At 67.8% G+C, this 230,686-nt stretch carries 206 protein-coding genes, 6 tRNA genes, 2 pseudogenes and 1 riboswitch (2 of these 215 only partly in view); of the genes and pseudogenes, 138 read left to right on the top strand and 76 right to left on the bottom strand.

Annotated features, from left to right (window positions below):
• From CLV29_RS03530 to CLV29_RS03540, 3 genes are all read left to right on the top strand, one after another.
• A protein-coding gene (locus CLV29_RS03530; protein WP_133753669.1) for an NAD kinase crosses the window boundary here: on the top strand, positions 1-875 show its 3' portion. Its footprint begins 55 nt before the window's first position; only the last 875 of its 930 coding nucleotides appear in the window; its start codon lies beyond the left edge, outside the window; the stop codon is at positions 873-875.
• The gene (gene recN / locus CLV29_RS03535; RefSeq protein WP_133753670.1) at positions 875-2,569 is read left to right on the top strand and encodes a DNA repair protein RecN; all 1,695 of its coding nucleotides are present in this window, start codon (positions 875-877) and stop codon (positions 2,567-2,569) included. The genes CLV29_RS03530 and recN overlap by 1 nt, the downstream gene beginning before the upstream one ends.
• Before the next feature lie 128 nt (positions 2,570-2,697).
• On the top strand, positions 2,698-3,387 hold the full coding sequence (locus CLV29_RS03540; protein WP_133753671.1) for an alpha/beta fold hydrolase: 690 nt from the start codon (positions 2,698-2,700) through the stop codon (positions 3,385-3,387).
• Positions 3,388-3,509: 122 nt separating this feature from the next.
• Here CLV29_RS03540 and CLV29_RS03545 read toward each other — a convergent pair whose 3' ends face one another.
• The gene (locus CLV29_RS03545; protein WP_133755000.1) at positions 3,510-4,913 is read right to left on the bottom strand and encodes a peptidoglycan recognition protein family protein; all 1,404 of its coding nucleotides are present in this window, start codon (positions 4,911-4,913) and stop codon (positions 3,510-3,512) included.
• Between the two features lie 191 nt (positions 4,914-5,104).
• Between CLV29_RS03545 and CLV29_RS03550 the strand changes: the two genes are divergently transcribed.
• The 10 genes from CLV29_RS03550 (at position 5,105) to CLV29_RS16120 (ending at position 15,282) form a co-directional block, all read left to right on the top strand.
• Positions 5,105-6,811, top strand: a complete 1,707-nt coding sequence (locus tag CLV29_RS03550; RefSeq protein WP_133753672.1) for a CTP synthase — start codon at positions 5,105-5,107, stop codon at positions 6,809-6,811.
• On the top strand, positions 6,804-7,472 hold the full coding sequence (locus tag CLV29_RS03555; RefSeq protein WP_133753673.1) for an NUDIX domain-containing protein: 669 nt from the start codon (positions 6,804-6,806) through the stop codon (positions 7,470-7,472). Before CLV29_RS03550 ends, CLV29_RS03555 begins: the two co-directional genes overlap by 8 nt.
• Positions 7,473-7,491: 19 nt before the next feature.
• Positions 7,492-8,400, top strand: a complete 909-nt coding sequence (locus tag CLV29_RS03560) for a site-specific tyrosine recombinase XerD (protein ID WP_133753674.1) — start codon at positions 7,492-7,494, stop codon at positions 8,398-8,400.
• A 223-nt stretch (positions 8,401-8,623) separates the two neighbouring features.
• Positions 8,624-9,532, top strand: a complete 909-nt coding sequence (locus tag CLV29_RS03565) for a ParA family protein (protein ID WP_133753675.1) — start codon at positions 8,624-8,626, stop codon at positions 9,530-9,532.
• Positions 9,533-9,546: 14 nt separating this feature from the next.
• Positions 9,547-10,494, top strand: a complete 948-nt coding sequence (locus CLV29_RS03570; protein WP_341799712.1) for a segregation and condensation protein A — start codon at positions 9,547-9,549, stop codon at positions 10,492-10,494.
• Positions 10,491-11,471: an SMC-Scp complex subunit ScpB gene (scpB, locus tag CLV29_RS03575; protein ID WP_133753677.1), complete on the top strand. Its 981-nt coding sequence runs from the start codon at positions 10,491-10,493 to the stop codon at positions 11,469-11,471. Before CLV29_RS03570 ends, scpB begins: the two co-directional genes overlap by 4 nt.
• Positions 11,464-12,207 (top strand): pseudouridine synthase, encoded by a 744-nt coding sequence (locus tag CLV29_RS03580; RefSeq protein WP_133753678.1) that lies wholly within the window; start codon positions 11,464-11,466, stop codon positions 12,205-12,207. The genes scpB and CLV29_RS03580 overlap by 8 nt, the downstream gene beginning before the upstream one ends.
• Positions 12,204-13,691, top strand: a complete 1,488-nt coding sequence (pafA, locus tag CLV29_RS03585) for a Pup--protein ligase (protein ID WP_243831702.1) — start codon at positions 12,204-12,206, stop codon at positions 13,689-13,691. The genes CLV29_RS03580 and pafA overlap by 4 nt, the downstream gene beginning before the upstream one ends.
• Before the next feature lie 275 nt (positions 13,692-13,966).
• Positions 13,967-15,010, top strand: a complete 1,044-nt coding sequence (locus CLV29_RS03590) for an FKBP-type peptidyl-prolyl cis-trans isomerase (protein WP_166649116.1) — start codon at positions 13,967-13,969, stop codon at positions 15,008-15,010.
• A 98-nt stretch (positions 15,011-15,108) separates the two neighbouring features.
• Positions 15,109-15,282 (top strand): hypothetical protein, encoded by a 174-nt coding sequence (locus tag CLV29_RS16120; RefSeq protein WP_166649117.1) that lies wholly within the window; start codon positions 15,109-15,111, stop codon positions 15,280-15,282.
• A 514-nt stretch (positions 15,283-15,796) separates the two neighbouring features.
• On the opposite strand, the gene CLV29_RS03595 is transcribed toward CLV29_RS16120, so the two are convergent.
• The 4 genes from CLV29_RS03595 to gluQRS are packed head-to-tail and all read right to left on the bottom strand — an operon-like array spanning position 15,797 to position 18,798.
• The gene (locus CLV29_RS03595; protein ID WP_133753680.1) at positions 15,797-16,492 is read right to left on the bottom strand and encodes an energy-coupling factor transporter transmembrane component T; all 696 of its coding nucleotides are present in this window, start codon (positions 16,490-16,492) and stop codon (positions 15,797-15,799) included.
• Complete coding sequence (locus CLV29_RS03600; RefSeq protein WP_133753681.1) at positions 16,489-17,166, bottom strand: energy-coupling factor ABC transporter ATP-binding protein; 678 nt, start codon at positions 17,164-17,166, stop codon at positions 16,489-16,491. Before CLV29_RS03600 ends, CLV29_RS03595 begins: the two co-directional genes overlap by 4 nt.
• A gap of 1 nt (position 17,167) precedes the next feature.
• Positions 17,168-17,776 (bottom strand): biotin transporter BioY, encoded by a 609-nt coding sequence (locus CLV29_RS03605; protein WP_133753682.1) that lies wholly within the window; start codon positions 17,774-17,776, stop codon positions 17,168-17,170.
• Between the two features lie 20 nt (positions 17,777-17,796).
• Positions 17,797-18,798, bottom strand: a complete 1,002-nt coding sequence (gene gluQRS / locus CLV29_RS03610; RefSeq protein WP_341799713.1) for a tRNA glutamyl-Q(34) synthetase GluQRS — start codon at positions 18,796-18,798, stop codon at positions 17,797-17,799.
• Positions 18,799-18,807: 9 nt separating this feature from the next.
• Here gluQRS and CLV29_RS03615 point away from each other — a divergent pair, with 9 nt between their 5' ends.
• The 7 genes from CLV29_RS03615 to CLV29_RS03645 all read left to right on the top strand — a co-directional run bounded on the left by CLV29_RS03615 (position 18,808) and on the right by CLV29_RS03645 (position 26,117).
• Positions 18,808-19,773 carry a helix-turn-helix transcriptional regulator gene (locus CLV29_RS03615; protein ID WP_133753683.1) on the top strand — a complete coding sequence of 322 codons (966 nt, stop codon included), beginning with the start codon at positions 18,808-18,810 and terminating at the stop codon, positions 19,771-19,773.
• Positions 19,770-20,768: a helix-turn-helix transcriptional regulator gene (locus CLV29_RS03620; protein ID WP_133753684.1), complete on the top strand. Its 999-nt coding sequence runs from the start codon at positions 19,770-19,772 to the stop codon at positions 20,766-20,768. Before CLV29_RS03615 ends, CLV29_RS03620 begins: the two co-directional genes overlap by 4 nt.
• 12 nt (positions 20,769-20,780) lie before the next feature.
• Positions 20,781-21,032 carry a hypothetical protein gene (locus CLV29_RS03625; protein WP_133753685.1) on the top strand — a complete coding sequence of 84 codons (252 nt, stop codon included), beginning with the start codon at positions 20,781-20,783 and terminating at the stop codon, positions 21,030-21,032.
• Between the two features lie 19 nt (positions 21,033-21,051).
• Positions 21,052-21,321: a twin-arginine translocase TatA/TatE family subunit gene (locus CLV29_RS16945; protein ID WP_133753686.1), complete on the top strand. Its 270-nt coding sequence runs from the start codon at positions 21,052-21,054 to the stop codon at positions 21,319-21,321.
• Between the two features lie 34 nt (positions 21,322-21,355).
• Positions 21,356-22,204, top strand: a complete 849-nt coding sequence (gene tatC, locus CLV29_RS03635) for a twin-arginine translocase subunit TatC (protein ID WP_133753687.1) — start codon at positions 21,356-21,358, stop codon at positions 22,202-22,204.
• A 28-nt stretch (positions 22,205-22,232) separates the two neighbouring features.
• Complete coding sequence (locus CLV29_RS03640) at positions 22,233-23,147, top strand: diacylglycerol/lipid kinase family protein (protein WP_133753688.1); 915 nt, start codon at positions 22,233-22,235, stop codon at positions 23,145-23,147.
• Positions 23,148-23,210: 63 nt separating this feature from the next.
• Entirely contained in the window at positions 23,211-26,117 is a 2,907-nt protein-coding gene (locus CLV29_RS03645; RefSeq protein WP_133753689.1) for a DEAD/DEAH box helicase, read from the top strand.
• A gap of 40 nt (positions 26,118-26,157) precedes the next feature.
• Here the strand turns inward: CLV29_RS03645 and nagB are convergent, their stop codons facing one another.
• From nagB to CLV29_RS03670, 5 genes are read right to left on the bottom strand one after another with little or no spacing between them, the layout of a single operon-like run.
• Positions 26,158-26,949, bottom strand: coding sequence for a glucosamine-6-phosphate deaminase (gene nagB, locus CLV29_RS03650; protein ID WP_133753690.1), 792 nt, complete (start codon positions 26,947-26,949; stop codon positions 26,158-26,160).
• A gap of 58 nt (positions 26,950-27,007) precedes the next feature.
• Positions 27,008-28,237 carry an N-acetylglucosamine-6-phosphate deacetylase gene (gene nagA / locus CLV29_RS03655; RefSeq protein WP_133753691.1) on the bottom strand — a complete coding sequence of 410 codons (1,230 nt, stop codon included), beginning with the start codon at positions 28,235-28,237 and terminating at the stop codon, positions 27,008-27,010.
• On the bottom strand, positions 28,234-29,184 hold the full coding sequence (locus tag CLV29_RS03660; protein ID WP_208292740.1) for a DeoR/GlpR family DNA-binding transcription regulator: 951 nt from the start codon (positions 29,182-29,184) through the stop codon (positions 28,234-28,236). Before CLV29_RS03660 ends, nagA begins: the two co-directional genes overlap by 4 nt.
• A 12-nt stretch (positions 29,185-29,196) precedes the next feature.
• On the bottom strand, positions 29,197-30,078 hold the full coding sequence (locus CLV29_RS03665) for an ROK family protein (protein WP_208292741.1): 882 nt from the start codon (positions 30,076-30,078) through the stop codon (positions 29,197-29,199).
• A 2-nt stretch (positions 30,079-30,080) separates the two neighbouring features.
• Positions 30,081-30,434 carry an SIS domain-containing protein gene (locus tag CLV29_RS03670; RefSeq protein WP_208292742.1) on the bottom strand — a complete coding sequence of 118 codons (354 nt, stop codon included), beginning with the start codon at positions 30,432-30,434 and terminating at the stop codon, positions 30,081-30,083.
• On the opposite strand from CLV29_RS03670, the pseudogene CLV29_RS16665 reads away from it, so the two are divergent.
• The 13 genes and pseudogenes from CLV29_RS16665 to CLV29_RS03730 all read left to right on the top strand — a co-directional run bounded on the left by CLV29_RS16665 (position 30,378) and on the right by CLV29_RS03730 (position 45,717).
• Positions 30,378-31,603, top strand: a pseudogene (locus CLV29_RS16665) (extracellular solute-binding protein). The gene CLV29_RS03670 and the pseudogene CLV29_RS16665 overlap by 57 nt on opposite strands.
• A gap of 2 nt (positions 31,604-31,605) precedes the next feature.
• Positions 31,606-33,267, top strand: coding sequence for an ABC transporter permease (locus tag CLV29_RS03680; RefSeq protein WP_208292744.1), 1,662 nt, complete (start codon positions 31,606-31,608; stop codon positions 33,265-33,267).
• Between the two features lie 70 nt (positions 33,268-33,337).
• Entirely contained in the window at positions 33,338-34,114 is a 777-nt protein-coding gene (gene hisF / locus CLV29_RS03685) for an imidazole glycerol phosphate synthase subunit HisF (RefSeq protein ID WP_133753692.1), read from the top strand.
• Positions 34,111-35,028, top strand: coding sequence for a 2-hydroxyacid dehydrogenase (locus CLV29_RS03690; RefSeq protein WP_133753693.1), 918 nt, complete (start codon positions 34,111-34,113; stop codon positions 35,026-35,028). Before hisF ends, CLV29_RS03690 begins: the two co-directional genes overlap by 4 nt.
• A 98-nt stretch (positions 35,029-35,126) precedes the next feature.
• Positions 35,127-35,540 (top strand): HIT family protein, encoded by a 414-nt coding sequence (locus CLV29_RS03695; RefSeq protein WP_133753694.1) that lies wholly within the window; start codon positions 35,127-35,129, stop codon positions 35,538-35,540.
• Between the two features lie 309 nt (positions 35,541-35,849).
• Complete coding sequence (locus tag CLV29_RS03700) at positions 35,850-36,332, top strand: hypothetical protein (RefSeq protein ID WP_133753695.1); 483 nt, start codon at positions 35,850-35,852, stop codon at positions 36,330-36,332.
• A 1,009-nt stretch (positions 36,333-37,341) separates the two neighbouring features.
• Positions 37,342-37,467, top strand: coding sequence for a hypothetical protein (locus tag CLV29_RS16950; RefSeq protein ID WP_279586449.1), 126 nt, complete (start codon positions 37,342-37,344; stop codon positions 37,465-37,467).
• A 179-nt stretch (positions 37,468-37,646) separates the two neighbouring features.
• Positions 37,647-39,437 (top strand): dihydroxy-acid dehydratase domain-containing protein, encoded by a 1,791-nt coding sequence (locus CLV29_RS03705; protein WP_243831703.1) that lies wholly within the window; start codon positions 37,647-37,649, stop codon positions 39,435-39,437.
• A gap of 325 nt (positions 39,438-39,762) precedes the next feature.
• A complete protein-coding gene (locus CLV29_RS03710) occupies positions 39,763-40,488 on the top strand; it encodes a M23 family metallopeptidase (RefSeq protein ID WP_243831704.1) in 726 nt (241 codons plus the stop codon).
• A 556-nt stretch (positions 40,489-41,044) separates the two neighbouring features.
• Entirely contained in the window at positions 41,045-42,766 is a 1,722-nt protein-coding gene (locus CLV29_RS03715; protein ID WP_243831705.1) for an acetolactate synthase large subunit, read from the top strand.
• Positions 42,763-43,314, top strand: a complete 552-nt coding sequence (ilvN, locus tag CLV29_RS03720) for an acetolactate synthase small subunit (RefSeq protein WP_133753698.1) — start codon at positions 42,763-42,765, stop codon at positions 43,312-43,314. Before CLV29_RS03715 ends, ilvN begins: the two co-directional genes overlap by 4 nt.
• Before the next feature lie 137 nt (positions 43,315-43,451).
• Positions 43,452-44,471 carry a ketol-acid reductoisomerase gene (ilvC, locus tag CLV29_RS03725; protein WP_208292883.1) on the top strand — a complete coding sequence of 340 codons (1,020 nt, stop codon included), beginning with the start codon at positions 43,452-43,454 and terminating at the stop codon, positions 44,469-44,471.
• Between the two features lie 316 nt (positions 44,472-44,787).
• Positions 44,788-45,717, top strand: a complete 930-nt coding sequence (locus CLV29_RS03730; RefSeq protein WP_166649119.1) for an SDR family NAD(P)-dependent oxidoreductase — start codon at positions 44,788-44,790, stop codon at positions 45,715-45,717.
• Here the strand turns inward: CLV29_RS03730 and CLV29_RS03735 are convergent.
• Complete coding sequence (locus CLV29_RS03735) at positions 45,707-46,357, bottom strand: hypothetical protein (protein WP_133753701.1); 651 nt, start codon at positions 46,355-46,357, stop codon at positions 45,707-45,709. The two genes, CLV29_RS03730 and CLV29_RS03735, sit on opposite strands and share 11 nt — an antisense overlap.
• 139 nt (positions 46,358-46,496) lie before the next feature.
• On the opposite strand from CLV29_RS03735, the gene CLV29_RS03740 reads away from it, so the two are divergent.
• From CLV29_RS03740 to CLV29_RS03765, 6 genes are all read left to right on the top strand, one after another.
• Positions 46,497-47,096 carry an O-methyltransferase gene (locus CLV29_RS03740; protein WP_133753702.1) on the top strand — a complete coding sequence of 200 codons (600 nt, stop codon included), beginning with the start codon at positions 46,497-46,499 and terminating at the stop codon, positions 47,094-47,096.
• Positions 47,097-47,162: 66 nt separating this feature from the next.
• Positions 47,163-48,206 (top strand): 3-isopropylmalate dehydrogenase, encoded by a 1,044-nt coding sequence (locus CLV29_RS03745; protein ID WP_133753703.1) that lies wholly within the window; start codon positions 47,163-47,165, stop codon positions 48,204-48,206.
• A gap of 81 nt (positions 48,207-48,287) precedes the next feature.
• The gene (locus CLV29_RS03750; RefSeq protein ID WP_133753704.1) at positions 48,288-49,373 is read left to right on the top strand and encodes a branched-chain amino acid aminotransferase; all 1,086 of its coding nucleotides are present in this window, start codon (positions 48,288-48,290) and stop codon (positions 49,371-49,373) included.
• Between the two features lie 146 nt (positions 49,374-49,519).
• Positions 49,520-50,509, top strand: a complete 990-nt coding sequence (locus tag CLV29_RS03755) for a hypothetical protein (protein ID WP_133753705.1) — start codon at positions 49,520-49,522, stop codon at positions 50,507-50,509.
• Between the two features lie 252 nt (positions 50,510-50,761).
• Positions 50,762-52,381, top strand: coding sequence for a citramalate synthase (gene cimA, locus CLV29_RS03760; RefSeq protein ID WP_133753706.1), 1,620 nt, complete (start codon positions 50,762-50,764; stop codon positions 52,379-52,381).
• Between the two features lie 64 nt (positions 52,382-52,445).
• Positions 52,446-53,120, top strand: coding sequence for a DUF1707 SHOCT-like domain-containing protein (locus tag CLV29_RS03765; protein ID WP_133753707.1), 675 nt, complete (start codon positions 52,446-52,448; stop codon positions 53,118-53,120).
• Between the two features lie 102 nt (positions 53,121-53,222).
• Here CLV29_RS03765 and CLV29_RS03770 read toward each other — a convergent pair whose 3' ends face one another.
• Both CLV29_RS03770 and CLV29_RS03775 read right to left on the bottom strand, forming a co-directional pair.
• The gene (locus tag CLV29_RS03770) at positions 53,223-54,653 is read right to left on the bottom strand and encodes an APC family permease (RefSeq protein WP_133753708.1); all 1,431 of its coding nucleotides are present in this window, start codon (positions 54,651-54,653) and stop codon (positions 53,223-53,225) included.
• Positions 54,654-54,804: 151 nt separating this feature from the next.
• Positions 54,805-56,094, bottom strand: coding sequence for a thymidine phosphorylase (locus CLV29_RS03775; protein ID WP_133753709.1), 1,290 nt, complete (start codon positions 56,092-56,094; stop codon positions 54,805-54,807).
• A gap of 65 nt (positions 56,095-56,159) precedes the next feature.
• Here CLV29_RS03775 and CLV29_RS03780 point away from each other — a divergent pair, with 65 nt between their 5' ends.
• From CLV29_RS03780 to CLV29_RS03820, 9 genes are all read left to right on the top strand, one after another.
• Entirely contained in the window at positions 56,160-57,017 is an 858-nt protein-coding gene (locus CLV29_RS03780; protein ID WP_133753710.1) for a fumarylacetoacetate hydrolase family protein, read from the top strand.
• The gene (gltX, locus tag CLV29_RS03785) at positions 57,014-58,513 is read left to right on the top strand and encodes a glutamate--tRNA ligase (RefSeq protein ID WP_133753711.1); all 1,500 of its coding nucleotides are present in this window, start codon (positions 57,014-57,016) and stop codon (positions 58,511-58,513) included. Before CLV29_RS03780 ends, gltX begins: the two co-directional genes overlap by 4 nt.
• A complete protein-coding gene (locus tag CLV29_RS03790; RefSeq protein WP_133753712.1) occupies positions 58,510-59,397 on the top strand; it encodes a CPBP family intramembrane glutamic endopeptidase in 888 nt (295 codons plus the stop codon). Before gltX ends, CLV29_RS03790 begins: the two co-directional genes overlap by 4 nt.
• Positions 59,398-59,528: 131 nt before the next feature.
• Positions 59,529-60,401 carry a hypothetical protein gene (locus CLV29_RS03795; protein ID WP_133753713.1) on the top strand — a complete coding sequence of 291 codons (873 nt, stop codon included), beginning with the start codon at positions 59,529-59,531 and terminating at the stop codon, positions 60,399-60,401.
• Positions 60,402-60,509: 108 nt separating this feature from the next.
• Positions 60,510-60,581, top strand: a tRNA-Gln gene (locus CLV29_RS03800).
• 80 nt (positions 60,582-60,661) lie between these two features.
• Positions 60,662-60,734, top strand: a tRNA-Glu gene (locus CLV29_RS03805).
• A gap of 217 nt (positions 60,735-60,951) precedes the next feature.
• Positions 60,952-62,994, top strand: coding sequence for a type I restriction-modification system subunit M (locus CLV29_RS03810; protein ID WP_243831706.1), 2,043 nt, complete (start codon positions 60,952-60,954; stop codon positions 62,992-62,994).
• Entirely contained in the window at positions 62,994-64,346 is a 1,353-nt protein-coding gene (locus CLV29_RS03815) for a restriction endonuclease subunit S domain-containing protein (protein WP_133753714.1), read from the top strand. Before CLV29_RS03810 ends, CLV29_RS03815 begins: the two co-directional genes overlap by 1 nt.
• Complete coding sequence (locus CLV29_RS03820) at positions 64,333-67,263, top strand: type I restriction endonuclease subunit R (protein ID WP_243831707.1); 2,931 nt, start codon at positions 64,333-64,335, stop codon at positions 67,261-67,263. Before CLV29_RS03815 ends, CLV29_RS03820 begins: the two co-directional genes overlap by 14 nt.
• Before the next feature lie 18 nt (positions 67,264-67,281).
• Here CLV29_RS03820 and CLV29_RS03825 read toward each other — a convergent pair whose 3' ends face one another.
• Positions 67,282-68,277 carry a DUF3644 domain-containing protein gene (locus tag CLV29_RS03825; protein ID WP_133753716.1) on the bottom strand — a complete coding sequence of 332 codons (996 nt, stop codon included), beginning with the start codon at positions 68,275-68,277 and terminating at the stop codon, positions 67,282-67,284.
• Between the two features lie 614 nt (positions 68,278-68,891).
• Complete coding sequence (locus CLV29_RS03830; protein WP_133753717.1) at positions 68,892-69,611, bottom strand: IclR family transcriptional regulator; 720 nt, start codon at positions 69,609-69,611, stop codon at positions 68,892-68,894.
• A 173-nt stretch (positions 69,612-69,784) separates the two neighbouring features.
• On the opposite strand from CLV29_RS03830, the gene leuC reads away from it, so the two are divergent.
• From leuC to CLV29_RS03845, 3 genes are all read left to right on the top strand, one after another.
• The gene (gene leuC / locus CLV29_RS03835; protein ID WP_133753718.1) at positions 69,785-71,200 is read left to right on the top strand and encodes a 3-isopropylmalate dehydratase large subunit; all 1,416 of its coding nucleotides are present in this window, start codon (positions 69,785-69,787) and stop codon (positions 71,198-71,200) included.
• Positions 71,201-71,233: 33 nt separating this feature from the next.
• Positions 71,234-71,839: a 3-isopropylmalate dehydratase small subunit gene (gene leuD, locus CLV29_RS03840; protein ID WP_133753719.1), complete on the top strand. Its 606-nt coding sequence runs from the start codon at positions 71,234-71,236 to the stop codon at positions 71,837-71,839.
• A 179-nt stretch (positions 71,840-72,018) separates the two neighbouring features.
• Positions 72,019-72,603, top strand: coding sequence for an HU family DNA-binding protein (locus CLV29_RS03845; RefSeq protein ID WP_133753720.1), 585 nt, complete (start codon positions 72,019-72,021; stop codon positions 72,601-72,603).
• 105 nt (positions 72,604-72,708) lie between these two features.
• On the opposite strand, the gene cofC is transcribed toward CLV29_RS03845, so the two are convergent.
• Positions 72,709-73,365, bottom strand: coding sequence for a 2-phospho-L-lactate guanylyltransferase (cofC, locus tag CLV29_RS03850; RefSeq protein ID WP_133753721.1), 657 nt, complete (start codon positions 73,363-73,365; stop codon positions 72,709-72,711).
• A 65-nt stretch (positions 73,366-73,430) separates the two neighbouring features.
• Between cofC and CLV29_RS03855 the strand changes: the two genes are divergently transcribed.
• Genes CLV29_RS03855 through CLV29_RS03865 form a run of 3 tightly spaced genes read left to right on the top strand, consistent with a single transcriptional unit; the run spans position 73,431 to position 76,363 of the window.
• Entirely contained in the window at positions 73,431-74,225 is a 795-nt protein-coding gene (locus tag CLV29_RS03855; RefSeq protein ID WP_208292745.1) for a lysophospholipid acyltransferase family protein, read from the top strand.
• Positions 74,225-75,208, top strand: coding sequence for an NAD(P)H-dependent glycerol-3-phosphate dehydrogenase (locus CLV29_RS03860; RefSeq protein ID WP_133753722.1), 984 nt, complete (start codon positions 74,225-74,227; stop codon positions 75,206-75,208). The genes CLV29_RS03855 and CLV29_RS03860 overlap by 1 nt, the downstream gene beginning before the upstream one ends.
• 24 nt (positions 75,209-75,232) lie before the next feature.
• Positions 75,233-76,363, top strand: a complete 1,131-nt coding sequence (locus CLV29_RS03865) for a D-alanine--D-alanine ligase family protein (protein ID WP_133753723.1) — start codon at positions 75,233-75,235, stop codon at positions 76,361-76,363.
• A gap of 4 nt (positions 76,364-76,367) precedes the next feature.
• Here the strand turns inward: CLV29_RS03865 and CLV29_RS03870 are convergent, their stop codons facing one another.
• Positions 76,368-76,844 (bottom strand): DUF3515 family protein, encoded by a 477-nt coding sequence (locus CLV29_RS03870; RefSeq protein WP_133753724.1) that lies wholly within the window; start codon positions 76,842-76,844, stop codon positions 76,368-76,370.
• A gap of 33 nt (positions 76,845-76,877) precedes the next feature.
• Positions 76,878-77,114 (bottom strand): Lrp/AsnC family transcriptional regulator, encoded by a 237-nt coding sequence (locus tag CLV29_RS03875; RefSeq protein ID WP_133753725.1) that lies wholly within the window; start codon positions 77,112-77,114, stop codon positions 76,878-76,880.
• Between the two features lie 110 nt (positions 77,115-77,224).
• Between CLV29_RS03875 and CLV29_RS03880 the strand changes: the two genes are divergently transcribed.
• From CLV29_RS03880 to CLV29_RS03905, 6 genes are all read left to right on the top strand, one after another.
• Positions 77,225-78,226 (top strand): thiamine-phosphate kinase, encoded by a 1,002-nt coding sequence (locus tag CLV29_RS03880; RefSeq protein WP_243831708.1) that lies wholly within the window; start codon positions 77,225-77,227, stop codon positions 78,224-78,226.
• 152 nt (positions 78,227-78,378) lie between these two features.
• On the top strand, positions 78,379-81,144 hold the full coding sequence (locus CLV29_RS03885) for a DNA translocase FtsK (RefSeq protein ID WP_133753727.1): 2,766 nt from the start codon (positions 78,379-78,381) through the stop codon (positions 81,142-81,144).
• A 207-nt stretch (positions 81,145-81,351) separates the two neighbouring features.
• On the top strand, positions 81,352-82,830 hold the full coding sequence (gene rimO / locus CLV29_RS03890) for a 30S ribosomal protein S12 methylthiotransferase RimO (RefSeq protein WP_133753728.1): 1,479 nt from the start codon (positions 81,352-81,354) through the stop codon (positions 82,828-82,830).
• Positions 82,827-83,432 carry a CDP-diacylglycerol--glycerol-3-phosphate 3-phosphatidyltransferase gene (gene pgsA / locus CLV29_RS03895; RefSeq protein ID WP_133753729.1) on the top strand — a complete coding sequence of 202 codons (606 nt, stop codon included), beginning with the start codon at positions 82,827-82,829 and terminating at the stop codon, positions 83,430-83,432. The genes rimO and pgsA overlap by 4 nt, the downstream gene beginning before the upstream one ends.
• 12 nt (positions 83,433-83,444) lie before the next feature.
• Entirely contained in the window at positions 83,445-83,960 is a 516-nt protein-coding gene (locus tag CLV29_RS03900; protein ID WP_133753730.1) for a CinA family protein, read from the top strand.
• An 89-nt stretch (positions 83,961-84,049) separates the two neighbouring features.
• On the top strand, positions 84,050-84,349 hold the full coding sequence (locus tag CLV29_RS03905) for a helix-turn-helix domain-containing protein (protein ID WP_279586477.1): 300 nt from the start codon (positions 84,050-84,052) through the stop codon (positions 84,347-84,349).
• 162 nt (positions 84,350-84,511) lie between these two features.
• On the opposite strand, the gene CLV29_RS03910 is transcribed toward CLV29_RS03905, so the two are convergent.
• On the bottom strand, positions 84,512-89,032 hold the full coding sequence (locus CLV29_RS03910; protein WP_133753732.1) for an ATP-dependent helicase: 4,521 nt from the start codon (positions 89,030-89,032) through the stop codon (positions 84,512-84,514).
• A 183-nt stretch (positions 89,033-89,215) separates the two neighbouring features.
• Between CLV29_RS03910 and CLV29_RS03915 the strand changes: the two genes are divergently transcribed.
• Complete coding sequence (locus CLV29_RS03915) at positions 89,216-90,553, top strand: type I glutamate--ammonia ligase (RefSeq protein ID WP_133753733.1); 1,338 nt, start codon at positions 89,216-89,218, stop codon at positions 90,551-90,553.
• A gap of 2 nt (positions 90,554-90,555) precedes the next feature.
• Entirely contained in the window at positions 90,556-91,683 is a 1,128-nt protein-coding gene (locus tag CLV29_RS03920) for an amidohydrolase family protein (protein ID WP_133753734.1), read from the top strand.
• Positions 91,684-91,728: 45 nt separating this feature from the next.
• On the opposite strand, the gene ribH is transcribed toward CLV29_RS03920, so the two are convergent.
• The 4 genes from ribH to ribD all read right to left on the bottom strand — a co-directional run bounded on the left by ribH (position 91,729) and on the right by ribD (position 95,389).
• Entirely contained in the window at positions 91,729-92,202 is a 474-nt protein-coding gene (gene ribH / locus CLV29_RS03925; protein WP_133753735.1) for a 6,7-dimethyl-8-ribityllumazine synthase, read from the bottom strand.
• The gene (locus tag CLV29_RS03930; protein ID WP_133753736.1) at positions 92,199-93,476 is read right to left on the bottom strand and encodes a bifunctional 3,4-dihydroxy-2-butanone-4-phosphate synthase/GTP cyclohydrolase II; all 1,278 of its coding nucleotides are present in this window, start codon (positions 93,474-93,476) and stop codon (positions 92,199-92,201) included. Before CLV29_RS03930 ends, ribH begins: the two co-directional genes overlap by 4 nt.
• Positions 93,473-94,084, bottom strand: a complete 612-nt coding sequence (locus CLV29_RS03935) for a riboflavin synthase (RefSeq protein WP_133753737.1) — start codon at positions 94,082-94,084, stop codon at positions 93,473-93,475. Before CLV29_RS03935 ends, CLV29_RS03930 begins: the two co-directional genes overlap by 4 nt.
• A 79-nt stretch (positions 94,085-94,163) precedes the next feature.
• Positions 94,164-94,320, bottom strand: a riboswitch (FMN riboswitch).
• Between the two features lie 70 nt (positions 94,321-94,390).
• A complete protein-coding gene (ribD, locus tag CLV29_RS03940; RefSeq protein ID WP_133755009.1) occupies positions 94,391-95,389 on the bottom strand; it encodes a bifunctional diaminohydroxyphosphoribosylaminopyrimidine deaminase/5-amino-6-(5-phosphoribosylamino)uracil reductase RibD in 999 nt (332 codons plus the stop codon).
• A gap of 64 nt (positions 95,390-95,453) precedes the next feature.
• Between ribD and CLV29_RS03945 the strand changes: the two genes are divergently transcribed.
• The 3 genes from CLV29_RS03945 (at position 95,454) to CLV29_RS03955 (ending at position 97,832) form a co-directional block, all read left to right on the top strand.
• Positions 95,454-95,645: a DUF3046 domain-containing protein gene (locus CLV29_RS03945; RefSeq protein ID WP_133753738.1), complete on the top strand. Its 192-nt coding sequence runs from the start codon at positions 95,454-95,456 to the stop codon at positions 95,643-95,645.
• Positions 95,646-95,892: 247 nt separating this feature from the next.
• Entirely contained in the window at positions 95,893-96,939 is a 1,047-nt protein-coding gene (gene recA, locus CLV29_RS03950) for a recombinase RecA (protein ID WP_133753739.1), read from the top strand.
• 65 nt (positions 96,940-97,004) lie between these two features.
• On the top strand, positions 97,005-97,832 hold the full coding sequence (locus CLV29_RS03955; RefSeq protein ID WP_133753740.1) for a regulatory protein RecX: 828 nt from the start codon (positions 97,005-97,007) through the stop codon (positions 97,830-97,832).
• Positions 97,833-97,907: 75 nt separating this feature from the next.
• Here the strand turns inward: CLV29_RS03955 and CLV29_RS03960 are convergent, their stop codons facing one another.
• The 4 genes from CLV29_RS03960 to CLV29_RS03975 all read right to left on the bottom strand — a co-directional run bounded on the left by CLV29_RS03960 (position 97,908) and on the right by CLV29_RS03975 (position 101,260).
• Positions 97,908-98,774, bottom strand: coding sequence for an amino acid ABC transporter permease (locus CLV29_RS03960; RefSeq protein WP_133753741.1), 867 nt, complete (start codon positions 98,772-98,774; stop codon positions 97,908-97,910).
• Entirely contained in the window at positions 98,771-99,454 is a 684-nt protein-coding gene (locus CLV29_RS03965; RefSeq protein WP_133753742.1) for an amino acid ABC transporter permease, read from the bottom strand. The genes CLV29_RS03960 and CLV29_RS03965 overlap by 4 nt, the downstream gene beginning before the upstream one ends.
• A gap of 89 nt (positions 99,455-99,543) precedes the next feature.
• Entirely contained in the window at positions 99,544-100,398 is an 855-nt protein-coding gene (locus CLV29_RS03970) for a glutamate ABC transporter substrate-binding protein (protein WP_133753743.1), read from the bottom strand.
• Positions 100,399-100,495: 97 nt separating this feature from the next.
• Positions 100,496-101,260, bottom strand: a complete 765-nt coding sequence (locus CLV29_RS03975) for an amino acid ABC transporter ATP-binding protein (protein WP_133753744.1) — start codon at positions 101,258-101,260, stop codon at positions 100,496-100,498.
• A 92-nt stretch (positions 101,261-101,352) separates the two neighbouring features.
• Between CLV29_RS03975 and miaB the strand changes: the two genes are divergently transcribed.
• Together miaB and CLV29_RS03985 are read left to right on the top strand one after the other, a co-directional pair.
• Positions 101,353-102,885: a tRNA (N6-isopentenyl adenosine(37)-C2)-methylthiotransferase MiaB gene (miaB, locus tag CLV29_RS03980; protein WP_133753745.1), complete on the top strand. Its 1,533-nt coding sequence runs from the start codon at positions 101,353-101,355 to the stop codon at positions 102,883-102,885.
• An 85-nt stretch (positions 102,886-102,970) separates the two neighbouring features.
• Positions 102,971-104,503, top strand: a complete 1,533-nt coding sequence (locus tag CLV29_RS03985) for a hypothetical protein (RefSeq protein WP_133753746.1) — start codon at positions 102,971-102,973, stop codon at positions 104,501-104,503.
• A 154-nt stretch (positions 104,504-104,657) separates the two neighbouring features.
• On the opposite strand, the gene CLV29_RS03990 is transcribed toward CLV29_RS03985, so the two are convergent.
• Positions 104,658-104,852 (bottom strand): antitoxin, encoded by a 195-nt coding sequence (locus CLV29_RS03990; protein WP_133753747.1) that lies wholly within the window; start codon positions 104,850-104,852, stop codon positions 104,658-104,660.
• 116 nt (positions 104,853-104,968) lie between these two features.
• On the opposite strand from CLV29_RS03990, the gene miaA reads away from it, so the two are divergent.
• From miaA to CLV29_RS04010, 4 genes are all read left to right on the top strand, one after another.
• Positions 104,969-105,907: a tRNA (adenosine(37)-N6)-dimethylallyltransferase MiaA gene (miaA, locus tag CLV29_RS03995; protein WP_133753748.1), complete on the top strand. Its 939-nt coding sequence runs from the start codon at positions 104,969-104,971 to the stop codon at positions 105,905-105,907.
• Complete coding sequence (gene dapF, locus CLV29_RS04000) at positions 105,900-106,727, top strand: diaminopimelate epimerase (protein ID WP_133753749.1); 828 nt, start codon at positions 105,900-105,902, stop codon at positions 106,725-106,727. The genes miaA and dapF overlap by 8 nt, the downstream gene beginning before the upstream one ends.
• A gap of 416 nt (positions 106,728-107,143) precedes the next feature.
• Positions 107,144-108,667, top strand: a complete 1,524-nt coding sequence (gene hflX / locus CLV29_RS04005) for a GTPase HflX (RefSeq protein WP_392508525.1) — start codon at positions 107,144-107,146, stop codon at positions 108,665-108,667.
• An 83-nt stretch (positions 108,668-108,750) separates the two neighbouring features.
• Entirely contained in the window at positions 108,751-110,763 is a 2,013-nt protein-coding gene (locus tag CLV29_RS04010; RefSeq protein WP_279586450.1) for an ATP-dependent DNA helicase, read from the top strand.
• Positions 110,764-110,818: 55 nt separating this feature from the next.
• Here CLV29_RS04010 and CLV29_RS16670 read toward each other — a convergent pair whose 3' ends face one another.
• From CLV29_RS16670 to lexA, 4 genes and pseudogenes are all read right to left on the bottom strand, one after another.
• Positions 110,819-111,100, bottom strand: coding sequence for a helix-turn-helix domain-containing protein (locus CLV29_RS16670; protein ID WP_243831862.1), 282 nt, complete (start codon positions 111,098-111,100; stop codon positions 110,819-110,821).
• A 186-nt stretch (positions 111,101-111,286) separates the two neighbouring features.
• A pseudogene (locus CLV29_RS16675) lies at positions 111,287-111,775 on the bottom strand (DJ-1/PfpI family protein); the annotation flags it as partial.
• Positions 111,768-112,343, bottom strand: a complete 576-nt coding sequence (locus CLV29_RS04020) for a cysteine hydrolase family protein (RefSeq protein WP_133753751.1) — start codon at positions 112,341-112,343, stop codon at positions 111,768-111,770. The pseudogene CLV29_RS16675 and the gene CLV29_RS04020, both read right to left, overlap by 8 nt.
• A 174-nt stretch (positions 112,344-112,517) precedes the next feature.
• Positions 112,518-113,246 carry a transcriptional repressor LexA gene (gene lexA, locus CLV29_RS04025; RefSeq protein ID WP_133753752.1) on the bottom strand — a complete coding sequence of 243 codons (729 nt, stop codon included), beginning with the start codon at positions 113,244-113,246 and terminating at the stop codon, positions 112,518-112,520.
• Between the two features lie 449 nt (positions 113,247-113,695).
• Between lexA and CLV29_RS04030 the strand changes: the two genes are divergently transcribed.
• On the top strand, positions 113,696-114,253 hold the full coding sequence (locus CLV29_RS04030; RefSeq protein ID WP_133753753.1) for a hypothetical protein: 558 nt from the start codon (positions 113,696-113,698) through the stop codon (positions 114,251-114,253).
• A 291-nt stretch (positions 114,254-114,544) separates the two neighbouring features.
• On the opposite strand, the gene CLV29_RS16680 is transcribed toward CLV29_RS04030, so the two are convergent.
• A complete protein-coding gene (locus tag CLV29_RS16680) occupies positions 114,545-116,008 on the bottom strand; it encodes a DUF805 domain-containing protein (protein ID WP_133753754.1) in 1,464 nt (487 codons plus the stop codon).
• A gap of 72 nt (positions 116,009-116,080) precedes the next feature.
• On the opposite strand from CLV29_RS16680, the gene CLV29_RS04040 reads away from it, so the two are divergent.
• Together CLV29_RS04040 and nrdR are read left to right on the top strand one after the other, a co-directional pair.
• Positions 116,081-116,509 (top strand): DUF2752 domain-containing protein, encoded by a 429-nt coding sequence (locus CLV29_RS04040; RefSeq protein ID WP_166649120.1) that lies wholly within the window; start codon positions 116,081-116,083, stop codon positions 116,507-116,509.
• Between the two features lie 62 nt (positions 116,510-116,571).
• The gene (gene nrdR, locus CLV29_RS04045; protein WP_133753756.1) at positions 116,572-117,024 is read left to right on the top strand and encodes a transcriptional regulator NrdR; all 453 of its coding nucleotides are present in this window, start codon (positions 116,572-116,574) and stop codon (positions 117,022-117,024) included.
• Between the two features lie 46 nt (positions 117,025-117,070).
• On the opposite strand, the gene CLV29_RS04050 is transcribed toward nrdR, so the two are convergent.
• The gene (locus CLV29_RS04050; RefSeq protein WP_133753757.1) at positions 117,071-117,580 is read right to left on the bottom strand and encodes a ferritin; all 510 of its coding nucleotides are present in this window, start codon (positions 117,578-117,580) and stop codon (positions 117,071-117,073) included.
• 118 nt (positions 117,581-117,698) lie between these two features.
• On the opposite strand from CLV29_RS04050, the gene CLV29_RS04055 reads away from it, so the two are divergent.
• The 6 genes from CLV29_RS04055 to CLV29_RS04080 all read left to right on the top strand — a co-directional run bounded on the left by CLV29_RS04055 (position 117,699) and on the right by CLV29_RS04080 (position 126,400).
• Positions 117,699-118,721, top strand: coding sequence for a hydroxymethylglutaryl-CoA lyase (locus CLV29_RS04055; protein ID WP_133753758.1), 1,023 nt, complete (start codon positions 117,699-117,701; stop codon positions 118,719-118,721).
• An 86-nt stretch (positions 118,722-118,807) separates the two neighbouring features.
• A complete protein-coding gene (locus tag CLV29_RS04060) occupies positions 118,808-119,725 on the top strand; it encodes a T3SS (YopN, CesT) and YbjN peptide-binding chaperone 1 (protein WP_243831710.1) in 918 nt (305 codons plus the stop codon).
• Between the two features lie 9 nt (positions 119,726-119,734).
• Positions 119,735-120,661, top strand: a complete 927-nt coding sequence (locus CLV29_RS04065; protein ID WP_133753759.1) for a universal stress protein — start codon at positions 119,735-119,737, stop codon at positions 120,659-120,661.
• Between the two features lie 73 nt (positions 120,662-120,734).
• Positions 120,735-124,496: an ATP-dependent RNA helicase HrpA gene (gene hrpA, locus CLV29_RS04070; protein WP_133753760.1), complete on the top strand. Its 3,762-nt coding sequence runs from the start codon at positions 120,735-120,737 to the stop codon at positions 124,494-124,496.
• 123 nt (positions 124,497-124,619) lie between these two features.
• Complete coding sequence (locus CLV29_RS04075) at positions 124,620-125,516, top strand: PAC2 family protein (protein ID WP_133753761.1); 897 nt, start codon at positions 124,620-124,622, stop codon at positions 125,514-125,516.
• Entirely contained in the window at positions 125,516-126,400 is an 885-nt protein-coding gene (locus CLV29_RS04080; RefSeq protein ID WP_133753762.1) for an acyl-CoA thioesterase, read from the top strand. The genes CLV29_RS04075 and CLV29_RS04080 overlap by 1 nt, the downstream gene beginning before the upstream one ends.
• A 63-nt stretch (positions 126,401-126,463) precedes the next feature.
• Here the strand turns inward: CLV29_RS04080 and CLV29_RS04085 are convergent, their stop codons facing one another.
• Positions 126,464-127,426, bottom strand: a complete 963-nt coding sequence (locus CLV29_RS04085; protein WP_133753763.1) for a sigma-70 family RNA polymerase sigma factor — start codon at positions 127,424-127,426, stop codon at positions 126,464-126,466.
• A 266-nt stretch (positions 127,427-127,692) separates the two neighbouring features.
• Between CLV29_RS04085 and CLV29_RS04090 the strand changes: the two genes are divergently transcribed.
• The 6 genes from CLV29_RS04090 to CLV29_RS04115 all read left to right on the top strand — a co-directional run bounded on the left by CLV29_RS04090 (position 127,693) and on the right by CLV29_RS04115 (position 133,207).
• On the top strand, positions 127,693-128,577 hold the full coding sequence (locus tag CLV29_RS04090; RefSeq protein ID WP_133753764.1) for a sulfite exporter TauE/SafE family protein: 885 nt from the start codon (positions 127,693-127,695) through the stop codon (positions 128,575-128,577).
• Positions 128,578-128,702: 125 nt separating this feature from the next.
• Positions 128,703-129,746, top strand: coding sequence for an iron-siderophore ABC transporter substrate-binding protein (locus tag CLV29_RS04095; RefSeq protein ID WP_133753765.1), 1,044 nt, complete (start codon positions 128,703-128,705; stop codon positions 129,744-129,746).
• A 10-nt stretch (positions 129,747-129,756) separates the two neighbouring features.
• On the top strand, positions 129,757-130,824 hold the full coding sequence (locus CLV29_RS04100) for a FecCD family ABC transporter permease (protein ID WP_133753766.1): 1,068 nt from the start codon (positions 129,757-129,759) through the stop codon (positions 130,822-130,824).
• Positions 130,821-131,867, top strand: coding sequence for a FecCD family ABC transporter permease (locus CLV29_RS04105; RefSeq protein WP_133753767.1), 1,047 nt, complete (start codon positions 130,821-130,823; stop codon positions 131,865-131,867). The genes CLV29_RS04100 and CLV29_RS04105 overlap by 4 nt, the downstream gene beginning before the upstream one ends.
• Complete coding sequence (locus CLV29_RS04110; RefSeq protein ID WP_133753768.1) at positions 131,864-132,673, top strand: ABC transporter ATP-binding protein; 810 nt, start codon at positions 131,864-131,866, stop codon at positions 132,671-132,673. The genes CLV29_RS04105 and CLV29_RS04110 overlap by 4 nt, the downstream gene beginning before the upstream one ends.
• Before the next feature lie 75 nt (positions 132,674-132,748).
• Positions 132,749-133,207, top strand: a complete 459-nt coding sequence (locus tag CLV29_RS04115; RefSeq protein ID WP_133753769.1) for an RrF2 family transcriptional regulator — start codon at positions 132,749-132,751, stop codon at positions 133,205-133,207.
• Between the two features lie 47 nt (positions 133,208-133,254).
• Here the strand turns inward: CLV29_RS04115 and CLV29_RS04120 are convergent, their stop codons facing one another.
• Positions 133,255-135,696, bottom strand: a complete 2,442-nt coding sequence (locus CLV29_RS04120) for a DNA gyrase/topoisomerase IV subunit A (protein WP_133753770.1) — start codon at positions 135,694-135,696, stop codon at positions 133,255-133,257.
• A gap of 137 nt (positions 135,697-135,833) precedes the next feature.
• Positions 135,834-136,877 carry an App1 family protein gene (locus CLV29_RS04125; RefSeq protein WP_133753771.1) on the bottom strand — a complete coding sequence of 348 codons (1,044 nt, stop codon included), beginning with the start codon at positions 136,875-136,877 and terminating at the stop codon, positions 135,834-135,836.
• Positions 136,878-136,997: 120 nt separating this feature from the next.
• Between CLV29_RS04125 and CLV29_RS04130 the strand changes: the two genes are divergently transcribed.
• From CLV29_RS04130 to CLV29_RS04145, 4 genes are all read left to right on the top strand, one after another.
• The gene (locus CLV29_RS04130; protein ID WP_133753772.1) at positions 136,998-139,688 is read left to right on the top strand and encodes a GNAT family N-acetyltransferase; all 2,691 of its coding nucleotides are present in this window, start codon (positions 136,998-137,000) and stop codon (positions 139,686-139,688) included.
• Positions 139,689-139,752: 64 nt separating this feature from the next.
• Positions 139,753-140,364, top strand: coding sequence for a DUF5998 family protein (locus CLV29_RS04135; RefSeq protein WP_243831711.1), 612 nt, complete (start codon positions 139,753-139,755; stop codon positions 140,362-140,364).
• A complete protein-coding gene (locus tag CLV29_RS04140; RefSeq protein ID WP_133753773.1) occupies positions 140,361-141,506 on the top strand; it encodes an alkaline phosphatase family protein in 1,146 nt (381 codons plus the stop codon). Before CLV29_RS04135 ends, CLV29_RS04140 begins: the two co-directional genes overlap by 4 nt.
• Before the next feature lie 87 nt (positions 141,507-141,593).
• The gene (locus CLV29_RS04145) at positions 141,594-142,349 is read left to right on the top strand and encodes a thymidine kinase (protein WP_133753774.1); all 756 of its coding nucleotides are present in this window, start codon (positions 141,594-141,596) and stop codon (positions 142,347-142,349) included.
• 744 nt (positions 142,350-143,093) lie between these two features.
• Here the strand turns inward: CLV29_RS04145 and CLV29_RS04150 are convergent.
• A complete protein-coding gene (locus tag CLV29_RS04150; RefSeq protein ID WP_243831712.1) occupies positions 143,094-143,792 on the bottom strand; it encodes a hypothetical protein in 699 nt (232 codons plus the stop codon).
• Between the two features lie 413 nt (positions 143,793-144,205).
• Positions 144,206-145,735, bottom strand: a complete 1,530-nt coding sequence (gene sepH, locus CLV29_RS04155; RefSeq protein WP_166649121.1) for a septation protein SepH — start codon at positions 145,733-145,735, stop codon at positions 144,206-144,208.
• Between the two features lie 138 nt (positions 145,736-145,873).
• Here sepH and CLV29_RS04160 point away from each other — a divergent pair, with 138 nt between their 5' ends.
• Positions 145,874-146,956, top strand: coding sequence for a ferrochelatase (locus tag CLV29_RS04160; RefSeq protein ID WP_243831713.1), 1,083 nt, complete (start codon positions 145,874-145,876; stop codon positions 146,954-146,956).
• 289 nt (positions 146,957-147,245) lie between these two features.
• Positions 147,246-147,545, top strand: coding sequence for a DUF4193 domain-containing protein (locus tag CLV29_RS04165; protein WP_133753777.1), 300 nt, complete (start codon positions 147,246-147,248; stop codon positions 147,543-147,545).
• A gap of 37 nt (positions 147,546-147,582) precedes the next feature.
• Here the strand turns inward: CLV29_RS04165 and CLV29_RS04170 are convergent, their stop codons facing one another.
• Complete coding sequence (locus CLV29_RS04170; protein WP_133753778.1) at positions 147,583-147,879, bottom strand: DUF4235 domain-containing protein; 297 nt, start codon at positions 147,877-147,879, stop codon at positions 147,583-147,585.
• Between the two features lie 142 nt (positions 147,880-148,021).
• Between CLV29_RS04170 and CLV29_RS04175 the strand changes: the two genes are divergently transcribed.
• From CLV29_RS04175 to CLV29_RS04190, 4 genes are all read left to right on the top strand, one after another.
• Positions 148,022-148,510 carry a DUF3093 domain-containing protein gene (locus CLV29_RS04175; RefSeq protein WP_166649122.1) on the top strand — a complete coding sequence of 163 codons (489 nt, stop codon included), beginning with the start codon at positions 148,022-148,024 and terminating at the stop codon, positions 148,508-148,510.
• Positions 148,511-148,520: 10 nt separating this feature from the next.
• A complete protein-coding gene (gene dut, locus CLV29_RS04180) occupies positions 148,521-149,009 on the top strand; it encodes a dUTP diphosphatase (RefSeq protein WP_243831714.1) in 489 nt (162 codons plus the stop codon).
• Complete coding sequence (locus tag CLV29_RS04185) at positions 149,006-149,974, top strand: DUF3710 domain-containing protein (protein WP_133753780.1); 969 nt, start codon at positions 149,006-149,008, stop codon at positions 149,972-149,974. The genes dut and CLV29_RS04185 overlap by 4 nt, the downstream gene beginning before the upstream one ends.
• A gap of 206 nt (positions 149,975-150,180) precedes the next feature.
• Positions 150,181-150,561 carry an OB-fold nucleic acid binding domain-containing protein gene (locus CLV29_RS04190; protein ID WP_133753781.1) on the top strand — a complete coding sequence of 127 codons (381 nt, stop codon included), beginning with the start codon at positions 150,181-150,183 and terminating at the stop codon, positions 150,559-150,561.
• A 47-nt stretch (positions 150,562-150,608) separates the two neighbouring features.
• On the opposite strand, the gene CLV29_RS04195 is transcribed toward CLV29_RS04190, so the two are convergent.
• Entirely contained in the window at positions 150,609-151,307 is a 699-nt protein-coding gene (locus tag CLV29_RS04195) for a potassium channel family protein (protein WP_133753782.1), read from the bottom strand.
• Positions 151,308-151,364: 57 nt separating this feature from the next.
• Complete coding sequence (locus CLV29_RS04200; RefSeq protein ID WP_243831864.1) at positions 151,365-152,012, bottom strand: potassium channel family protein; 648 nt, start codon at positions 152,010-152,012, stop codon at positions 151,365-151,367.
• 206 nt (positions 152,013-152,218) lie between these two features.
• Here CLV29_RS04200 and CLV29_RS04205 point away from each other — a divergent pair, with 206 nt between their 5' ends.
• From CLV29_RS04205 to CLV29_RS04215, 3 genes are all read left to right on the top strand, one after another.
• Positions 152,219-154,291: an APC family permease gene (locus CLV29_RS04205; RefSeq protein WP_133753783.1), complete on the top strand. Its 2,073-nt coding sequence runs from the start codon at positions 152,219-152,221 to the stop codon at positions 154,289-154,291.
• A gap of 22 nt (positions 154,292-154,313) precedes the next feature.
• The gene (locus CLV29_RS04210) at positions 154,314-155,465 is read left to right on the top strand and encodes a class I SAM-dependent RNA methyltransferase (protein WP_243831715.1); all 1,152 of its coding nucleotides are present in this window, start codon (positions 154,314-154,316) and stop codon (positions 155,463-155,465) included.
• A gap of 256 nt (positions 155,466-155,721) precedes the next feature.
• Positions 155,722-158,547, top strand: a complete 2,826-nt coding sequence (locus CLV29_RS04215) for an aconitate hydratase (protein WP_133753784.1) — start codon at positions 155,722-155,724, stop codon at positions 158,545-158,547.
• Positions 158,548-158,768: 221 nt separating this feature from the next.
• On the opposite strand, the gene CLV29_RS04220 is transcribed toward CLV29_RS04215, so the two are convergent.
• The 4 genes from CLV29_RS04220 to CLV29_RS04235 form a co-directional block, all read right to left on the bottom strand.
• On the bottom strand, positions 158,769-159,293 hold the full coding sequence (locus CLV29_RS04220; protein ID WP_133753785.1) for a helix-turn-helix domain-containing protein: 525 nt from the start codon (positions 159,291-159,293) through the stop codon (positions 158,769-158,771).
• A 425-nt stretch (positions 159,294-159,718) separates the two neighbouring features.
• Positions 159,719-160,426, bottom strand: a complete 708-nt coding sequence (locus CLV29_RS04225) for a cation efflux transmembrane domain-containing protein (protein ID WP_133753786.1) — start codon at positions 160,424-160,426, stop codon at positions 159,719-159,721.
• Positions 160,423-160,785 (bottom strand): Cd(II)/Pb(II)-sensing metalloregulatory transcriptional regulator CmtR, encoded by a 363-nt coding sequence (gene cmtR / locus CLV29_RS04230; protein WP_133753787.1) that lies wholly within the window; start codon positions 160,783-160,785, stop codon positions 160,423-160,425. The genes CLV29_RS04225 and cmtR overlap by 4 nt, the downstream gene beginning before the upstream one ends.
• A 50-nt stretch (positions 160,786-160,835) precedes the next feature.
• The gene (locus tag CLV29_RS04235; RefSeq protein WP_133753788.1) at positions 160,836-162,077 is read right to left on the bottom strand and encodes a serine/threonine-protein kinase; all 1,242 of its coding nucleotides are present in this window, start codon (positions 162,075-162,077) and stop codon (positions 160,836-160,838) included.
• Between the two features lie 56 nt (positions 162,078-162,133).
• Here CLV29_RS04235 and CLV29_RS04240 point away from each other — a divergent pair, with 56 nt between their 5' ends.
• A complete protein-coding gene (locus CLV29_RS04240; RefSeq protein ID WP_243831716.1) occupies positions 162,134-162,694 on the top strand; it encodes an RNA polymerase sigma factor in 561 nt (186 codons plus the stop codon).
• A gap of 58 nt (positions 162,695-162,752) precedes the next feature.
• Here the strand turns inward: CLV29_RS04240 and CLV29_RS04245 are convergent, their stop codons facing one another.
• The 4 genes from CLV29_RS04245 to CLV29_RS04260 form a co-directional block, all read right to left on the bottom strand.
• The gene (locus CLV29_RS04245; RefSeq protein WP_133753789.1) at positions 162,753-163,457 is read right to left on the bottom strand and encodes a hypothetical protein; all 705 of its coding nucleotides are present in this window, start codon (positions 163,455-163,457) and stop codon (positions 162,753-162,755) included.
• 132 nt (positions 163,458-163,589) lie between these two features.
• Positions 163,590-164,441 (bottom strand): neutral zinc metallopeptidase, encoded by an 852-nt coding sequence (locus CLV29_RS04250; protein WP_133753790.1) that lies wholly within the window; start codon positions 164,439-164,441, stop codon positions 163,590-163,592.
• Complete coding sequence (locus tag CLV29_RS04255; RefSeq protein WP_133753791.1) at positions 164,438-164,848, bottom strand: HIT family protein; 411 nt, start codon at positions 164,846-164,848, stop codon at positions 164,438-164,440. Before CLV29_RS04255 ends, CLV29_RS04250 begins: the two co-directional genes overlap by 4 nt.
• The gene (locus CLV29_RS04260) at positions 164,845-165,603 is read right to left on the bottom strand and encodes a metallophosphoesterase (RefSeq protein ID WP_133753792.1); all 759 of its coding nucleotides are present in this window, start codon (positions 165,601-165,603) and stop codon (positions 164,845-164,847) included. Before CLV29_RS04260 ends, CLV29_RS04255 begins: the two co-directional genes overlap by 4 nt.
• A gap of 190 nt (positions 165,604-165,793) precedes the next feature.
• Between CLV29_RS04260 and dxs the strand changes: the two genes are divergently transcribed.
• The 8 genes from dxs (at position 165,794) to CLV29_RS04300 (ending at position 171,720) form a co-directional block, all read left to right on the top strand.
• Complete coding sequence (dxs, locus tag CLV29_RS04265) at positions 165,794-167,698, top strand: 1-deoxy-D-xylulose-5-phosphate synthase (protein WP_133753793.1); 1,905 nt, start codon at positions 165,794-165,796, stop codon at positions 167,696-167,698.
• Between the two features lie 268 nt (positions 167,699-167,966).
• Entirely contained in the window at positions 167,967-168,380 is a 414-nt protein-coding gene (locus tag CLV29_RS04270) for a hypothetical protein (RefSeq protein WP_133753794.1), read from the top strand.
• Positions 168,381-168,386: 6 nt separating this feature from the next.
• Positions 168,387-168,695 carry a DUF6881 domain-containing protein gene (locus tag CLV29_RS04275; RefSeq protein ID WP_133753795.1) on the top strand — a complete coding sequence of 103 codons (309 nt, stop codon included), beginning with the start codon at positions 168,387-168,389 and terminating at the stop codon, positions 168,693-168,695.
• Positions 168,696-168,916: 221 nt separating this feature from the next.
• Positions 168,917-169,504, top strand: a complete 588-nt coding sequence (locus CLV29_RS04280) for a hypothetical protein (protein WP_133753796.1) — start codon at positions 168,917-168,919, stop codon at positions 169,502-169,504.
• 39 nt (positions 169,505-169,543) lie between these two features.
• On the top strand, positions 169,544-169,783 hold the full coding sequence (locus CLV29_RS04285) for a hypothetical protein (RefSeq protein ID WP_133753797.1): 240 nt from the start codon (positions 169,544-169,546) through the stop codon (positions 169,781-169,783).
• A 32-nt stretch (positions 169,784-169,815) separates the two neighbouring features.
• A complete protein-coding gene (locus CLV29_RS04290; protein WP_133753798.1) occupies positions 169,816-170,034 on the top strand; it encodes an Imm1 family immunity protein in 219 nt (72 codons plus the stop codon).
• Between the two features lie 41 nt (positions 170,035-170,075).
• Positions 170,076-170,312 carry a hypothetical protein gene (locus tag CLV29_RS04295; protein WP_133753799.1) on the top strand — a complete coding sequence of 79 codons (237 nt, stop codon included), beginning with the start codon at positions 170,076-170,078 and terminating at the stop codon, positions 170,310-170,312.
• Between the two features lie 145 nt (positions 170,313-170,457).
• Positions 170,458-171,720, top strand: a complete 1,263-nt coding sequence (locus CLV29_RS04300) for an alpha/beta hydrolase (protein ID WP_133753800.1) — start codon at positions 170,458-170,460, stop codon at positions 171,718-171,720.
• On the opposite strand, the gene CLV29_RS04305 is transcribed toward CLV29_RS04300, so the two are convergent.
• Positions 171,717-172,925 carry an ATP-grasp domain-containing protein gene (locus tag CLV29_RS04305; protein WP_133753801.1) on the bottom strand — a complete coding sequence of 403 codons (1,209 nt, stop codon included), beginning with the start codon at positions 172,923-172,925 and terminating at the stop codon, positions 171,717-171,719. The genes CLV29_RS04300 and CLV29_RS04305 overlap by 4 nt on opposite strands.
• Before the next feature lie 119 nt (positions 172,926-173,044).
• Here CLV29_RS04305 and CLV29_RS04310 point away from each other — a divergent pair, with 119 nt between their 5' ends.
• Positions 173,045-173,746 (top strand): GAP family protein, encoded by a 702-nt coding sequence (locus CLV29_RS04310; RefSeq protein ID WP_133753802.1) that lies wholly within the window; start codon positions 173,045-173,047, stop codon positions 173,744-173,746.
• A 139-nt stretch (positions 173,747-173,885) separates the two neighbouring features.
• On the opposite strand, the gene CLV29_RS04315 is transcribed toward CLV29_RS04310, so the two are convergent.
• The 4 genes from CLV29_RS04315 to CLV29_RS04330 all read right to left on the bottom strand — a co-directional run bounded on the left by CLV29_RS04315 (position 173,886) and on the right by CLV29_RS04330 (position 179,189).
• Positions 173,886-176,027 carry a 3-hydroxyacyl-CoA dehydrogenase NAD-binding domain-containing protein gene (locus CLV29_RS04315; RefSeq protein ID WP_243831717.1) on the bottom strand — a complete coding sequence of 714 codons (2,142 nt, stop codon included), beginning with the start codon at positions 176,025-176,027 and terminating at the stop codon, positions 173,886-173,888.
• Positions 176,024-177,223, bottom strand: a complete 1,200-nt coding sequence (locus tag CLV29_RS04320) for a thiolase family protein (RefSeq protein WP_133753803.1) — start codon at positions 177,221-177,223, stop codon at positions 176,024-176,026. The genes CLV29_RS04315 and CLV29_RS04320 overlap by 4 nt, the downstream gene beginning before the upstream one ends.
• Positions 177,224-177,292: 69 nt before the next feature.
• Positions 177,293-178,564: an HRDC domain-containing protein gene (locus tag CLV29_RS04325; protein WP_133753804.1), complete on the bottom strand. Its 1,272-nt coding sequence runs from the start codon at positions 178,562-178,564 to the stop codon at positions 177,293-177,295.
• 25 nt (positions 178,565-178,589) lie between these two features.
• Positions 178,590-179,189: a DUF3000 domain-containing protein gene (locus CLV29_RS04330; protein WP_133753805.1), complete on the bottom strand. Its 600-nt coding sequence runs from the start codon at positions 179,187-179,189 to the stop codon at positions 178,590-178,592.
• Positions 179,190-179,304: 115 nt separating this feature from the next.
• On the opposite strand from CLV29_RS04330, the gene hemE reads away from it, so the two are divergent.
• Genes hemE through CLV29_RS04345 form a run of 3 tightly spaced genes read left to right on the top strand, consistent with a single transcriptional unit; the run spans position 179,305 to position 181,954 of the window.
• Positions 179,305-180,402: a uroporphyrinogen decarboxylase gene (gene hemE / locus CLV29_RS04335; protein WP_208292747.1), complete on the top strand. Its 1,098-nt coding sequence runs from the start codon at positions 179,305-179,307 to the stop codon at positions 180,400-180,402.
• Positions 180,399-181,079 (top strand): hydrogen peroxide-dependent heme synthase, encoded by a 681-nt coding sequence (gene hemQ, locus CLV29_RS04340; RefSeq protein WP_133753807.1) that lies wholly within the window; start codon positions 180,399-180,401, stop codon positions 181,077-181,079. The genes hemE and hemQ overlap by 4 nt, the downstream gene beginning before the upstream one ends.
• Positions 181,076-181,954, top strand: coding sequence for an RNase H family protein (locus CLV29_RS04345; protein ID WP_133753808.1), 879 nt, complete (start codon positions 181,076-181,078; stop codon positions 181,952-181,954). The genes hemQ and CLV29_RS04345 overlap by 4 nt, the downstream gene beginning before the upstream one ends.
• On the opposite strand, the gene CLV29_RS04350 is transcribed toward CLV29_RS04345, so the two are convergent.
• From CLV29_RS04350 to CLV29_RS04360, 3 genes are all read right to left on the bottom strand, one after another.
• Complete coding sequence (locus CLV29_RS04350; protein WP_133753809.1) at positions 181,906-182,664, bottom strand: DUF4352 domain-containing protein; 759 nt, start codon at positions 182,662-182,664, stop codon at positions 181,906-181,908. The genes CLV29_RS04345 and CLV29_RS04350 overlap by 49 nt on opposite strands.
• A gap of 120 nt (positions 182,665-182,784) precedes the next feature.
• Positions 182,785-183,108 carry a hypothetical protein gene (locus tag CLV29_RS04355; RefSeq protein WP_133753810.1) on the bottom strand — a complete coding sequence of 108 codons (324 nt, stop codon included), beginning with the start codon at positions 183,106-183,108 and terminating at the stop codon, positions 182,785-182,787.
• Entirely contained in the window at positions 183,108-183,710 is a 603-nt protein-coding gene (locus CLV29_RS04360) for an RNA polymerase sigma factor (protein WP_243831718.1), read from the bottom strand. Before CLV29_RS04360 ends, CLV29_RS04355 begins: the two co-directional genes overlap by 1 nt.
• A 438-nt stretch (positions 183,711-184,148) precedes the next feature.
• On the opposite strand from CLV29_RS04360, the gene CLV29_RS04365 reads away from it, so the two are divergent.
• Positions 184,149-185,492, top strand: coding sequence for a hypothetical protein (locus CLV29_RS04365; protein ID WP_133753812.1), 1,344 nt, complete (start codon positions 184,149-184,151; stop codon positions 185,490-185,492).
• Positions 185,493-185,628: 136 nt separating this feature from the next.
• Here the strand turns inward: CLV29_RS04365 and msrB are convergent, their stop codons facing one another.
• Positions 185,629-186,063 (bottom strand): peptide-methionine (R)-S-oxide reductase MsrB, encoded by a 435-nt coding sequence (msrB, locus tag CLV29_RS04370; protein ID WP_133753813.1) that lies wholly within the window; start codon positions 186,061-186,063, stop codon positions 185,629-185,631.
• A 75-nt stretch (positions 186,064-186,138) separates the two neighbouring features.
• Here msrB and CLV29_RS16955 point away from each other — a divergent pair, with 75 nt between their 5' ends.
• Positions 186,139-186,270, top strand: coding sequence for a hypothetical protein (locus CLV29_RS16955; RefSeq protein WP_279586451.1), 132 nt, complete (start codon positions 186,139-186,141; stop codon positions 186,268-186,270).
• A complete protein-coding gene (locus CLV29_RS04375) occupies positions 186,263-187,354 on the top strand; it encodes a DNA polymerase domain-containing protein (protein ID WP_133753814.1) in 1,092 nt (363 codons plus the stop codon). The genes CLV29_RS16955 and CLV29_RS04375 overlap by 8 nt, the downstream gene beginning before the upstream one ends.
• On the opposite strand, the gene CLV29_RS04380 is transcribed toward CLV29_RS04375, so the two are convergent.
• Entirely contained in the window at positions 187,351-187,974 is a 624-nt protein-coding gene (locus CLV29_RS04380; RefSeq protein ID WP_133753815.1) for a hypothetical protein, read from the bottom strand. The two genes, CLV29_RS04375 and CLV29_RS04380, sit on opposite strands and share 4 nt — an antisense overlap.
• A gap of 341 nt (positions 187,975-188,315) precedes the next feature.
• Between CLV29_RS04380 and CLV29_RS04385 the strand changes: the two genes are divergently transcribed.
• A complete protein-coding gene (locus CLV29_RS04385; RefSeq protein ID WP_133753816.1) occupies positions 188,316-189,620 on the top strand; it encodes a D-alanyl-D-alanine carboxypeptidase family protein in 1,305 nt (434 codons plus the stop codon).
• A gap of 182 nt (positions 189,621-189,802) precedes the next feature.
• Here CLV29_RS04385 and CLV29_RS04390 read toward each other — a convergent pair whose 3' ends face one another.
• The gene (locus CLV29_RS04390) at positions 189,803-190,882 is read right to left on the bottom strand and encodes an ATP-dependent DNA ligase (RefSeq protein ID WP_133753817.1); all 1,080 of its coding nucleotides are present in this window, start codon (positions 190,880-190,882) and stop codon (positions 189,803-189,805) included.
• A gap of 47 nt (positions 190,883-190,929) precedes the next feature.
• On the opposite strand from CLV29_RS04390, the gene CLV29_RS04395 reads away from it, so the two are divergent.
• The gene (locus CLV29_RS04395; protein ID WP_208292748.1) at positions 190,930-191,784 is read left to right on the top strand and encodes a PPK2 family polyphosphate kinase; all 855 of its coding nucleotides are present in this window, start codon (positions 190,930-190,932) and stop codon (positions 191,782-191,784) included.
• 209 nt (positions 191,785-191,993) lie between these two features.
• Here CLV29_RS04395 and CLV29_RS04400 read toward each other — a convergent pair whose 3' ends face one another.
• On the bottom strand, positions 191,994-192,794 hold the full coding sequence (locus tag CLV29_RS04400) for a sirohydrochlorin chelatase (RefSeq protein ID WP_133753819.1): 801 nt from the start codon (positions 192,792-192,794) through the stop codon (positions 191,994-191,996).
• 471 nt (positions 192,795-193,265) lie between these two features.
• Positions 193,266-194,540: a YihY/virulence factor BrkB family protein gene (locus tag CLV29_RS04405; RefSeq protein ID WP_166649124.1), complete on the bottom strand. Its 1,275-nt coding sequence runs from the start codon at positions 194,538-194,540 to the stop codon at positions 193,266-193,268.
• Positions 194,541-194,927: 387 nt separating this feature from the next.
• On the opposite strand from CLV29_RS04405, the gene CLV29_RS04410 reads away from it, so the two are divergent.
• The 11 genes from CLV29_RS04410 to CLV29_RS04460 all read left to right on the top strand — a co-directional run bounded on the left by CLV29_RS04410 (position 194,928) and on the right by CLV29_RS04460 (position 206,466).
• Entirely contained in the window at positions 194,928-195,737 is an 810-nt protein-coding gene (locus CLV29_RS04410) for an LLM class flavin-dependent oxidoreductase (protein ID WP_243831865.1), read from the top strand.
• 7 nt (positions 195,738-195,744) lie between these two features.
• Entirely contained in the window at positions 195,745-197,106 is a 1,362-nt protein-coding gene (locus CLV29_RS04415) for an NtaA/DmoA family FMN-dependent monooxygenase (RefSeq protein ID WP_133753822.1), read from the top strand.
• A 402-nt stretch (positions 197,107-197,508) separates the two neighbouring features.
• A complete protein-coding gene (locus tag CLV29_RS04420) occupies positions 197,509-199,803 on the top strand; it encodes an ABC transporter substrate-binding protein (protein WP_133753823.1) in 2,295 nt (764 codons plus the stop codon).
• Positions 199,800-200,750 carry an ABC transporter permease gene (locus CLV29_RS04425; protein WP_133753824.1) on the top strand — a complete coding sequence of 317 codons (951 nt, stop codon included), beginning with the start codon at positions 199,800-199,802 and terminating at the stop codon, positions 200,748-200,750. The genes CLV29_RS04420 and CLV29_RS04425 overlap by 4 nt, the downstream gene beginning before the upstream one ends.
• Positions 200,747-202,429 carry a dipeptide ABC transporter ATP-binding protein gene (locus tag CLV29_RS04430; RefSeq protein WP_133753825.1) on the top strand — a complete coding sequence of 561 codons (1,683 nt, stop codon included), beginning with the start codon at positions 200,747-200,749 and terminating at the stop codon, positions 202,427-202,429. Before CLV29_RS04425 ends, CLV29_RS04430 begins: the two co-directional genes overlap by 4 nt.
• Entirely contained in the window at positions 202,426-203,559 is a 1,134-nt protein-coding gene (locus CLV29_RS04435; protein ID WP_133753826.1) for an LLM class flavin-dependent oxidoreductase, read from the top strand. The genes CLV29_RS04430 and CLV29_RS04435 overlap by 4 nt, the downstream gene beginning before the upstream one ends.
• The gene (locus CLV29_RS04440; protein WP_133753827.1) at positions 203,556-203,894 is read left to right on the top strand and encodes a hypothetical protein; all 339 of its coding nucleotides are present in this window, start codon (positions 203,556-203,558) and stop codon (positions 203,892-203,894) included. The genes CLV29_RS04435 and CLV29_RS04440 overlap by 4 nt, the downstream gene beginning before the upstream one ends.
• Positions 203,891-204,382, top strand: coding sequence for a DUF1684 domain-containing protein (locus tag CLV29_RS04445; RefSeq protein WP_133753828.1), 492 nt, complete (start codon positions 203,891-203,893; stop codon positions 204,380-204,382). Before CLV29_RS04440 ends, CLV29_RS04445 begins: the two co-directional genes overlap by 4 nt.
• Positions 204,379-205,494, top strand: coding sequence for an LLM class flavin-dependent oxidoreductase (locus CLV29_RS04450; RefSeq protein WP_133753829.1), 1,116 nt, complete (start codon positions 204,379-204,381; stop codon positions 205,492-205,494). The genes CLV29_RS04445 and CLV29_RS04450 overlap by 4 nt, the downstream gene beginning before the upstream one ends.
• On the top strand, positions 205,491-205,958 hold the full coding sequence (locus tag CLV29_RS04455; RefSeq protein ID WP_133753830.1) for an NADPH-dependent FMN reductase: 468 nt from the start codon (positions 205,491-205,493) through the stop codon (positions 205,956-205,958). Before CLV29_RS04450 ends, CLV29_RS04455 begins: the two co-directional genes overlap by 4 nt.
• Positions 205,948-206,466, top strand: a complete 519-nt coding sequence (locus tag CLV29_RS04460) for a flavin reductase family protein (RefSeq protein WP_133753831.1) — start codon at positions 205,948-205,950, stop codon at positions 206,464-206,466. The genes CLV29_RS04455 and CLV29_RS04460 overlap by 11 nt, the downstream gene beginning before the upstream one ends.
• Before the next feature lie 25 nt (positions 206,467-206,491).
• Here CLV29_RS04460 and CLV29_RS04465 read toward each other — a convergent pair whose 3' ends face one another.
• From CLV29_RS04465 to CLV29_RS04520, 12 genes are all read right to left on the bottom strand, one after another.
• The gene (locus CLV29_RS04465) at positions 206,492-208,465 is read right to left on the bottom strand and encodes an amidase (protein ID WP_133753832.1); all 1,974 of its coding nucleotides are present in this window, start codon (positions 208,463-208,465) and stop codon (positions 206,492-206,494) included.
• A 59-nt stretch (positions 208,466-208,524) separates the two neighbouring features.
• Positions 208,525-209,631 carry an alpha/beta hydrolase fold domain-containing protein gene (locus CLV29_RS04470; RefSeq protein ID WP_133753833.1) on the bottom strand — a complete coding sequence of 369 codons (1,107 nt, stop codon included), beginning with the start codon at positions 209,629-209,631 and terminating at the stop codon, positions 208,525-208,527.
• A complete protein-coding gene (locus tag CLV29_RS04475) occupies positions 209,628-210,635 on the bottom strand; it encodes a LacI family DNA-binding transcriptional regulator (RefSeq protein ID WP_133753834.1) in 1,008 nt (335 codons plus the stop codon). The genes CLV29_RS04470 and CLV29_RS04475 overlap by 4 nt, the downstream gene beginning before the upstream one ends.
• Positions 210,632-213,235, bottom strand: a complete 2,604-nt coding sequence (locus CLV29_RS04480; protein ID WP_133753835.1) for an ABC transporter ATP-binding protein/permease — start codon at positions 213,233-213,235, stop codon at positions 210,632-210,634. The genes CLV29_RS04475 and CLV29_RS04480 overlap by 4 nt, the downstream gene beginning before the upstream one ends.
• Entirely contained in the window at positions 213,232-214,176 is a 945-nt protein-coding gene (locus CLV29_RS04485; RefSeq protein WP_133753836.1) for an ABC transporter permease, read from the bottom strand. The genes CLV29_RS04480 and CLV29_RS04485 overlap by 4 nt, the downstream gene beginning before the upstream one ends.
• A 62-nt stretch (positions 214,177-214,238) precedes the next feature.
• A complete protein-coding gene (locus CLV29_RS04490) occupies positions 214,239-215,795 on the bottom strand; it encodes an ABC transporter substrate-binding protein (protein WP_133753837.1) in 1,557 nt (518 codons plus the stop codon).
• A gap of 493 nt (positions 215,796-216,288) precedes the next feature.
• The gene (locus tag CLV29_RS17110; protein WP_133753838.1) at positions 216,289-217,779 is read right to left on the bottom strand and encodes a hypothetical protein; all 1,491 of its coding nucleotides are present in this window, start codon (positions 217,777-217,779) and stop codon (positions 216,289-216,291) included.
• Positions 217,776-219,065: a glycoside hydrolase family 30 protein gene (locus tag CLV29_RS16685; RefSeq protein WP_243831719.1), complete on the bottom strand. Its 1,290-nt coding sequence runs from the start codon at positions 219,063-219,065 to the stop codon at positions 217,776-217,778. The genes CLV29_RS17110 and CLV29_RS16685 overlap by 4 nt, the downstream gene beginning before the upstream one ends.
• Positions 219,066-219,281: 216 nt before the next feature.
• Positions 219,282-220,379, bottom strand: coding sequence for a substrate-binding domain-containing protein (locus CLV29_RS04505; protein ID WP_133753840.1), 1,098 nt, complete (start codon positions 220,377-220,379; stop codon positions 219,282-219,284).
• Between the two features lie 229 nt (positions 220,380-220,608).
• A tRNA-Val gene (locus CLV29_RS04510) sits at positions 220,609-220,684 on the bottom strand.
• Position 220,685: 1 nt separating this feature from the next.
• Positions 220,686-220,756: transfer RNA gene (locus tag CLV29_RS04515), tRNA-Cys, on the bottom strand.
• Between the two features lie 70 nt (positions 220,757-220,826).
• Positions 220,827-220,899, bottom strand: a tRNA-Gly gene (locus CLV29_RS04520).
• Positions 220,900-221,024: 125 nt separating this feature from the next.
• Here CLV29_RS04520 and CLV29_RS04525 point away from each other — a divergent pair.
• The 4 genes from CLV29_RS04525 to CLV29_RS04540 all read left to right on the top strand — a co-directional run bounded on the left by CLV29_RS04525 (position 221,025) and on the right by CLV29_RS04540 (position 223,411).
• Complete coding sequence (locus CLV29_RS04525; RefSeq protein WP_133753841.1) at positions 221,025-221,441, top strand: nitroreductase family deazaflavin-dependent oxidoreductase; 417 nt, start codon at positions 221,025-221,027, stop codon at positions 221,439-221,441.
• Between the two features lie 372 nt (positions 221,442-221,813).
• Positions 221,814-222,653, top strand: coding sequence for an aminotransferase class IV (locus CLV29_RS04530; RefSeq protein WP_243831720.1), 840 nt, complete (start codon positions 221,814-221,816; stop codon positions 222,651-222,653).
• 97 nt (positions 222,654-222,750) lie between these two features.
• Positions 222,751-222,826, top strand: a tRNA-Val gene (locus tag CLV29_RS04535).
• 135 nt (positions 222,827-222,961) lie between these two features.
• Complete coding sequence (locus tag CLV29_RS04540; protein WP_133753842.1) at positions 222,962-223,411, top strand: UBP-type zinc finger domain-containing protein; 450 nt, start codon at positions 222,962-222,964, stop codon at positions 223,409-223,411.
• 61 nt (positions 223,412-223,472) lie between these two features.
• Here the strand turns inward: CLV29_RS04540 and CLV29_RS04545 are convergent, their stop codons facing one another.
• Positions 223,473-224,042, bottom strand: a complete 570-nt coding sequence (locus tag CLV29_RS04545) for a manganese efflux pump MntP (RefSeq protein ID WP_166649126.1) — start codon at positions 224,040-224,042, stop codon at positions 223,473-223,475.
• A 437-nt stretch (positions 224,043-224,479) separates the two neighbouring features.
• Between CLV29_RS04545 and thrS the strand changes: the two genes are divergently transcribed.
• The 6 genes in view from thrS to CLV29_RS04575 are tightly spaced (at most 18 nt apart) and all read left to right on the top strand, a layout consistent with a single transcriptional unit that may run on beyond the window.
• Positions 224,480-226,468: a threonine--tRNA ligase gene (gene thrS / locus CLV29_RS04550; RefSeq protein ID WP_243831721.1), complete on the top strand. Its 1,989-nt coding sequence runs from the start codon at positions 224,480-224,482 to the stop codon at positions 226,466-226,468.
• Between the two features lie 3 nt (positions 226,469-226,471).
• The gene (locus CLV29_RS04555; RefSeq protein ID WP_133753843.1) at positions 226,472-227,125 is read left to right on the top strand and encodes an HIT family protein; all 654 of its coding nucleotides are present in this window, start codon (positions 226,472-226,474) and stop codon (positions 227,123-227,125) included.
• Entirely contained in the window at positions 227,125-227,838 is a 714-nt protein-coding gene (locus CLV29_RS04560; RefSeq protein WP_133753844.1) for a CDP-alcohol phosphatidyltransferase family protein, read from the top strand. The genes CLV29_RS04555 and CLV29_RS04560 overlap by 1 nt, the downstream gene beginning before the upstream one ends.
• An 18-nt stretch (positions 227,839-227,856) precedes the next feature.
• Positions 227,857-228,855 (top strand): phosphatidylinositol mannoside acyltransferase, encoded by a 999-nt coding sequence (locus CLV29_RS04565; RefSeq protein WP_133753845.1) that lies wholly within the window; start codon positions 227,857-227,859, stop codon positions 228,853-228,855.
• Positions 228,852-229,979, top strand: coding sequence for a glycosyltransferase family 4 protein (locus CLV29_RS04570; RefSeq protein ID WP_133753846.1), 1,128 nt, complete (start codon positions 228,852-228,854; stop codon positions 229,977-229,979). Before CLV29_RS04565 ends, CLV29_RS04570 begins: the two co-directional genes overlap by 4 nt.
• A 10-nt stretch (positions 229,980-229,989) precedes the next feature.
• Positions 229,990-230,686, top strand: the 5' portion of a protein-coding gene (locus CLV29_RS04575) for a DUF881 domain-containing protein (RefSeq protein WP_166649128.1). The gene runs 134 nt beyond the window's last position; 697 of the gene's 831 nt are visible here — the first part of the coding sequence; the start codon lies at positions 229,990-229,992; its stop codon lies off the right edge, out of view.

Below are 230,686 nucleotides of genomic sequence, written 5' to 3' on the forward strand. Positions count from 1 at the left end.
GCCGACCGGAGGCGATCACCGCCGCACGACAGATCGCCGGCGACCTCGCCGCTGCCGGATTCGTACCGGTGATCCCCGAGGCCGATCTGCTGCGGATGGACGGTGCGCTGGCCGAGCTCGCGGTCGAGCCCTTGCCCGCCGATGCGAACTCGCTGGCCGGATGTGAACTGGCGATCGTCCTCGGCGGGGACGGCACCATCCTTCGCGCCGCCGAGTTGACCTTGGCCTCCGACACCCCCTTGCTGGGCGTGAACCTGGGCCATGTCGGCTTCCTCGCCGAGGCCGAGTCCTCGGAGATCGGCGCCATCTCCGAGGCTGTGATCGCCGGCAGCTGGCGGGTCGAGGAACGTTTCGTGATCGACGTGCGGGTCAGCGATTGCGAGGGTCTGCAGACCTGGTCCTCCTTCGCCATCAACGAGGTCTCGATCGAGAAGGAGGCCCGCGAACGGGTCCTGGAGGTGCTCGCCTCGATCGACGAACGGCCGATCTCCCGATGGGCCTGTGACGGTGTCCTGGTCGCCACCCCGACCGGGTCGACCGCCTACGCCTTCTCCGCCGGGGGGCCGGTGGTGTGGCCGGAGGTGGACGCCTTGTTGATGGTCCCGTTGAGTGCACATGCGTTGTTCTCCCGCCCGTTGGTGCTCGGTCCTTCCTCCCATGTCCAGATCGAGTTGTTGCCCACCCCGGTGGCCCATCAAGGTGTGGTCTGGTGTGACGGACGTCGTTCGACCACCCTGGCCGTGGGAAGTCGGGTTCGGGTGCAGAAGAGCGATCGCCGGTTGCGACTTGCCCGGTTGTCCAGTGCACCGTTCACCGACCGTCTGGTGCACAAGTTCGGACTGCAGGTCGACGGCTTCCGTGGGGGCCGCGCCTGATGATCACCGAGGTGCGGATCGCCAACCTGGGAGTGATCGCGGAGTCGGTGTTGGAACCCCACCGGGGACTGACGGTGCTGACCGGCGAGACCGGTGCGGGCAAGACCATGATCGTTTCCAGTCTCGGCATGTTGCTGGGGGAGCGGACCGACTCCGGTCGGGTACGTGGGGGTACCGATCGTGCCGTCGTCGAGGGACGTTTCGACCTCTCCGGTCTGTCGTCGGAACTGCTGCAGGCGGTGGCCGATGCAGGTGGTGAACCCGACGGCGACGAGTTGTTGATCAGCCGCCAGGTGAGTGCGGCCGGACGTTCGCGCGCCTTCGTGGGGGGATCCCAGACCAATCTGCAGACCCTGCAGCAGATCAGTTCCGAGCTGATCACCATCCATGGTCAGTCGGGTCAGATCGAGCTCGGCCGATCATCGCGGCAGCGTGAGATCCTCGACTCCTTCGCCGGCCCGGAGCTGCTGCAGCTGCGCACTCAATACCATGATCATTTCGTCGCTCATCGGGATGCCCTCGCCGAGCTCGCTCAGTTGCAGGCCGATGCCCAGGCCCGGGCGAGGGAAGCCGATCTGTTGCGGTTCGGGATCGCCGAGATCGACCAGGTCGCACCCGAACCCGGGGAGGATTCGGCGTTGCGGGCCGAGGCCGCCCGGTTGACCGACATCGATGATCTTCGGATCGCCGCCCAGCAGGCGACCCGGGCCCTGGCCGGCGACGACGAGGATCCCGGTGCCGGGGCACTCGCTGCACTGACCGCCGCCGACACCTCCTTGCGGCAGCTGGCCGGCTCCGATGCCGCCGCGGCCGAACTGGTGGATCGGATCTCCGAACTCCTCGTCGGGGCCCAGGACCTGACCGGGGAGGTGTCGCGCTATGCCGACTCGTTGTCGGCCGACCCACAACGTCTCGCCGCGGTGATGGACCGTACCGCCGCGCTCACCTCGTTGACGCGCAAGTACGGGGTGGACATCGACGCGGTGCTCGCCTGGCGTGCCGACTCGGCGCAGGCGCTGGAAGGACTCGACGGCAGCGAGGACCGGATCGCCGAACTGCAGGAGGTGATTGCGCAGACCGAACCGGTCGTCGACCGGCTCGCTGCCGATCTGACTGCCGCCCGGAGAGAAGCCGCCGAACGGATCGCCGGGCAGGTCGGTCCGGAACTGGCAGCGCTGGCCATGCCGCACGCGCAGCTGACCTTCTCCGTGACCCCCGCCGAACGCGGGCCCTGGGGTGCGGATCGGATCGAGTTGCTGCTGGCCGCGAACCCGGGGCAGGCTCCGCAACCGCTGGCCAAGGCTGCCTCCGGTGGTGAGCTCTCCCGGATCCGGCTGGCACTGGAGGCGGTGCTGACCGATGCCGGTATCGGAACCGGTGGAACGGTGGTCTTCGACGAGGTGGACGCCGGTGTCGGCGGTGCAGTCGGTCTGGAGATCGGCCGACGGCTGTCGGCGATGGCCGCGACCAGTCAGGTGATCGTGGTCACCCACCTCGCGCAGGTGGCTGCCTTCGCCGATCGGCACTTCGTGATCGCGAAGTCCTCTGACGGCCAGGTCACCACCAGCGGCCTGGTCGAGGTCACCGACGCCGAGCGGGAGGCCGAACTGGCCCGGATGATGGCTGGGCTCTCCGAGACCGGTACGGCTCGTGCGCACGCCCGGGAGCTGTTGGCAGAGGCCGGCCAGGGCTGAACCCGGATCGCTGCGGCAGGAAGGTGTCGGTGCCCCCGATTAGGTGTTGCGGGGCGGGCCGAGCGTCCCCGGTTCCTGCCGATCCCGACTCCGGAGCCCACAGGGGCGGAAGAGAAGTGGAACAAGCCGTGAACGATCTACCGCAGCCCGACCTGGTACTGATCCCCGGCCTCTGGCTGCCTGCAGAGATCTGGCAACCCGTGGTCACCGAACTGGCAGCCGTCGGTGTCGCCGCCCATCCGGTGGAACTGCCGGGACAGGGGGCGTCTCCGCCGGACGCGTTGCTCGATGATCAGTTGGCGGCTGTGCTGGAGGTCGTCGACGGCCTCGAGCGGCCGATCGTGGTCGGGCACTCCGCGGCATCCGGACTGGCCTGGCTGGTGGCCGACCGGCGACCGGACGCGATCACGGCCGTGGTGCTGATCGGGGGGTTCCCGCCATCCGACGGTGCCGTCTATGCCGACTTCATCGAACCGCGCGACGGTGTCGTCGGTTTCCCCGGCTGGGAGCCTTTCGAGGGCCCCGATGCCGACGACCTCGACCAACAGCAGCGTGCGCACATCGAGGAGCTGGCCGTACCGGTGTCGGCCGGGGTGACCAAGGCACCGGTGAGGCTGGGGGATCGGCGGCGCCATGACGTACCGGTCGTGCTGGTCTGCCCCGAGTTCTCGCCCGGTGAGGCACAGGCATGGATCGATGCCGGTGACCTGCCCGAACTCGCGGCGGCGAAGAACTTGCAACTCCTCGACCTTCGGTCCGGACACTGGCCGATGGTCTCCTGCCCGGCCGACCTGCTGCGCGGGATCGACCGGGCCTGAACGCTCCGATCAGGCCCATGTCGCCCGGACGCGCCCCGGGCCGGTCGGGCAGATCGACCGGACCCCGCCGTACAAGACCTCGTACCCGACGACATCGGTCGCTGGGGTCGGGTGATGCCTGCTCAGGAGTTGTACTTGACCGTCGCCTTGTTCGTCTTCGAGCTCCAGGTGATGGTGCCGCGCTCGAAGTTCGAGCGGGCGCCACCGCTGATCTTGTACTCGTCGGAGGTGGGGTACCCGAGCTTGGACTTGGCGCCGCCGAGATTGCGGTAGGCCGTGCGAATGGTCCCCTTGACCGCGTGGATCTTCCCGTTCTTGCCGTAGATGTCGGCCTTCGCGAACTCGGTGTAGGAGCCGTTGCCGTAGGTCTTCTGCTCCAGCCGGCGCGGTGAGCCGACCCAGCCGGATTCGCCACCGAGGCTCTGCCACTTCTGGTAGTTGCCGGTCTTCCAATCACCCATCTTCTTCGCCACCAGGTTCCGGAACTCCGGCATCCGCTTGTCCATGGCCGGGCCGGGGCAGTTGGTGTTCACCACATCACCGTGGGTGAAGATCGTGTTCACCCGCTTCCCGGCCAAGGTGACTTTGCCCTTCGGGTCGCGGTAGTTGCCGTCCAACTTCCAGGCGACGATGCTGGCGGCGGCGTCGAATGCCTTGGTCGTCGGGCCGCTGGTGGTGTGATCACACATCAGGGAGACACCGACGGTGTCGGCATTCCAGTCCCGGGCGTGCGCCCCGTGGACCGGCAGGTCGGTGCCCCCGGCGCGTCCCTCGTAGATCCGTCCGTAGCGGTCGACCAGGAAGTTGTAGGCGATGTCGCAGTACCCGCGGCTCTCGGTGTGGTAGGCGTAGATGCCCCGGACGATGCTTGCCGACTGCGCGGAGGAGTAGTTGTTCACCCCCGCGGTGTGGTGGATGACCGCGCCCCGAATGGTCGTTCCGTAGGGCTTGTCGCACTCCTCGCCGAGTTTCTCGTCGGCACCCCAGGACTTCCGGGAGATGATGCTCGGGCCCCGTGGAGTGGGGGCGCCGCCGGCGACGGTGCCGGCCGGCAACGACTTGTCCGCACTGGACGTGCCCGGGTCGATCAGGTCGACCGACAGGCCCTTGGGGGCCGAAGAACCCTTCAATCGCAATTCGATTCCGCTGGCCTCGGAGGTGAAGACCGGCTCCGAACCAGGTCGCTCCCCGGACTCACCCGTTGCGTGGTCGTCGTCGATCGGCACCTGTTCCCAGCCGGTCCAGGAGCCGTCGACCTTCACCCGGTAGTCCAGGGTGGGTGTCGGACCGCTGTCCCAGGTGACACCGAAGAGGCTGAACTCCTCGACATCGGGAGCCGACAGTGCCGGCTTGGCCGACCCTGCGGTGGTCCGGCCCGCGGCCTTGGTCGGTACGGTCAACCGCTCGATCTCCGGGGAGCCCCCGGCCGGTGCGGCCTTCGCCGGGGTGGCCGAGACCGCCTGCCAGCCGGACACCAGGAGGGCCGCGGTGGCGGTCAGAGCAAGCAGTCTGCTGGGGTTGGGCATGATCACTCCCGGGTTCGGCCGAAGTCGGCAACAACGTCGCGGCGGACTCCAACCAGCGGTGTCGGTTCTGTCAGCCGAACGGGGCCGAAGTCTGAAGGACGGCTCCACAGTTGCCTCGGAACCCGGGCCGATCACACTCGGTTCGGCGTGGTTTGCCCCAGTGTCGGTCAGGCCACGTAGGATGGAAGCCCGTGGGAGCCGCGCATCAGACCAAGCACATCTTCGTCACCGGAGGCGTCGCCTCCTCACTGGGCAAGGGCCTGACGGCATCGAGCCTCGGCCAGTTGCTGGCCGCCCGTGGAATGCGGGTGACCATGCAGAAGCTCGACCCGTACCTGAACGTCGATCCGGGCACGATGAACCCGTTCCAGCACGGCGAGGTGTTCGTCACCGAGGACGGTGCCGAGACCGACCTGGACATCGGCCACTACGAGCGGTTCCTCGATCGCAACCTGAACGCCGAGGCCAATGTCACCACCGGCAAGATCTACTCCCAGGTGATCGCCAAGGAGCGACGCGGGGATTACCTCGGTGACACCGTTCAGGTGATCCCGCACATCACCAACGAGATCAAGGACGAGATGCTCGGCATGGGCGGTCCGGAGGTCGACGTGGTGCTGCACGAGATCGGCGGCACCGTCGGCGACATCGAATCCCTGCCGTTCCTGGAGGCCGCCCGGCAGGTCCGCCGCGACGTCGGCCGGGAGAACTGCTTCTTCCTGCACGTCTCCCTGGTTCCCTACATCGGACCCAGTGGTGAGCTGAAGACCAAGCCGACCCAGCACTCGGTGGCCGCGCTGCGCCAGGTCGGCATCCAGCCCGATTCCCTGGTCGTGCGCTGCGACCGGGAAGTACCCGACAGCGTGAAGCGCAAGATCGCGCTGATGTGCGACGTCGACGAGGAGGCGGTCGCCACCGCGATCGACGCGCCCAGCATCTACGACATCCCGAAGGTGCTGCACGCGGAGGGACTCGACGCCTATGTCGTGCGCCGGCTCAACCTGCCGTTCCGGGACGTGAACTGGTCACGCTGGGACAACCTGCTCGATCGGGTGCACAAGCCCACCGACGAGGTGACGATCGCGCTGGTCGGCAAGTACATCGACCTGCCCGATGCCTATCTCTCGGTGGTCGAGGCGCTGCGTGCCGGTGGTTTCGCCAACTGGGCCAAGGTCAACGTCCGCTGGGTTCCCTCCGACGACTGCGCCACCCCCGACGGTGCCGCGCGCAACCTCGGTGATGTCGACGGTGTGGTGATCCCCGGTGGCTTCGGGATCCGTGGTGTCGAGGGCAAGATCGGCGCGATCCGCTACGCCCGGGAGAACCAGCTGCCGATCCTCGGCCTGTGCCTGGGACTGCAGACGATGGTGATGGAGGTCGCTCAGCACCTGGCCGGACTCGAGGGTGCGGCGTCCTCGGAGTTCGATCCCGGCACCCCGCATCCGGTGATCGCCACCATGGCCGAGCAGGTGGAGATCGTCGACGGCGCCGGTGACCTCGGCGGCACGATGCGGCTCGGCGCGTACCCTGCCGAACTGACCCGCGGATCCCTGGTCGCCGAAATGTACGGCCAGCACCGGGTGAGTGAGCGGCACCGGCACCGCTACGAGGTGAACAACCTCTACCGACCGCAGCTGGAGGAGGCCGGGCTGGTGATCAGCGGTACCTCACCGGATTCGACCCTGGTCGAGTTCATCGAGCTGCCACGGCAGGTGCACCCCTTCTTCGTTGCCACCCAGGCCCACCCGGAGCTGAAGTCCCGACCGACCGATCCGCATCCGCTGTTCGCCGGGCTGGTCCGGGCGGCGCTGCGGCACAAGGTGGCCGCGCGGTTGCCCGAGGATCCCGAGGCGACTGAACCGCAGGAGCCCGGACAGGAGGAGCGCAACGATGGCTGATCCGGAGAGCATCACCACGGTGGCTGCCGACGAACTGGGTGATCGGGCCGAAGACTGGCCAGTCGTGCACCGGGAGGTACGCCATGCTGGGCACGTCACCACCTATGTCACCGACACCGTGCAGGCGCCCGACGGCAGCACCCTGACCCGGGACTGGATCGAGCATCCCGGTGCCGTCGGTGTGATCGCGCTCGACTCCGACGAACGGGTGGTGCTGGTCCAGCAGTACCGGCATCCGGCCGGGTTCCGGCTCTTCGAGCCACCGGCAGGTCTGTTGGACGTGGCTGAGGAGGAGTGGCTGATCGGTGCCCAGCGCGAGCTGGCCGAGGAGGCCATGCTGGCTGCCGATCGCTGGGACGTGCTGGTCGACATGTTCACAAGTCCCGGTGCCAGCGGGGAGAACGTCCGGATCTACCTGGCAAGGGACCTGCGGCCGGTGGCCCGCCCCGACGGGTTCGAGCTGGAGGGCGAGGAGGCCGACATGAGCATCGTCCGTGCCCGTCTCGACGACCTGCTGGACGGGGTCTTCGCCGGACGGTTGCAGAATCCGCTGCTGGTCACCGGGTGTCTGGCGGCGGCCCAGGCCTTGCGTACCGGTCGGGAACTACGCCCCGCCGACTCGCCGTGGCCGGCCCGGGCGCCACGCCCCCGCACCCGCTGAGGCGGCGGCGGGCATCGCCATGACTCCGCCGGTGCTGGTCCGGTCCTTCCTCGACCATGTGATCGTCGAACGTGGCCTTTCGCCGAACACCGCCGCCGGTTACCGTCGCGACCTCGATCACTACCTGGCCCATCTCGAACGCGCCGGTGTGACCGATGCGGAGGCGATCACACCGCAGCACATCACCGCCTTCGCAGCAGATCTGGCCGGTCGGTTCGCCCCGTCCAGCGTCGCGCGCGCCGTCGCCGCGGTACGCAGCCTGCATCGCTTCGCCGTCACCGAGACGATCACCAGCACCGACCCGGCAGTCGAGGTGAAACCGCCGAAGCTTCCCCAACGATTGCCGAAGGCCCTCCCGGTGGACCAGGTCCAGCGGCTGTTGGACACCCCGGACACCAGCACGGTCACCGGTCTGCGGGATGCGGCGCTGCTGGAACTGCTCTACGGCACCGGCGCCCGGGTCTCCGAGATCGTCGACCTCGATGTCGACGACCTGACCGCACCGTTGGAGGGTGCCGGTGGATTGCGGTTGATCGGCAAGGGCAACAAGGAGCGGATCGTGCCGCTGGGCAGCTACGCCCGAGCCGCCGTGGAGGCGTGGTTGGTCCGCGGACGACCGGTCTGGGCAGCGAAGACGACGGCCGGGCCACCGTCGCTGCTGTTGAACAGCCGGGGGAATCCGCTCACCCGCCAGCTCGCCCATGCCGTACTGGCACGGGCAGGGGAGGCGGCCGAACTGCCGGTGACGATCAGCCCACACACCCTGCGCCACTCCTACGCCACACACCTGCTGGACGGTGGCGCCGATGTCCGGGTGGTGCAGGAGTTGTTGGGCCACGCCTCGGTCACCACCACCCAGCTCTACACCCTGGTCACCGTCGACCACCTGCGCGAGGTCTATCTCAGCGCCCACCCCCGGGCACGCTGAGCCTGCCTGTCTGCTTCTCGGACGATCCGATTTGCCGAGCCGCCGCTCGGAGTCAGCCGGCGAAGACAGCGCTGCACAACCTGCCCGGACCCGGCGGACGCCGCCCGCATTCGAGCCTCCGGCTGACGCTCCGTCCCTGCGTCCCATGGTGGGTTGGACGGCAGACGATAGGGTTGCACCCGAACACAGCACGTCCCGCACCGGCTGCGGGGAAAGGCAGGACATGGAGACGGTTCCAGGTGACCCGATCGCGAAGCTGATTGCGAACGGGATCGGCCCGGTCGACGATGACGGCCTCGGCCCGACCGGTCGGCCGTTGCCCCATCTGAAACTGCCGGAGCCGCCGCCGCAGCCGACCAAGGGCATCGTGATCGCGATGTGCAACCAGAAGGGTGGGGTCGGCAAGACCACCACCACCATCAACCTCGGCGCGGCGCTGACCGAACTGGGGCGCAAGGTGCTGCTGGTCGACTTCGACCCGCAGGGCTCGCTGTCGGTGGGACTGGGGATCAACCCGCACACCCTCGGGGAGAGCATCTACAACCTGCTGCTCGACGACGAGACCGAGCTGTCGGAGGTGCTGACACAGACCCCGGTCGCCAACATGGACCTGCTGCCCAGCAACATCGACCTGTCGGCAGCAGAGATCCAGCTCGTCTCCGAGGTCGCCCGCGAGTACACCTTGTCCCGGGTGCTGGAGCCGCTGCGCCACGACTACGACGTGATCCTGGTCGACTGCGCGCCCTCGCTCGGTCTGCTGACGGTGAACGCGCTGACCGCCGCCGACTATGTGGTGATGCCGCTGGAGTGCGAGTACTTCGCCCTGCGCGGGATCGCCATGCTCACCGACACGATCCGCAAGGTGCAGAAGCGGCTGAACCCCGACCTGAAGATCCTCGGGGTGCTCGGCACGATGTTCGACGCCCGTACCCTGCACAGCCGAGAGGTGCTGGAACGTGTCGTCCAGGCCTTCGGTGAACAGGTCTTCCACACCGTCATCCGGCGGACGGTGAAGTTCCCCGAGACCACGGTCGCCGGGGAGCCGATCACCACCTATGCCAGCTCCTCGGCCGGCGCCAGTTCGTACCGCACTCTGGCGCTGGAAGTGCTGCAGCGATGCAAGGCCAACTGAATCCGGAACCCGCCGTGTCGGACCAACAGTCCCCCGAGACCCCGGACCCGGTGCAGTCGGCACCCGCAGGGCCGACGCCGGACGCCGAGCAGCCGGGACCGAACGACGGCAACACCTTCGTCGTTCGGCTGACCAATTTCGAGGGTCCGTTCGACCTGTTGTTGCAGCTGATCGCCAAGCACCGGCTCGACGTCACCGAAGTCTCACTGTCCAGGGTGACTGATGAGTTCATCGCCCACGTGAAGGCCCTCGGCAGCACCTGGGACCTCGAACTCACCAGCAACTTCCTGCTGGTCGCAGCCACCTTGTTGGATCTGAAGGCCGCCCGGCTGCTGCCGCAGGGCGAGGTCGAGGACCCGGAGGACCTGGCGCTGCTGGAGGCCCGGGATCTGCTGTTCGCGCGGTTGCTGCAGTACCGGGCGTTCAAGGAGGTCTCGTTCTGGATCGCCGAGCGGTTCAGCTCCCAGGCCCGCCGGGCCCCGCGCCCCGGGGGACTGGAGGACCAGTTCGCCCGGTTGTTGCCGGAGGTCCAGCTGCGGGTCACCCCCGAGGACCTGGCCCGGCTCGCCGGGCGGGCGATGGCGCCGAAGGAGGTGGCCGAGGTCTCCTTGGCCCATCTCCACGGTGCCCAGGTCAGTGTGGTCGAACAGTCCAGGATCGTGGTCCGGCGGCTGCGGCAGCAGCGGCGGCTGACCTTCGCCGACCTGATCAGCGACGCCCCGGACAAGCTGACCGCGGTCTGCCGTTTCCTGTCCCTGCTGGAGTTGTACCGGGAGAAGGCGGTCAGCTTCGAACAGCCCGATCCACTGGGACGGCTGGAGATCGCCTGGACCGGTACCGATGCCGGTGAGGTACAGGTGACCGATGAGTTCGACGCCCCGCCCGCCGGGGACGGTGAACCGGCCCAGACGCCGCCCACCGATGCCCAGCAATCGAAGGAAACACCAGGAGGCGATCGATGAACCCGCCCGAAGATCCACGACAGACCGATGCCGCTTCGGCATCCGGGACCGGCGCGGCGGCACCCGGTGAGACGGCGCCCGGTGAGACGGCGCCTCCCGAGGCGGGTCGCGTGGCCGAGCCTGCGCACGCAGAAGCGGTGGGTGAAGACCTGACGGACCAGAGCCCGGCGGACGCTGACGCTGCGGGGGACAGCGGTTCGGCCGGTACGGAGGTCAGGGTCGGTGCCATCGAGTCCGAGCAGCAGGCCGACCTCGGCAACGGGCCCACGGCCGAGGAACTGAGTGGCCCGATCGAGGCGCTGTTGCTGATGGCCGAGGCGCCGCTGCCCAGCGCCGACCTCGCCGCCTCGCTGCGTGCCCCCGTACCCGTGGTGGAGGAGTGCCTGAAGCAGCTGGCGCGCTTCTACGACGAGACCCGTCGCGGCTTCGCGCTGCGCCATGTGGGTGGTGGTTGGCGGTTGTGGACCCGGGCCGAACATGCCGAGGTGCTCGGCCAGGCTGTGCTGGAGGGCCAGACCGCCCGGCTGTCGCAGGCGGCCCTGGAGACGCTGGCCGTGGTCGCCTACCTGCAGCCGGTGTCCCGTTCCCGGGTGGCGGCGGTACGTGGGGTCAATGTCGACGGTGTGATGCGTACCCTGCTGGCCCGCAACCTGGTGGCCGAGGTGGCTGCGGCCACCGGAGCCGGGCAGGCAGCACTGTTCGGCACCACCGATTACTTCCTGGAGCGGATGGGCATGGCCGATCTGTCCGAATTGCCGGCTCTGGCCCCGTACCTGCCCGATGCCAGCGACCTGGAGGCCGAACTCGGGCGCCTGGCCGGCACCGATCCGGGCGCGAGCGCGCCGATCGATTCCGACTCGGCCGAGACGGCAGCACAAGTTGATCCCGAGGCGGATAATGGGGGAGTCGATCCCGCGGACCCGGCTCCACCGACAGGTCCGGTGACCCCGACCAGTGAGGACGAACAGCATGACTGAAACAGAACCCAACGCGGCGGGGGTTCGCCTACAGAAGGTGCTGGCAGGCGCCGGTCTCGCCTCCCGCAGGGCGGCCGAGGAGATGATCGCCGAGGGACGGGTGGAGGTCAACGGTGAGCTGGTGATCGAACAGGGCCGCCGGGTCGACCCCGAGACCGACGTGATCCGCGTCGACGGTTCACGGATCCCGCCGCCACGTCGTCACCGCTACCTGGTGTTCAACAAGCCCCGTGGCGTGGTCACCACCATGGACGACCCGGAAGGGCGCCGGGCGATCACCGACTATATCGAGTTCAAGGAACGGATGTTCCACGTCGGTCGACTGGACGCCGAGACCACCGGCTTGTTGATCATGACCAATGACGGTGAGTTCGCCCACCGGCTGAGCCACCCCTCGCACGAGGTCGCGAAGACCTATGTCGCCGAGGTGGTCGGGATCGTCGACCGCTCGACGATCAAGCGTCTGGGCAACGGGATCGAACTGGAGGACGGGCCGATCCGTCCCGATCATGTCTCGATCGTCTCCACCGGCGCCGACCGGACGATGGTGAAGGTCGTGTTGCATTCGGGTCGCAACCGGATCGTCCGCCGGATGTTCGAAGCGGTTGGGCACCCGGTGAAGAAGCTGTCCCGCACCGCGATCGGACCGGTCCGGCTGGGACAGATGCAACCCGGTGACTTCCGCGAACTCAGTCGCGAAGAGCTCGGCGCGCTACTGGACAAGGTCGGGTTGTGAGCACCGAGGCGGTGACCAGGCGCCCGGGGCTCGATCGGCGGATCTTCGGCATCGAGACCGAGTACGGCGTCGCCTGCACGGTACGCGAGGGTCGCCGCCTGACCGCCGATGAGATCGCGCGGGCGCTCTTCCGTACCGTGGTCGCCTGGGGGAAGTCCAGCAATGTCTTTCTCCGCAACGGATCCCGCGTCTATCTCGATGTCGGTTCCCATCCCGAGTACGCCACCGCCGAGTGTGACGATCCGCAGAGCCTGCTGGCGCACGACCGGGCCGGGGAGCGGATCCTGCACGATCTCAGCGTCCAGGCCACCGAGCGGTTGACCGACGAGGGGATCGACGCCGACATCTACCTGTTCAAGAACAACACCGACTCCCACGGCAATTCCTACGGCTGTCATGAGAACTACCTGGTCGAACGCAGCAGCGACTTCTCCGCCTACTCCGATGTGCTGGTGCCGTTCCTCGTCTCCCGGCAGTTGATCTGTGGTGCGGGGAAGGTGCAGCCGGGCGGGGCGTACTCGATCAGCCAACGCGCCGAGCACATGTGGGACGGGGTCTCCTCGGCGACCACCCGCTGCCGACCGATGATCAACACCCGGGACGAGCCGCATGCCGATCCCGAGCGCTACCGGCGGCTGCACGTGATCGTCGGCGATGCCAACCTGAGCCAGACCACCACCTTGTTGAAGGTCGTCTCCACCGATCTGGTGCTGCGACTGATCGAGTCCGGGGTGGCACTGCGTGACCTCGGGCTGGAGAACCCGACCCGGGCGGTCCGCGACATCGCCACCGATCTGAGCGGGCGACGCCCGATCACCCGGGCGAATGGGCAGACCATCACCGCCCTGGAGTTGCAGCAGCACTTTCTCGAGGCGACCTCGGTGCTGCTGGGTGATCAGGTAGAGGAGACGCCGGCGATCAAGCGCAGCGTCGACCTGTGGCGCCGCTGCCTGACGGCGATCGAGACCGGTGAACTGGGGGAAGTCTCGACCGAGATCGACTGGGTGATCAAGAAGACCCTGCTCGACCGGTACGCCCGACGCAACGATCTGCCGCCGGAACATCCCCGGCTGGCCCAGTTGGATCTCGCCTACCACGACATCGCTCCCGGCCGGGGGCTGTTCCGGATCCTCGAGGCGCGCGGTGATGCCGCCACGGTGATCGACTCCTCGGCGGTCGACGAGGCGATGCGGATGCCGCCGCAGACCACCCGTGCCCGGCTGCGCGGCGAGTTCATCGCCGCCGCTCAGGCGGCCAAGGTCGACTACACCGTCGACTGGGTGCATCTGAAGGTCAACGATCCCGCGCCGCGGGCATGGTCCTCGCCCCGACCCAGTCCCGCCGGCGGTAGTTGGTCGAACACCACCGTGCTCTGCAAGGACCCGTTCGCCGCGACCGACGAGCGGGTGGACCGGTTGATCGCCTCCATCACCGAGGGCGCCGGTTCGGCCGATGCCGGCACCGCGGATCCACCGGCGGTCTGAGCGGGCGCCGAGTACACACGCGCGCTGATCCCCAGCCGGGATGGGTGGCGTGGCCACAAGGTGGTCGCGGGTTGGATCGGAGAGACAACCGCCGCCGAACTCGCCTTGGTCAGCGCGAGGTGTGCGAATCCCGGCCGTACTGCATGCGAGGGCGGTGTGAGAACGTCGCATCCCGATCAGAAGCATTGCCCTTCCGGCGGCCGAGGTCAGGGCCTTCGCGTGGCCACGGTTTGTCGATGCGGCCATGTTCAGGTTCAGCGGGTAGCCTTCCGCGGGTGCGTACGATCATGACATCCTCACCGGTCCGGCCGCTGGCACGGGTGCGCCGCCTCGCCCTCGGCGCGGCCGCAGTCGCGATCTTCGCGGCGGGTTGCGGAGAGGCCGAACCGGCAGCGAACCCGAACGAACCGGATCCGACGGTCGCCTCCGCCGCACCGACGGCCGAGCCCTCGGCCGAGGAATCCGCCTCCCCGGAGCCGACGGTCGAGCCCGCGGACAACCTCGACGGCATCGAGGTCAGTGACGGTGAGACTCCGGAGGTGACGATCTCCGAGACGCCCTGGACGATCGACGAGACCCGTACCGAGGTGCTGGACGAGGGCGACGGGACGACCGTCACGGCCGAGTCCACCGTGGAGATCAACTACGTCGGCGTGAACGGCCGTACCGGCGAGGTCTTCGACTCCTCCTACGAGGCCGGGCAGTCCGCGACCTTCCCCCTGACCCAGGTGATCACCGGCTTCCAGAAGGGCCTGACCGATCAGAAAGTCGGCAGCCGGGTGCTGATCGCGATGCCGGGTACCGACGGTTACGACGCCTCGGGCGGATCCGGTGACGGCACCATCCAGGTCGGCGACACACTGGTCTTCGTGGTCGACATCCTCGATGCCTCGCTGACCGGTCCCGAAGGTGAGGAGCAGTCGGCGCCGGAGGGCATGCCGACGGTGGACGAGGCCGATGGCGCGGTGACCGTGGAGATCCCGGACAGCGAACCGCCGACCGAGCTGGAGACCGCCACCCTGATCAAGGGCGAGGGCAAGGAGGTCGGCGAGTCCGACCAGGTGACGGTCAGCTATGTCGGATATTCCTGGCGGACGAAGGAACAGATCGACTCCGGCCAGAACGAGGCGACGACCTTCGACGCGGTGATCCAGGGCTGGGGTGAGGGTCTGGTCGGGCAGACGGTCGGCAGCCGGGTCGAACTGGTGATCCCGCCGGCGCTGGCCTATCCCGACGGCAACCCGACGGCACCGACCGTCGAGGCCGGGGACACCCTGGTCTACGTCGTGGACATCCTCTACAGCCAGTCGCCGGCCTGAGCGAGCCAGTCGCCTGGGCGCCGCGGACCACACCCGGGGGTGGAAAGCTCCTGAGCGAGCCGCCCCGACAACTGAGACAGCACCGGTCCCCGTGGCCGGTGCTGTTTCGTTTCCCTCGGATCATCACGCGCCACGGCGAGATCATCACGCGCCACGGCGAGATCATCACGCGCCACGGCGAGATCATCGCGCGCCACCGCGGAGGCAGTGGACCAGGCATGTACAAGACAAACGTCACACTCGATTCCGAATCGTCGGCGGAAACCCTTTGATGGTGCGGGCGGCTTCGGGTCTCGGGTGATCGAGTGTGACGTTTGTCTTGCGGAGCTTGCCGCGGCCCGTGGGACTAGATGGTTTCGGAGAGCCGTTCGTGCTTGCAGGGATCCGTTCGATACTCATGGTGCGCCCGGTGTCGGCCCGGGCCGAGGGCTCAGGCCGCGACCAGTTCGCCGCGAGTGGTGTCGGCCGATGCGGTAATACCCGGTGGCCTTCAGGTGATGCAGCCGGTGCGGTGATGCCCGGTGGCCTTCAGGTGATGCAGCCGGCACTCGGCGCCAGGTGGTGCCGGCTCTCGGGGCATGAACAAGACAAACGTCACACTCGATTCCGATCCGTCGGCGGAAACCGTTTGATGGCGCGGGCGGCATCGGGCCTCGGGTGATCGAGTGTGACGTTCGTCTTGTGTTGTTGCCGCGGCCCGCGGGTTGGGAGTTCGGGGTCGTCCCGCCGGAGCCGACACCTCCGCCCGCGCGGGCTGGTTGGCTGCAGTGGCCCCTCGCCCGATTCTCAGCCCACCGTCGGCCGGCCGGAGTCCGACCCGGCTCGGTCGAGTCCACCCCGGGCGATCAGCGCCTCACCCATCGCATCGGCGAGACGGATCGTGTGCACCACGGTGTTCACCGTCAACCCGGGCAGTCCCCGCAGACCGGCAGCTGCACCGCGGGCAGACCGGGCCTCCCTTGCCCGATGCAGACCGTCGGCGACCAAGGGAATCGCCCGAATCGTCAGGGCGACGGCCAACCCGATCCGTTCGGCCGGTACGCCGAAGCGCCGCAACGGGGAGAGAACGCCGGTGACCACCTGCAGCAGCTCGCTCACCCGGGTGGTCGCGGTGACGGCCCAGGCAGCCAGCAGCAGACCGACCAGCCGAGCGGTCATGCCGAGGGCGGCCGGCCAACCGTTCACCCACCACTGGACGGCCGCCAGGGCGACCACCAGCACACCCGCGCCGACCGCCACCGGACGAAGCATCGCCACCGGGAGCCGGGCCAGCGTCCAGACGAGCGCCCCGGCCAGCAGGACGAAGAGACTCACCCACAGTTGCGCCCCGAGCCACGGCGGTGCCGGCCGGACCTGGGCCGGCCCCATCGCCGGTGCCAGCCCGGTGAGAATCCCCAGCAGCAGCAACCCCAGCAGTTTCGGTCCCGCACCCATTCGGTGCAGTACCGACGAACCCGGGTGATACAAGCCCAGCAGATTCATCGCATCAGCGCGTCGTAGTACGCGATGGCCGCGGCCGGGTCGGCATCGCAGACCACCCGGCCGGCCTCCAGCACCAGCACCCGGTCGAAGTCGGCCAGCAGTTCCGGGGTGTGGGTGACCACCACCTGTTGCTGGTCGAGTGCGGCCAGGGTCGCAGCCAGCCGTCGCACATTGCGCAGGTCCAACAAGTTGGTCGGTTCATCGGCGATGAGTACGGCCGGCTCGGTGAGCAGGATGGCGGCCAGCGCCAGAACCTGCTTCTGCCCACCGGAGAGCAGATGGCAGGGATGGTCGGCATGGTCGGTCAGTCCCCAGCGTTGCAGGGACGCCTCGACGGCGGCGTCGATCTCGGCCCGGGGTCGTCCCCGCAGGGAGAACGCCAGGTCCTCGGCGACGGTCGGCATGATGATCTGTTGATCTGCATCGGAGAACAGGAAGCCGACGAGTCGGCGTACCTTCGCAGTTTCCCGGCCGACATCGTGGCCGTGCACCCGTACCGTCCCCGATCGGGGACGGGCCAATCCGTTGATGCAGCGGACCAGGGTCGACTTGCCCGAGCTGTTGGCGCCCAGGATGCCGATCCGCCGTTCGCTGAGCTGCAGGGTGAGCTCGTGCAGGACGGTCCGTCCACCGAGGCTGACCTCGACCCGGTCGAAGTCGATCGAGGCAGCCACCTCAGCGGCGGTCGAAGGCCTGTGGGAGGGCCCGGACCACCCCGACGGTGATCAGCGAGGCGAGCACGATCTTGATCAGATCACCGGGGATGAACAGCGCCATACCGGAGACGACGGCCGTGTCCCAGGGCAATCCGGTGACCACCTTCATCACCGGCAGGCCGACGGCATAGACCGGGACGAGGCCACCGATCAGCCCCGCGAGCACGAATTCCGCGACAGCCCGGCCGCGGCCGATCCGGCGATCGACCAGCCGGTCCACGATCCGACGCGAGAGCAGACCCACCACCAGTGCGCTCAGGACGAAACCGATCAGGAATCCGCCGGTCGGGCCGACGAAGAGCCCGAGACCGCCGCGCATCCCGCTGCCGACGGGAAGACCGATGGCGATCAGCAGCAGGTACAGGCCGACGGCCGCGACGCCGAGTTTCGGCCCCAGCAAGTAGCCGGCCAGCAGGACGCCCAGGGTCTGCAAAGTGATCGGCACCGGTCCGACCGGTACGCCGGGCAGGATCGACAAGGCGGCGATCAGGGCAGCGAAGACCGCCACCCGGACCAACGAGCGGGCTGCCGAGTCGGAGTGGGTGCTCGGTACGGGTTCAGCGTTCACAACGAGTCATTGAACACCATTCAATTCCGGTCTGTCAGCAGGCCCGGTTCCACGACCCACGGGGTACGGGGTAGCGCATCGGGGTCGAACCGTCGCAACAACACCTCGGCGCTGACCCGCTCACCGGGGGCGGCGATCCCCAGCGAACCGCCGAGCAACCCGAGCATCCGCCCACCGTCGACGCCCAGTTCCCGCATGGTCACCGCACCGTCGCGCTTGGCCAGCCGCCGACCCTCGGCGTTGACCACCAACGGAACATGGGCATAGACCGGTTGCTTCCCGCCGAGCTGCCCGGCCAGCCAGGCCTGCCGCGGCGCCGACGACAACAGGTCATCGCCGCGGATCACCTGGTCCACTCCGGAGGCGAGGTCGTCGACCACCACCGCCAGGTTGTAGGCCCAAGTGCCGTCATTGCGACGGAGGACGAAGTCGTCGACAGGCCCGGAGAACTCACCGTGCAACCGGTCCTGGACGGTGCAGACGGTGCCGCTCGGCACCCGTACCCGCAGGGCGGCCGGGCGTTCGCGGCGTCGCCGTGCGCGTTCGTCCTCGGACAGGTTCCGGCAGGTTCCCGGGTACGGGCGGTACCCGTCGTCATGCGGCGCCTGGGAGGCCTCGGCGATGTCGCGCCGCGTGCAGAAACACTCATAGGTCGGCAAGCGGCCCGCCGCCTGTGCATAGACCGGATTGCGTTCGCTCTGCCACCAGATGTCGCGGTCGTGATCGAGACCGAGGGCGGCCAGATCGGCCAGTTGTCGCAGCGCCACCTCCGGCGCCGCGGCGACCCGGGCCTGGTCGAGGTCCTCGACTCGCAGCAGGAAGTCCCGGTCGGTGCTGCGGGCGAACAACCAGGCCAGCAGGCCGGTACGCAGGTTGCCCAGGTGCAGGTCCGAGGTAGGGCTCGGCGCGTACCGCCCGGCGCCGCGGCCGATCGGGGCCTCGGCACGGTACGGTGGCGCCTGGACCTGATCGGCGGTCGCCGGATCGCCGTCGGGGTCGTCGTCGGGGTTGAGGGGAGGCACGTCGCCAGCATGGCAGTCAGCAAGTCCGAACGCATGCTCAACCTGACCATCTGCCTGTTGTCGACGAGGCGCTTCCTCGGGCGTGAGCAGATCCGCCAGGCCGTCGCCGGTTACGCCGACGCGGGTGATGCCGCCTTCGAGCGCACCTTCGAGCGGGACAAGGACGAGTTGCGGGCGCTCGGCGTACCGATCCAGACCGGTTCCAACGACCGCTACTTCGACGACGAGGTGGGCTACCGGATCGACCCCGCGAGCTTCGAGCTGCCGCCGGTGGAACTGTCGGCGGCCGAGGTCTCGGTGGTGGCCCTGGCAGCGCAGGCCTTCGACGCCGCCGGGGTACGCGAATCCAGCCAGGGCGCACTGGCCAAGCTGCGCGCCGCCGGGGTGGATGTGGACCAGCCCACCGCGTCGGGGGTGGCGCCCTTCGTCTCCGCCCGTGAACCGGCCTTCGAACCGTTGTGGGAGGCATTGGTCGAGCGGGTCGCCGTCCGCTTCGACTACCCCGACCGGAACACCAACAAGCGGGCCAGGCGGACCGTCGAACCGTGGTCGATCACCTCTCGCCGTGGTGGCTGGTACCTGGTCGGCTTCGACCGTGACCGCCAGGACCGGCGGGTCTTCAAACTCTCCCGGATGGGGACGGTCAAACCGTTCGGCAAGCCGGGTGCCTTCGTGATCCCCGAGGACGCCGATCTGTTGCGCGTGGTCACCTCCGAGGTGGGGCCGCAACGCACCGCCCGGCTGGCCCTGCGTCCCGGTCGGGCACCGGCCCTGCGGCGCCGCGGTACCGAGACCGGGGAGCGGGTCGCCGACCGGGAGGTGCTGGAACTGGCCTTCGACAATTCCGCGGACCTGGTCGCCGAGGTGGCCGGACACGGCCCGGATGTGCTGCTGCTCGACCCGCCGGATCTGCGGGAACGGGTGATCGCCCGGTTGGAGGAGAGCGCCGCCAGGCGGAATGGGGTGAGCCGATGAGCGCCCGCGACCAGGTGGGGCGGATGCTGGCGCTGGTGCCGTATCTGCAGGCCCGTCCGAATGCCCCGCTGGCGGAGGTGGCCGAGCACTTCGGCGTCAGCCCCGAACAGTTGCGCAGCGACCTGAGCGTGTTGTTCATGTGCGGCCTGCCCGGGATGATGCCCGACGACCTGATCGAGATCGACATGGATGCCGTCGACGGTCGCGGTGTGATCAACCTGAGCAATGCCGACTACCTGTCCCGGCCGCTGCGGTTCACCCCGGCCGAGATCACCCCGCTGATCCTCGGCCTCGATCTGATCCGTGAACTCGCCGGCCCCGAGGTCACCACGGTGGTCGACAGTGCGGCGAGGAAACTGCGGCAGGCAGCCGGCGAGGCTGCCTCGGAGGCGGGACGGCTGACCGTCACCGTGCTCGGTGCCGACGCACCGGTACGCGGACAGCTGAGTGAGGCGATCGAAGCCGGGGAGCGGCTGCGGTTGACCTACGACTCCGAGTCGCGCGCCGAGCGGACCGTCCGGGAGGTCGATCCGGTCGAGATCAGCACCCGCGACGGTTTCGCCTACCTGGAGGCGTTCAGCCTGCAGCCCGAGGGCTGGCGTACCTTCCGGTTGGACCGGATCGTCGATGTCCAGCGCACCGGTGAGCCGGCGCTCGACCATCCCGACCGGCCGGCACCGGCCGCGGACTGGGCACAGGCGCTGGCGGCTGCCGATCGGGTACGGCTGCGCCTGGCGCCGTCGGCCAGGTGGCTCGCCGAATACCACGTGGTCGAGGACCTGTCCGAAGGGCCGGACGGTTCGCTCGATGCCACCTTCGCCATCGGTGACCCGCACTGGCTCACCCGGTTGTTGTTGCAATGGGGGGCACAGGTCCGGGTGCTGGAGCCCGCCGACACCGAGCTCGAGGCGGCCGAGGCGGCCGAGGCGGCCGAGGCGGCCCTGGCCGCCTACCGCGCAACGGACCCGTTGGGCGCCACCGAGGCGACGGGTTAGGCTGACCCCGTCATGTTCTGGATCCTCCTGTTCGCCGCCATCGCCGTGATCGGCATCGTGGTCACCGTGATGCTGCTGCTGCGGCTGTACCGCAAGTTCCGGGCGTTGCTCGGATCGGTGGACCGGTTCGGAGCCACCGTGGCCGAGGGGCTGGACGCCCTGGCCCGGATCGACACCGCAGCTGTCCTCGACCCCGACAACCACCGAGGGTCCGGGTTCGAGGTCGTACACTCAGACACAGTGCGGGCCGACTGGTCCCGCTGATCCGAATAGAGGTTTGAAGATGGCACCACTGATCGGCACCCCGAGCGTATGGACGTTGCTCATCATCCTGGCGCTGGCCCTGCTGCTGTTCGGCGGAACCCGGCTGGCCGGTCTCGGCAAGAGCACCGGCAAGGCGATCCGGGAGTTCAAGGAGGAGACCCGCGGCCTGGGCAATGAGGGCTCCGGGCAGACGGTGAGCGCTCCGGTCGAGCCGGGCCGGACCACCGAGGCCGGGCCGGTCGACGCCGAACTGGTCGACCCGCCGAAGAACCCCAACAACGACCGCTGAGCGGTCGGCGAGCAGCTCTCCACACCTCTTCCCGATGACCGCCACGAACGGCGGGGTGAAGCGACGGCGGTTGACCCCGTCGTGGCTTCGGCCCCCGACACCGAATACGCCCGACGGCAGCATGACGCTGGTCGAGCACCTGCGCGAACTGCGCTACCGCGTGGTCGTCGCGGTGGTCGTCATCATCCTCGGCACCATCGGCTGTGCGATGTTCTACGACCAGCTGTTCGGTGTGCTGATGGTGCCTTACGAAAGTGCCATCGCCCGCCTCGCCGAACAGCATCCGAACCTGCAGACCTCGGTCGTCACCCAGGGGGCCACGGCACCGCTGCTGCTGGCGATGAAGATCAGCGCCCTCGGCGGGGTGATCGTCACCTCCCCGCTGTGGTTGTACCAACTGTGGGCCTTCATCGTTCCCGGGCTGCTGGCCAAGGAGAAGCGCTGGGCGGTGATCTTCCTCGCCCTGGCCGTACCTCTGTTCCTCGGCGGGGTCGCCCTGGGGTACGTGATCATGCCGTTCGCGATCTCGGTCATGATCGGCTTCACCCCCGAGGGTGCGAACATCACCAACCTGTTCGAACTGCAGGAGTTCCTCGGGTTCATGATGCGCACGATGCTGGTCTTCGGCGGTGCCTTCCTGGTGCCCCTGGTGCTGGTGCTGCTGAACATCCTCGGGGTGGTCACCGGCGCCCAGTTGGCCAAGGCACGCAACTACATCATCTTCGGCAGTTTCGTGATCGCCGCCCTGGTCACCCCCGGTGACCCGTTCTCCATGATCGCCCTGGCGGTCCCGCTGTCGGTGCTCTTCATCGGCGCCGAGGTCTTCGCCCGGGTCAACGATCGCCGACGGATCCGGCGGGGCGAGCTGGTGGTGCCGGAATGAGACCGCCGTCGACGGCCCGGAGGTCTGCATGAGCAGACGCCGGATCTCCCTGCTGGCCAATCCGTCGGCGGGGCGTGGTCGAGCCGCGAGCAAGATCAGCCAGGTATGCGATGCGCTGGCCGCTGCCGTACCGGACGCCTCGGTGCACCTGCTCGACGCCGGCGACTTCGCCCAGGCCCGCGCAGCCGGCGCCGAGGTGATCGCCGGAGCCCAGCCGGGTGAGGAACTGGTGGTCATAGGCGGTGACGGAATGCTCGGGATGGGGATCGATCTGGCAGCCGACAGCGGGGTCCCGGTCGGGCTGATCCCGGCCGGCACCGGCAACGACATCTGCCGCGGGTTGGGCGTACCCCTGAAGACCGCCGATGCGGTCGCCACCATCGCCCATGGACCGGTTCGGGCGGTGGACCTGATCGAGGTCACCGGTGCACTCGCCGACGGGCAGCACCGGCATCATGTCGGCAGCATCGTCGCCACCGGATTCGACGCCCGGGTGAACCGTTGGGCGAATCGCAGCAACCTGCCCATCGGGGCGCTGCGCTACACCGCCGCACTGATCGGCGAGATCGCCACCTTCCATCCGATCAACTACCGGTTGACCATCGACGGCCGGGTCCGCGAACTGCCGGCGATCCTGGTCGCCGTCGCCAACACCCCCTTCTTCGGCGGTGGTATCGCGATCGCGCCGGGAGCAGACCCCCACGACGGCCTGCTCGATGTCACCGTGATCCACCCGGTCGGGCGCCTCGACCTGATCCGGTTGATGCCGAAGCTCCCGTCGGGGCGTTTCACCCATCATCCGGCGGTGGAGCGGTTCCGGGTGGAGTCCTTGGAGGTCGACGGCGAGGAGGTCTTCGCGATGGGCGACGGGGAGGAACTCGGCCCCGGTCCGGTCCGGTTGCGGGCCGCGCCCGGTGCGCTGCGGGTCCATCTGCCCGCCTGACCGCCCGTTCCGGTGACGCATTTCGGTCGCCGCGTGGCTGCGGGCCGCTACGGTGGAGGCACCATGGCAGATCTCGAGCGGCCCATCGAGCCCGACGACGACGCGAACCACCAGGACCCGGGCGACCAGGCCGTCCCCGAGTTGGGGGAGGTCGGTCGGGCCTTCGCCGATTCCTTCGACTTCAGCCTCGACGACTACCAGTTGCAGTCGATCGCCCACATCGAGGCCGGCTCCGGGGTGCTGGTGGCTGCACCGACCGGTGCGGGAAAGACGGTCGCCGGGGAGTTCGCCGTCGCACTCGGCCTGCAGCAGGGCCGGAAGGTCTTCTACACCACACCGATCAAGGCCCTGAGCAACCAGAAGTTCCACGACCTGGTCGACCGCTTCGGCGTCGAGCGGGTGGGCCTGCTGACCGGCGACACCTCGATCAACTCCGAGGCGCAGGTGGTGGTGATGACCACCGAGGTGCTGCGGAACATGATCTATGCCCGTTCGGCCACCCTGCGCAATCTCGGCTTCGTGGTGATGGACGAGGTGCACTACCTCGCCGACCGGTTCCGCGGGGCGGTCTGGGAGGAGGTGATCATCGGCCTGGCCGACTCGGTGCAGCTGGTCGCACTGTCGGCCACGGTGAGCAATGCCGAGGAGTTCGGTGAGTGGCTGACCGAGGTACGCGGTGACGTCCGGCTGGTCGTCTCCGAGCGCCGACCCGTACCGCTCTACCAGCATGTGATGGTCGGGCGTACCCTGCACGACCTGTTCGCCGACGAGGCGCCGACCGCGATGCCCGTACCGGGCGGGCACAGTGAGGTCAATCCGGAACTGGTCAGCATCGCCAAACAGGAGTCGCGGGTGGTCCGTGACGACTCCCGGCGCCCGCGCGGACGCAGCGGACGGGGCAAGGGGGGACGCGGCGGCGGCCGTACCTCGGCCTACGGCGGCGGTGCACATGCCGACCACCGGATGAAGTTGCCGAAGCGTTTCCAGACCCCGCGCCGCAGCGATGTCGTCGGCGCCCTCAGCCGGGACAACCTGCTGCCGGCGATCGTCTTCATCTTCTCCCGCGCCGGTTGCGATGCCGCGGTCCGGCAGCTGATGCAGGACGGGATCCGGCTGACCACCAGCCGGGAGCGCACGCGGATCCTGTCGATCATCGACCGGCACATCGTCGGGCTGGCCGATGATGATCTTGCCGCGCTCGGTTACCAGCAGTTCCGCAGTGCCCTGGCCAGTGGCATCGCCGCGCACCACGCCGGGATGTTGCCGGCCTGGAAGGAGTGCGTCGAGGAGTGCTTCGTCGAGGGGTTGATCAAGGTCGTCTACGCCACCGAGACCCTGGCGCTGGGGATCAACATGCCTGCCCGCAGTGTGGTGCTGGAGAAGCTGGTCAAGTTCAACGGCGAGGGCCATGTCGACATCACGCCGGGGGAGTACACCCAGCTGACCGGGCGCGCCGGGCGCCGGGGCATCGACACCGAGGGGCATGCCGTGGTGCTGTGGCAGCCCGGTTTCGACCCGCGGGCGGTGGCCGGGCTGGCGTCGAGGCGTACCTATCCGTTGCGCTCCAGCTTCGCCCCGACCTACAACATGGCGGTGAACCTGATCGGCGCGGTCGGTCGTGACCGTACCCGTACCTTGCTGGAGCAGAGTTTCGCCCAGTTCCAGTCCGATCGATCGGTGGTCGGACTGGCCCGCAAGGTGTCCCGCAATGACGCCGAGATCGCCGAACTGTGGGCCAAGGCCGAGTGTGAACTGGGGGACTTCGGCAGCTACGCCGAACTGCGGGAGGAGATCTCGCAGTTGGAGACCGAGGCCGCCCGGAGTCGGCGGGCCGACCGGCGGGCCGAGGCCGAGGTCTCACTGCAACGGTTGCGCCCCGGGGACATCGTCTGGGTGCCGGCCGGGAAGCACACCGGGTGGGCAGTGGTGATCGATTCCGGGCCCGGTGACCAACGGCGGGGACCGCGCCCGCTGGTGCTGGGTGAGGACCGGCAGGTCCGGCGGCTGGGAGCCGACGACTTCCCGACCCCGGTCGAAGCGGTGAGCCGGGTACGGGTGCCCAAGCGCTTCTCACCCCGGGACGCACAGTCCCGGCGCAGCCTGGGGGCGGCGATGTCGGCCCGGCTGGCCGAACTGGACGGTGACGTCGAACGGTTCCGGCCCGGAGCGATGGACGCCGAGGTGGCGCAGCGGATCAGCGACCTGCGCGAGCAGCTGGCGCACCATCCGTGTCACGCCTGCCCCGAGCGGGAGACCCAGGCCCGGTGGGCCGAGCGCGCCCTGCGGTTGAGCGCGGAGGACCGTCGGATCAGGCGGAAGATGGAGACCCGGACCAACACCATTGCGGTCCGCTTCGACCGGATCTGCCAGGTGCTGTCGGCCTTCGGCTACCTCGACGAGCACGACCGGGTGAGCGCCGAGGGGCGGATGCTCGCCCGGATCTACAACGAACTCGACCTGGTCGCGGCCGAGACCCTGCGGACCGGGGTACTGGACGAGCTCGGCCCGGCCCAGCTCGCGGCGGTGCTGTCGATCCTGGTCTACGAGGCGCGCCGCTCCGACGACCGGCGCCCGGTCTGGCGACTGGAGGACCCGGCTGCCGAGGACGCCATCGAGCAGGTTCAACGGTTGCACCGGCAGGTGTCACTGGCCGAACGTGACGCCCGGCTCGAACGCGGGCCCGATGTCGACGCCGGGTTCGCCGCAGCCACCTTCGCCTGGGCCTCGGGGATCGATCTGGCCGAGGTGCTCGGGATCACCGGGATGACCGCCGGCGACTTCGTTCGTTGCACCCGGCAGGTGATCGACCTCACTGAACAGATCGGCAATGCCGCAGGCTCGATCGGCAAGGACGAGGTGCGCAGCACCGCCCGGTCGGCGGTCGGCGCGCTGCGTCGGGGCGTGGTGGATCTGACCGCAGAGGTCGAACAGGCAGAAGTCGAACAGGCGGATACGGAACGGGCCGAGTGAGGCCTCGGCGGACGACGAGGCGGCACCGGCGACCCGCGGCTCAGTCGGTTCGCCGCTCGGTCTCCCAGAGCCGCCGTTGGGAGTCGGTGTAGCGGTAGTAGTCGGCCAGCTCGAGTTCGGCGGCCGCAGCCTCGTCGACCACCACCGTCGCCCGCCGGTGCAGTTGCAGCACCGAGCCGGGCCACAACGCCTGCACCGGACCTTCGACGATCCGGGCGATCGCCCGCGCCTTGGCCGTACCGGTTGCGACCAGCACGGTGGTGTGGGCGTCGAGGATCGTGGCCAGCCCTTGGGTCAGGCACTGCCGCGGTACCTGGTCGGGGTCGTCGAAGAACCGTGCATTGTCGGCCCGGGTACGGGCGGTGAGCGTCTTCACCCGGGTGCGGGAGGCCAGTGAGCTGGTCGGTTCGTTGAACCCGATGTGGCCGTTGGCGCCGATCCCGAGCAGCTGCAGGTCGATCCCGCCGGCGGCGGCGATCCGGTCCTCGTAGTCGGCGCAGGCAGCGTCCAGGTCGAGCGCCATGCCGTCGGGTACGTGCACCCGGCTCGGGTCCAGGCCCAAGGGTTCGGTGACGGTCTCGGCGATCACCCGGTGATAGGACTGCGGGTGATCGCCGGGCAACCCGACGTACTCGTCGAGGGCGAAGGCGCTGACCCGGCTGACATCCAGCCCGGCGGCCACCTGCTCGCCCAGCACCCGGTAGGTCTGCTGCGGGCTGGAACCGGTGGCCACCCCGAGCACGGCGTCCGGATGCTTGTCGATCATGGACGCGATCCGCCCGGCGGCGAAGGCGCCGACCTCTCGCTCATCGGCGAGGATCACCACTTCCATCAAGTCCCTCCTCCGGTACCGGCCCGTCGGGTCGGTGTCGTTCGTCGTCGTCGGCCGTTCAGCCGACGCGTACCCCATCGGCGATCACGGCGCAGACCTGCAGGTCGGCATCCAGTCCCACCAGGTCGGCGCGCCGGCCCACCCGGACCGCTCCGTGGGTGTCGGCCAGACCGAGCACCCCGGCCGGGACGCCGGTGGCTGCCGCGACCGCCAACCGAAGGGGTACACCGGCGGCCACCGCCACCCGGATCGCCTTGTCCTGGGTGAGAGTGGAACCGGCGATGGACCCGGTGTCGACCAAGCGGGGCAGGCCGTCGGTGACCACCACGCCGAGATCGCCGAGTTTCCAGCGTCCGTCCGGCTGGCCGGTGGCGGCCATGGCATCGGTGATCAGGGCGACCCGCCCGGGTGCGGTGTCGAACAGGAAGCGGACCATTCGCGGATGGACATGCTCGCCATCGGCGATCACCTCGACGTTCACCCGTGGATCGTCCAGTGCGGCAGGCAGGATGCCGGGGGAGCGGTGATCGAGACCGCGCATCCCGTTGAAGGCGTGGGTGATCAACCGTGCGCCGGCGGCGATCGCGCGTACCCCTGTCTCGTAGGAGGCATCGGTGTGGCCGAGGGCGACCACCCATCCGTGCTCGGACAGGGTCCGGATCGCGGTCATCGCGCCGTCCAGCTCCGGGGCCAGGGTGATCATGGTCCGCAGGTCACCGGCAGCATTGCTGAAACCGGTGATCAATTCGGGCTCGGGTGGGCGCAGCAAGGTCGGGTCATGGGCGCCGCGTTTGTCATGGGACAGACAGGGGCCCTCGAGGTGCACCCCCAGGATCTGCGGATCCGCCGCGGCTGCGGCGCGAATCACGGCGATCCGCCGGATCAGGTCCGCCGGCCGGGCGGTGACCAGGGACAGCATCGATGCGGTGGTGCCGTGGCGCAGATGATGTGCGCGGGCCGCGATGATCGCTTCCAGCCCGTCGTCATAGGCGCCGCCGGCAGCACCATGGCAGTGCAGATCGACGAACCCGGGCACCAGGTGCGCGACCTCCATGGTCGCGGTGGCCGGCGGTGCCGATCCGGTGCCGATCCGGGTGATCATCCCGTCCGCCACCCCGACCCAACTCGGACCGAGGTCCGTACCGTCGGTGATCAGGTTGCCGCGGATCAGCAGGTCGAGCCGGGACTCGCTGCCGGTTGCCGGAGCTGCCGCGGGGGCGCCGTCCTCGACCGACCGGCGGGCTGCGCCCTCACCCGACAGCTCCCGGTCGCCCGAATCGGAGTTCATGCGATCAGCACGTCCAGACCGAGGGAGTCCAGCAGCGCGCGCTGATCGGTGCTCAGGCCGTCATCGGTGATCACACCCCGGTACCAGCCGAGCTCACCCATCCGGGCGAAGGCGCGGATGCCGATCTTGGACGAATCGGCCAACAGCCAGGCCTGTTCGGCGCGCAGCGCCATCTGACCGTTCACCCGGGCCTCGGCCTCGTCATGAACGGCTGGACCATCGGGCCCGATCGCGTTCGTACCGAGGAAGGCGATGTCCAAGGACAACTGCTGCAGCAGTTGATCACTGTAGGGGCCGACCAACTCGTACGAACTCGACTGCACCACGCCACCGGTGACGACCACCCGGATGTGCTGGCGGACGGCCAGCTGGGCGGCGATGTTGATCGCATTCGTGACCACGGTGAGCTTCCGGGAGGCAACCGACAGATCGGTCCGGACCGCCAGCGCGGAGGCCAGGGTGGTGGTGGTCGTACCGCCACTGAGGCCGATCCGGGCACCGGGGGAGACCAGGTCCAGGGCTGCCGCGGCGATCCGGGACTTCTCCGTCGCGTGCTGTTCGCGTTTGTACCGCAGCGGCAGGTCGTAGGCGACCGACTGGGCAGTGGCGCCGCCCCGGGTACGGGCCAGGAGGTGACGATCGGCCAGCATCTGCAGGTCGCGGCGGGCGGTCGCCGGGGAGACGTCGAAGGTCTCCACGATCTCGTTGACCTCGACCGTACCGGCCTCCCCGAGAAGGTCCAGGATCGCCTCCAGCCGGGTCTGCCGATCGAGTCCGGCACGTGCAGCGGTGTCACCCGGCCGGCCGGACCGGGTTCGATCGGCCTGGGTCTGCTCGGCCTGGCTTTGCTCGGCCTGGCTTTGATCGGCCTGGGTTTGCCCGGACCGAATCGGATCGGAGGCGGTCTGATCGGAGTCGGGTCGGTCCACCGAATCGGTCATGGACATCGAGGCCACTGATCATCGTCCCTTCGCTGCGTCCCTGGCGAGTTCGGCGGCACCGATCATCCCCGCGGTCGCCCCGAACCTCGCCCCCACGATACGCGGGATCCGTTGCATGGTGAGGCGTCGTTCCACCGCGTCACGCAGCGGCGCGAACAAGACTTCCCCGGCCAGGGACAGACCGCCGCCGATCACCACCAGTTCGCTCGGCAGCAGCGACTGCAACTGCCCGATCCCGGCGGCCAGGGCCTGCACCGCCCGGTCCCACACCGCGGCCGCATCGGGGTCGGTGTCGATCCGGGTGCTGATCTCGGCGGCGCTCGCCACCCGGCCGGTACGGGCGGTGTAGGTCCGGCCGATCGCCGCGGCGCTGGCGATCGCCTCCAGACAACCCCGGCCGCCGCGGACGCAGGATGGTCCCCCCTCCTGCACCACCGAATGACCGATCTCACCGACCCCGGCACGGTTGATCACCCGGCCGTCCTCGATCAGCGAGGCCGCGATTCCGGTACCGACCACCACCACCGCGGCATGGGCATGGCCACGGGCGGCACCGTGGCGGTGCTCGGCGTAACCGGCTGCGGTGACGTCATGCCCCAGAGCCGCCGGCAGTCCGGTGTCGGCGGCCAACCACCTGCCGAAGGGCACCTCGGACCAGTGCAGGTTCTCGCTGTGCACGGCGACACCGGTGGCCGGGTCGACGATCCCGGGGACGACCATCGCGGTGGCACCGATCCGGTGATCGGTACGGGCTGAGGCGACGAAGTCGGCCACCAGCCGGCGCAGAGCCGTGACGTCCCCGACCGGGGTCGGCACCGTGGTCGAGGACAGCAGCTCGGCATCCTCGACGACTCCCAACTTGGTGTCGGTTCCGCCCACGTCGGCAACAGCGGTGATCACGGCTACAGGATCACCGATCGGGTGAGGGAACGGGGATGATCGGGGTCGAGTCCGCGGGCGAGAGCTCGTTCCAGGGCGACCCGCTGGGCGAGGACCAACGACGCGAGCGGGTCGATCGCGGGTTCGACGGCACCGGCGCCGGTCGTCTCGATCTGTTCGGCCAGGCCTTCGGGGAGCGGACCGAAGGCCCACACGACCCGGTTCGGAGCAGCGATCGCGATCGGCCCGTGCCGGTAGTCCATGGCGGGGTAGGACTCGGTCCAGGACTGCGAGGCCTCCCGGTTCTTCAGGGCTGCCTCGTGGGCGAGGCCGATCGTCCAGCCGGTGCCCAGGAAGGTGGTCTGCTCCGCGGTCACCGCCTCCTCCGGCAGCCGCAGCTGCAGGGCCGAGGTCGCATCGGCGATGCTGCGGTCGACGTCCAGCTATTCCGACGCCCCCAGGCGAACTGGCAGACCGTCATCGATGGCTTCGAGGCGGCGAACGAGGGCACCACGGTCAACCTCGAGGTGGTCTCCTGGGAGGATCTGGACTCGGTGGTGACCACTCGGATCCAGGCGGGGGAAGCGCCGGACATCCTCAACGGTGGCCCGTTCACCGGGTACGTGGGAGATGACCTGCTCTACCCGATCGCCGACGTGCTGAGCCCGGAGACGCTGAACGACTTCACCCCGTCGTTCATCGAGAACGCCTCGGTCGACGGTACGCAGTACGGGGCCCCGATGATCGCCTCGGCACGCGCCCTATTCATGAACACCGACTTGATGGAGCAGGCCGGGGTGACCGAGGCGCCGACCACCTGGAGGAACTGAAGGAGGCCTCGCAGAAGGTCTCCGAGACCGGTGTCGCCGGGTACGGCATGCCGCTCGGCTCGGAGGAGGCACAGGCGGAGGCGGCCACCTGGTTCTACGGAGGCGGTGGCGGATTCGGCAATGCCTCCGAGATCACCGTCGACACCCCCGAGAACCTCGAGGCCGCCGAGTTCATGCGCAGCATGATCGACGACGGGGACACCCAGCCCGATCCCGGCGCGACCAACCGGAGCCCGCTGATGGACGTGTTCATCCAGGGCGAGATCGGCTTCCAGGTCGGTCTGCCGCCGACGGTCGGCCAGATCGAGGAGAGCAACCCCGACCTCAACTACGAGATCGCGCCGATCCCGACCAAGGACGGTTCCTCGTTCACCCTCGGGGTCGCCGATCATCTGATGGCCTTCCGCAACGACGACGACAAGACCGAGGCGATCAAGGCGTTCCTCGACTACTTCTACAGCGCCGATGTCTACACCACCTGGGTGAGCGCCGAAGGCTTCTTGCCGACCACCCAATCGGGCAACCAGGCCATGAGCTCCGATGCAGCCCTGCAGCCCTTCTTGGAACTGCTGCCGGATGCGGTGTTCTACCCCAGCGCCAATCCGGCCTGGCAGGCGACGGATGCCGCCTTCAAGGAGAACTTCGGTCTGATCGCCACCGAGGATCCGGCAGAGGTGTTGCAGACCATCCAGGCGGCAGCAGACGCGGAGAGCTGACGGTGGCCGACTCCGCACCGGCAGAGCTGGGTCGTTCCGGGCAGGCGACTGCCCGCAACGGCCGAGGTGGCAGCGAACTGCTGCAGGCACTTCTCTGGATCGCCCCGGCAACCACCCTGATCGTGCTGGTGGTCTTCTTCCCGGCCGGGCTGATGATCTTCAACTCGACACGTGAGATCTCCTTGTCGGGTCTGGATCGCGGCAGCGCGGGGTTCGACAACTTCGCCGAGTTGTTCGCCTTCCCGGCATTGCCGGCGGTCATCGGCCGGACGATCATCTGGGTCGGGGTGGTCGTCTCGCTGACCGTGTTGATCTCCCTGGCCATGGCACAGCTGCTGAACAAGGCATTCCCGGGGCGACGGCTGGTCCGGATGATCGTGATCATCCCGTGGGCGTCCAGTGTGGTGATGACGACGATGGTCGTCTACTACGGCCTGGAGGGCTACATCGGCATCATCAACAAGTTCTTCGTCGGCATCGGGCTGCTCGCCGAGCCCTACGGCTGGACCCGCAACGCGCTCCCCGCGTTCTGCTGGTCGATCGCGGTGGCCGTCTTCGTGTCCCTGCCGTTCACCACCTACACCTTGCTGGCGGGTCTGCAGACCGTACCCGAGGACGTGCTGGAGGCAGCCCAGGTCGACGGGGCGGGCCGGTTCTCCACCTACTTCCGGATCGTCCTGCCGCAGCTGCGCAGTGCACTGGCAGTGGCGGTCCTGATCAACATCATCAATGTGTTCAACTCGCTGCCGATCCTGCGGGTGATGACCGGGTCCATTCCCGGCTACGACGCCGACACCATCATGACCTTGATCTTCAAGTTCCTGCAGCGCGGTGACTTCGCCCTGGCCAGCGCTCTCAGTGTGCTCGGATTCGGACTGTTGCTGTCGGTCGTCTTCCTGATTCCGTACGTGATCATGTTCTTCGGCTCGGTGAAGTCGAAGGCGGAGATCCGCAGTGTCGACCCGACCTACTTCCCTCGGGAGTGGCACTGGGACAACTACCTGACCATGTGGTCCACCCCGGAGACGCCGTTGTGGCAGAACCTGGTGTCGACCATCGTCATCTCCGTCGGTGCCACCGCTCTGGTGTTGCTGGTGGCCTTGCCCGCGGCCTACTACACCGCCCGCTTCCGGTTCCCGGGCCGAGTGGTGTTCCTCTCGCTGGTGATCATCACGCAGATGTTGCAACCGGCGGTGCTGACCGCCGGTATCTTCCGCGAGTTCAACCTGATCGGATTGGACGACACCTGGTTGGCGATGATCCTGGTCAATGCGGCGTTCAACCTGTCCTTCGGAACCTGGATCATGCACTCCTTCTTCGCCGGTGTGCCGAAGGAGATCGACGAGGCGGCACAGATCGACGGTGCCGGCACCTGGGCGACCCTGTTGAGGATCAACCTGCCACTGGTCTGGCCGGGCATCGTGACTGCCACCATCTTCACCTTCGTCGCCTGCTGGAATGAGTTCGCGGCCTCGCTGATCCTGATGCGGACGCCGGGCAACCGCCCGCTGAGCGTGGCCCTGACCTCCTTCGTCGGGCAGTACGAGACCAGTTGGCAGTACGTCTTCGCCGTCTCCATCCTGTCGATCGTCCCGGTGGTGATCCTGTTCATGGCGATCGAGCGCAGGCTGATCGGCGGGCTGACAGCCGGTGCGGTGAAGTGACCGCAGCACTGCCCGGTCGGCGGACCAGCCCCTGCGCCGGCCGGGAGGGGAGAGGACCTAGTCTGGTCCCGTGACTTTGGCCCTGCGAGTGATCGCCTGTCTGGACGTGCATGACGGACGTGTGGTCAAGGGGGTGAACTTCACCGGGCTGGCCGATGCCGGTGATCCGGTGGAGCTGGCTGCCGCCTACGGTGCCGCCGGGATCGACGAACTCACCTTCCTCGACATCTCGGCCTCCCATGAGGGGCGGTCGACCACCCGGGAGGTGGTCCGGTCGACAGCCGAACGGGTCTTCATCCCGCTCACGGTGGGCGGGGGAGTGCGGTCGGTGCTCGACGTCGACGAGCTGTTGCGTACCGGCGCGGACAAGGTCGGCGTGAACACCGCCGCCCTCGCCCGACCGGAGTTGATCACCGAGATCTCCCATCGTTTCGGCAACCAGGTACTGGTGCTGTCGGTGGATGCGCGGCGTGAACCGGGGCAGCCCTCGGGATTCGGGGTGACCACCCACGGTGGCCGTCGCAGTGCGGGGGTGGATGCCCTCGCCTGGGCGATCGAAGGGGCTGAGCGTGGGGCTGGGGAGATCCTGCTCAACTCGATGGACGCCGATGGCACCACCGACGGTTTCGACCTGGAGATGATCTCCGCCGTTCGCGACGCCGTCGACATCCCGGTGATCGCCTCCGGAGGAGCCGGAACCGCGGACCATTTCGTGGAGGCGGCCAGGGCGGGCGCCGATGCGGTGCTCGCGGCCAGTGTGTTCCACTACGGGGTGGTCACGATCGATCAGGTCAAGTCCGCACTCGCCGAGGCAGGATTCGTCATCAGGACAGGGAGCAGAGCATGAGGGCATGGTTGCCGTACGAGTCGATCGCCGACGCCGAGGCGGCGATCGGGAAGATTCCCGAGAACGTCGAGGTGGACCTCTTCACCGGTGGCGACGACGGCTGGCCGGACTCGATCGCCGAAGTCGAGTTCCTCGTGATGCCCTACATGCAGGGGACGGGGCCGCTGGATCGGGTGGCGGAGATGACCTCGCTGCAGGTGGTACAGACGCAGACCGCGGGATACGAGGGAGTGATCGACCTGCTGCCTGCGGGGGTGAGCCTCTGCAATGCCGCCGGGGTGCATGACACCGCGACAGCGGAGTTGGCCGTCGCCCTGGCATTGGACAACGGGCGCAAACTCGATGTGTTCGCGCGGAACCAGCCCGAGGGTCGGTGGAAACCCCAGTGGGGGAACTCGATCGCCGATCAACGGGTGTTGATCATCGGTTACGGCCACATCGGCAAAGGCATCGAGGCCCGGTTGTCGGGCTTCGAGACCGCCTCCATCACCAAGGTCGCCTCCCGTGCCCGCGACGACATCCGTGGTGTCGACGAGCTGGATCAGCTGTTGCCGGAGGCCGATGTGGTCTTCGTGATCGCGCCGTACACACCCAGGACCGACAAACTGCTGGATGCCGAGAAGCTGGCCCTGTTGCCCGACGGCGCCCTGGTGGTGAACGTGGCCCGGGGCAAGTTGATCGACACCGAAGCCCTGATCGCCGAGACCGGAAGCGGGCGCCTGCGTGCCGCGCTGGATGTCACCGAACCCGAACCACTGCCGGCCGACCATCCGTTGTGGCGTGCCCCGGGAGTGGTGATCAGCCCGCACATCGGCGGGGCCGCCTCGTCGTTCGAGCCCCGGATCGGTCGCCTGATCGGCGAGCAGTTGCGCCGCTGGGCGGCCGGCGAGGAGTTGCTGAACAAGGTCAACTGACCGTCACCGGAGCGACGGGACGCACCTGCCGTCCGTCGCTGCCGGGGTACCTGACACCCCTGGCCTGCTCGACGGGGCCGGTGTGGTCGAATGAGGGTATGAGCACCGAAGCCGACTGCCTGTTCTGCAAGATCATCGCCGGTGAGATCCCCTCCAAGCAGGTCTACTCCGACGACGCCGCGATCGCGTTCCTCGACATCAATCCGTTCCATCGAGGGCATACGCTGGTCGTGCCTCGGGAGCACGTCACCGATGTGCTCGAAGGAGATCGGCAACTGACCACGATCGCCCCGGCGGTCGACGCCACGGCCCGGTTGTTGCGGGACAAGTTGCAGCCCGGGGGGTTGAACATCTTCAACTCCGCAGGTGCGATCGCCGGCCAGGAGATCTTCCACCTGCACGTTCACCTGATCCCGCGGTACGAGAGTTCGCCCGGCCTGGCGAATCTGCTCAACCGTGACCCCGACGCAGGCGCCGACCTGGACGCCGTCCACGCCGAACTCACCAGCTGAACCACTGCGGTTAACCCACTGCGGTGGACCGACTGCGGTGAACCCGCTGCGCCCGAATCGCTGCGCTGAACCCACCGCGCTGAACCCGCCGCGACGGAATCGGGGCACCCCGGGACAGCGATGCTGACCCGACCCGGGTGTCGGAGCCGACCTGCTCCGGGCACCGCTTCCGGACCCCAGCGAGCAGATCCCGGCTCGCGGAGCCGGACCGCATCCTTGCTGACGTCGCGCGGTGCCCGTTCCGCCCCCGTCGATGTTCGACCGATCCCGACTCGCGAAGCCGGACCGCATCCTTGCTGACGTCGCGCGGTGCCCATTCCGCCCCCGTCGGTGTTCGACGGACACCTGCCGTTCTGGCTGCGGGTGGTTCTGCTCGTGCTGGCTTTCGGCTGGTCGATCTGGGCTTATCCGAAGGTCGACGTGCCGGTGTTGCGGCTGCTGGGCCGACTCGGTGGCGGGTCCTGGCCGCGGGCGTTGCTGGTCGGGATCGGGTATCCGCTCCTGCTCGGGGCGGTGTTGCTCGGCGGCACCGTCTGGGTGCTTTCGGAGCCCATCGATCCGCTGCGGGCGACGGTCGTACCGTTGCTGCTGGTGGTGCTGGTGGGGCCCTTCGTCTGGGCGGTGATCCCGAGCCGGTCCAACGGCCCGCACACAATGGCGCGAGAACTTCGGCGACTGGTCGGGACGGAAGCAGGACCGGCGTGGACCCTGGCGATCAGCGCCATCATCACCGGTCTGCTCCCCGCGGCGTTGATGCTGGGTGCGTCCGTGGTCGTGCTCGGACTGGGGTGATCCCGACCCCTCGAGCCGACAGCCGTGCAGGTGGAGAGACGAGCAGCGGCCGGGGGACCTTGATGTCCTGCAGTTCACTGGCTCGTCGTGGGAACTTCCAAGGGGTGGGGCAACCAAACAAACATCACACTCGATCGGCTCCGCGCCCAGTTTCACCGGCGTGTTGCCCCACCAGCGGCATCGAGTGTGACGTTTGTCTTCCCCATCCCACCGATTCTCTGATGGCAAGGGCTCACCGGGGCTGCAGATTTGTCGAACCGTGGCCAGCTGCAGTGCACTGCAGCAACCGTCGGCGGTGCTGATGGGGCGCCCACCAGGAAGATCAACCCCGGTTCGATCACCGACCGGATCGACTGCAGCGTCGGCGGATGGCGGTCGCCGTCACGACCTCGCGCGAGGACTGAGTGCCCTGAACCGCACCGGTACGGGCGGTCGGAGGCTGGGCAGGCGCGGACAGGGTCGGAGGCTGGGCATGCGCGGACAGGGGGAGGTTGGGCAGGCGCGGACAGGGGGAGGTTGGGCAGGCGCGGACAGGGGGAGGTTGGGCAGGCGCGGACAGGTGGACGTGGACACGTGGACAGGTGAGGGGTCAGTCCATCCGGGCTCAGCGTCGGTCCGACCCGCTCCGCCCCTGCCCACGGATAGCCTTTCGCGGCGCCCGATCTTCTTCTGTTCTTCGACTGGGAGTACCTGCCTGCCTGGAGATGGTGGGTCCCGGTCGCGCTGGCGGGCGTATGGGCGATCTGGGCCGGGTTCAAGTTGGAGGACCGGATCCTCGGTCAGTTCGCCCGGCTGGGTGGATCGTCCTGGCCGGGTGCGCTGCTCGTGGGCGTCGGTTACCCGCTGCTGCTGGCGATACCGCTGGGCGTCGGTACCTTCTGGGCGTTCCGCGCCGGGGGACCCGTTTCGGGTGACGATCGTCGGGTTGGCGGGGGCAGTGGTGCTCGGGCCCTTCGTCTGGCCTGTCGCCATCAGCATGAGCCATGGTCCGCAGCACATGGTCCCCCGAATGCGTGAGCACACGGAAACCGAAACGGGTCCGGTATGGACCATGGCAATCTGCGCGATGTTCATCGGGCTGGTTCCTTACATGCTGGTGGTGCTGAATCGGGTTCTGGTGGTGGTCGCGCGGTGAGGCCGGCACAGGCGTGAGGCGGAGGCCCCACGGCGGACGATCACCCGGTGCTCGGCGTCCGGCCGTACCACTGTCCCTTGGTCCGTACCGGTGTGCTCGGCGATGCCCGGATCATCGCGACGCCGTGATCGGCGCGAGACGATGCACTGGCGGTTGTCCGGATGTGGTGTCATAAGGAGGTGAGTACGATCGCCCGTGAACCCGATTCCGTGTCGACGTCCGCCGAGGCGTGGAAGCCCGGCCAGGACTGTCAAGCCGTCGCCACCGCACATCTACTGGGACAGGATCCGAATGACATCCATGGCCCCACCTGGGGTGTGGTGGGAACCCTCGGCGACTCGATCTGCTACGGCGGCGTACCGGACAAGGTGAATGCGATCCATGCCGAACTGGCGCGGCGGATCACCGACTCCCAGCTGCACAAACGGCTGGTCTCACCCAACTACTCCGGTGGTGTCTCCGACGGTCAGCGCAACGGCACCCCGCAGATGCGCTACTCCCTGATCGGGCGGGAAACCACCCATGACGGGATGTCGCTGCACCTGGAGGGCAGCGACCTCGAAGGCGTGATCGCCGTCGTCGCCTGCGACAAGCCCCCGGTGGGTACGACCGCGGCACTGCTGGAGCGCAACGTACCGGCCGTGATCCACTCCGACGGGTCCATCCGTCCCGGCATCGACCCCGAGACCGGGGAGACGATCGACCTGGTCAGCTGCTTCCAGGTCGCCCAGGATCCGGACCCGGTCAAGCGCGAGCGCTGGGCCCGCAATGCCTGTCCCGGTATCGGCAGTTGCGGCGGCATGTTCACCTACAACACGATGCAGTCCTTCATCGCCACCATCGGGCTGGAGCCGGTGCACATGGTGGCCCCGGTCTCGGAGGACCCGCGGCGGATGGACCAGTTCCCACGCGAGCTGGTGGATTGCCTGTTGTTGATGACCGAGCAGAACATCCGCCCCCGCGACCTGGTCACCCCCGCGGCCCTGCGCAACGGCATGATCGTCGCCATCGCCATGGGCGGGTCCACGAACGTCCTGCTGCACGCACCGGAGATCGCCCGCTCGGCCGGGATCGACTTCTGGAACGAGGTGATGAGCCGGGACGAGTTCAACCAGCTCTCCCGCGACGTCCCGGTCCTGATCAACGCCCGTCCGTTCGGGAAGTACTACATGACCGACATCGAGGACAAGGGCGGTCTGCAGGTCATCCTGAACGAACTGCTGAAGGCAGGGCTGCTCGACGGCAGCACCCTCACCTGCACCGGCGAGACCTTGGCCGAGCAGATCGCCCGGCTCGATCCGCCGGCGCCGGACGGTGACGTGATCCACGCCTTCAACACCCCCTACAAGAACACCGGAGGTCTTCGGGTGCTCTCGGGCAACCTGGCTCCCGACGGCGGGGCGGTGCTGAAGGTCGCCGGTGTCGAAGGCGGTATCGGGGCCGACAACCGGTTCGTCGGCCGCGCCCGCACCTTCGACAGCGAGCCGGCACTGCTGGACCAGTTGATCAACGCGCCGGAGGTCTTCGCCGACAACGACATGGTCGTCATCCGCTACGAGGGCCCGAAGGGTGCCCCCGGGATGCCGGAGATGCTCGACCCGACCTCGCGGATCACCACCTTGTGCCGGGAGCGGGGGATCACCATCGCCTTGATGACAGATGCCCGCTTCTCCGGTGGGTCGGTCGGCCTGGTGATCGGCCACGTCGGACCAGAGGCCGCGGTCGGCGGGCCGATCGCGCTGGTCCAGGACGGTGACACCATCGTGGTGGACCTGAACGACGACACCTTGAACTGTGAGGAGCTCGGTGACCTGGCGGTCTTCGAGGATCGGCAGGCGCGGTGGCAGGCCGAGGCCGAGTCGAACGGCGGGCTCTCCCCGCACGTACGGGCCGTGCAGAGCCGACTGCTCAAGCGGATGCGGCTGCTGGCCAACCCGGCCATCCTCGGCGCAGGCATGGGTGAGGGCTGAGACTGCGGCGCCGGTCGGCGGTGCAGCCCTCATGCGGTGAGGCCTGGCCGCAGGATTGCGTTCGGTCAGCCGGAGCCGGACGGTGGCCGAGATCCGGCCTTCCGCGGGTGCATCCTGTACGTCATGGAGATCACCCGCATCCGGGTCGGGGCTTGCGATGAGTGGCGTTTCACCGGGGGGGACGCAGCCTTCTCGTCGAGGTGCCCGGGGGGACCGGTGGCGGGGCGGAGCAGCATCCGGCCTCCATACCGACGGCGCTGCTGCTCGGTTGGGTCACCGACGACATCCGCCACGATCTGGCCGACCCGATCTGACCGATCCGCTGGTGCTGGCCGCCGTCGACCACCTGCGCGACCGTGGGGTGGCCGAAGTCTCCTGGCTCCCGCACGACGACCCCGCGGTGCCCCTGCGCATGCGCGAGGACCTGCCGTACTCCGTCGTGCTCGACTATCCGATGGCCGGCCACCTGCTGGTGCAGAACAGTCCGGCCGACCGGGTACCCAGTCACGGGACGGAGCTCTTCGCCGGTGCGCGGGCGATCGACCTGGTGCCGGTCGACGCGCGGGGGAGGTCGGCTCCGTTCGGACCGCTGTCGGTCGTCCGCAGCGAGGACCCGGCGCGTTTTCCCGGCTTCGGCCGGCCGGTCCATGCCGTTGTCGACGGTATCGTCGTGGCCGCCCGCGATGACCTGCCCGACCATCGTGCCCAGCGGGGGTTGCCCTCGGTCACCTATGCACTGACCCAAGGGCGACGGGCGGCGCAGGGCTGGCAGGCGATGGCCGGCAATCATCTGTTGATCCAGCAGCGACCGGGGGTGGTGGTCGCCGTGTGCCATCTGCAGCAGGGGAGTCTGCGGGTGGGCGTCGGGCAGCGGGTGCGCGCGGGGCAACGGATCGGGTCCTGCGGGAACTCCGGCAACAGCACCGAACCACATGTACATCTGCAGGCGATGGATGGCCGCGACCCGATGACTGCGAACGCGCTGCCGATCACCTTCCCCGGCGGATTGCCGTGCAACGGCACGGTGGTCGACGGCCGACCTGCGGGCTGACCGCGGCGGGTTCCGGCATTTTCGGTCGTTATCCGGCCACTGCTGCCACATACGGCAGCAGTGGCCGGATAACGACCCTTTCTGCCAGTGAATCCCGTCGGGCGAGCAGATGATCCGACCTGGTGACCAGAAAGTGAGACGGGGCGTCCCGACAGTTGACACAGCCAGGCCGGTGAGGGAATGTGGTGGCGTGCAGAGCATCCTCCTCGTAATCATCAGGCGTGTCGGCTGACGCCATCAGTCACCGACACGCTGCCCCGTTTGCCCACCGGCAACCGGGGTTTTTCGTTGGACACATCCCGTTCGGCAAGAATTCCTGATGATTGCGAGGGGAGACGCCCTGTGCACCGGTCCCGCCTGGGAGCGAGGCCGGCGGACAAAGACTGATCCGCACAGGCAGTCGTAGACCAACGAGGTGCCATGGAGGCACCGCAGAGAAAGGCCACCGATGTCCGGGACAAGAGCTGGCGAATCAGTTCCCCAACCGCAGGCCGTGCCGTCGGCCCCCGCCCAGCAGGGGTCATCGGCCAAGGGCGCACCGCCGCGCCCCACTCGGATGACCGGCGCGCAGGCGTTGGTACAGGCACTCGAGTTGGTCGGGGCCGACACCGTGTTCGGCCTCCCCGGTGGCACCATCCTCCCGACCTACGATCCGCTCTACGACTCCGAAGCGGTTCGGCACATCCTGGTCCGGCATGAGCAGGGAGCCGGTCACGCCGCCCAGGGGTACGCGATGGTCACCGGCAAGGTCGGTGTCTGCATGGCGACCTCCGGCCCGGGCGCGACCAACCTGGTCACCGCGATCGCCGACGCCTACATGGACTCGGTGCCGATCGTGGCGATCACCGGACAGGTGAACAGTGCGGCCATCGGTACCGATGCCTTCCAGGAAGCCGACATCCGCGGCATCACCATGCCGATCACCAAGCACAACTTCCTGGTCACCAAGCCCGAGGACATCCCGCACGCGATCGCCGCCGCCTTCCACCTGGCGGCCACCGGGCGCCCCGGACCGGTGCTGGTCGACATCTCCAAGGACGCCCAGCAGGCCGAGGCCGAGTTCGTCTGGCCCGAACAGCTGGATCTGCCGGGGTACCGCCCGGTGACCCAGCCCCATGCCAAGCAGATCCGGGAGGCGGTGAAGCTGATCGAGGCCGCGCATCGGCCGGTGCTCTACGTCGGCGGCGGTGTCACCAAGTCGCGTGCCTACGACGAGCTGGCCGAGCTCGTCGAGCTCACCGGGATCCCGGTGGTCACCACCCTGACCGCGCGGGGAGCGATCCCCGACAGCCATCCGTTGAATTTCGGTATGCCCGGGATGCACGGAACCGTGCCGGCGGTCGGCGCCCTGCAGCGCAGCGACCTGTTGATCTCCCTGGGTGCTCGATTCGACGACCGGGTGACCGGCAACCTGGACAGCTTCGCCCCGGATGCGAAGGTGATCCACGCCGACATCGACCCGGCCGAGATCTCCAAGAACCGGTACGCCGATGTGCCGATCGTCGGTGATGTCGGTGAGGTCATGCGGCAACTGCACACCGCCCTGGCCGGGGCCGAGCTGCAGGACCTGAAGCCCTGGCAGGAGCGGCTGCAGTCGATGGCCGAGCGGTATCCGACCGGCTGGGAACCGCCGGTCGACGATGTGCTCAGCCCGCAGCAGGTGATCTCCCGGATCGGTGAGATCGCCGGTCCCGATGCCTACTTCGCCGCTGGCGTCGGCCAGCACCAGATGTGGGCGGCACACTTCCTGCCGCATGAGCGTCCCGGTCACTGGCTGAACTCCGGAGGCGCCGGGACCATGGGTTACTGCGTCCCGGCAGCCATGGGCGCCAAGGTCGGTCAACCCGACGCCGTGGTCTGGGGGATCGACGGCGACGGTTGTTTCCAGATGACCAACCAGGAGCTCACCACCTGCGCCCTGGAGGGCATTCCGATCAAGATTGCGGTGATCAACAACCAGTCCCTGGGCATGGTCCGGCAGTGGCAGACCCTGTTCTACGACGGTCGGTACTCCAACACCGACCTGAAGACGAACATGGTGCCGAACTTCCCGAAGCTGGCCGAGGCGATGGGCTGTGTCGGCCTGCGGGCGACCCACCCCGACGAGGTGGACGAGGTGATCAACCAGGCCATGGCGATCAACGATCGACCGGTCGTCGTGGAGTTCGTGGTGCACAAGGACGCCATGGTCTGGCCGATGGTCGCCGCCGGCACCAGCAACGATGCGATCAAGATCGCCAGGGACATGGCGCCGGACTGGGAGGACGAGATCCTGTGAGCACCCCGAGCAGCGAGCCCCGCAGTCGTACCCTGAGCGTGCTGGTGCTGAACCAGCCCGGAGTCCTCGCCCGGATCTCCGCGCTCTTCTCCCGACGCGGTTTCAACATCGAATCACTCGCCGTCGGCCCGACCGAGGACCCGGCGATCTCCCGGATCACCGTGGCGACCAAGGTCGACGACCGGATCATGGAGCAGTTGACCAAGCAGCTGAACAAGCTGGTCGAGGTGCTCAAGATCGTCGAACTCGAGGCCAGTGCGGTACGCCGCGAACTCCTTCTGGTGAAGGTGAAGGCGACACCGGAGACCCGGGGACAGGTGCTGGAGATCGTCCAACTGTTCCGGGCCAAGGCCGCCGATGTCACCGTCGACACCATCACTGTCGAGGCCACCGGTTCGCCGGAGAAGCTGGAGGCCTTCCTGCGGATGTTGGAGCAGTACGGCATCAAAGAATTGGTGCAGTCGGGTCTGGTCGCGGTCGGCCGCGGCAGTCGCTCCATCTCCGACCGTGCCGGACGCCCCGAACGGGCCCGGCAGGCCAGCGCGTAGATTCACCCCCGATCGATCCGATCTCGAACCCGGGACCGGTTTCGGCCGGTCCCAACCGGACCGGTCAGGCAGTACCCACAACCCGCAATACGCAGTACAACCCGCAATACGAAGGAGAGCCCACAGTGGCTGCAGAAATGTTCTACGACACCGACGCCGACCTGGCCGCGATCGCCGATCGGAGTGTGGCGGTCCTCGGTTTCGGTTCCCAGGGTCACGCACACGCGTTGTCCCTGCGTGATTCCGGTGTCGACGTCCGGGTGGGGCTTCCCGAGGGAAGCCGCAGCCGGGCCAAGGCCGAGGAGCAGGGCCTGCGGGTGCTCACCCCGGCCGAGGCCTGCGCCGAGGCCGACGTGATCATGGTGCTGGTTCCCGATCACAAGCAGCGCCAGCTCTACACCGAGGCGATCGAGCCGAACCTGAACGAGGGTGATGCGCTGTTCTTCAGCCACGGCTTCAACATCCGCTTCGGCTACATCAAGCCCCCGGCCAATGTCGACGTGGCCATGGTGGCACCGAAGGGCCCCGGCCACCTGGTCCGTCGTGAGTACAACGAGGGTCGCGGTGTGCCGGTGCTGGTCGCGGTGGAGCAGGACGCCACCGGTCACGCCTGGGAGCTTGCCCTGGCCTACGCCAAGGCGATCGGTGGTCTGCGTGCCGGCGGTATCAAGACCACCTTCACCGAGGAGACCGAGACCGACCTCTTCGGTGAGCAGGCCGTCCTCTGTGGCGGTGCCTCGCAGTTGATCATGGCCGGTTTCGAAACCCTGACCGAGGCCGGTTACCAGCCGGAGGTCGCCTACTTCGAGTGTCTGCACGAGCTGAAGCTGATCGTCGACCTGATGTACGAGGGCGGCATCGCCAAGCAGCGTTGGTCGATCTCCGACACCGCCGAGTACGGGGACTACGTCTCCGGCCCGCGGGTGATCGACGCCCAGGTGAAGGAGAACATGAAGGGTGTTTTGGCCGACATCCAGAGCGGCGCCTTCGCGCAGCGGTTCATCGACGACCAGGACGCCGGTGCACCGGAGTTCAAGAAGCTGCGTTCGGAGGGGGAGACCCACCCGATCGAGAAGACCGGCAAGGAACTGCGCGAGCTGATGGCCTGGGTGAAGAGCCACGACGACGACTACGTCGAGGGTACGGCCGCCCGCTGATCGGCTCGGGGGAACCGGCTACCGGAGAACGTATCGGTTGATCCCGCCAAGGGGCGTCACGCGCAGGTGCGTGACGCCCCTTCGTCGTACCGTGCGACCAGCCGGCCGGCCTCCGGCTGGGGTTTCGCCGGGTCATGATCGACTGCCTCGAGAAGTCGGCGCGGCGGACCGACGGGGTGGTGGCGCCGGCGTGGGTAGGGGCTCGACTCCTCCCGCCGTATCCGTTCCGCAGGACATGCACCCAAGTGGCCTGTTGAGCTGCAGGTCCTGCGGAACAGTTCGGAGTCGAGCCGTCCGAGTGGGGAGAATGGAACCCGTGAGCATCGACCACTTCTCCCGCACCCTTCCCGATCGTCCGGAGGCCAGGTTCCTGATCACCGGCGCCACCGGTGGCCTCGGCTACTTCACCGCCGAGGCACTGGCCGTCACCGGGGCACAGGTACTCCTGGGAGCCCGGGACGCCGCACGGGGGCGACGGGCCGCCGAAGCGATCCGGCGCCGGGTCGGCCGGGCCAAGGTCGAGATCGTCGACCTCGACCTGACCGACCGTGACTCGATCGAGGGGGCGGCGGTATCGGTCGGTGCCGACCGGCTCGACGGTCTGGTCCTCAACGCCGGTACGACCACCCCGCCGCGGACCCGACGGACGACGGCCGAGGGCAATGAGTTCACCTTGGCCACCAATGTGATCGGTCACGCGGTCCTCACCGCGAAACTGCTGCCCGCGCTGGCTGCCACGCCCACCGCATCGACGGTGCCGCCACCGCGGGTGGTCGGGTTGGGCAGTCTCTCCACCGTGATCGTCGGGCTGGCAGCCGACGATCTGCAGAGTCAGCGCGAGTACCGGCCGTTCCGGGCCTACGGTCTGTCCAAGCATGCGATGCACGGACTGATCTTCGAACTCGACCGGCGCCTGCGCAGGGAAGGCTCCGGGGTCCAGGCATTGCTCGCCCATCCCGGTTATGCCGTCGACGCGCTCAGCCCCCAGCGGCCCGGCATCGTCGTTCCCCGACCCCACGAGCGGTTGCCGATCGCGCAGGGGAAGGCGGCCGGGGCGCTGCCGACGCTGCAGGCACTGCTCGACCCGAGCCTGTCGGGTGGGGCGTTCCTCGGGCCGCGGTGGCTCACCCGCGGGCCGGCCGTGCCGGTGAGCGCGGTGGCCTCCAGCCGTTCGGAGTCCTTCGGCAGCCAGTTGTTCGCGCAGCTGCACACGTGGTCCGGTGGCGCCGTCGGCCTCAGACCGTGAAGACTTCCACGTCGACGATCATCGAACCGTCGGCCACGACGGCCCGTACCACCTCGTGGAAGCTCTCCACCCGCTCACCCTCGTCGTCGAACATCCCGCTGCTGCGGTCACGGCAGATCTCGGTGTAGTCACCGGCCGGAATGTCCTGCAGTGCGGTGTCGGGATCGAGTTCCTCGCACTCACCGAAGCGCTCGTCCAGCATCGCGGTGGTCTGCTCGACCTCGGCTGCGGGCACCCGCAGCAGGGCCCGTACCCGCCAGTCCTGGCCGTTCTCGAAGCTCGACTCGAGCAGCTCCACGTCCTCGGGGAAATCGGTCTCGGCATGCAGGTTCAGTTCGGCGACGGTGATCGGATCGCAGTCATGACCGATGAACCCGTTGGTGCATCGGGACCCGTACTCATTGGTGTAGGAGAAACCCGGTACGCCGAGCCGGCTGGCCAGGTGCAGGGCGCCCAGCACGGCCGCGACCGCCAGTGCCGCGATCACGGCCAGGGTGATCAGGTTGCGGCGGCGGCGTTGTCGCTGCTCGAGCTTGCGGGCGGCCAGATGGCCCTGTTCGGTGACGTGCTGCCAGCCTGTGTCGGGGCTCTGCGGCGTCCCGGTCCGGGGACTGCGGAGATCGGCGCGCCCATCGCTCATGGCGCTCATTCTGCCAAACCGGCAGGGCAGCTCCGTACCGGCCGATGGGGCGAGCGGGGTGCCGCGGCGACCGGGTCGCGGGACGCGCCCATCATCCGGACCGGATGACGCCGTCGGGCGTCGGTGGTTGACTCGCTCCGTGAGCTATGACCCGGAGGTTCCCGATCTGGTCCGTCGTGCCCTGCGGTCGTCCCTGCAGCACGGGTACGTCCACGCGACCCGGACCGAGACCGGGCGGCTGCTGGCGGCCCTGGCCGCGACCCGGACCGGGACCATCGCCGAGTGCGGCACCGGGTGCGGTGTGGGCTCGGCCTGGTTGCGCAGCGGGGCACCCCGCCGGACCCGTGTGATCACCGCCGAACTCGATGCCACCTTGGCCGCCGGCGCGGCCGAGACCTTTGCCACCGACGACATCGACGTCCTGCAGGCCGATTGGACCGATCTGAGCGAGCATGCGCCCTTCTCGCTGCTCTTCGTCGATGCCGCCTCGGCCAAACAGGCCGATCGCGACCTGTTGATCGAACTGGTCGAACCCGGTGGCCTGATCGTGCTCGACGACCTGCAGCCGGCCCCCGGCTGGCCGCCGATGGTCGACGGCCGGGTGGACGTGGCCCGGCAGGAATGGCTGGCAGATCCGCGACTGGCGGCGGTCGACGTGCTGGTCGCCGATGACACCTCGGTGGTGATCGCCACCCGGCGGGATCTCGCTGAGGCGAGGGAGTCGGAGGAATCCGACTGACGCTCGCCGTCTCAGGGAGCAGGACGAAGGTCTCATATGCCGGGATTTGTGGCTACAGTCAGGCCCATGGCTGAGGCAACCCTGGCAGTGATCGGCGGCGACGGCATCGGACCGGAGGTGACCGCCGAAGCGGTCAAGGTGATCGAGGCCGTGACCGGACCCGGAGTCTTCGATCGGGTCGACTACGACCTCGGCGCGACCCGCTGGCAACGGACCGGTGAGGTGCTGCCGGACTCGGTGATGGCCGAACTGGACACCGCCGACGCGATCCTGCTGGGCGCCGTGGGGGCCGCGCCGGGGGCCACCGACGTACCCAGTGGGTTGCTCGAACGCGGGCTGCTGCTGAAGCTGCGCTTCGCCTTCGACCACTACGTCAACCTGCGCCCGTCCAAGCTCTACCCCGGCAGTGTCAGTCCGCTCGCCGATCCCGGTGAGATCGACTTCGTCGTCGTCCGCGAAGGCACCGAGGGTCTCTACTGCGGCAACGGCGGTGTGGTCCGCGCCGGTACGCCGAACGAGATCGCCACCGAAGTCAGTGTGAACACCGCACTCGGTGTCGAGCGTGTGGTACGCGACGCATTCGCCCGGGCCGTCGCCCGTCGCGGCAAGCTCACCTTGGTGCACAAGCACAATGTGCTGGTGAACGCCGGTGGCTTGTGGCGCCGGATCTTCGAGCAGGTCGCCGCCGAGTTCCCCGGTGTCCAGACCGACTACCTGCATGTCGACGCGGCCACCATCTTCCTGGCCACCGACCCGTCCCGGTTCGACGTGATCGTCACCGACAACCTCTTCGGCGACATCATCACCGACCTGGCCGCGGCGGTCACCGGTGGCATCGGCCTGGCCTGCAGCGGCAACGTCAATCCCGAGGGCACCCATCCCTCGATGTTCGAACCGGTGCACGGTTCGGCCCCCGACATCGCGGGGCGGCAGATCGCCGACCCGACCGCGGCGATCCTCTCCGGGGCGCTGCTGCTGGAGCACCTCGGGCGCAGCGCCGAGGCCGAGGAGATCAACAAGGCCGTGATCGCCGATCTGGCCGATCGTCGCCCCGGTACCACCCGCCGTACCGCCGAGGTGGGCGACGCGATCGCTGCCGCCGTCGGTTGATCGCCGACCCCCTCCGGCGGGCCCGACCGCACGTCGGCCACCGCCTCACCACACGGAATTACTGCACGATAGGTTGCATCCATGAGCTTGGTTTTCGATGTCTCGGCCAACCCGCAGGCGGCTTCGGCCGCCGATCGGGAACAGATCTTGGCCAATCCCGGTTTCGGCACGAACTTCACCGATCACATGGCGAAGACCGTGTGGACCTCCGACGGAGGCTGGGGTGATGCGGCGATTGTGCCCTACGGCCCGATTCAGCTCGATCCGGCAGCCGCGGTACTGCACTACGCCCAGGAGATCTTCGAGGGCTTGAAGGCCTACCGGCACGCCGACGGTTCGATCTGGCTCTTCCGGCCCGATCAGAACGCCCAGCGGCTGCAGCGTTCGGCGGCGCGGCTGGCCCTGCCGGCGCTGTCGGTGGAGGACTTCATCGGCAGCATCACCGCTCTGGTCGAGGTCGACCAGGACTGGGTCCCCTCCGGTGGCGAGACCTCGCTCTACCTGCGCCCCTTCATGTTCGCCTCCGAGGCCTTCCTCGGCGTGCGCCCGTCGAAGGAGGTCACCTACCTGCTGATCGCCAGCCCGGCCGGTGCCTACTTCTCCGGCGGGGTGAAGCCGGTCAGCATCTGGATCACCGACACCTACAGCCGGGCCGGCCGCGGCGGCACCGGCGCCGCCAAATGTGGTGGCAACTATGCCTCCAGCCTGTTGGCGCAGACCGAGGCTGCCTCACGCGGTTGTGATCAGGTGCTGTTCGCCGATTCCGTCGAGGGCAAGTGGCTGGAGGAACTGGGTGGGATGAACGTCTACCTGGTCACCAATGCCGGTGAGTTGATCACCCCCGAACTGAACGGCAACATCCTCGAAGGCGTCACCCGGGACTCGATCCTGCAGCTGGCCGCCGATGCCGGCCTCACCCCGGTCGAGCGGAAGGTCTCGATCGAGGAGCTGCTGCGTGGAGTGGGTGACGGCGCGATCCGTGAGGTCTTCGCCTGCGGCACTGCTGCGGTGGTCACCCCGATCGGGTCGTTCAAGGATCTGGCAGGGGAGTACACCGTCGGCGCCGGTGAGGTCGGCGAGGTGACCGCGGCGATCCGGCAGCAGTTGCTCGACATTCAGTACGGCCGGGCCGAGGACCGGTACGACTGGATGCAGCGCATCGTCTGAACCGGTGTCGATCGCCGGCAGGTCAGGACGGGTCCGGTGACCAGCCACGCCGCGTCCGGCCCGTCCCGGACCCCGATGTGCCCTCGTCTGCCCGTTCGCATCGCGTCGGTACTCGCACCGTGCCCCGATCCGGGTGAGAATTCGGCATGACCCTGACCGCGACGCTGCTGTTGCAGCTGCTCGCCTTCGCCGCGATCGGGCTCGTGGTGCTCCTCCTGCGCCGCCGGTCGATCGGCGGTGATCGGCTCGACGACGCCTTCATCGCCGGCTTCGCCCACCGGCTCGGGCTGCCGGTACCGGAGAGCTTCCGCCAGGGCATCACCGATCAGGTGGAGCTGCGCCGCAACCGGGTCTGGCGGTTCGGCCTGGCCGGCCTGCTGCTCGGACTGCTGGCCGGTGTCGTGGTGCTGCTGCTGGGTCACCATGTGATCGCCGACGTACTGCCGCTCTGGGGTGTGGTGCTGGGGGCAGCGATCGGCAGCTGGTCGGCCGTCCATTCCTATCGGGCCCGGTTGTCACCGCAAGCGCCACCACTGGAGCATGAGCGACCGGTGACGGTTGCGGCCTACACCACGGTGGGGGAGACGATCTCCCACTTCTGCGTACCGGTGATGATCGCAGTTGCCTGTGCGGCGATGTGGCTGATCGGTTCGGCGGCGCCGGATGCCGGGCCCGGGACCGCCGAGTTGTTGATCATCGCCAGTTGCTCGGCCGTGGTCTGCATCGGCGTCTGGCTGTGGTTCTGGCGCTCGGAGAGGCCACTGGTCCGGCTGCCGCACTTCGCCGAGGACCAGATCGACCTGGCCTGGTCCGATGCCATGCGCGCGGTCGCCCTGCGTGACCTACGGGAGGCCGGGCAGTTGCTCGGGCTGCTCGGATCGACCAGCTGCATGCTCGCCGCCGGGGCGCTGCTCTACCAGGTGTCCCCGCAGGTCCGCTCCGATCCGGAGCTGACCGCCACCTTGGGCACCGCGCTGCTCTACGTCCTCGGGGCCTGCTGGGCAGTGCTGATGATCCCGTCGTCGATCGGTTCGATGGTGCGCAATCCGACGCTGAAACTGCCCCCGCCCGAGGGCTTGGTCTACGACGTGCAGGCCGGGACCGAGGAGCCGGGGGAGCCGGGTACGCGTCGCTGAGGCCGCCGACCGGTACGTCGAACGCCCCCACAGTGTCCTCGGCCGGGGATCGAGGGACCGCTCGACGAGACGCCTCGTACTGTATGTTGAGACGGGAACTTGGCATCCGATGGGCGGCTGACAGAGACTGAAGCCGTGCTCCGCATCGACATCATTGTGTGGCGCGTCTGACGGCCGAATCGTCGGACGCGCAGACCTCTCGTACCCACGAGAGGTTTTTTGTTGCCCGGCGAGGACAAGGGAACTGGATCAATGACGAACATCGTGGACCACAGCACCGTGGGCCTGCACGGCCGGGCGACCACCGCCCAGCCGGGTACCTTCCACGTCTACGACACCACGCTGCGCGACGGCGCCCAACAGGAGTCGATGCGACTGACGGTCGCCGACAAACTGCGGATCGCCGGCTATCTCGACGAACTCGGCGTCGGCTGGATCGAGGGCGGCTGGCCGGGTGCCAACCCCAATGACACCGCGTTCTTCGCCGCTGCCGCCGACGAACTCAACCTGAAGAACGCGACCCTGGTCGCCTTCGGGGCGACCCGCCGCGCCGGGGTCCGGGCAGCCGAGGACCCGCAGGTGCAGGCCCTGGTCGACTCCCTGGCCTCGACGGTCTGCCTGGTCGCCAAGAGCCACCGCGGGCATGTGGAACGGGCGCTGCGCACCACCGGCGAGGAGAACCTGGCCATGATCAGCGACACGGTCAGCTTCCTGGTCGACCAGGGGCGCCGGGTCTTCCTCGACTGCGAACACTTCTTCGACGGCTACCGGCTGGATCCCGACTACGCGCTGGAGGTCGTCCGGACGGCCAGCCGGGCCGGGGCCGAGGTGGTGGTCCTGTGTGACACCAATGGCGGGATGCTGCCGTCGTGGGTGCACGAGATCGTCTCCGAGGTGGCGAAGCTCGAGGTGCCGCTCGGGGTGCACTGCCACAACGACACCGGGTGCGCGGTGGCGAACACCCTGGCCGCGGTCGACGCCGGGGCGATCCACGTCCAGGGCACCATCAACGGCTACGGGGAACGGACCGGTAATGCCGACCTGATTCCGGTGATCGCCAACCTGGAACTCAAGTACGGCTGGGAACTGCTGCCCGAGGGTCGACTGGCCGAGGCCACCCGGATCTCCAATGCCATCGCCGCGGTGACCAATGTGGTCGGCTCACCGCGACAGCCCTACGTCGGTGCCTCCGCCTTCGCCCACAAGGCCGGCCTGCACGCCAGTGCGATCAGGATCGACCCGAACCTCTACCAGCACATCGATCCGGCGGTGGTCGGCAACGGGATGCGCACCCTGGTCTCCGACATGGCCGGCCGGGCGAACATCCAGTTGAAGGGCTCCGAGCTGGGTTTCGACCTGTCCGACCGCGAGCTCGCGGCCACGGTCACCGATGTGGTGAAGGAACGCGAGGCCCGCGGCTACTCCTACGAGGCCGCCGACGCCAGCTTCGAGCTGTTGTTGACCGAGTACGTCGGTGAACGGCCCGCCGAGGCCTTCACCGTCGATCACTGGCGGATCCATTCCGGCGCCGACCACACCGGTCGGACGGTGAACGAGGCGACGGTGAAACTGACCGCCAACGACGAGACCCATCTGGTGGTGGGGGAGGGCAACGGCCCGGTGAATGCCCTGGACCAGGCGCTGCGCCGCGGTCTCAGCATGGCCTACCCGCGGATCGCCGACTTCGAACTGGTCGACTACAAGGTACGGATCCTCGATTCCACCCACGGCACCGATGCCATCACCCGGGTGATGATCGACACCAGCGACGGTGAACGGACCTGGACCACCGTGGGCGTCGGGTCCAACATCATCGACGCGTCCTGGGAGGCCCTGGTCGACTCCTTCCGGTACGGTCTGCTGCGCGCCTGAGATCCCCGACCGGCTCCACCGTGGGTGGTCGCTCCCGTGGGTCGCTCGGCCTAAGCTGTCGGCCATGGCTGGCGGAGAGATGCGGATCGGGCACGCCGAGCGTGACGCGGTCGTCGACGACCTGCGGAACGCTGCGGCGGAGGGGCGGCTGACGCTGGAGGAACTCGACCAGCGTCTGGAGGCCGCACTGGAGGCGCGCACGCTGTCCGATCTGGACCCGCTGGTCGCCGATCTGCCGGTGAGCCCGCCCTCGCGACGCTTCGATCCCCGCAGTGCACAGCCGGTGGCCGCTCGTCCGTCCCTGCCGCGACCGGCCGGGTTGGACCCGCGAGACCGGCTGCGACTCGACGGCGGTATGTCGACGGTCCGGCGGACCGGGTACTGGGAGATCCCGCCGTTCCTCCGGATCGAATCCGGGATGGGATCGGTGATTCTCGACTGCCTGCAGGCCCGCCCGCTGGCCCCGGTGATCGACATCGAGATGATTCCCGGGGCGGGCACGGTGAAGATCATCGTGCCCGACGGCTGGGCGGCCAACACCGATCGGCTGTCCTCGGCATGGGGTACGGCGGCGAGCGCGGTGTCCACGACGCCGGCACCCCACTCACCGATCCTGGTCCTCCACGGTGGTGTGGGGATGGGGACGCTGAAGATCCGCAATGCCACCGGCCGGGAACGCCGCCGGCTCGAGCGCACGCGGCTGCCGGGCGAACCGGGTCGCCGGGAACTGCCGGGCTGATCCGGGGCTCACGGGCCAGGGGCGTCGGGCAAGGGGGCGGGCCCGGAACCGGCGGCCGCGGACCGGTCACAACCGGTCGAGCCTTGCCACGACGGGTGCGGGTCAGGGGATCATGTGCGGCGGGATCTCCGACGGATCGTCCGGCCCCGGTCCGATGCCCTTCGAGCGCCGGTACAGATACATCGGGATCGACAGCAACACACCCAACAGCAGCAACCCGCCGGCCACCAGGTACTGCTGCGGATCGCGTCCGGAGACGGGTGTGACCAGGAATGCGCAGGCGAGAGCGCCGACCAGTGCTGCACCGGTCCAGGTGGTGAAGTGGCTGTGTTCGACCTTGTCCTTGCGCAGCACCAGGACCGCCACGTTCACCACCGCGAAGACGGCGAGCAACAGCAAGGAGGTCGTACCGCCGAGGATGGAGACCGCGTTGCTGCTGGCGCTGGAGACGTAGATGATCAGGCCGAAGGAGACCACGGTGGTGAAGATGATCGAGACGTAGGGGGTCTTGCGGCCCGGCAGCACCTTCGCCAGCACCGGCGGCAACACCCCCTGGCGGGCCAGTCCGTAGAGCAACCGGCTGGCCATCATCATGTTGATCAGTGCCGAGTTGGCCACCGCGAACATGGAGATGAACGGCAGGATCGCATCGGCCGGGATCTGCGGCGCGCCGGCGGCGACCACCTGCACCAGCGGCGGATCGAGATCGGGGTTGGAGAGGTCACCGACCGGGACCAGCGCGACCGCGGCGATCGACACCAGGACATAGATGATCGCGGTGATGGAAAGCCCGGTGAGCATGATCTTGGGGAAGATCCGGGACGGTTCCTTGCACTCCTCGGCCATGTTCACCGAGTCCTCGAAGCCGACCATCGCGAAGAAGGCCAGGGAGGTCGCACCGGTCACGGCGAGGAAGGTCGACTTGTCCTCGGCGGTGTCGAAGGCGATCACCTGTGACCAGTCGGCATTGCCGCCGACGATGGCGTAGAAGCCGATCAGGATCACCATCAACAGACCGGACAGCTCGATCAGCGTCAGCACCACGTTGGCGCCCACGCTCTCGGCGACGCCGCGCATGTTGATCGCCGCCACCAGCAGCATGAAGCCCAGCGCCACCCCGATGATCATGCCCGAGGACGGTTCGTCGATGTTCAGGCCGGAGGCGAGGTTGGAGGCGAATGCCCGCGAGGCGGTGGAGGCCGAGGTGATACCCGAACACATCACGGTGAAGGCCACCATGAAGGTCAGGAAATGGATCCCGAAGGCCTTGTGCACGTACAACGCCGCCCCGGCCGCCTGGGGATACTTGGTGACCAATTCCAGGTAGGAGAAGGCGGTGACGAAGGCCACGGCGAAGGCGATCAGGAACGGCACCCAGGCGGCGCCGCCGACCTCGGCTGCGACATCACCGACCAAGGCGTAGATGCCGGTGCCGAGGATGTCGCCGACGATGAAGAGCAGGAGGAGTTTCGGCCCCAGTACCCGCTTGAGCGGGGTGTCGGACTCCTCGGTGCTCGCCGTCTCTGCTGTCATCACTGCTCCCTCGAAAGCGTCACAACCAGCCGAACGGGGGCGTTCGGGTGCCGACAGCCTGTTCCGGATCGGCGGTGAGCGCAAGCGATTGGGGCCAAATCGTGATCTTGTCTCGTTCGATCGGCCGCTGCCTCGGCTCAGCAGCTTCGGTTCAGGAGATGCGTTCCAGGACGACCGGCCGTTCCTTCGGTGCGGTCTCGCCGATGGCGATCCCGCCGTCGAGATCGGCCAGTGCGGCCGCGAAACGGTCCGGGGTGTCGGTGTGCAGGGTCAGCAGCGGATCGCCCACCCGTACCCGATCCCCGGGACGGGCATGGATCTCCACCCCGGCGCCGGCCTGCACCGGATCCTCCTTGCGTGCCCGCCCGGCCCCCAGACGCCAGGCAGCCAGTCCGACGGCCAGGGCATCGAGCTCGGTGACCACCCCGTCGGTCTCGGCCCGTAGCTGTTCGGTGTGGGCGGCCTTCGGCAGGGGCGCGGTCGGATCGCCTCCCTGGGCGCGGATCATCGCCTGCCAGACGTCCATCGCCCGGCCGGAGGCCAGTGCCTCGGCCGGATCGGCCTCGATTCCGGCGCCGGCGAGCATCTCCCGGGCCAGGGCAACGGTCAGCTCCACCACATCGGCCGGACCGCCGCCGGCGAGCACCTCCACCGACTCGGCCACTTCGAGGGCATTGCCGACGGTGCGTCCCAGGGGGACATCCATCCGGGTCATCAAGGCGACGGTGTGCACCCCGGCCCGCTTGCCGATGTCGACCAGGGTCTTCGCCAGTTCCCGGGCATCGTGTTCGGTCTTCATGAACGCCCCGCTGCCGACCTTCACGTCCAGCACCAGCGCGCCCGTACCCTCGGCGATCTTCTTGGACATGATCGAGGACGCGATCAGCGGGATCGACTCCACGGTTGCGGTGACATCACGCAGGGCGTACAGCTTCTTGTCCGCCGGTGCCAGCCCGCTGCCGGCCGCGCAGACCACGGCCCCGACCTCGGTCAGCTGGGCCATCACCTCCTCGTTGGACAGTGAGGCACGCCACCCGGGGATCGACTCGAGTTTGTCCAAGGTGCCACCGGTGTGGCCCAGACCGCGTCCGGACAACTGAGGTACCGCAGCCCCACAGGCCGCCACCAGCGGTGCCAACGGCAGGGTGATCTTGTCCCCGACACCGCCAGTGGAGTGCTTGTCGGTGGTCGGGCGGGGCAGCGAGGAGAAGTCCAACCGGATACCGGTCTCGATCATCGCAGTGGTCCAGGTGTGCAGTTCGGCCGGATCCAGTCCGTTGAAGAAGATCGCCATCGCCATCGCCGACATCTGCTCCTCGGCAACCGTGCCGTCGGTGTAGGCGTTGATCAGCCAGGTGATCTGGTCGGCGCTCAGGGTATGACCGTCCCGCTTGGCGCGGATCAGGTCGACGACGGCATGCTCGGCAGACGAGGAACTCATCGTCGCAGTATGCCGCAGCCGGTCCGGGTTCGCCGTGGTGGTGACCGCGTCGATAGGCTGGCGCAATGCGCGTTGCACGATTCTCCACCGGTGATGCCCCTCGTTACGGGCTGGTCGAACTGGCCCGCGACAACGGGGAACATCCCGACACCATCGCGGTCCTGACCGGCGACCCGATCGCGATGCCGGTCCAGCTCACCGGTGAACGGGTCGGCCTCGACGCCGCCCGGCTGCTGGCGCCGGTGATTCCCCGGTCGAAGGTGATCGCGGTCGGCCGGAACTATGCCGATCACGCCAAGGAACTCGGCAACGAGGTGCCGAAGACCCCGCTGACGTTCTTCAAGCCGAACACAGCGGTGATCGGCCCGGGTGACCAGATCATCGCCCCGGCGGCATCGAAGGAACTGCACTTCGAGGGCGAGCTCGCCGTGGTGATCGGCAGGATCGCCTCCCAGGTGCCGGCCGAACGCGCCCAGGAGGTGATCTTCGGCTACACCGTCGGCAATGACGCCACCTTGCGCGATCTGCAGAAGTCCGACGGTCAGTGGGCCCGGGCGAAGGGTTTCGACACCTCCTGCCCGCTGGGGCCGTGGATCGTCACCCACTTCACGATCGAGGAGGCCGGGGAGCTCGCGCTCAGCAGCTCGGTCGACGGCCGGCAGCGGCAGTCCGGGAACACCTCCGACATGATCTTCCCGATCGCCCAGCTGGTGGAGTACATCAGCTCCTACACCACCTTGCTGCCCGGTGACGTGATCCTCACCGGTACACCCGCCGGGGTCGGTGAGCTCAGACCGGGTCAGCAGGTGAGTGTGCACATCGAGGGGATCGGAACCCTGACCAATCCGGTCGGTGAACCGGGTACACCGGTGGTCTCGGCGAGCGCCGACGAGGCGCCGCGGGCGGAAGGAGAGCAGGCATGAGCGATGAGGTACTCGGTGATCTTGCACCGACCGAGGTGCGGGTACGGTTCTGCCCCTCGCCGACCGGCAACCTGCACGTCGGCGGGGTACGTACCGCGCTGTTCAACTGGGCCTTCGCCCGTCACTACGGCGGGACACTGGTGCTGCGGGTGGAGGACACCGACGCCGAACGTTCGACCCGGGAGTCCGAGCAGTACCTGATCGACTCGTTGAAGTGGCTCGGTCTGGACTGGGACGAGGGTCCCGAGGTCGGTGGCCCCGACGGGCCGTACCGGCAGTCGGAGCGGTTCGACATCTACCGCGAGGTGGCAACCAAGTTGCTCGACGGCGGGTACGCCTATGAGTGCTACTGCACCACCGCCGAGGTCGAGGAACGGGCGAAGCTGCGGCCGAAGGGCGCTCCGTCGGGTTACGACGGGTTCTGCCGTGACCTGAGCGAGGACCAGCGTGCGGCCTTCCTCGCCGAAGGGCGCAAACCCGTGCTGCGGATGCGGATCCCCGACGGCGAGATCGCCTTCGACGACCTGGTTCGCGGGCCGGTCTCGTTCTCCTCGGAGTATGTTCCCGATTACGTGATCGTCCGCGCCAACGGGCACCCGCTCTACACCTTGGTGAACCCGGTCGACGACGCCTTGATGCGGATCACCCATGTCCTGCGCGGTGAGGATCTGCTGTCCTCGACCCCGCGTCAGTTGATCATGTACACCGCGCTCGGAGCAGTCGGGGTGACCGACGGCACCGTACCCCGCTTCGGGCACCTGCCGTTCGTCATGGGGGAGGGCAACAAGAAGCTCTCCAAGCGTGATACCGGTGGCGGTCTGGACGAGTACCGCAAGGCGGGTTATCTGCCGGAGGGCCTGTTGAACTATCTGGCGCTGCTCGGCTGGGCGATCGCCGACGACCGGGATGTCTTCAGCAAGGAGGAGATGGCGCAGGCCTTCGACATCCGGCGGGTCAACTCCAGTGCTTCCCGGTTCGACCCGAAGAAGGCCCTGGCGATCAACGCCTCGCACATCCGGATGCTGGGTCACGACGAACTGGCCGCCGCGCTGGTGCCCTACCTGGCCGAGGCCGGACTGATCTCCGATCCGCCCACCGATGCCGAACAGCAGCTGCTGAGCGCGACCGTGCCGTTGATCAACGAGCGGATCAACACCCTCGCCGAGGCGGTGTCGATGGCCGGCTTCCTGTTCGTGGCCGATGATCGGATCGAGTACTCCGAGGGTGCGTTCAAGCCGGCTGATGCAGAGACCCTGGCGGCGGCGCAGGCGGCCCTGTCGGAGGTCGAGTTCGATCATGCCTCGATCGAGATGGCCTTGCGGACCGCGTTGGTCGACGGTCTCGGCCTGAAGCCCCGGAACGCCTTCGGCCCGGTACGTACCGCGGTCACCGGTTCGAAGATCTCGCCGCCGCTGTTCGAGTCCCTCGAACTGCTCGGCCGCGAGTCCGCACTGGCTCGGATCGACCGGGCGATCGCTGTCGTACCGGCTGAGTGAGCCGGACCGCCCCGGTGCAGGAGCGGCCGGACCCGGGTCTGCGTTACACCGCCATGGTGCACCGCACCCGGCCGGGTGCCCTGCTGGCCGTGGCCCTGCTCGCCGTGGCCGGCTTCGTGATCATCAGTTCCCTGTTCTCCCAGGGACTGTTGACCGTGGGCTGGTTCGTCACCGGGCGTCCGGGTGAGTTGGCGGACTACCTCGCCGCCGGGCGGGCCTTCGAGACCCCGCTGGGGATGGTCGCGACCAACCTGGCACTGGGGTCCACCATCGCCGTCGCAGTCGGGTGCCTGCGGCTGCTGGGTCTCGGCCCGCGCTGGCTGATCTCGGTCGCCGGTACGGTCCGCCTGCGCTGGGCCGTCGTCTGCCTGCTGCCCGCCGTGATCATCTTCGGGGTGCTCGGGGCTCTCGGTATGGGTGCCGGAGAGGCACCGTCGCCGTACCTGTGGGCCTTCGTGGTGGTGATCGTGCTGACCGTACCCACCCAGGCGATCGCCGAGGAGTTGATCTTCCGCGGGGTGCTCGCCCAGGCGCTCGGCGGGATCGGCGGAGCGGTACTCGGCATCGTCGGTCCGGCTCTGGTGTTCGCGCTGCTGCACGGGTCGCAGGACCTGTGGTTGTTCCTCAATCGGTTCGGGTTCGGCATCGTTGCCGGGGTGATCGTGTGGTGCACCGGTGGACTGGAGGCAGTGATGGTCGCCCATGTGGTGAACAACCTGATCGCCTTCGGCATCGCCGCCTTCGGCCCCGGTGTCGCAGCCGCCCGCACCATGGCCACCATGAGCCCCACCGATGCCTTGCTCGGATTGGCCGGTTACCTGGTGTTCGGGTTGGTGGTGGTGGCGATCCAACGGATCCGCGGGCCGGTCGCCGTCACCGGTTGATCCGGTCGCTGCGGCGCCGGTCGCTCCGATCGGTGCGGCACTGCCTCGGCATCGGGTGGGCACTGTCTCGGCACCGGGTGGACGCCGCGCCGGGTTAGGCTCGAAGTGCCCGCTGAGCGAGGAGCTGCCCGATGAGCGAAGCACTGACCACCGTCCGGTCGACGCTGCACCGCCTGCGTGAGGACGGCACCGCCCGAATTGAGCTGGTGACCACCTTCTCAGCCGGTCCGTGGCCCCGCCGTCCGGGCCTCGACGACCCGGCAGCTGAGCAACCGCAGACGCCTGCCGATACCTCCACTGAGCGATCTGAGTCCGGTTCCGCGGCTTCCGCCGAGCAATCGGGGGTCGGGCCCGAGGCGTCCGCGAGCACCGGCACGGAGCCCGAACCACCCCTGGACGAGCTGTCGCGATTGGCCCGGACCGCCGTGGGCCTGGCCGGGCGTTCGGCGCTCGACCTGGGCAGGCGTGCCGGCCGGATCGCCTTCGCCCCGGCCCGTTCGCGGTGGGGACGGGTGAGCAGCCGCGGGGTGATCGACCTCGCCGCCTCCCGGGTCGGCCTGGGCGGGTCCTATGCCGAGGTGCACGAAGGTCGTCGGCGCTGGGGTGGTCGCCCCGGGAAGCCGCGAGGCGGTGACGGGCGGAGTTGGCCGATCGGGATCGAGTCGCCCCTGTGGCTGATCGGCGCGCTGGCCGGGGTGCAGACGGCCGATCCCGCCGTCGACGCCGATGGTGCGGCTCGCTACGCGGTGTCGGTCGATCTCGCGGCTGCCTCGGCTGCCTACGCCGAGGGCCTGCCCAGCCCGCAGGTGGATCGCTACGAGCAGCTCCTGGCGCTGCCGTTCCGGCTCTGGACCGACGATGGCGGGCGCCTGCAGCGGGTGCGCTATGTCGACACTTGGGCCATCTACGACCTGTACCTCAGCGATTGGGGGATCGATCTGTCCGGGTACGACTGGAGCGTGCTGCCCGAAGGCGGTGGCGTGCCCTTCGTCTCCCGCGGCTGAACCGCGTAGCGACGGGATGATCCGATTTGTTCCCCGGCGCCGGATCGAGTAACGTTTCTCGACGTTGCCGAGGCACTTGTGCGAAGGCAGCGAGCCTGTTCAGGCAGGTGGGGTATGGGGTAATTGGCAGCCCGACTGGTTCTGGTCCAGTTAGTCTAGGTTCGAGTCCTAGTACCCCAGCGAAGCCCAGTGCGAAGTTGATCCGATTCGGATTCTTCCACTAGGCTCTGCTGGTCACTCCGCAAGGAGTGGATGCGCTTGGCCCCGTTGTGTAGCGGCCTAGCACGCCGCCCTCTCAAGGCGGTAGCGCGGGTTCGAATCCCGTCGGGGCTACAAACCCGAAACCCCCTGGTCAGCCAGGGGGTTTCGGCGTTTCCGGGGGCAGAGCTCGCAGGCTCCGAAATCGGCTGGGGCAACACTGGGGCAACATTTGACGCCGAAGTCGCCCGGATGGGCGGTAGTTCGGACCCCTGATGCGGGAGGGTGCAACAGCGAACGCGCGGCGGGAAGGGCTGCACGCGTCATGGCGCTGTCTGCCGTAGGAGTGTCGGTGTCCTTGGCTACAGTCGTCTCGTCGCTCGGCCCCGACCTAGGGCCTGATCTCGCCAAGAGGAGGACTGTCTTGCCGCAAAGCTCCATCAACCACGCCCGCATCGTCGCGCTCATCTGGAACATCGCCGACGACGTGCTCCGTGACTTGTATGTCCGCGGCAAGTACCGCGACGTGATCCTGCCGTTCACGGTCCTGCGCCGACTCGACAGCGTCCTCGCACCGACGCGCGACGCCGTCAGGTCTATGAAGAAGATTCTGGACGACGCAGGGATCGCCGACCAGGACGCCCCGCTCCGCGACGCGGCCAAGCAGGACTTCTACAACACCTCGGGCTTCTCGCTGCAGGATCTGCGCCACACGTCCAACGCGACCCGGCTGCGGCAGAACTTCGAGGCGTACCTGGACGGCTTCTCGCCGAACGTGCAGGAGATCATCGACAACTTCGAGCTGCGCAACCAGCTTCCCCGCCTGACCAAGGCGGACGCGCTCGGCTCGCTGATCGAGAAGTTCCTCGCACCCGACCTCGACCTCTCGCCTGCGGGCATCGACAACCATGGGATGGGCACGGTCTTCGAGGAGCTCGTGCGCCGGTTCAACGAGGAGAACAACGAAGAGGCCGGCGAGCACTGGACGCCGCGCGACGCCGTCCGACTCATGACCCGGCTCATGTTCGAGCCGATCGCCGAAGCGATCCCCTCGGGCACCTACCGCCTGTACGACGGCGCGATGGGCACCGGAGGCATGCTGACCGTCGCTGAGGAGACGCTCCACCACCTGACGGAGCCCTCAGGCAAGAAGGTCTCCACCCACCTGTACGGGCAGGAGATCAACGCCGAAACGTACGCGATCGCGAAGGCAGACCTCATCCTCAAGGGCGATGGCCGGGCAGCGGACAACATCATCGGTGGACCGGAGTACTCCACGTTGTCGAACGACGCCTTCGCCGGGCAGGAGTTCGACTTCATGCTCTCCAACCCGCCCTACGGCAAGAGCTGGAAGACCGACCAGGACCGGCTCGGCGGCGCGAAGAAGATCATCGACCCTCGGTTCGTCGTCACCCACGACGGCGACAGCGACTACTCCCTCGTGACCCGCAGCAGCGACGGGCAACTGATGTTCCTTGCGAACCTGATCTCGAAGATGAAGCAGGGCACCGAGCTGGGGTCTCGGATAGCGTCGGTCCACAACGGGTCGTCGTTGTTCACGGGCGACGCAGGCCAGGGGGAGAGCAACATCCGCCGCTGGATCATCGAGAACGACTGGCTCGAGGCGATCGTCGCACTGCCGCTGAAGATGTTCTACAACACGGGCATCGCGACCTACGTGTGGGTGCTCACCAATCGAAAGGAGGAGCGCCGCAAGGGCAAGGTGCAGCTCATCGACGCCACCGGTTGGTCCACGCCGTTGCGCAAGAACCTGGGGGAGAAGGGCGTCGAGGTCAGCCCTGCCGATGCAGACAGGGTGCTCGAGGCGCTCAAGGCCTTCGACCAGTACGAGGACACCGACCGTTCCAAGGTCTTCGACGGGGCGGACTTCGGCTACCACAAGATCACTGTCGAGCGGCCTCTCCGGATCGCGGGGGCCGATCCCCAACGCGTCTACACGGCCAAGGAGATCAAGCAGCTCAAGGAGGAAGGTGTCCGCGACGAGACAGCTCCCGCCGTGATCCGGAAGGCACTGCCGTACGCCGCCGCGCCGGACCCGTTGCACGGGCGCTACGAGGCAACGATCGATGGCCGCGTGCGGGTCGTGGAGTATGAGCCCGACACTGAGCTGCGCGACACCGAGCAAGTACCGCTCACCGAACCCGCCGGTGACTGTGCCGACGGCATCGAAGCGTTCTTCCGCCGCGAGGTGCTGCTCTACGCACCGGATGCCTGGATCGATAACTCCAAGACCAAGGTCGGCTACGAAATCTCCTTCACCCGCCACTTCTATCAGCCAGCACCGATGCGCACGCTAGAGGAGATCCAAGCCGACATCCGCGCGCTCGAAGCCGAGACCGACGATCTGATCACCGAGATCGCGGGTGAAATCTGATGTTCAACGATCTTCCACGCTATGAGGGCTACACGGAGAGCGCGGTAGCGTGGGCACCTCCGCTGCCGCAGCATTGGCTGGTCGAACGAGGAAAGTCATTGTTCCGTCGTGTGCAGCGAGCGCCAGATGAGTCCGATGGTGTGGTTACGTGCTTTCGTGACGGCGTAGTCACTCTTCGCAGCCGTCGTCGTACCACTGGGTTCACCGAGTCTTTGAAGGAGATCGGATACCAAGGGATTCGACGCGGTGATCTTGTGATTCACGCGATGGATGCATTCGCGGGAGCAGTCGGTGTCTCTGATAGTGATGGCAAGGGGACACCCGTGTACAGCGTCTGCGTGCCGCGACGCGAAGCCAACCCGTACTACTTCGCGGCTGTGGTGCGTGAAATGGCAAGAACCTCGTGGATTCACTCGTTGGCGAAGGGCGTTCGCGAACGATCGACGGACTTCCGTTTCGATGCTTTCGCTGTGCAACCGCTGCCTGTTCCGCCGCCAGCAGAGCAGGCAGCGATCGTGAAGTACCTCGCCCACGCGAACGCCCGCATCGACAAGGCCATCGCCGCAAAGCGCCGTCTTGCCGCATTGCTGCGCGAGGAAGAAAAAGTCGTCAGCCAGGATATGTTCGCTGCTCTAGATGCGCCGATTGTTCGAGCAAAGGACGTTTGTCTACGCATCATCGACTGTAAGAATCGAACGCCAGAGTATGTGGCCGACGGCAGGTTTCATGTGATTCGGACTTCGTGTATCAGGTCGGGGAAGTTCTCGATGGAGGGAAGCTACCCTACGGACGAGCAAAACTTCCGCGTGTGGACTCAGCGAGGAGTCCCGGAATTCGGTGATGTCTTCTTCACGCGTGAAGCTCCCGCAGGAGAGGCTGCTCTGGTGCCAGAGGCTATTGACGTTTGCCTCGGTCAGCGGATGATGCTGTATCGGCCCGACCCCGCCAAGATTCGCTCTGAATACTTCATGCACGCGATCTACGACGAACCTGCTCGTGGGTTCATAAACGTGGCAACAAACGGCAGTACCGTTGGACATCTTCGCGTGGGAGATGTTGGCGCGATTCCGGTACGTGTCCCAGAGCTATCGGTGCAGGACCAGGTGCTCCAGAAACTTCGCGATGTGGCCACTTCGACAACGCGCGCCGTGGAAAGAGCCCTGCAAGAAGTACGTCTTCTCCAGGAGTTCCGCACGCGCCTGGTCGCTGATGTTGTTACAGGCCAGGTCGACGTTCGTGCCGTTGCTGCGTCCTTGCCTGACGCTCCGATCGACGGCGCAGTCCCAGAACTGGGAGACGGACTTGAGGATGTGCTGGACGAAGGTGAGGGGGAGCGTCTTGCATCTCAATGAAGAGAGCTTGGAAAGGCTGATCGTCGATCAGATGGTCGCTGGCGGTTGGGCTGAAGGTGCGCCAAGCGACTACATGGCTTCCTATGCGATCGATCTCGGACACTTCACCGCGTTCGCAGAGCAGACGCAGCCCGACTTGACCGAAGCACTCAGTCTCGATGCCGAGGGCCCTACGCGCCACAAATTTCTTTCTCGCTTGCAAGGTGAGATCACGCGGCGCGGAGTCGTTCATGTGTTGCGTAACGGGGTTGACCACCACGGTCACCATATTGACCTGTACTACCCGACACCTGCACCGGGTAACGCTAAGGCTGCGGAGATGTTCGAGGCGAACCGCTTCGTCATCACTCGGCAGGTCCACCACAGCGTGACGAACACGGGTGACGCGGTAGACCTCGTAGCATTCGTAAACGGCCTGCCGGTGTTCACATTCGAGTTGAAGAACAACATCACGAAGCAGACGGTTGATGACGCCGTGCAGCAGTACCAGCGTGATCGTGACCCTCGCGAGCCGCTGTTTGCCTTCGGGCGGACGATCGCTCACTTCGCAGTCGACGACCAGCGTGCCCGCTTCTGTACCGAACTCAAGGGCACGTCGTCGTGGTTCCTGCCGTTCGACCAGGGCTTCAACGATGGCGCAGGAAATCCTCCCAACTCTGACGGTGTGATGACCGACTACCTGTGGCGGCGCGTACTGTCGCCGCACAGCCTCGCCGGGATTATCGAGAACTACGCTCAGATCGTCGTCGAGAAGAACCAGAAGACGGGCAAGAAGAAGTCGAAGGCGATCTTCCCCCGCTACCACCAGCTCGACGTCGTGCGGCGATTGCTCGGCGATGTCGAGGCTAACGGTGCCGGTCGTCGGTACCTGATCCAGCACTCCGCGGGCAGCGGCAAGTCGAACTCGATCGCGTGGCTCACCCACCAGCTCACTGAGACGACCCACGAGGGCCGGGTCGCGTTCGACTCGATCATCGTCGTGACCGATCGCATCATCCTCGACGATCAGCTCACCCAGACCATCAAGGCGTTCCTCCAAGTCGGGTCAACGGTGGTCCACGCCGACAAGTCCGGAGACCTGCGGCGCGCGATCACCGCTGGCAAGAAGATCATCGTCACGACGGTGCAGAAGTTCCCCTACATCCTGGATGACATCGGGGCTGACCACCGCGACCGGACCTTCGCGATTGTGATCGATGAGGCGCACTCCTCCCAGGGGTCCAAGACCTCGGCGGCCGTTTCGCGGGCGCTCGCAGGCATGGACGCGGAGGACGAGGACACCGTCGAAGACCGGATCAACCAAATCATCGAGGGCAAGAAGTTGCTGCCAAACGCCAGCTATTTCGCCTTCACGGCGACGCCGAAGAACAAGACGCTTGAGATGTTCGGCGAGCCGGTCCCGAATCCTGACGGCAGCACCGGCTTCCGTCCGTTCCACTCGTACACGATGAAGCAGGCCATCCAGGAGGGCTTCATCGTCGACGTGCTGGCCAACTACACACCGGTTGGCAGCTACTACAAGCTCATGAAGACCGTGGAGGACGACCCCGAGTTCGACGCCAAGCGCGCATCGAAGAAGTTGCGCGCCTACGTCGAGGGCAACGAGCACGCGATCGCCCAGAAGGCCGACATCATGGTCGACCACTTCCTCGCCCAGGTCGTCGCCAAGCGCAAGATCGGCGGTCAGGCGCGCGCGATGGTCGTCACGTCCTCGATTGCGCGCTGCATCCAGTACTTCCACGCGATCCGCGACGCGTTGGCCGCTCGGAAGAGCCCGTACCGTGCCGTGGTCGCGTTCTCCGGTGAGCACGAGTACAAGGGCATGAAGGTCACGGAGGCCAGCCTCAACGGCTTCCCCTCCAACGCGATCGCTGAGCAGGTCAAGACCGACCCGCACCGGATCCTGGTCGTCGCCAACAAGTTCCAGACCGGCTACGACGAACCGCTGCTGCACACGATGTACGTGGACAAGATGCTCTCCGGTGTCATGGCAGTGCAGACGCTGTCCCGGCTCAACCGGGCCCACCCGGCCAAGCACGACACCTTCGTGCTCGACTTCGCCAACGATGCCGACGACGTCCAGGGGGCGTTCGAGCCCTACTACCGCACCACCCTCCTCGCCGAGGAGACCGATGCGAACAAGCTGCACGACCTCATCAACGACCTCGACTCCTTCGCCGTCTACACGCCCGAGCACATCGATGAGTTCGTCAGGCGCTACCTGGCGGGGGAGCCGCGCGATCGTCTGGACCCGCTCCTCGACGTCTGCGTGGCGGAGTACATCGAAATGCCCGACGAGGACGACCAGGTCCGGTTCAAGGGCAGCGCCAAGGCCTTCCTACGCACGTACAACTTCCTCTCCACAGTCCTGCCGTACGGCAGCGCCGAGTGGGAGAAGCGGTCGATCTTCCTCGACCACCTGGTGCCCAAGCTCCCGGCACCCAAGGATGAGGACCTGGCCGCCGGCATCCTCGAGAACATCGACCTGGAGTCCTACCGCGCTGAGAAGCTCAACGCGATGAAGATCGTGCTCGACGACGAGGACGGCTCTTTGACGCCCGTGCCTGCCAGCAGTGGCGGCCACCGGCTGGACCCTGAGCTCGAACGGCTCTCGGCCATCGTCCGCAGCTTCAACGACCACTTCGGCAACATCGAATGGAACGACGCCGACCGGGTCGAGCGCTTCATCACCGAAGAGATCCCGCGTCTGGTCTCAGAGGATGAGGCCTACCGCAACGCGCAGGCGAACGACGATCCCGTGAACGCTCGGGTCGAGAGTGACCGTGCCCTGAGTCAGGTGATGCTGCGCCTCATCGCCGACGACACTCAGCTGTTCAAGGAGTTCCAGGACAACAGCAGTTTCAAGCACTGGCTTGCCGAAGCCGTGTTCAACGCGACCTACAGGAAGGGTGCGTGAGCTCCCTCGGGGGCAGCCTCAGACCCGCTTGCTCTGGAGATATGCGTTGTACTCAGATCGCACTTGGTCGTAGTACCCGTCCTCGAGTTTGGCCATATGGTTCACGGCGTCGCCAGACCAGACATGAGTTGCGGCGTTGCCGTGCTTCCATGCCATGCGAGGATCATCTCGAAGGTGCTCCTTCCAACAGAGCGCTTGGTGGTCGCGAGAATTGAGCTCCCTACCTGCGCGTTTCGCGTTGACGCGTTGGAGCAACTCGGTGGCGCTGTAGGGGTGCGTCTGGTTGGGGTCAGCCTTCCTCACCACGACCTTCTCCCCGTCATTGGCCACGGCTACCTCGAGGTCGCGACTCGTCACAGTTTTCGTCGACCGGAGGTGGACGTCGTAGACGGATGCCACGCGCTGCATGTCGCCTCCGGCGGCTTGTGCTTCGTCGAGCAACCTGCGTAAGCCGTCGATGAACTCTCGCACCTCAGCGACTGCGGACTTGGATGGGTCGGCCTTCATGAACTGGATCGGCTCGGACGGGGTTCTTGCACCCAGGGGCAGCAGCTGCCATGTGATGGAGTCCGCGAGATCCTTGTTGAACCGGTCGAGCATGTAGTCCCGGTAGTTGAGCACACTCGTCTGCATGAACGGGTAGACCATCTCTCCGAGGTCGGCCGCGTAGAGGTGTACGGCACGGTTGCGGTATTCGACAAGGGCGCTCACGTTCGCGGCGACTGCGGTGCCATCGACACCAGGCGGGAAGAGGTTGTGGTTGAGGGCCTGCTTCAAGGCGTCCTCGACTGCCAGGGTCCGGTACGGCTGGCCGGTCTTCTTCCTGTAGAAGACGCGCTTCTTTGCCTGCTTCAGGGCAGCCTTCAATGCGAGTTCCCAGGCGTTCACGATGAGCACGACGGTGACCTCGTCGCGATACTCCATCCGCGGCTTGTTGTAGACCTCGATGGCCGACAGCATCGCTGAGAGCGAGTTGGCGACCAAGCGACGACTGGAGACGTAGGGCTGCGCCATGCTTCACCTCGGGCAGTTCGACGGGTAACCCGAGCGTAGACGTCGACGCCGACGAGGGAGCCGCATCCCCGTCACGCACTCCTCCAAGTACGGTGGCCGGGGACCGCCACTCGTGCAGAGCATGCACGTACTTGAGCGGGGGCCCACCCCAGCAGTCCGTGGCTGGGATGTCCGCGACGCGAGGTGCGGACGGCCCCGATTGGGGCAACACTGGGGCAACATGCGAGCTCAAAACGCTCATCTGGGCCCGTTGGTCCTCAACAACGAGATCCCTTGGCGTACAGGGTGATTCAGTGATTCTCAACAGATCTCGACACCGTCGAATCTGGCGATTTTCGCACTCTCAAGGCGGTAGCGCGGGTTCGAATCCCGTCGGGGCTACAGGTGAGATCCCCGGTCAGAACATGTTCTGGCCGGGGATTTCCTGCGTTCCCGGCGGGAGTCGATTCCGCGGCGAACGCTCGTGAGCGACCAAACAAACGTCACACTCGATTCCGCGGCCCCAGGGCAGATCGCGTGGCGGCAAACCGGAGCTCCGGGTGTTCGCGATCGAGTGTGACGTTTGTTTGGTCGGGCAAGCGCTCCTGCCTGGTCGGGGACCGGGGGCGCCGCACTCAGTCGTTGTTGCGGCGCAGCACCTCGGACAGCCGGTCGGCCGCAGCCACCACTGCCGGGGCGTGCATCCGGCCCGGTTGCCGGGTGAGGCGCTCCATCGGCCCGGAGACGCTGACCGCGGCGATCACCTTGCCGCTGGGGGAGCGGACCGGCGCCGAGACCGAGGCCACGCCCGACTCCCGCTCGCCGATCGACTGCGCCCAGCCGCGGCGTCGGATGTTGGACAGTGCCGCAGCGGTGAACTTGGCATCGCGCAGCCCGCGCTGCATCCGTTCGGGTTCCTCCCAGGCGAGCAGCACCTGGGCGGCCGAGCCGGCCTGCATGGTCAGCTGTGATCCGACCGGGACGGTGTCGCGCAGGCCGGAGCTGCGTTCGGCGGCGGCCACGCAGACCCGGGACTCGTTCTGCCGCCGGAAGAGCTGGGCGGATTCGCCGGTGATGTCGCGGAGCCGGGCCAGGACCGGTCCGGCGGTGGCCAGCAGTCGGTCCTCACCGGCGGCGGAGGCCAGTTCGGCCAGCCGCGGACCGAGTACGAACCGTCCCTGCAGATCCCGGCCCACCAGCCGGTGGTGCTCCAGGGCGACGGCCAGGCGATGCGCCGTCGGCCGGGCCAGTCCGGTGGCGGTGACCAGGCCTGCCAAGGTGGTCGGACCGGATTCCAGAGCCGTCAGCACAACGGCCGCTTTGTCGAGAACGCCGACCCCGCTAGTGTTGTCCATGTGCTGATACTGCCGTCTCGGATGCTGGAATGCAAGTGATACGGTGAGCACGGATCCCGAGGGGTGTTCCCCTCACGAACGGTCGGCCCGGTGGTCGATCGATGGACAGGACGGTACGCCGATCCCGGTCATGAGGACATCGTGGTCGGTCACCGAGAAGTGGAGAAGGACTGATGGGACGCACACTGAGTGAGAAGGTCTGGGACGACCATGTCGTCCGTTCCGTACCGGGTGAACCGGACCTCCTCTTCATCGACCTGCACCTGGTGCACGAGGTCACCAGCCCCCAGGCCTTCGACGGGCTCCGGCAGGAGGGCCGCAAGGTCCGTCGGCCCGACCTGACGCTGGCCACCGAGGACCACAACACGCCGACCCTGAACATCAACCTGCCGATCAAGGACCCGACCTCGCGGACCCAGGTCGACACCCTGCGGAAGAACGCCGCGGAGTTCGGCGTCCGGATCCACAGCCTCGGCGATCCCGACCAGGGAGTGGTGCACATCATCGGGCCGTGGCTGGGGTTGACCCAGCCGGGGATGACCGTCGTCTGCGGGGACTCCCACACCTCCACCCACGGCGCCTTCGGTGCTCTCGCCTTCGGTATCGGCACCTCCGAGGTGGAGCACGTACTGGCGACCCAGACGCTGCCGCAGGCCAAGCCCAAGACCATGGCGGTCAACGTGGTCGGTGAACTGGCCGAGGGGGTCACCGCCAAGGATCTGGTGCTGGCACTGATCAGCCAGGTCGGTACCGGCGGCGGCCAGGGGTACGTCGTGGAGTACCGCGGTCCGGCGATCGAGAAGTTGTCGATGGAGGGTCGGATGACCATCTGCAACATGAGCATCGAATGGGGGGCCAAGGCCGGCATGATCGCCCCCGACGAGACCACCTTCGCCTACCTGGAGGGGCGCCAGCACGCGCCGAAGGGTGAGCAGTGGGAGGCGGCCAAGGACTACTGGCGCACGCTGCGCACCGATGACGATGCGGTCTTCGACGCCGAGGTCGAGCTCGATGTCAGCGAGTTGTCACCGTTCGTCACCTGGGGAACCAATCCGGGACAGGGCATCGCGCTGAACGATGTCGTGCCCGATCCGGCCGACTTCGCCGACGAGAGCGAGCGGACGGCCGCCGAGCGGGCACTGGAGTACATGGGGCTGAGCGCCGGTACGCCGCTGCGGGAGATCGCCGTGGACACCGTCTTCGTCGGCTCCTGCACCAATGGTCGGATGGAGGACCTGCGGTTGGCCGCCTCGGTGATCGAGGGACGCAAGGTCGCCGATGGGGTGCGCATGCTGATCGTCCCCGGGTCGGCCCGGGTACGGCTGCAGGCCGAGGCCGAGGGTCTGGACGCGATCTTCCTCGAAGCCGGTGCCGAATGGCGGGCGGCCGGCTGCTCGATGTGTCTGGGTATGAATCCCGACCAGTTGTCCCCGGGGGAACGCGCGGCATCGACCTCCAACCGCAACTTCGAGGGAAGACAGGGCAAGGGCGGGCGTACCCACCTGGTCTCACCGGCCGTCGCCGCAGCCACCGCGGTGCTGGGACACCTCGCCGGACCGGCCGATCTTCCTCAGCCCTCGCTGGTCTGAGCGGCCCTCGATCCACGACGAAGGAAAACGATCATGGAAGCTTTCACCACCCACACAGGGACTGCAGTGCCGCTGCGCCGCAGCAATGTCGACACCGACCAGATCATCCCGGCCGTCTACCTGAAGCGGGTGACCCGGACCGGGTTCGCCGACGGTCTGTTCTCGGCCTGGCGATCCGATCCCAGCTTCGTGCTCAACCGTCCCGAACATGCCGGCGCGACGATCTTGATCCCCGGTCCCGACTTCGGCACCGGATCGTCTCGTGAGCACGCGGTCTGGGCATTGATGGACTACGGGTTCAAGGTGGTCATCGGATCCCGTTTCGGCGACATCTTCCGCAACAACTCCGGCAAGGCCGGTCTGCTGATCGCGGTGATCCCCGAAGCCGATGTGCACAAGTTGCAGGAACTGATCGAGGGCGATCCCTCCCTGGAGGTCGAGGTCGACCTGGAACAGCGGACGATCACCGTGGCCGGCTGGACCATCACCTTCGAGATCGACGACTACACCCGCTGGCGGTTGCTCGAGGGGCTCGACGATGTCGCACTGACACTGCGTCATGCCGACGACATCTCTGCCTACGAAGAGAAACGGCTGCCTTTCAAGCCGACGACCCAGCCGGTTCCCAGCTCCTCCTGAGGCGCCGGTCCGGGGCGGTGTGCCCTTGCCGGATTCCCCGACAGTTCAACGACTGCGGGGAATCTGGCATGTCGTCGTTGTCAGGGCTGCCCGGCTTGTCTAGCGTATGAGCAGCATTCGTACCTCGAATGCTCCGAAACCCTTTTCCTGACAGGGTCCGTTCGACTGAGAAGGACAACGTGAACAAGGCTGAACTGATCGAAGCACTGGCGCCGCATTTCGACGGCAACAAGGCCGAAGCGGGTCGTGCGCTCAACGCCGTGATCGAAACCATCACCTTCTCCACAGCTCGGGACGGCCGCGTGTCGATCACCGGCTTCGGAGTCTTCGAGAAGATTCGTCGTCCTTCACGGATGGTCCGGAACCCGCGTACCGGTGAGCGCAAGCGAGCCAAGGCCACCAACATTGCGCGCTTCCGTCCCGGGTCGGAACTGAAGGCCTACGTCACTGGCGAGAAGAAGCCGCCGCGCGCGACCAGGAAGTCGACCGCAGCCAAGGCCGAGGCAGCACCGGCGAAGAAGACCACCGCCACCAAGGCACCGGCGAAGAAGACGGCCACGAAGGCCGCGGCAGTGAAGGCTCCGGCGGAGACCGCCGCGAAGAAGACCACCGCGAGCAAGGCGTCGGCGAAGAAGACCACCGCCAGCAAGGCACCGGCGAAGAAGACGACCGCCAGCAAGGCGCCGGCGAAGAAGACCACCGCGAAGAAGACCACCGCGAAGAAGACGACGGCCAAGAAGGCGACGCGCAAGAGCAGTCGCTGAACTCCCGACCTCGGTCAAGATCAACGTCGACGGTGATCGACGACGAGGTCTGATCAGCGATGTGGACGACGACGGGTGGGTCCGAGCGGGCCCACCCGTTGTCGGTCAATGATGATCAACATCGCGCAACAGGGCTTCGGTGCGTGTTCCCAGGCCCATCCCGGCAGCCCGCCGCAGATCATCCAGGGTGTCCACGTCCAAGCGGGCATCCGGCCAATTCTCCGGCGCCGGATCGGCCGCACCCGAGCGCAGGTGATTGTCGGCCGAACGTCCCTCGAACCGGGGATCCAGGTCGCGCGGCCCGCGCAGCGCGCGGGCCAGCAGCATGGTGGTACCGAATCCGGCGGCATCGCGCAGGAACAAGCGACGTTGCTGCGGCAGTGCTCCGACGAACTGATCGACACTCGCCGAACGCAGTGCCGGGAGATCGGCGACCGATGCCAGCACCTCGGTGATGCCGTGATCGAGGAGATGAGCGGCCCCGGCGGTGAATGCCGCGTTCAGGTCCCGCCCCGGATCCGGCACCAACTGCGCGCTGCCCACCGGGGGCAGACCGTCACCGACGACCACCACCACCGGGATCACCGCCTGCAGTGCCGTCACGGTGTCGACCAGCATCGACCAGGCCAGTTCGCGGCGGAACCCGACCTCGGCGTCGATCCTGCTCTTGGCCAGATGCAGCGACTTCAGCGCAACCACGGCACCCAATGGACGCCGGACCTGGCCGGCTGTTCGGTCGGACAACGGACTCGGATCGGGCACCGAACGATCTTGCCACGCCGGGCCCTACAGTGGAGCCAGTGCACGAACCGAAGGGACCGGCCCGGATGAGCGAACCGAGGTTGGCTGTTGCCGACCCAGCAGCCCTGCCGATACGTGCGGTGAATTCCGAGCCCGCCGAAGTCGGTCTGCGGGTCACCGTGACCGCGCTGGCCGCGATCATGAGGCGGATCACCCGCAGGGACTGGCGGGACCGGAAGAAGGTGCCGCGAACCGGGCCGGCGATCTTCGTGGTCAACCACATCTCGAACATCGATCCGCTGGTCTACGGCCACTACATCGCCTGGGCGGGCCGGTGGCCGCGCTTTCTTGCCAAGGCATCGATCTTCCGTACCCCGGTCGTCGGCTGGGTGGCCCGTGCCTGCGGCCAGATCAAGGTGGACCGCGACCGGGCCGACGGCGGTGGTGCGATGGCCGAGGCCGCAGCCGCCCTGGCCGCGGGTGGTTCGGTCTCCATCTACCCCGAAGGAACGATCACCTTCGATCCCGATGGCTGGCCGATGAACGGTCGTACCGGCGCTGCCCGACTCGCCCTGGAGACCGGTGCACCGCTGATTCCGGTCGCCCAATGGGGTGCCCAGGACATCCTCGGGGGCAAGAAGCTCACCTTCCCCAGGTTCTTCCCGCCGCGTACCGTCCACGTGATCACCGGTGACCCGGTGGACATCGATGATCTTCGCGGTGAACCGCCGACGGCCGGAACCTTGTTGTTGATCACCGACCGGATCATGGATTCCCTGACCGCACTGGTCGGCGACCTCCGGCAGGAGCTTCCCCCCCGTGGGCGGTGGGATCCGCGACTGCGACGTCGGGTGGTCCGCCGACACCGGGAGGAACGCTGATGCGGGTGGCAGTTCTGGGGGCCGGGGCCTTCGGTACGGTCCTCTCCCTGGTCTTCGCCGACGCCGGCCATGAGGTCCGGTTGTGCGGTCGGCGAGCCGACCAGGCCGATGAGATCAACGAGCGGCGCACGAACGAGCGCTACCTGCCCGGGATCGAGCTGCCGCCGATCCTGGCCACCACCGACCAGCAACTGGCCACCGACGGGGTGGAGGTGGTCGTCCTGGCGGTGCCGGCGCAGACCATGCGGGAGAACCTGCAGCACTGGCAACTTCCTGCGGAGGCGTTGATCGTCTCCGCGGCCAAGGGACTGGAGGCCGAGACCGGTGCCCGGATGAGCGAACTGATGCTCGATGCCGGCATCGATGCCGAACGGCTGGCCGTGATCGCCGGCCCCAACCTGGCCCGGGAGATCGGAGCCCGGATGCCCACCGCTGCGGTGGTCGCCGCGTACTCGAACGAGACCGCGGTACGGGTACAGCGTTCCCTGCACTCGCCATACTTCCGGCCGTACACGAATCTGGACGTCGTCGGTTGTGAGTTGGCCGGTGCAGCGAAGAACCCGATCGCCCTGGCCGTCGGCATGATCATCGGGCGTGGTCTGGGGGACAACCTGCTGGGAACGGTGATGAGTCGCGGGCTGGCCGAGGCAACCCGGTTGGGGGAGGCCCTGGGTGCCGATCCGCACACCTTCGCCGGACTGGCCGGGACCGGTGATCTGGTCGCCACCTGTTACTCGCCGCTGTCACGCAACCGCAGTTTCGGCGAACGCCTGGGCCGGGGGATGCCCGTCGCCGAGGCGCTGGCCGCGAGCTCCGGTGTGGTCGAGGCGATCCCGACCTCCGGGTCGTTGGCGGCGCTGGCCGATGAGGTCGGTGTCGAACTGCCGATCATCTCCCGGATCGCCCCGGTGATCGAGGGTCAGATCAGCCCGGACGAGGCGCTGGATGCCTTGATGTCCCGGCAGGTGAAACCCGAACGATGACCGATTTCGGCTAGGGTCGCCAGCGTGAATCAGCCCCATCCAGACACTGCCCGACACGACAGTGGTCGACCGCTCCGGGTCGGTCTGATCTTCGGCGGCACCAGTTCCGAGCACGGTGTCTCCTGTCTCGGCGCCGCCGCCGTCGCCCAGGCGATCGACTCCACGAAGTATGAGCTGGTGGGTGTCGGGATCACCCGCCGTGGCCGCTGGCAACGGGTCGGGTCCGACGACCTGCGCGGGTTGCAGATCCGCGACTCCGTGCTGCCCGAGTTGCCCGAGGGCGGTGGCCCGGAGGTGGTCCTGCGAGGGACCGGCCAGGGCCCCGTCCTGTGGACCGAAGCGGGGGAGGAACCGCTGGACGTGGCGTTCCTCATGTTGCACGGGCCCGGTGGTGAGGACGGCGCGATCCAGGGCTTCTGCGAGAGCATCGGGTTGCGCTACACCGGCTCGGGGGTCGCCGCCAGTGCGGTCGGCATGGACAAACACCTGATGAAACTGTTGTTCGACTCCGCCGGTATCCCGATCGGCCCGTACGTCGCGATCACCCCCGACCGGTGGGGTGCCGATCCCGAGGAATGCCTGCGGCAGGTGTCGGGCCTGGAGTTCCCGGTCTTCGTCAAACCCGCCCGCGCGGGCTCCAGCCAGGGGATCACCCGGGTGAGCGAACCGGCTGGGTTGCGGGCGGCGATCGAGGTGGCCCGCGAACATGACCCGAAGGTGGTCGTCGAACAGGGTTTCGTCGGCGCCCGGGAGATCGAGTGCGGTGTGTTCGACAGCGGTAACGGTCCGCAGGTCTCGGTGCTCGGTGAGGTCGTGATGCACGGCAAGGACGGGTTCTACGACTACGAGTCGAAGTACACCCCCGGTGACGAGGTGAGCATCGTCGTCCCCACCCGTGTCGATGCCGGTGTCGAGGAGCGGATCCGCGGACTGGCCGCCGAGGTGTTCGCCGTCCTCGGTTGTGAGGGCCACGCGCGGGTCGACTGCTTCCTGACCGCCGACGACCAGGTGATGATCAACGAGATCAACACCCTGCCCGGTTTCACCGCCACCTCGATGTTCCCGCAGGTGTGGCAGGCCAGCGGGATCGACTTCACCGCCCAGATCACCCGGCTGCTGGAGTGTGCGATGAGCCGGTCGGTCGGACTGCGCTGAGGTCCTACACGCAGGGCTGGACGTTCTCGTCGTGGTCGTTGATCGTCTGCGCGAGATCGACCAGGGCATCTGCCTCGGGGGAGTGCTCGGACGGCACACTGACCTGCACCGGCACCGTGCGCCCGAGGGTGGTGAAGACCCAACCGGGTTCGGCCTCCTCGGCGTACCAGCCGACGCCGTTGACCTCGAAGCACTGCGCGTCGGGACCGGCCGATGCCGGGAGTTCGGCGCCGCAGGTGAGGACGATCGCCGGTTTGCCCCAGGCTGCCGTCCAGCGGCCCGGCTCGGTGTCCCGACGGGGCTGACCGTCGACGGTCTCGGGCAACTCGGACATCACCTTCGCGCAGGTCTCGGCGGCTTCGGCCGACAGCTCGGGATCAGCGGCCTGGACGGCGCCCGAACATCCGGTCAGGGCCAGCAGCCCGCCTAGCGCGGGCAGCGCGTACCGGCGCAGGCGCAGCGCGGGGGCGGACGGGGTCATCGAGATGGCGGCCGGTCGTTCAACCGTGGCCGATCAGAGCTTCACCACGGGACAGGTGACGGTACGGGTGATGTCCTCGACCGTCTGCACCTTGGCCACCACCATGGTGCCGAGCTCGTCGAGATCGGCGGCCTCGGCACGGACGATCACGTCATAGGGGCCGGTGACGTCCTCGGCCAGCACGACACCGGGAATCTGGCGGATCGTCTCGGCCACGGTGGCGGCCTTGCCCACCGTCGTCTGCACCAGCACATAGGCTTGGACCGTCATCTGAACCTCCATCTCGTCACCGCCGGATGGCTCCGGGACACCGGGCCACCGTGTTGCAGCGCCGGCCCGGTCGATGTCGCCGACGCGAACGCCACGCTACCGTGTGGGACGTGAGCGCCGACAATTCCGCCCAGGGTGGCAATGGTCCGTCGATCGCCGAGACCGGGGAGTTCGGCCTGATCCGGCAGATCACCGGGCACGGTGCCACCACGGCCTCCGGCGAACCGGTCGTGGTTCCGGAGGTGCTCCAGGGGCCCGGGGACGACTGCGCGGTGCTGCAGTTCTCCGGACCGGTGGTGAGCACCACCGATGCGCTGGTCGAAGGGGTGCATTTCCGGCGCGACTGGTCGAGCGCCACCGAGGTCGGGCGGAAGGCCGCTGCGGTGAACCTGGCCGATGTCGAAGCGATGGGCGCCCGGCCGATCGCCTTGTTGGTCGCCTTCGCCGCACCCAGCGACCTCCCGCTGAAATGGGCCACCGACTGCTCCGACGGGCTGCGGACCGAAGCCTCCGAGGCGGGAGCCGTGGTGGTCGGTGGGGACGTCACCCGGAGCGCGGAGGTGATGATCAGCGTCACCGCCCTGGGTGAGCTGGCCGGTCCGCCGGTGCTGCGCTCGGGGGCGCAACCGGGGCAGGTGATTGCGATCCGTGGACTGCTCGGCTGGGCGGCGGCCGGGCTGGTGGTGCTGAGTCGTGGGTTCCGCTCACCACGAGCGGTGGTCGAGGCACAGAAGGTGCCGCGGGTTCCCTACGGCGCCGGTGTCCAGGCCGCGGCGGCCGGCGCCGGGGCGATGATCGATGTCTCCGACGGCCTGCTGGCCGACCTGGGTCACATCGCCCGCGCCTCCCAGGTGGTCTGCAATGTCGACAGCGAGGCCCTGCCCGTACCCGAATCGTTGCAGGCCGTCTCCTCGGCGACCGGCATCTCACCCCAGCGGCTGCTGCTCACCGGAGGTGAGGACCACAGTCTGGTCGCCACCTTCGATCCGGGCCGGGTGCCGGCGGAGTGGCAGGTGATCGGGACGGTGGGGGAGCGGACCAGTGAGCCCGGGGTACGAGTCGACGGCGCCGTCTGGGAAGGTGCCCAGGGCTACCAGCACTTCCGTCAATGATCGGGCGTCGCTGAATCGGGCGTCGCTGAAATCGGGTACCGGTGACCGGGCCTCGACGATCGGGGTCGCAGCGGCCGGCCCGTCGATGAGCCGAGGCCGCGAGTCGGCGTGGGAGGGCTGCAAAGGCGCCCACTGCTGGCTAGGCTGAGCCCATGGCGACCCGCGCGTCTTCCCCACCGCGGTCGGCAGGAGCCAGTACTGCCACATCGCGGTCGTCCGGAAGCAAGAAGTCCACGTCCACCCGCAGCGGTGGTGGTTCCCCACGCCCGCGCAAGCCGGCCAATGGCACCGCAAGCCGCTCCTCGGCCCAGGCCAACCGCAAACCGGCGCCGAGGAAGACTGCGGCCAAGCCGCGTTCGAAGGCTTCGTCGACTCGGCGCGGATCAACTGCGCAGAAGCGCTCCGGGCGCGGATTCTTCGGCACCATCGGGTACGGACTGGTCGTTGCCTGGCGCGGTCTGGCCCTCGGCGTCGGCAGTGGTGCCCGGTCGATCGGCGGCGGGCGCCCCGACCTGGAACCCGAACTGCGCCGCGACGGGATCGGGCTGTTCCTGCTCGGCACCGCGATCGTCCTCGGCGCCTGCATCTGGTTCGGCCTGCCGGCACCGGTCGGGCCTGCCGTGGTCACCGGTGTCACCACGGTGGTCGGGCAATTGGGCTCCCACGCCTCGCCGCTGCTGTTCGCGATCATGGCCTGGCGCACCCTGCGCTCACCGGAACGCAATGGTCCGCTGGGGCGCCAGCTGCTCGGCTGGGGAGCCGTCAGCCTGGGCGTGCTCGGTCTGATCAGTGTCTCCGAGGGGATCCCGCTGCCGAGTGATTCGGCAGCGATCCAGCAGGCAGGTGGTGTCCTGGGGTACGTCTCCTCCAGCCTGCTCGCCGACCTGCTCACGGTCTGGGTCGCCGTACCCCTGCTGATCCTGCTGGCCCTGTTCGGGCTGGTGATGGTCCTGGGGACGACCCTGCACGAGATGCCCGAGCGCTGGCGGGAGTTCCGCGAATCCCTGCCCGAGCGGCAGCACCGGGATGCCGCGGAGATCGAGTACGGCGTGGACGAGGCCTACGACAGCCCGATCGTCACCGATCGGTCGCTCGTCGACGGTGGCGGGGAGTCCCCGCTCGACGATGCGGGCGAGGCGACGGCGGAAGCCGAAACCGCACCGGTGGGCCGGAAGGGCCGCCGCAAGCGGGTCAGTGCCGTGGAGGAACCGGAACGGTTGGAGACCGTGCACGTGGTGCCGCCCGGTGAACCGGTCGACGCGCTGCCTGCCGAAAGCGGCGACAACGTCTTCGACTACGAGTCGTTGGAACCCCTCGATCCGACGCCGCCGAAGCAGAAGCCCGGTGCGCCGCGGCCCGCCCCCGAAGCCGCGGTCGTCGAACGTGCCGAGCCAGCGCCGCCGGAACACTCGCCCGGCCCGATCCGGGCCGAACAGCAGCTGCTCTCCGGTGACATCCAGTACGTACTGCCGGATTCGTCCAACCTGAAACCCGGCAGTGTGCCGAAGGCCCGGACGGCGGCCTGTGACGAGATCGTCGGCCGGCTGTCGGATGTGATGGAGCAGTTCAACATCGACGCCACCGTCACCGGTTACACCCGGGGCCCGACCGTCACCCGCTACGAGGTTGAACTCGGCCCGGCGGTGAAGGTGGAGAAGGTCACCGCTCTGAGCAAGAACATCTCCTATGCCGTTGCCAGCGCCGAGGTGCGGATTCTCTCCCCGATCCCCGGCAAGTCGGCGATCGGTATCGAGATCCCGAACACCGACAAGGAGATCGTCTCCCTCGGTGATGTGCTCCGTTCGCCGAAGGCGCGCAACGACCAGCACCCGATGACCATGGGACTGGGCAAGGACGTCGAGGGCGGGTACGTGATCGCGAACCTGGCCAAGATGCCGCACCTGCTGGTCGCCGGTGCCACCGGTTCGGGCAAGTCGAGCTTCGTGAACTCCATGATCACCTCGATCCTGATGCGGTCGACGCCGGACGAGGTGCGGATGCTGATGGTCGACCCGAAGCGGGTGGAACTCACCGCCTATGAGGGAATCCCGCATCTGGTGACGCCGATCATCACGAATGCGAAGAAGGCCGCCGAGGCACTGCAGTGGGTGGTGAAGGAGATGGACACCCGCTACGACGATCTGGCCGCCTTCGGCTTCAAACATGTCGACGACTTCAACAAGGCGGTCCGCGCCGACCAGGTGAAGCTGCCCGAGGGATCGGAGCGGGTGCTGGCGCCGTACCCGTACCTGCTGGTGGTGGTCGACGAGCTCGCCGATCTGATGATGGTCGCCCCGCGGGACGTGGAGGACTCGATCGTCCGGATCACCCAGTTGGCCCGGGCGGCAGGGATCCACCTGGTGCTGGCCACCCAGCGTCCGTCGACCGATGTGGTGACCGGCCTGATCAAGGCCAATGTGCCGTCCCGGCTGGCCTTCGCCACCTCCTCGATGACCGACTCCCGGGTGATCCTCGACTCGCCCGGAGCGGAGAAGCTGGTCGGCCAGGGTGACGGATTGTTCGTCCCGATGGGGGCCGGACGACCCATCCGCGTACAGGGTGCCTGGGTCACCGAGGCCGAGATCCGCAGCGTGGTCAAACACGTCAGTGGGCAGCTCGCCCCGCAGTACCGCGAGGACGTGGCCGCGGCCACCGAGTCGAAGAAGAAGGTCGACGAGGACATCGGCGACGACCTGGAACTGGTGCTGGAGGCGACCAAGCTGGTGGTGACCCTGCAACTGGGTTCCACCTCGATGCTGCAGCGCAAGCTGCGGGTCGGTTTCGCCAAGGCCGGGCGGCTGATGGACATCCTGGAGACCCGTGGCATCGTCGGCCCCTCGGAGGGATCCAAGCCGCGCGAGGTGCTGGTGAAGGGCGAGGAGCTGGACGAGGTCCTGGTGACCCTCGAACAGGGCTGAGACGCGCGAGTCCTCGGTCGGCCTGCGGCGTGCCCACCCCTGCTGCCGCCTCCTCGGCGGATCTGGGTGACTTCGATCGGCGTCCGGCAGTTCGTCGCGGTGCCGCCGGGGAAGTAGCCTTGTGACGTTCCGACCGGCTGGAGGCCGTTGCATGTCTGGAGCCCGCTGTATGTCTGGAGGCGGAGGCCGCTGTATGTCTGGAGGATTGTGTCGCAACTGACATCGGTGCACCTGGTGACCCTGGGATGCGCCCGCAACGAGGTGGACTCCGAGGAACTGGCGGGCCGGCTGGAGGCCGGTGGTTTCCAACTGGTCGACGATCCCGAGTCCGCCGATGCGGTGATGGTCAACACCTGCGGATTCATCGAGGCGGCGAAGAAGGATTCGGTGGACACGCTGCTGGCGGCCGCCGATCTGAAGGACAACGGGTCGGCCAAGGCCGTCGTGGCGGTCGGCTGCATGGCCGAGCGGTACGGCAACGAGCTGGAGTCGGCGCTGCCGGAGGCCGATGCGGTGCTCGGTTTCGACGACTACTCCTCGATCGCCGAACGGCTGCAGTCGATCCTCTCCGGTGGCAAGCACACCGCCCACGTACCCCGTGACCGGCGCACGCTGTTGCCGCTGGCCCCGGCCGAACGCCAGGCCGCCCGGAGCGCTGCCCTCCCCGGCCACGGTGACCTGCCGTTGATCGACGCGCCGGAGCTGGCCGAGGCGTTCACCATCGCCGCGCCCGATCTGCCGATCGGTGCCGCGCCCGACTCGGGTCCGCGGGCGATCCGTCGCCGACTCGGATCCGGTCCGATGGCGCCGCTGAAGCTGGCCTCGGGATGTGACCGGCGCTGCACCTTCTGTGCGATCCCCGCCTTCCGCGGTTCCTACCTGTCACGGCGTCCGGCCGAGGTTATCGCCGAGGCGCAATGGTTGGCCGAGCAGGGGGTGAAGGAACTCTTCCTGGTCAGCGAGAACACCAGTTCCTACGGCAAGGACCTTGGCGACATCCGGGCGCTGGACCGGCTGCTGCCCGAACTGGGCAAGGTGGACGGGATCGAGCGGATCCGCTTGTCCTATCTGCAGCCTGCCGAGACCCGGCCGGCGCTGATCGAGGCGGTCGCCGCGACGGAGAAGGTCGTGCCCTACTTCGACCTCTCCTTCCAGCACGCCTCCGCTGCGGTGCTGCGGCGGATGCGACGCTTCGGTGATGCCGAATCCTTCCTCGGGCTGTTGGACGTGATCCGTGAGCGGTTGCCCGCGGCCGGTATCCGGTCCAACTTCATCGTCGGCTTCCCCGGGGAGACCGAGGACGACCTGCAGGTGTTGGCCGACTTCCTGAGCGAGGCCCGGCTGGATGCGATCGGTGTCTTCGGCTACTCCGACGAGGAGGGGACGGCCGCAGTGGAGCTCGACGGTCATGTCGACGCCGACGAGATCGACTCCCGACGCGCCCGGCTGGTCGACCTGGCTGAGGCACTGATCGAACAACGGGCCGAGGACCGGATCGGGGAGATCGTGAACGTACTGGTCGAGGAGATCGAGGACGGCACACCGGTCGGGCGCGCCGACCATCAGGGCCCGGAGGTCGATGGTCAGACCTCGATCGTCCGCGGCCGGGCAGCGGTCGGTGAGCTGGTGCGCTGCCGGGTGCTGGCCACCGAGGGTGCCGACCTGGCTGCGGAGGTGATCCGGTGAACACGCCTCGCCCGACCTCGTGGAATCTGCCGAATGCGCTGACCGTCCTGCGTACCCTGCTGGTCCCGCTCCTCGGCTGGATGTTGATCGCCCATCCCGATCAGCCGGGATGGCGACTGGCGACCACCGGTCTGTTCCTGGCAGCCATGCTGACCGATCTCATCGATGGGCATCTGGCGCGCAAGTACGACCTGATCACCAGCTTTGGCAAGCTGATGGATCCGATCGCCGACAAGGCGATGACCGGGATGGCCCTGATCGGCCTGAGCGTGACCGGTGAACTGCCGTGGTGGATCACGGTGATCATCCTGGTCCGTGAATGGGGGATCACCCTGATGCGGTTCGTGGTCATCCGCTACGGCGTGATCTCGGCCAACCGGGGTGGCAAGACCAAGACTGTGCTGCAGACGGTGGCGATCGTGCTCTTCCTGCTGCCGCTGCCCTCGCTGGGTAGCCCGTTCTCCTTGGTCATGGTGCCCGACGCGATCGGTTGGATCGCCATGATCGGGGCCCTGATCCTGACCGTGCTGACCGGTCTGGACTATTTGCGCGAGGCGTGGAAACTGGTCCGGTCGACCGATCGCGACCGCGACCTCGCCTGAGCAGGAGACAGTATGTGGCCCGATCCTTCACTGGCCGAGGAACTCGTCGCAGAGCTTCGTCAGCGCGGGCGCACCCTGGCCACCTGCGAATCCCTGACCGGTGGGCTGCTCGGCGCCACCATCACCGCCGTGCCCGGGGCTTCGGCCGTCTACCGCGGGGGGCTGATCACCTACGCCACCGATCTGAAGCACAGCCTGGCAGGTGTCGAACAAGCCGTCCTGGACAGTGACGGGGCCGTCGCGCAGCGGACCGCCGTGCAGATGGCCCGAGGTGCCGCCCGGCGCTGTGGCGCCGACTACGGGGTGGCGCTGACCGGTGTCGCAGGTCCGGAGCAGCAGGAGGGCAAACCCGCCGGTACGGTCCACTGCGGGATCTGCGGCGCGGGTGTCATCGATGGCGGATTGCTGGACATCCCCGCCGAGGCCGTTCGCTCCGGCCGCTCAGCGGTCCGGATCCATGCGGTGGAGCTGGCGATCTCGGCGTTGCTGGGCACCCTGCGTGATCGCGACAACCGCTCGGGTGGCTGAGCGCCGACCATCCGTGCAGCAACACGTTTCGGACCACGCCCGCGCGATTGGGCACGGGCGGGTAGAGTCGAGACATGGTGGAGGTGGACCTGAGACCGGCACTGCTGCGTGAAGCCGTGGGTGAGACCCTGCGGGAGACCCGGACGGAGCAGGGTCGAACCCTGCGGGAGGTTTCAGCCGATGCGCGGGTGAGCCTCGGTTACCTGTCCGAAGTCGAACGCGGGCAGAAGGAAGCATCATCGGAACTGCTGGCCTCGATCTGCGAATCCCTGGGCGTGCCGCTGTCGTCGGTACTGCGGACGGTCAGCGACAAGGTGGCCAACACCGAACCGGTGAAGAAGCTGACCATCACTCCGAAGCCCTTGGACACCCAGGCCTACGCCGCCTGACTCCTTCGATCCTGGCCTGGGTGACCGGGCCAGTTTCGGTCCCGGCAGAGCTGACCAGGCCGGTCCGATCCTGGCGGATGACCACGCCGTTTCGATCCTGGCGTAGGTCGATGATCAGGGCCAGCCAGGGTCATGTGGTGAGCCGGTACCCCTGCGACGGATTCAGCCCTCACTCGGGCGCAACCGCAGCCCCTGGGGCGTGAGCCGGAAGCCGTGGCCGGTCAGGGCTTCGGCCAGTGGATGCGGATCGAAGACCGACGCCGCGTCGATCCGCTCCACCAGCACCGTGCCGAGCCAGTTCCGGCCGATCGCGGCTGCCAGTGCACCGGCCGCCCGCTGCAGGCTGTCGCGGTCGTCGGTGAACGTCAGCAGACTCCGTCCGCCGCGCTCGACGAACAGGACCAGGCGGCCCTCGTCGAGGACCACCAGGGCGCCGGGTTTGCGCCCCGGCCGATGCCCGGTCCGGTCGGGCCAGCCGAGCGCCGCGCCGTAGGGGTTGGCAGGGTCCGTGGCAGCCAGGACCTGGGTGCCGACCTGCTGGTCGGTGTGGTCGCGCAGCCGGTCGACCGCACCGGGCAAGGCGAACTGGGCCGCTCCCAGTCCGTCGATCAGGTAACCGCGCCGACACTGCCCCTGTTCCTCCAGCACCGACAGCCCGCGATAGGCAGCAGCGAATCCACCCTCGGTGTCCTCGGCCTGGACCGCGCCGCGGGTCAACACCGCATGCCGATCGAGCAGGGCGAGCAGCAGGGCGGTGAACTGGGCGTTCGGTGCGGCCGCAGGCGCCCCCACTGCCGACCAGCGGCCTGCCGTGACCGGTGAGGACAGCCTGGCCACCCGCGCGGCCCGGACGGCGCTCAAGGTGGCCCGCCGACCGCTGGCCGTGCGGGCGGGTTTGCCGCGACGGCTGCCGGCCGAGGACAACAGCGCCCGGGCCGGGCCGAAGGTGTCGCTGCGGACCAGACCCGCCCAGACCAACTGCCACAACGCCGTCGCATGGTCGCTACGACCGGCGTCGCCGACCAACAGATCCTCGAAGAACCACCCGCCGCCGGCCTGCAACCGCTGCAGCATCTCTGCAGCCAGTGGTGTCGGCGGGTCCCGGTGGGGCCGGGGCAGGTCCAGACCGGACACGCCGAGCCGAATCCACCCGTCGTGTTCGCCGATGGCGCCATCACCCAGCCAGGTCACCTCGCCGGAGGCCAGCAGCTCGTCCAACATCGCCGGGGAGTAGTCGCGCACCCGCGAGGGCAACAAGGTGGTCTCCACACTCGACAGGGGTACGGCCACACCGGCGAGTTGTTCGATCGCGCTCAGCAGACCGTCGACGCCGTACAACCCTGGTTCGGGACCGATGTTGTGCCAGGCGGGGAGGAAGCGGGCGTAGGTGCTCGGTTCGACCGGTTCGATGCCGTCACGCAACTTCGCCAGCATCCGTCGCCGGATCAGGCCGAGGATGCGATGGTGGCACCACTGCTCGGATGCACCGTCGACGAACCGCGCCTCGACCAGGGTGCCTGAAGCGGTGAGCGTCTGCAGTCGGTGCCTCACCGTTGCCTCGCCCAGCCCGTACCGTTCGGCCAGCTGCCCGGCGGTGAACGGTCCGTGGGTGAGCGCCCAACGCAGGACCAGGGCGGTCACCGGATCCTCGGCCGGAGGGGGCGGCGAGCCGAAACCGGGAGGTGTCGGAACCCCCAGTGCCTCGCGGAGCAGGCCGAGGTCCTCGGCCACCGCGAGCCGGCGGCGGCCGTTGATCAACAGCTCGGCGACCCGTCGGCTGGCCAGCAGCTCGGCCAGCCACGGCTCGGGATCGGGTTCGGTGCGGGCGGTGAGCTCCTCGCGGCTGTAGGGCCCGGCGCTGCGCAGCAGGTCGAAGAGCTGCTCGACGGTGGTGGCGTGTCGTTCGGGGCTGAGCGACTGCAGATCGGCCTCGACCCCCTCGATCACCGACGGGTCGAGGAGCTCGGAGACCGCATCCTTGCCGAGCAGCTCGGCGAGCAGGCCGAGATCCAGGCTGAGGGCGGCATTGCGCCGCTCGTTCAGCGGCAGATCGCCGGTGTAGACGAACTCGCCGAGGTAGCCGAACAACAGCGATCGTGCGTAGGGCGACGGTTGCGGTGTCTCGACCTCGGTGACCGATATCGACCTGCCGGCGAGCTGCCGATGGATCTCGGTCAGGCCGGCCAGGTCGAAGACATCGCTGAGACACTCCCGCATCGTCTCCAACATGATCGGGAAATCGGCGTGCCGGGACGCGACGCTCAGCAACTGCGCCGCGCGCATCCGCTGCTGCCACAGGGGAGAGCGGGAACTGGGTGAGCGCCGCGGGAGCAACAGCGCACGTGCCGCGCACTCACGGAAACGAGCAGCGAACAGAGCCGAATCGGCGACCTGGGAGGTCACCAGTTCCTCCACCTCGTCGGCCTCGACCATGATCAGCTCGGCGGTCGGCGGGGGAGCGTCGGTGTCCGGGATCTGCAGCACGATGCCGTCGTCACTGGCATGGGCGTTGACCTCGATGCCCAGCCGCTCGCGGGCCCGCGCCTCGATGATCATGGCCCACGGGCTGAGCACCGCCGTACCGAACGGGGCATGCAGGCAGACCCGCCAGTCACCGAGCTCGTCCCGGAAGCGTTCGAAGATCAACTGCTTGTCGGTGGGCAGGCCGGCGGTCGCGGCACGTTGCTCGGCCAGATAGTCGAGCACCCCGCGAATCGCATTCGGGTCCAGACCTGCATCGGCCAACCGTTCCCGGGATTCGGGTTCGGCCAGCGAACTCAGCTCCCGGGTGAAGGCGCCCAGGGCCAGCCCCAGCTCGAGCGGGCGTCCGGGGTTGTCGCCACGCCAGAACGGCAGCTTCCCGGGCTGTCCGGGCGCGGGGGAGACCTGCACCTGGTCGTGGGTGATCTCCTCGATCCGCCAGCTGGTCGTACCGAGGGTGAAGACGTCACCGACCCGGGATTCGTAGACCATCTCCTCGTCCAGCTCGCCGACGCGCCGGCCCGGGCCACGTCTGCCCCCGGTACCGGCGTCCTCACCGCCGACGAGGAAGACCCCGAACAATCCGCGATCGGGGATGGTTCCGCCGGAGATCACCGCCAGCCGCTGGCTCCCGGGCCGGCCGCTGAGCAGGTTCTGCTGTCGATCCCAGGTGATCCGCGGACGCAGTTCCCGGAACTCCTCCGACGGATAGCGGCCGGCCAGCATGTCCAGCACCGCTTCGAAGATCGCCCGGCTCAGGCGGGCGTAGGGGGTCGCCGCGCGCACCAGGGCGAACAGCTCGTCGACGCCGATCGGCTCCATGGCGGTGATCGCGACGATCTGCTGGGCGAGGACGTCCAGTGGATTCTCCAGCCGCGGGACCTCCTCGATCCGGCCTTCCCTCATCCGCTGCACGACCACCGCGGTCTCCAGCAGATCACCGCGATTGGTGGGATAGAAGGTGCCGTGGCTCACCGCGCCCACATCGTGCCCGGCCCGGCCGACCCGCTGCAGACCGCTGGCGACCGACGGCGGTGATGAGGCCTGGATCACCTGATCGACCGAGCCCATGTCGATACCGAGTTCCAGACTGGAGGTGGCGACCACACAGGGCAGGGTGCCGGCCTTCAGCGCAGCCTCGACCTGTTCGCGCTGCTCCCGGGAGACCGAACCGTGATGCGAGCGGGCGATCACGGCCGCAGGCTGCACCCCGGCCGATTTGCCTGCCTGGGCGGCGATCTCGGCCGGCGCCCCGTCCTCGGTGCCCAGTCCGAGTTCCTCGGAATGCAGTTCGTTCAATCGGCTGGTCATCCGTTCGGCCTGCCGGCGGGAGTTGGTGAAGACGATCGTCGATCGGGCAGCCATCACCTGGTCCAGCACCCGACGCTCGATGTGCGGCCAGATCGAGCGTGAGGGTTCGGCGTCCTCACCCGGTGGTGCCGACAGATCGGTCATGTCCTCCACCGGTACGACCACGTCCAGCTGCCACTGCTTCCCGCTGGGTGGCTGGACGATCTCGGTCGGGCGCCTCGGCGCGCTGCCGGTGAGGAAGCCCGCCACCCGCTCGGGCGGGCGTACCGTGGCCGAAAGCCCGATCCGCTGCGGATCGCCGCCGCTCAGGTGGGCCAGCCGCTCCAGACTCAAGGCCAGGTGGGCACCCCGTTTGGTGCCGGCCAGGGCATGCACCTCGTCGATGATCACGGTGTCCACACCCCGCAGCGTCCCCCGGGCCGCCGAGGTCAGGATCAGGTGCAGCGACTCCGGGGTGGTGATCAGGATGTCGGGGGGATTGCGGGCCAGTTTGCGTCGTTCGGCAGCCGAGGTGTCACCGGAACGAACCCCCACGCGCAGATCGGCGATCTCGATGCCCAGCTGATCGGCGGACTGGGCGATGCCCTGCAGCGGCGCACGCAGATTGCGGTCGACATCGACGGCCAGGGCCTTCAGCGGGGAGACGTAGAGCACCCTCGTGGTGGCCGGCTCCGGACGTGGCTCGCCGCTGAGCCGGTCGATGGCCGAGAGGAAGGCTGCCAGGGTCTTGCCGGATCCGGTCGGGGCCACGACCAGGGTGTGATGACCCTTGCCGATCGCCTCCCAGGCCTGTGCCTGGGCCGGCGTGGGGGCGGAGAAGACACGAGTGAACCAGTTGCGGGTGGGCGTAGCGAACCCGGCCAGCGGGTCCGAATTCGTGGCAACGGTCATGTACAGATGCTGCCACGTACCGCCGACAACCCGGCCGGGGGAGTTTCCCGCCGGGTGATCGAGCGGACCGGATCGGGCCCGGATCGGCACCGGCCTGCCCGGGCCGACCGGGCAGGGTCGATCCTTCGTCTCGTTCGTGCAGATTGTCCACCGGACAATGGCTGGGTGCAGCAAGATGTGCCCATGAGCGAATCGCTGTCCCCACGTCTGGCCGAGCAGGGTGTGCAGGCCCTGATCGGCACGGTCTGGAATCCCAACGGGTTGATCCTTGCCAAATCGGTGCCGGTACGCCGTGCCGACAGCTTCGCGGGGACCGGATTGGGTGCCTCCCCGACCTGGTTCGGCTTCACCATCGACCAGGGCGGGATCGCCGAGGACGCCTCCATCTCCGCGGTGGGGGACAACCGGATCCGGATCGACGCCGATGCGGTACGGGTGCTCCCTGGCGGACTGGCCTGGGCACCGGCAGGGTTCTACGACCAGAACGGTGACCCGGTGCCGCAGTGCGGTCGGGGCACCCTGCAACGCGTGGTGGCCGAGCTGGCCGAGAGCGGGCTGAGCGCCAAGGTCGGCCACGAACTGGAGTTCCAGCTCTTCGCCGCCGACGGCAGCCCGCTGCCGAGGCAGGGCTGGGCGCCGTACTCGCTGTCGGGGATGCTGGCCCACGAGGACTTCCTGCACGCCCTGTACGCCGAGGCCGATGCGGTCGGGCTGCCGATCGAGCAGGTGCATCCGGAGTTCGCGATGCGGCAGTTCGAGCTCTCCCTCGCACCGGCTGATCCGGTCTCGGCCGCCGACACGGTGGTGCTGGCCCGGTTGGTCGTCCAGCGGGTGGCCCACCAGTGCGGGTACAGCGTCTCCTTCTCGCCCAAGCCGTATGCCGCCGAGGCCGGGAACGGGGCGCATCAGCACTTCTCCTTGACCCGCGACGGTGTGCCGTTGTTCTCCGGCGGGAACGAGGTGCGCGGGCTCACCGCGCAGGGGGCGAGCGCGATCGGCCGGGTGGTGGAACTGCTCGGTCCGTTGCAGGCGGTGATCGCCGGTTCGGTGCTCTCGACGGTACGGATGACGCCGAACAGCTGGGCCGGTGCGCATGCCGGCTGGGGGCTGGAGAATCGCGAGGTGGCCGTGCGGTTGATCGGTGCGACCGCTGCCAATCCGTCCGGTGCGAATGTGGAGGTGAAGATCATCGACCCCGCATCGTCTGCCTACATCGCCTCGGCAGCGGTGCTGGCGACCATGCTGGACGGGATCCTCAGCGGAACCTCGTTGGTCGCCGAGGCCGACCGCGACCCGAACCAGATGAGTCCCGAGGAACGTCGGGCGGCCGGGATCGCGGTGCTCAGCAATGACCAGAATGCGGCTCTGGACGCCCTCGATGCCAGCACCGACCTACGCCGGTTGCTGGGGGATGTCCTGGTCGATGTGATCGTTGCCGGGCGAAGGCATGAAGCAGCGCTCTACGGTGACTGGGAGGTCGAACGACTGGCCGAACGGTTCCGGTTCGCCTGGGGGTTCTGAGCGTGATCGATGAGCTGGTCGAACAGCTCCGGGATCGGCCGTTGATCGATCACCATGTGCACGGGGCCTGGTTGAGCGACGGGGATCGATCGAGATTCGAGAATGCGCTGAACGAGGGATCCACCGATCCCTTGCCGGGTTGGGATTCGGGCTTCGACAACCAGCTCGGCTTCGCCATCCGGGCTCACTGTGCACCGGTGCTGGACCTCGAACCCCACGCCGCGGCCGACGCCTATTGGCAGCGGCGGACCTCCCTGGGAGAGGCCGAGGTGGCGCGACGATTCCTCTCGGCTGCAGGCGTCTCGGACTGGTTGGTCGACACCGGGTTCCCGGGGGAGACCTGCGAGCCGGAGGAGCTGGCGGCCCTCAGCGGTGCCCATGATCATCGGGTGATCCGGCTGGAATCGCTGGCCGAGCAGGCGATCGCCGACAGCGCGAACTACGCCGAGGCGTTCCCTGCGTTGCTGGAGGCAACGATCACCCAGGAGCAGGCCGTCGGGATGAAGACGGTGGCGGCCTACCGTACCGGCTTCGATCTGGACTGGTCCGAACCTGCTGCTGGATCGGTCGTCGAAGCCGCCGCCCGCTGGCGGGATTCCGGCGGTCGTCGACTGACCGATCCGGTGTTGATCAACTTCGGCATTCGTTCAGCGCTGGCGCTGCAGAAGCGCCGAGGTGGTCTGCCGCTGCAGTTCCACGTCGGTTTCGGGGATCGGGACGAGGATCTGCACCGTACCGATCCGCTGCTGCTGTTGCCGCTGTTGCGGGAGTTCGCCGATGCCTCGATCTGCCTGCTGCACTGCTATCCGTTCGAGCGTCAGGCGGGTTATCTCGCCCAGGCCTTCGCCGGGGTGTACCTCGATGTCGGTCTGGCGATCAATTACCTGGGAGCACGCAGCCCCTCGCTGATCGCCCGCAGCCTGGAGGTGGCGCCGTTCGGCAAGCTGCTCTACTCCTCCGATGCCTACGGGCCGGCCGAATTGCACCTGCTCGGGGCACATTTGTGGCGCTCAGGTACCGCGCAGGTGCTGTCGCACTTCGTCGAGCGTGGTGAGTGGTCGACTACCGATGCCCTCCGGGTCGCCGGGATGATCGGGTCGGAGAACGCTCGGCGGCTCTACCGTCTCTGAGCGCAGCGCGCCCGTTCCGCGGTTCCTGCACTCACCATGGCAGGCTCAGCCTCGCAGCTGGCGCAACAGTGCCGCCGACCCGATCGCCGCGACCGCTGCCTGGTACCCCTTGTCCTCCTTCGACCCCGGCAGCCCACTGCGGTCCCGCGCCTGCTGTTCGTCATCGGTGGTCAGCACTCCGTTGCCGATCGGCGTGCGTTCGTCCAAGGTCACCCGGGTGAGGCCGGCGGTGACCGAGTCGCAGACGTAGTCGAAATGGGGAGTCTCGCCGCGGATCACCACCCCCAAGGCGATCACGGCGTCGTGCTCGGTCGCCAGCTGCTGGGCGAGCACGGGCAGTTCCAGGGAGCCGGCGACGCGGACCACGGTCGGTTCCTCGAGACCTGCCTCGGTGATGGCACGCAAGGCCCCGTCGATCAGTGCGGTGCAGATCTCGTCGTGCCACTGTGCGGAGACGATCGCCACCCGCAGACCCGCGGTATCGGAGACGGTGATCGTCGGTTCACCGGCGCCACTCATGCCGACTCCGGAACTGTCGAGGTCGACGTGGCCGCGGGCGGGGCAGGTTCCTCCAGGTCGGGGAGCTGGTGGCCCATCCGGTCACGCTTGGTACGCAGGTACGCCAGATTCTCCGCCCCCTTGCCGACGACGATCGGCTGCCGGGCGGTGACGGTGATCCCGCTGTCGAGGAGACCGTCCACCTTCTCCGGGTTGTTGGTCAACAGCCGTACCGACCGGACACCAAGATCATCGAGAATCCGCCCGGCCACCCGGTAGTCACGGGCATCGGCGGGCAGGCCGAGCTGCAGATTGGCATCCACGGTGTCGGCACCGCTGTCCTGCAGGTGATAGGCGCGCAACTTGTTCACGATGCCGATCCCGCGACCTTCATGACCACGCAGATAGACCAGGACCCCGCGACCTGCCGCTGCGATCTGCGCCATCGACTCCTGCAACTGCGGTCCGCAGTCACAGCGCAGGGAGCCGAACGCCTCCCCGGTCAGGCATTCCGAATGCAGCCGGACGAGAACGTCGTACCCGCCGTCGGTGCTCGGATCACCCATCACCAGCGCGACCTGGTCGGGTTCACCGCCGGTACCCAAGTAGCCGACCGCGCGGAACGTACCGTGCTCGGTCGGCAGTGAGGCCTCGCCCGCACGGGTCAGCGAGGACTCGTGGGCCTCCCGCCAGCGCACCAGATCGGCGATGCTGATCATGGCCAGACCGTGCTCGTTCGCGAACTCCCGCAACTCCGGCGAACGTGCCATCTGCGTCTCGTCGGCCTGGCTGATCACCTCGCAGAGGACGCCGGCGGCGGGCAGACCGGCCAGCCGGGCAAGATCGACGGCAGCCTCGGTGTGACCGATCCGCTCCAGCACCCCACCCGGACGTGCCCGCAGGGGGAGCACATGGCCAGGTCGACGAAGATCAGCCGGGCGTGCTGCGGGATCGGCCAGGACCCGCATGGTCCGGGCCCGATCGGCTGCGCTGATCCCGGTCGTGGTGCCGACCGCGGCATCGACCGTCACCGTGTAGGCGGTGGCGAAACGATCTTCGTTCGTGTGGTGCATCGGTGGCAGCTCCAACCGGTCACAGGCCTGTTCGTCGATGGCGACGCACAGGTAGCCGGAGGTGTGGCGCACGGTGAAGGCGACCAGTTCAGGTGTGGCGTGGGCCGCGGCGAAGATCAGGTCACCCTCGTTCTCCCGGTTCTCGTTGTCGATCACCACCACCGGACGGCCGGCGGCGATCTCGGCGATCGCGGTCTCGATCGGATCCAAGGCGATGGTCATCGCGCCACCTCCACGCTGCCGAGTCGTTCCAGGTACTTGGCGATCACGTCCACCTCGACATTGAGTTGATCATCGACAGCCAGTCCGCCGAGGTTGGTGGCGGCCAGGGTGGTCGGGATCAACGAGATCTCGAACCAGTCCTGCGCCGGCTCGGTGGAGATCGCCGAGATCGTCAACGAGACACCGTTCAGTGCCACCGATCCCTTCTCGGCCAGATAGCGGCTCAGTCGATGCGGTGCGCGCAGCCGTACCACGGTCCATTTCTCGGCCGGGGTGATCGACTCGACCTCGACCACGCCGTCGATGTGGCCTTGGACGATATGGCCGCCGAATCGACCGCTGCTGGGCATGGCCCGTTCCAGATTGACCCGGCTGCCGGGTACGAGAGACCCCAGTGTGCTGCGGTGCAGGGTCTCGGCCATCACGTCCGCGCTGAACCAGCCACTGCCATGGGCGGTGACGGTCAGACACACCCCGTCCACGGCGATCGAGTCGCCGTGGGAGGCATCGGAGGTGACCTGTGGGCCTGAGACCGTGAGCGTGGCAGCGTCCTGGGCGTGGTCGACGGCCCGGACCTCGCCGAGCTCTTCGATGATGCCGGTGAACATTCCTGTGCTCCTGTCCTCGTGTCCCGGCCGGTCGACCGGAACAGGCCCCGAGGCGAGCACAGGGGACCACAGGTCCACTGCGCGTTCTCTCGCATCCGGACTGTGACCGTCGGCCTCGGAATCTCACCGATCTCTGCAGACCCTGGACCGAGGTCCAGGCGCTCGCGGGCTTGTCCCTGACCAGTTGGTCGGGCATCACCGCCGGTGGGGAATTTCACCCCGCCCCGAGAACATCACGAAGATTACCACCGGCGTCTGCGACACAGCAGCTGCTTCCCATTGGCCGGGACATCCGTGCGGGCGGTGTCAGCCTCGGCAAAGGGTCAGCAGCAGGTCGGCTCCGAGCGTGATCACCGACTCGAGGGCGAAGTCGTGCCGATCGGCCAGCGTGGTCACGGCGGGAGCCTCGATCGCGGATCTGCCGGCACCGAGAAGGGTCGGTGCCAGGTAGGCCTCGACCCGGTCCACCAACCCGGCGGTGAGGAATGCACCGAGCAGTTGCGGGCCCCCCTCGACCTGCACATTGGCGGCGTCGCCGCAGGCCCGAAGTGCCTCTGCGGGGTCGTGCGACCGTACCTGCACGTAACGGCCGCCGGGTCCCCGCAGTCTGGCGGTGGCCGGGATCTCACGTCGACCGACGACGACCCGCCCGGGTTGGCGTTCGGTCAGCTCGCCGGTCGGTGTGCGGGAGGTCAGTGCCGGGTCGTCGGCCAGGGCGGTGCCGGTGCCGACGATGATCGCGTCCAGTTCCGCGCGTACCCGATGGCTGTGTTCACGGGCCTGTGGTCCGGTGATCCACTGACTGCTGCCGTCCGGAGCGGCGACCCTGCCGTCCAGGCTGGTGGCCAGTTTGGCCGTCACGTACGGGCGACCCGTGCGGGTGCGGAACAGCCATTCCCGCAGCGGGCCGTCGGCGACCTGCTCGGTGCCGCTGACCGAGACCTCGACCCCGGCGGCGGCCAGGTCGGCTGCGCCACCGGCGGCGACCGGATTCGGGTCGGCGACGGCATAGACCAGGTTCCGCACGCCGGCCGCCAGCAGCGCCTGTGTGCAGGGGCCGGTCCGGCCGGTGTGGGCACACGGTTCGAGAGTGACCACCGCGGTGCCACCCCGGGCACGCTCACCGGCCTCCCGCAGGGCCACCACCTCGGCATGCGGACCACCGGCGGCCTGGGTGTGACCGACCCCGACCAGGCTCTGATCGGCGTCGAGGATCACCGCGCCGACCGGGGGATTGGGGCGGGAAAGCCCTCGTGCTGCACGACTGGCCGAGACAGCCAGGTCCATCGCCTCGGGGATTGCCATGGTGGACATGCTGGGCAGGCTACTGCGCCGACGGGGCGGGTCTGCCGGGCACTACGATGGACCGGTGCGTGAGACCGAGTTGTGGGAACGGCTGGACAAACATCTCGGGCCGGCCTACAGCCGGGTCTGGGCCGAGCAGAACGTCCTTCCCGGACTGGGGCGGACCGTCCGGGAGGCGATTGCCGACGGAGTCTCGTTCAAACGGATCTGGCTGGCGGTGTGGGAGGCATTGGAACTGCCCGCTGCCGAACGCTGACGGCCGTGTACGTCCGGAGTCGTACGGGCTCCTGGGACGGTGGTGTTGTCGATCCGTGACCGGCGTGTCAGCTTTCTTTCGAACACCTGTTCGCCTAGTTTTCCACTGAGGCCGGGTGACGGCCGGTTCTCCACAGATCCGGCCGACGCGGACGCAGTGTCAGTCGCCCTCCCTATTGTCACAGGTGATGACGAAGAACAATCCACGTTCGGCGAAGGCCGCGCAGCGAGCAGAAGGAGGGGCCAGGATGGCCGTTGCAGATCGCGAGAAGGCGCTGGAGACGGCGCTCGCCCAGATCGAGAAGGCCCACGGCAAGGGTTCGGTGATGCGCCTGGGTGAGGAGACCCGGGCACCGGTGGAGACCATTCCGACCGGATCCATCGCCTTGGACATCGCTCTCGGGATCGGCGGTCTGCCGCGCGGCCGGGTGGTCGAGATCTACGGCCCGGAGTCGTCGGGCAAGACGACGGTGGCGCTGCATGCCATCGCCAACGCCCAGGCCGGCGGCGGTGTCTGTGCCTTCATCGATGCCGAGCACGCACTCGACCCGGAGTATGCCAAGAAGCTCGGGGTCGACACCGATGCCCTGTTGGTCTCCCAGCCCGACAACGGTGAGCAGGCCCTGGAGATCGCCGACATGTTGGTCCGTTCCGGTGCGCTGGACCTGATCGTGATCGACTCCGTCGCCGCGCTGACCCCGCGGGCCGAGATCGAGGGCGAGATGGGTGACAGCCACGTCGGTCTGCAGGCCCGGTTGATGAGCCAGGCGCTGCGGAAGATGACCGGTGCACTGAGTGGTGCCGGGACGACCGCGATCTTCATCAACCAGTTGCGCGAGAAGATCGGTGTGATGTTCGGCTCGCCGGAGACCACCACCGGTGGTCGTGCGCTGAAGTTCTACTCCTCGGTGCGACTCGATGTCCGTCGGATCGAGACCCTGAAGGACGGCACCGACATGGTCGGCAACCGCACCCGGGTGAAGGTGGTCAAGAACAAGGTGGCACCGCCGTTCAAGCAGGCCGAGTTCGACATCCTCTACGGTCAGGGCATCAGCCGCGAGGGCAGCCTGATCGACATGGGTGTGGAGCATGCGTTGGTCCGCAAGGCCGGTGCATGGTTCACCTACGAGGGGGACCAGCTCGGACAGGGCAAGGAGAATGCCCGGACCTACCTGAAGAGCAATCCCGATGTGGCCAATGAGTTGGAGAAGCGGATCAAGGAGAAGCTTGGCATCGGCCCGCAGGTCGATGTGCCGGCTGGCGTCGACCCGGTCACCGGTGAGGTGGCCTTCTGAGCGGCCGGACCGGCTCGAGGAGCTGAAGGACTGTGTCGAAGTACTCGTCTCGGCGGGGGAGCGGCGTGAACGACGCCGACTCCTCCGCCGATGCGGTTGATCAGGTACGCCAGTGGCTCGCCCAGCGTGGCAAACTCCCTGCCGACGCGACAGCGCCCACCGATCAGTCGCGGACCGCCGATCAGGCTCGGCCGGTCGCCTCGGCGCGCCCCGCCGATGCGGCGGCGCCCGGCGGTTCGATGGCGCACCCCGGGGAGCCGGCTGCCGTCGACCAGCAGGCATCCTCGGCGGGGGCCGGTGATCGTTCATCGCAGGGGTCTGGTGCCGCCGGCACTCACCAGCCCGGCCGTCGACCTCGGCGAGGCCGTCGGACACAGAAGCGTGTGAGCGCCGAGGAGACCGGCCCGCTGTTCAGCTCCGACAGCGAGGCCGAGGAGGAGGCCCGGACCATCGTGCTGCGGCAACTCACCGGCCAGGCCCGGACCAGAGCGGAGTTGGAGAAGAAGCTCGCCGACAAGGAGATCCCGGCGGACACGGCGAAGCAGGTCCTCGACCGGTTCACCGACGTCGGGTTGATCAACGATTCGGAGTTCGCCCGCTCGTGGGTGGAGTCCCGACAGCAGCGGCGCAATCTGTCCCGCACCGCGCTGCGCCAGGAACTGCGTCGCAAGGGTGTCGACCCCGAGATCATCGGTGACGCGGTCGGCATCGTCGAGACCGATGACGAATATGTCGCCGCGCTGGATCTGGCCCAGCGGAAGGTGCGCACCATGGGTGGGCTGGTGCCCGAGACCCGGAAGCGTCGTCTGGTCGGCGCGCTGGCCAGGCGCGGCTTCAGCTCCTCGATCGTCTACCGGGTGCTGGATGAGGTGCTCGACGCAGAGCCCGAGTGAGAGCTCCCCCGATCAGCACCCCCCGATCAGCACCCCCCGATCAGCACCATGGAGCCTTGCTGATCGGGGCTCGGGTCAGCGTGCCGGATCCGCGACAACACCCGCCGCGGGGGCGATCGGTCCGGCGGTCGGGCTGCGTCGACCGCGGCTCAGCCGCTTCTGGATCAACTGGGCGATGCTGGTGAGCGCGAAGTTCAACACGATCATGATTGCGGCAGCGACCAGGAACGACGCGACCAGGTTGCCCTGGACGGTGGCGAAGATCCGCATGCTCTGCAGCAGTTCCTGGTAGGTGATGATGTAGCCCAGCGCGGTGTCCTTCAAGATCACCACCAACTGGTTCAGCAGTGCCGGCAACATCGATGCGATCGCCTGCGGCAGCAGCACCGAACGCAGTACCTGGCCCTCGGTCAGCCCCACCATCAGCCCGGCCTCGCGCTGTCCGCGCGGCAGGGAGTGGACGCCGGACCGTACCAGTTCGGCGATCACGGTGGAGTTGTAGAACACCAGGCCCAGGACCACACCGGCCATCGGCAGGTAGACACCCTGCAGAATGCCCAGCGGCCCGAGCATGCTGTAGAAGAAGACCATCAGCACCAGCACCGGCACACTGCGGAAGAACTCGACGAAGATCCCGCAGGGAACCGAGATCGCCCGGAGTTGGGACAGCCGGCCCATGCCGAGCAGTACCCCGAAGATCAACGACAGCACCACGGCCAGCAGCGCTGCCTGCAAGGTGTTCAACAGTCCGGGGAGCACGTAGTAGACCCAGGTGTCGGACTCGGCGAACGGCGCCCACTTGCTCGGGCCGAGCTGGGAACGCATCAACCACAGCAGACTGGCCACGACCGCCACGGCCAGCACGACCGCGACCACGCCGAGGACGACATTGATCACCCGGCCCTTGGGGCCCGGCTCGTCGAAGAGAACGGGGCGGCTCATCGGCGTACCGCCAATCGCTGGGAGAGGCTGGTGAACAGGTAGCCGACCGGCAGCGTGAGGATCACGAAGCCGACCGCGATGATCAGGAAGCTGACGATGCCCAGGTCGGGCCGGAACTCGATCATGCCTGCCAGCGACACCGACGGACCGGCGACACCGATCGCGGCGGCGACGGTGGTGTTCTTGATCAGGGCGACCATGGCATTGCCCAGCGGAGCCAGGGCGCCGCGCAGGGCCTGGGGCAGGATCACCTGCACCAGTGAGGGGACGAAGGACAGGCCGATCGCTCGCGCGGCCTCGGCCTGGCCGAGGTCGACGGTGTTCACACCCGAGCGCAGGGCCTCGCAGATGTAGGCCGCGTGATACAGGGTGAGACCGAGCCAGGCCCAGAAGAAGATGTTCCAGGCCAGCGGGGCCATCCGTCCCAACGGATAGACCGGCACGGTGATCGCGATACCGACGTAGAGCAGCACGACCAGGAAGGTCAGCGGGGTGTTGCGGAAGAGGAAGATGTAGATCGACCCGATGGCACGCATCGCCGAGGACGGTGACACCCGCATGACGGCGATCACCAGGCCGAGGATCGACGATCCGATGATCGTGGTGACCGCCAGTTGGATGGTCACCCAGAAGGCTTGAAGGACATCGAACCTTGTCAGAACCTCGATGAGGTCGTCCATCTATCCATCCCTAGGTCATGGCTGCGGGCTGCGACCGAGCCGGGTCGCAACCCGCAGCCGAGTTGGTGTGGGTCAGAGCCGCCGACGGCTCAGACGCAGGGCTCGAACTCGGTGGGCGGGTTGAACTCCGGGTTCGGGGTGAAGCCGGACTGGCCCACCGTCTCGTCCAGAGCCGTCTGCCAGGCGCCGGAATCGATCATGCTGGTGATCGCATCGTCGATCCTGGTGCAGAGCTCGGTGTCGCCCTTCTTGATGCCGACGCCGTAACGCTCCTCGCTGAACGGCTGGCCGACGACCTTCAGCTGACCCTCGTACTGCGGCTGGGCGGCGAAACCGGCCAGGATCACGTCGTCGGTGGTCACCGCATCGACGCCACCGGCAGCCAGCTGGGTGACACAGGTTGCGTAGTCGGGGAACTCCTGCAGTTCGATCTCGGTGCCGTACTCCTCCTGCACGTTCTCTGCCGAGGTGGAGCCGGAGACCGAGCACAGACGCTTGCCCGGCAACGACTCCGGGCCGGTGATGCTGGTGTCATCGGCCCGGACCAGCAGGTCCTGGCCGGCGACGAAGTACGGCCCGGCGAAGGAGACGCGCTCCTGGCGTGCCTCGGTGATCGAATAGGTCGCGAAGATCATGTCCACCTGACCGTTCTCGATTAGGTCCTCACGCTGAGCCGACGGGGCGGACACGAACTCCACATCGCTGTAGCCGAGTTCATTGGCCACGTACTGGGCGACCTCGACATCGAATCCGGTGAACTCCGCACCCTCCTGCAGGCCCAGACCCGGCTGGTCGAACTTGATGCCGATACGGATCGACTCGCCGCCGCTGTCACCGCCGGTGTCACCGCCCGGGGCCTGACCGGCCTGGTTCGCGCAGGCGCTCATCGCCAGCACCAGTGCAGAGGTCGCAGCCGCGACGCCCGCGAGTTTCGTGATCTTCATTGGTCTCCTCCGTGGATTCCTGGGTAGGGGATCGATGTGGATTGTCGGGTGGGTTCGGTGGGGATGCGAGCCCGAGATGGACGGACTCGCAGAGTTGTCAGTGGGAGAGGATCTTCCCGAGGAAGTCCTTCGCCCGGGAAGATTTCGGATTGGTGAAGAACGATTCCGGATCGCTCTCCTCGACGATCTGACCGTCGGCCATGAAGACCACCCGGTTGGCGGCCTTGCGGGCGAAACCCATCTCGTGGGTGACCACGACCATGGTCATACCGCCCTTGGCGAGGTCGACCATGACGTCCAGCACCTCGTTCACCATCTCCGGGTCCAGCGCCGAGGTGGGCTCGTCGAACAAGATCACCTTCGGGTCCATCGCCAGCGCCCGGGCGATCGCCACCCGCTGCTGCTGGCCACCGGACAACTGGGCGGGAAGCTTCGAGGCCTGCGAGTCGATGCCGACCCGGCGCAACAGTTCCATCGCCCGCTCCCGGGCAGCGGCCGGCTTCTGCTTGCGTACCTTGATCGGCCCGAGGGTGACGTTGTCCAGGATCGTCTTGTGGGCGAACAGGTTGAACGACTGGAACACCATGCCCACATCGGCGCGAAGCTTCGCCAGGGCCTTGCCCTCGGCGGGCAAGTCCTTGCCGTCGACGGTGATCCGGCCGTCGTCGATGGTCTCCAGCCGGTTGATCGCCCGGCACAGGGTCGACTTGCCCGAACCCGAGGGGCCGATCACGACGACCACCTCACCCCGGTTGATGGTCAGATTGATGTTCTGCAGTACGTGCAGCTCGCCGAAGTGCTTGTTCACATCTTCGAGCACGACGAGCGGTTCGCCGGCTACATGGTCGGGCTCGGAGGTCATGCGCCTGACGATAGGGCAGGAGTTCGGGACCTTGGGCGGCAAAACGGTTGAGATTCGATTACGTTCCGTCGGCGGCGTACGATTTTCCCGCCATGACGAACACCGCCACCGCATCCCCGCAGCTCACCGGCGACCAGCCGCATCGCACCTATCAGGTGCGTACCTACGGCTGCCAGATGAACGTGCACGATTCGGAGCGGATCGGTGGCCTGCTCGAGCAGGCAGGTTATGCCCCGGCGGCCGAGGGTGACGACGCCGATGTGGTGGTCTTCAACACCTGTGCGGTACGGGAGAACGCCGACAACCGGCTCTACGGCAATCTCGGACACCTGCTGCCGACCAAACAGGCACGACCCGGGATGCAGATCGCCGTCGGTGGATGCCTGGCCCAGAAGGACCGGGAGACGATCACCAGGAAGGCGCCGTGGGTCGACGTGGTGTTCGGCACCCACAACGTCGGCTCGCTGCCGGTGCTGCTGGAGCGCGCCCGGATCGCCGAGGAGTCGCAGGTCGAGATCGTCGAGGCGTTGCAGACCTTCCCGTCCAACCTGCCCACCCGCCGCGATTCGGCCTACGCGGCCTGGGTCTCGATCAGCGTCGGCTGCAACAACACCTGCACCTTCTGCATCGTGCCCGCACTGCGCGGCAAGGAGACCGACCGGCGCCCCGGTGAGATCCTCGCCGAGATCGAGGCACTGGTCGCCGAAGGGGTGCAGGAGATCACCCTGCTGGGACAGAACGTCAACGCCTACGGTGTCGAGTTCGGTGACCGACAGGCATTCGCGAAACTGCTGCGGGCCTGTGGTGGGATCGACGGCCTGGAGCGGGTGCGTTTCACCTCCCCGCATCCGAAGGACTTCACCTCCGACGTGATCGCGGCCATGGCCGAGACCCCGAACGTGATGCCGCAGTTGCACATGCCCCTGCAATCGGGTTCCTCGGCGGTGCTGAAGGCGATGCGTCGCTCGTACCGGCAGGAGAAGTTCCTGCGGATCATCGACGAGGTACGCCAGGCGATGCCGCAGGCAGCGATCACGACCGACATCATCGTCGGATTCCCCGGGGAGACCGATGCGGATTTCGAGGAGACGATGAAGGTCGCCGAGGCGGCGCGGTTCTCCTCGGCCTTCACCTTCCAGTACTCCAAGCGGCCCGGTACGCCGGCGGCCACGATGGACAACCAGGTGCCGAAGGCTGTGGTGCAGGAACGTTACGAACGACTGGTCGCCCGGCTGGACGAGATCGCCTGGGAGGAGAACAAGCGACTGCTCGGCCAGCAGGTCGAGGTGATGTTCGCCGACGGTGAGGGACGCAAGGACGCCGCCACCGATCGGATGTCGGGCCGGGCCCGGGACAACCGGCTGGTGCACGTCGCCGTACCGGCCGATCCGGGGCTTCGCCCGCGGCCCGGTGACATCGCCCTGGCCACCGTCACCCATGCCGCGCCGCACCATCTGACCGCCGACGGCGAGTTCAGCGGGCTTCGGCGGACCCGTGGTGGCGACGCCTGGCAGGCCCGCACCGAGCAGCCGGCGACCAGTCGTGCGGTCGGCCTCGGTATGCCCGGTCTCGGCAAGCCGGCCGCGGCTCCGGCCCCGACCGGCCCCGGCTGCCAGACCTGCTGAACAGCGTCGGCGTCCAGGGATCGGTCGGACCGCCCCCTGACCGCTGCGGATGCCGGTGACCCGATGCCGGGCCAGACTGCAGCGCATGGGAAACGACTACTGGGAGCATCGACGCCTGCGCCGAGACATCGAGTCGGTGCAGGCCGAGGCCGAGGCGGCGAACAGCCGCGCGTTGCACCTGCGCAGCGAGCTGTCCCAGCTCCGGGGCAGCCTCGAACAGCGGATCACCGCCATCGGCAGGGCATTCGACGCCTATGTCGAGCTCGGCGATCTTCGCGAGCAACTGGCCGCGTTCCCCGACACCACCACAGCCAGACAGCAGGCGGCACGCGCCGTGCTCGCACTGGCCGACCGGCGCACCCCCGAGCCGCTCGACCACGGCGACGGTGACTACTGGCTGACCTATGCCACCAACGCGCTGATCGCCCGATCCACCGGAGCTGTCGACGCCGAGGGTGAACGACGGGCGACCGACCTCGGCGGAGCCGAGTTCGAGCTCTACTGGGTGGCCGCCTGCGGCGGGGCCGGTCTGGGTGAACATGTCGGCGAACGGTTGTCGGCCGCACTGGCCGGTGACGGTGAGTTCAGCGCCACCCAGCGCACCATCTTCGAGCACCTGCTGCTGGGTGGTTACGGCCGATCCGTACCGATCGAGACCCTGCGGGCGAACATCGCCGGGGAGTCACCGCAACTGTGGCGGGACTGGATCATCGGGCTTGCCGACACCGATGAGGGACGATTGGGGAGGTTGCAGCAGCTCGCCGATCCCGGACAGCGGCTGACCGAGGCGGCGAAACCACAGGTACGTCGGTTCGGAGCGCCGAACGCGACGGTCGGGGAACTGGACCCGGCTGCGGTCGTCGATCGGTTGCAGCGGGCGTGCGCCGAACTGATCTCCAACGGGTTCGGCGAGGAGGCCCCGATCCTGATGCGGATCCGGGAACTGCGCTGGACCGTCGAGCACCCCGACCAGTCGCCCGACGACCGGCAGGTGGAGCGGTTCGCGGTCGGGCCGCTGCTCCGTACCGCACTGACCTCGCCGCGAACCGACCCGTGGATCCGTGCCCAACTGGTGCACATCGCCGACGACCGGATCGCCGCCTGGATGGAGTCGGTGGCAGCGTCGCCCGATCCGCAACCGTCGAGCATCCGGTTGAACCGTGGTGGGTCGGTGACGGTCACCGCAGCGGGCGCCGACCCTGCCGAACTGGCGACCGCGCGCCGACGACTGGCCGAGTCGGTGCCCCGGTCGCGGCGATGGCCGCTGATTGCGATCGGTGTACTGCTGGTCGGCGCGGTGCTGTGCTTCGCGCTCGATCTGGTCGCCCTGGCCGTCGTCCTGCTGCTGGCGCTTGCCGGGGTCGGAGTCCAGGCGGTGCTGGCCGAGCGGGCCCGCCGGCAGAGCGCCGAGCAGATCAGCGTGGTGATCGGCGAACTGGACCCGCTGATCGCCGAGAGCGTGGACAAGTGCCGGGCCCAGGATGCGGCGGAGATCGAGCAGCGGCGACGTACCGGCGAGTTGCTCGAGAAGCTGCGTCCGGTGTTCGGTGAGCGCGGGGAGTCCGGTGTGGGTGGGGAGTCCGGCGTCGGCGCGCGGACCGGATCCTCCCGGGTGTGAGCGTCAGGCAGGCGCGAGCGCCCGGGTCGGAGTGCTTGGGTGTGAGTGCCTGGAGTGGGAGTGGCTCGGGTGTGGGCACTAGGGGGTGAGTGTCAGGACATGAGAAGGGGTGCCGGGAGATCCCGGCACCCCTTCGATCAAACCCTGGTCGGTCTCACTCCGGCTTCGGCTCACCCTCGCCCGGCTGTCCGCCGAACTGATCCTTGGCGAAGTCCTGGGCCTGGTCCACCTGGCCCTCGTACTTGCTGCCGGTCTTCTGATCGACAGCGTCGCCGGCCTGGTCAATGCCCTGGTCGACCTTGTCGCTGTGCTCGGAAGCCAGATCCTTGGCCTTGTCGAAGATTCCCATCGTGGATTTCCTTCCGTTGGGTCCCGCCGCCCGTTCAGGCGGCGGTCTACCATGATGTCGTCTCGGCGGGCCGGTGCAAAGTGCCTTCGCCCGTTTTCGGAAAGGGATGGTTACTCGTGGGTCACCTGCGTCCGCCGCTGTGGGTCCTCAATGGCGCCACGGCCAGCGGAAAGAGCGGTCTGGCCATCGAATTGGCACAGCGGCTCGCGGCTGCGGGACAACCGGCAGAAATCGTGAATGCCGACTCGATGCTGGTCTACCGCGGGATGGACATCGGTACGGCCAAACCGACCGCGGACGAGCGCGCGGCCGTACCGCATCATCTGATCGACATCCACGACATCGAAGAACCGGCCGCAGTCGCCGACTTCCAGCAGCGCGCCCGGCAGGTGATCGAGTCCTGCCGCAGCCGTGGGGTGCTGCCGATCCTCGCCGGCGGGTCGGCACTGTACGTCCGGGCGATCATCGACGAGTTCGACTTCCCCGGCGCCGACCCGCAGGTACGGGCCCGCTGGGAGGAGGTCCTGGCCGAGCGTGGACCCGAGCACCTGCATGCCGAACTGGGCCGCCGTGCACCGCAGGCGGCCGCCCGGATCCTGCCCGGGAACGGCCGGCGGCTGGTCCGGGCGCTGGAGATCCACGAACTGACCGGCCAGGTCACCGCTGCGTTGCCGGAGCCGACCTATGCCCTCGACGCAGTCCGGCAGATCGGGATCGAGATCGAGCGGGACGCCCTGGATGCCCGGATCGAGGCGCGGGTCGAGCAGATGTGGGACCAGGGGTTCGTCGGGGAGGTCGAGGGCCTGGCGGCGCGTGGTCTTGCCGACACGCCCACCGCGGGCAAGGCGCTGGGATACCGCCAGGTGCTGGCGTACCTGCGTGGTGACCTGACCGAACGCCAGGCGAGCGAACGTACCGTCTCGGCGACCCGGCGATTCTCCCGCAAACAGTTCGGCTGGTTCCGTCGCGACCTGAGAATTCGCTGGTATCCGGCCCTCGATCCGCGATTGGCCGACCGAGTGTTGGCCGATGCGCAAGACTGGACGCATGCGTAACTGGCCATTCGCCAAAGGACACGGCACGCACAACGACTTCGTCATCATCAACGATCGGCACGGGATGTACGATCCCGACTCCGCCGACGTGCGTTTCCTCTGCGACCGGCACGGGGGCATCGGTGGCGACGGCGTGTTGCGTGTGGTCCGGGCCCGCTACGTCAAGGACTGGGACGGCGACCCGGATCTGTGGTTCATGGACTACCGCAATGCCGACGGTTCGATCGCCGAGATGTGCGGCAACGGGGTACGGGTGTTCGCCCGCTACCTGGTCGAGGAGGGGCTCGCCATGGGGGAGTCGCTGCCCATCGCCACCCGCGCCGGTCTGCGTACCGCTCGTTTCGTGCACCAGGACCAGGTCGCGGTCGAGATGGGACCGGTCGTCGTCAGGGACGCCGGGGTGAAGGTGGAGTTGGCCGGGGAACGCTGGCCGGCGCTGAGTGTCGACGTCGGCAATCCGCATGCCGTGGTCGAGGTCAGTGATCTGTCGACCCTCGACTTCTACTTCGCGCCGACCTGGTTCCCGTCGGAGGCCTTTCCCGAGGGCGTGAACGTCGAATTCGTCCGTTCGGTCGGCCCCGGCCACATCGCCATGCGGGTCTTCGAGCGGGGGGTCGGGGAGACCCAGTCGTGTGGCACCGGCACCGTGGCCGCAGCGGCCGCGGCGGCTCAGCGCGACGGCACCGGGATCACCCATTGGCGGGTGGACGTGCCCGGTGGGACGGTGCGGGTGGATCTTCGCCCCGATGGGTCCACCTTGACCGGCCCTGCCGTGATCGTCGCTCGGGGCGAGGTCTTCCTCCCCAATCAGTTCGACTGACTCCGGCTGTTCGACTGACTCCGGCTGTTCGACTGACTCCGGCTGTTCGACTGACTCCGGCTGTTCGACTGACTCCGGCCGCTGATCAGGTCGGCCGACATCCGATGCTGAGGTCTGGCTGCTGAGTTTCTGGGCATATCTGGTCGGTATTCGGTCACTGCTGCCGTATTTGGCAGCGATGGCCGAATAGCTACCCCAAATGCCGTGGGCCTTGGTTTGGGAGCTTGGTGCGGCGAGCGGGCACGGGCCTTGATGCGGCGAGCGGGCACGGGCCTCGGTGCGGGGGCTGGTCGCTCGGGCGGCCGCTAGTCCGTGGCCCCGCGGCAATCGAAGTCGTGTGATCCGGGCGGAAATCGCTGGTCGGTCTTGGAGGCGTGTGGGATTCTTGATCGAAGATGATGAACTTTGCTGCACATGTGACCGATGACGACCGTCGCGCCGATGCACGGCTCGACCCGGCCGATACCGAGCCCGCCGATGCGCTGCTCGACGACAGTGCCGGGACCGATGACTACGACAGCGTCGGGACCGATGACCACGACATCGCCGGGTCCGCTGACTACGACGGTGACCAGTTCGACCGGGAGGACCGGCATTCGCTGCGCCGCGTGGTCGGTATGTCCACCGAACTCGACGACATCACCGAGGTCGAGTATCGGCAACTGCTGCTCGAACGTGTCGTCCTGGTCAGTGTCTGGACCTCCGGCAGCCAGGTCGACGCCGACAATGCGATGGCCGAGTTGAAGTTGCTGGCCGAGACCGCGGGCTCCCAGGTCCTCGAAGGGCTGGTCCAACGACGCTCCAAGCCCGACGCCGCCACCTACATCGGCAGCGGCAAGGTGGCCGAGCTGCAGGAGGTGGTGGCCGCCACCGGCGCGGACACCGTGATCTGTGACGGTGAACTGAGCCCGGCCCAGCTCCGCAACCTGGAGGACCGGGTCAAGGTGAAGGTGATCGACCGGACGATGCTGATCCTGGACATCTTCGCCCAGCACGCGAAGAGCGTGGAGGGCAAGACCCAGGTCGAGCTGGCCCAGCTGAACTATCTCAAGCAGCGACTGCGTGGCTGGGGCGGGAACCTGTCCCGGCAGGTCGGTGGCCGTTCCTCCGGCGGTGTCGGTGTCGGTGGTCGAGGCCCCGGTGAGACGAAGCTGGAGACCGACCGTCGACGGATCAACCACCGGATCAGCCAGCTCCGGGCGAAGCTGCGCGAGATGGATGTCTCCCGGGCCACCAAGCGGGCCGAACGCGAACGCAATCGGGTGCCCTCGGTGGCCATCGTGGGCTACACCAATGCCGGCAAGTCCAGTTTGTTGAACCGGCTGACCGGTGCGGGCGTCCTGGTCGAGGATGCGCTGTTCGCGACCCTGGACCCGACCACCCGCCGCTCGGAGACCGACGACAGTCGGGTGTTCACGCTGACCGACACCGTCGGATTCGTCCGGCACCTGCCGCACGACCTGGTCGAGGCCTTCGCCTCCACCCTGGAGGAGTCGGCCAGTGCCGACCTGCTGCTGCACGTGGTCGACGGTTCCGACCCCGACCCGTTCGGTCAGATCAGCGCGGTGCGTACCGTGCTCTCCGACATCGGTGCGGCCACCCTGCCGGAACTGTTGGTGATCAACAAGACCGATGCCGCGGATCCGCAGACGCTGACCGCGCTGCGGACCGCGCACCCCGACGCGGTCTTCGTCTCCGCCCGCACCGGGGCTGGTGTCGAGGAGTTGCGCGAGCGGCTCTGGGCCGGGTTGCCCCGCCCCGAGATCGAGCTGTCGGCGCTGCTGCCCTACGAGCGTGGCGATCTGCTGAACAAGGTGCACCAGAGCGGCGAGCTGCTCCAGACCGAGCACACCGGTGAGGGCACGCGGGTCCGCGCCCGGGTGCATCCGGACCTGGCAGCCGAACTGGCCGACTACCGGACCGACGGTACGGCCGGCTGACGGCCGTCCTACGCCCAGGGGGTTTGTCCACAGTCGGCGCGCGCCGCAGCGATTCCCGGCCACGCGTCGCCTAGTCTTGTTCGGTGACCGGGGAGCCTGAGATCGCTGAACGCGCGCTGGAGATTCTCGACTCCGCCGTGGCCCGGATCGACGGTCGTGCCCGGGCCGGGCAGCGGCAGATGGTCGAGGCGGTCGCCGAAAGCCTCGACAGCGGACAGCACCTGCTGATCCAGGCCGGGACCGGAACCGGCAAGTCGCTCGGCTATCTCGCCCCGGTACTCGCCCACCTGACTGAGCACCCCGACCGCAGGATCGTCATCGCCACTGCCACCTTGGCGCTGCAGGCGCAGCTGGCCAAGGCCGACATCCCGGCGGCGGTGGAAGCGGCATCGAAGGTGTCCGGCCGCACACCGCGCCACGCGATCCTCAAGGGGCGCTCGAACTACGCCTGCCTGCTGCGGGCACGTGACGGTGGCACGGGGGATCAGACCGCGCTGTTCTCCGCCGCCGACCTGAGTGCGACCATCCCGCCGAAGGAGGCACCCAGTGAGCTGGGGGCGGAGGTGCTGGCGCTGCGGGAATGGGTCGAGGAACAGGCCGAGGTGGCGGGCCTGGCCGACCGTGACGATGCACCGAGTCACACCCAACGTGGTTGGGCACAGGTCTCGGTACCGGTCCGTGAGTGCCTGGGGGCGCAGCGCTGTCCCTACGGTGAGGAATGTTTCGTCGAACGCTCCCGCGAACAGGCCAGGCAGTCGCAACTGGTCGTCACCAACCATGCGCTGCTGGCGATCAACGCGATGCACGGCGGGACAGCCCTGCCCGAACACGACCAGTTGATCATCGACGAGGCCCATGAGCTGACTTCCCGGATCACCTCGGCGGCCTCGGCAGAGCTCTCGCCGACGCTGATCGAGCGGGTCGGCCGGAGGGTCGACAGCTACCTCGACGACGATCTGGCCGCTGACCTGATCGACACCGGGGAGGCGCTTCGCTCCGCGCTGGACCAGGCTCGGCCGGGGAGGGTGCTGAACGACAACGAGGCGGTGCCGATCGCCGCCGGTCAGGTACGCGACCTCGCGCGACAGGCGATGACGGCCATGTCGAAGGAGAAGGATCCCGATCCCGAACGGCGACAGGCGGCGGCGGCTGTCGCCGAGGTCTACGACATCGCCGAGCGGATTGCCGCGGTGGCCGATGCCGATGTCGTCTGGGTGACCGATTCCGAACGGTTCGGTCGCGATGTCCGCGTCGCCCCACTGTCGGTCGCCGGACTGCTCCGCTCGAAGGTGCTCTCCGAACACACCACCGTGCTGACCTCGGCGACCCTGAAACTCGGTGACAGCTACACCGCGATGGCCGGTTCGGTCGGGCTGGCTGCCGACGAACGAGGAGAGCGGCCCGGGGACGGGCTGTGGCGGGGGATCGACGTCGGTTCCCCCTTCGACTACTCGCGACAGGGCATCCTCTACACCGCCACCGATCTGCCGGCGCCGAGTAGGGAGGGGATCAGCCCCGCGTCCCTGGCCGAGGTGGCCGAGCTGGTCTGGGCGGCCGGTGGTCGTACCCTCGGGCTCTTCGCCTCCCAGCGTTCTGCCGAGGCAGCCGCGGTCCATGTGCGCAAGCAGTTGCCCGATTTCAGCATCCTTTGTCAGGGCGATGCCCACCTGGGCGAGCTGACCTCACGCTTCGCCGCCGAACCGCAGACCTCGCTGTTCGGCACCTTGTCGTTGTGGCAGGGGATCGACGTGCCCGGGGACACCTGCCAACTGGTGATCATCGAGAAGCTGCCGTTCCCGCGGCCGGACGACCCGCTGATGCAGGCGCGGCAGCAGGCGGTTTCGGAGAACGGTGGGAACGGGTTCATGAGTGTCGCCGCCACCCAAGCCGCTCTGCTGCTGGCCCAGGGTGCGGGCCGGTTGATCCGACGGGTGAGCGATCGCGGAGTGGTGGCGGTGTTGGACCCGCGGTTGGTGACCGCCAGGTACGGGTCGTTCCTGCGGTCGTCGATGCCGCCGATGTGGTCGACCAGGGACCGGGAGACGGTGATCAACGCGCTGCGTCGGCTGGCTGCGGCATCGGAGCAGGCTGCCTGAGTCTCCCGGCTGGAGTATCCCTGCGGGGGCGTCCCCGAGCGCCGGGAAAGCCGCCTCAATCCGGCCGCTGTCGCTCGGCTGACCGTAGCCGGCGCAACATCCGGGCATCGGCGAAGCCGACCTGCCGGGCGGCACTGTCGATGGAGACTCCTCGGGCGATCAGGCTCTGGGCATGTTCCAGCCTCAGCGTCTGTTGGTAACGCAGTGGGGTGGTGCCGGTGGCAGCCACGAACGCCCGGGTCAGCGTTCGCTCGCTGGTCGCTTCGGCACTGGCCAGAATCCGCAGGGGCAGTGTTCGGTCCAATTCGTACTCGATCCGATCCTGTACGCGGTGCACGAGATCATCCATGTGGTTGCGATGGATCAGCAGCGGGCTCAGTTGTGGGTCTCGGCCATTCCGCCGGGTGTAGACCACCATGTCGCGCGCGGCTGCTGCGGCGACCGACGGGCCATGAGCAACAGCGACCAGGTGGAGCGCAAGATCGATTCCACTGGCAATGCCGGCAGAGGTGATCACCCGATCATCGACGGTGAAGAGCACGTCGCGTACTACCTCTGCCGATGGATGGGTCCGTGCGAGCTCATCCTGCAGCTCGTGGTGGGTGGTGCATCGACGGTGATCGAGAAGTCCCGCCTGTCCGAGATCGAAGGCGCCGGAGCAAACACTGGCTATGGTCCCACCTGATCGGTGGTGCTCCCGAAGTCTGACCAACGCCTCGGCTGAAAGGGCAGCGGGGTTGGTGGTTCTGGCCGCCGTGGCTCGACCCGGAACGATGATCAGGTCCGCGGCACCCAAGGGCGGCCATTCATCGGTGGCCGCAAGATCGACTCCCTGGTCGGATCTGACCGTCGGGGAGCTGGCGACGTGCACCACCCGGTAGTCCGCACCGGCAGCGTTGGCCGACTGGAAGACCTGGGCCGGCCCGGCTAGATCAAGCAACACGAGCCCGGGCGTCAGGACGAACACGACTGTGATGGTCGCTGGCGCTCCCTTCAGGAGCTGGTCAGTCACCGTGCTCCAGTCGCAACAGGTCCTCGGTGTTCAGTACCTCGGCAAATCCTCGTTGCTGCAGGATTGCACCGGTCCTTCGGATCAGTTCCGTTCGGCCCACGATGCCGTACCGGTCGTCGACCAAATCGGAGGTGGTCGTTGCATCGAGGACGAAGGTGACTTCAAACCCGAGGTCGGAAGCCAACCTGGCCGTCGTTTCACAGCACTGTTCGGTCCGGACACCGGTGATCACCAATCGGCGGATTCCCCGTTGAACCAGCAACTGTTGTAGGCACGTTGTGGTGAACGAGTTGACCGAGGTCTTGGTCACCTGAGGCTCAGCGGAAGCCGGCCCGAGTTCGGTCACGACCTGGACGAACCCGCGGGCCGGGTCGAAGACCGTTCCCGAGTTCGGTTCGGAGTGGGTGATCCACACGATCAGGTCAGCGCGGACACGCGCCCAGTCCACCACTCTGGAGATGTTCGCCAAGGTCTCCTCCGGGCACATGGCCCTCCATTCGGATCTCCTCTGGCGAAACGACTCCTGAACGTCGATGACCAGTAGGGCAGTGTCTGTGCGATGGTTCACCCGTCCATCATCGGTCGCCCACGCCCACCCTGCCAGTCACCCCCAAGTCACGATGCGGAACGATCCGGTCATCAGGACGGAGGGGGTAAACGACTGACTGTCCGCTCGGAGACCACCTGGTTGCCGGTACGGACCCTCGGCACACGCCGCAGTAGACGCTGCGGACGGTCCGGCTCAGACCCGGCGCAGCACGGCGACGACCTTGCCGAGGATCGAGGCATGGGTGCCGTCGATCGGCTCGTAGGCCGGATTGTGCGGCATCAGCCAGACCTTGCCGTCACGGCGTTTGAAGGTCTTCACCGTGGCCTCGTCGTCGAGCAGTGCGGCCACGATGTCGCCGTTGACCGCATCGGGCTGCTGGCGGACGGCGACGAAGTCCCCGTCACAGATCGCCGCATCGATCATCGAGTCACCGGAGACCTGCAGCAGGAACAGGGTTCCCTCGCCGACCAGTTGACGGGGCAGTGGGAACACGTCCTCGACGCGTTCCTCGGCCAGGATCGGCCCGCCGGCCGCGATCCGGCCGACGATCGGTACCGAGACCGGCTCCGGCATCGCGTCAGCGATCCCGGTCACGTCCAGTTCCTCGGCATCGGTGCCGGGCAGCAGCACCTCGAGCGCCCGGGGACGGTTCGGGTCCCGCCGCAGGAAGCCCTTGTTCTCCAGCACCTTCAGCTGATGCGCCACCGACGAGGATGAGGCCAGGCCGACTGCCTGTCCCATCTCCCGGATGCTCGGCGGGTATCCGCGTCGGGTGACCGACTCCTGGACGACCTCGAGAATCTTCCGCTGCCGCGGGGTGAGGCCGTCGGCGTCGAGCTGCCCGTCCGGATCGGTGCCGAGTTGGTCGGCGATCGCTGCCGAGGTCGGTCGTCCCGCGCGCCGGGAGGTGGAGCCTGCCATGTCCCGAAGGCTAGGACACCTGAAGCCGGATTCAAACAACTGTTCGAGCGTGTCGAGGAGATTGCCTCAGATCGTCGACCTCCCGGGGCGGTGGACGAGCTGGCCGAGGAGCAGCCCGATCTGCAGCAGAACCGGATCCCGGGTCGGCAACGGTGTGTGGACGGTGTCACCCTCGGGTCCCTCCATGACGGGTCGCGGCCCGCGGGGAGCCGGCGCCGACCGCCACCATCAGGGCCGGTGACACCGGGGGTCTGGAACGAGTGTCAGAGCTCGGTGTTTGAGTGTGCTCGTGCTCGACCGAGAGGTCGGACAGAAGACATGTTTCGAACATTTGTGCGAAATGTCCTTGCTCTTGTCGGCGGGGACGGCTAGAAATGTATCGAACAGATGTTCGAGTCCGGTCGGGTGATTGGAATCAACCGCACGGACCACTTCCCACGGAGGTCATCATGGCAGCCAGCATTCTCGAGATTCCGTCGTCCGACGTGCTCCTCACCCGTCCCCGTCGGACTGCTCCCGACCTTCGGGTGGTCGAACTCGCTGACCGGGTGCAGGGAGGGGAGTTCAACCAGCTGATGCGCATTCCGCTGGCCGACCTGATGCGCGGCAATCCGTGCCCCGAGGCATCGCTGCCCAGTTCGGATCGGCGGGACGTCACGGCTGCCGGTACGTCCAAGGGTGTGTCGACAGCTGTTGCCGAGCAGACGGTCGGTGGGCCGTCGGTGCGGACCGCCGTCTCACCGTCCGCCCCGGTGACGCCGCGTCCGGTACGTCGGCGCCGCCGGTCCGGGCCGCATGCGCGACCGGTCGTCCGGGCACCGAAGGTGTCGGCGCGCGGCTGCACGGTCGGTCCGTCCGTTGCTGCCGTCAGCAGCAGCGGATGGCAGTTGACCGTCCGTGGACAGGTGCTGGTGATGGGTCTGATCGGGTTGATCGTCCTGGTCGCGATGGTCTGCATCGGGATGACCATCGGGGAGATCCTCACCTCTCCGGCCTACCTGCGCTGAGCCGCGGTGGGTCCTCGTCCTGCGGTCGGCTGCGGTCTGCCGCGCGCGAGGCCACGAGGCTAATGGATGCTGGATGCGCGTCCCACCACGTCGGCCGTGGGCGAGCGGCGCGACTGCCCATGCCGATGACTCGCCGACAACGAGGAGTCCGCATGGTAGTGAGGAGTCCGCGTGGCGGTGAAGAGTCAGTGCGCGCCGAGAGAGGGACGCCGCCGCAGTGAATGAGCGCCAGCGAGGCCGCGACCCATTGGTCACGGCCTCGCTCGTTTCGGTACTTGCTGCCGAATCAGGTCACCGGTCGAACCGGGCACCCTCGGGCTTCGAGTTCAGCGCCCAGAGGATGATCAGGACGATCGGCCCGAGGCCGCAGAGGAAGATCCCGATGTGGAGAAGCTGCCACAGACCGCTCAGGTTCGCATCATGGAGTCGGCGAGCACCGACGCCCAAGGTCGTCACCACCGCGCCTAGGTACAGCAGGGAGCTGACGAAGGTGGGCCATCCCGATGCCGAGTATCCGCCGTCAAGGGACACCGATCCGGTGCTGCTGCCGATGATCGAGATGAGGATCCCGAGCACCCAGTAGGCACCCCAGACAGCCAGGGCCACCCACCAGAACTCGCTGCGGCTGGCACGGCCGTCGAAGACGAACATCTTCTTCGTCCAGCGGCTCAGCGCGTCACCGAAGCCGATGCCGTACCACGGCTTGCTCAGGTCCTGCGGATCACCGGCAGGCTGCCCGGCAGCGGCGCCGTAGGCGGCGGGATAACCGCCGTAGCCGGCATTCGGGTCCTGTCGATAGCTGCCCGGTGCGCCATAGGCCGGTTCACCGTAGTTCTGTTGCTGGCCGTAGTCGCCCTGGCCGTAGGCCTGTTGCTGGCCGTAGTCGCCCTGGCCGTAGGCCTGTTGCTGGCCGTAGTCGCCCTGGCCGTAGTTCTGTTGCTGGCCGTAGTCGCCCTGGCCGTAGTTCTGTTGCTGGCCGTAGTCGCTCTGGCCGTAGTTCTGTTGCTGGCCGTAGTCGCTCTGGCCGTAGCTCTGTTGCTGGCCGTAATCGCCCTGACCATAGGTCGGTTGCTGGCCACCATCATCCTGGCCGGGCTGACCGAAGCTGCTCGGGTCCGACTGTCCATAGCTGGATGATCCGTACGCACCCGCTCCGCTCTCGGGTTGACCGGCCGAGCCGGGGCTGGACTGGTCCTGGCCGTAGGAGGGCGAGCCGTAGCTGGGGGTTCCGTAACCGGGGGTCTGTTCGGGTTGACCGGCCGAGCCGGGGCTGGACCGGTCCTGACCGTAGGAGGGCGAGCCGTAGCTGGGGGTTCCGTAACCGGGGGTCTGCTCGGGTTGACCAGCCGAGCCGGGGCTGGACTGGTCCTGACCGTAGGAGGACGAGCCGTAGCTGGGGGCCCCGTAGCCGGGGGTCTGTTCGGGCTGACCGTAGCTGGGGGAGCCGTAACCGGGGGTTTGTTCGGGTTGGCCGTAGCTGGGGGAGCCGTAGCCCTGCTGGCTGCTGTCCGCGCTGCCATAGCTGGGGGAGCCGTAACCGGGGGTCTGTTCGGGCTGGCCATAGCTCGGCGCGCCACCCTGTTCCTGCTGGGGTGATCCGTACCCTTGACCGAGGGTCTGATCCTGGTCGCTGTTGCCGTACCCACCCGATGGTGGTCCGTACGCCGGCGACTGACCGTAGGCCCCCGGCGGCGTCTGGTCGCCCTCGTTCTGTTCGGGATTCTCGGCCCGGTCGTCCGGGTTCTGCGTGCTCATCTCGCTCCTATGGATTGGGCTAGCCGGAGTCTAGGGGTTCGTGGTTCCACCTGTCAGGACCATACTGGGGTGGTGTTCACCCACCAGCGAACCGTCGCCGGGCGCCCGGAGCATGTCCTGCTTGCCCGGCGCGGGCTGACCCAGCTGGCGGTGTTCGGTGCCGTCGGGGTCGGTCTGAGCGCGGTCTACGCCGCTTTCGGGGTCGGGATTCCGTGCTGGTTCAAACTCCTGACGGGCTGGGAATGCCCATTCTGTGGCGCGACCCGCATGGGTGCGGCCCTCCTGGAGTTCGATCTGACCGGGGCATTCGCCTGGAATCCGCTGGTCTTCGTCGGCCTGATCGCGCTCGGGTTGCTGGGGCTGGTCTGGTTGATCGAATTGCGCCGACCACTGCCTCGCCCTCCGGGTTGGTCTGGGTTGCGTCGGCAACTCAGCAGGTACGGGCCGGCACTCATCGCTGCCGTACTGGTCGGTTACACACTGGTCCGCAACCTGACCTAGAATCCGCCCGGACGTCGCGCCCGCCCCGGGCGTGTCGTGACGCAGCACCCGAGGAGACGACGATGCACTGTCCGTACTGCCAGTACCCCGATTCGCGGGTGCTGGACTCGCGGACCGCCGAGGACGGTGCCAGCATTCGTCGGCGGCGGCAGTGCCCCCACTGTGACCGACGGTTCAGTACCGTCGAGCAGATCCAGATCGGGGTACGCAAACGCTCCGGTGTGGTCGAACCGTTCAACCGCGAGAAGGTCATCAGCGGAGTCCGCAAAGCCTGCAAGGGTCGGCCGGTCGACGAGGAGGACCTGGCTCGGCTGGGAGCGGCGGTGGAGGCTGCCCTGCGCGCATCCGGGCAGGCCGAGGTGAAGGCCGACGACGTCGGCCTGGCGATCCTCGGTCCCTTGCGAGATCTCGACCAGGTCGCCTATCTGCGATTCGCCAGCGTCTACCGGCAGTTCGACTCCGTGGACGACTTCGCCGCCGAGATCGAGACACTGCGGGCCCCGGCAGACGACTGAGCCGATCGCAGGCATCGGCCCCGAGCGCCTGCCGGGCCCGTCCAGGTCAGTCCTCGGTGGTGCCCGCCGGGCGGCGCCCCAACTCCTCGTCCAGCCGCAACAGGCCCGGGCCGTCGTCGTTGTTCATCTCGATCCGCCCGATGATCTCCCGGACCGTCGCCTCCTCCTCGATCTGCTCGGCCAGGAACCAGTCGAGCAGCGGGCGCGAATCCAGGTCACCGGCGTCGGCACACAGACGGCACAGATTCCGGATCGACTCCGAGACCTTCTCCTCGTGGGCGACGGCTGCCTTGAAGACGTCCAGCACCGAGTTGACGTCCAGCTTCGGCGCGGACACCGCCCCGATCTGCGGATGGTTGTCCCGGTCGGCGACGTGGTCGATGAACTTGTTGGCGTGGACGATCTCCTCGTCCGCCTGGTGGCGCAACCAGGCAGCCATCCCGGGCAGGTCCCGGATCTCCAGCTCGATCGCCATCTGCCGGTAGGCGATGGATGCCTCGAACTCGAGGGTGATCTGGTCGTTGAAGGCCTCGGTGAGGGCCGGCGTCAGCTTCATGGAGCCAACGCTACCCTGACCAATCCCCGCGCGGCAGGGTCGCAGCAGGCCGTTCCGCGCAGCAGTGCCGGGTACCGGTCCGGACAGCTTGGCGCCGACGGTGAGTACGCTGCGGTCCATGGTCGACGACGCCACCGCTGGAACCTCCCGGGCCACTGCCGGCCGGGGTGATCGAACCCTTTCCGGGGCCGGGACGCGCGCGCCGGCCGGAGGGCGGGCCCGGCTACCGGGTGTACAGACCGATTCGATCCGGATCGTCGAGGTGTCGGCCCGCGACGGGCTGCAGATCGAACCGACGATCGTTCCCACCCAGACCAAGGTGGACATGATCGGTCAGTTGGCCGCCGCCGGTCTGCGCACCATCGAGGCGACCTCTTTCGTCTCGCCGAAGTGGGTGCCGCAGTTGGCCGATGCGGCTCAGGTCCTGGCCCAGCTCGAGCCGGTCGCGCAATCCGGGGTCGATCTTCCCGTACTCGTACCGAACCAGCGCGGTCTCGATCGGGCGCTGGCCGCGGGAGCGCGGAGCATCGCGGTGTTCGCCTCCGCCACCGAATCCTTCGCCCAGCGCAACTGGAACTCCGATCTGGCCGGAGTGCTGGCCATGGCGAGCCCGGTGATCACCGAGGCCAAGCGCCGAGGCCTTCCGGTCCGGGGCTACCTCTCGATGTGCTGGGGTGACCCCTGGGAGGGGCCGACGGATCCGGCCCGGGTGGCCGAACTGGCCGCGCAGCTGATCCGGCTCGGCTGTGACGAGGTCAGCCTCGGGGACACCATCGGGGTGGCGACGGCCGGGGTGGTGGTCCGGTTGGTACGGGCGGTGGTCGAGGCCGGGGTCGAGGTGGACCGGATCGCGCTGCACTTCCACGACACCTACGGTCAGGCCGTGTCGAATGTGCAAGCCGGCCTCGGTGAGCAGGTACGTACCTTCGACGCCTCCGCCGGGGGTCTCGGAGGCTGTCCGTACGCCCAATCGGCCACGGGCAATCTGGCCACCGAGGACCTCGTCTGGTTCTGCGACGGCCTGGGTCTGCGGACAGGTGTCGACCTGGATCGGCTGGTCAGGCTCAGCGAGCAGCTGGCAGGCGTTCTCGGCCGTCCCTCGCCCTCGGCGGTGGTTCGGGCACTGGCCGGTGCCGACTGAGCGGCGGTGTCGATGCGCAGAAACCTGTGCTCTTTCCGCCGCCGCGGGTGGCAGCGTTTCGCCGACGAGTGCGCTAGGTTCGACGCGTGGGCGACTATGACGATTTCGATCTCGATCGCAGCACCCAACAATCCTGGGACGCGTTCACCGATCGGCTTGCCGAGGTGATCTCGATGATCGACGACACCGCTGATCTGGTGATCAGCAGTGTGGCGGTCAATGACGCCGACGAGGTCCCCTTCGTCCGCTTCCACTCACTCGACCGCGACACGGTCCGGGCCGAGGCGGCAAGCAATGCGCTGCTGGGTGAACACTTCCAGCTCACGCCTGCCGAACTGGCCGCCATGGAGGAGCTCGGGTGGCGCCCGCCGAGCAGCGACGGCCAGAATCCCACGGCGAACTTCTGGGTGGAGATGGAGCAGGAGCGGTCGCGGCAGTTGGCCGAGGTCTCCGTCGCTGCGCTGCGTGATGTCTACGGCATCATGCATCCGGTCTTCCTCGCCCCCGATCAGCTCGCCGAGATCCTCACCCCGCGACGTGAGCTCGGCGGGAGCACCGAATTCGACCTCGAGGACGTGGTGGCGATCGTCCCGGTGAACTTCGAGCACCTCGACGACATGGTCGCCGAGGAACTCGAGGACATGTTCGGGCACCCCCCGGTGCGCGACTCCGAGGGCGACTTCGCGATCCGCATCGGCTCGACCATGCTCTTCCTGCGTGCCTCGGACAACGCCCGGGAGGTGAAGCTCTTCGCCTCCGTCGTCCACGACGTGGAGGGCCGCTCGCGGGCGATGGAAGTCCTGAACGACCTGAACACCGAAGCGCGCGGAGTGAAGTTCATCCTGATCCGGGACCGGGTCTTCGCCACCATGACCGTGCTGGCACATCCCTTCGTCCGGGCCCATCTGCAGCAGGCAGTGCGCCACCTCGGTTCGGTGGCCGACAGCCTGGACACCGAACTGGCGACCAAGTTGCGCGGTCGCACCACCTTCGAAGAGTCATAGGAGCCAGCCATGCCCACCGAGTCGACCCCGGACAGGTCCCGGACCGGTGACGACGAGATCGTCAACGGCGCGGTGGTGGTCGGCGTGGACGGCTCCGAGGACAGCCTGCGGGCGGTCATGTACGCACTGCGCGAGGCCCGTCTGTGGGACCGTGAGCTGTTGATCGTGCATGCCGTCGACGACTCGATCCTGGTCGGGGCCTGGGGAGTGAGTTACGACCCGAGCGTGCTCGCCGAGGCAGGTACGGAGGTGGTCGAGCACTCCCGGGACTACGCCATCGAGCACGGTATGCCCGCCGACCGGGTGCGCTCGGAGGTGTTCCTCGGCAACCCGTCGGTGGTGATGGCCCGCCTCAGCGAGAACGCCTGGACAGTGGTCGTCGGCCGACGGGCCAAGAGCGGTCTGGAACGGTTGTTCGTCGGCTCCACCAGTGTCAGCCTGGCCAGCGCCTCGCAGTGTCCGATGATCATGGTCTCGGCCGCCACCAACCCGTCGAGGACCGGGGACAAGCACTTGGTGGGCGTCGGCATCGACAACACCGAACGCTCCCGCGAGGCACTTGCCTACGCCTTCACCGAGGCAGTGCGACGCAAGGCCGGGGTGCTCGCGGTGCATGCCTTCGAGGTGTCGCGACCGTTCTTCGCCGATGAGGCGCAGGTGGCGAAACGGGCCGCGGAACAGACCGAATCGGCCCGCCGGGGTGCTGCGGAACTGTTGGCTCCGTTCCTCGAGCAATATCCCGAGGTGCCGGTCGAGGTACGGGTGGAACGCAGCCATCCGGTCGACGAGTTGCTCGCCCGTACCCGCGAGGTCGACCTGCTGGTGCTGGGAGTCCAGGGCATCGGCGTTCCCGGGCTGTCGCCCGGCGGCACGATCCGGGCCGTGATGGCGCACGCCGAGGCGCCGCTGGCCCTGGTGCGGCACGCACGGCGCTGAACCTCCTCAGCCGACGGACCCACCGCAGCCGGATCGTCGGCGTGCGGGCCGCAGCGCGTACGCTGGGCGGGTCATGAGCACCACCCCCGAGACCCCGCTGTTGACCCCGGACCCGCAGCTGCCGGTCAGCGCCAGGGCAGGCGACATCGCCCACGCCCTGCAGACCCATCAGGTGCTGGTGATCGCCGGGGAGACCGGTTCGGGCAAGACCACGCAGCTGCCGAAGATCTGCCTGGCGGCCGGCCGGCGCAACATCGCCCACACCCAGCCACGGCGGATCGCGGCCCGATCGGTCGCCGAGCGGGTCGCGGCCGAGACCCGTACCGAGTTGGGGGATCTGGTCGGGTATCAGGTGCGATTCCAGCGGCGGGCAGGCCGCAACACCCGGTTGAAGATCATGACCGATGGTGTCCTGCTGGCCGAGATCACCCATGATCGTGATCTTCGTGCCTACGACACGATCATCATCGACGAGGCACACGAACGCAGCCTGAACATCGACTTCCTGCTCGGATACCTGAAGCAGTTGCTGCCCCGGCGACCGGAGCTGCGGGTGATCATCACCTCGGCCACGATCGACACCCAGCGCTTCTCCGCGCATTTCGACGATGCGCCGGTGATCGAGGTCCCCGGGCGGACGTACCCGGTGGAGATCCGGTACCGGCCCCCGGAGGTCACCGACGGTGAGGTCGACCCGATCGCCGCGATCGGCGATGCGGTCACCGAGCTGTCCACCGAGGGTGACGGCGACATCCTGATCTTCCTCTCCGGCGAACGCGAGATCCGCGACACCGCCGAGGCGTTGACCGCGATGAAACTGCCGCGGACCGAGGTGCTGCCGCTGTTCTCCCGCCTGTCGGCGGCCGAACAGCACAAGATCTTCTCCGCGCACAGCGGCCGCCGGATCGTCCTGGCCACGAACATCGCCGAGACCTCCCTGACCGTTCCCGGGATCAAGTACGTGATCGACCCGGGGACGGCCCGGATCTCGCGCTACTCGACCCGGACCAAGGTCCAGCGCCTACCGATCGAACCGATCTCCCAGGCCTCGGCCAACCAGCGCGCCGGGCGCAGCGGACGGACCAGTCCGGGCATCTGCATCCGGCTCTACAGTGCCGAGGACTTCGACTCCCGACCGGAGTTCACCGAACCGGAGATGTTGCGCACCAACCTGGCGTCGGTGATCTTGAAGATGGCCGATGCCGGGCTGGGGGAGATCTCCTCCTTCCCGTTCGTCGAGGCCCCGGACAGCCGAGCGATCGGCGACGGTCTGCGCCTGCTGCACGAACTCGGTGCCCTGCGGGACAAACCGGGACGCTCGACGGTCAGACTGTCCGAGATCGGCCGCCGATTGGCCAGGATGCCGATCGACCCGCGGCTCGGCCGGATGCTGTTGGCCGCCGATCGTGGCGGCTGCCTGCGTGAGGTGCTGATCATCGTGGCGGGACTGTCCATCGTCGACCCCCGGGAGCGGCCGACCGAGGAGCGGGCCCGGGCCGATGAACTCCATCGCCGGTTCTGGACCCCCGATGCCGATGCCGAGGGGGCCGACGGGCCACGCAGTGACTTCCTCGCCTGGGTGTATCTGTGGGAGTACCTGCAGCGGCGCCAGGGATCGCTGTCGGGCAACGGTTTTCGGCGGATGTGTCGCGACGAGTTCCTGCACTTCCTGCGGATCCGGGAGTGGCAGGACCTGCACGGTCAGCTGAAACAGATCTGCTCCGAGCTCGGACTGACCCTGAACTCGCGGCCCGCTGCCCCCGATGAGGTGCACGCAGCCCTGCTCAGCGGTCTGCTCTCGCAGATCGGCCTGGCCGAGGTCGCCGAACGCAAACCCGCGCGGGGAAGGCGTCCCGGACTGCAGGAGTACCTGGGCACGCGAGGGGCGAAGTTCGCGATCAATCCCGGTTCGGCACTGGCCCGGACGCCTCCCGAGCTGGTGATGGCGGCCGAGCTGGTGGAGACCGGGCGGCTGTGGGCGCGCACCGTCGCCGCAGTCAGCGCCGACCAGATCGAGACAGTCGGGGCACATCTGCTCACCCGTACCCACTCCGAGCCCTACTTCTCCACCCGCAGTGGTGCGGTGCTGGCCCGGGAACGGGTCAGCCTGCTGGGCGTGCCGATCCGCAACGACCGGATGGTTCCCTACGGCAAGATCAACACCGCCGAGGCCAGGGAGATCTTCATCCGTGCCGGTCTGGTCGAGGAACAACTGCGTACCCGCCTCGACTTCTTCGAGCACAACCGGGCCGTGCGCGCCGAGGCCGAGGAACTCGCCACCAGGTTGCGGCGCCCGGAGCTGATCGACGACGAGGTGATCTTCGGGCTCTACGACCGCAGACTCGGTCAGGAGGTGACCTCCCTGGGCCATCTGCAGACCTGGCTGAAGAAGGCCGACGACCCGGAGGCGTTGCACTTCGAGCTGGCCGATCTGGTCGATGACCAGTCCGACGGTCTGGCCCAGTTCCCCTCCGACTGGCAGGTCGACGATCTCGAACTGCCCATCGCCTATGTCTTCGAACCCGGTGCCGGTCATGACGGGGTGACCGTCGACGTACCGCTGACCGTTCTCCACCGGCTCTCACCCGATCCGTTCGGTTGGCAGGTCCCGGGGCTCCGCCAGGAACTCGCGGTGGCCATGATCAAGAGCTTGCCGAAGCCCCTGCGGACCAACTTCGTACCCGCTCCCGATCATGCTCGCCGCGCCCTGACCGAGATCGAGAGCCTGCGGCTCGACCCGTCGACGTGCTCCTTCGCCTCGGCCATGGCGCGGGCCCTGACCCGGCTGGCGGCACCGGTCGGTGCCGCCGACTTCGACCCCGACCGGATCCCGGACCGGTTGCGGATCCGGTTCCGGGTGCTCGACCCCGACGGCACCGAGGTGGCCGTCGGGGAGGACCTGGTGGCACTGCAACGCCAGTTGGGCACCACCGCTGGGGAATCGTTGACCGCCGAGTTGAGCGATACCGCCGAGTCGCTGGTGACAGGGCAGAACACCTGGACCTTCGAGCCGATCCCGACCGAGGTGAGCAAGGGGGAGGCGCACGGTTTCCCCGGATTGGTCGACGAGGGCCCGACGGTCGGACTGCGGATCCACGCCGACCGGTCCCGGGCCGAGATCGAGCATCGACGAGCGATCGCGCGCCTGCTGGTGCTGACCACGCCCGACCCGACCAACTGGGTGATCTCCAGGCTGTCGAACACCGACAAGCTGACCCTGGCCGGATCGCCGTATCCTTCGCTGTCGGCCCTGATCGCCGACGCCCGTCTCCGCGCCGTGTCCGGACTGGCCCGCCGGGACGGTGACCCGGCAGGGGTACGGGATCGGGCCGCATTCGACCGACTGCGCGAGCGGGTACGCGCCGATGCCGCACCGGAGACCGCACGGATCGTCACCGTGGCCGCCGATACCGTACGTGCCCATGCCCAGGTGCAGCAGGCGATGAGCAGGCTGCCGGCTTCGGATGAGGCCCTGGCCGATGTCGCCGAGCAGGTGGAGAACCTGATCTTCGACGGGTTCATCGCTGCCACCGAGGAACCCCAGCTGAGCCAACTCCCGCGTTATCTGCGGGCGGCCGCGTTGCGGTTGGACTCCTTGCCCGGTTCGGCGACCCGGGACCAGCGGGGGATCGACGAGATCTGGCCGCTGGAGAATGCCTACGCCGAACTCGTCGCCGCCCAGCCCGACGGCCCATTGCGGCCGGAGGTGATCGAGATCGGCTGGCAGCTGGAGGAACTGCGGGTGAGCCTGTTCGCCCAGAGCCTCGGCACCCGGATGCCGGTCTCGGCCAAACGGGTACGCAATGCGATCGCCAAGGTACGGGCGGCGACCTGACCGCCGAGCACTCCGGACCGCCCGAGCGCTGCCGACCACGGCCGTTGCGTCATTCCGGTCGTCGGCACCACCGGCGCGTGAGTCGACCGGAGTCGGACTCCGCAGGCCGGTAGGGTGGCGCTCATGTTGGATCCCGAGCAGCTCTTGGAACGCACTGAACCTGCTTACTTCGAGTTCCGTGATCGACATCGTGACGAATTGGTGCTGCTGCATTTCTTCGAGGGGTTCGTCGACGCCGGGCAGGTCGGCCACACCCTGTCCAAGCAACTGCTCGCGCACTGTGAACACGAGGTGATCGCCACCCTCGACGTCGATCAGCTGCACGACTACCGCAGTCGTCGACCGGTGATGACCTTCGACACCGATCACTGGGATGCGCTGCGGCCGCCGGAGCTGTTGTTGCACCGGGTGGTCGACGGTGCCGGTACCGAGTTCGTGGTGATCACCGGCCCGGAACCGGACATGCAGTGGGAGCGGGCGAGTGCGGCGGTGAAGATCCTGGCCGGTGAACTGGGGGTCAGCACGGCCGCGACCGCCTACGGGATCCCGATCGGCGTCCCGCACACCCGGCCGACGACGATCACCGGGCATTCCAGCGAAGGTGACCTCTCCCAGGACAATGCGCTGTGGCTGGGCCGGATCGAGGTACCCGGCAGCATCGGGTCGATGCTGGAGATGCGGCTGGGGGAGGTCGGGGTGCGTTCCCTGGGGCTGGCCACCCACGTACCTCACTACCTGTCCGCGGCGCCGTTCGGCCAGGCCGTGCTCGCCGCGACCCGTCGACTGTCGGAGGTGACCGGATTGGAACTACCGCTGGACGGGCTGGCCGAGGCGGCGCAGAAGAATCTGGTGGAGATCAACACCGAGATGGAGTCCTCGGCCGAGGTGCGTCAGGTGGTCGCCGGGCTGGAGGAGCAGTACGACAGTGGCCTGGGGACCCAGCAGGTTCCCTCGGCCCAGGAGATCGGTGCCGAGTTCGAGCGGTTCCTCGCCGAGCGGGACAAGGGAGAGGATCGCTGATGCCGTCGACCATGCAGGAGTTGTCCCGGCTGCTCGATCTGGAGGAGATCGAGATCGGTCTCTTCCGGGGGGCGCAGCCGATCACCCAGATGCAGCGGGCCTTCGGCGGCCAGGTCCTGGCCCAGGCGCTGATGGCCGCCTCCCGTACCGTCGACCCGGCGCGGCCGGTGCATTCCCTGCACGCCTACTTCCTGCGTCCGGGGCGGACGACCATGCCGATCATCTACGACGTCGAGTTCACCCGCGACGGTGGTTCGTTCTCCTCCCGGCGGGTGCTCGCCCGGCAGAACGGCTCGGTCATCTTCACCTTGTCGGCCTCCTTCCACAGCGCTGAGGTCGGCTACGACCATGCCGACGCGATGCCGGCCGATGTGCCGGCACCGGAGGACTGCATCCGTCTGTCGGATCTGCAGGAGGAGCTGACCGGTCGGCCGGCCCCGATCTGGCAGTCCGAGTTCGGCGTGCTGGACTTCCGATTGGCCGGTACGTCGACGCCGGGCGGCGGATTGGAGAGTGCCGAGCATCCGGCCCGCGCCCGGATGTGGGTGAAGCTGAACGACGAACTGGTCCTGCCCGACGGTGCCGACAGCGGCCTGTGGCATCGGGCGGTGCTGGCCTATGCCTCGGACCTCTCCCTGCTGGCGGCGTGCCTGGTGCCGCACGAACTGAACCAGTTCAAGGTGCAGATGGCGTCGTTGGACCACAGCATGTGGTTCCACCGCCCCTTCCGGGCCGATCGCTGGATGCTCTACGACCAGGTCTCGCCGTCCGCCTCCGGGGGTGTCGGCCTGGCGACCGGGCGGCTGTTCCAGGACGGGGTGTTGTTCGCCTCGGTCGCCCAGGAGGGCCTGATCAGACCGCTCGACGGCGCCGCCGGAGCCTGAGTGCGACGAACATGACGAACGGCCCCGGGGACAATTCCCCGGGGCCGTTCGGTGTCCGACGGCTCAGGCAGCCAGTTCGCTCTGGCGGAGCTTGGCGATCGCGTGCCGCTCGATCTGCCGCACGCGCTCGGCGGTGATGCCCCAGACGGCGCCGATGTCGGCCAACTTGGCCTGACGGCCGTCGAGCAGGCCGTACCGGCGACGCACGACGTCGGCCGAGCGATCGTCGAGGCTCTCCAGCATCGACTCCAGCCGGGCGCTCTCCTCGGCGTTCAGCACCATCTCGTCCGGACCCGGCATGGGCTCGCGGGCAATCAGATCACCGAGGGCGGTGTCGCCGTCCTCCTCGACCGGGGCGTCCAAGGAGACGTGGTCGCGGCCATAGCGGATCAGGTCGACGACCCGGCCGGGATCGACATCCATCTCGGCGGCGATCTCGTCCAGCTCGGGCTCGCGCCCGAGCTTGCGCTCCAGGTTGCGCCGGATGGCGTTGACCTGGTTGACCTGCTCGGCGACATGCACCGGCAGCCGGACGATCCGACCCTGCTGGGCGATTCCCCGGCTGATCGACTGCTTCACCCACCAGGTGGCATAGGTGGAGAACTTGAAGCCCTTGCTGTAGTCGAACTTCTCGACCGCCCGGATCAGGCCGGTATTGCCCTCCTGGACCAGGTCGAGCAGGGGCATCTGGGAACGGCTGTACTTGCGGGCGATGGAAACGACCAGTCGAAGGTTCGCGTTGGTGAACTGCTGCATGGCCCGTTCGCCCTCGGCGACCAGCGCTTCGAGTTCCTCGGTCTTGACCCGGCTCGCCCGGCCGACTGCCTCCCGGCGCATCGGCGCGGTGACCGTTCCGTCCAGGATCTTGCTGGCGTACAGACCTGCCTCGATGGTGCGGGCGAGTTCGACCTCCTCGGCTGCGCTGAGCAGCGGGGTCTTGGCGATTCCGTCCAGGTACAGACCGACTGCGTCCTTGCCGTCGATGCCGTCGTTAGCACGCTGACGCTGAGCTGTGGTGATGGCCATCGGTGGTCCCTTTCTGTGGGTTACATACAGCACAACGTCGAATGGGGGCCCGAGGATTCCCGATCGACCCTGACCCAACCCTGAACCGGCCCGAGGTCTTACCCGGCGAAGGACCAGCCAGACCCTGGTGATACTGCGCGCACTGTCCGCTGGGTGATACGGATTCGGATCCGGCGCCGAGGCAATGTCTACTGAGTTGCCGAAGAAGATCGTCATCCAGGTCCGCCGGTGCGACGGTCACGAGGACAACGGTGGAGTGAACACACATGCGCAACCTGATCATCCTGGGCGTGGTCGGATTCATCGCCCAGCTGGTCGACGGCTCGCTGGGCATGGCCTACGGGGTGACGTCCTCCACCATGTTGCTGGCGGTCGGTGTCGCGCCCGCAGCCGCCTCGGCGGCCATCCACTTCTCCGAGATCGGGACGACGGTGGTCTCGGGGGTCTCCCATTGGCGGCTGGGGAATGTCGACTGGCGAGTGGTCGGCACGATTGCCGTACCCGGTGGTATCGCTGCCTTCGTCGGGGCCACCTTCCTCTCCTCCCTCGACGGCGATCTCGCCAAACCCTTCGTCGCGGTGCTGCTGCTCGCACTCGGGGTGTACGTCCTGTGGCGGTTCCTGCGGCTGCGCGGTGAACGGCCGCAGTTCCGGGGCCGTCCCTCGAAACTGCTGCTGGTGCCGATGGCCTCGGTCGCCGGTCTGCTGGACGCGATCGGTGGCGGGGGCTGGGGTCCGGTCGGTACGCCGACCCTGCTCGCCTCGGGAACCATGGAGCCGCGCAAGGTGGTGGGCTCGATCGACACCTCCGAGTTCGTCGTCGCCGTCGGCGGGTCGCTGGGATTCCTCTTCGCACTCGGCGCCCAGGGCATCGACTTCCGGATCGCCGCCGCCCTGCTGGTCGGCGGGGTGCTGGCTGCGCCGCTCGCAGCCTGGCTGGTGAAGCGCCTGCCCGCCCGGATCCTGGCCGTCGCGGCAGGCGGTCTGATCATCGTCACCAACAGCTACACCCTGCTCGGAACCGCTGAGCCGGCCACACCGGTGGTCGTGGTGGTGATGGGTGTCCTGCTGCTGGCGTGGGCGGGTCTGATCACCTGGGCGGTACGCCAGGAGCGACGCGCGAGCAGGGATCTCGCCGAGGTGAATGTCTGATCCGGCCGTGACTCAACTCACGGAAGTTCTGCCGGGCGGCTGATTGGCCGGATCCCCGGACGATGGCTTAGGTTTGCCTAAGCTGAGTCGCCCGGCGAGGTGGCGACCGATCTGCAAGGAGATTCATGTCCGTGCGCGCACTCGCAGTCGCCACCACTCTCGCCGGCAGCCTCGTGCTGGCCGCCTGTGGCGGTGTCGCGGCCGATCAGACCGATCCCGGCCCCGCCGCCGAGGACCAAGGTGGCAGTGGAGCGGCCTTCCCGGTCACCGTGCAGCACGCCTACGGCGAGACCGTGATCCCCGAACAACCCGAGCGGATCGCCACCGTCGGCTGGAGCAACCAGGAGGCCGCGCTCGCCCTCGGCGAGGTGCCGGTGATCATGGAGAAGGCCACCTGGGGTGACGACGACGGCGACGGGGTGCTGCCCTGGGTCGAGCAGAAGCTCACCGAGCTGGGCGCCGAGACCCCGGCCATGTACGACGGCACCGACGGAGTCGACTTCGAGGCCGTCGCCGATTCCGCCCCCGATGTGATCCTGGCCGCCTACTCCGGCCTGAGTCAGGACGACTACGACACCTTGAGCCAGATCGCCCCGGTGGTCGCCTACCCCGATGTCGCCTGGGGCACCACCTGGCAGGAGACCCTGACCCTGAACGGCACCGCACTCGGCAAACAGGCCGAGGCCCAGGCACTGGTGGACGACTACGAGAACCAGATCCAGGAGGCCGTCCAGGGTTATGAGAACCTCGACGGACAGGGTGCCGCCTTCACCTGGTTCGACGTCGACGACCTCTCCCAGGTGGGCTTCTACACCACCGTCGACCCCCGGGCACGGTTCCTCAGTGAACAACTCGGACTGGCCGTACCGGAAGCTGTTGCAGCTGCCGGTGAGGAGGTGTTCAATTCCAACGTCAGTGCCGAGGCCGTGGACACCCTCTCCGATCTCGAGGTGATCGTCACCTACGGCACCGAGGCCGATCTGGCGACGGTACGGGAGGATCCGCTGCTCTCGCGGATCCCGGCGGTCAAGAACGGCGCCATCGTCGTCCTCGACGACGTGGCCGATCCCACCCTGGCAGCTGCGGCCAACCCGAGCCCGCTGGGCATCCCGTACCTGATCGAGAACTACCTGCCGCTGATCGAAGAAGCCGCCGCCAAGGCCAACTGATCTGTTCGGTATGACCACGGTCCCGCCGCCGACGCGTGAGGCGATCGGCTCCACGCCCGGGTCCGGCGCCGGCAACCGTCGGCGCCCGACTTCGGTGCGTGTACTCACCGTGGTGGTGCTGCTGATCCTGATCGGGATCGCCGGCATCGCCTCGGTCACTCTCGGTGTTCTCGACGTCACCTTCGACGATGTGCTGGCCGGGCTGGGCGGGTCGGAGCAGACGACCGGACAGGCGGCGGTGGTCAAGCGACTGCCGCGTACCGTGCTGGCCATGGCCGTCGGTGCCGCGCTCGCCGTCTCCGGTGCGGTGATGCAAGGGGTCACCCGGAACCCGCTGGCGGACCCGGAGATCCTCGGGGTCAATGCCGGTGCCGCGCTGGCGGTGGTGATCGGGATGACCTTCCTCGGGGCGGGTTCGAATCTGTCCCACATCGCGCTCGCCATGGTGGGCGCGATGGCGGCCGCCGTCTTCGTCTACACCCTCGGTTCCCTCGGGCAGGGAGGTGCCACACCACTCAAGCTGGCGCTGGCCGGTGCGGCCACCGCGGTCGCCCTGAGCTCGCTGGTCAGCGCGATCCTGCTGCCGCGGGCGCAGGCGATGGAGGAGTTCCGGCGCTGGCAGGTGGGCGGGGTCGGCGGCGGCAGTTGGGACAAACTGCAGCTGATGGCCCCCTTCCTGATCGTCGGTGCGCTCATCTGCTGGTTCTCCGCGCGGTCGCTGAACTCGCTGGCGCTGGGGGACGCGATGGCCGCCGGACTGGGGGAGAACATCACCCGCGCCCGGCTGGTGGCCGCCGTCGGCGCGGTCGTCCTGTGCGCGGTGTGCACCGCGATCGCCGGCCCGATCGGGTTCGTCGGACTGGTCATACCGCACCTGTGCCGGGTGCTGGTGGGTGTGGACCACCGCTGGTTGATCCCGGTCTCGGCGCTGGCCGGGGCAGCCCTGCTGACGGTCGCCGATGTGGTCGGCCGGCTCGTCGGCGGCACCGAGGAGATCCAGGTCGGCATCATCACCGCCGTGATCGGAGCACCGTTCTTCATCTGGATCGTCCGCCGACAGAAGGTACGCGAACTGTGAGCGCCACCGTCTCCGAACAGACCCTGCAGCGGGTCGCGGCCGGACGCCGCCGGCGGGCGCGGCGCCGGGCGATCGTGACCTGGAGCCTGCTGCTGGCCGTGGCCCTGGCCTTCTGTCTCAGTCTGCTGCTCGGGCGTACCTTCTACTCCCCGGCCGAGGTGCTCGGCGTGATCCTCGGCCACGACGTCCCGGGAGCAGGCTTCACCGTCGGTACGCTGCGGCTGCCGCGGGCGGTCACCGCTACCTTGGTCGGACTGGCCTTCGGTCTGGCCGGTGCCACCTTCCAGACCATGCTGCGCAATCCGTTGGCCAGCCCCGACATCATCGGCATCACCTCCGGCGCCAGCGCAGCAGCGGTGATCGGCATCCTGGTGCTCAGTCTGGCCCCGGGCGCCATCGCCACCTTGGCGCTGGTGGCGGCGCTGGCGACGGCCCTGATCATCTACGTCGTCGCCTACTCCGGGGGTGTGGCGAACACCCGGCTGATCCTGGTCGGCATCGGGATCTCGGCCATGCTCGACAGTGTCGTGCTCTACGTCCTCTCGCGGGCGGCCGCCTGGGACCTGCAGGTGGCCACCCGGTGGCTCACCGGGAACCTGAACGGTGCCACCTACGAGCGGACTGCACCGCTGGCAGTGGCCTCGCCGGTGCTGGTGCCGCTGCTGTTGTTGCTCCTGCGCAATCTGGAGACCATCCGGATGGGTGATCAGACCGCGACGGCACTCGGGGTACGGGTGGAGTGGACCAGGCTGGGCCTGATCGTGGTCGCAGTGGCGCTGATGGCCTTCGCCACCGCCGCGGCCGGCCCGATCTCCTTCGTCGCCTTCCTCTCCGGGCCGATCGCCGCCCGGTTGCTGGGACCGGTCGGTTCGCCGGTGCTCACCTCGGGGCTGGTCGGTGCCCTGCTGGTACTGGTGGCCGATTTCGCCGCCCAGTACGCCTTCGGCACCAAGTTCCCGGTGGGTATGGTCACCGGAGCTCTCGGCGCCCCCTTCCTCGTCTACCTACTCGTGCGGACCAATCGAGCCGGAGGATCCCTGTGACCGAAGAACACACCCTGGTGGCCGAGGACCTCGGACTGGCCTATGGCTCCCGGACGGTGGTCGACGGTCTCGACCTGAGCATCCCGCCGGGCGAGATCAGCGTGATCGTCGGGGCCAATGCCTGCGGCAAGTCGACGGTGTTGAAGGCGATGTCCCGGCTGCTGCTGCCGCACCACGGTGCGGTGCTGCTCGACGGCAAGCAGATCCACCGCTTGCCCACCAAACAGGTGGCCCAGACCCTGGGGCTGTTGCCGCAGTCACCGATCGCACCGGAGGGGATCGCGGTCTCCGACCTCGTCGGACGGGGACGTCATCCGCACCACGGGCTGGTCTCGCGCTGGACCGCCGAGGACGACCGGGCGATCGCCCGGGCCCTGGAGGTGACCGGCACGGTGGACCTGGCCGACCGGGCGATCGACGAGTTGTCCGGTGGCCAGCGGCAGCGGGTGTGGATCGCCATGGTGCTCGCCCAGCAGAGCGAACTGCTGCTGCTCGATGAGCCGATCACCTATCTCGACATCAGCCATCAGGTGGAGGTGCTCGACCTGCTGACCGATCTGAATCGGGACTTCGGGACCACCATCGTGATGGTGCTGCACGACTTGAACCTGGCTGCCCGCTACGCCGATCGGCTGATTGCGCTGGCCGGCGGTCGGTTGGTCGCCGAGGGCTCGCCGGAGGAGGTGCTGACCGCCGACACGGTGGCGGAGGTGTTCGGGATGCGCAGCCAGGTGGTGGCCGATCCGGTCTCCGGCAAACCGTTGGTGCTGCCGATCGGGCGGCACCATTCCTCGATGCCCGCCTGAGCCCCGGTTCGGGTCAGCCGGTGCAAATGCCGTGGCGGTCGTCACGGAGCGCGGGAGTGATGCGAGACTGGTGCGGTGCGGATCACGGCCAAATCTGACTACGGGGTACGAGCGATGATCGAGATCGCCCGACGCGAGGACGACGATCCGGTCAACGCCGATGAGATCGGCCGTGCCCAGGACATCCCCCGGGGCTTCCTGCTGGCGATCCTCGCCGACCTCCGACGTGCCGGCATTCTGATGTCCCAACGCGGGGCTTCCGGTGGCTGGCGGCTGGCCCGCCCGGCCGACGAGATCAGTGTCGCCGAGATCATCCGTAGCATCGACGGACCGCTGGTCAGTGTGCACGGTCTGCGGCCCGAGGCCGTCGCCTACAACGATGTCGCGACACCCTTGCAACTGGTCTGGATCGCAGCCCGCAGCAGCCTGCGGGAGGTACTGGACAATGTCACCGTGGCCGACCTGGCCGGTGGCACCCTGCCCGCCCGGATCCGGAAACGGACCGAGGACGAAGGGGCCTGGCAGCCGCGCTGAGCGGCCACCGCAACGTCGGCGTACCGGCCCCCGTGCGCCGGAGGGTTTCAGCCCAGCATGCCCGGCCCCAGACCGGCGATCGGCGCGGCGGCCGGGGTGCCCGAGCCGTCGCGACGGCCCTCGGCCGGCGGCAGGTCGACCGGCGTACCGGCCTCACTCATCGCCCGTGCCGGGGCCTTCCCGGCCCAGGCCAGCAGCAGCCTGTCCTCGCCCTTGAGGAAGCGGTGGCAGCGAACGCCGCCGGTGGCCCGGCCCTTGGCCGGATACTCGGCGAACGGGGTCACCTTCACGCTGCCGGCCTCGGTGCCCGGCAGGGCATCGGCCGATCCGGCGGTCGTCACCAGCACCGACTCGTCGGGGACCACGGCACCGAACCAGATGACCTGGGCCTTGGCGCCCAGTTTGATCCCGGCCACACCACCGCCGGACCGGCCCTGCGGCCGTACCGCGGAGGCGGCGAAATGCAGCAACGAGCCCTCACTGGTGACGAAGGCCAGTTGCCGGGTGTCGTCGGCCAGTTGGACCGCGCCGACCACCCGGTCACCGTCGGCGAGCCGGATCAAATCCCACGATTCCTTGCCCAGCACCTCCGGCTGCACCCGCTTCACCACACCGTGGGCGGTGCCCAGTGCCAGACCCGCGGCGTCCTCGGCGAGTGAGGCGAGGGCGATCACCTGTTCGTCACGCTCGAGGGAGACCAGTTCGGTGATCGGGGTGCCGCCCTGCAGATTCGGCGGACCGGCGGTCGGTGGCAGGGTCGGCAGGTCCAGCGCACTCAGCCGCAGCATCCGGCCGGCGCTGGTGACCACGCCGAAGTCGGCCCGGGCGGTGGTGGCGATCACCGAACCGATGACATCGTGATTGGCCCGGTCCTCACCGGTGGCGAGCGGCTCGGCATCGGTCGTCCGGGCGATCAGGCCACCGGGGGTCAACAACACGTGACAGGGATCGTCGGCGATCTCCAGCTCGGTCGTGGCAGCCGTCGGTCGGGCGGCCGAGGAGGCCAACAAGACCGTCCGCCGCGGCGTACCGAACTTCTTGGCGATCTCGGCCAGTTCGTCACCGACCACCGCGCGCAACCGGTCGGGATCGTCGATGATCTCGCCGAGGTCGGCGATCCGTTGCCGCAGGTCGTCCCGCTCGGCCTCCAGCTCGATCCGGCTGTACTTGGTCAACCGCCGCAACTGCATGTCCAGGATGTAGTTGGCCTGGGTCTCGGTCAGTTCGAAGACCTCGATCAACTTCTCCCGGGCCTGGGCGGAATCGTCGGCGCCGCGGATGATCGCGATCACGTCGTCGATGTCGACGATCGCGATCAACAGCCCGTCGACCAGGTGCAACCGGTCCAGTGCCTTGTCCCGGGCGAAGGTGGTACGTCGCAGCACCACCTCCAGCCGATGGTCCAGGAACACCTGCAACAGGTCCCGCAGGGACAGCGTCCGGGGCTGGCCCTCCACCAGCGCGACATTGTTGATCGAGAAAGAGTCCTCCAGCTTCGTCTTCGCGTACAACGCGTCGAGGATCGCCTCGGGGTTGAAGCCGTTCTTCACCTCGATCACCAGGCGGGTCGGGTTCTGCAGATCACCGAGGTCCTTCACATCGGCGATGCCCTGCAGTCGTTTGCCCTGGACCAGGGTCTTGATCTGCTCGATGATCTTTTCCGCACCGACGGTGTAAGGGAGTTCGGTGACGACGATTCCCTTGCGCCGGGCAGAGGTCTGCTCGATCCGGGCGGTCGCCCTGATCTTGAACGCACCGCGCCCGGTCTCGTAGGCCTCGGCGATCCCGCTGAGGCCGATGATCTTGCCGCCGGTCGGCAGATCCGGGCCCGGTACGTACTTCATCAACGTGTCCAGCTGGGCGTTCGGATGCTTCAACAGGTGCCGCAACGCCTGTACCACCTCGACCAGGTTGTGCGGCGGCATGTTCGTCGCCATCCCGACCGCGATCCCGCTGGCGCCGTTGACCAACAGGTTCGGGATCGCCGCCGGCAGGACGATCGGTTCGGTGCCCTTGCCGTCGTAGTTCGGTTTGAAGTCGACGGTGTTCTGGTCCAGTTCCTCGGTCATCGCCACCGTCGGCGTGGCCATCCGGCACTCGGTGTAACGCATCGCCGCCGGACCGGCATCGGGGGAGCCGAAGTTGCCGTGCGGATCCACCATCGGCACCCGCATCACCCAGGGCTGGGCCATCCGGACCAGGGCGTCGTAGATCGAGACATCACTGTGCGGGTGCAGCTTGCCCATCACCTCGCCGACCACCCGGGCGCACTTGACGTAACCGCGGTCCGGCCGCAGGTTCATGTCATCCATCGAGAACAGGATCCGCCGCTGGACCGGCTTCAACCCGTCGCGGGCATCGGGAAGCGCCCGGGAGTAGATGACCGAGTAGGCATATTCGAGAAAGCTCGTCTGCATCTCCGAGGAGACGTCGACGTCGAGCACCCGCTCGGTGAAGTCGTCGTCAGCGGTGGTGGTTTTCCGGGCCATCGGCTCGGGGTCTCCTTCCTGACAGGGCGATCGGCGGCACATCGGAGCCTGCGATCAGGGGGCCATTGTGCCGCCGGGCACCGACACCGCGTGGCAGGCGGGCGGCGTGTCCGCTCACCGGCTGTGAGCCGAGGGTCTCAGCCGACCAGGTCGGTGCTGCGCGAGCGGTGGTAGGCCCCCAGCGCCCGCCCGAGGGACTGGCCGTCGGGCCCGCGTACCTCCGGCGTCTGCAGACCCCGCGGCGGCCGGTCCAACTCGACCAGGGAACCGTGCGCGAGCACCTGCTCGCCGGGGGTCAACTGGCGGATGCCGATCGCCCGTACCCGACCCGGATGATCCTCGGCGAAGTGGGCGTAGATGCTCGGATCGTGCTGTCCGTCGTCGCCGATGAGCAGCCAGGAGGTACGGGGGAACTCCGTGGCCAGACGGCGCAACTGCCGTTCCTTGTGCTCGCGGCCGCTGCGGAACCAGCCCGTATTGGTCGGTCCCCAGTCGGTCAGCAGCAGCGGACCCAGCGGGAAATTGTGATGGGCGAGGAATCGTTCGAGCGTCGGGGCGACATTCCAGGCGCCGGTGGACAGGTAGAACACCGGCATGTCGGGGTGGCGCTGTTCCAGGGTCCGGTACAGCTCGGCCATCCCCGGTACGGCCTGGCGGGCACTCTCGTGCAGGACGAACGTGTTCCATGCCGCCAGCAGGGGCCGGGGCAGGGCAGTGGTGATCACCGTGTCGTCGATGTCGCTGACCATTCCGAGGTCGGCGGTGTCGTCGATCACCCGGATCCGGACCATGGTCGGTTCGGCCCGGCCGGCCCTGACCTCGACATCGTGCCATCCCGGCGCCAGTCCGGTGTGCGGCAACTTGGCGTCGACGAAACCGCCGCGGCCGGAGAAACCGACATAGGTGACATCGCCGAGGCGGAGTTCGACCGGAACCCGTTCGGCGGGTGCGGTGATGAAATTGCGCCAACCCCGACGATTCAGCGGCCGGTCGATCACCTTGATCCCGGTCGGGTTGGGGCTGAGGACGACCCGGCAGAGCACCCGGACGAACTCCGAACTGCCGTACCCGGTGTAGCCGATCACCCTCTCGCCCCACCCCAGATCGCGGACGACCCGCTGGATCAGGCGGTTCACACGATCTTCCACGCGCGCGGCGATGAACGGCCGGTCGGTCGACATGACCCAGACCCTACTCAGATTCGGTCCGCTCCGCTGAACCGGTGGTGGCGCGGCAGCGGCGAGACCGGATCCGGGGGTACGGCTGCGCAGCGTGTCGGGTGGGCGCCGTAGGCTGAGCCGGTGACTTCCGAAAGACCCGAGGCGTCGGCCGAGTACCCCGAGGATTGGGAAGCCGATGTCCTGCTCTCCGACGGCGCCGTCGCCCATCTGCGGCCGATCACCCCCGACGATGCCGAGCTGTTGGTCGACTTCTACGCGCGGGTCTCGCCGGAGTCGAAGTACCTGCGATTCTTCGCCCCGTACCCGGTGCTCTCCGAGGCCGATGTGCACCGGTTCACCCATGTCGACCATGTCGATCGGGTGGCCTTGATCATCACCGTCAGCGAACCCGACCGCAGTCAGCGGATGCTCGCCGTCGGCCGCTTCGACCGGGTCGGACCCGACGAGGCCGAGGTCGCTTTCCTGGTCGAGGACTCCCAACAGGGCCGCGGCATCGGCCAGCTCCTGCTCGAACATCTCGCCCATGCCGCCCGGCAGCGCGGTATCGGTCGGTTCGTCGCCGAGGTGCTGCCGCAGAACCGGCGGATGGCGCAGGTCTTCATCGACGCTGGATACCAGGTGCACCGCCAGTTCGACGACGGCGTGATCATGGTCGAGTTCCCGATCCTGGCCACCGACACCGCCGTCGGTGTGATGGAGCGCCGCGAGCAGCGCGCCGAGTCGGCATCGGTACGCCGGCTGGTGCAGCCCGAACGGATCGCCCTGGTCGGTCTGTCCCGACAACTCGGTGTGGTCGCCCGGCAGTTGCTGGACGGCGGTTTCGCCGGGGAGCTGATCCTGGTCGGGGAGATCGACCTGGACTCCCATGCCGGAGATCCCCGACTGGTCCGGATCCCCTCGCTGGCCGATCTGCAGGGTGGGGTCGACCTGGTCGTCGTCTGCACCGAGGCCCACCATGTGCGCAGTGTGCTGCTGGACGCGGCCTATCACCGGGCGCACGGGGTGGTGCTGATGACGGGCGCCGACCCCGATCATCGGTCGCGTCCCCGTACCCATGCCGAGGACCTGGTCAGCCTCGCCCGGTCCTACGGGCTGCGGATGGTCGGGCCCGACGCGCTGGGGTTGATCAACACCCCGACGTCGATGAATGCCAGTCCGGCCCCGCTGCCGCGACCCGGTGTGGTGGGCGTGTTCACCCAGTCCTCGCCGGTCGGGATGGCGCTGCTGAACTCCGCGGCACGCAACTCGGTCGGGGTCTCCACCTTCTTCTCCTCCGGGCTGCACGCCGATGTGTCGGTGAACGACGTGATGCAGATGTGGGAGGACGACGAGACCACCACGGTCTGTGTGATGTCGATCGACCGGATCGGCAACCCGCGCAAGTTCTCCCGGATCGCCCGCCGTCTGGCCCGCCGCAAACCGGTGATCCTGTGGGCGCCCGGCCGATCCCAGCGGGGCAACCACGAGGGCGCCCGTGGTGGTTTGTCGAAGGCTCCGGAGGAGGCGATCGACGCGCTCTTCCGGCAGTCCGGGGTGATCACCTCCGAGCGTCGCGACGCGATGATGGCGGTGGCCAAGATCCTCGCCCGGCAACCGTTGCCGCGTGGCGAACGGGTCCGGTTGCTGTCGAACTCCCAGTCCCTGCTGGGACACATGACCCGCTTCTCCCAGCGCTCCGGCCTGATCCCCACCGACCCGGTCCTGCTGCCCACCTTCACCACCGCCGAGGGGTACGTCGAGGCGGCGGCCGCCGCCGAGGCCGACGACACCTGTGATGCCGTCCTGGTGGCTCCGGTGGATCCCTACGGTCTGCTCGGGATGTCGGCCCGGCAGGCACTGGAGGAGCGGGCCCGGGTCACCAGCAAGCCGCTGATCGGTGTCTTCGTCGACTTCGACGAGATCACCGAGGCCATCGACCGCCCGGACGGCCAGGGCCAGTTGCCGGCCTTCACCGGGTACGCCGATGCGCTCTACGGCCTGGCCTCCGGCACCGCCTACGCCCGCTGGCGCGACCGTGACTCCGGTGCCGTACCGCTGTTCGACCATGACGTACCGGCTGCCCGGCGGGTGATCCGGGCGGTCCTGGCCGAGGCGCCGGACGGCCGTACCTGCACTCCGGAGGAGACCACCACGATCCTTCGCGCCTACGGCATCAACCCGGTGCCCAGCTATCCGGTGGGGACCCTGGACGACGCCGTCGCCCGCGCCGAGCAACTGGGGTGGAATGCGGTACTGAAGGCGACCTCCCCGCTGGTCCGTGGCCAGCGGGATCTGGCCAGTGTGCACCGCAACATCGATGACCCCGACGAGATGCAGCAGGCGTGGCAGGAACTGGCCGAGCTGACGGCCCAGTTGCAACCGGCCGAGGTGGCCGAGGGCGACTGGGTCACTCTGGCCAGACCGGTCGTGCAGGCGATGATGGTCCCCGGCGTCTCCCTGGTCCTGCGGTCCCGGGAGGATCCGGCCTTCGGCCCGATCATCTCGGTCGCCGTGGCCGGTCTGGCCGAGGACCTGCTCGGGGACACCAGCTACCGGGTGTCACCGCTGACCACCCAGGATGCGCGGGCGATGGTCCGCGACCTGAAGGCGGCGCCGGTGCTTTTCGGCCGGCACGGCGCCGCCGGGGTCGACGTGGCCAAGGTGGAGGACCTGTTGACCCGTCTGGCCCAGCTCGGCGACGACCTGCCGCAGATCGCCGACTGCCGGTTGTCGCCGGTGATCGCCTCCCGTGACCAGGTGGCCGTCGCCGGGGCCCAGATCACCCTGGCGCCGACCGCCGACGAGCGCGACGCCCGGTTCCGGCGGCTGTGAGCATTCCGGCGGGGTACGGACCGGCTCAGATGACGCCTCTGGCCGCACATGTGAGAATGGCTCGGTGACTTCGTTGCAGCCAACAGACTCCCGGGCGGCGCTGCGGGCCGAGATCGACGCCTGCGGATACTTTCCGGATCTGGTCGAGGATGCCGTGGTGACCGCGCTCGGGGACGAGCCGATCGAACATTTCGTGGTGCATCACGAACCGACCTTCAATCGCGACGAGATCCGTCGGCATCTGACCATCTTGGTCCTCACCCCGACCCGTCTGCTGGTCGGCCACACCGATGAGCAGGACGGTGAGGGCGGACGCGGCCAGGCCGCCTCCTCGACCGAGGTGGTGGGGTTGCACCGGATCCACAGTGTGACCGTCACCCGGGTGGTCGCCGCACCGGAGGACTACCGCCCGGGCTCACCGGCGGTGGAGGCCTGGCTGACGGTCGGCTGGGGTGTGATGAACCGCGTCGACCTGGAACCGGCGAGTTGTGCCGACCCCAACTGCGAGGCCGACCACGGGTACACCGGTGCAGTCACCGTGGAGGACCTGATGGTCCGGGTGAGTGCGGCGGCCGACGGACCGCGCCCGGTGAAGGATCTGTTGACGCTGGGGACCGCCCTGCAACAGCGGGCGGGCACCGGTGCGGTCCGATCGATCAGCGCGGGCGGCCGATGAGTTCGGTGTCGGCAACCGGCGAGCTCCCGATCGTCCCGCAGTACGGGCGACAGACCCTGTCGGATCTGCTTCCGAGCATCGCCTACCAGTTCGGCGTCGGGGACACCGACCGACTCGGCCTGGGTGCCGGTGAACAGTGGGTGGTGGTGCTGGTCGACGGGCTCGGCACCGAGCAGTTGGAGCAGGTCGCCTCCCGGGCGCCGTTCCTGTCCGGTGAGCTGCGGCGTGCCCAGGTGATCACCGCCGGCGTTCCCAGCACCACGGTCACCAGCCTGACCAGCCTGGGCACCGGCCTGCCGCCGGGCGGACACGGTGTCGCCGGGTTCACCTGCCGGCTGCCGGAGACCGACGAGATCGTGGCTCCGTTGTTCTGGTCCTCGGCGATGACCGCCAGGGAGTTCCAGCCCGAACCGACGGTGTTCGAACAGCTCGCCGGGCAGGGCGTCGCGGTGTCCTCGGTGATGCCCAGCCGGTTCGAGGGGAGCTTCCTGACCGTCGCGGGCCTTCGTGGCGGTGAGGTCGTCGGCATCGACGACGAGGCCGACCAGTTGCTGCGGATCACCCGAACCGTCGAGGCCGCGGAGCGGTCGGAGCGGAGCCTGGTCTACTGCTACGAGCGGGAGCTCGACCACTGCGGACATGCCTACGGCTGGCGCTCGCAGGAGTGGCTGGACTGTCTGATCCGGATCGACCGCTGGTGCTCCTGGCTGCGGGCCGAGCTGCCCGAGGAGGTGCGATTGATCATCACCGCCGACCACGGCATGGTCGACGTACCCGATGATCGACGGCTGGTGGTCGAAGCCGAGCCCGACCTGCTGGCCGGGGTACGCCAGTTGGCCGGGGAGGCGCGATTCCGCCAGCTCTATCTCGAACCGGCGGAGACCCCGCGTGCCGTCGCCCGCCGGTGGGCGGATCGGCTCGGTGATGCGGCCTGGGTGCGTACCCGTGACGAGGCCGTGGCGGAGGGCTGGTTCGGGCCACTGAGTGATCGGGTCGCCGGCAGGTTCGGTGACGTGGTCGTGGCCATGGCCGAACCGGCGGCGGTGCTCACCGAACAGATGCCCGGTGAGTTCGACCTCGTCGGTATGCACGGCTCGCTGAGTTCGGCCGAGATGCTGGTGCCGTTGCTGCAGCCGGAGTGAACCGGGACGGTCGAAGGGGGCCGGCCCATCGTGGTGATCGGCGAGGAGCTCACAGTCGACGTCCCGGACAGGGCACAATGTCTCCTCGTGGCCGAACTCGTCTTCTTCACCGGACCGATGGATTGCGGCAAATCGACGCTGGCCCTGCAGGTGCACCACACGCAGAGCACCGCGGGCCGAGCCGGTCAGCTGTTCACCAAGTTCGACCGTTCCGGGGATTCGGTGATCTCCTCCCGGCTGGGCTTGTCCAGTCCCGCGGCCGAGGTCGGCGACGAACTCGACTTCTTCGGCTACGCCGTGACCGAGCTGACTGCCGGCCGACGGCTCGACTACCTGATCTGCGATGAGGCCCAGTTCTACACCGATCTGCAGGTGGAGCAGCTGGCCCGGGTGGTCGACGATCTGCAGCTCGACGTCTTCGCCTTCGGCATCCTCACCGACTTCCGTACCCGGCTCTTCCCGGGGTCGGGCCGACTGGTCGAACTGGCTGATCGGATGGAGACCCTGCAGGTGCAACCGGTGTGCTGGTGCGGTCAGCGGGCCACTCACAATGCCCGGGTGATCGACGGCGTGATGGTCACCGAGGGAAGCCAGCTGGTCGTCGGGGACACCGATGCGGTCGAGCAGGCGCCGACCGAGCCGGCCGAGGATCCGCTCCCGGAGGCCGACGGCACGGTACCGGGAATGCCGTCCGAGACTGCCCAGCCGACCGACCCCGGAACCGTGACCTACGAGGTGCTGTGCCGACAGCACCATCGCCGCCGGATGACCCGGGCGGTGGCCCAGGCGACGCTCAGTCCCGAACCCCTGCCCTTCGGGCAGGATCCGCCGCGCATCGACTGACCCTCCCGCCGGGGGCGGGTGTTGGCCGTCTCGTGTGGCTGGCCGGCCAGCCACTCGGGACCAGCTGATGCCGTCGAAGGTGATGCCTCGAAGGTGATGCCGTCGAAGGCACGAAGGCGTCGGTGGTCGGCATTTTCAGTCATTATCTGGTCATCACTGCCATATATGGCAGCAGTGGCCGAATACCTACCTCAAATGCCAGCGGCCACCGAACCTGCGCGCCGACCGAGCCTGCGCAGGGGATCGCGCCCGCGCAGGGGATCGCGCCCGCGTACGCGGTGCCGAACCACTGTCCGTCGGCGCCAGGTCAGGGAATGGGCGGATCGTGGACCGGTTCACGCTTTGGAGCCCACCTCATCGGTGTCTAGCCATATAGCAGCGCGGGCTGGCCGCCCGGCAGACACCGCTGCAGTGGCGCAGATCGAGAAATGCGCGGATCTGGCATCGATTCTCGCGTCTGGAGCCACTTTTGCGGTGTGGTGTGCGCGACCCCGGGAGACCCCGATGTCGTGGCGCGAGTCGGGGATTGGGCGGACCAACGCGGATCTGCGGCCCCCGCGTTGGTGCCCGGCAGGCCCGGAGGTTCGTCGAGACGCCTCACCTTCGGTCATCTGCGCTGCGCGCAGCAGACACGATGTGGTCGGCGCCCAACGCCCGGCGAGGGTCTCCGTGGTTGCAGGCGCCAGTCCCGTTTCCGGGGCGCAGCCTGTGAGGGGTCGGCGGGGGATTCACCGAGGCAGGTAGTTACCGAGGCAGGTAGTTGCTGCGCCCCAGCCAGGTTCCGTGTTCGCTGAGCGCACGGAAGCGCAGCGTCGTGAACTCGTGGTGGAAGTCGCGACGCTCCCGTTCGGCCATCGCCCGGTGATGCCTCCTGCTCACCTCAGCTGCTTGGGTGGCGGGATCGGTATGGCCAAACACCATCTCGGTCATCTCCTTGGCGCTGCGCCAGATGGAGAACGTCGAGACCGTTCTCGGTGGCCGGATGGCGGCCAACGACAAGGTGGCGGCGGGATGGTCGCGGACCTGTCGTTCCACGCCGCGGCCCCAGGCGATGAATCGCGGTAGTTCCGGCAACCGCATCCGGGCCAGGGTCACCGCGACCACCGGCTCATCGGGGTCGGTCCGTGAGGTATTGCGCGGCAGGTCGGCGAACTCGGTGACCTTGCCCCATCGGCGGACGAACTCCAGCCGAAGGTGCCAACCGTCGGCCAGTCGGCGTCCGAGCGGATCGGTGAGGAGGAAGTTGTCCACGGCCGCTTCGTCGCGCCAGGCCGCGAACATCACGAACCGTCGAAGCTGCAACCGATCCGGTGAGATCACCGGCGCGCCCAGTCGCATCCCGGCCAGACATTCGGCGGCAAGCAGACCCGGGGTTTTGGGTGGGCGGACCATCGCGGTCGCGGTCATCCGGGCCGGAAGCTCGGCGAGATGGAACGTGTGCACGGCGCCGACCCTAGTCAGCACGTGGCGCAGATCGAGTGACGGGTCGGGGCCGGATGCGCGCGCCGCGCGTAGGAGGTTCTGGGGTGGAGCGGCTCTGTTTCGGTGACGACAGGTTCGAAGTCCCGGTGGGAGAACGACGCGGTTCGAGGACCTCAGGTCCGAGTGTCTGGATCGGGGTCGACAGGACCTCTCCGTTTGGGGGACGGCAGGACCGAGCGGGAGTCCTGGGGGACGAGCGGGGTGTGGTTCGAAAAACGGCAGGAACGAACGACAGCCGGGGACGAGCGCCGACGCAGGTTCGGGAGAGTTTCGACCGTCGGCGCCTGGGAGGTGCTGACCCAGTGCTGACCCAGTGCTGACCCGGTTCGGGGTACGGCCCAGGTGCTGTGCCGCCCGGGGAACAGCGCACCGGATCAGTCGTCGGAGTCGCCGCCGAACATGATTTCGTCCCAGGTCGGCACCGAGGCGCGTTTGCGCCGTTTACGGGGACGCGGGATCTGTACGGTCTGCTCCTCGGCCTCGCCCTGCTCGGAGCCCTTCGCTCGGTCGTCGGTGCTCACATCGGGGTCGACGCTCCGGTCGGAGGAGCCGCTCGCAGCGGCGGCCGGGCGGTCCGTTGAGGCCTTCGGTGCCGAAGGAGAACCGCTCGTTTCGCGATTCGGCCGGCCCGAATGCTCGTCACCGTCCACGCCGGTGGAGGCGGTCACCGGGTCGGCCGGCCCCTTCCGAGGGGTCGAGCGGTCGGCACCCGGCTCCTCGGCGACCGGCGGAATCGTCGAGGGCTCAGCATCGGTCGGGACGGGCACGGTCGGCTCGTCGGCACCCGGCGGTACGTCCTGCGCCCCGGCCGTGGGCGTCGCCACCGACGAACCTCCCGGGGATCCGGCCTCGGCAGGGACGGACCCGGTGGCCTGCGAGGAGCCGCCCGGCGTGGACTCCGACGAATCACCCGGTGTGGCCCGCGGGAACTCACCCGTTGCGGCCTCCGAGGAATCAACCGGCGTGGATTCCGAGGAATCCGACTTCTTCGACCTTGCCTCAGCACGTCCCTTGGACTTCCGGCGGCGACGAGTGCCGGTGGCACCGGCGGCCGGCTGCTCCGGCTCCGCCTCCTCGCCGAAGTCCAGCGGTGGCTGCTCCGGCTCGGTCAGACCGGCGTACTCGCGATCGGTACCGGAGCCGTCGAACAGGTCGTAAAGCAGATCCAGCCCGGCGGTCTGGTTCCCGCCGTAACTCGACAGCTGCGCCTCGATCTCCTGGCCGATGTCCTGCGGGGTCGCCTGACTACGGGGCAGCGGTACGTGCGGAGCGGCCTCCGGAGTGGTGTTCGGGTCGGGCTCGATGACCTCGTCGTCGGTCTCGGCCTGCCAGCCCTGGTACAGCCGAAGGGGCGGTTCGGGATCGGATCCCGGTACCTCGCCCGGATCGGAGTCCAAGGGCTCCCGCAGGGCTCGGACCAGCGCCAGCTCGTCGTCCAGGTCGATCGTCGGCTCGGTCGGATCGTCGGGCGCACCGGGCAGGGCGGAGAGTTCGCCGGCGAGCCAGCGCGCATCGTCATTGGCCGGCTCGGAGATCCGGCTCTGCTGGTTGTAGTAGAACACCGCTTCTCGCGGCAGGGCGCCCAACTCGTAGCGGGCGACCAGCGTCCACCGCCGGTCCTCGCGTCGCCAGGCGTCCCAGGTCACCTGGTCATCGGCGATCCCGCGGCGGCCGAGCCGGTCGGTGACGGCGACGTTCAGAGTGCGGTGGGCTGCGGCCTCACCGCGGCGGCGGACCGCTGCGGCCAGGGCAAGGCTGGCGATGTGTTCCCGCTCGGCCAGCACCGGAGCGGCGAAGGGTTCGATCCGCTCGGAAGGCACCCCGGCGGCCTCGGCCACCTCTGCGAGCGAGGCGCCGGCGCGGACCCGTGTCTGGATCTCGCGGGGGGTCAATCCGATGTCCACCCTTGCTCTTCCTCCGAAGTCGGTACGTCGATGCCGGGTCGACCACCTGGCGCCCGACCTGACGATGGCTACCAACGTACCGGGCATCACGTCTTGTGCGTAGGAGGTAGGTACGTGTGCCGTGACAGTATTGGACCTGTGCCCGATGACCTTTTGACGCCCGATCCGTTGCAGCCCTACGACGCCGTGCTGCTCGTCTCCTTCGGTGGCCCCGAGGGGCCCGATGACGTGCTGCCGTTCCTGCGCCGGGTCACCGCGGGCCGCGGGATTCCCGATGAGCGTCTGGTCGAGGTCGGTGAGCACTATGCGCTGTTCGGCGGCCGGAGCCCGATCAACCAGCGCACCGACGAACAACTACGGGCCCTGCGCTCGGAGCTGAAGAACCGGGGGAGCGAGCTGCCGGTGATCCTCGGCAACCGCAACTGGTACCCGCTGCTGGACGAGGTGCTGCCCGAGCTGGCCGCGGCCGGCCATCGTCGGGTGCTGGCCATCACCACCTCGGCCTACCCCTCGTGGTCGTCGTGTCGGCAGTACCGGGAGAACCTGGCAGCCGCAGCACCGGCCGAGCTCACCGTGGAGCGGGTACGCAACTACGCCACCCATCCCGGATTCGTGACGGCCAATGTGTCGGCCGTGGGCAAGGCGCTGTCGGAGCTCTCCGGTGATCCCGCCACCACCCGGCTGGTCTTCGTCACCCACTCGATCCCGGACCAGATGGCACTCAGCAGCGGACCCGAACCGCGTGATCGCGATGGTGAGTACGTGAACTGGCACCGTCATGTGGCGCAGGCCGTGGCCGCCGAGGCGGCTCCTGAGCTTCCCTGGGAGCTGGCCTTCTGTTCTCGCTCCGGGGCGCCCAGCCAGCCGTGGCTGGAGCCCGACATCAACGATCTGCTGACCGACATGGCGGCCCAGGGGGTCACCGACGTGGTGATCTCACCGATCGGCTTCATCTCCGATCACATGGAGGTCGTCTACGACCTGGACCACGAGGCGGCCGAGACGGCCGAGGAGCTCGGCATCCGGATGGTCCGGGCAGCGACCGTGGGCACCGACCCGCAGTTCATCGCCGGGCTGGCCGATGTCGCTCTCGAGCGCGCCGCCGAGGCGAGGGGTGAGCAAGTGCATCCGGCCGTCCTGCCGGGCGCGCCGATCGGACTCACCGTCTGCCCGGCGAACTGCTGTGTGAACCCGCGGCAGCCGGACAAACCAGCCATCTGACCCCGGTCTGCGCTGCGCGCAGCGGGGCCGGCGGCACCGACAAGGGTTTTGTCAGGGCCCCGCAGGCGGCCGTGGAACCGCGATGTCGGGTGCCTTTCGGCAACCGCTTTCGTGCATTCGTCCGGGCCCGGTGCCCACGGCCCGAGGCGGCAAAGTTCGGCGTCTTTCGGCAACCGCTTCGCGCTGTCGCGGGGGTGTGGTACACATGTCCCGCGATTCGTGGGAATAGAGCCGGGAGATCCCGCGTTTGGACCACGCTGATTGATCTTTGAGGTGGAAGGGCTGAGACATGGCGACCGACTATGACGCGCCGCGCAAGAGCGACGAGGAGATGAGCGAGGACTCCATCGAGGAGTTGAAGACTCGCCGCAACGACAAGAATTCGGGGAAGGTCGACGAGGACGAGGTCGAGGCGGCCGAAGCCTTCGAGCTCCCCGGAGCCGATCTCTCCCATGAGGAACTGACGGTACGGGTGCTGCCCCGGCAGTCCGACGAGTTCACCTGCGCCGGGTGCTTCCTGGTGCGGCACCGCAGCCAGCTCGCCGAGCAGAAGGGCGATGCGACCTACTGCGTCGACTGCGCCGGCTGAGGTGCCGCACCCGGACAGCGGGTGAGCCGGCGCGGCGTCAGATGTTGAACTTGATCTTGTTCACCTTCGGCGCCGTGTCGTCGCCCATCAGCGAACGCCAGCGCCGCGCGGTGAAGCGGTTGATCAACAGCTGGGTGAGGCCGATGCCGACGGCGCTGGACAGGGCCCAGATGATCGACTGGGTCAACGGTGCGTCCGGATCGCCGGCAGCCGGCGGCTCCTCACCGGTGACCGTCTTCCAGAGACCGGTGACGGCCTTCTGGGCGGCGAAGGTCGTCGCCGCGCCGATGACACCGGCGTAGAGCTTCCAGAAGATCGCCTTCGAAGGTTCCATACGGTCGCACTCCATTCATTTCGGGACCGGCAACGTATTGTTACCGCTCGAGCACTCATCCTAGGACCCCGGACCACCCGATGCGCATCGCGGCCGAGGCCGACGCGCTCGGAAGGAGCAGACAGAGTTGCAGACCGCACCGGTGACAACCACGCGACGGATCGAACGGCAGTCCCTTCCCTGGTGGTGGTGGGGAATCGGGTACGGCATCTGGGCCACCTTCGTGATCGCAGTGTTGATCGTCATCCCCCCTGGCGCCGCCGCCGTCGTGGCGGTGGTCACGGGAATCCTGCTGTGCCTCGGTCTGGCGTGGTGGGGGCGGACCACGATCGCGGTCGGTGACACCGGTGTGCAGGTGGGGCGCAGCACGTTGGAATGGCCCTATGTCGGTGAGATCAGGGCGCTGGACGCCGCCCAGGCGAAGCGTCGGCTGGGCCCGGAGGCGAAGGCCACCGCCTGGTTGGCGGTCCGGCCGTGGTTGACCGAGGCGGTCGAGATCGAGGTACGCGACCCCGCCGACCCGCATCCGTACTGGCTCGTGGGATGTCGCGATTCGATCAAGGTCGCCAAGGCATTGGTCGAGACACGGACGGCGGTGGTCGGTTCTGCCGACGACGTCTCCGGTGGCTAGGGTGGCAGCCGTGGCATCAGCAGAGGAAGTGGTCGAGGTCGGGATCCGTGTGCTCGACCCGGAGGCCGCCGTACCGACCTACGCACAGCCGTTCGACGCCGGCGCCGATCTGATCAGCACCAGTGACCTGGAACTGGCGCCCGGTGAGCGGGCCGTCGTCGGCACCGGGATCGCCTTGTCGATCCCGGCCGGCTGGGCCGGTTTCGTCCATCCCCGCTCCGGTCTCGCGGCCCGGCACGGGCTGACCGTGGTGAATGCACCGGGCACCATCGATGCCGGGTATCGCGGTGAGATCAAGGTGTGTCTGCTGAACACCGATTCGAGCAATGCCATCACCATCAGCCGCGGCGACCGGATCGCCCAGCTGGTGCTGCAACGAGTGGGGCGAGCCGACTTCGTCGTCACTGAGGAACTGGACCCGTCGGTACGCGGCGACGGGGGCTACGGCTCGACCGGCGGCGTCGCCGGCTGGGCGGCAATCGAGCAGGAGGACGCATGATCTTTGGCAGGAAGCGGAAGGCGGACAAGTCCGAGGAGACCGCGGGTACGGACCTCGCGGCCGATGTCCGCGACGAGGACGAGACCGCCGACACCGCGACTTCGGCGAAGGGTCTCGACGACCGGGACGGTGAGGACACCGAGAACGCCTTGCCGGGCGCCGGGTCCGAGGACTCCGACGGGGAGGCCGCTGGTGCCGACGACGTCTCCGACGAGGAGTCCACTGAGGGGACCGACGAGGAATCCGATGAGGAGTCCGCGGCCGAGGAGGCCGACCGGGTCTGGGCCGAGCTGGATCAAGGCGACTTCCGGGACGAGGGGCCGTTCGACATCGACGAGGTCGATCTGACCGACGACCCGGTCGAACGGATCGATCTCGGGTCGTTGATCATCACCCCGTTCAAGGGTGCCGAACTGCGGTTGAACGTGCTGGAGAACACCCGCAAGGTGGTCTCGGTACTGATCGCCAAGGACGACTCGGCCCTCGAACTGTCGGTGTTCGCCGCGCCCAACTCCGGCGGGATGTGGGCAGATGTCCGCACGAAGCTGATCGAGGAGACCGAGCGTGCCGGCGGCTCGGTCAAGCTGGTCGAGGGCCCGTTCGGGACCGAGCTGCGGCGTCTGCTGCCGGCCAAGGGGCCGAAGGGGGAGCAAGGGGTCCAGCCGAGTCGTACCTGGATGGCACAAGGTCCCCGGTGGGCCCTTCGCGGCGTGCTCTACGGGCGTGCAGCCCTGGCCGAGGATCTCGAAGCCGATCCGGTGGCTCCGTTCTTCGACGCCTTCCGGGACGTGATCGTCCGCCGCGGTGAGGGACCGCAGCGCGCGGGTGAGGTACTGGCGATGAGCCTGCCCGAAGGTGTGCAGCAGCGCGGTCCGGCCGCATCATCACCCGGCCCGGCCGCATCAGCACCCGATTCGGCCGATGGCGCACCCACGTCGACCCCGGACTCGCCCCGGTCGGAATGAGTCCTGCCTCGCCGGTGTTGTGATCGGTGAGGGCAGTGGCCGATCGGGCAGATCTCGACCGGCCTGGTGTCCGTAGGGTCTCGGCGCCCCCGGGTGTGGGGCTTGCCGGGACCGGTTGCGGGCGTCATGATCAGAGGGATCAACTTCCCGTTCGGCGCCGGGGCAGCAGCTTCGACAACGGACCTCGATGATGGAGATGACTGCACATGGGCAGCACGAGCGGGCCGGGTACGCTGGCACGCTGGATGCGGCGGTTGACCGCCAGCAATGACCAACTCCTGGCCGACGAACGCCAGCTCGCGGCGGAGAAGGCCGGTGCGACACCGGTCCAGCAGTGTCAGGATCGCGCCCTGGTATCGGTGAGCGGGACGATCACTGCGCTGACCGTGCCACCGAAGGATGTGGTCCGGGTGGAGGCTGACCTCGACGACGGGTCGGGGCAGGTGAAACTGATCTGGATGGGCCGTCGGGAGATCCGCGGAATCACCGCCGGTACGGCGCTGCGGGCGACCGGGCGGATGAGCTGTTGCGGAACCTCCCGGGTGATCTACAACCCGTCCTACGAGATCATCAACACCCCGAACTGACCTGATCCGGACGAGAGCCCCGATCGGGTTCGGTGACCGGATCCGGCTCAGTCGTCCCCGGCCGGCTCCGCCGCCCCCGACGCAGCCTGCTTCGGCGCCAACATGGCCGCGAGTTCGCGCTCGCCCTCCGGGGGAGTCACGAAGAGAAGTTCGTCACCGCCCTCCAACGCACCGTCCGCTTCGGGGGCCATTGCCCGGGCGTCGCGGATCACCGCCACCAGGACCGCATCGGCGGGCCACCGCAGATCGCCGATCCGGCGGCCCACGCAGGGACTGTCACCGGGCAGGGTCATCTCCACCAGATCGGTGTTCGACTGCCGGAAGGTGAACAACCGGACCAGGTCGCCGACCGAGACCGCCTCCTCCACCAGCGCCGAGAGCATTCGCGGGGTGGAGACGGCCACATCGACACCCCAGGAGTCGCTGAACAGCCACTCGTTCTTCGGGTGGTTCACGCGGCCGACGGTACGCGGGACGCTGAACTCGGTCTTGGCCAGCAGCGAGTGGACCAGGTTGGCCTTGTCGTCACCGGTGGCAGCGATCGACACATCGCATTCCTCGAGCCCGGCCGCCTCCAGCGACGACACCTCACAGGCATCGGCCAGCAACCAGGTGGCCTTCGGCACCGTGTCGGTCTTGAACGCCTTCGGATCCTTCTCCAGCAGGACCACCTGGTGGCCGTGCTCGATCAGTTCGGTGGCGATCGAACGACCGACGTTGCCGGCACCGGCAATGATCACTTTCACGACAGCTCCCTCGGATTCTCAGTCAGTGTCTCGGGCCTCGGCGCACGGGCGCCGGGCTCAGGCCGGCGGCGGGGCATCGCCGAGGACCGACTCGACCTCGCTCACCCGGTCCTTGGCGATGGCGACATAGATCAGGTCACCGTCCTGGAACTTCGTCGAACGGTCCGGTACGAAGGCCGAGCCGACCCGCCGGACGAACGGCACCCGACAGCCGGCAGCCGATTCCATCGTGGCGATGCTGCGACCGACCCACCGGGGATCGCAGTGCACCTGCATCAACTTCACCGATCCGGTCGGATCCCGCCACACCGGCTCCGATCCCTCCGGCAGCAGCCGGCGAAGGATCTGGTCGGAGGTCCAGCGGACGGTCGGAACCGTGGGGATGCCGAGGCGTTCGTAGATCTGCGCCCGCCCCGGGTCATAGATCCGGGCGACCACGTTCGGGATGTCGAAGACCTCCCGGACCACCCGGGCGGCGATGATGTTGGAGTTGTCACCGTTGGAGACTGCTGCGAAACCGTCGGCGGATTCGATCCCGGCATCGCGCAGGACCTGCTGGTCGAATCCGACGCCCTTCACCGTCGTACCGCTGAAGTCGTCGCCCAGCCGCCGGAAGGCATCGGCGTCGACATCGATGATCGACACGGAGTGGCCGCGTCTGACCAGATCCTTGGCCAGTCCGGCGCCGACCCGTCCGCAGCCCATGATGACGATGTGCACCGCGCCATCGTCGCCCGCCGAACCGGCGATGTCCACCGAGGCGTACCTCTCCGACCCGCTACCGGCACCTCGATTCCGACCGGGCCGCGGCAGACCTGTGCCGTCGAGTTGCATACGAGGGCGGTGAAACTCCCCAGACCTCATCCGGAGGACCCTGACAGTGACAGCTTTCGGGTTTAGGCTGCCCACTCGTGAACCTGTCCGCGCTGGGCAAGCGACTGCTGATCGGCCGCAAGCTGTCGAGTGACCAGTTGACCCAGACCCTGCTTCCCAAACGGATCGCCCTGCCGGTCTTCGCCTCCGATGCGTTGAGCTCGGTCGCCTATGCCCCCGACGAGATCCTGCTCACCCTTGCCCTGGCCGGGATGGTCGGGATGACCTTCTCCTGGCCGGTGGCGATCGCCGTGGCCTTCGTCATGTTGGTGGTGATCGCCTCCTACCGGCAGAACGTCCGTGCCTATCCCTCCGGCGGCGGTGACTACGAGGTCGCCTCGGCGAACCTGGGTCGCAACGCCGGGTTGGGCGTCGGTTCGGCGCTGCTGGTCGACTATGTGCTGACCGTGGCCGTCTCGGTCTCCTCGGGGGTGCAGAACGCGCGGGCGATCTTTCCCTGGCTGGCCGGGCATGAGGCGATCGCGGCAGCCACCTTGATCGCACTGCTGATGGCGGTGAACCTGCGGGGGGCGCGGGAGTCGGGAACGTTGTTCGCCATCCCCACCTATGCCTTCATGGTGGCGGTGGTCGGGATGGTGGTCGTCGGCCTGGTCCGGATCCTCGGGTTCGGCCACGACCTGCAGACCGAGACCTCCGAGCTGCAGGTGGCCGGACTGGACGACGGCGGGGCGATGACCGGTCTGGCGATGGTCGTGCTGCTGATGCGCGCGTTCTCGTCCGGTTGTGCGGCACTGACCGGGGTGGAGGCCATCTCCAACGGCGTACCGGCATTCCGCAAGCCGAAGTCGCGCAATGCCGCGACCACCTTGGGGCTGCTCGGGCTGGTCGCGATCTCGATGATGCTGGGTGTGATCGCCCTGGCCAACCTGACCGGGCTGAAGGTGATCGACCCCGACGAGGCGACCTTCGTCCGCAACGGGCAGCCGATCGAGTTCACCGCCCATACCGCGATCGCGCAGCTGGCCGAGGCCGTCTTCGCCGACTTCCGGCCCGCCTTCTACTTCGTCATCGCCGCCACCATGGTGATCCTGTTCCTGGCCGCGAACACCGCCTTCAACGGATTCCCGGTGCTCGGGTCGATCCTGGCCAAGGACGGTTACCTGCCCCGGCAGTTGCACACCCGCGGGGACCGCTTGGCCTACAGCAACGGGATCGTCGCCCTGGCGATCGTGGCGATCGGTCTGGTGATCGCCTTCGACGCCAGTGTGACCGCGCTGATCCAGCTCTACGTGGTGGGTGTCTTCGTCTCCTTCACGCTCAGCCAGTTGGGCATGATCCGGCACTGGAACCGCGAACTCCGATCATCGGAGCTGAGCGCCGAGCAGCGCCGGTACCACCTCCGGGGCCGGGTGATCAGCAGCATCGGGTTCGGCTGCACCGCCACCGTGCTCTGCGTGGTGTTGATTTCCAAGTTCACCCATGGCGCGTGGATCGCGATCCTGGCGATGCTCTGCGTCTTCGCGCTGATGAAGGCGATCAGCCGTCACTACTCCAACACCGCCGAGGAGCTGGCCATCACCTCCGAGGACGAGCGGCTGCTGCCGTCGCGGGTGTATGCGCTGGTGCTGGTCGCGAAGGTGAACAAGCCGACGGTACGGGCACTGGCCTTCGCCAAGGCGTCGCGGCCGAACAAACTGGAGGCCATCACCGTCGACCTGGATCGGGCGGAGACCCAGCAACTGGTGGAGCAATGGGAGGCAGCCGATCTGGGCATGCCGTTGAAGGTGATCGCCTCGCCGTTCCGGGAGATGGTCAATCCGGTGCTCGCCTATGTCCGCAGTGTCCGCAGTGCGAGTCCGCGGGATGTGGTGAACGTCTACATCCCGGAGTACGTGGTCGGTCACTGGTGGGAGCGGGTGCTGCACAACCAGACGGCCTTCTTCCTCCGGGCGCGGCTGCTGTTCAGTCCCGGGGTGATGGTGACCTCGGTGCCGTACCTGTTGGAGTCGAGCAGCTCACGCCGCCGCCGGATGGAGCGTGGTTACACCGTCACCTATCGCGGTGCGGGCGGATCCGGTGACACCGGGCTCGGGCCCGCGCGCACACCCGACCAGCGGCCCGGGACTCCGGTCGGCGGGCCGAAGGAGTGAGTCGAGCGCATACGCTGGGCCGGTGAGCACCGGCCCCGTGACCCGATCGAGCACCCGCGCGGAGGTGATCGGGCCGCTCACCGTCGGCCCGGTGGCCCACGGCGGGCACTGCATCGTCCGGTACGAGGGACGCGTGATCTTCGTCCGCCACGCCCTTCCCGGGGAGCGGGTACGGGTGCGACTGACCGACACCAGCCAGGACCGGTTCTGGCGGGGGGATGCCGTCGAGGTCGAGGAGGCCTCGGCGCAGCGGGTCAGCCCGCGTTGCGAGGTCGCCGGTCCGGGTGGTTGTGGCGGCTGTGATCTGCAGCATGTGTCGGCCGCCGGACAGCTGGACTGGAAGACCGCGGTGGTACGCGAACAGCTGCAGCGCCTGGGCGGGCTGGCCTGGGACGGCGAGGTCGAAGGCGTCGATCCGCGGTGGGAGTGGCGTACCCGGATGCGCTACCGGCGCGATGCCGACGGCCGACTCGCGATGCGACGTTTCCGCTCCCACGACCTGGTCGCGCTGCCGGCCGGCGGCTGCCCGATCGCTGCTGCCGAGGCGATCGTCAGCGTCGATGAGCAGCTGCAGCCCGACCGGCGGATCGAACCCGGGCCCACCGGCGTACCGGTGGTCACCGAGCAGGCCGCGGGCCGGCACTGGACGGTGGCCGCCGACGGTTTCTGGCAGGTGCATCCGGCGGCTGCCGACACCCTGGTCGGTGCGGTGCTGGACGGTCTGGCCGCACAGCCGGGGGAGCGGGCCTTCGACCTGTTCTGCGGGGTGGGCCTGTTCACCGGTGCGCTGGCCGATCACGGTGTGCAGGTCTGGGGGGTCGAGTACGACCGGACGGCGATCGGCCTCGCCCGGAGAAACCTCGCCGACCATGGCGCATCGGTCCGCTTCAGCGTCGGCGATGTCGGTCGCGAACTGCAGCGGCTGCCGAAACGTACCGACCTGATCGTGCTCGACCCGCCGCGCAAGGGCGCCGGGAAGAAGGTGGTCGACCAGTCGATCGCCCGGCGGCCCCGGGCGATCGCCCTGGTGGCCTGCGATCCGGCAGCACTGGGTCGTGATGTGGGGTACTTCGCGGCCGCCGGCTGGCAGCTGCAGGGCCTGCGGGCGTTCGACCTCTTCCCGCAGACCCATCACATCGAGTCGGTGGCCATCCTGGTGCCGCCGACGGGCTGAACCGGAGGCCTGTGCGCCCGTGCAGGGCTGCGGTCCGGGCCCGGACCTGACCAACGAGTCGCCCGGCGAACCGGTTCCCGCCGGATCCGTTCCGCAGCAATCGCAGCAATCGGGCCCATTCGGCTGCATCTCCTGTGGAACTGTTGGCCGAAGTGAGGGTCTCCTTCCTAACGGCGCCGGGGCGCGCTGCGGCACGATGTACCTGTATCAACGTGGTATCTTGATATCAAGAGAGTTTTCGAGCCGGGAGTGCACAATGAGCGTGAACAGTTTCGGAGCCGAGGATCAGCTGGAGGTCAACGGCACCAGCTATCAGATCTACCGGCTGGACAAGGTCGAGGGATCGGAGAAGCTTCCCTACAGCCTGAAGGTGCTGTTGGAGAATCTGCTCCGCACCGAGGACGGCGCCAACATCACCGCCGATGACATCCGGGCGCTGGGCTCCTGGGATCCCACTGCCGAGCCCAGCAAGGAGATCCAGTTCACCCCGGCCCGCGTGGTCATGCAGGACTTCACCGGCGTACCCTGCATCGTCGACCTGGCCACCATGCGTGAGGCGATCGCCGATCTCGGTGGCGATCCGGCCAAGGTGAACCCGCTCTCCCCGGCTGAGCTGGTGATCGACCACTCGGTGATCGCCGACGTCTTCGGTCGCCCCGATGCATTCGAGAAGAACGTGGAGATCGAGTACGGCCGCAACCGCGAGCGGTACCAGTTCCTGCGCTGGGGTCAGACGGCCTTCGACGACTTCAAGGTGGTCCCGCCCGGCACCGGCATCGTGCACCAGGTGAACATCGAGAACCTGGCCAAGGTGATCTACCCCCGGACCGTCGACGGTGTGCTGCAGGCCTACCCCGACACCTGTGTGGGCACCGACTCCCACACCACCATGGTCAACGGCCTCGGCGTCGTCGGCTGGGGTGTCGGCGGTATCGAGGCCGAGGCCGCCATGTTGGGTCAGCCGGTCTCGATGCTGATCCCGCGTGTGGTCGGCTTCAAGCTGCACGGTGAACTGCCCGACGGCGCCACCGCCACCGACCTGGTGCTGACCATCACCGAGATGCTCCGCCAGCACGGTGTGGTCGGCAAGTTCGTCGAGTTCTACGGCTCCGGTGTCGGTGCGGTGCCGCTGGCGAACCGCGCCACCATCGGCAACATGAGCCCCGAGTTCGGCTCCACCATCGCGGTCTGGCCGATCGACTCCAACACCACCGACTACCTGCGTCTGACCGGTCGGGACGAGGACCAGATCGCCCTGGTCGAGGAGTACTCCAAGCTGCAGGGGCTGTGGCACGACCCGGAGGTCGAGGCTGCCTACTCCGAGTACCTGGAGCTGGACCTGGCGACCGTCGTACCGAGCATCGCCGGCCCGAAGCGCCCGCAGGACCGGATCCTGCTCAGCAACTCCAAGGGAGCCTTCCGGGAGGTCATCGACACCTATGTCGACGACGACGGTGGCCAGCGCCTGAACGGTTACGACCGTGACGTCGCCGGCAGCTTCCCTGCCTCCGATCCGACCGACAACCAGCCTGGCGAGGAGGAGGTCGACGAGTCGGCCAAACCGGTCGAGTACGACCACGCCTCGGAGTCGCTGGACCGGCCGACCAAGCCGACCCCGGTGAAGCTGGAGGACGGCAGCGAGTTCGAACTCGACCACGGTGCGGTGACGATCGCCGCCATCACCTCCTGCACCAACACCTCCAACCCGAGTGTGATGGTGGCCGCCGCCCTGGTGGCGAAGAACGCCATCGAGAAGGGCCTGAATCGCAAGCCGTGGGTGAAGACCACCCTGGCGCCGGGTTCGAAGGTGGTCATGGACTACTACGACAAGGCCGGCCTCACCCCGTACCTGGACAAGATGGGCTTCAACCTCGTCGGGTACGGCTGCACCACCTGCATCGGCAACTCCGGTCCGTTGATCCGCGAGGTCAGCGACGCGGTGAACGAGGCCGATCTGGCCGTCACCTCGGTGCTCTCGGGCAACCGGAACTTCGAGGGCCGGATCAACCCCGACGTGAAGATGAACTACCTGGCCTCGCCGCCGCTGGTGGTCACCTACGCGATCGCCGGCACCATGGACATCGACCTGTTCAACGAACCGCTCGGCACCGACACCGACGGCAACGATGTGTTCATGAAGGACATCTGGCCCTCGCAGACGCAGATCGACGAGGTCGTCTCCAGCTCGATCAATGCCGAGATGTTCACCAAGGGGTACGCCGACGTCTTCGCCGGTGACGAGCAGTGGCAGAACCTGCCCACCCCGGAGGGCAAGGTCTTCGAGTGGGACGACGAGTCGACCTATGTGCGTCGTCCGCCGTACTTCGAGGGGATGCCCGAGAAGCCCGAGCCGGTGGCCGACATCTCCGGTGCCCGGGTGCTGTTGAAGCTCGGCGACTCGGTGACCACCGACCACATCTCCCCGGCCGGTGCGATCAAGGCCGACTCCCCGGCCGGCAAGTATCTGTCCGAGCACGGGGTGGAGCGCAAGGACTTCAACTCCTACGGGTCGCGGCGCGGCAACCACGAGATCATGATCCGTGGCACCTTCGCCAACATCCGGCTCCGCAACCAGCTCGCTCCGGGCACCGAGGGTGGCGTCACCCGGGACTTCACCGTCGAGGACGGCCCGGTCACCACTGTGTTCGAGGCCTCCGAGCGCTACCAGGAGGCCGGCATTCCGCTGGTCGTGCTGGGTGGCAAGGAGTACGGATCGGGTTCCTCGCGTGACTGGGCCGCCAAGGGCACTGCACTGCTGGGTGTGAAGGCCGTGATCACCGAGTCCTACGAGCGGATCCACCGGTCCAACCTGATCGGCATGGGTGTGCTGCCGCTGCAGTTCCCGGCCGGTGAGAACGCCGAGTCGCTGGGGCTGAGCGGTGAGGAGACCTTCGACATCTCCGGCATCACCGCGCTGAACGAGGGGAGCACCCCGAAGACGGTGAAGGTGACCGCGACGAAGGAGGGCGCCGAGCCGATCGAGTTCGATGCCGTGGTCCGGATCGACACCCCCGGTGAGGCCGACTACTACCGCAACGGCGGCATCATGCAGTACGTGCTTCGGCAGCTCGCCAGTAGGTGAGCTGATCAGACCGCGGAGAACAGGCCGCTGACACGCTGCTCTCGGAGGTCTGAAGTTTCACACGCAGGGCCTGTCCAGCTTGGCTGGATGGGCCCTGCGTCGTTTGTCGGGAGCAAGGCTTTCGGCTGCGCGGTCAGAGCCCGACCTGTGCGTACTGCTCCAATGCGGGGCCGAAGATCGCTGCCTGGGACGTCGCCTGCTTGGTCGAGGGCGAGCTCAGTTCAACGAGCTTTCGACGCCCGGCGCTCGGCCACCGTCTTGCGGGCGTGGCGCAGGTCGGCCAGAGTCTGTTCGATGTCGCTGATCTCGTCGATGTCGGCCGAGAGCGCGTCGATGGCCGCGTACTGCGCCCGTCGCCGCCTCTCGCGGTAATCGAGCACGTCGGCCAGGGCGATCCGACGGTGCGTGCCCGAGCGTGTATAGGGAAGTTGCCCGTCGTCGAGTGCCTTGATGAGGGTGGGCCGGCTGATCCCCAGGAGATCGGCGGCCTGCTGAGTGGTCAGCACCTGCGAAGTCGGCGAAACCGTCACGGACAGGCCCTTGCGCATCGCGTCCACGACGTGCAGCAGCACCTCATAGACCTCCTGCGGAAGCTCAACAGGGTCGTCTTCCGCTCCGCCCACCAAGTAGTGCCGCGGCCGTGGGTTCAGGGCCTCCTCAGCGGTGAGCATGTCGTAGACGCGGCCGAGCTGCTGCTCGTCGCCGGCTGAATGGGTCGACGGGGCGAGGGTCTCGTTCGCGGACATGTCCAAATCCTTATCTGCAGTAGGCGCAAATAGGTTGCGTTTGTTTCGAATAGGCTAGCGCGCACGCTCCGTGCTCACAAGCAGGAGGCTGCGCTTGAGGTGTTGATGTGAGTCCGGGGCGACAGGCAGTCGCGGATGAACTTCGGCGGGTGCAACGACATCGCAGCGTCGACGAACCGTGCCAGCGCGAGAACGGCCGGCGGCCACCACAGGTCAGGTGTCAACGACACGATCACTCCTTGCAGGTGCAGATTGTCGCGAAGGTGTTCTCGAGGTGGTCCATGCTCGGATCGGGTGGGCCGAGGGCCGCCCAGGCGAACAAGGTGCCGGCGTAGGCCGCATACAGCGCCTCGGCCGTGGCGGATGCGTCCTCGGTCGAGGTGCCTGAACACGTTAACTGAACGCGTTCTGTGTAACGGGTGTGACTATCGGTCCCGCCCCGGGCCTTCACCCACGGGGGCGCAGCAATCTTCGGTACAGGCATCGGTCCCGCGTTCACCGGTGAGCACGGCGACCGGGGCGGCACAACAGGCGTCGCCCCGCCAGGCCTCGATACCCTCACGGAGCGCGAAGGCAGCGATCACGATCGCGGCGACCGAGTCGGCCCAGGCCCAGCCGAACAGGGAGTTCAGCAACAACCCCACCAGCAACGCCGCGGACAGGTACGTGCAGATCAGCGTCTGCTTGGAGTCGGCGACGGCCGAGGCCGAGCCGAGTTCGCGTCCGGTACGACGCTCGAACCAGGACAGGAACGGCATCACGAGCAGGCTGAGTGCGGCGATCGCGATCCCCACCGGCGAATGTTCGGGGTCCCGCACGCCGAGCAGGGAGAGCACGGCATCGACCGACACATAGGCGGCGAGGCCGAAGAAGGACACCGCGATCACCCGCAGTGCGACCTTTTCGCGTCGCTGCGGATCGGGTGCGGCGAACTGCCAGGCGACCGCTGCGGCCGAGAGCACCTCGACGACGGAGTCCAGGCCGAAGCCGATCAGCGCGGCCGAGGAGGCGGCCCGGCCGGCGAGGAGGGCGACCACCGCTTCGACGACATTCCAGCTGATCGTGATGGCGACGACGATCCGGATCCGTCGGCGCAAGGTGGTGGTCCGCTCGGTGGAGAGGGTGGCGCTCACCGGGTGGCCTCGGTCGCGGCGCAGCACCCCGGTATCGAGCAGTCGGGGTCCGGACAGGGCGCGCTCTCGTCGACCGCCAGGGTCACATCCACCAGTGCGGTCAGTGCCGCGGTGAGGTGCGGGTCGGCGATCTCGTACCGGGTCTGCCGGCCCTCGGGTTCGGCGACGACGAGGCCGCAGCCACGCAGACAGGACAGGTGGTTCGACACGTTCGTGCGGGTCAGTTCCAGGTCGCGGGCGAGCTTCGCCGGGTAGCCCGGCTCGGCGAGCAGGGACAGCAGGATTCGGGAGCGGATCGGGTCCGCCATGGCCCGGCCGAGTCGGTTCATGACCTCCACCCGGGAGGCAATGGTCAGCATGTGCTGACCATACAGCGGATGCTGACCAATGGGTAGGGCTGCAAACCAGCTCAGAAGAACCAGGTGAACCCGAACCAGCCGATGCCGAATGTGACTACCAGTACGAGCAGCGCGGCCACGATGGTGGGCCAAGGACCGGTCTTCGGTACCGGTGCCGGGGCGGATTCGGCCGATGCGGCGGTCCGTACCTCCGCCTGCGCGGGTTCGGGTCGTTGCGGCGGCTCGGCAACGGGGAGTGCTGCTGCCGATGCGTGCAGCACGGGTCGGTCGGCGGCCGGCGCGAGTTGTTGGGTGGGGGCCTGCTGGGCCTCGACCGCTGCCACGTCGATCGGTGCGGTCAACACCATGTCCTCGGGTGCGGTCCGGGTCCGTGACGACGGCCCGGTGACCGGCAGTCCGGCAGCGACCGGCGCGGCGGGCTCGTCCGGTGACCGGAGCTGGTTCAGGATGGCGGCGCGTACCGCCGTGTCCCGGTCATCGGGGTCGCGGAGGGCATTGACCGCCGCATCGAGGGCCTGGGTGAAGGACGTGACATCCGGCCAGCGCTGTTCGGGGTCCGGATCCACCGCCCGGAGGATGACGGTGTCGATGTCGGCGGACAATTCGGCGAAGGCCGAAGGGGGAGTGGGTGGCGCACCGGCCAGCAGGTCCTCGACTCCGCCCTCGCGGAGGAACTGTCCGGTCAGCATGGTGTAGGCCACGGCTCCCAGCCCGTGCACATCGGCCCGAAGGTCGACCCCCAGCCCGCCGGCCTGTTCGGGTGCCATGAAGGCCGGGGTGCCGACCACTTGGGTCAATCCGCTGGCGTGCAGCATCTCCTTCGCCACACCGAGGTCGGCCACCAGCAGGCGCACACCGTCATCGGGCTCGGCCCGCAGCAGCAGGTTGTTCGGCTTGATGTCGCGGTGGATGATCCCGTGGCGGTGCAGGGAGCTCAACCCGCGTCCGGCCTGTGACAGCAGCTCCGCGACCAGGTTCGGATCACCCGGGGTGCCCGGAGTGATCAGGTCGGCCACCGAACCGCGGTCGGCGTAGGTCATCACGAAGTAGGGAACCTCGTTGATCTCACCGATGTCGTAGACCCGGACGATGTGTTCGTTCTCCGCCTTCCGCAGGATCCGTGCCTCGGTCAGGAATCGCTCCCGGACGTCATCGCGTTGGGCCCAGTTGTCGGCCAGTGCCTTCAGCGCCACCGGTGAGTCCAGGTCGGGGTCGTGGTAGAGCCAGACCGTGGCGAAACCTCCGACGCCGATGCGCCGGAGCCGCTGCAGGCGGCCGATCTGTTCTGGCATGGACACCTTTCGTATATTGCCAGCACGGTTGCCGACCGTGCGCCCGGAGAGGAAGTTTGATCATCAGCACTGACGAAACCGCCCAGCTGGAGGAGCTCGCCGTTGCCGCGCGCGGTGGTGATTCGGCAGCGATGGACGAGCTGCTGGCGCAGATCCAACCGCGGGTACGCAAGATCTGCGGACGGATCCTGCTCTACCCCGAGGATGCCGACGAGGCCGCGCAGGACGCCTTGCTGGCGGTGGCGACCAAGCTGGATTCCTTCGGTGGGCGGAGCAAGTTCACCACCTGGCTGCACACGGTCGCCTCGAACAGTGCCCGGGCGACCTATCGCTCGTTGAAGCGGCGGGCGGCGGAGAAGGCGACCGCGGAGTTCCCGTTGCAGGCCGATCCGCGGACCACCAGCGTGATCGCCGGCAGCCGGCTGGATCTGTTGGAGGCGCTGGAGACGATCGGTGTGGAACACCCCGAGTATGTCGAACCGCTGGTCCTGCGCGATGTGCAGAAACTCGACTACGCCGAGATCAGCGAGGTGCTCGACATCCCGCTGGGCACCGTGAAGTCGCGGATTCACGCCGCCCGGCAGGCGATCCAGCCGTTGCTGCGGGTGACCGGCTGAATCCCCTCCCGGATCGCTCAGCCCGGATCGCCCTGCCCGCTCGCCCTGCCCGGATCGCTCAGTCGGTGGCGATGTCGAAGGTCAGCTGTTCGCTGTAGTCATTGCTGAAGGTCATGGTCGTCGAGTCGACATCCAGGCCGGACATGAACACCAGATCACCGGTTGCGCACTCGCCCTGGGAGAGGGAGACCAGATCGGGGAAGGTGTCGCCCTCGCCGACGCCATTGCGCTCGCTCGTGGAGAGCGCGGGCCCGGAGTGGGCATCGTTGCCGGTCTGATCGATCCAGAAGTCGGTGCTGCGGACGTCGACCAGCCCGTCGGAATCCCCGGAGGGTACGGAGTCGACGCAGACAGTGACGGTGACCAGCAGCGGCTGGGCATCGGGGTCGCCGGAACCGAGCAGATCGGCGCTGTCGACCTGCACCGACAGGTGGTCCGAGCCGGAACCCGCGCCGTCGCCGGACCCGTTCGTACCCTCACCGGCGGGATCCTCGTTGTCGGTACCGCCCCCGTCGGTGTCCCCGCCGGCTGATTCGGAGGTCGCTTCACTGCTCGCCTCCTTGTCGGGGTCCTCGGTGGGTGCTGCGCTCGATGGGGACTCGGTGGGCGTCGGTGAGGCACCTTCCGGTGTGGCCGAGGGCGATGCCGACGCCACCGGCGGGGCGACCTGATCGGATCCGTCGAGGTTGAACGCGGCGAACGCTCCGCTGGACACGCCTACGACCGCGGCGACGGCGATGGCTGCTGTCTTGTAGGGGTTCATGATCACCTCGTTCCACGTGCACGGTAGCGACCGGGCGCGGCCGCTCACCACTTCTGAGTCGGTGCGCGGCGGATTGGTTCGCTGGGGCCGGAATTTCTTCCGGGTGGGCCGAGAAGAGCCCCGGGCAGCGGTTCAGCCCACCTCGCCGGTGTCGGCGGTGTAGCTGCGGCAATCGTCGGTGTCGCCGCGGTCGAATCCCCGGTCGAACCACGCGGTACGCACCGCGGCGCTGCCATGGGTGTCGTTGGAGACGTAGCGGCCGACGACCAGCGCGCGGCTGAAACCGTCGATCGCCTGCTGCCCGTCATGGAACCAGACCCCGGCCAGGCATTCGGCCTGCAGTTCGATCCGGCGATCGGTCGTCTCGTCGTCGGTGATCGGCCAGCTGTCGGTCGCGTTCTGCACATGGTGGCCGAATTCGTGGGCGAGCACGGCCATCGGCAGCCAACCGGCCCGTTCGGCGTAGGTGCTGGTGCCGGAGGTGAACAGGTAGATCGTCCGGTCCTGGGTGCAGTAGAACGCGACGACCTGGTTGGCATTCGACATCTCACCGCAGTCGGTGGTGATGGAGTCGGCGCTGACCACCTCGTGGTGCGGTCGCTGCAGGTGCACACCGACCCGCTCCAGCGCGGGGGACCACGCCGGCATCAGGCACTCGTCGATCGCTTGCTCGGCGAACGCGGCGAGCCCGTCGGCATCGATCCGCGACACCCGGGGATCGGCGCAGTCGGTGGCGGCGAGTTCACCTACGGCGTAGAGCCGCTCGTCGAGCCGTACCGGTTCCTCCGCTGCGTCGCGGCCGGGTTCACCGGTCTCCACCTGCGGGCTCGGTGCGGAGGAGGAGACCGACGGCGCGGGGGTTGGGGTGACCGGGGCCGGGCCGAGGGTACGCAGTGACTGACCGGCCAGGATCAGGGCGATCCCGCATGCCAGGACCACCAGCACCACCGGTAGCCGGCGGTCGGCGGGCGAATGCTCGGTCATCGCTGGACGGCGGCCCGGATCCGAGCCGCGTACTCGGCTGCCTCCCCGTCGGCGTACTTGGTCCGGGGCCAGAAGAAGCCACGCAGCCCATCCCCCTTGGTCCTAGGTACGACATGCACGTGCAGATGAGGTATGGACTGGCTCACCACGTTGTTCATGGCGACGAAGGTGCCTTGGCAGCCCAAGGCATCGCCGAGGGCGGCGGCAATCCGCTGGGCGGTGCCGAACAGGGCCGGCATCGCGGCGGGCTCGAGGTCGAGAAGGGTGTCGACGTGGCGTACCGGACAGACCAGCGTGTGCCCCTTGAACAGTGGGCGGTGGTCGAGGAACGCGATGGTGTGCTCGTCGCGATGGACGGTCTCGGCAGGGACGTCACCGGCGATGATGGAGCAGAACAGGTCGGTCATGGGATCAGGTGCCGGAATTCGGTCAGCAGCACCCCGTCGGTGATCCGGTGCAGCGCGAGACCCGGCGGCAGGTCGCGGTTCTGCATCCCCTCGGCGGCCTCGGTGAACCCCAGGGTGAAGGTGCTGGTGACACCGGGGGCGATCACCAACGGGACCGTGGCGAAGGTGGTCGCCGCGGCGGCGTGGGCATGGCCGCAGACGATGCCGGCCAGCCGGTCGTGGGCGCTCAGCACTTCGGCGAGGGCCTCGGCATTGTCCAGCCGGATCGGATCCATCACCGGATGTCCGAGAGTGACCGGCGGATGGTGCAGTGCGATCAGCGCGGACTCCCCGGTCCGGGAGGTGAGGGCGGCGTCGAGGAAGGTCAGACTCTGCTCGCTCAGATGACCGGCGTCATTGCGGGGGCTGCCGGGGATGGTCGAGTCGAGGGCGATCACCCGTACCCCGTCGACGGTGACCACCTGGTCGAGCGGTCCGGAAGGGTCGGCTGCGCTGATACCGGGCAGACCGGTGGCGAAGCTCGACCGCAGGTCGTGGTTGCCCGGGATCGCGATCACCCGGCGGCTGCCGCTGACCCGGGCGAGGGCCTCGGCGTACTCCTCGGGCCGGCCGTCGGCCGCGACGTCCCCGGTGAGCAGGACCAGCTCGATCGGCAATGCGGCGGAGTCGAGGTAGTCCCAGACCACGGCGTTGCGGCGTGCGGTTTCGGCGGTGTTGTCGAAATGGGTGTCCGACACCTGAGCGATCAAGGGCACGGTTCATCGTAATCGGGTCGGCAGCCGCTTCGTCCGCCGCCACGGCCGCTGGGAGTACCTGGACGGGGAGATCTGCTGATTCTCGGGTGTCGCGCTGCTGCCATCGGCGGACCGGCCGGCAGTGAAGTTCGGACCGCCGTCCGACCCCACGGTCCCGGTTCACCACACCGGGGCTCCTAGACTGGCAGTCATGTCTCATCTTGATCGGATCCGCGGCCCCAAGGACCTGGGCGATTTGTCGCCCCGTGAGCTCGCCGAGCTCGCCGCGGAGATCCGAGCGAGCCTGATCACGAATGTCAGCGCCACCGGCGGACATCTCGGGCCCAACCTCGGGGTGGTCGAACTGACCATTGCCCTGCACCGGGTCTTCGACTCACCGACCGATCCGATCATCTTCGACGTCGGTCACCAGGCCTATGTGCACAAGATGCTGACCGGCCGGACCGGGCAGTTGCCGACCCTGCGCCAGCGCGGGGGGCTGTCGGGTTATCCGTCGCGGGCCGAGAGCGAGCACGACTGGGTGGAGAACTCCCATGCCTCGACTGCGCTGTCCTGGGCCGAGGGGCTGGCCAAGGGATTCCGGCTGCAGGGGGTGGACCGGACCGTGGTCGCGGTGGTCGGAGACGGAGCGCTGACCGGCGGCATGACCTGGGAGGCGATGAACAACATCTCCGCCGACGACGACCTGCCGTTGATCATCGTCGCCAACGACAACGGCCGCTCCTACACACCGACCGTGGGTGGGGTGGCGCGGGCGCTCAGCCCGGTCCGTACCGACCGTCGGTACGAGGATGTCCTCGACCTGCTGCGGCGCAGCGTCTCCAGCACCCCGGTGATCGGCAAGGCCGCCTACGAATGGCTGCACGGGGTGAAGGCCGGCCTGAAGGATGTGCTCAATCCGCAGGGGCTGTTCGCCGATCTGGGCATGAAGTACGTCGGCCCGATCGACGGTCACGACATCGAAGCGGTGGAGTACGCACTGACGCAGGCCAAGGGGTACGGCGGCCCGGTGATCGTGCACGTCCGTACCCAGAAGGGCCACGGGTTCACCGCCGCGGTGAACCACGAGGAGGACCAGTTCCACGCGGTCGGCCAGATCGACCCGGTGACGGGGAAGTCGAAGGCCACCTCCGGCGGTACGAGCTGGACCTCGGTCTTTGCCGATGCGCTGCTGCACGAGGGCAAACAGCATCCGGGACTGGTCGCGGTGACCGCCGCGATGATGTATCCGACCGGATTGCACAAGTTCCACCAGACTTTCCCCGAGCGCACCTTCGACGTCGGCATCGCCGAACAGCATGCGGTCACCTCGGCGGCCGGACTGGCCGCCTCCGGGATGCACCCGGTGGTCGCGATCTACTCGACCTTCGTGAACCGGGCCTTCGACCAGGTGCTGATGGATGTCGCCCTGCACAAACAAGGGGTGACCTTCGTTCTCGACCGCGCCGGCATCACCGGCCCGGACGGACCGAGTCATCACGGTATGTGGGATCTGTCGCTGCTCGGGCTGGTGCCCGGTCTGCAGCTGTGGGCGCCGCGCGATGCGACCCGGTTGACCGAGGCGCTCGCAGCCGCGGTGCAGGTCAGTGACGCGCCGACGGTGTTGCGTTTCCCGAAGGGGACGGTCGGCGAGGAACTGCCGGCTGTCGCCACCCGTAAGGGTATGGATGTGCTGGCCGCGGCCGCGGAGCCGCGGGTGCTGGTGGTCGGGTACGGCCCGATGGCGGCGGTTGCCCTGCAGGTGGGTGAGCAGTTGGACGCCCAGGGGATCTCGACCACGGTGATCGACCCGGTACGGGCGCTGCCGGTGAACCCGGAGTTGGTCGAGGTCGCTGCCGAGCACGAACTGGTGATCAGCATCGAGGATGGCGGCGAGGTCGGCGGTCTGGGTGCGCGGCTGGCCCAGGAGATGCGTGCCGCCGGTGTCTCGGTGCCGCTGCGGGAGTTCGGCGTACCGCAGGCGTTCCATGATCATGCCTCGCGTGATGAGGTCCTGGCCGAGTGCGGCCTGAGCGCGCAGCAGATCGCCCGCTATGCCGTGGAGACCGTCAGTCGCAGTGATCATGCCGGCGTCGCCGAGGTCACACTTCCCTGAGTTCGGGCGGCCTGAATCAGGGCGAGCCTGAGTTCGGGCCGGCGGGTGCCCTCCTTCGCGCTTCTGCCTCGTTCGCCGCGGCAGCGGCAGCTTGTCGGGTGCATCCGGCAGGATCTCGTCTGGGTGGTTGCCGTTGACCTCACCGCTGCTAGCGTGATTCGTGGTCGTCGGCCGCGACCGGGCAAACCCGATCTCAGCCCGGTTCCGCGGACGGTGATCTGCACGGTTCGGTGCGGTGCCTGACGAGTCACGGAAGGTCGGATAGCCCATGGTCAACGTCGATGAACTGCGGGGAATTCCCGATGTCGAGTACGTCTCGGCGTCGGTGAAGGCGGCATTCAACGCTGAGGCCTCCCGGCTGACCGGCCAGCGCGGGTCGCGGTCGTCGTGGCGCGATTCGGGGATGCAGGAGTTCGAGGGGCACTTCTCCCAGCTCTTCCAGGACAACGGACGCACCCAGCTCAGCGATCTCGGCGAGGTCGCCACCGCCCTGAAGCAGGTCGCGACCGACCTGGAGGATGTCGAGCAGGCGGCCTGGGAGGAGAATAACCAATCCCTTCCAAGGCCAGAAATTCCCCCCACTATGTCGGGGTTGACGTCTAAGGGCTCCCAGTATCTCAAGGTCGCCCTGGGGTTTTCGTTCATAGAACTGAGGGTGCCCTTGATGTCTCGTCTAGGATAGTCAGTTATGGCAAAAGCAAACCACTACATCCGTGTTCGCTGGATTCATGAGTATGAGGAGTTGCCGGTCGAGCTGTATAGCGAGCTTGATTCTCAAGGCTGGGAACTGAGAAAGGTGGAAGTATTTGCCGGCGGGCGTTCACAGGCGGCCGACGCCTACGGGGGCGCAGGCGACACCAGGTTGGGAGGGGAGCCGGTGCTGCCGATTGACGAGATTGCTTTGGATCCACAGTTTAAGCCAGAATTTGTCGATCGCCGCGAGTTTGAGGACGCGTGGCGCTGTGCTCGGAGGTCGGTTGCTCGTTGGGCCTCGTGACCATTGTCATCAGGACGCCAAGGTGTGGGACCGCGGGCTTACGGCCGGGATCGTAGGCATCTGCGTCGATGGCACCGTGTGGATGATTGCGGCAACTTCATGGAGTCATGGGCTGTGAGTCGACCGTGCGCTCCTGATCGCGTAGCCAGCGCTGGCATCGTCAAGCTCAGGGTGACGATCACTATAATCTCGCAGTGACGGTTCTGAGCGGAGGAGTGTGGATGATCACGCAACTGTGGGAACTCGTGGTTGCCCCGCCGGAGGTTCCGGAGCTTTCACCAGGTGAGATTGAACGGACTCTTGAGGCGACGGGATTGCCGGGACTGCCTTCCGACTATCTTGAATTGGTGAAGTCCTACGGTGTGGGGTGCTTTGACGAGTTCATTTTTCTACTCGTGCCATCAGCCATAAGAGAAGACTTGAACCTCCAGGTCCGAGGGAACGAGATCTTGGCGGGTTACCGCCAACTGGCTGGCATCGGCAAGCACGACGACAACAAGCTCGGGTTGAGTGTCGGGAATGGCATCGACGGTTCGGAAGACCTTTCCTACGACGTCTCCGTGGACAAGGGGGAGCTCTATCCTTGGGCGGTGACGCAGAACGGGGACGCGTGTTTCTGGCATATCACTGGCGAGGACCCGGGAACTTGGACTGTCGTCGTTGATGCGGCGCGAGATCCTGCATGGGAGCGGTTCGACATGTCAACCACCAGTTTTCTGTATGGTGTTCTTTCCGGTTCGGTCGCTGTGGAGGCGCTTCCCGCAGATTTTCCCTCGGGCAATCCCGCATTCCGAGAGATCGCGCAGTAGGTGGCTGGACGGGCCGAAGCTCGCTCGTAGAGTGCCTTCATGCGCATGGATCCGGTCGACTGGGACGGCTACACGGTCTACGAGGAGTTCTTTCGCTTGGAGGCTTCCGACCGTTCCGGCACGGCGTGCCATTACGTTGGGACGATGGGAGCGATCGCAATGATCTGGGAAGGCGCCGAGGCGACGGATCCGCCGGACAGTGAGATACAGCGCGCGGTGGAGCAGCTGAACGGCGCCGATCGTTCAGCGGTACGATCCTGCGCGACGGGCGCGCGCTGATCGTCGGCGGAACTGCGGAGAGCGGACTGATCATGGTGCTCCAGGATTCCGAAGAGGGTCCGTTCTGGAATGCCTTCTCGTCCGCTGAACCGGAAATCCCGGCCACAGCTCAGGTGGAAGTGGTCGCCGGAGGACAGCCCGGTGAATACCCGGCAACCATGATCCTGCCGCTCGCGCTGGTGCTGGAGGCAGTGCGTGAATTCGTTGCCACCGGCGGCCGGTCGGAGGCGGTAACCTGCGAGCAGGATTGATCCCTTGTCGGAGACATCGCAGCCGGGCCTGGAGTCTCGTCATGGATCAATCGGATGCGAACCCCGAGTCGTGGCACCTGGTGGCCGGAGGTGCCGATTCCCCGGCGCTGCTCGGGGCGACCCTCGGGTACGGATTGTTGGACGAGCCGATCGAGCACTACGGCGCCCTGCAGCAACTGGCCACCGCCCTGCGTACCGAGCTGTCCCGTCCGGTCGAGCTCGAGCCTGTCGATCCTGACCCCGCGAGGGCAGCTGAGGAGCCGGAGTTCGCACTGTGACGGCCGGCATCTGAGAACGGACGCTGTCCTTCCCGTGTCGGTCCGTTGACGATCTTCATTGCTCCGCGCTGCGCCAGGCACGGTGACCCAGTTCCGGTCTCGAAGGACGGGCGACCGGTCATCAGCGCTGCGTAGACTCCCGATCATGACCCGCGCATCGCACCGTCCCGGTTGGCCGAGGGCGTTGCTGCGGGCACTCGCCCGGCGTACCCGCGGACTGCATCTGCTCCGGCGCCGCAGCGCCGAGGCAGCACCCGCCTTCGATCTGGCCTACATCCGTACCGGGCCACGCGGCGGTACGCCGGTGGTGGTGATCCCAGGCGGGCCAGGATTGTCGGTGGTCTTTCCCTATCGGTCGTTTCGCCGGCAGGCACGGGAACGGAACCTCGACCTGATCATGATCGAGCACCGGGGAATCGGCTTGTCCCGGCAGGCTACCGACGGAACCGACCTTCCCCCGGAGGCGATGTGGGTCGACGACGTGGTCGACGACATCGCCGCGGTGCTGGCGCAGGAGAAGATCAACTCCGCAGTGATCGTCGGCGCCTCCTACGGCAGCTACCTGGCAGCCGGTCTCGGTGTCCGGCACCCCGAACTGGTCGCCGCCATGATCCTCGACTCACCGATCCTGTCCACCGCGGACCATCGGCAGGAACGGCAGGCGGTACGAAAGCTGCTCCACCCGTCCGTGCCCACCACCGGCGATGCGGTGGGGACTCTGGTTGCCCGGGGTGTCGACCCCGATGACCTGCTCTTCGCCGCGCGTACGGTGTACGAGGCAGGCGGCCAGGGCCTCCTCGATCGATTCCTTGATCAACTCGTGGCGGGCCGGGCTCGCCTGACCTGGTCGGTGCTGGTCGGCGCCCTCAGCCGCGAAGCCACCTCCTCGGTCCCGCTTCCCTTCATCAACGAGTTCGATCTGGTCGGTACGCTCGCCTTCCGCGAGCTGGACTACGGCGCCGAGCCCGATGGGGAACCCTTCGATCCGGTGCTGGCCTATGCCGCCCTGGCCGATCGGTACCCGAGCTTCGGTGGGGAACCCTTCGACCTGCGGCAGCAGCTCAGGGAGTTCACCTGGCCGACCATCGTCATGGCCGGGCACAACGACCTGCGGACCGCCCCGGCGGTCGCCCAGGAAGTGGCTTCCTTGTTGCCGGAGGGATACCTCGTCGAGTTCGACAACGGCCACAGCGCTCTCGAATCGCATCCGCTGGCGCTACTGCAGGTGATCACCTGGCTGCGTGCCGGCACCGCGCGCAAGGCCGCCGTCGGTGCCGGGGTCCTCGAAGGCCTGCCGCGGAGGGGGATTGCAGCACAACTGCCCACGCTCATCTCCGGGCTGCTCCGGGTGGACGCGCTACTCGGTCGCATCCTGCCTCGAGGCCGCTCGGGACGGGCTGAACACTAGAACCGCTGCGCGTGGATCGCTTCGAGTTCCTTGGCATCGGCCGCGCTCATCCCGCTGATCGGCTCACCGTTCCAGACGATGTCGTCGGCCAGTGCGGCGAGCACCGCCTGACGCTTCCCATGGCTCAGCCGGGCACCGTGCACGAGGGCGGCCGGTGCCCACAACATGGCGGTGTGATCATGCCAACCGGCATCCACATCGGGCACCCGGAACAGGTCCTCGACCGTGTCCGGCAGGTGCGAGAGCCGTTGGCCGAAGAGATTGGCCACGACAGCAGCGGTCAGTTGCTTCTCGACTCCGGGTTCGACCACCTGCGGTGTGGTCGCGGTGCCGCTCAGGGCGAGGTCGAACTGGGCCGAACTCATCAACATCACGCCGTTCGTGGTCCGCGGATTGCACTCGATGGCCAACAGTTCACCATCATGATCGACATAGTCGAACGACAACTGGCCGCTGTAACCGCCCAGGACGTCGACGAACCGCTGCGTGTGATCGAGGGTCTGCGTCGAATCCACCGCCAGGAAGGTGATACCGGTGCTCTTGCGCCACAGCTCCGGAGCCCGATACGTGCAGTGCCCGATCACCCGACCGTCGACCACCACCGAATAGGAGCACACCATCGGGCCGCTGACGAACGGCTGGACCAACCAGGGTTGTTCCGGACTCGGGTGGCAGTCGTCGATTCCGACCTGCCCGGCCAAGGGCCCGGTATTGGTCAGCAGCCCGACGCCACCGCGGGAGAACGCCGCCCGGGCGAACCAGTGCTCGAACCGGCTCGTCGCCTCCCGCAGGCCGGCGTCATCGGTGGCCACCACCGTTTCCGGGACCGGCACACCGGCCCGCGTTGCGAGATGCTGGAAGCTGACCTTGTCGTGCAGTCGGGCCAACTGTTCGAATGCGCCGGTGAACAGCCGCACACCCGCAGGCAGATCCGAGACCCGCGCCGCGAGATAGAAGGCCTCCTCGAACGTGGGGAGGATCAGTTCGATCGCGAACCGTTCCACGATGGCCGCGATGTCGCTGATGAACTGATCGGTGGCATGTCGTGGCGAAGCGGTCACCTGGTGGGAGAGCAGGTACTTGGAGTGACTCCCGACCGCCCCGTCGAAGGTGTCGCAGGCAACGACCTGATGTCCTGCGGTGGCCAGTTTCCGCACGATGTTCAGCGCAAAGGGATTGCGTGAGCTGGTGACCAGGATGCGCATGGCCGCTGCCTTTCCGTTTGTCCGTTCCGCGATCGCTGTGTGCTCAGACCGTAGCCCCAGGCAAGCGGATTGTTCCAGCGGCGCGCTCCGGGGTGCTCCGGGGCGGCCATACTGGGCCCGTGTGGAGCGATCTCGCCGGAGTGCTGGGCGCGGGCCTCAGCCTGCTCGGACTCGGTTTCGTGATGGGCTTCAGCCCCACGATGTATGCGGTGGTGATCCGGTTGTTGACCGCGTCGAAGCGGCCGCAGACCGCTGTCCGCTGGGTCAGCGTGGGCATGGTCATCGGCTGCACCCTGATGCTGCTCGCCTTCCGGGTGGTGGACCCGGAGACGCTGACCGCGGCACTGAAGGACCGGGTGGAGGAATTCCTGGTACGCCGCGGGGTCGACCTGGTCGCGGGCACGATCTTCCTGATCCTGGCGGTCATCACCTTCCAGCGCCTGCGGCGTCCCCGCCCGGCACCGAAGCTGCCCGGTCCGCCGCGGGAGGAGAGCGCCCGCCGGATGATCCTGATCGGAGTGGCGAACACCGTGATCGGGATCAGCGGGCTGGCCACGATGTACGTCACCGGGCGGGTGCTCACCTCGGCCACCCACCAGCTGTGGTTGCAGGCGCTGCTCTACACCCTCTTCCTGGTCGCGGTGATCGGCCCGTACCTGCTGCTGTCGCTGGCCTGGCAGCGTTATCCGAGACTGGACCGGCAGGTCCGGTCGATCTATCACCGCCTGTCCAGGCTGAACACCCGGGCCTTGCTGGCGTTCGGGTTGTCGATCGCCGCCTTCGGGTTCTTCGGGGTCGGCCTCTTCGGTCATGGACACTGACGACCGGTCGTGGGCGGGCCGGTCGTTGACCGACTTCCTCCCCGTTCGTCGATCACGGGACCCGGCATCGTAGGCCGGGGACGACAGATCCCCCGGGCCACCACGGCACCGGGGGATCTGTCGGGATGATCGAGGGCGATCAGGCCAGGCTCGCCACACCCGGGTCGAGGAACCGCTTGCCGCGGACCCGCTCCGAGGCGCCGCTGCGGTCCAGGTACGGGGTGATCCCGCCGAGATGGAAGGGATAGCCCGCGCCGAGGATCAGGCACAGATCGATGTCACGGGCATCGGCGACGACCCCCTCGTCCAGCATCCGACCGATCTCATCGGCCAGCGCGTCCTCCACCCGTACCCGCAACTGCTCGGCGGTGCTGGGGGAGTCGCCGACCTCGAACAGTGCCCGGGTCTCATCGGCGACGTAGGGCTTGCCCTGCTCGTCGTAGTCCCAGATACCGGCCTTCTTCGCCTCGACCAGACGGCGCAGGTTCTCCGACACATGGAAACGATCACCGAAGGCAGAGTTCAACGTCTCGGCGACGTGCAGCCCGATGGCCGGACCGACCAACTGCAACAACACGAACGGCGACATCGGTAGACCCAGCGGATCGAGTGCATGATCAGCGGTCTCGAAATCGGTTCCCTCGTCGATCGCCCCGGTGATCTCCGACAGCAACCGGACCAGCACCCGATTCACCACGAAGGCAGGCGCATCGGCGACCAGTACCGCATTCTTCTTCAGCGACCTCGCCACTGAGAATGCGGTGGCCAAGGTCGCCTCATCGGTCCGCTCACCCTTCACGATCTCCAACAACGGCAGCACCGCCACCGGGTTGAAGAAGTGGAAACCCACCACACGCTCGGGATGGTGCAGATCGGCTGCCATCTCGGTGATCGACAACGATGAGGTGTTGGTCGCCAGCACGCACTGGGCGCTGACATGCTTCTCCAGGTCGGCGAAGACCTGCTTCTTCACGCCCATCTCCTCGAAGACGGCTTCGATCACGAAGTCGCAGTCGGCGAAGTCGGCGGTGTCGGTCGTCCCGGAGACCAGCGCGGAGTAGCGGTTCTTCTTGTCCGGGCTCAGCCGACCCCGGGCCGCCAGCTTCTCCAGCTCCTGCTGCACATAGCCGACACCCTTGTCCACCCGGGACTGGTCGAGATCGGACATGATCACCGGCACACCCAGTCGACGGGCGAACAGCAGCGCCAACTGGCTGGCCATCAGACCGGCACCGACGATGCCGACCTTGGTCACCTTCTGCGCCAGGGACTTGTCCGGCGCACCGGCCGGCCGCTTCGCCCGCTTCTGCACCAGGTCGAAGGCATACAGACCGGCGTGCAGTTCCTCACTCATGATCAGCTCGGCCAGTGCGTCGTCCTCGGCGGCGAACCCGGCGACCCGGTCACGGGAGGCATTGGCCTCGATCAGGTCCAGCGCCTTGTACGGCGCGGGGGCGACACCGCCGACCTTCGAGTCGGCGAAGGCGCGACCCTTCGCCACCGCAGCCGACCAGGCCTCGCCGGTGTCGACCTGCGGACGGTCGACGGTGAGTTCACCGGAGACCACCTTCGACACCCACAGCAGCGACTGCTCCAGGTAGTCGGCGCCGTCGAAGAGCGCGTCGGCGATGCCGAGGTGATGTGCCTTCGGTCCGTTCAGCATCCGGTTCTGGCTCAACGCGTTCTCGATGATCACCTTGATCGCTGACTCCGCACCGACCAGATGCGGCAGCAGCCACGTACCACCCCAGCCGGGAACCAGGCCGAGGAAGCATTCCGGCAGGGCGATCGCCGGGGCCGCGGCGCTGACGGTGCGGTAATCGCAGTGCAGGGCGATCTCCAGTCCACCACCCAGGGCGAGACCGTTGATCAATCCGAAGGTCGGCTTGTCGGTGGTGTGCAGCTTGTGGAACACACCATGACCGATCTGGGCGATCAGCTTCGCCTGCGCGTGATCGTTGATCTGCCCCACCTGCGAGAGATCGGCACCGGCAGCCAGGATGAAGGGTTTGCCGGTGACGGCGATGGCCACCACCTCGGGGCGGGCGGCGGCGGTGTCGATCGCCTGGTTCAGCTCACCCAGGCCGATCGGGCCGAAGCTGTTGGGCCGATTGTGGTCCAGGCCGTTGTCCAAGGTGATCACCACCGCCGTACCGGCATCTCCCGGCAGTGCGACATCACGGCTGATCGCGTGGGTGACCACTTCGTCCTTGGACTGGCTGGCGGCTTGCTGCAGGGCGTCGATCAGCGCATCCCCGCTGAGAACGGTCGATTCAGTCACTTCTGACCTCCGGTGAAGTGGGGGTTCTCCCAGATGACGGTGCCACCCATGCCCAGGCCGACACACATGGTGGTGATGCCGTACCGGATCTCCGGGTGATCGGCGAAGGTACGGGCGAGCTGGATCATCAACCGCACCCCCGAGCTGGCCAGCGGGTGACCGTAGGCGATGGCGCCACCGAACGGATTGACCCGGGCGTCGTCGTCGTCGATGCCGAAGTGCTCCAGGAAGGCGAGCACCTGCACGGCGAAGGCCTCGTTGATCTCGAAGGCCCCGATGTCGTCGATGCTCAGACCGCTGCGCTGCAAGGCCTTCTCGGTCGACGGCACCGGTCCGACACCCATCACCTCCGGGTCGACGCCGGCGAAGGCGTACCCGACGAGTTTCATCGCCACCGGCAGGCCGAGCTCCTCGGCCACCTCGCGGGCGGCCAGGACCGATGCGGTGGCGCCGTCGTTCAGACCGGCGGCATTGCCCGGGGTCACCCGGCCATGCGGACGGAACGGCGTCTTCAACCCGGCCAGTCCCTCCATCGAGGTGCCCGGGCGGGGTGGCTCGTCGACGGTCGCCAGACCCCAGCCGAGTTCGGCGGTACGAGTGGCGACCGGGGTCAGCATTTCCTGGATGATGCCGTTGGCGTAGGCCTTGGCCGCCCGCTCCTGGCTCATCACGGCGAAGGCGTCGGCGCGCTCCTTGGTGATCGAGGGGAACCGGTCGTGCAGGTTCTCGGCGGTGTTGCCCATCACCAGTGCATCGATGTCGACCAGCTTCTCGGACAGGAACCGCGGGTTCGGGTCGGCTGCCTCACCCATCGGGTGGCGGCCCATGTGCTCCACACCGCCGGCGATGGTGATGTCATAGGCGCCGAAGGCGATCCCGGAGGCGGTGGTGGTGACTGCGGTCATCGCACCGGCACACATCCGGTCGATCGCGTACCCCGGCACCGAGCGGGGCAGTCCGGCCAGCAGGGCGACCGTCCGGCCGATGGTCAGACCCTGGTCACCGATCTGGGTGGTGGCAGCGATCGCCACCTCGTCGATCCGCTCCGGTGGCAGTTCGGGATGGCGGCGCAGGAGTTCTCGGACACAGTTGACGACCAGGTCATCGGCTCGGGTCTCGGCGTAGAGCGAACCGGCCTTGCCGAACGGTGTTCGGACGCCGTCGACGAAGACGACATCGCGTGATTCATGTGGCATGGCGGCCACGCTACCAGCTGGTAACTTCCAGCTGAATGCAGCCCCGGTGGGAAGTCGCTGAGAATCGGCTCAGCGGTCGGCGGCGGCGAACGCCTCGGCGAGCACCGGGGAGACGATCTCGCGCTGCCACGGCCGGGCGCCGAGCAGTTCCAGTTGCGCGGAGATCGCCGTCGCGTCGGCCGGCTCCGGCGGAGCCCAGCACAGCTGACGCCAGTACGCCGGTGTGATCAGGTTCTCCGCAGCCAGCCCCAGCTCGTCGGCCTTCGCGTTCACCGCGTCCCGGGCGGCCAGCCAGCGGCGGTGAGCCGGGGGATTGCTGCGTTCCCAGGCGCGCGGCGGTGGCGGCGTATCCGATTTCAGGCGTACCGGCGGCAGGTCACCGGCAGGCAGGGCGAGTGCCCGGTCCAGGGCCTGCAGCCAGTTGGTCTCAAAACGGCGCGCCGTGCGTCGTTTGAAGCCGTCGATGTTCCGCAGGCAGTTCCGACTGGGCTGACGTTGGGCGGCCAGTTCGGAGATCGCCTTGTCGGGCAGGATCTTGCCCGGTGCCTTGTCATAGCGGCGGGCCAACTCGTCGCGGGCGAACCACAGCTCCCGTACCACCGCCAGCTGTGCCGGAGTGCGCAACTGGTGCATACCGCTGGTCCGTCGCCATGGGTCGGTCCGCGCTACCGGCGGTTCGGCGGCCTTCTCGGCCAGGTAGGCGAATTCCTGACGGGCCCAGTCCAGGCGGTCCGCGGCGGCCAGTTCGGCCGCCAGCAGATCCCGCAGCTCGATCAGCAGTTCCACGTCGAGGGCGGCGTAGTTCAGCCATTCCTGCGGCAGCGGCCGCGACGACCAGTCGGCCATCGAGTGCTCCTTGGCCAGGTGCAGCTCGAAGAACTCCTCGATCAACGGACCGAGCCCCACCCGCGGTTTGCCCAACAGCCGACCGGCCAGCTCGGTGTCGAACAAGGTGGCCGGGACCAACCCCAGCTCGGCCAGCGAGGGCGTGTCCTGGGTGGCCGCGTGGACGATCCATTCGACCTCGCCGATGGTGGTCGCCAACGCCTGCCAGTGGTGCTCGGCGAACGGCAGCGGATCGATCAACTGAGTGCCCGAGCCGGAGCGACGCAGCTGCAGCAAGTAGGCCTTCGCCGAGTAGCGGTACGCCTGGGCGCGTTCGACGTCGATCGCCACCGGCCCGTCGCCGGCGGCCAAGGCGTCGATCATCACCCTGAACGCCGGATCGGTGTCGATCACCGGCGGCACGCCGTCGGCAGGCACGGCGAGCAGTGGGAGCTCGGGCGACTCGGCCAGATCGTCCTTCGGCGCGAGGTCGTCCTTCTCTGCGGGAGTGTCCATCGGATCGGAGGTCATCGTCGTCCGATCAACGTGCGCTGCGGCGACGTCCGCTGAGCATCACCACTCCGTCGGGCACCGGTGGCAGACCGGCCATGGTCGCCAGCAGATCCTGCCAGGCCTGGACGTGGGCGCTCAGCCCGGATCCGTCGGCTTCGAGCAGCGGCGTCCAGGAAGCGCGGATCTCCATCTCCGCCCGGGGATCTTCGTCCCCGAGCTGTCCGAAGGACTGGCTGGAGACGCTGGTGACCGTACCGCTGGGATTGCTGAAGGGGACCTCGCGGGTCTCCAGTGGTTCGGTCAGCCAGGACCAGCCGACCGGGTTCAGCAGGGGATCGGCGACCATCTCGGCGTCGATCTCGGCCCGGGCGAAGGTGACCAGTCGGAACGTACCGTCCCAGGCCTCGCTGCCGGCCGGGTCGTGCAACAGGATCAGTCGGCCGTTGGCGATGTCATTGTCCTCGGCATCGGTGACGTCGGCGCTGATGGCGATGGCGAAGGGCGCGATCCGTTGCGGAGCAGGCATGTCGTCGATGGTGAACTCGGGACGCCAGGTGGCCGCTGCGAGCTCGGCGCACGCCCGCCGGAACGCCTCCGGCTCGACCTCGGCCCCCTTGATCCCTGACACCTGCCCCACGATAGGCAACCCCGGGCCGGCATGGTGCTCGACGCGCCGATTCCCCGGCACTGCTCGCGACTGCTCCGATGGACCGTAGGCGAAGGACAGGGCAGGATTGCCGATTGTGCAGCCTCACCACTCCGCGACCGAACCAGCCCTGATCCGCGCAGCGACCGGGAAGCAGGGGGACGGTCCGATCCCGGTCTGGTTCATGCGCCAGGCCGGGCGCTCGCTCCCGGAGTACCGCAAGGTACGGGAGGGGACGACGATGCTGCAGAGCTGCCGTGACCCCGAACTGGTCACCGAGATCACCCTGCAGCCGGTACGCCGCCACGGTGTCGACGCTGCGATCTTCTTCTCCGACATCATGGTGCCGCTGGCCGCTGCCGGGATCGACCTCGACATCGTTCCCGGCACCGGGCCGGTGATCGCCGAACCCGTGCGCGATGCCGCCGCGATCCGGGCCCTGCCCGAACTCGAACCCGACTCCCTGGGTTTCATCACCGACAGCGTCTCGATGCTGGTCGAGCAACTCGGGCCGGTCCCGTTGATCGGTTTCGCCGGGGCACCGTTCACCCTGGCCAGCTACCTGGTGGAGGGCCGGCCGAGCCGCGACTACGCCCACACCAAGGCGCTGATGGTCTCCGAGCCCGAACTCTGGGACGAACTGTGCGCGAAGCTGGCGCGGATCTCGACCACCTTCCTGTCCGCCCAGGCCGCAGCCGGGGCCCGCGCGGTGCAGCTCTTCGACTCCTGGGTCGGGTCGTTGTCGGCTGCCGACTATGAGGAGTTCGTCGCCGCCCATTCCTCGACGGTCCTGCACCGCCTGGCCGAACGGTTCCCGACCGTGCCGCGGATCCACTTCGGAGTCGGTACCGGCGAGCTGCTGGCACCGATGGCCGCCGCCGGCGCCGATGTGATCGGTGTCGACTGGCGGGTACCGCTGGCCGAGGCGGTACGGCGTACCGGCGGCGGTCATGCCGTGCAGGGGAATCTCGACCCGGCGTTGCTGGGTGCACCCTGGCCGGTGATCGCCGACCGTGTCCGGGAGGTGATCCGCAGCGGAGCCGTCGCACCGGGTCACATCTTCAACCTCGGTCACGGGGTACCTCCGCAGACCGATCCGACGGTGCTGACGCGTATCGTCGAACTCGTCCACGCCGAAGGCGCCGAACTGCGCGCCGAGGCCCGAGCAGCAGCCCAGAAGGAGTCAGTCCGATGAAGGCCCGGGAGATCAACGACACGATCCGCTACACGATGTGGTCGGTCTTCGCCCGCCATGGCGAAGCAGCGGAGACGACCGTCACCGACGCACTGGCCCGGATCGACAAGGCCACCGCCGGCGGAGATCTGCAGATCCGTGGCTGGTACGACGTCGCCGGTCTGCGGGCCGATGCCGACCTGATGGTGTGGTGGCATGCGCCGGATTCGGCCACCTTGCAGGACGCCTACCTGGCCCTGCGCGCCAGCGAAATCGGCGGATCGCTGCAGCCGGTCTGGTCACAGCTGGCACTGCACCGTCCGGCCGAGTTCAACAAGGGCCACGTACCGGCATTCATGGCCGGTGAGGACGCCTTGGACTTCGTCTGTGTCTACCCGTTCGTCCGCTCCTACGAGTGGTACCTGCTGCCGGATGCGGAACGTCGCGAGATGCTGCGGGAGCACGGGATGATGGCCCGCGACTATCCCGATGTGCGGGCGAACACGGTCAGTTCCTTCGCGCTCGGTGACTACGAGTGGATGCTCGCCTTCGAGGCCGACGAACTGCACCGGATCGTCGACCTGATGCGTACCCTGCGTGGTGCGTCGGCACGTCGGCACACCCGCGAGGAGGTGCCGTTCTACACCGGTCGTCGTCGGGAGCTGGCCGAGATCGTCGCCAGCTGGGGCGGCGCATGATCGTCGCCGCCGCCGACGGTTCGGCGCTGGGCAATCCCGGTCCCGCGGGCTGGTGCTGGTACGTCGACGACGATTGTTGGGCCGCCGGCGGCTGGCCGTACGGCACCAACAACATGGGTGAGTTGATGGCGGTGCTGCAACTGCTGAAGTCCACCGCTACTGCCGATGAGCAACTGTTGATCATGTGCGACAGCCAGTACGTGATCAACGCGATCACCAAGTGGATGCCGGGCTGGAAACGCAAGGGCTGGAAGAAGGCCGACGGAAAACCGGTGATGAACCGGGATCTGATGATCGAGTTGGATGCGGCGATGGCCGGCCGGGACGTGGAGTTCCAGTGGGTGAAGGGCCACGCAGGTCATGCCATGAACGAGGCTGCCGATGAGCGCGCCCGCGCGGCGGCAACCGCGTACCAGCAGGGAAAACGGCCGGACACGGGCCCCGGGTTCGCCGGTGTCGCACCGGTGCAGCGGATCGGTCCGGCGGCACCGGTGGAGGAGGCCGAACAGACCCTGTTCGACCTCGATGATCAACTCAGTGATCTCGAGCAGGTGATCGCGGCGGAGAAGGAACTGCTGGACCCAGCCGTCCGTACTGATCCCTCCCGGCTGGCCGCGGTACTCGACACCGCATGGCGCGAGATCGGCAGCTCGGGACGGTTGTGGGACCGGAATGCGATTCTCGCCGAGACCGCCACCCTCACCGAGACGGTGACCGACTTCGAACTCCTGGAGTCCCGCGAACTTGCCGACGACCTGTTCCTGATCATCTGGCGATCGACCACCGACAACGGTTCGGCTCTGCGGTCGTCGATCTGGCGACGTGATCACGGCCAGTGGCGGCAGGTCTTCCACCAGGGGACACCGGAGGGCTGACGATCACCGGCCCTGGAGGTCGAAGCGGCCCTCGGCGCCGTCGATCTCGACCACCAGGCTGGTGATCTCCGACTCGGCCGCAGCGACGACCAGACCGGAGACGCAGTCGCCATTGCCAGGAACACACTGTCGGGCAACAGGACTATGTCCGCACCGGGTTCGTCGGTCCAACTGCGCCCGCCATCGGGCGTACCCTCGCCGACAGCCAGTGACTCGCCGTCGGCGGTGCGGAAGCTGACCGCCGAGCGGCGCAGGGTCAGTTCGGCATCATCGGCCGCGCAGACCCAGATCACCACTCCGGTTTCGCCGTCACGGTCCCGCGGCTGGCCGAGACTGGTGACCACCGGGCCGATCTGGCGGCGCTCGACCTCGGAGAACTCCGGACTGGCCGTGTAGGCCAGCAGGAACGAGGCGCGGTTGCCCCGCTGATCGGCGTAGTGCAGCACCCGGCCGTCCTGCACGCCGTCGAAGGCGACCGTACCGGTGACCGAGTCACCGGGGTCGACGGTGCCTTGGAAGCCGGAGCTGAGCAGCGGGTCGCCCACCGTTCCGCTTGCGGTGGACAGGGTCCAGTCCGCCGGGGAGATGGTGACCGGATCGTCACCGGTGACGGTCAGGGAAAGCTCGGCGTAGGCCGTGCCGAGTTCGCCCGAGGAACCAGCGGACATGGCCAGGCTGAGACCGGTCAGCTCGGCCGAAGCCCCCTCCACGTTGAACACGGTGACGCCATCGCGCGCCGGTGGTCGCGGACTGCTGCTGCTCGATGTAGTCGGGGTTCCGCTCGGAGTGCCAGGCGGGGGGCCGGCACTCGCACCCGCCCCGGGCGAGGGCTATGCGCGGGACGGATCGACGCTCGGACCGGTGCTCGGGCTGGCGCTCGGACTCGGTGCGGTCGGCGACGGGGAAACGGTTGGCACCGACGGTGCCGGCGTGGGCGGAACGGGTTCGCCCACCTCCGGCAGTTCCTTGGGCTGGCTGAGTCCGATCACGAGGGCCAGCACCGCTACGGCGGCCGCCGCCGAGGTGGCCACCAGCCAACGCTGCCGGCGGCGCCGGTGCCGGTCCGCCTCGGGGTCGGCGGTCTCGGAGACGATGGTCCTCAGCATGCGGTCGGGATCGGGCAGATCACGTTCGGGAGGAAGCTGCATTCCCATCACAGACCCCCTCCCAGCATCGCGGCGATCTCGGTCGTGGCGAGCTTGCGGCGGGCGCGGTTCAGCCGGGACTTCACCGTACCGACCGGGACCCCCAGCGCAGTGGCAACCTCTGTCATCTCCAGCCCCGCCCAGGCGACCATCTCGATCACCACTTGTTGATTGTCCGGGACCCGCTGCAGAATCTCGTTGATCTGCCTCATCGCGCTCTCGTCGGCAACCCAGTCGGCAACATTGTCCGATTCCGGGCATGCGGTCCGTTCCACCTTGTCGACCACTCGTAGGTGGCGTTTCGATGCTCGCATGGCGTTGCTGGCTTCGTTGCGGGCCGTCGCGAGCAACACCGGCCGGGCCGAATCGCCGCGCAGGTCGTCCACGGAGTCGGTGCGTGCACGGCGCCACAAGCTGGCGAAGGTCGACTGCGTGACGTCCTCGGCCATCGACCAGGATGCACAGTGCCGGAAGGCGAAGTTGTAGACCACCTTGTTGTGTCGGGTGAAGAGCACGCGGAAGGCGTACTCGTCCCGGGCCTGCAGCCGTGCCCACAGGTGTGCATCGTCGAGGTCGTCCGTGGTCGACCACCGTGCCCTCGGTTCGCTCACTCCAGCTCCTTCATTCGCCCGGTCCCCGGGGACCCGGCGAGTGCCGACGATCCATCCGTCGACGAGGGAGATTCCGGAACCGTCGCGAAAGTTCCATTCCCGCTGACCGGCAGACCTGCGGGACGGGTGCGTGGGCACCGCCGCAGTACCTGTCATCGCTTCTCACATCGGGTCATTGTTCCGCCTCCCATTGATGAGGAGTCCGGCAACTGACCGGAAGTTCCAGAAACCGTGCAGGCATTGCCTTCCAGCGGACCGGCACTTGCACCGGCAGTTGTTCAGGAAGGGGGTGCAGCTCAGGCGATTCCATGATCGAAATCAGGAAACTCTTGGTCGTCCGTCTGAACCCGGGGAGGTGATTTCGGCATCAACGTAAGCAATCCGGAGACGCCGGTGTGGAACGAAGGGAATGATCATGAACAACTTGAACGCCGGTGGGTGACCGGGACTGCGATCGTCGGCGTGGCCGGTGTGCTCACCGGTTGCGTGGGTCTCGGACTGAGTTCGGCACACGCCGAGGTGACTCCGACTCCGGCTCCGACTCCGGCGGTGGGGACAACCGCGCCGGAGCCGACCGAAGGCAGCGTGGCCCCCGACAAGGCACCCAGTGCCGCGGCGACCCCGGGTGCGGACGAGACCCCGGGCACCGAGACCCCGAGTGCCGAATCGACGTCCAGTGCTGAGGGGAAGCCCAGTGCTGAGGGGAAGCCCAGTGCTGAGGGGAAGCCCAGTGCCGACGGCACACCCAGTGGTCCCGAGGCGAACGGTGACGACGAGCCATCCGGCGACGACGAAGCACCCAGCGACGACAGGAGCCCGGGTACCGACCCGAGCACGTGGGTGGACGAGTACTTCCCGGGTGGGATCAAACCGGTATGGAATGAGTTGGACCCTGACTCCGGCTCCTTCGCCCTACGGGTTCCGGTCGATGGTGGACCGGCGCTGCCGGCTGATCTGACGATGGAACTCAGCAGTGCCGACAGCCTGGAGTGTGACGGTTCGGTCACCTTCACCCAGGGCACCGACCCGGGTGCGGTCGACCTCAGTCTGCCCTGCACGGTGACCGGGATGGATCCCGCGCCCAAGGTCGGCATACCGCTGTTCTTCACCCAGGACGACGGCACCACGACCACGGTCGGGGAGACGACGAGTCCCCAGATGTTCACCGAGATGTCCGAGGACGATTCGCTGCTGTCAGCCGACGAGCTGAAGGAGGAGTTCTTGCTGGGGCAGGGGCTTGAACCGTGGTACATCCCACTGCGGGCGGGCCATACGTTCGACTTCGGCCTGACCGCCGACGCCCCGCGGGAGTTCCCCGGCGATCTCCTCCTGCAGACCGGTGACACCGAGAACCTCGACTGCCAGGACGAGATCCGGATCGTTGCAGGCACTCCGGCCGGGCAGTACCCGTTGGATGTCAACTGCACCGTGATTGCCGATGATGCTCCGGCTGCATTGGAATTCCGGGTGTTGTTCGACTTCGGTGATCGCCAGGTGGAGTTGCTGGACTGGGTGCGCGAGCAGTTCACCGAGGCCGGTTCGGAGCCGGAATCCGGGGATGCCGACGATTCGGAGAAGAACGGGGACTCCGAGAAGGCCGAGGAGTCCAGGCAGGCTGAGGGGTCCAAGCAGGCCGATCGCGCGAAGGACGGCGAGCAGGGTGATCGGACAGCAGGCAAGCTCGCGAAGACCGGCGCTCCGGGTGTGATCGGGGTGGCAGCAGCCGGGCTGGCTGCGGTCGCCGGCGGCGCCATCGCGATCGTCCGCCGCCGACTGGGCTGAGAAGGTCGAAATGATCGGGAGGTGGTCGGCGCCGACCACCTCCCGATCTCTGCTCGCCCGCCAGTCCTGCCCTCCGTGATCCGGGGCGGGCCAGGACCGGCAGGGTCGGGGTTGCGTTAGGCCGAAACCGAGGCCGTCACTGCACCGGCTGCAGCCGCATCGACACCGAGTTGATGCAGTAGCGCAGGTCGGTCGGCGTCCCGTACCCCTCACCTTCGAAGACGTGGCCGAGATGGGAGTCGCAGGCGGCACAGCGCACCTCCACCCGGCGCATACCCATCGAGGTGTCCTCGATGTAGCGGATCGCGTCGTTGTCGGAGGGTGCGAAGAAGCTCGGCCAGCCGCAGTGGGACTCGAACTTGGTGTCGCTGCGGAAGAGCTCAGCGCCGCACGCGCGACAGCTGTAGACGCCTTCGGTGGTCGTGTCGGTGTACTCACCGGTGAACGGCCGCTCGGTGCCGGCCTCGCGCAGCACTTGGTACTCGGTGGGGGAGAGCTCGGCCCGCCACTCCTCTTCGGTCTTCAGCACCTTCAGCTTCGGTGCGGGCTGTGACTGCGGGATGTTGGTCATGATCGCTCCTTCCGAGAACGAAACGTCGGCCCACCCCAGCCTATTCCGTACCGCCGATCGCCTAGTGTTGCCGGCATGGCCACGAAGCCCCGGATGATCGACGTCGACCGCTCGCCTGAGGCTGCGGAGCGGAGCAATCGCCTCGGCATCCCAGTGTTCGAGACCGCAGTGAGCGGCTTGCTCGGTGAGGACCTGAACAGTGGCTAAAGCATCAGCAGCGCAGCTCGAGGTTGGCGTTCGTGTCGTTCGGGTCTCCAGCCCCGACCGTATGATCTTCGAAGCCACCGACCTCACGCCTGCCATCTCCAAGCTTGACGTGTGTCGCTACTTCACGGCCACTGGTGAGCCACTCGTGCGGGCTCTTGGAGAACGCCCCACGGCGATGGAACGGTGGCCCGATGGATGGCGCGAGGGAATGCGCCTCGCTCTCGGTCCACAGGACCGAGAGGGTGACGGTTTCTACCAGAAGCGCCTGCCGAAGGGCGCGCCGGACTACATCCAGACTGTCCAGATCACGTTCCCCAGCGGGCGCACTGCCGAAGAGCTCTGCCCGAAGGAGCCAGCAGATTTCGTGTGGGCCGCACAGATGGGGACCCTGACCTTCCACCCGTGGCCCGTGCGGCGCTCCGATGTGGACCACCCCGACGAGCTACGCATCGATCTGGATCCGCAGGAAGGCGCGACCTTCGCCGATGCGCAGAGGGTTGCTGCGGTGACGAAGGAGTTGCTCGAAGAACTCGGTCTCCGGGGTTACGCCAAGACCAGTGGCAACCGAGGCATCCACATCCACGTTCGGATCGAGCCTCGCTACAGCTTCGACGAAGTGAGGCACGCGGCCATCGGTCTTGGCCGCGAGCTGGAGCTGAGGGACAGCGGCGTGACGACGAAATGGTGGAAGGAAGAGCGTCCTGCCGGCTCGGTCTTCCTCGACTACAACCAGAACCTCAGGGACAGATCCGTGGCCGGCGCGTGGTCGCTTCGAGCAAGGCCTGGTGCGCCGGTGAGCACACCCATGACGTGGGAACACCTGGCCTCGGTCAAGCGACCTCAGGACTACAATCTCGTCACCGTGCCTGACTACCTGAAGGACGGCGACCCTTGGGAGGGCATGGACGCCGAAGCGTTCTCCTTGGATCCGCTGCTCCAACTCTGGGAGGAACTGGAAGGCGGAGAGCTCAATTTCCCGCCGGACTATCCCAAGCAGCCAGGTGAGCCGCCGCGCGTGCAGCCATCCAAGAAGGTGGCAGAGCACTGGGACGAACATGGCAACCGGATCGAGAAGCAGAGCTAAGGGCGCTGGTCGGCCGACAGCAGTTGTGGCACGCGCGAGGTCCCGGCGATATGAGCTCCGAGACTCGCGCCGATGCGGTTCGAGATGTTGATGACGCGAGCGAAGTCGGCCTGGAGGTCGCGACTGTGGATCGGCTCGTGATGGGCTATCCGATTGCGCAGGCGTCGGAGGTCGTCAAGCTCAGCGTGGAGTTTGCGGCGCCGCACCTGCCCCTCGAACGCGTACCGTATGGCTGGTTGCCAGAGCCGGCGGTTGTACTCGTCGGCGAGGAGCGACCACCAGAACCCGAACGGCAGCTCGGCAACGATCTTGCCGTGGGGCGCGGCACTTCCTCCCGCCTGGGCCAGCGCGATGACGACAGCCTTACGGGACCGCGGGGTCAACACGGACGAATCCGGCCTGAGCCATGAGGTCTCGATCAAGGTCGATGCAGCCTCGTCCATGGCGTTGCGAAGACCGACCTCGAGGTAGTGGAGGGACTCAAAGAAGGCGGCTGAGACCTTGGCGTTCCAGTCGTAGAGGCCAATTGCTTGCTCCCAGTCGCCGTCGCATACGGAAAGATAGGGCGCCATGCGGGCAGCCGAGAGCAGCTGTAGCAGCGTCCTCTGCTCCCGCGACATGCCAGATCCTCCGGTTGGTCTTGTCGGAACGAAAGCGTAGAGTTGACCACTGACAGAGAGCCCCGGGATCTACGGCGTAGCGGCGCAGGCCAGCGAAACCCCCCGGGGCCTTGTCGTGTCTGGGCTAGGAGGTGCCGTGCTGAGGCTCAAAGGCCTTCTCGCTGGTGCACACCGACGGCGGCATCTCGACATGGGTGGACCTGAAGGCCTTTTCGACAGGATCGAAGCCCGCATCGAGGCGATCGTCCGAGCAGGAAGAACCCGGCCAACTGGGCGGCAGAATCGTGAGGTCGTCGGTTCAGGGTTCGGCTCACCCGACACCGGCCGGTTAGGCTCCCGGGGTGTCGCCCACGAGCAGCCCCCGCCGCAGCCGATCCGGCCCCGCGAACTCCCGTCGCCGGCTGCTGATCGCCACCGTTGTCCTGCTCGTGCTGGCCGTGCTGGGGGGTGGCGGTTGGTACGTCGGCAGTGCTGCGCTGGCACCGCTGCCGGCCGCTGCGATCACCACGACCGCCCCACAGATCGAGGCTCCCACCGACGATGCCGAGGTCGAACTGCCCGACTACGGCGCCGGTGCCGTTGCCGCGCTCGGCTACGACGGCGCCACCGGCCTGCAGGACCCCGACGCCGCACTCGCACCCCTGGTCAGCTTCGGTTCTGCCGATGCCGTCCCCATCGGCAGCATCGCCAAGGTGGTGACAGCACTGATGATCGTCGACGCCGAACCCCTCGACGGGGGCGACGGGGAGATGATCACCTTCACCTCCGAGGACGTCGGTTACTACGAGGAGACGATCGCCGCGGGAGGGTCGAATGCACCGGTCAGCGCCGGGTTGGAACTCACCGAACGGGAGGCGCTGACCCTGGTGCTGGTCCCCTCGGCGAACAACTACTCGAAGTCCTTGGCGATCTGGGCCTACGGGTCCTACGACGAGTTCCTGGAGCGCTCGCGTACCTGGCTGGACGAGCACGGGATGCCGAACACGGTCATGGCCGATTCCAGCGGGTTGTCCTCGGAGACCGTCAGCACGCCGGAGGATCTGCTGCGGTTGGGCCAGCTGTTGGTCGCCGATCCCGACCTGTCCGAGATCGTGGCGCTGGAGTCGGCGACCATCGACGGAGTGGGCACCGTCGACGGCACCAATGCGCTGCTCGGGCGAGACGGGATCGACGGCATCAAGACCGGTACCACCACTCAGGCGGGATCCTGCCTGCTGTTCTCCTTCGATCAGGAGGTCGACGGTCAGCTGGTGACGATGGTCGGCGCGATCATTGGAGCCCCCAGTCACGGTGTGCTGAACGACGACCTGCTGGAACTGATCCCCAGCTTCAACGACGAGTTCTCCACCGTGGAACTCACTCACAGCGGTCAGAGCGTTGCGACCGCGCGAACCGTCTGGGGACAGGACACCGAACTGCTCAGTACCGAGGACCTGACGGTACGGGCCTGGGGCCCGGTCGAGGTCGAGACCGAGGTCGTGACACCGGAGATCCAGACCGTCGAGGCAGGTGCGAGCCTGGGTGAGTACGTCGTGTCGGTCAACGGCCAAGTTGACGAGGTCCCGCTGCGTTCCGCGGCGACCATCGACGATCCGGGCATGGGCTGGCGTCTGACCAATCCCGAGGAGATCCGCGGCGGCTCCTGATCAGGGCCGTGCCGAATCGGCCGGTCGGTACGCTGCGCCGCCTGTATGGGCGATCGAATCGTCCCGGCGACCGAGTTCGTCTCGGCTGCAGGCCGATCCCCGCTGGCGAATCCACGGAAGGTTGCTTCGTCCCGAGGCGCTGCTGCGGCGCCCAACTTCGGGCGGCGCAGTTGGCCCGGGTCTCAGAGCGGTCCGAGGATCGAGCGCAGATCGACACTGGTTCGTACCCCGAGCGCCTCGAAGGTACATTCCCGGGGCAGTTTGTCCGGCCGGAAACCGACGAAGGCGGCATTGCTGCGGAACCGGCGATCATCCTCGAGGTGGTCGTAGACCACTTCGCAGACGAGTTCGGGTTCGAGCAGATAGGTGTCCTCGTCCGGTCCGCCGCTGCGCGGCCCGGGCGTGGGGCGCCGTGGTGAGTCCGGGGTGAGCGGGCCGGTCCACGGATGGGCATCCCACTGCGGGGTGCCCGGGCTCAGTGCCAGTGGCAGCAGTACCTCCAACAACTGCTCGCGGAGGGTGAAGCCGAGGCCCGAACAGGCCCCCACCCAATTGAGGCGACCACGTTCGTCGTACACCCCCAGATGCATCACTCCGAGCAGCGGTCTGCTCGGGGAGGAGTTCTTGTGCAACCGGAACCCGCCCAGCACGACATCGGCGTCGCGGCGATGCTTGATCTTCCACATCGACCGGAGGCCGGGGTGGTAGCGACCGTCGAGCGGTTTGGCCATCACCCCGTCGAGCCCATTGCCCTCGAACTCGTCGAACCACTGCTCGGCGACCTCGATGTCGGTCGTCATCGGGCTCAGGCAGATCGGCGGTTCGGCATCGGCGAGCACATGTTCCAGCAGCTCGCGGCGTACCGCGTAGGGCTGGTCGAGCAGTGAGCGATCGTCCAGTGCGAGCAGGTCGAAGACGATCACCGACGCCGGACGCGATGCGACCAGTTTGCTGATCTTGTACGGAGCCGAACCGGATCGTTCCAGCAAGCGGGTGAACTTCAGGCCGTTGCCGTCGATCACGACCAATTCACCATCCAGGACGCAGCGCGCGGGGGACTGTTCCTTGACCGCGACGATCACATCGGGGAAGTACGCGCTGAGCTCGTTGCCAGAACGGCTGAAAATCCGGACCTCCTCGTGATCACGGAAGATCAGCGCCCGGAAACCGTCCCACTTCGGTTCGTAGGCCATGTGCTGGGGGATCGAGTCCGCGGTTGCCGCCAGCATGGGTTTCAGCGGCGGCTTCAGGGGCAGATCCATGGGGGTCAACCTAGTCGGCCGCGGCACACTGGGGCAGGATGACGCCCATGGCTGACCAGATCTCCGACCTGCTCCGACTGCCCGATGGTCCGGTGAACCTCGCCGGCCACGATCCACGAGCCACGCCGGGTTTCCCGTCGAAGAAGGGGAAGCAGGAGCAACCGGCACTGATGGCGGAACTGGCCACCGAGCTGGGTGGTCTGCAGGAGCGGTTGTTCGCAGCCGGCCGGGCGCAACCGCGAACCGCACCGTCGGTGCTGGTGATCCTGCAGGGGATGGACACCTCCGGCAAGGGAGGGGTGATTCGCCACGCGGCCGGCCTGATGGATCCGCAGGGAGTCGCGATCAAGGGATTCAAGGCGCCCACGAAAGAGGAACTTTCCCACGACTTCTTGTGGCGGATCAGGCGTGAGGTACCCGGACCGGGCATGGTCGGCATCTTCGACCGCTCGCAGTACGAGGACGTGCTGGTCGTCCGCGTGGATCGACTGGTGCCGAAGCGGGAGTGGGAGACCCGGTTCGAGCGGATCAACGACTTCGAGGCCGAACTGGCCGAATCCGGCACCAAGATCATCAAGTGCTTCCTCAACGTGTCCTACACCGAACAGGGGGAGCGGCTGATGGAGCGGCTCGATCGCCCGGACAAGCACTGGAAGTACAACCCCGGGGATCTGCAGGTCCGGGCGAAGTGGGACCGGTATCAACTCGCCTATACCGATGTCCTTCGGCGTTGCCACACCGAGGTGGCGCCGTGGTACGTGATCCCGTCCGATCGGAAGTGGTACCGCAACTGGGCGGTCGCGCAGCTGCTGACCGAGCAGCTCAGGAGCCTGAACCTCGGCTGGCCGCCGGCGGACTTCGACGTGGCCGAACAACGCAGGGCGCTGCTGCAGACCATCTGAGGTTGACGGGTGATGGTAGGTGCCGTCGTCGGCGGCGATGTCGGCATTTGAGGTCGCTTTTCGGCCACTGCTGCCCTATACGGCAGCAGTGGCCGAAAACCGACTCTTTGTGCCGAGCAGAGTGCCGGCTGGCTGGGCGGATCGCACCGGACAAAGAAGTGCCGGCAGGCGCCCGAAGGCACCTGCCGGCGTGGTGGATGTGTTGTTGATCAGCCGACGACGCTGAGCGATGGCTTGATCTCGGCGTCGGAACCGATCTCACCGAATCCGAAGTCGATCAGATCCATGGCTGCCACCGCGTAGCGGGCCAGGGCGAGATCCAGTACCGCCGGATCGGCGCCGAGCGGCTGCCCGATCGCGACCGCCCCGAGTCGCTGCGCCTGACGGGCGCAGGCCAACCAGCTCTGATCGCTGGACAGACTGAGGGAGCCGACCGCAATGTGTCGACGTCCCTGCTCGCGCAAGGTGGCGATGGCTTCGGACACCGCGGCCGGACCGGACTCGGTGAAGACCGGCACCGCGGGCAGCTTGTGGTGCTGCCCCCACTGCCGGGCTCGTCGGGCGAGCAACGAGGCTCCCCGGGAGTCGGGCTGGCCATCGGCCAGGAGGACCAGGCCGTCCAGTTCGCTGACTCCCCGACGCCGAACTGCCAGACGCAGCTGGGTATCGACCTGGTTGAGCAGCCCCGCCTCCGGGCCGATCGGGCCCGCAACGGCGGTCCGGATCTGCGGGTGGGTGGCGGCGGTCCGCTGGACCAGTTCACTCACGCGCGGGTCGGTGACGAACGGGCTGGACAACAACAGGGGGACGAAGGCGATCTCCTTGACTCCGGACTTGGCCAGATAGGAGACCACCTGCGGGCCGGTCGGGGGACAGTGATCGAGGAACGCAGCCTGCACATCAAGATCGGGACGCATCTGCTGCAGCCCCACACGCATCGCGTGGGTGACCTGGTTGACCTGGGTATCAGAGCTGCCAGCGGCCAAGAGGACCAGTGTGGGTGCGTTCATGGGGCCAACTCTCGCGGTTCGGACAGGCGTCCACAAGCTGAGATACCAAAATATGAGATTGCGTATCAAATACTGGGATTAGACGCACCAGGCCGCGGGTTTGGGACGTGAGAAATGTCTGCCGATCGAGTGCAGGATCCGGGATTCGGTCCAAGTCCCGGGGCAAATTGCAGCTGTTCCGAGGTGCTCGCCGCTCGTGCTGAGCGTCGCCGGAGGGCTCGGTGCGTGGGCCCGGTGGTGCGAGGGGGTCGGTGCGTGGGCCCGGTGGTGCGAGGGGGTTGCTGCGTGGGCCCGGTGGTGCGAGGGGGTTGCTGCGTGGGCCCGGTGGTGTGAGGTGCTCGGTGCGTGGGCCCGGTGGTGTGAGGTGCTCGGTGCGTGGGCCCGGTGGTGTGAGGTGCTCGGTGCGTGGGCCCGGTGGTGTGAGGTGCTCGGTGCGCGGGGTCGGCGGTGCCGGGCCGTCGTTGTCCGGGCTCAGTGGGTCCGGGGGTGTCCATTGCCCAGTGGTGCCGCGTCGTCGGGATGGGTGGTGTCGCGGTTGCTGGTGTCGCGGTTGCTGGTGTCGCGGTTGCTGGTGTCGGGATGAGTGCCGCTGTCAGGTTTGGTCGTCTCGGGGTTCGATGGTGACGACGCCCCGGGGGCCGCGCGGGCGGTGCGACCGCACTCGTCCTCGTCGGTGGAGCCGGAGACGTCTGCGTCGGTGGGGTGCGCGTCGTTGGGGCCGGAGATGTCTGCGTCGTTGGGGCCGGAGATGTCTGCGTCGTTGGGGCCGGAGATGTCTGCGTCGGTGGGGTTCGAGTCGGTGGGGTTCGAGTCGGTGGGGTTCGAGTCGGTGGGGTCCGAGTCCTCGGCGTTCGGGTCGGCGGTGCTCGGATCGGTTTCACCGGAGCCGGTGTCGGGGTCGGCCAGCGGGGAGATCGCGGAGTTCAGCGAGGCGCCGATCAGGATCGCCAGCGACATCAGGTAGAGCCACAGCAGAAGGGCGATCGGGGCGGCCAGGGGTCCGTAGATGGAGGTGGAGTCACTGCTGATCGCCAGCACCACGCGCAGCAACTGGCTGCCGAACACCCACATGAGCACGGTCCAGACGGCGCCGGGCAGATGGCCGATCCAACGCTCGCGGCGCGGCACCGCGACGAAGAACATCGTGGTCACCATGGCCAGCAATCCCAGACCGACGACGGGCCAGTAGAGGTCGACCAACCACTCCAGTCTCGTCGGCAACAGGTCGGCAATCAGTTGCGGTCCGCTGAGCATCAGCGGAATCAAGATCGCGCCGGCGATCAGCATCGCCAGGAATGCCAGGAAACTGAGTGCCCGCTGGCGGACGAAACCGCGGTTCTCCAGGCCGTACATCAAGGTCACCGTCTCGATCAGTACCGCGATCGCCCGCGACCCCGTCCACAAGGCGATCACGAAACCGATGGAGACCACGTCGAATCGGCCGGAGGACAACACCTCATCGATCGTCGGCGCGATCAGGCTGTCGATCGTCTCGCTGGTGAGGAACTGTTCGGCGATGCCGAGGATCTGGTCACGGATCTCGTCGATCGTCGCCGGCTCGAACCGATTCACGGCGAAGCCGATCATGCCCACCAGGGCGAAGACGATCGGCGGCAGCGAGAGCAGGGCGAAGAAGGCCGACTCGGCAGCCAGTCCGATCATTCGGAAGCTGATGCAGTCGTGGATCACCTGCACGGTCACCGACCACGCGCGCCGGGGCAGCTTGGCGAGGGCGGCGCGGATCACCGCTCGATTGTCGCAGGGCAGCGCCGCCCGCGGGGTGGGCGCGCCGAGGATCGGTGCGGGTGGCCGGTCCGTCCGCGGCCTCGACCCGGCGTGGCTGGTGCCCCGGGGTGCGGGGTGGCCTGTGTCGGGGCTGCAGGGATGCGGGAAGGTGAACGATCGTTGCCGCCGCACCCTTGGCTGCCGCGAGGGATTGTCGGGGTTGCTTCCTGAAATCTCCACCGGTCTCATGGAATGAACAAACTCTAGTTACAAACTAGAGAATGCGTACAGACCTCAACGGGTACGGGCCCCGACGTACAGCTCGGACTGGCGATCGGGTCCCACCTGGATCCGGGCCAGTGGCGTGACCTCGCTGCCGCGGCCGAGCTTGCGCACCTCTCCTTCCTGATCATCGAACCCGGATCGGGGCGATCGCGCCTCGACCCGTTGCTGGTCGCCTCGCTGCTCGCACCGCTGACCTTCACGGTCGCGGTGGTGCCGAAGGTCCAGGTGACCCACCTGGAGCCGTTCCACATCTCGAAGGCGCTGGCCACCATCGACCACCTGAGCGCCTGGCGTGGCGCGCCCCGCGCCGGCTGGGTGGTCGATGTCGACACCACCGACGCGGCCGCCGAGATCGTCGGGCTCCGCCCGGCGCCGTCACCGGACGAGGCCTGGGAGGAGGCAGCCGAGGTCGCCGATGTGGTGCAGCGGTTGTGGGACTCCTGGGAGGCCGATGCCGAGATCCGCGACGTGGCGACAGGCCGGTTCATCGACCGGGACAAACTCCACTACGTGGACTTCGAGGGCCGCCACTTCAGCGTCAAGGGTCCGTCGATCACCCCGGCACCACCGCAGCGCCAGCCGGTCACCTTCGTCGCAGCCGGCGTGGACACCGCACCGGTCCAGGAGTTCGCCGACATCCTGCTGGTCGACGAGGACACCGTCGAGACGACCACCGATGGCCGCCGGACGGTGCTCGACCTCACCGTCGACCCCGACCGCCCGCTGCTGGAACAGCTCCCGGTCGGGCACCCCCACGCCGGGTTGAACTTGCGGGCCGAGGACCCCTTCGCCCTGCTCGACCTGCTGGTCGACAGCGCAGCGGAACTGCAGACCGCGGGGCTGGCGACCGGCAGTGCGCTGAGTCTGCGTCAGCGCTTCGGGCTGCCGCCGGCGGTCAACCGTTACGTAGAGAACCACTCCATCACTGCCTGAGGGACCCATGACCGACGAACTTCGACCAGTCCACCTGGCCGCCCACTTCCCGGGTGTGAACCATCACACCGTGTGGTCCGATCCGCGTTCGGGCAGCCACATCGACTTCGACTCCTTCGTCCAGCTCGCTCGCACCGCCGAACGGGGCCTGTTCGACTTCTTCTTCCTCGCCGAAGGACTCCGGCTGCGCGAACGTGCCGGCAGGATCCACGACCTCGACGTGGTCGGCCGTCCCGACACCCTGCCGGTGCTGACCGGGCTGGCTGCGGTCACCGACCGGATCGGGCTGATCGGGACGATCAACGCGACCTTCAACGAACCGGCCGACCTCGCCCGCCAGTTCGCCACCCTCGACCTGCTGAGCAACGGGCGTGCGGGGTGGAACGTGGTCACCTCCGCCGACGCCTTCACCGGTGAGAACTTCCGTCGCGGCGGCTATCTCGACCTCGCCGACCGCTACGTCCGCGCCGCCGACCAGGTCGCTGCGGTACGCCAGTTCTGGGACTCCCGGCTGCCCTGTGCCGAGGACCTGGTCGTCCGGCACAGCCCGCAGTTCGACATCCGCGGCCGCTTCGACACCCCGCGCCCGGTACAGGGGCACCCGGTGGTGCTGCAGGCCGGCGACTCCGCCGACGGCCGCGACTTCGGTGCCCGTACCGCCGACGGGATCTTCGCCCGTTGGTGGGAGACCGCCGAACAGCGACGGGATTCCTATGCCGACTTCAAGTCTCGGGCATCCGGCTTCGGTCGCGATCCCGAACACCTGAAGATCTTCCCCGGGGTCTCGATCGCCCTCGGCGACAGCCAGGCTGAGGCCGAGCACAACGACTACCTGATCCGGAAGGGGCAGATCACCCCGCAGACCGCTCTGGCGCTGCTGAGTCATGTCTGGAACCGCGATCTCTCCGATCTCGACCCCGACGGTCCGTTGCCCAGCTTCGACCCCGATGTCGATCGGCCGGCGCTGGTGCAGGGTCTGTCGCGGCGCAATGACGCCGGTGACCTGGCACAGCGCTACCGGACGATTGCTGAGGAGAAGAACCTGTCGATCCGCGAATTGATCATCGAGGTCTCGGCGTCACGCACTTTCGTCGGCACACCCCGAACGGTGGCGCGGGCGCTCAGCGATGCGATCCAGGACCGACAGGCCGACGGTTTCATCCTCGTACCGCATCTGACCCCCTCCGGGCTGGACGAGGTCGTCGACAAGGTCGTACCGGAGTTGCAGGATCTCGGCGTCTACCGCACCGAGTACCCCGGTTCCACGCTCCGGGAGAACCTTGGCCTGCCGCCAGCCGGGCTGCTGCCCGAGGCCGATCCCGCCGCCCATCGGGTCGGTGCACCGGCGAACGAACGCGGAGTGGCCTGAGCCGCTGCAGCGGCTGTTGCCGACGAACACCCGAGCGCAGCGATCACGACCAACACGACACGAGTACCCGGAACGACACGGGTACCCGGCACGACACGAGTACCCGGCACGACACGACTACCCGGCAATGACCCACTCCCTGAGACAAGGACCCGAGATGACCCGATTCGCCCGACCTGCCATCGGCGCAGTCAGTGCAAGCCTGCTGATCCTGGCCGTGGCCGGCTGTGCCGGTGGATCCACGGCGGCCGACGAACCGGACGCCGACAATGCCTTCAGCTTCGCCCTGGCCTCCGATCCGAGCTGCCTGAACCCCGGGTCGCCGGCAACAACGATGCGGCCTACCCGTCGCGGCAGCTGGTCGACTCGCTCACCGACCAGGATCCCGAGACCGGTGAGATCGTGCCCTGGCTGGCCGAGTCGTTCGAGGCCAATGACGATGCGACCGAGTACACCTTCCACCTGCGCGAGGGTGTCACCTTCTCCGACGGCACCCCGCTGACCGCCGAGATCGTGAAGCAGAACTTCGACGAGGTGATCGCCAACGGTGCCGAGCAACCGACCTCCCTGCAGTTCCTCACCGACTACGCCGAGACCGAGGTGGTCGACGAGCTGACCGCCAAGGTGATCTTCGACGAGCCCAATGCGCCGTTCCTGCAAGCCACGGCCAGCCACTTCCTCGGCCTGCTCGCACCGTCGTCGCTGGAGACCGCACCGGCCGACCGCTGCCAGGACAATCTGATCGGCACCGGGCCGTTCGTCCTTGATCACTACACACCGAACACCGAGGTGGTGGAGACCCGGCGTGAGGACTACGCCTGGGGTTCGTCACTGTGGGAGGACAAAGACACCGCCGCGGCCAGCTCGCAGCTCGAGTTCAAGATCATTCCCGAATCCGGGGTACGTACCGGATCGCTCAGGTCGGGTCAGGTGGATGCGATCGGCGGCGTGCCGGCACAGGACGAGGAGAACCTGGCGAGCAGCGGCTTCACGATCCAGTCCCGGGCCAACCCGGGGCAGGTGTTCAGCTGGACGGTCAACACGAACCGGCCGATCACCGCCGATCCGTTGGTACGCCAGGCCATCTCCAAGGCGGTCGACCGACAGGCCGTGGTCGATGCGGTGCTCAGTCCCTCCTTCCCCGTGGCGACCTCGACCCTGGCGGCAACCACCCCCGGATGGACCGACCTGTCGGCGCAACTGACCACCGACGTGGCCGCGGCGAACCAACTGCTCGACGAGGCCGGCTGGGTACCCGGTGCCGACGGCATCCGGGAGAAGGACGGCCAGCGGCTGAGCCTGAAGGCGATCTGGGCGACCAACTTCAATCCGAACCAACCGGCACTGGAACTGCTGCAGCAGCAGCTGCGTACGGTGGGCGTGGAGGTCGAACTGAGCCAGTTCGAGATCGGCCAGTTGCGGGAGGTCCAGGCCACCGGCGACTTCGACCTCAGCTGGGGCAACAGCACCCGCCCGGACCCCGACATCCTGCGCAGCATCTACTACGGCAATGCCGATCTCGGGATCGACGACGACCAGCTCGCCGAGGCGATCGCCACCGAGGTCTCCACCGCCGACACCGAGGTCCGTTACGAGGCGGCGGCGACCGCCCCAGCGGATCATCGTCGAACAGGCCTACGGCATCCCGGTCTTCGAGCTCACCACCGTGCTCGGCCTGGCCGAGGGAGTCCAGGGTGTGCGCTTCGACTCCTACTCCCGGTTGCAGCTGCACGGGGCGAAGGCCGAAGGCTGATGCTGCTCCGTCAGCTCGGATTGCGCATCCTGCAGGCGATCGGTGTCCTCTGGGCGGCCTACACGGTGGCCTTCGCGGTGCTCTACGCACTGCCCGGGGATCCGGCCGCGATCATCGCCGGCGGTGGTGATTCCGGGACTCAGGTGAGTGAGCAGGCCGTGGCCGAACTCCGGGCACGGTACGGCCTCGACCGGCCGATCTGGGTGCAGTACCTCGACGGTCTCGCCCATGCCGTGCGCGGTGATCTCGGGCAGTCGATGCGCATCGGCTCGGTCAGCGAGGCGATCGTCCAGGCCGTTCCGGCAACCGCGCAGATCGCCGGTCTGGCGATCGTGATGTCGATCATCGGTGGTGCCGGTCTGGCCCTGCTGGCGAGCTACCTGCGCTCACCGCTGCTGCGCCAGCTGCTGTTGTCGTTGCCGTCGTTGGGGGTCTCGGTCCCGAGCTTCTGGTTGGCACTGCTGTTGTTGCAGGTGTTCTCCTTCCGGCTCGGTTGGTTCCCCGCATTCGGCAATGACGGATTCGGCAGTCTGATCCTGCCGTCGCTGACCCTGGCCGCGCTCGGGTCGGCCCTGATCGGGCAGATCTTCGCGCGCAGCCTGCTGGCCGAGCAACGGGCCGGTTATGTCGCCACCGCGAAGGCGAAGGGGGTCTCCGCGATCGGCATCCATCTTCGCCACGTCGCGCGCAATGCGGCCCTGCCGTCGCTGACCTTGCTGGGGGTCCTGGTCAGCCAGTTCCTGGCCGGCGCAGTGGTCACCGAGACGGTGTTCTCCCGTACCGGTCTGGGGCAGTTGACCACCCAGGCCGTCACCACCCAGGACATCCCGCTGGCACTGGGGATCGTCGTCTTCGGGGCCGCCGTCGTGGTGGTCACCACGCTGATCGTCGACCTCGTCTATCCGTTGCTCGATCCCAGGGTCTCCACCGGAGGTGCCCGATGAGTTTCCTCAGTCTTCGTGAACATCGACCGCCGCTGCAGACGATCGACGGAGAACCGCAGGTGTGCGGTCCGGCCGGGGCCGAGCCGAGCGCCGCCGAACGATCACCGAGGCCGGCTCGGCGCTGGTCCGTACCTCCGCGCCTGCGGTCGTTGATCACCGCGCCGACGGTGATCATCGCCGTGGCCTGGTTGGCCATGATCATCATCGCCGCGATCCGGCCGACCTGGTTCACTGCGGTCGACCCCTATGCGGTGGTCGGGCCGAACCTGTCCGGGCCGTCGGCACAGCACATCTTCGGCACCGACCAGATCGGTCGCGATCTCTTCGCCCGGGTGGTCCACGGCGCCGGGCTGACCGTGCAGGCGACGGTGATCGCCGTCGGGGTCGGGATCGTGCTCGGGTCGTTGATCGGCCTGCTGGCCGGCGCGTTGGGCGGTTGGGCCGACTCACTGCTGATGCGTGGTGTGGACGTGATCTTGTCGATTCCCGGTCTGTTGCTGTCCCTGGCGATCATCACCGTCCTCGGCTACGGCACGCTCAACGTCGCGATCGCCGTCGGACTGGGGTCGGTGGCGACCTGTGCCCGGGTGATGCGCTCGGAGGTGCTGCGGGTACGGGTCAGCGTCTACGTCGAGGCGGCCCGCTCCTGCGGGGTACGACCGATCGGTGTGCTCTTCCGGCACATCCTGCCGAATGCGGCCGGGCCGGTGATCGTGCTCGCCGTCCTGGATTTCGGCACCGCGATGCTGGCGGTGTCCTCGCTGAGCTTCCTCGGCCACGGGGCCAAACCACCGGCGCCGGAATGGGGCTCACTGGTCTCGGCCGGACGTGACTTCCTGGACACCGGATGGTGGCTGACCACCCTGCCGGGTCTGGTGGTCGCCCTGACCGTCCTGGCAGCGAACCGGCTGGCCCGTCATCTCGAAGGATCGGAGCGAACGGTATGAACGCCGAAGCACCGCTGTTGCAGATCCAGAACCTGCAGATCGACTATCGCACCGAGCGTGCCGCGGTCCGGGCCGTCGACGGAGTCGACCTGCTCGTCGAACCGGGGGAGATCGTCGCCCTGGTCGGCGAGTCCGGCTCGGGCAAGTCGACCACCGCCCAGGCGGTCGTCGGATTGCTCCCGGAGTCGGCACAGGTGGCTGCCGGCGGGATCACGCTGGAGGGGCAGGATCTGCTGCGCCTGCCCGGGCGCTTGCGTCGGCGGATCGCCGGGGTGCGCATCGGGTACGTACCCCAGGACCCGATGTCGGCCCTGAACCCGGTGCAGAAGGTGGGACGGCAGATCGCCGAGGTCCTGCGGGGGCACCGGCTGGCCGATCGGCGTGGTGCGGACCGGGCTGCGGTGGAGGCACTGGCGGCGGCCGGTGTGGATCGGCCCGCGCTGCGGGCACAGCAGTATCCCCATCAGCTCTCGGGCGGGATGCGGCAGCGTGCGCTGATCGCGATGGCGCTGATCGCCGAACCGGCACTGCTGGTGGCCGACGAGCCGACCAGTGCACTCGACGTGACCGTCCAGCGCACGATCCTGGACCGGATCACCGCTTTGTCCGCCGATCTCGGAGTGGGCGTGTTGTTGATCACCCACGATCTGGCGGTGGCCGCCGAACGGGCGGATCGGATCGCGGTGATGCAACGCGGTCGGATCGTCGAGACCGGCACCGCCGAACAGATCCTGCGGGACCCGCAGGACGACTACACCAAGGAGTTGATCAGCGCCGCCCCCAGTCTGCACAGCGTGCGCATCGGTGCCGATGCGGCCGAGCCCCGGGGGTACGACGTGACCGCAGCGGACGGCCCGGTGCGATCGGCGGTGACCTCGGAGCCGTTGCTGCAGGTGACCGGGTTGACCAAGACGTTCGCCCTGCCGCGGATCGCCGGCGGCGAGGTGGTGACCGCCGCCGACGAGGTCGGGTTCAGCATCGGCCGGGCCGAGACCTTTGCCTTGGTGGGGGAGTCCGGATCGGGCAAGACCACCACCGTGCGGATGACCATCGGTCTCGAACGACCCGATGCCGGCAGGGTCGTGTTCGACGGGCACGAGGTCACCGGTGCCCGGGGTGAGCGGCTGCGGCAACTGCGTCGACGTTTCCAGATCGTCTACCAGAGTCCCTACGCCTCGCTGGACCCGCGGTTGTCGATCAGCGACCAGATCACCGAGCCGTTGCGGGCCTACGGCCTGGGTGATCGTGCCGAGAGGCGACGACGAGCGGCCGAGCTGCTCGAACGCGTCGGCCTGCCGACCGGGTACGCCGAACGCCGTCCGGCCGCACTGTCGGGGGGGCAACGCCAACGGGTGGCGATCGCCCGCGCACTCGCCCTGGAACCGGATCTGGTGGTGCTGGACGAACCGGTCTCGGCCCTCGACGTCTCGGTGCAGGCGAAGATCCTGCGGCTTCTGGCCCGACTGCAGCACGAACTCGGCATTGCCTACCTGTTCATCTCCCACGACCTGGCCGTGGTCCGGCAGATCGCCCACCGGGTGGGTGTGATGCAGCACGGTCGGCTGGTCGAGTCCGGCAGCGTCACCGACGTGTTCGACCATCCGCAGAACCCCTACACCCGCGATCTGCTGGCCGCCATCCCGGCGCCGCCGGCAGCAGTCGAAGGAGCTGACCTGTGACCACCATTCCGTTCTCCGTGCTCGACCTGACACCGATCAGCTCGGGCTCCGACGCCCGCCAGGCGGTGCTGAACACGATCGATCTCGCCCAACGGGCCGAAGCCGCCGGCTACCACCGGTACTGGGTGGCAGAACACCACCTGAATCCCGGTGTGGCCGGGTCGGCACCGATCCTGACCATCGGCCTGATCGCCGCCGCCACCTCGACCATCCGGGTCGGCTCCGGGGCGGTGCTCGCCGGCAACCACGGGTCGCTCGACCTGGTCGAACAGTTCGGTCTGCTGGACCTGTTGTACCCCGGCCGGCTCGACCTGGGGCTGGGACGCTCGGCCCACCGCCGGTCCGGGCCGCCTCCGGGGACCGAACCCCCGGCCGCGCCGCCGGCACCGCAGAGCACGGCCAGCGCCCCGAACGGTCTGTTGCTGCCGGCCCCGCCGGCGGCACTGGGCAAGGTCTTCGGTTCCCCGCGATTCCGGGCCCAACAAGAACTCCTGTCCGGCAATGAGATCGGCCAGCCCTATCCCGAGCAGGTCGCCGACATCCTCGCCCTGCTCGACGGGACCTACAACGTGGAGGACCAGGAGCTGCACGCCCAACCCGGCGAACATGCAGGCCTGGAGGTCTGGATCCTCGGCAGCAGTGGCGGGGAGAGCGCCCAGTTGGCCGGTCGGCTGGGACTGCCCTTCGGGGCCAACTATCACGTCGCCCCACGCGGGGTGCTGGATGCGGTCGAGGGATATCGGGCGGCCTTCACCCCCTCATCCAGGTTGAGCCGCCCGTGGACCATCGTCTCGGCCGATGTGGTGGTCGCCGACACCGAGTCCGAGGCCCGGGAACTGGCAGCCGGTTACCGGCACTGGGTACACAGCATCCGGTCCGGGCAGGGGGCGATCGCCTATCCCTCACCTGCCGAGGCAGCAGAACTGCCCTGGTCACCGCAGGAGCAGGAACTGGTCGAGGACCGCCTGCAGACCCAGTTCGTCGGCAGCCCCGGCCAGGTGGCCGAACGCCTGCGTCAGTTGCAGGAGGCCACCGACGCCGATGAGTTGCTGATCACCAGCATCACCCACGACCACGACGATCGCGTGCGCTCCCACGAGCTGCTCGCCAAACACTGGGAGACCCTGTGAACACTGCTGCTGCTCGTACCGTGACCGAGCCTGCCGCCACAGGTGCGTCGGCGTGGAAGAACTTCCGAGCCGAACGCGAACGCCGGTTGGCAGAACCCTGGGGTTTCCTCTCCCAGGTCGGACTGCACTGGGTGGACCACTCACCGCAGAGCTTCGCCGGTATCGGTGGCAGCTGGCAGGTGGTCGATGACGCACCGGAGTTCACCCCCGGCGGTGAACCGGTGCAGGCGACCGGCTCCGGCACGGTGATCGATCGGCCGCTGCGGCTGAGCGTGCCCGGGGCCGGCTCCGAGATCGCGTTCAGCACCGCCGAGGGCCACCGGCTCGAGAGGTGATCCGCCGGACCGGTCGGTACGCGCTGCGCGAGCTCGCCGCGGACAACCCGCGCCTGGTCGGGTTCCAAGGTGTTCCCACCTTCGTCCACGACGAGGGCTGGGTACTTCGCGGGGAATGGACCCCGGCAGCAGGCACACCGAGGACCGTTCGGGTCGACGGCGCCCTGCCGGGGCTGGTGCACGATCTGCCGCTGGCCGGGACCGCCGTGCTCGACCACCCGACGGGTACGCATTCGCTGCTGCTGACCGGTGACCCGACGGCGCCGGTGCTGCTGTTCACCGATGCCCAGAGCACCTGGCAGACACCTGCCTGGCGGACCGTACCGGCCAGTGTCACCGGAGATGTCGTGGAGATTGACTTCAGTCGCGCGGTCAACCTGCCTGCGGGATTCAGCGCCCACGCCACCTGCCCGCGTCCGCCGCGGGGCAACCACCTGCCCTTCGTCGTCTCCGCCGGTGAGCGCCGGGTGGAGGTGACCGCCCGGTGAGGTTCTTGACGCTGTCGCTGGGTTTCAACGCCGACGGCCCGCAGAAGGTGTCGTCGAAGGCCCGACTGGACGGCATCGTGGCCCAGGCCCTGTGGGCCGAGGATGCCGGCATCGACGCCTTTGCGGTGGGGGAGCATCACACCCCCGACACCGAGGTGTCCTCGCCGCCGGTGCTCCTGGCCGCAATCGCTGCCCGTACCCGCAGGATCCGGTTGTTCACCGCAGTGACCGTGCTGTCGGTGCTGGACCCGGTACGGGTCTACGAGGACTACGCCACGGTGGACAACCTCTCCGACGGCCGGGTCGAGCTGATCATCGGCAAGGGCAACACCGCGCTGCAGCAGGAGGTGTTCGGCTATCACGAGGACGACCAGTGGGACCGGATCGAGGAGAAGTACGACCTGCTCAGGCTGCTGATCGACAACGAATCGGTCACCTGGTCGGGAAAGTACCGGCCACCGCTGAACGACTTCTCGGTGCGACCGCGATTCCTGCAGCAGCGCCCGCCGATCTGGCACGGATCGGCCACCAGTACCCGGTCCACCGAACTCGCCGCCCGGCACGGTGACCCACTGTTCTCGGCCAACGTCACCGGCCGACTGGAGCAGTACCGGACACTGGTCGAGGACCACCGGCGACGCTGGGCCGATCACGGCCGGGACCCGTCGGCGGCGGTGGTCGGTGCGGGATCGGCGGCGGTGCACCTGGCACCGACCTCGCAGCAGGCGAGGGCCGAGTTCGAGCCGATCTTCGCCGAGCGTCCGCGGCGGGTGTTCAGCTTCGCCCAGCAGTCGTCGTTCGTGGACTTCGCCGATGCCATCGCCCACGGCTCGTGGTTCGTCGGCTCACCGGCACAGGTGACCGAGAGCATCCTGCGGCACCAGGAGGTGCTCGGGCACAGCGTCCAGCACATCGGTGAGGTGGACCTGGTCGACCCGGTACGCCGGGCCGGTGCAGAACTGTTCGTCGACCAGGTGATCCCGCAGGTGCGGAACCGGCTCTCCGGCTCGGCCGGGACTGGTTCACTGGATGACGACATCCTCGGTTCGGGCAGCGTCGACGAACCCCATTTGGTGGCAACCGCCGCACGACGACAGGAGAATGATCAATGAGCAGTGCACGGCAGGTGGTGGTGGTGTCGGGAAACCCTCGTCCGGGATCCCGGACCTCGACGATCGCCACCCGGTTGGCGGCCGAGTTGGGGACGCCGCAGGTGATCGAACTGGGTGAACTCGCACCCGAGTTCTTCGCCGCCGACTCCGTAGCGATCGATGCGGCCCGCAAGTCGGTCGCCGAGGCAGATGTGCTGGTGGTGGCGACACCGTCGTACAAGGGCTCCTTCACCGGGTTGTTGAAGGTGTTCCTGGACGGGTTCGGCACCGGCGCGCTGGCCGGTCGGGATGTCCATCCGGTGGTGCTGGCCGCGTCACCGGCCCATGTCGGATCGACGACCGAGCACCTGCAGGTGGTGTTGTCGGAGCTGGGGCTCCAGGTCGTGCCGGGCCTGGCCCTGACCGAGGAGGATCTCGTCCGGGTGGACGCGCTGATCGCCGAGGTGGCCGCGGATGAGCGCTGAGCCGGGAGAGCCCGTGGACACCAGTACGGTGATCGATTCCGAACAGTTCCGGTCGATCTTCCGACAGCACCCGGCAGGGGTGGCGGTGATCACTGCACAGAGCAAGGGCCGCAATGTCGGCTTCCCCGCCACCTCGGTGATCTCGGTCTCCGCCGAGCCGCCGCTGGTCGCGTTCTCGATCAACACCACGGTCTCGTCCTGGCCGGCGGTGGAGGCAGCCGATCGCCTGGTGATCAACTTCCTGGCCGAGGGGCAGCAGGAGATCTCCACCCGTTTCGCCACCAGCGGCATCGACCGTTTCGCCGCCGGCGGCTGGCATCCGTTGCCCAGCGGGGAACCGGTGATCGACAACTGCGCCGGTTGGATCGTCGGTGACGTGATCTCGAGGGTCCCGGCAGGGTCGTCCCGGCTGGTGATCCTGCAGGCTCGCTCGGCCTGGCGCGGCGAGGGGCGGCCGCTGGTCTACCGCGATCGCGGGTACCACCGCCTGGTGGAGTACGAGATCTGAGCGCGCGGTGCCGCAGCGCAGTGGATCAGTGCTGCGGCAACGGCACCAGCGCCATCGACGCAGCTGCGCCGCGATCGTTGACGATGATCATGATCTCCTCGGTGAGCCGTTCACGAGACAGCGAGACCTTGCCCCGGTGACGATGCTGCTCGTTCGGGTCGGGGAGCAGCAGGTGGCCGTCGGCCCAGACCTGGGTCCCGGAGGTGTCGGCACCGCTCGGCGGGGTCAGGAGTTCGACCTCGACCAGCCATGATCGTGCATCCCGGTCCAGGCGTACCTCGAAACGTGGTGGCTCGGCGTCGACCCGTTCGGTACCCGGCTCGATCTGGTTGCTCGGCAGGGTGGGGGTCAGGAAGGCAGGTTCGCGGCGCCGGCTTCGGCCCTCGTAGGCCGATGCCACGTCCAGCAGCCGGTCGTCACTCCAGGCTGGCCCGGCGAAGGTCAGCCCGACCGGCATCTGCAGGTCTGCCAGGAAGCCCATCGGTACCGAGACGGTAGGAATCCCCAGGTGCCGCAGCACCCGGTTGCCGTTGGAGTAGACCACGCCGTTGCGGGAGGCGTCGGCAAGACTCTCGGGGCGTTCGAAGAGATCGTCGCGGCCGACGTCACCGGCGGCGGGGAAGACGACCAGGTCGAGTCCTTGCTCGCCGAGCCAGTCCTCGAAGTCGATCCTGCGTGCCGACTCCAGCCCGGTCAGCAGTTGATCAAGACCTTCGACCTGGTCGTAGTCGCCGGGCAATCCCTGTTTCACCAGCTCGGCCAGGCGTTGCCAGTCGAAACCGCCGCGGGCGCGGGTGATCCATACCGGCACCGGCGCGTCCTCGGTCGGGAAGACGGTGTCACCGTCGACATCGGCCCAACTGTGCAGTTCCGGATCGTCGTTGACGGCCAGGAACTGGTCCAGTGCCATCGCGGTGACCGGGCCACCCTCCAGGGCACGCCAGTTCGCCGGAACCAGCCCGCGGGCCGGCAGACCCACGGCTCCCGGGCGGTCCTCCTCGTAGTTGGAGACCACCGGGAAGTCGACCTCGATCACCTCGGCGCCGAGGGCACGAAGATCATCGGCGGCGCGTTCCCACAACAACTTCGTGGTCGGCCGGATCACCGGTGGGTCGATCGGCACCGGGTCCTCGCCGATGTAGATCCTCGGCACACCGATCCGCAGCCCGTCGAGGCGCTGCGGGCGTTCCCGCGCGATGGGGTAGCCGAAGACGTCCTCGGGGGCGGGCAGCTCGACCACCTTCTGCTGTCGCCAGAAGTCACCGGTGGGGTCGGGATCGGTGACGGCCAGGACGTCGAGGAGGGTCAGCAGGTCGGCGACGGTACGGGTGTGCGGGACGACCACGTCACAGGTCGGCCGCAGCGGCCAGTTGCCGCGGATCGACAACACCCCGCGCGAGGGTGTGTAGGCGACCAGGCAGTTGTTCGACGCCGGGGAGCGGCCCGAGGAGACGGTCTCCTCGGCCATCCCGAAGGCACACATACTCGCCGCGGTGGCCGTACCCGATCCGTTGGAGGAACCCGATCCGTAGGCGGCGGTCAGGTAGTCGGGGTTGTAGGGGCTGCGGGCATAGTCGTAGATACCCGGTTGGACGCCGCCGGCTGCCATCGGCGGCATGTTCGTCTTCCCGAGCAGCACCGCACCGGCTGCGCGCAACTGGGCGATCGTGGCTGCATCCTCGGTCGCCACCAGATCGGCCAGGGCAGGCGAGCCCGCGGCGACGGTCAACCCCTTCACCTTGTAGCTGTCCTTGACCGTGAACGGGATGCCCTCCAGCGCGCCGACCGTGCCGTTGCGGCGACGGGCATCGGAAGCCATCGCCTCGGCCAGACAGTCGGGGTTCAGCACCGCGATCGCGTGCAGGCACTGTCCGGTCCGGTCGTAGTAGGCGATCCGGTTCAGATAGGCACACACCAGGTCGACGCTGGTCACCTGCCCGGAATCGAGCGCGGCCAACATCGCATCGATACCGAGCTCCACCACGTCGATACGGCTCATCGACCCTGCCTTTCGATCTGCGGCCAGCGGCCGGATCCGTGTGTGACGGTGGAATCAGCCTAGACCCGGCCGAGCCGGTCGGCGAGGAATTCGGCGGTGTCGTTGATCATGGCGGCCTCGGTCTGCGGGGCGGCGATGGTGTGGGTCATCGGATAGTCCTGACACCAGGCCGCTCCGCCGGATCGACGGATGGCCGCGGACAACTCCCGTCCTCCGGCGGCGATCTCGTCGTAGGCGGCGACCGCGATCCGGGTGGGTGGCAGCGCAAGCGAAGCGGTGTCCAGCGCAGGGGAGGCCCACGGGTCGTCCAGCGCCAGCCCCGCCAGATACGAGTCCAGCAGCTCATGTCGTGACTCCCAGGCCTGCGGATCCGGAGTCGTTCCGTCGGGCAGGGTGGTCAACTGCACCGAAGGGACGATCAGAGCCAGAGCCTGCAGGCCGGGTACGTCGCGGCAGCCGCGCAGACGGTCCAGCCGGGCCGCGGCGACCGCCACATTCGCACCCGAGGAGGTGCCGAGCAGTGCCACCGGTACGTCCGGGGCCACCAGCCCCAAGCCATCGGCGCGCAGGCGGTCCAACAGCGCCAGGGTGTCGACCACCGGCGCCGGGAAGGGATACTCCGGAGCCAACCGGTAGTCGAGGTCGATCACCGCGGCTGCGGCGCCGTGGGCGACCCGATCGATCAACGCGGCGTCGATCTCCCGCCCGACCGACCCGCCGCCCATCCAGAACGCGCCGCCGTGCAGGCGGATCACGACCGCCCGTGGATCCGGTGGTGTCGTCACCCGCAGCGCGATCGGGTGCTGCGACGGATCTAGGCGGTGGGCTGGTGTATGCGGCAGCTCCGCATCCCGGTCCGGTACCAGATCGGCCAGCGACCACCGATCGTCGACGGTCAGGGTCAGGTCGAGATGATCAAGTTCGGCAATTGTGTCGACCAACTCGGCGGCAGTATGTCCGTACAGTGTCCGGGCTGCGGCGTCGACCAGCCGGCGGTGCTCGACGGCGCGGCGATCGGCCTCCCGGCGGGCGGTCCGGACCCGGGACAACCAGTCCTCGACCGACTCCTGGCTTCCGCGCAGACCCGGGTGGTCCGGTCCCGGTCCGGTGGTGGAGCGGCGGACCTCGGCGACGAAACGCGCGGTGGTCGGATCGATGGCGGTCAACTGGTCCAACCCGGGACGAGTCGCGGCCGGAGGACGACCCGGGCGAGCCGGCTTTGCGGGTTCTTGATCAAGGCGTTGAGTTGCTCGGCGCCCAACCGGCCGGATTCGGCCAGGGGCTGTTCGATGGTGCTCAGCCCGAGGGCCTCCACCAGGTCGCCGCCGTCCCAGCCGATCACCCCGACCTGTTCGGGCACCGAGACAGACCTCTCCCGCAGCCCTTGCAGGACGCCTGCGGCGAGCACATCGTGTCCGGCCAGCACACCGACCCGGGCCCGGTCGGCGGCGGTGGTCAACTGCGCCGCGGCGTGACGACCGGCCTCGGTGGTACCGGCGCGGGCATCGATCGAGGAGACGTCGGCAGGTCGTACCCCCAGGTCCTGCAGGGCTCGACCGAACGAGGCGAAGCGGCGCGAACCGTGGGACACGTAATCGGTCGGCGTCTGCCCCTCGGTGATGTAGACGAACCGTTCGTACCCGGCCTGCAACAGGTGCTCGGCCGCCATCTGCGCGCCATGTTCCTCGTCCAACACGATGGAGCTGAAATGCGGGTCGTCGGAGTCGATGAGCACCGTCGGCAGTCCGCGGTCGAGAAGCCGCTCGGCCAGCTCACCGCCGAGCGGGATGCCGAGCACGATCAGCCCGTCGAGGTCACCGGCAACCGGCAGGGTCGCCAGGCGTGGCGACGGCGAGCGGCTGGCCGAGGGATGATCGAACAAGATCACCTCCGAGGGACCCGAACCGAGGATCTCCAGGATTCCGCGCAGCCGTACCGCGTAGGAGGCGTAGGTGCCGAAGGGCCCGATCACCCCGATCCGCCGATGCTGTTGACGGGCCCGCTGGGTGGCCACCGCCTGGGGGACATAACCGAGCTCGTCCACCGCCTCCAGGACCCGTTGCCGGGTGGCACTGGAGACCCGGTCCGGGCGGTTCAGCGCGTTGGAGACCGTGGCCACCGAGACGGCCGCCACCCGGGCCACGTCGCGGATCGTGATCGACCGGGTCACGGTACGTACCGTTCGGCTTGCCGGGAACGGCCGCGCTGCACCGCAGGATCGGGGATCGGTGCCGCGTCGAGCAACGAACGGGTGTAGGGATGGTCGGGATTATTGACGACCCGGGCCGTCTGCCCCTGTTCGACGATCCGGCCTCGATACATCACCGCCACATCGTCGCAGAAGCTCCGGACCACGGACAGATCGTGGGAGATGAACAGGTAGGCGATGCCCAGGTCGTCCTGCAACTCGTTCAACAGCCGCAGCACCTGGTCCTGGATGGTGAGGTCCAAAGCGCTCACCGGTTCGTCACAGACGATCAGTTCGGGGCCCAGCACCAGTGCCCGGGCGATCGCGATGCGTTGCCGCTGTCCACCGGAGAACTGGGAGGGGAACCGGGATGCGGCACTGGCAGGAAGCCCGACCCGTTCCAACGCCTCGTTGACCCGGGCGGTGGCCTCCCGGCCGGACATCCGATGAGCCAGTCGCAGCGGCTCACTCAACATGGACCCGATGGTCCGCACCGGATTCAGCGACCCGTAGGGGTCCTGGAAGATGATCTGCACCTTCTGGCTGAGCTCACGGCGCCGCGCCGGGCCGACCCGCACCAGGTCCTCACCGTCCAGCAGGATCTGACCGGCCACCGGGGACACCAGTCCGACGATCGCATTGCCCACACTGGACTTGCCCGATCCGGACTCCCCGATCAGTCCCAGGGTGCGACCGCGCATGAGGTCCAGACTGACCCCGTCGACGGCGGTCGTGGTCCGCACCCGGCCGCGGGCATCACGTCCGGGGTAGTCGATCCGCAGGTCACGGACGCTGAGCAGGGGGGCGGTGGCCGGGCGGGGCGGACGCGGCCCCTCCTTCGCCGGATCCGAGGCCAGCATCGCCTGGGTGTAGGGGTTGGTGGGAGCGGTGAAGATCTCCTCGGCGCCGGCCGCCTCGACGAGCCTCCCGTCCTTCATCACGATCACCCGATCGGCGATGTCTGCCACCACGCCCCAGTCATGGGTGACCAGCAGCAGCGCCATCGAGCCGTCGCTCTCGCACAGATCGTGCAACAGGGCCAGGATCTCGGCCTGCACGGTCACGTCGAGGGCGGTGGTCGGTTCGTCGGCGATCAGGATCTGCGGTTCGGCGCTCAGCGCAGCCGCGATGACGATCCGCTGGGCCATGCCACCGGACAGTTGATGCGGGTAACGACGCGCGACGGCCTCCGGGTCGGGAATCCGTACCCGCTCCAGCAGTGCGATCGCCTCGGCACGCGCTCGGGCCCGGTCGACGCCCTGGTGCAGTCGTACCAACTGGGCCAGCAGGTCACCGACCCGCATCGAGGGATCCAACGAGGGCTGCGGATCCTGGGTGATGTAGCCGAAGGTACGCGAGCGCAGGACGCGTACCTGTTCGGCGGACTCGGTGGCGATGTCACGGCCACCGACCAGGATCTGCCCCGAGGCCACCCGGGTGCCGCGGCTGAGCCCGAGCAGGGCCAGCGAGGTGACCGACTTGCCCGATCCGGACTCCCCGACCAGGCACAGGGTCTCCCCGGCCAGCAGATCGAAGGAGACGCCGTCGACCAAGGTGGTGGTCCCCTCGGAGGTGTCGACCACCACGCTCAGATCGGTGACCCGCAGCACGGCCTCGGCCTCGGTCTGCGCAGCGGCGCTCGCCGTGGCGACGGGCGAGGGCTGGGTACGGCCACGACGGGCCAGCGTCGAGACCTGACCGCTCCAGCGTTCGGCGACGGCGTCGCGAACGCTGTCCCCGAGCAACATCAACGACATGATGGTCACGATGATCACGCCACCGGTGGGTACCAGTAACCATGGAGCGCGGCCGATGTTCTGCGAGGCGGTCTGGACCATGTTGCCCCAGCTGGGATCGGGCAGCGCCACTCCGAATCCGAGGTAGCCCAGACCGGTCTCGGCGATGATCACGACGCCGGCGAAGACTGTTGCCTGGACGATGATCGGCCCGGCCAGCCGCGGCAGCACGTGCCGTACCGTGATCTGGGTCTCGGTCAGGCCCATCGTCCGGGCACCGCGGATGAACAGCTCATCGCGCACCGACCGGGTGGTGGCGCGCACGACCCGGATCAGCAGGGGACTGGTGAGGATGCCGAGTGCGATCATGGCCACGGTCATGTTGCCGGGCACGATCGACAGCAGGACCAGCAGGATGATGAAGGCTGGCACGCTCAACAGCAGCTCCGCGGCCCGCATGATGATCGTGTCGATCAGCCGGCCGGCCATACCGGACAGCAGTCCGAGAGTGGTGCCGACCAGCAGGAAGACGATCATGGCCTGGACCACACCGAGCAGCGTCATCTGCCCGCCGTGGAGCAGTCGTGACAAGACATCGCGGCCGAGGTCGTCGGTGCCCAACAGGTGTGCAGCCGAAGGGCCGTCCAGGGTTGCCGACAGATCCTGTGCCAGTGGTGGGTACGGCGCCAGTACACCGGCGGCGGCGACCGCCAGGGTCAGCACGACGACCACGCCGAGGGAGACGACGAACTGTTTGCGGGCCAACAACAGCCGCCACAGGCCCACCGGTTGACGGGTGTCGCGGGTCGTCGGCTGGGTTTCGGTGACGGTGGGGGAGTCGCTCATCGCGAGGCCTCCTTCACGTTGAGCCGGCTGTAGAGCAACTCCACAACCAGATTGGTGATGATGATCACGACGGTGAAGATCAAGGCGATCGCCTGCACGACCGGGATGTCGTGCAGCAACGTCGCGTTGACTGCGTAACCGGCGAACCCGGGAATCACGAAGACGCTCTCCACCAGCACGGTGCCGGTGGTGAGACCGATCATCTTCATGCCCAGGATGGTGACGATCGGTACGGCCGCCCCGCGCAGTGCATGGCGCCACAGGATTCGCCGTTCGCTGACACCGTGGGCGCGCAGCAGCAGGATGTAGGGCTGGCTCAACTGTTCGGCGACGGCATCACGGGTCTGTTTGGCCAGCAGGGCCGTGCCGCCGATCGTCAAGGTGGCGACGGGCAGGATCAGGTGCACCAGCCAGGCGCCGAGACCGTCGACCAGCGGGCTGTAACCACTGGTGGGCAGCCATTGCAACTGGACGGCGAAGATCGCAGCCAGGACCAACCCGATCCAGAAGCTCGGGACCGCGGAGCCGATCACACTGCCGATGTCTGCCGCCTTGCCGACGATGCCCGGGCGGGCGGCGCCGATCACTCCGAGCACGATCCCCAGGATCGAGGCGCAGACGAAGGTCAGGATGATCAAGGACAAGGTGGCCTCGATCCGGTCGGCCAGGACCTGGGCGACCGGTACCCCGCTGACCACGGAGTCCCCGAGGTCACCTTGCAGGAGTTGACCCAGCCATTGCCCGTACTGCTGCCACAGCGGGAGATCCAGACCGAGCTCCTCGCGTACCTTCAGGTACTGCTCCTGCGAGGCATTCGGGCCGACGATCACCCGTGCAGCATCACCGGGAGTGAGGGAGACCAGGACGAACAGCAGGGCCGAGATCACGAAGAACAGGATCAGGCTCATCACGAACCAGTTGAGCAATCGGCGCAGTGACATGGTGCAGGCGACCTTTCGATGGGGTCGGTGGTGTGCCGGAGACCGGCACACCACCGATGCGATCAGTTCGCGGGACGGATCTCGTTCAACGGAGTCTGCGGCCTGGCCTCGGAGACCGAGAGCGGCGCAAGATCTTCACTGGCGTAGTAGAACACCGGCGCATAGACCGCAGGAGCGAACCAGGCCTGGTCGACCAGCCGGGAGATGACCTGCTGGTACAGCACGGTCGCCTCCTCCTCGGGTGCGGCCATCGCCTTCTCCATCGTGGAGTTGATCTCGTCGTCACTGGAACCGAGCGGATTGAAGATCGCCTCGGGGCCGAACAACCCGTCGTACTCCATCGGCACCGGTTGTGATCCGTAACCGATGACTGCGGCGGGGAACGTACCCCCGGTCATCCCCTCGAAGTAGTCGGCACTGGGACGGGAGTCGAGTTCGACGGTGATGCCCACCTCGGCGAGTTGTTCGGCGAAGACCTGGGACAAGGTGGCAGCGGTCGAGGAGGTGCTGGCCACCACCGGCAGGGTGAACCCATCGGCATAACCCGCTTCGGCGAGCAGTTCGCGGGCCTTCTCCGGATCGTAGGGGTAGGCATCGGCGAGTGCGTCGACGTACCCCGGCTCACTGGAGACCACGGTCTGCTGGGCCGGGGACCCGTACTCGCCCAGGAGTGCATCGGAGATGCCCTGCCGGTCGATCGCGTAGTTGATCGCCTGTCGTACCGCCAGATCTTGCAGCGGGGAGTCCAGCGTCCCCTCCCGGTCGAGCAGGCTGAGTCCGTAGACGACGGTCGGGGCGTGCAGCACCTGCATACCGGCATCGGTGGCCGCGGCGGCGGTCCCCAGATCGCCGGCGGCGTAGTCGACCTCGCCGGTGCGCAACGCGTTGAGGCGCTGCTCGGCATTCTCCATCACGGTGATGGTGATCTGGTCGAAATGCTGGTTCGCCGGATCCCAGTAGTCGTCCCGGGCGGTGTAGACGTAGCGGGACCCGGCAACGGTCTGCGCGGCGTCGAGTACGTAGGGGCCGGCGCCGGCGGTCGAGGTGGTGAGTTGCTCGGCATCACCGGCGAGGGCCTCGGGGGAGATCATCATCCCGGCCACCCAGGTCTGGGTGAAGGCCTGTGCGGCCAGGGGATGGGGGCTGTCCCAGGAGATCCGGACGGTGTCGTCGTCGATCGCCTCGTAGTCTCCGCCGTTGACCAGGGAGACGACATTGCTGCGACCGTCGTCGAGGTGCTCGAGGTTGGCGACCACAGCTTCGGCGTCGAGAGCGGTGCCGTCGGAGAAGGTGACGCCGTCGCGCACGGTCAGCTCGAAGACCTTGTTCTCATCATCGGTGAAACCCCACTCCGTCGCCAGACCGGGGACCAGGTTGCCTTCGCCGTCGATCTTGATCAACGCGTCATAGGCGGGCTGGGCGAAGGCACTGGTGGATTGCTCCATGTCGGCGGGATCGAGACTGCCCGGGGCCTTCTCCAGGGCGACAGCCAAGGTGCCACCGGAGCCATCGGCACCGGGTTCGGACTTCTGGGACGAGGCACAGCCTGCGGACACCAGCAGGATGAGCGAGGCGGTGGCGGCGCCGGCAGCGAGAAGCCGGCGTGAGTTGCTGAACATCTGACCTCCTTGTCAACGGATGCTGACTCGAGGCCAGCGTCTTTGGTGGTACGTGCGGGGATTCAAGCACGTCACCACAGAGAATGTAAAGCGTTCTATGTAAAACGTTTTACAGATTCGTCGACTGCAGGTCGCGTGGCGCACCAGTGGGACCGGGCTGCCAGGGGTGTCACCGGGACCGGTCGGCGCGGGGCCTTTCACTGGAACCCCGGCCCGAGGCATCGGTGTGCAACTCGGGTCACGGGGCGACAAGAAGACAAACGTCACACTCGATCACGGGGAACCGTCACCAGCCCGGCGTGTCGCGCCGGAACCGCCATCGAGTGTGACGCTTGTTTGGTTCGCCTCGTAGGGCGCGATCCCCGGAACGTCCTCCTGACGGCAAACGACGGAGACGACCGGCCCTGGACGGCCGACAAACCCCACCGCGTCGGCATCCGGACATGCGAAACGCCGGTGCGGGCCAGCGAGGGCACCGCACCGGCGTTCAGGATCAACGCGCGCCGACTGTCCCCACGGCATCGACCTTCAGCGATCCGGACAGCAACTCGATCCGTACCGTGTGCCGGCCGGGTTCGAGGTCGCGCAGCGAGTAGGTCTGCTGGTAGTCGCCGCTGGCGACGGTGCTCGCCTCCTGCTCGACCACCTCGCCGTCGACACTCACCCGCAACCGGGCGCTCCCGTCGTTCGCGCCGATCAGATCCAGTCCGGTGCCGTCGAAGGTGTACTGCAGGCCGGAACCGGCGTCCTCGGTCACCGAAGCGGTCCGTCCGTAGGTGTACATGGACTCCCCGTTGGCGTGGGACCATTCACCGTCGTAGCGCAGCAGTTCCTCGCCGGGATCGTCCAGCTCGGCCATCTCCAGGTCATCCAGATAGCGGTCGTAATGGGCTGCCTGGTCGTCGATTCGCTCGACCTGCAGATTGTCGAACTGGGTGTGGTGCGGGCCGCTGGCCAGGTCGACCCAGCCGGACAGGTACGGCTCGTCGTCGGTGTGCTCGACCAGTTGTCGATCATCTATCGAGGCGGTGACCCGGTTGCCGACGACCTCGAGCTGCAGTTCGTGCCAATCCTTGGGGTCGGCCTGCCAGTCCTCGATGCTGCCTTCGGCGATGGTCTCGCCCAGGCGGGCGAAGGTCCAGTCACCGGTGGCGGACAACTGGATCGTGTAAGGGGTTCCGCTGATCTTGTGCGAGCTGCCCCCACCACTGTTCCGCGCGCCCAGGGCGGCATAGTTGTTCTCGGTCGACTCGGTCTCGAAACCGACGTCGACCGAGGCCCGGTAGTCGGTCCAGTGGCGGTCACCGACGGCAGCGACCGGGTCCCCACCGTTCCCGGCGCCGCCGATGCCCTCGGCGGTGTCGAGTTGCTGTCGCAGGACCCATTCACCGTCGTCTGCGCGATGGGCCTCGAAGGCACCGTTGCGGGCCCAGGTGTAGAGCGGGATGGCTCCCTCCTCGCCACCGCGGGAGTCGATGAAGCTCTCGGTACGACGGCTCACCTTGCCCCGGTGATCGATGGTGGCGACCTTCTTGCGTCGGTAGTCGTAGTCGTCGGAGAACAACACCTCGTCGTCCTCGCCCAACACGGTGCGCTCACCCTCGACCGGCAGCGCGGTGGTCCATGCCTCATCGCGTTCGACGTCGAGACTGGTCACACTGACCACCGAGTAGGGCGCCACCTCCACCTCGTAGGCGCCTTGATCATCCGGTCGGACGTCGGCCACATGCTGTTTGAAGTTCGCGTCGAACTGCTCATCCTGCGCCGCAGCGGTGGTCTGCCAGACCGACAGTTCCGGATTCCGGCCGAGCCGCAGGTTCTGCGGCGTGATCCGGTGGGTCTGCGCCTGCTCGGAGTCGTTGACGATCACGGTGGAGAAGTCGGACTTCGCCGGATCGGCCATGGTCACGTAGTTCGGTCCGCCATTGCGGCCGTTCACCGGGTTTGTCCCCTGGGCGCTGCTCGCGCTGGCCTGCGGGATCATCCGCCAGATCTCGTCGCGGCCCCGGCCGTCCTCCCAGCCGGTGTCGGCGAAGCTGCTGAAGTGCTGCAGAACAGCCAGACCTCCGTCGTAGGCCGGTTGGGACTGCCACGGTCTGCCGGTCGAGCTGGGTGGATCCACCCCGACCAGGGGTCGCGCGCACTGACCAGTTCCTTGTAGGAGTACTGGCCGCCTTCGTAGAAGGAGCCGATCGCCGGCTGGTAGATGAAGTGGCTGCGGCGCGAGTTCACGAACCCCTTGACGATGGTGTTCGCCATCTCCAGGGCCGAACCGTTGCCGCCGATGCCGGTTCCCTCGGTGGCCGGGTCGGCGGTGTTGTTGTAGCGCCGGAAGGAAGTGTTGCTGAACGTCGCCTGGGCCTCGCTGTTCCAGATCTGTTCGTTGTGTTCCTCGGCCAGTGCGGTGAAGTTCCCCGCACCGTCGTCATTGGTGTTGTAGTGGTAGCCCGAGGCACCGACGGCCTCGCGCAGTTCCTCGTCGTCGATCATCTCGTCACCGAAGGTGCCGACGCTCACCTCATCGGAGATCACGGTCTCGATCTGGTTGAACTGTTTGCGTTCACCCTTGCGGAAGCCGGCCAGGCGACGGTCGTCGGAGACGTAGCCGGTGGAGTCGGTACGTACCCGCTCGCTGAACTCCTTGGTCCATTCGAGGTCGGCGGCGTGCTCGTTCACCCCGGGGTTCACGTAGTCGATCATGTAACCGTACTCACGGTGTGCGGCGAGGATGGTGTTCTTGTACCAGGTGTAGATGTCGTCGTTGTCCTCCACCCAGCCGGGCGCATTCCATCGCAGGATCGAGACCTTCAGGTCCGGATTGAGGCGTTTGGCGTCGGCGGCCAGTTGGAAGCCGGGATGCCGGCGCACATTGGCCTCCTCATCGGCGGTCCGCATGGTTGCCGGATCCGGGCCGGTGGAATTGTTGCGATCATTGCCCATTTCGATCTTGACGTGGTTCATGATCGGGTTGTCACCGCCGAACAGGATCCGCAGCAGCCGTGCGTACTCCTCGGGGTGCTGGGCCTTGTAGTCGAGCAGGACGGCGCTGGTGCTGTTGGCGGTGAGCACGCCGAATCCCTTGAACGTGAGCCCTTCGTCGCTGTCGGTCGCGATGTCGTCGCCGTTGACGACGACCTCGATCGGAGCATCCTCATCGGGTGCTGCATGGCCGGAATGTGTGCTCAGTGGAGACATCAGCAGTCCCGTACTGAGCGCCGTGGCCAGACCGTAACGGACCCAGCGGGTGGTGGGAGATGACTTCGTCGTCATGGCGATCCTGTCGTCGGGCGAGAAACCTCGCCGGGGAGCTGTGGGTGACATGCAACAACTGGACCCACGCCCTGACAACAGGATTCGCGGCAAACGATCACACTCGAACAACGGCCTTGCGGGAGCGCCGGTCCTCGTGGTCCGACCAAGATCAGGTGGGCTGCTCGTCCTCACCGGTGGTCGACGGTCAGTCCCGTGACCGATGCCGCTCGTTGATCAACATCGCACCGACGACTCCCGGACGTGGAGTTCGGGGCCGATCCGTACCCGGTGCACCGGGCGCTGGGAGCCTTCGTTGAGCCTGGCCAGCAGCAGCTCGACGGTCAGTCTGCCCACGTACTCCTTCGGGGGTCGGATCGCACTGACCGGGGGAGAGCCCAGAGCGGCGACCTCGTCGTCATAGGCCACGACGGCCAGATCGTCGCCGACATGCAGGCCCTGGTCGGTGCAGTGCTGGACGAAGGCGACCGCGGCGGCATCGGCATGGATCAGCAGGGCCGTCGTCCCGGTGGCGTCCACCGCTTCCAGCGTGCGGTCCAGCGCGGTGTCCCGGCCGGCTTCGAGGAAGCCGTCGGAGATCCCGGTCAACGGCAGCGTCGGGTCCTCTCCCAGCCGGCGGAGTTCGTCGCGCCAGCCGTCGATCAACTGCCGGCTGGTCGGGGAGTTCTGCGGATAGAGCAACCCGATCCTGCGGTGTCCTTGGTCGTGGAGATGTCGAACGGCCATGCCGGCACCCGCGGCATGGTCGCTGCTGGCCCATTCCAGGGAGTCGGCCGAGGCCCCCGGTGGTGCGGTCCGCTCGGTGAGCACCACCGGCAGGTCGAGGGCGTCCAACTCGGCCAGCAGCTCCGCTGAGTCCGGGGCCGACACATCGGGGGCCAGGATCAGTCCCTGCAGACCCGGTGTCTGCAACAGATTGCGCAGTTGTCGCCGGTCATCGGCCAGGTCGTAGGAGGAGGTACGCAAGAGCAGCCGGACGCCTGCCGTTGCTGCGGCGGCCCGGGCACCGGCGATGATCGAGGGCCAGTAGTAGCTGTAGGACGGGACGACCATGCCGATCGTCCGGCCGCCGCGGTTGCGGGGCGCGCCGGAGAAGGTGGCCTCGGGGTCGGGCAGGGTGGCTCCGCCGTGGACCCGCTTGACCAGTCCACGCCTGGCGAGTTGGTTGACGTCGCGGCGGATCGTCAGCTCGGAGACCCCGAGTTCGGGAGCCACCTCGCTGACCACGATCGATCCCCGGGCGCGGATCAGGTGCAGGACCTGATCCTGGCGCTGTTGGGCGAAGGTCGATCGCGCAAGTTCGTCGTTGGACATGCTTCTCCTGTCCGATCAGATCTCCACGGTGAGGGGCCGATCGAGGGAGGGCACCGGGCCGTACCGGCCGGCCCCCGAGGTCGGTACCCGACGAGCGGGGTGTCAGCAGCGAGTGGTGTGCCCCGGCGAGCGGTGCAAGAGGTGTCCGCGTGGCGGGAAGTGCATGGCGGGCGTACCCGGGCCGGAAATGTGTCAGGGCCGGTGCTCTTGCGAACACCGGCCCTGTCGATGGTGGGCGATACTGGAATCGAACCAGTGACCTCTTCCGTGTCAGGGAAGCGCGCTAGCCCCTGCGCCAATCGCCCGAGGTGGAGACGGGATTTGAACCCGTGTAGACGGATTTGCAGTCCGTTGCCTCGCCTCTCGGCCACTCCACCAGCAGTGCGGGGCAGCCCCGCATCTGGTCGAGACCCATGCTGGAAGACCCCGGGGCTGAGATCCACTCCGAGCGGACGACGGGATTCGAACCCGCGACCCTCACCTTGGCAAGGTGATGCTCTACCAGCTGAGCCACGTCCGCGTGCATCTGGCGGGGTGTTGCCCCGTTCAGCGCGTGGACGACAATAGCCGACGACCGGGGCGGTGTACAAACCGGTGTGGTGGACGCCGGTGGAGTGCGGCAGCGACGCGCCTACAGTGTGTTCCATGGCACAAGATGACTGGGTTGTGAAGCAGTTGCAGAAGATCGATGCCGCGGGTACGACCGCTGCCGCCACGGTGATGGATCGTCCGATCGTGGTCACCCTGCAGAAGGGCGCCAAGACCGGTGAACTCCGGCGGGTGCCGCTGATGCGAGTGGAGCACGAGGGCAGCTACGCCGCGGTCGCCAGCAAGGGTGGAGCCCCGAAGGATCCGGTTTGGTACAACAACCTGATCGCCCACCCCGATATCGAGGTGATGGACGGTACGCAGACCCACCCGGTGCGGGCGCGGCTGCTGGACCCCGAATCCGAGGAGTACGGCCTGTGGTGGGCCCGCAGCGTCGAGGCGTACCCGGAGTACGCCAAGTACCAGGAGAAGACCTCCCGGAAGATCCCGGTCTTCGTCCTCGAACCGCGCTGACCCTCCGTCGCGTGCTGGCCTCCGACGGCTGGCCTCTGACGGCTGACTGGCCCTTCGACGCGCGCCGGCCCTGCAACTGGGTCCCTGAACCCCGCCGCGCCCCGCGTCTGTTCCGCAGGAGATGCACTCATGGGCGCGGTTTGGGTGCGTTTGCTGCGGAACGGATGAGTGGTGCCGTGGGTTTGGTACGGATGAAGAGCGGCGCCTGGACGCAGGCCCGCCCGTGCGGGTACGGCACAACCGATTGCGGTAGGTGTGGGTGCGGCGGAACCGATTGCGGTGGGTGCGGGTACGGCAGAACCGATTGCGGTGGGTGCGGGTGCGGTACAACCGATCCGGCGGGTGCGGATACGGGCATGGCACGATTGCGGTGTGGCTGAGCTGAACCGACCGACCATCTGGATCGACGGCGTCCTGTACGCAGATTCCGATCAGGCGCTGATCCCGGCCGACGACCACGGGCTGGTTGCCGGTGACGGTGTCTTCGAGACCTGCAAGATCGAACCCTGGGGTGCCTTCGCCCTCGGACTGCACATCCAGCGGCTGCAGCACTCGGCGAAGACCCTCGGGCTGCCGACGCCCGATGAGTCCGAGGTCAGGGCCGGGGTGGCGGCGGTGCTGGCCGTACGGGAGTTCGACTACGGACGGCTGCGGATCACCTGGACCGGGGGAGTCGGCCCCCTCAGCAGCGGCCACGCCTTCGGCCCTCCACGGCTGATCGTCGCCGCCTCGAGTGCTTCGAGGGCCAGCGGACCGGGACGGCTGGCGACCGTGCCGTGGACCCGCAACCCCGACGATCCGCTCTCGGGCATCAAGACCACCTCCTATGCCGGGAATGTCCGGGCATTGGCCTGGGCGCACGATCGCGGTGCCGATGAGGCGCTGTTCTGCAACACCCGGGGTGAGGTGTGCGAGGCGTCGGGATCGAACATCTTCCTGGTCTTCGGTGATCGGGTGGTGACCCCGACCCTGGCTGCGGGACCCCTGGCCGGGATCACCCGGCGCTGCGTGATCGAGCAGTCCGGTGCAGAAGAGGCCGACCTGAGCCTGGCCGAGGCGAAAAAGGCCGACGAGGTCTTCCTCACCGGGTCCTTGCGCGACGTCCACCCGATCGTCGACTGGGACGGCCAACTCTGGGAGGTCGGCCCGGTCACCAGCGCCGTCGCCAAGGAGTTCGCAGCCCGGTCCGCCGCCGATCCGGACCCCCGTTGATCAAGGGCCGTTGATCATGGACCGGAGTGGTCACCGAGTCGCTGGCCGGCACCGATTTCGGCAACCGTCGGAACTGCGCTAGCATTGGCGATCGCTCGGGCGATTGGCGCAGGGGTTAGCGCGCTTCGTTCACACCGAAGAGGTCACTGGTTCGATTCCAGTATCGCCCACCACCGAGACCCGCAGATCCGTTCTGCGGGTTCTTTCGTTCCGGCCCGGCATAGGATCGGCCCCACGTACCGTTCGGCACGGTGCCGGTCCGGGCTCGCTCGGATGAGCGCCCGGATGAACCAGGGAGGAGTCGGCTGATGGTGGATCCCGACGACATACAGGGCACCAGTGCAGAGGGCATCAGCTCCGGAGGTACGGGCGCCGGAGGCACCGGTGCCGGCAGCACGGGCGCAAAGGGCACCGAAGCACGCCGCATCAATCCGGGCGTGCCACCCAGTGGCCCGGGCTGTGTGGAGTGTGCGGCCGACGGCGGTTGGTGGGTGCACCTGCGGCGCTGTGCCCGGTGCGGGCACATCGGCTGCTGTGACAGTTCGCCCAGCAAACATGCGACCGCGCACTTCCACGTCAGTGGGCACCCGGTGATCTGCAGTTACGAACCGGGGGAGGACTGGTTCTACGACTACACCACCGGCGGGACGTTCGACGGCCCCGAACTGGCACCGCCGACCAGTCATCCCGCCGACCAGCCCGCTCCCGGGCCGAAGGGCCGCGTACCGCTCGACTGGCGCGCGCAGCTGTCCGGCTGAGCCCGGCCGCCCCCGATCCGGCTCGGCTTCTCCGGGCGCCAGCCGGCCGCCTGCCGACAGGTCAGCCGAGGATGCCCAGGTGCTGCAGCAGGATCCGTACCCCGATCCCGATCAGCACCGCACCGCCGATGATCTCGGCCGGGGTACCGAGCCTGCGCCCGACCCGATGCCCGAGGAAGACCGCCAGCAGGGTCAACACCAAGGTGATGGTGCCGATCGTCAGCACCGCCTGCAGGATGTTCACCGAGATCACGGCCAGGCTGATCCCGACGGCCAGGGCGTCGATGCTGGTGGCCACCGACAGGACCAGCAGGGACCGCAGGCTGACCCGGGTCTCCTGCGGTTCATCGGCATCGGCCGAGGTGAGCGCCTGCCAGATCATCCGGCCACCGATCAGCGACAGCAGGCCGAAGGCCACCCAGTGGTCGTAGTCCTTGATGTCTTCGGCGACCGAACTGCCCAGCAGCCAGCCGATCAATGGCATCAGTGCCTGGAAGAAGCCGAAGAAGCCCGCCACCAGCAGCGCCCTTCGCCAGCGGAACGGGCGCATCCCGACGCCTTGGGTCAGGCCGACGGCGAAGGCGTCGGCCGACACGGCAAGCGCCATGATCAGCATTTCCGCAAACCCCACGGGGTCCTCTCACTCGGGCCGCACGCGGACCGGGAGGACGCGACGGCAACGACGGCATTGCCGAAGGTCTCGTTCGCCCGAGGGCTCTCGGGTGGTACGCCGGGCGGGGAACTGCGCATGCGCAGCGTCCGCCAGTGTGTCGACGCACCGCAGTCACCGGCCGGTGACGCGGAACTACTCCCCTTCGGCGATCAGTCTTGCACACTTGCGCATTCTGTGAAATATGGAACTCACGCCAATCCCGGAGTGATGGGTGAGGACGGGGCGCCATGATCTCCGACCCCCGGTGCTCCGCTGTCAGGCTCGACCGGCCGACGCTCCCGCAACCGGGTCGACAGGCGATATGGAGTAAACCGATCCTTCTCCGGTGCGGCATGATGGATCACTGCACGCCGTGCGGATCAGCCGACGGCGACCACCGAGGAGAGGAACGAGCGGTGTCTGCACAGATCACCCTGGTACGGGACGGGAACGACGACGTCAGGGAACTGCAGACCACCACCACCGGTCTGGACCTGTTCGGTGACGACCGGACGATCGTGGCGATGACGGTCAACGGCGAACAGCGCGACCTCACCCGTGAGCTCGTGGCCGGTGACCGGGTCGAGCCGATCGGCATCGAATCCGCCGAGGGGCTGGCGATCATCCGCCACTCCGCAGCCCACGTGCTCGCCCAGGCGGTGCAGGCGGCCCATGCCGACGCCAAGCTCGGTATCGGCCCGCCGATCACCGACGGTTTCTACTACGACTTCGACGTCGAGGAGCCGTTCACCCCCGAGGACCTGAAGAGCCTCGAGAAGGCGATGACCAAGATCATCAAACAGCGTCAACGGTTCCGCCGCCGGGAGGTCTCCGACGACGAGGCGCGCGCCGAACTGGCCGATGAGCCGTACAAACTGGAACTGATCGGGCTGAAGGGCGGGGCCTCCGACGACGACGGCTCCACCGTCGAGGTCGGCGCCGGTCAGCTGACCATCTACGACAACCTCAACCGCGACGACTCCGTGGCCTGGTTCGACCTGTGCCGCGGCCCGCACGTACCGCACACCGGTTACATCCCGGCCTATGCGCTGACCCGTAGCGCTGCTGCGTACTGGCGGGGGAGTGAGAAGAACAAGCAGTTGCAGCGGATCTACGGGACGGCCTGGCCGAGCAAGGACGAGCTGAAGGCCTACCAGCATCGCCTGGAGGAGGCGGCCAAGCGTGATCACCGCAAGCTCGGCGCCGAGCTGGACCTGTTCTCCTTCCCCGAGGAACTGGGCTCCGGCCTGCCGATCTTTCATCCGAAGGGTGGTGTGATCAAACGGGAGATGGAGGACTACGTCCGCGCCCGGCACATCGAGGAGGGTTTCGAGTACGTCGGCACCCCGCACATCTCCAAGGAGGAGCTGTTCTACACCTCCGGCCACCTGCCGTACTACGGCGAGGGGATGTTCCCGCCGCTGGACGTGGACGGCAACCCGTACCGGCTGAAGGCGATGAACTGCCCGATGCACAACCTGATCTACCGCTCCCAGCAGCGCTCCTACCGTGACCTGCCGCTGCGCTTGTTCGAGTTCGGCCACGTGTACCGCAACGAGAAGTCCGGTGTGGTCCACGGGCTCACCCGGGTCCGCGGTTTCGCCCAGGACGACTCGCACTCCTATGTCACCCCCGACCAGGCGCCCGGCGAGGTAGGTCACCTGCTCGACTTCATGTTGAGCGTGCTGCGTGACTTCGGCCTGGACGACTTCTACCTGGAGTTGTCCACCCGCGACGACGAGGGTGAGAAGTCGACCAAGTTCATCGGCTCCGACCAGGACTGGGAGAAGGCGACCAAGGTGCTCGCCGATGTCGCCGCGGCGACCGGTATCGAACTGGTCGACGATCCCGGCGGTGCTGCCTATTACGGTCCGAAGATCAGCGTGCAGGCCCGCGACGCGATCGGCCGGACCTGGCAGATGGGCACCGTGCAGTACGACTTCAACCAGCCGGCACCCGATCGCTTCAACCTCGAGTACGTGGCCGCCGACGGATCCCGTCAGCAGCCGGTGATGATCCACTCGGCGAAGTTCGGTTCCATCGAGCGGTTCATCGGGGTGCTCACCGAGCACTACGCCGGCGCCTTCCCGCCCTGGCTCGCGCCGGTGCAGGTGGTCGGCATCCCGGTCGCCGCGGAGTTCGACGACTACCTCGAAGGGGTCGCCTCCGAACTGCGCAATCTCGGGGTACGGGTGGAGGTCGACGTCTCCGACGACCGGATGCAGAAGAAGATCCGCAATGCCACCAAACAGAAGGTTCCCTTCCAGCTGATCGCCGGTGGCGAGGATCGGGACAACGGCGCCGTCTCCTTCCGTTACCGCGACGGTACGCAGAAGAACGGCGTGCCGATCATGGACGCGATCGCCGAGATCACCTCCGCCATCTCCGACCGTCGTCAGGTGTGAGCGATGAGCGGGACCGATGACGATCGCCCGGACATCGGGTCCGGGCCGGTGGATGCAGGCGGACTGCGGCGTGCCGATGCCGAGGACGAGACCGAGCTGGCGGGTGAGCGCGACGGTTTCGCGCGGCTCTGGACGCCGCACCGGATGGTCTACATCGACGGTGAGAACAAGCCGGCACCTGGCAGCGGTGAGGACGGTTGTCCCTTCTGCCGCGCCTGGAAGCTCGACGACGCCGAGGGCCTGGTCGCCCGACGGGGCAGTAGTTGCTACGTGGTGATGAACCTCTACCCGTACTCACCGGGTCACGTGCTGATCTGTCCGTACCGCCATGTCGCCGACTACACCGAGCTGACCGAGGACGAACGGGCCGAGGTCTCCGAGCTCACCCGGCAGGCGATGATCGTGATCCGCGAGGTATCCGGGCCGCAGGGGTTCAACCTGGGCATGAACCAGGGGGTGGTCGGTGGTGCCGGGATCCAGGCCCATCTGCATCAGCATGTCGTACCCCGCTGGCAGGGTGATGCGAACTTCATGCCGATCATCGCCCAGACCAAGCCGCTGCCGATGCTGCTGGAGGACTCCCGGTCCAGGCTGCATGCGGCCTGGTCGCGCCTCTTCGGCGAACCGGCCGGTCGCAGTACCGGACCGCTCGGCTGATGCTGGAGCGAGCTCGGGCATTCGGCGACTGGTTGGTACGACCGCTGGCGCGCCTGCTGGTGGGCCTGCGGATACCCCCCGATGTCGTCAGCTGGGTCGGCACCTTGGCCGTCTGCGTGGCTGCTTTGATCACCATCCCGAACGGCTGGTTGTGGCAGGGGGCGCTGATCGTCGGTCTGCTGTCGCTGTCCGACACCCTGGACGGGGCGATGGCCCGGCTGCTGGGTCGGGAACGGACCTGGGGTGCCTTCCTCGACTCCAGTCTGGACCGGGTGGCCGACGGCGCCCTGTTCGGCGCGGTGCTGATCCACGTAGTGCAGACCTCCCCGTGGTCCTCCGCAGCGCTCGGCGGGTACGGCCTGCCGGCCGAAGGTGTAGCCGCCCGTTACGGCGAGTGGAACATGCAGTGGGCCGAGCCGGGCCTGAGCTGGATGAGCGTCCTGGCCCTGGTGGTGCTGGTCCTGGGTCAGCTCACCTCCTATGTGAAGGCGCGGGCCGAATCGCTCGGTGGCGAGGGTGGCGGCGGCCCGGGGGCCCGGGCGGACCGGATCGTGATCATCGTGGTGTCCCTGTTGCTGGAGGGCCTCGGTGTGCCCTTCGCGCTCGCCCTCGGGCTGCTGGTCCTGGCCGTCCTCGGTGTGATCACCGTGGCGGTCCGGATGCGGCGGGCGAAGGCCAGTTTCGGCGAGTCGAGCGGTGAGGCTCCGGCATGATCATCCTCCACTGCGCTCATGACTGAGCCGGGAACAGCCCGCGGGCCGGCGGACATCCGCAACCTGCTGCCGGCAGCCGGTGTGGATGCCCGGAACCGATTCCTCTTCGCCCGCGGACAACAGATCGCACCGCACCTGCCCTCCTCGGTGCAGAACCTGATCATGAACCTGGGCAGTGCGATGAGCCTCGCCCGTCCCTCACCGGAGATCGACAACTGGATCGCGAACATCACCGCGGCCACCGGAACCCGGCCAGGGCGGGCGCTGCAGCGCCAGGCCATCAGGTCGTACCTGCGTACCTATCTGGAGGTTCTCGCACTGCCCAGTTGGGGCCCGCTGCGCACCGCCACGGCGGTCAGTGCCGAACCGACCGGGGAACGGATCCTGCGCCTGGCCCACACCGGGCCCGGCGTGGTCTGTGCACTGCCGCACTCGGCCAACTGGGACCTGGCCGGTGGCTGGGCTGCTGCCACCGGGATGCCGGTCACCTCGGTCGCCGAGCGTCTGGGGGAGACCGAGTTCGCCGCCTTCACCGAGATCCGCCGCCGCCTCGGCATCGAGATTCTCGCCCACGACGATTCCTCGGTGGTCCGGGAGCTGATCCGTGCGGTCCGCAACCGACGGGTGGTCTGCCTGATGGGTGATCGCGACCTCACCGGTGACGGGGTGCCGGTGCGCTGGAACGGCCACCCGATCACCATGCCTGCCGGCCCGGCACTGGTGGCACGCCGGACCGGTGCGGTGCTGCTCGGAGTCGGCTGCCACTACACCGCCACCGGAATGAAGATCGACTTCTCCGCACCGATCCCGCTGCGGCCCGGACGTGGGGGACTGGTCGCCATGACCCAGGAACTTGCCGACTTCTTCGCCGCTCACGTGGCCAGGCATCCGGCAGACTGGCACCTGATGCAGCCGTTCTTCGACCGACCCGTCGACCGAGTACGCCGTAGACGAACCCCGGCTGCTCCGGTGCGGGACGAAGATCGGGATCGGTTGGGATCGGCGGTGGGTCCGTGAGCGGTCCGCTCTCGATCGGCATCGTCTGCCCGTACTCGCTGTCCCAGCCGGGCGGCGTGCAGAACCACGTGCTGGGCCTGGCCCGGGAGCTGCGCCGGCTCGGCCACCGCCCGCAGATCCTCGCACCCGGTGAACTTCCCGCCGCCGAACCGGACACCGATGAGCTGCCCATCAGCGGGGCCGGTCAGGGGCTACCCGTGCGCTACAACGGTTCGGTGGCCAGGGTGAACTTCGGCCCGCGCAGTTCGGCCCGGGTCTCGGCCTGGCTGTCCGGCAACCGTTTCGACCTGCTGCACCTGCACGAACCGGTGACCCCCAGCATCTCCCTGTTGGCGCTGCGCGCCTCCCGGGTCCCGGTCGTGGCCACCTTCCACACCGCCACCCCGGGCAGTACCGCGATGCGGGTTGCCGGCCGGGTGCTGGGGCCGATGATCAACCGGATCGATCTGGGAATCGCGGTCTCCGACAGCGCCCAGGTGGTGGTCCATGATCATCTGGGGATCGATCCGATGATCATCCCGAACGGCATCGACTGCTCGGCCTTCGCCGGCAGTCGGGCCACCGCAGCAGTGCCGCGGATCACCCTGCTCGGCCGCTTGGACGAGGAGCGCAAGGGCCTGGCCGTGTTCCTCTCCGCGCTGCCGCGGATTCGCTCGATGGTCGGCGAGATCGATGTCGTGATCGCCGGACCCGGCCGGCACCGGCTGCCCGAGGGGGTACGGCGGACCGGTTACCTCAGCGACGCCCAGCGCAGTGCACTGCTGCGTTCCACCGACGTCTTCGTCGCCCCGAACCTGGGTCGGGAGAGTTTCGGGCTGGTCGTCGTCGAGGCGCTGGCCGCCGGCGCCGCGGTGGTGGCCTCCGATCTGCCCGCCTTCCGCGATGTGCTGACCCGGGCCGACGGTGCCCTGGTCGGGGCGACCTCACCTGCCGGGGACGAGGCCGGGCTGGCGAGTGCGGTCGCCGCCGCACTCGCGCAGGCCCGTACCGGACCGGTCTCCCAGCGGGTACGGGAACGTCGCGCCCATGCCCGCAGCTACGACTGGCGCACGGTCGGCCCGGCGGTCGTGGACGGCTACCGGCGCGCCTTCGACCTTCGGTCGTCGATCGCCGGTATCGCCTAATCTGGGCCGGGTGGCGTTGAGACCGGAGGTGAACCAGGTGCTGGCGCGCGGCCGGCCGGACTCCTCGATGGACCTGCTGAGCCAGATCTTCGCCCAACCGCTCGACCCCGACTACGTCCGCCGCGACGGCAGGCCACCCTCCCCGCGCCGAGCGGCAGTGGTGATCTTCTGCTGTCTGTTGCTGTCGGGTCTGATGATCGGGGTCTCGATCGCCCAGAACGCCCGTAGCGCGCCACTGGTGGAACAGGAACGGTCCCAGTTGCGGGAACGGATCTTCGCTCAACAGGAACTGATCGCCGAACAGAATGCCCGGGTCACCGCACTGGACGCCGAGGTGGAACAGGCACGGGCCGAGGTGCTGAGCGGTGACAGCCGCAGCGCCGAGCTGGAGGCCGAGCTCGAGCGACTCGGCCTGGCCGCGCAGACTGTCGCGGTACGCGGGCCCGGGCTGGTGATCACCGTCGACGACGGACCGCAGGGCGCCGACGGCACGGCAAATCAGGTGCTGGACTCCGATCTGCAGCAGATGGCGAACGGGCTGTGGTCAGCCGGTGCCGAGGCGATTGCGATCAACGGCCATCGGTTGGGGCCGGGTACGGCGATCCGGATCGCCGGGGATGCGATCACCGTCGACTACCGGTCGCTGAGCAGGCCGTACCGGATGGAGGCGATCGGCGACCCCGACACACTGCGCAGCGGTTGGGAGC

The organism is Naumannella halotolerans (genome assembly GCF_004364645.1).
Classification (GTDB): domain Bacteria; phylum Actinomycetota; class Actinomycetes; order Propionibacteriales; family Propionibacteriaceae; genus Naumannella; species Naumannella halotolerans.

What these genes read in the sequence shown, in the direction of transcription:
- recN (WP_133753670.1), top strand. Translation starts at nt 875, where the DNA reads ATGATCACCGAGGTGCGGATCGCCAACCTGGGAGTGATCGCGGAGTCG.
- CLV29_RS03545 (WP_133755000.1), bottom strand. Translation starts at nt 4,913, where the DNA reads ATGCCCAACCCCAGCAGACTGCTTGCTCTGACCGCCACCGCGGCCCTC.
- CLV29_RS03555 (WP_133753673.1), top strand. Translation starts at nt 6,804, where the DNA reads ATGGCTGATCCGGAGAGCATCACCACGGTGGCTGCCGACGAACTGGGT.
- CLV29_RS03560 (WP_133753674.1), top strand. Translation starts at nt 7,492, where the DNA reads ATGACTCCGCCGGTGCTGGTCCGGTCCTTCCTCGACCATGTGATCGTC.
- CLV29_RS03565 (WP_133753675.1), top strand. Translation starts at nt 8,624, where the DNA reads ATGGAGACGGTTCCAGGTGACCCGATCGCGAAGCTGATTGCGAACGGG.
- scpB (WP_133753677.1), top strand. Translation starts at nt 10,491, where the DNA reads ATGAACCCGCCCGAAGATCCACGACAGACCGATGCCGCTTCGGCATCC.
- CLV29_RS03580 (WP_133753678.1), top strand. Translation starts at nt 11,464, where the DNA reads ATGACTGAAACAGAACCCAACGCGGCGGGGGTTCGCCTACAGAAGGTG.
- CLV29_RS03595 (WP_133753680.1), bottom strand. Translation starts at nt 16,492, where the DNA reads ATGAATCTGCTGGGCTTGTATCACCCGGGTTCGTCGGTACTGCACCGA.
- CLV29_RS03615 (WP_133753683.1), top strand. Translation starts at nt 18,808, where the DNA reads ATGGCAGTCAGCAAGTCCGAACGCATGCTCAACCTGACCATCTGCCTG.
- CLV29_RS03620 (WP_133753684.1), top strand. Translation starts at nt 19,770, where the DNA reads ATGAGCGCCCGCGACCAGGTGGGGCGGATGCTGGCGCTGGTGCCGTAT.
- CLV29_RS03625 (WP_133753685.1), top strand. Translation starts at nt 20,781, where the DNA reads ATGTTCTGGATCCTCCTGTTCGCCGCCATCGCCGTGATCGGCATCGTG.
- CLV29_RS16945 (WP_133753686.1), top strand. Translation starts at nt 21,052, where the DNA reads ATGGCACCACTGATCGGCACCCCGAGCGTATGGACGTTGCTCATCATC.
- tatC (WP_133753687.1), top strand. Translation starts at nt 21,356, where the DNA reads ATGACCGCCACGAACGGCGGGGTGAAGCGACGGCGGTTGACCCCGTCG.
- CLV29_RS03640 (WP_133753688.1), top strand. Translation starts at nt 22,233, where the DNA reads ATGAGCAGACGCCGGATCTCCCTGCTGGCCAATCCGTCGGCGGGGCGT.
- CLV29_RS03645 (WP_133753689.1), top strand. Translation starts at nt 23,211, where the DNA reads ATGGCAGATCTCGAGCGGCCCATCGAGCCCGACGACGACGCGAACCAC.
- nagB (WP_133753690.1), bottom strand. Translation starts at nt 26,949, where the DNA reads ATGGAAGTGGTGATCCTCGCCGATGAGCGAGAGGTCGGCGCCTTCGCC.
- nagA (WP_133753691.1), bottom strand. Translation starts at nt 28,237, where the DNA reads ATGAACTCCGATTCGGGCGACCGGGAGCTGTCGGGTGAGGGCGCAGCC.
- CLV29_RS03660 (WP_208292740.1), bottom strand. Translation starts at nt 29,184, where the DNA reads ATGTCCATGACCGATTCGGTGGACCGACCCGACTCCGATCAGACCGCC.
- CLV29_RS03690 (WP_133753693.1), top strand. Translation starts at nt 34,111, where the DNA reads ATGAGGGCATGGTTGCCGTACGAGTCGATCGCCGACGCCGAGGCGGCG.
- CLV29_RS03695 (WP_133753694.1), top strand. Translation starts at nt 35,127, where the DNA reads ATGAGCACCGAAGCCGACTGCCTGTTCTGCAAGATCATCGCCGGTGAG.
- CLV29_RS16950 (WP_279586449.1), top strand. Translation starts at nt 37,342, where the DNA reads ATGCGTGAGCACACGGAAACCGAAACGGGTCCGGTATGGACCATGGCA.
- CLV29_RS03715 (WP_243831705.1), top strand. Translation starts at nt 41,045, where the DNA reads ATGACCGGCGCGCAGGCGTTGGTACAGGCACTCGAGTTGGTCGGGGCC.
- ilvC (WP_208292883.1), top strand. Translation starts at nt 43,452, where the DNA reads ATGTTCTACGACACCGACGCCGACCTGGCCGCGATCGCCGATCGGAGT.
- CLV29_RS03735 (WP_133753701.1), bottom strand. Translation starts at nt 46,357, where the DNA reads ATGAGCGATGGGCGCGCCGATCTCCGCAGTCCCCGGACCGGGACGCCG.
- CLV29_RS03745 (WP_133753703.1), top strand. Translation starts at nt 47,163, where the DNA reads ATGGCTGAGGCAACCCTGGCAGTGATCGGCGGCGACGGCATCGGACCG.
- CLV29_RS03750 (WP_133753704.1), top strand. Translation starts at nt 48,288, where the DNA reads ATGAGCTTGGTTTTCGATGTCTCGGCCAACCCGCAGGCGGCTTCGGCC.
- CLV29_RS03755 (WP_133753705.1), top strand. Translation starts at nt 49,520, where the DNA reads ATGACCCTGACCGCGACGCTGCTGTTGCAGCTGCTCGCCTTCGCCGCG.
- cimA (WP_133753706.1), top strand. Translation starts at nt 50,762, where the DNA reads ATGACGAACATCGTGGACCACAGCACCGTGGGCCTGCACGGCCGGGCG.
- CLV29_RS03765 (WP_133753707.1), top strand. Translation starts at nt 52,446, where the DNA reads ATGGCTGGCGGAGAGATGCGGATCGGGCACGCCGAGCGTGACGCGGTC.
- CLV29_RS03770 (WP_133753708.1), bottom strand. Translation starts at nt 54,653, where the DNA reads ATGACAGCAGAGACGGCGAGCACCGAGGAGTCCGACACCCCGCTCAAG.
- CLV29_RS03775 (WP_133753709.1), bottom strand. Translation starts at nt 56,094, where the DNA reads ATGAGTTCCTCGTCTGCCGAGCATGCCGTCGTCGACCTGATCCGCGCC.
- CLV29_RS03780 (WP_133753710.1), top strand. Translation starts at nt 56,160, where the DNA reads ATGCGCGTTGCACGATTCTCCACCGGTGATGCCCCTCGTTACGGGCTG.
- gltX (WP_133753711.1), top strand. Translation starts at nt 57,014, where the DNA reads ATGAGCGATGAGGTACTCGGTGATCTTGCACCGACCGAGGTGCGGGTA.
- CLV29_RS03795 (WP_133753713.1), top strand. Translation starts at nt 59,529, where the DNA reads ATGAGCGAAGCACTGACCACCGTCCGGTCGACGCTGCACCGCCTGCGT.
- CLV29_RS03815 (WP_133753714.1), top strand. Translation starts at nt 62,994, where the DNA reads ATGTTCAACGATCTTCCACGCTATGAGGGCTACACGGAGAGCGCGGTA.
- CLV29_RS03825 (WP_133753716.1), bottom strand. Translation starts at nt 68,277, where the DNA reads ATGGCGCAGCCCTACGTCTCCAGTCGTCGCTTGGTCGCCAACTCGCTC.
- CLV29_RS03830 (WP_133753717.1), bottom strand. Translation starts at nt 69,611, where the DNA reads ATGGACAACACTAGCGGGGTCGGCGTTCTCGACAAAGCGGCCGTTGTG.
- leuC (WP_133753718.1), top strand. Translation starts at nt 69,785, where the DNA reads ATGGGACGCACACTGAGTGAGAAGGTCTGGGACGACCATGTCGTCCGT.
- leuD (WP_133753719.1), top strand. Translation starts at nt 71,234, where the DNA reads ATGGAAGCTTTCACCACCCACACAGGGACTGCAGTGCCGCTGCGCCGC.
- CLV29_RS03855 (WP_208292745.1), top strand. Translation starts at nt 73,431, where the DNA reads ATGAGCGAACCGAGGTTGGCTGTTGCCGACCCAGCAGCCCTGCCGATA.
- CLV29_RS03860 (WP_133753722.1), top strand. Translation starts at nt 74,225, where the DNA reads ATGCGGGTGGCAGTTCTGGGGGCCGGGGCCTTCGGTACGGTCCTCTCC.
- CLV29_RS03870 (WP_133753724.1), bottom strand. Translation starts at nt 76,844, where the DNA reads ATGACCCCGTCCGCCCCCGCGCTGCGCCTGCGCCGGTACGCGCTGCCC.
- CLV29_RS03875 (WP_133753725.1), bottom strand. Translation starts at nt 77,114, where the DNA reads ATGACGGTCCAAGCCTATGTGCTGGTGCAGACGACGGTGGGCAAGGCC.
- CLV29_RS03885 (WP_133753727.1), top strand. Translation starts at nt 78,379, where the DNA reads ATGGCGACCCGCGCGTCTTCCCCACCGCGGTCGGCAGGAGCCAGTACT.
- CLV29_RS03900 (WP_133753730.1), top strand. Translation starts at nt 83,445, where the DNA reads ATGTGGCCCGATCCTTCACTGGCCGAGGAACTCGTCGCAGAGCTTCGT.
- CLV29_RS03910 (WP_133753732.1), bottom strand. Translation starts at nt 89,032, where the DNA reads ATGACCGTTGCCACGAATTCGGACCCGCTGGCCGGGTTCGCTACGCCC.
- CLV29_RS03915 (WP_133753733.1), top strand. Translation starts at nt 89,216, where the DNA reads ATGAGCGAATCGCTGTCCCCACGTCTGGCCGAGCAGGGTGTGCAGGCC.
- ribH (WP_133753735.1), bottom strand. Translation starts at nt 92,202, where the DNA reads ATGAGTGGCGCCGGTGAACCGACGATCACCGTCTCCGATACCGCGGGT.
- CLV29_RS03930 (WP_133753736.1), bottom strand. Translation starts at nt 93,476, where the DNA reads ATGACCATCGCCTTGGATCCGATCGAGACCGCGATCGCCGAGATCGCC.
- CLV29_RS03935 (WP_133753737.1), bottom strand. Translation starts at nt 94,084, where the DNA reads ATGTTCACCGGCATCATCGAAGAGCTCGGCGAGGTCCGGGCCGTCGAC.
- ribD (WP_133755009.1), bottom strand. Translation starts at nt 95,389, where the DNA reads ATGGCAATCCCCGAGGCGATGGACCTGGCTGTCTCGGCCAGTCGTGCA.
- recA (WP_133753739.1), top strand. Translation starts at nt 95,893, where the DNA reads ATGGCCGTTGCAGATCGCGAGAAGGCGCTGGAGACGGCGCTCGCCCAG.
- CLV29_RS03960 (WP_133753741.1), bottom strand. Translation starts at nt 98,774, where the DNA reads ATGAGCCGCCCCGTTCTCTTCGACGAGCCGGGCCCCAAGGGCCGGGTG.
- CLV29_RS03965 (WP_133753742.1), bottom strand. Translation starts at nt 99,454, where the DNA reads ATGGACGACCTCATCGAGGTTCTGACAAGGTTCGATGTCCTTCAAGCC.
- CLV29_RS03970 (WP_133753743.1), bottom strand. Translation starts at nt 100,398, where the DNA reads ATGAAGATCACGAAACTCGCGGGCGTCGCGGCTGCGACCTCTGCACTG.
- CLV29_RS03975 (WP_133753744.1), bottom strand. Translation starts at nt 101,260, where the DNA reads ATGACCTCCGAGCCCGACCATGTAGCCGGCGAACCGCTCGTCGTGCTC.
- miaB (WP_133753745.1), top strand. Translation starts at nt 101,353, where the DNA reads ATGACGAACACCGCCACCGCATCCCCGCAGCTCACCGGCGACCAGCCG.
- CLV29_RS03985 (WP_133753746.1), top strand. Translation starts at nt 102,971, where the DNA reads ATGGGAAACGACTACTGGGAGCATCGACGCCTGCGCCGAGACATCGAG.
- CLV29_RS03990 (WP_133753747.1), bottom strand. Translation starts at nt 104,852, where the DNA reads ATGGGAATCTTCGACAAGGCCAAGGATCTGGCTTCCGAGCACAGCGAC.
- dapF (WP_133753749.1), top strand. Translation starts at nt 105,900, where the DNA reads ATGCGTAACTGGCCATTCGCCAAAGGACACGGCACGCACAACGACTTC.
- lexA (WP_133753752.1), bottom strand. Translation starts at nt 113,246, where the DNA reads ATGGCAGGCTCCACCTCCCGGCGCGCGGGACGACCGACCTCGGCAGCG.
- CLV29_RS04030 (WP_133753753.1), top strand. Translation starts at nt 113,696, where the DNA reads ATGGCAGCCAGCATTCTCGAGATTCCGTCGTCCGACGTGCTCCTCACC.
- CLV29_RS16680 (WP_133753754.1), bottom strand. Translation starts at nt 116,008, where the DNA reads ATGAGCACGCAGAACCCGGACGACCGGGCCGAGAATCCCGAACAGAAC.
- nrdR (WP_133753756.1), top strand. Translation starts at nt 116,572, where the DNA reads ATGCACTGTCCGTACTGCCAGTACCCCGATTCGCGGGTGCTGGACTCG.
- CLV29_RS04050 (WP_133753757.1), bottom strand. Translation starts at nt 117,580, where the DNA reads ATGAAGCTGACGCCGGCCCTCACCGAGGCCTTCAACGACCAGATCACC.
- CLV29_RS04055 (WP_133753758.1), top strand. Translation starts at nt 117,699, where the DNA reads ATGGTCGACGACGCCACCGCTGGAACCTCCCGGGCCACTGCCGGCCGG.
- CLV29_RS04065 (WP_133753759.1), top strand. Translation starts at nt 119,735, where the DNA reads ATGCCCACCGAGTCGACCCCGGACAGGTCCCGGACCGGTGACGACGAG.
- hrpA (WP_133753760.1), top strand. Translation starts at nt 120,735, where the DNA reads ATGAGCACCACCCCCGAGACCCCGCTGTTGACCCCGGACCCGCAGCTG.
- CLV29_RS04075 (WP_133753761.1), top strand. Translation starts at nt 124,620, where the DNA reads ATGTTGGATCCCGAGCAGCTCTTGGAACGCACTGAACCTGCTTACTTC.
- CLV29_RS04080 (WP_133753762.1), top strand. Translation starts at nt 125,516, where the DNA reads ATGCCGTCGACCATGCAGGAGTTGTCCCGGCTGCTCGATCTGGAGGAG.
- CLV29_RS04085 (WP_133753763.1), bottom strand. Translation starts at nt 127,426, where the DNA reads ATGGCCATCACCACAGCTCAGCGTCAGCGTGCTAACGACGGCATCGAC.
- CLV29_RS04090 (WP_133753764.1), top strand. Translation starts at nt 127,693, where the DNA reads ATGCGCAACCTGATCATCCTGGGCGTGGTCGGATTCATCGCCCAGCTG.
- CLV29_RS04095 (WP_133753765.1), top strand. Translation starts at nt 128,703, where the DNA reads ATGTCCGTGCGCGCACTCGCAGTCGCCACCACTCTCGCCGGCAGCCTC.
- CLV29_RS04100 (WP_133753766.1), top strand. Translation starts at nt 129,757, where the DNA reads ATGACCACGGTCCCGCCGCCGACGCGTGAGGCGATCGGCTCCACGCCC.
- CLV29_RS04120 (WP_133753770.1), bottom strand. Translation starts at nt 135,696, where the DNA reads ATGGCCCGGAAAACCACCACCGCTGACGACGACTTCACCGAGCGGGTG.
- CLV29_RS04125 (WP_133753771.1), bottom strand. Translation starts at nt 136,877, where the DNA reads ATGTCGACCGACCGGCCGTTCATCGCCGCGCGCGTGGAAGATCGTGTG.
- CLV29_RS04140 (WP_133753773.1), top strand. Translation starts at nt 140,361, where the DNA reads ATGAGTTCGGTGTCGGCAACCGGCGAGCTCCCGATCGTCCCGCAGTAC.
- CLV29_RS04165 (WP_133753777.1), top strand. Translation starts at nt 147,246, where the DNA reads ATGGCGACCGACTATGACGCGCCGCGCAAGAGCGACGAGGAGATGAGC.
- CLV29_RS04170 (WP_133753778.1), bottom strand. Translation starts at nt 147,879, where the DNA reads ATGGAACCTTCGAAGGCGATCTTCTGGAAGCTCTACGCCGGTGTCATC.
- CLV29_RS04185 (WP_133753780.1), top strand. Translation starts at nt 149,006, where the DNA reads ATGATCTTTGGCAGGAAGCGGAAGGCGGACAAGTCCGAGGAGACCGCG.
- CLV29_RS04190 (WP_133753781.1), top strand. Translation starts at nt 150,181, where the DNA reads ATGGGCAGCACGAGCGGGCCGGGTACGCTGGCACGCTGGATGCGGCGG.
- CLV29_RS04200 (WP_243831864.1), bottom strand. Translation starts at nt 152,012, where the DNA reads ATGGGCTGCGGACGGGTCGGCGCCGGACTGGCCAAGGATCTGGTCAGA.
- CLV29_RS04215 (WP_133753784.1), top strand. Translation starts at nt 155,722, where the DNA reads ATGAGCGTGAACAGTTTCGGAGCCGAGGATCAGCTGGAGGTCAACGGC.
- CLV29_RS04220 (WP_133753785.1), bottom strand. Translation starts at nt 159,293, where the DNA reads ATGTCCGCGAACGAGACCCTCGCCCCGTCGACCCATTCAGCCGGCGAC.
- cmtR (WP_133753787.1), bottom strand. Translation starts at nt 160,785, where the DNA reads ATGCTGACCATTGCCTCCCGGGTGGAGGTCATGAACCGACTCGGCCGG.
- CLV29_RS04235 (WP_133753788.1), bottom strand. Translation starts at nt 162,077, where the DNA reads ATGCCAGAACAGATCGGCCGCCTGCAGCGGCTCCGGCGCATCGGCGTC.
- CLV29_RS04245 (WP_133753789.1), bottom strand. Translation starts at nt 163,457, where the DNA reads ATGAACCCCTACAAGACAGCAGCCATCGCCGTCGCCGCGGTCGTAGGC.
- CLV29_RS04250 (WP_133753790.1), bottom strand. Translation starts at nt 164,441, where the DNA reads ATGACCGAGCATTCGCCCGCCGACCGCCGGCTACCGGTGGTGCTGGTG.
- CLV29_RS04255 (WP_133753791.1), bottom strand. Translation starts at nt 164,848, where the DNA reads ATGACCGACCTGTTCTGCTCCATCATCGCCGGTGACGTCCCTGCCGAG.
- dxs (WP_133753793.1), top strand. Translation starts at nt 165,794, where the DNA reads ATGTCTCATCTTGATCGGATCCGCGGCCCCAAGGACCTGGGCGATTTG.
- CLV29_RS04270 (WP_133753794.1), top strand. Translation starts at nt 167,967, where the DNA reads ATGGTCAACGTCGATGAACTGCGGGGAATTCCCGATGTCGAGTACGTC.
- CLV29_RS04275 (WP_133753795.1), top strand. Translation starts at nt 168,387, where the DNA reads ATGGCAAAAGCAAACCACTACATCCGTGTTCGCTGGATTCATGAGTAT.
- CLV29_RS04280 (WP_133753796.1), top strand. Translation starts at nt 168,917, where the DNA reads ATGATCACGCAACTGTGGGAACTCGTGGTTGCCCCGCCGGAGGTTCCG.
- CLV29_RS04285 (WP_133753797.1), top strand. Translation starts at nt 169,544, where the DNA reads ATGCGCATGGATCCGGTCGACTGGGACGGCTACACGGTCTACGAGGAG.
- CLV29_RS04290 (WP_133753798.1), top strand. Translation starts at nt 169,816, where the DNA reads ATGGTGCTCCAGGATTCCGAAGAGGGTCCGTTCTGGAATGCCTTCTCG.
- CLV29_RS04295 (WP_133753799.1), top strand. Translation starts at nt 170,076, where the DNA reads ATGGATCAATCGGATGCGAACCCCGAGTCGTGGCACCTGGTGGCCGGA.
- CLV29_RS04300 (WP_133753800.1), top strand. Translation starts at nt 170,458, where the DNA reads ATGACCCGCGCATCGCACCGTCCCGGTTGGCCGAGGGCGTTGCTGCGG.
- CLV29_RS04305 (WP_133753801.1), bottom strand. Translation starts at nt 172,925, where the DNA reads ATGCGCATCCTGGTCACCAGCTCACGCAATCCCTTTGCGCTGAACATC.
- CLV29_RS04320 (WP_133753803.1), bottom strand. Translation starts at nt 177,223, where the DNA reads ATGCCACATGAATCACGCGATGTCGTCTTCGTCGACGGCGTCCGAACA.
- CLV29_RS04325 (WP_133753804.1), bottom strand. Translation starts at nt 178,564, where the DNA reads ATGGACACTCCCGCAGAGAAGGACGACCTCGCGCCGAAGGACGATCTG.
- hemQ (WP_133753807.1), top strand. Translation starts at nt 180,399, where the DNA reads ATGAAGGCCCGGGAGATCAACGACACGATCCGCTACACGATGTGGTCG.
- CLV29_RS04345 (WP_133753808.1), top strand. Translation starts at nt 181,076, where the DNA reads ATGATCGTCGCCGCCGCCGACGGTTCGGCGCTGGGCAATCCCGGTCCC.
- CLV29_RS04355 (WP_133753810.1), bottom strand. Translation starts at nt 183,108, where the DNA reads ATGGGAATGCAGCTTCCTCCCGAACGTGATCTGCCCGATCCCGACCGC.
- msrB (WP_133753813.1), bottom strand. Translation starts at nt 186,063, where the DNA reads ATGACCAACATCCCGCAGTCACAGCCCGCACCGAAGCTGAAGGTGCTG.
- CLV29_RS16955 (WP_279586451.1), top strand. Translation starts at nt 186,139, where the DNA reads ATGGCCACGAAGCCCCGGATGATCGACGTCGACCGCTCGCCTGAGGCT.
- CLV29_RS04380 (WP_133753815.1), bottom strand. Translation starts at nt 187,974, where the DNA reads ATGTCGCGGGAGCAGAGGACGCTGCTACAGCTGCTCTCGGCTGCCCGC.
- CLV29_RS04390 (WP_133753817.1), bottom strand. Translation starts at nt 190,882, where the DNA reads ATGGATCTGCCCCTGAAGCCGCCGCTGAAACCCATGCTGGCGGCAACC.
- CLV29_RS04395 (WP_208292748.1), top strand. Translation starts at nt 190,930, where the DNA reads ATGGCTGACCAGATCTCCGACCTGCTCCGACTGCCCGATGGTCCGGTG.
- CLV29_RS04400 (WP_133753819.1), bottom strand. Translation starts at nt 192,794, where the DNA reads ATGAACGCACCCACACTGGTCCTCTTGGCCGCTGGCAGCTCTGATACC.
- CLV29_RS04415 (WP_133753822.1), top strand. Translation starts at nt 195,745, where the DNA reads ATGACCGACGAACTTCGACCAGTCCACCTGGCCGCCCACTTCCCGGGT.
- CLV29_RS04425 (WP_133753824.1), top strand. Translation starts at nt 199,800, where the DNA reads ATGAGTTTCCTCAGTCTTCGTGAACATCGACCGCCGCTGCAGACGATC.
- CLV29_RS04430 (WP_133753825.1), top strand. Translation starts at nt 200,747, where the DNA reads ATGAACGCCGAAGCACCGCTGTTGCAGATCCAGAACCTGCAGATCGAC.
- CLV29_RS04455 (WP_133753830.1), top strand. Translation starts at nt 205,491, where the DNA reads ATGAGCAGTGCACGGCAGGTGGTGGTGGTGTCGGGAAACCCTCGTCCG.
- CLV29_RS04460 (WP_133753831.1), top strand. Translation starts at nt 205,948, where the DNA reads ATGAGCGCTGAGCCGGGAGAGCCCGTGGACACCAGTACGGTGATCGAT.
- CLV29_RS04465 (WP_133753832.1), bottom strand. Translation starts at nt 208,465, where the DNA reads ATGAGCCGTATCGACGTGGTGGAGCTCGGTATCGATGCGATGTTGGCC.
- CLV29_RS04480 (WP_133753835.1), bottom strand. Translation starts at nt 213,235, where the DNA reads ATGAGCGACTCCCCCACCGTCACCGAAACCCAGCCGACGACCCGCGAC.
- CLV29_RS04485 (WP_133753836.1), bottom strand. Translation starts at nt 214,176, where the DNA reads ATGTCACTGCGCCGATTGCTCAACTGGTTCGTGATGAGCCTGATCCTG.
- CLV29_RS04490 (WP_133753837.1), bottom strand. Translation starts at nt 215,795, where the DNA reads ATGTTCAGCAACTCACGCCGGCTTCTCGCTGCCGGCGCCGCCACCGCC.
- CLV29_RS17110 (WP_133753838.1), bottom strand. Translation starts at nt 217,779, where the DNA reads ATGATCCCGCAGGCCAGCGCGAGCAGCGCCCAGGGGACAAACCCGGTG.
- CLV29_RS16685 (WP_243831719.1), bottom strand. Translation starts at nt 219,065, where the DNA reads ATGACGACGAAGTCATCTCCCACCACCCGCTGGGTCCGTTACGGTCTG.
- CLV29_RS04505 (WP_133753840.1), bottom strand. Translation starts at nt 220,379, where the DNA reads ATGTCCAACGACGAACTTGCGCGATCGACCTTCGCCCAACAGCGCCAG.
- CLV29_RS04525 (WP_133753841.1), top strand. Translation starts at nt 221,025, where the DNA reads ATGGCACAAGATGACTGGGTTGTGAAGCAGTTGCAGAAGATCGATGCC.
- CLV29_RS04540 (WP_133753842.1), top strand. Translation starts at nt 222,962, where the DNA reads ATGGTGGATCCCGACGACATACAGGGCACCAGTGCAGAGGGCATCAGC.
- CLV29_RS04555 (WP_133753843.1), top strand. Translation starts at nt 226,472, where the DNA reads ATGAGCGGGACCGATGACGATCGCCCGGACATCGGGTCCGGGCCGGTG.
- CLV29_RS04560 (WP_133753844.1), top strand. Translation starts at nt 227,125, where the DNA reads ATGCTGGAGCGAGCTCGGGCATTCGGCGACTGGTTGGTACGACCGCTG.
- CLV29_RS04565 (WP_133753845.1), top strand. Translation starts at nt 227,857, where the DNA reads ATGACTGAGCCGGGAACAGCCCGCGGGCCGGCGGACATCCGCAACCTG.